Annotated in this window: 194 protein-coding genes and 8 pseudogenes (2 of these 202 running past the window's edge); 79 read left to right on the forward strand and 123 right to left on the reverse strand. The window is 61.8% G+C overall.

All coding sequences use genetic code 11. The annotated features are described in order from the left end of the window. Positions 1-1,026, reverse strand: the 5' portion of a protein-coding gene (locus tag V1292_RS32165) for an amidase (protein WP_334376557.1). The gene continues 324 nt to the left of window position 1, outside the view; the window shows 1,026 of its 1,350 coding nt (coding positions 1-1,026); its start codon is at positions 1,024-1,026; its stop codon lies beyond the left edge, outside the window. 249 nt (positions 1,027-1,275) lie between these two features. Here V1292_RS32165 and V1292_RS32170 point away from each other — a divergent pair, with 249 nt between their 5' ends. The 3 genes from V1292_RS32170 (at position 1,276) to V1292_RS32180 (ending at position 3,857) form a co-directional block, all read left to right on the forward strand. Beyond that, a complete protein-coding gene (locus tag V1292_RS32170) occupies positions 1,276-1,689 on the forward strand; it encodes a Zn-ribbon domain-containing OB-fold protein (protein WP_334376558.1) in 414 nt (137 codons plus the stop codon). A 5-nt stretch (positions 1,690-1,694) separates the two neighbouring features. Then, a complete protein-coding gene (locus tag V1292_RS32175) occupies positions 1,695-2,834 on the forward strand; it encodes a thiolase C-terminal domain-containing protein (protein ID WP_334376559.1) in 1,140 nt (379 codons plus the stop codon). Between the two features lie 108 nt (positions 2,835-2,942). Next, positions 2,943-3,857: an SDR family oxidoreductase gene (locus V1292_RS32180; protein ID WP_334376560.1), complete on the forward strand. Its 915-nt coding sequence runs from the start codon at positions 2,943-2,945 to the stop codon at positions 3,855-3,857. A gap of 449 nt (positions 3,858-4,306) precedes the next feature. Here V1292_RS32180 and V1292_RS32185 read toward each other — a convergent pair whose 3' ends face one another. Further along, entirely contained in the window at positions 4,307-5,467 is a 1,161-nt protein-coding gene (locus tag V1292_RS32185) for an IS110 family transposase (protein WP_334376561.1), read from the reverse strand. Between the two features lie 405 nt (positions 5,468-5,872). On the opposite strand from V1292_RS32185, the gene V1292_RS32190 reads away from it, so the two are divergent. Next, a complete protein-coding gene (locus V1292_RS32190; RefSeq protein WP_442894596.1) occupies positions 5,873-6,808 on the forward strand; it encodes an SMP-30/gluconolactonase/LRE family protein in 936 nt (311 codons plus the stop codon). Between the two features lie 164 nt (positions 6,809-6,972). On the opposite strand, the gene ppc is transcribed toward V1292_RS32190, so the two are convergent. The 3 genes from ppc to V1292_RS32205 form a co-directional block, all read right to left on the reverse strand. Continuing rightward, positions 6,973-9,765, reverse strand: a complete 2,793-nt coding sequence (gene ppc / locus V1292_RS32195; protein WP_334376563.1) for a phosphoenolpyruvate carboxylase — start codon at positions 9,763-9,765, stop codon at positions 6,973-6,975. 251 nt (positions 9,766-10,016) lie between these two features. Next, positions 10,017-11,561 (reverse strand): acyl-CoA synthetase, encoded by a 1,545-nt coding sequence (locus V1292_RS32200; RefSeq protein ID WP_334376564.1) that lies wholly within the window; start codon positions 11,559-11,561, stop codon positions 10,017-10,019. A 132-nt stretch (positions 11,562-11,693) separates the two neighbouring features. Continuing rightward, positions 11,694-12,509: a crotonase/enoyl-CoA hydratase family protein gene (locus V1292_RS32205; protein WP_334377228.1), complete on the reverse strand. Its 816-nt coding sequence runs from the start codon at positions 12,507-12,509 to the stop codon at positions 11,694-11,696. Between the two features lie 91 nt (positions 12,510-12,600). On the opposite strand from V1292_RS32205, the gene V1292_RS32210 reads away from it, so the two are divergent. Together V1292_RS32210 and V1292_RS32215 are read left to right on the forward strand one after the other, a co-directional pair. Continuing rightward, on the forward strand, positions 12,601-13,473 hold the full coding sequence (locus V1292_RS32210) for an SDR family oxidoreductase (protein ID WP_334376566.1): 873 nt from the start codon (positions 12,601-12,603) through the stop codon (positions 13,471-13,473). 192 nt (positions 13,474-13,665) lie between these two features. Next, complete coding sequence (locus V1292_RS32215; RefSeq protein ID WP_334376567.1) at positions 13,666-15,246, forward strand: fatty acid--CoA ligase; 1,581 nt, start codon at positions 13,666-13,668, stop codon at positions 15,244-15,246. A gap of 98 nt (positions 15,247-15,344) precedes the next feature. Here V1292_RS32215 and V1292_RS32220 read toward each other — a convergent pair whose 3' ends face one another. Both V1292_RS32220 and V1292_RS32225 read right to left on the reverse strand, forming a co-directional pair. Next, positions 15,345-15,815 carry a GFA family protein gene (locus V1292_RS32220; RefSeq protein WP_334376569.1) on the reverse strand — a complete coding sequence of 157 codons (471 nt, stop codon included), beginning with the start codon at positions 15,813-15,815 and terminating at the stop codon, positions 15,345-15,347. An 11-nt stretch (positions 15,816-15,826) separates the two neighbouring features. Further along, complete coding sequence (locus V1292_RS32225) at positions 15,827-17,101, reverse strand: acyl-CoA dehydrogenase family protein (RefSeq protein WP_334376570.1); 1,275 nt, start codon at positions 17,099-17,101, stop codon at positions 15,827-15,829. Positions 17,102-17,323: 222 nt separating this feature from the next. On the opposite strand from V1292_RS32225, the gene V1292_RS32230 reads away from it, so the two are divergent. Next, positions 17,324-18,103: an enoyl-CoA hydratase-related protein gene (locus V1292_RS32230; protein WP_334376571.1), complete on the forward strand. Its 780-nt coding sequence runs from the start codon at positions 17,324-17,326 to the stop codon at positions 18,101-18,103. Between the two features lie 109 nt (positions 18,104-18,212). Here V1292_RS32230 and V1292_RS32235 read toward each other — a convergent pair whose 3' ends face one another. Genes V1292_RS32235 through V1292_RS32245 form a run of 3 tightly spaced genes read right to left on the reverse strand, consistent with a single transcriptional unit; the run spans position 18,213 to position 20,363 of the window. Further along, on the reverse strand, positions 18,213-18,587 hold the full coding sequence (locus V1292_RS32235; RefSeq protein ID WP_334376572.1) for a DUF6285 domain-containing protein: 375 nt from the start codon (positions 18,585-18,587) through the stop codon (positions 18,213-18,215). 1 nt (position 18,588) lies between these two features. Beyond that, complete coding sequence (locus tag V1292_RS32240) at positions 18,589-19,575, reverse strand: phosphotransferase family protein (RefSeq protein WP_334376573.1); 987 nt, start codon at positions 19,573-19,575, stop codon at positions 18,589-18,591. Next, positions 19,572-20,363: an enoyl-CoA hydratase/isomerase gene (locus tag V1292_RS32245; protein ID WP_334376574.1), complete on the reverse strand. Its 792-nt coding sequence runs from the start codon at positions 20,361-20,363 to the stop codon at positions 19,572-19,574. Before V1292_RS32245 ends, V1292_RS32240 begins: the two co-directional genes overlap by 4 nt. Positions 20,364-20,523: 160 nt before the next feature. Between V1292_RS32245 and V1292_RS32250 the strand changes: the two genes are divergently transcribed. Continuing rightward, positions 20,524-21,303 carry an SDR family NAD(P)-dependent oxidoreductase gene (locus V1292_RS32250; protein WP_334376575.1) on the forward strand — a complete coding sequence of 260 codons (780 nt, stop codon included), beginning with the start codon at positions 20,524-20,526 and terminating at the stop codon, positions 21,301-21,303. A gap of 311 nt (positions 21,304-21,614) precedes the next feature. Here the strand turns inward: V1292_RS32250 and htpX are convergent, their stop codons facing one another. Continuing rightward, the gene (htpX, locus tag V1292_RS32255) at positions 21,615-22,550 is read right to left on the reverse strand and encodes a zinc metalloprotease HtpX (RefSeq protein WP_334376576.1); all 936 of its coding nucleotides are present in this window, start codon (positions 22,548-22,550) and stop codon (positions 21,615-21,617) included. Positions 22,551-22,881: 331 nt separating this feature from the next. Here htpX and V1292_RS32260 point away from each other — a divergent pair, with 331 nt between their 5' ends. The 3 genes from V1292_RS32260 (at position 22,882) to V1292_RS32270 (ending at position 25,463) form a co-directional block, all read left to right on the forward strand. Continuing rightward, a complete protein-coding gene (locus V1292_RS32260) occupies positions 22,882-23,262 on the forward strand; it encodes a VOC family protein (RefSeq protein ID WP_334376577.1) in 381 nt (126 codons plus the stop codon). A 220-nt stretch (positions 23,263-23,482) separates the two neighbouring features. Beyond that, positions 23,483-24,757, forward strand: a complete 1,275-nt coding sequence (locus V1292_RS32265) for an acyl-CoA dehydrogenase family protein (RefSeq protein WP_028350958.1) — start codon at positions 23,483-23,485, stop codon at positions 24,755-24,757. Between the two features lie 85 nt (positions 24,758-24,842). Then, positions 24,843-25,463 (forward strand): flavin reductase family protein, encoded by a 621-nt coding sequence (locus V1292_RS32270; protein ID WP_334376578.1) that lies wholly within the window; start codon positions 24,843-24,845, stop codon positions 25,461-25,463. 102 nt (positions 25,464-25,565) lie between these two features. Here the strand turns inward: V1292_RS32270 and V1292_RS32275 are convergent, their stop codons facing one another. From V1292_RS32275 to yghU, 3 genes are all read right to left on the reverse strand, one after another. After that, complete coding sequence (locus tag V1292_RS32275; RefSeq protein ID WP_334372408.1) at positions 25,566-26,684, reverse strand: IS630 family transposase; 1,119 nt, start codon at positions 26,682-26,684, stop codon at positions 25,566-25,568. 107 nt (positions 26,685-26,791) lie between these two features. Beyond that, the gene (locus V1292_RS32280; RefSeq protein WP_334376579.1) at positions 26,792-27,553 is read right to left on the reverse strand and encodes an alpha/beta fold hydrolase; all 762 of its coding nucleotides are present in this window, start codon (positions 27,551-27,553) and stop codon (positions 26,792-26,794) included. A 49-nt stretch (positions 27,554-27,602) separates the two neighbouring features. After that, on the reverse strand, positions 27,603-28,505 hold the full coding sequence (gene yghU / locus V1292_RS32285; protein WP_334376580.1) for a glutathione-dependent disulfide-bond oxidoreductase: 903 nt from the start codon (positions 28,503-28,505) through the stop codon (positions 27,603-27,605). Between the two features lie 252 nt (positions 28,506-28,757). Between yghU and V1292_RS32290 the strand changes: the two genes are divergently transcribed. Further along, entirely contained in the window at positions 28,758-29,909 is a 1,152-nt protein-coding gene (locus tag V1292_RS32290) for an aminotransferase class V-fold PLP-dependent enzyme (RefSeq protein ID WP_334376581.1), read from the forward strand. Positions 29,910-30,072: 163 nt separating this feature from the next. On the opposite strand, the gene V1292_RS32295 is transcribed toward V1292_RS32290, so the two are convergent. After that, entirely contained in the window at positions 30,073-31,731 is a 1,659-nt protein-coding gene (locus V1292_RS32295; RefSeq protein ID WP_334376582.1) for a flavin-containing monooxygenase, read from the reverse strand. Positions 31,732-32,043: 312 nt separating this feature from the next. Between V1292_RS32295 and V1292_RS32300 the strand changes: the two genes are divergently transcribed. Beyond that, positions 32,044-33,177, forward strand: coding sequence for a nitronate monooxygenase (locus V1292_RS32300; RefSeq protein ID WP_334376583.1), 1,134 nt, complete (start codon positions 32,044-32,046; stop codon positions 33,175-33,177). Positions 33,178-33,333: 156 nt separating this feature from the next. Further along, positions 33,334-34,848: an acetyl-CoA acetyltransferase gene (locus tag V1292_RS32305; RefSeq protein ID WP_334376584.1), complete on the forward strand. Its 1,515-nt coding sequence runs from the start codon at positions 33,334-33,336 to the stop codon at positions 34,846-34,848. Between the two features lie 182 nt (positions 34,849-35,030). Here the strand turns inward: V1292_RS32305 and V1292_RS32310 are convergent, their stop codons facing one another. The 9 genes from V1292_RS32310 to ltnD all read right to left on the reverse strand — a co-directional run bounded on the left by V1292_RS32310 (position 35,031) and on the right by ltnD (position 49,910). Further along, positions 35,031-36,773: a methyl-accepting chemotaxis protein gene (locus tag V1292_RS32310; RefSeq protein ID WP_334376585.1), complete on the reverse strand. Its 1,743-nt coding sequence runs from the start codon at positions 36,771-36,773 to the stop codon at positions 35,031-35,033. A 258-nt stretch (positions 36,774-37,031) separates the two neighbouring features. Beyond that, the gene (locus tag V1292_RS32315) at positions 37,032-38,000 is read right to left on the reverse strand and encodes a helix-turn-helix domain-containing protein (RefSeq protein ID WP_334376586.1); all 969 of its coding nucleotides are present in this window, start codon (positions 37,998-38,000) and stop codon (positions 37,032-37,034) included. A gap of 444 nt (positions 38,001-38,444) precedes the next feature. Next, complete coding sequence (locus V1292_RS32320; protein WP_334376587.1) at positions 38,445-40,478, reverse strand: methyl-accepting chemotaxis protein; 2,034 nt, start codon at positions 40,476-40,478, stop codon at positions 38,445-38,447. A 331-nt stretch (positions 40,479-40,809) separates the two neighbouring features. Next, positions 40,810-42,510 carry a methyl-accepting chemotaxis protein gene (locus V1292_RS32325; RefSeq protein WP_334376588.1) on the reverse strand — a complete coding sequence of 567 codons (1,701 nt, stop codon included), beginning with the start codon at positions 42,508-42,510 and terminating at the stop codon, positions 40,810-40,812. Between the two features lie 213 nt (positions 42,511-42,723). After that, positions 42,724-44,751, reverse strand: coding sequence for a methyl-accepting chemotaxis protein (locus V1292_RS32330; RefSeq protein WP_334377229.1), 2,028 nt, complete (start codon positions 44,749-44,751; stop codon positions 42,724-42,726). A 254-nt stretch (positions 44,752-45,005) separates the two neighbouring features. After that, on the reverse strand, positions 45,006-46,697 hold the full coding sequence (locus tag V1292_RS32335) for a methyl-accepting chemotaxis protein (RefSeq protein ID WP_334376589.1): 1,692 nt from the start codon (positions 46,695-46,697) through the stop codon (positions 45,006-45,008). Positions 46,698-46,876: 179 nt separating this feature from the next. After that, on the reverse strand, positions 46,877-48,154 hold the full coding sequence (otnK, locus tag V1292_RS32340) for a 3-oxo-tetronate kinase (RefSeq protein WP_334376590.1): 1,278 nt from the start codon (positions 48,152-48,154) through the stop codon (positions 46,877-46,879). Beyond that, positions 48,151-48,933: a 2-oxo-tetronate isomerase gene (otnI, locus tag V1292_RS32345; RefSeq protein WP_334376591.1), complete on the reverse strand. Its 783-nt coding sequence runs from the start codon at positions 48,931-48,933 to the stop codon at positions 48,151-48,153. Before otnI ends, otnK begins: the two co-directional genes overlap by 4 nt. 26 nt (positions 48,934-48,959) lie before the next feature. Next, on the reverse strand, positions 48,960-49,910 hold the full coding sequence (gene ltnD / locus V1292_RS32350) for an L-threonate dehydrogenase (protein WP_334376592.1): 951 nt from the start codon (positions 49,908-49,910) through the stop codon (positions 48,960-48,962). Positions 49,911-49,992: 82 nt separating this feature from the next. On the opposite strand from ltnD, the pseudogene otnC reads away from it, so the two are divergent. Next, a pseudogene (gene otnC, locus V1292_RS32355) lies at positions 49,993-50,649 on the forward strand (3-oxo-tetronate 4-phosphate decarboxylase); the annotation flags it as partial. A gap of 231 nt (positions 50,650-50,880) precedes the next feature. On the opposite strand, the gene V1292_RS32360 reads toward otnC, so the two are convergent. The 6 genes from V1292_RS32360 to V1292_RS32385 all read right to left on the reverse strand — a co-directional run bounded on the left by V1292_RS32360 (position 50,881) and on the right by V1292_RS32385 (position 56,494). Continuing rightward, positions 50,881-51,585: an ABC transporter ATP-binding protein gene (locus tag V1292_RS32360; RefSeq protein ID WP_334376593.1), complete on the reverse strand. Its 705-nt coding sequence runs from the start codon at positions 51,583-51,585 to the stop codon at positions 50,881-50,883. Continuing rightward, positions 51,569-52,300: an ABC transporter ATP-binding protein gene (locus V1292_RS32365; RefSeq protein WP_065744076.1), complete on the reverse strand. Its 732-nt coding sequence runs from the start codon at positions 52,298-52,300 to the stop codon at positions 51,569-51,571. The genes V1292_RS32360 and V1292_RS32365 overlap by 17 nt, the downstream gene beginning before the upstream one ends. Next, entirely contained in the window at positions 52,297-53,304 is a 1,008-nt protein-coding gene (locus V1292_RS32370; RefSeq protein WP_334376594.1) for a branched-chain amino acid ABC transporter permease, read from the reverse strand. The genes V1292_RS32365 and V1292_RS32370 overlap by 4 nt, the downstream gene beginning before the upstream one ends. Further along, positions 53,304-54,182 (reverse strand): branched-chain amino acid ABC transporter permease, encoded by an 879-nt coding sequence (locus V1292_RS32375; RefSeq protein ID WP_334376595.1) that lies wholly within the window; start codon positions 54,180-54,182, stop codon positions 53,304-53,306. Before V1292_RS32375 ends, V1292_RS32370 begins: the two co-directional genes overlap by 1 nt. Before the next feature lie 162 nt (positions 54,183-54,344). Beyond that, positions 54,345-55,589 carry an ABC transporter substrate-binding protein gene (locus V1292_RS32380; RefSeq protein ID WP_334376596.1) on the reverse strand — a complete coding sequence of 415 codons (1,245 nt, stop codon included), beginning with the start codon at positions 55,587-55,589 and terminating at the stop codon, positions 54,345-54,347. 83 nt (positions 55,590-55,672) lie between these two features. After that, positions 55,673-56,494, reverse strand: coding sequence for a putative hydro-lyase (locus V1292_RS32385; RefSeq protein WP_334376598.1), 822 nt, complete (start codon positions 56,492-56,494; stop codon positions 55,673-55,675). A 120-nt stretch (positions 56,495-56,614) separates the two neighbouring features. On the opposite strand from V1292_RS32385, the gene V1292_RS32390 reads away from it, so the two are divergent. From V1292_RS32390 to V1292_RS32400, 3 genes are read left to right on the forward strand one after another with little or no spacing between them, the layout of a single operon-like run. Next, positions 56,615-57,532 (forward strand): LysR family transcriptional regulator, encoded by a 918-nt coding sequence (locus tag V1292_RS32390; RefSeq protein WP_057844430.1) that lies wholly within the window; start codon positions 56,615-56,617, stop codon positions 57,530-57,532. A gap of 60 nt (positions 57,533-57,592) precedes the next feature. Beyond that, positions 57,593-58,843 (forward strand): Zn-dependent hydrolase, encoded by a 1,251-nt coding sequence (locus V1292_RS32395; protein WP_334376599.1) that lies wholly within the window; start codon positions 57,593-57,595, stop codon positions 58,841-58,843. A gap of 27 nt (positions 58,844-58,870) precedes the next feature. Continuing rightward, entirely contained in the window at positions 58,871-59,788 is a 918-nt protein-coding gene (locus V1292_RS32400) for an NAD(P)-dependent oxidoreductase (protein WP_334376600.1), read from the forward strand. A 197-nt stretch (positions 59,789-59,985) separates the two neighbouring features. On the opposite strand, the gene V1292_RS32405 is transcribed toward V1292_RS32400, so the two are convergent. Further along, positions 59,986-61,065 (reverse strand): tartrate dehydrogenase, encoded by a 1,080-nt coding sequence (locus tag V1292_RS32405; protein ID WP_334376601.1) that lies wholly within the window; start codon positions 61,063-61,065, stop codon positions 59,986-59,988. 174 nt (positions 61,066-61,239) lie between these two features. Here V1292_RS32405 and V1292_RS32410 point away from each other — a divergent pair, with 174 nt between their 5' ends. The 4 genes from V1292_RS32410 to V1292_RS32425 all read left to right on the forward strand — a co-directional run bounded on the left by V1292_RS32410 (position 61,240) and on the right by V1292_RS32425 (position 65,600). Continuing rightward, the gene (locus V1292_RS32410) at positions 61,240-62,016 is read left to right on the forward strand and encodes an SDR family oxidoreductase (RefSeq protein ID WP_334376602.1); all 777 of its coding nucleotides are present in this window, start codon (positions 61,240-61,242) and stop codon (positions 62,014-62,016) included. Positions 62,017-62,231: 215 nt separating this feature from the next. Beyond that, positions 62,232-63,653 (forward strand): amidase, encoded by a 1,422-nt coding sequence (locus V1292_RS32415; protein ID WP_334376603.1) that lies wholly within the window; start codon positions 62,232-62,234, stop codon positions 63,651-63,653. A gap of 33 nt (positions 63,654-63,686) precedes the next feature. Further along, positions 63,687-64,352 (forward strand): sulfite oxidase-like oxidoreductase, encoded by a 666-nt coding sequence (locus V1292_RS32420; protein ID WP_334376604.1) that lies wholly within the window; start codon positions 63,687-63,689, stop codon positions 64,350-64,352. Between the two features lie 24 nt (positions 64,353-64,376). Then, positions 64,377-65,600 carry a bifunctional alpha/beta hydrolase/OsmC family protein gene (locus tag V1292_RS32425; protein WP_334376605.1) on the forward strand — a complete coding sequence of 408 codons (1,224 nt, stop codon included), beginning with the start codon at positions 64,377-64,379 and terminating at the stop codon, positions 65,598-65,600. A gap of 135 nt (positions 65,601-65,735) precedes the next feature. On the opposite strand, the gene V1292_RS32430 is transcribed toward V1292_RS32425, so the two are convergent. From V1292_RS32430 to V1292_RS32510, 17 genes are all read right to left on the reverse strand, one after another. Continuing rightward, the gene (locus V1292_RS32430; protein WP_334376606.1) at positions 65,736-66,794 is read right to left on the reverse strand and encodes a YeeE/YedE family protein; all 1,059 of its coding nucleotides are present in this window, start codon (positions 66,792-66,794) and stop codon (positions 65,736-65,738) included. A gap of 238 nt (positions 66,795-67,032) precedes the next feature. Further along, positions 67,033-68,046 carry a quinone oxidoreductase family protein gene (locus V1292_RS32435; RefSeq protein ID WP_334377230.1) on the reverse strand — a complete coding sequence of 338 codons (1,014 nt, stop codon included), beginning with the start codon at positions 68,044-68,046 and terminating at the stop codon, positions 67,033-67,035. Positions 68,047-68,131: 85 nt separating this feature from the next. Then, positions 68,132-68,449, reverse strand: coding sequence for a GIY-YIG nuclease family protein (locus tag V1292_RS32440; RefSeq protein WP_334376607.1), 318 nt, complete (start codon positions 68,447-68,449; stop codon positions 68,132-68,134). 137 nt (positions 68,450-68,586) lie between these two features. After that, complete coding sequence (paaK, locus tag V1292_RS32445) at positions 68,587-69,918, reverse strand: phenylacetate--CoA ligase PaaK (protein ID WP_334376608.1); 1,332 nt, start codon at positions 69,916-69,918, stop codon at positions 68,587-68,589. A 19-nt stretch (positions 69,919-69,937) separates the two neighbouring features. Further along, positions 69,938-70,396 (reverse strand): hydroxyphenylacetyl-CoA thioesterase PaaI, encoded by a 459-nt coding sequence (paaI, locus tag V1292_RS32450; RefSeq protein ID WP_334376610.1) that lies wholly within the window; start codon positions 70,394-70,396, stop codon positions 69,938-69,940. A gap of 230 nt (positions 70,397-70,626) precedes the next feature. Further along, on the reverse strand, positions 70,627-71,706 hold the full coding sequence (gene paaE, locus V1292_RS32455; RefSeq protein WP_334376612.1) for a 1,2-phenylacetyl-CoA epoxidase subunit PaaE: 1,080 nt from the start codon (positions 71,704-71,706) through the stop codon (positions 70,627-70,629). A 2-nt stretch (positions 71,707-71,708) separates the two neighbouring features. Further along, complete coding sequence (gene paaD / locus V1292_RS32460) at positions 71,709-72,212, reverse strand: 1,2-phenylacetyl-CoA epoxidase subunit PaaD (RefSeq protein ID WP_334376614.1); 504 nt, start codon at positions 72,210-72,212, stop codon at positions 71,709-71,711. Then, the gene (gene paaC, locus V1292_RS32465) at positions 72,206-72,982 is read right to left on the reverse strand and encodes a 1,2-phenylacetyl-CoA epoxidase subunit PaaC (protein WP_334376616.1); all 777 of its coding nucleotides are present in this window, start codon (positions 72,980-72,982) and stop codon (positions 72,206-72,208) included. Before paaC ends, paaD begins: the two co-directional genes overlap by 7 nt. 191 nt (positions 72,983-73,173) lie before the next feature. Continuing rightward, positions 73,174-73,461: a 1,2-phenylacetyl-CoA epoxidase subunit PaaB gene (gene paaB, locus V1292_RS32470; RefSeq protein ID WP_057844448.1), complete on the reverse strand. Its 288-nt coding sequence runs from the start codon at positions 73,459-73,461 to the stop codon at positions 73,174-73,176. A 10-nt stretch (positions 73,462-73,471) separates the two neighbouring features. After that, positions 73,472-74,464 (reverse strand): 1,2-phenylacetyl-CoA epoxidase subunit PaaA, encoded by a 993-nt coding sequence (gene paaA, locus V1292_RS32475; protein WP_334376618.1) that lies wholly within the window; start codon positions 74,462-74,464, stop codon positions 73,472-73,474. 75 nt (positions 74,465-74,539) lie between these two features. Further along, on the reverse strand, positions 74,540-75,409 hold the full coding sequence (gene paaX, locus V1292_RS32480) for a phenylacetic acid degradation operon negative regulatory protein PaaX (protein WP_334376620.1): 870 nt from the start codon (positions 75,407-75,409) through the stop codon (positions 74,540-74,542). A gap of 226 nt (positions 75,410-75,635) precedes the next feature. After that, entirely contained in the window at positions 75,636-76,406 is a 771-nt protein-coding gene (locus tag V1292_RS32485; RefSeq protein WP_334376622.1) for an esterase/lipase family protein, read from the reverse strand. A gap of 186 nt (positions 76,407-76,592) precedes the next feature. After that, positions 76,593-77,879 (reverse strand): DUF445 domain-containing protein, encoded by a 1,287-nt coding sequence (locus V1292_RS32490; protein WP_334376623.1) that lies wholly within the window; start codon positions 77,877-77,879, stop codon positions 76,593-76,595. Positions 77,880-78,116: 237 nt separating this feature from the next. Further along, complete coding sequence (locus V1292_RS32495; protein ID WP_334376624.1) at positions 78,117-78,593, reverse strand: phasin; 477 nt, start codon at positions 78,591-78,593, stop codon at positions 78,117-78,119. 246 nt (positions 78,594-78,839) lie between these two features. After that, positions 78,840-79,433, reverse strand: coding sequence for a GNAT family N-acetyltransferase (locus tag V1292_RS32500; RefSeq protein ID WP_334376625.1), 594 nt, complete (start codon positions 79,431-79,433; stop codon positions 78,840-78,842). Next, positions 79,430-80,512 carry an alpha/beta fold hydrolase gene (locus V1292_RS32505; RefSeq protein WP_334376628.1) on the reverse strand — a complete coding sequence of 361 codons (1,083 nt, stop codon included), beginning with the start codon at positions 80,510-80,512 and terminating at the stop codon, positions 79,430-79,432. The genes V1292_RS32500 and V1292_RS32505 overlap by 4 nt, the downstream gene beginning before the upstream one ends. Then, on the reverse strand, positions 80,509-80,889 hold the full coding sequence (locus tag V1292_RS32510) for a hypothetical protein (protein WP_028350065.1): 381 nt from the start codon (positions 80,887-80,889) through the stop codon (positions 80,509-80,511). Before V1292_RS32510 ends, V1292_RS32505 begins: the two co-directional genes overlap by 4 nt. Before the next feature lie 164 nt (positions 80,890-81,053). Here V1292_RS32510 and V1292_RS32515 point away from each other — a divergent pair, with 164 nt between their 5' ends. Beyond that, on the forward strand, positions 81,054-81,968 hold the full coding sequence (locus tag V1292_RS32515; RefSeq protein ID WP_334376629.1) for an alpha/beta fold hydrolase: 915 nt from the start codon (positions 81,054-81,056) through the stop codon (positions 81,966-81,968). A 110-nt stretch (positions 81,969-82,078) separates the two neighbouring features. Here V1292_RS32515 and V1292_RS32520 read toward each other — a convergent pair whose 3' ends face one another. The 7 genes from V1292_RS32520 to V1292_RS32550 all read right to left on the reverse strand — a co-directional run bounded on the left by V1292_RS32520 (position 82,079) and on the right by V1292_RS32550 (position 91,407). Further along, positions 82,079-82,753, reverse strand: coding sequence for a spermidine synthase (locus tag V1292_RS32520; protein WP_334376630.1), 675 nt, complete (start codon positions 82,751-82,753; stop codon positions 82,079-82,081). 127 nt (positions 82,754-82,880) lie between these two features. Continuing rightward, positions 82,881-86,120, reverse strand: a complete 3,240-nt coding sequence (locus V1292_RS32525; protein WP_334376631.1) for a bifunctional cytochrome P450/NADPH--P450 reductase — start codon at positions 86,118-86,120, stop codon at positions 82,881-82,883. 172 nt (positions 86,121-86,292) lie between these two features. Further along, positions 86,293-87,288 (reverse strand): alpha/beta fold hydrolase, encoded by a 996-nt coding sequence (locus V1292_RS32530; protein WP_334376632.1) that lies wholly within the window; start codon positions 87,286-87,288, stop codon positions 86,293-86,295. 9 nt (positions 87,289-87,297) lie between these two features. Continuing rightward, positions 87,298-88,842 carry a WS/DGAT/MGAT family O-acyltransferase gene (locus tag V1292_RS32535; protein ID WP_334376634.1) on the reverse strand — a complete coding sequence of 515 codons (1,545 nt, stop codon included), beginning with the start codon at positions 88,840-88,842 and terminating at the stop codon, positions 87,298-87,300. Between the two features lie 155 nt (positions 88,843-88,997). Then, positions 88,998-89,732 (reverse strand): esterase/lipase family protein, encoded by a 735-nt coding sequence (locus V1292_RS32540; RefSeq protein ID WP_334377231.1) that lies wholly within the window; start codon positions 89,730-89,732, stop codon positions 88,998-89,000. A gap of 68 nt (positions 89,733-89,800) precedes the next feature. After that, on the reverse strand, positions 89,801-90,052 hold the full coding sequence (locus tag V1292_RS32545; RefSeq protein WP_065744106.1) for a DUF6489 family protein: 252 nt from the start codon (positions 90,050-90,052) through the stop codon (positions 89,801-89,803). A 101-nt stretch (positions 90,053-90,153) separates the two neighbouring features. Continuing rightward, positions 90,154-91,407, reverse strand: coding sequence for an NAD(P)/FAD-dependent oxidoreductase (locus tag V1292_RS32550; RefSeq protein ID WP_334376636.1), 1,254 nt, complete (start codon positions 91,405-91,407; stop codon positions 90,154-90,156). 189 nt (positions 91,408-91,596) lie between these two features. Between V1292_RS32550 and V1292_RS32555 the strand changes: the two genes are divergently transcribed. The 12 genes from V1292_RS32555 to V1292_RS32610 all read left to right on the forward strand — a co-directional run bounded on the left by V1292_RS32555 (position 91,597) and on the right by V1292_RS32610 (position 105,716). Then, a complete protein-coding gene (locus tag V1292_RS32555) occupies positions 91,597-93,192 on the forward strand; it encodes an ABC transporter substrate-binding protein (protein WP_334376637.1) in 1,596 nt (531 codons plus the stop codon). A 102-nt stretch (positions 93,193-93,294) separates the two neighbouring features. Then, positions 93,295-94,275, forward strand: a complete 981-nt coding sequence (locus tag V1292_RS32560) for an ABC transporter permease (RefSeq protein ID WP_334376638.1) — start codon at positions 93,295-93,297, stop codon at positions 94,273-94,275. Positions 94,276-94,286: 11 nt separating this feature from the next. Continuing rightward, entirely contained in the window at positions 94,287-95,258 is a 972-nt protein-coding gene (locus V1292_RS32565; protein ID WP_334367729.1) for an ABC transporter permease, read from the forward strand. Then, the gene (locus tag V1292_RS32570) at positions 95,255-96,253 is read left to right on the forward strand and encodes an ABC transporter ATP-binding protein (protein WP_334376639.1); all 999 of its coding nucleotides are present in this window, start codon (positions 95,255-95,257) and stop codon (positions 96,251-96,253) included. Before V1292_RS32565 ends, V1292_RS32570 begins: the two co-directional genes overlap by 4 nt. Beyond that, positions 96,250-97,248, forward strand: a complete 999-nt coding sequence (locus V1292_RS32575; protein WP_334376640.1) for an ABC transporter ATP-binding protein — start codon at positions 96,250-96,252, stop codon at positions 97,246-97,248. The genes V1292_RS32570 and V1292_RS32575 overlap by 4 nt, the downstream gene beginning before the upstream one ends. A 103-nt stretch (positions 97,249-97,351) precedes the next feature. After that, positions 97,352-99,157, forward strand: a complete 1,806-nt coding sequence (locus tag V1292_RS32580; RefSeq protein ID WP_334376641.1) for a gamma-glutamyltransferase family protein — start codon at positions 97,352-97,354, stop codon at positions 99,155-99,157. 31 nt (positions 99,158-99,188) lie between these two features. Continuing rightward, the gene (locus tag V1292_RS32585; protein WP_334376642.1) at positions 99,189-99,899 is read left to right on the forward strand and encodes a DUF1028 domain-containing protein; all 711 of its coding nucleotides are present in this window, start codon (positions 99,189-99,191) and stop codon (positions 99,897-99,899) included. After that, the gene (locus tag V1292_RS32590; protein ID WP_334376644.1) at positions 99,896-100,885 is read left to right on the forward strand and encodes an ABC transporter ATP-binding protein; all 990 of its coding nucleotides are present in this window, start codon (positions 99,896-99,898) and stop codon (positions 100,883-100,885) included. The genes V1292_RS32585 and V1292_RS32590 overlap by 4 nt, the downstream gene beginning before the upstream one ends. Before the next feature lie 169 nt (positions 100,886-101,054). Next, positions 101,055-102,164, forward strand: coding sequence for an ABC transporter ATP-binding protein (locus tag V1292_RS32595; RefSeq protein ID WP_334376645.1), 1,110 nt, complete (start codon positions 101,055-101,057; stop codon positions 102,162-102,164). Positions 102,165-102,187: 23 nt separating this feature from the next. Beyond that, entirely contained in the window at positions 102,188-103,699 is a 1,512-nt protein-coding gene (locus V1292_RS32600) for an ABC transporter substrate-binding protein (RefSeq protein ID WP_334376646.1), read from the forward strand. Between the two features lie 184 nt (positions 103,700-103,883). Beyond that, a complete protein-coding gene (locus V1292_RS32605; RefSeq protein WP_334376647.1) occupies positions 103,884-104,825 on the forward strand; it encodes an ABC transporter permease in 942 nt (313 codons plus the stop codon). 3 nt (positions 104,826-104,828) lie between these two features. Further along, positions 104,829-105,716 (forward strand): ABC transporter permease, encoded by an 888-nt coding sequence (locus V1292_RS32610; RefSeq protein WP_334376649.1) that lies wholly within the window; start codon positions 104,829-104,831, stop codon positions 105,714-105,716. A gap of 105 nt (positions 105,717-105,821) precedes the next feature. Here V1292_RS32610 and cnbZ read toward each other — a convergent pair whose 3' ends face one another. From cnbZ to V1292_RS32630, 4 genes and pseudogenes are all read right to left on the reverse strand, one after another. Next, positions 105,822-106,565 carry a 2-amino-5-chloromuconate deaminase CnbZ gene (cnbZ, locus tag V1292_RS32615; protein ID WP_334376650.1) on the reverse strand — a complete coding sequence of 248 codons (744 nt, stop codon included), beginning with the start codon at positions 106,563-106,565 and terminating at the stop codon, positions 105,822-105,824. A 122-nt stretch (positions 106,566-106,687) separates the two neighbouring features. Continuing rightward, a pseudogene (locus V1292_RS32620) lies at positions 106,688-109,781 on the reverse strand (MexW/MexI family multidrug efflux RND transporter permease subunit). A gap of 120 nt (positions 109,782-109,901) precedes the next feature. Continuing rightward, positions 109,902-111,095 carry an efflux RND transporter periplasmic adaptor subunit gene (locus V1292_RS32625; RefSeq protein WP_334376651.1) on the reverse strand — a complete coding sequence of 398 codons (1,194 nt, stop codon included), beginning with the start codon at positions 111,093-111,095 and terminating at the stop codon, positions 109,902-109,904. 1 nt (position 111,096) lies between these two features. Beyond that, a complete protein-coding gene (locus tag V1292_RS32630) occupies positions 111,097-111,798 on the reverse strand; it encodes a TetR/AcrR family transcriptional regulator (RefSeq protein WP_334376652.1) in 702 nt (233 codons plus the stop codon). Positions 111,799-112,131: 333 nt separating this feature from the next. Here V1292_RS32630 and V1292_RS32635 point away from each other — a divergent pair, with 333 nt between their 5' ends. Then, positions 112,132-113,352 (forward strand): cytochrome P450, encoded by a 1,221-nt coding sequence (locus V1292_RS32635; protein WP_334376653.1) that lies wholly within the window; start codon positions 112,132-112,134, stop codon positions 113,350-113,352. Positions 113,353-113,731: 379 nt separating this feature from the next. Here the strand turns inward: V1292_RS32635 and V1292_RS32640 are convergent, their stop codons facing one another. Then, positions 113,732-114,376 carry a hypothetical protein gene (locus tag V1292_RS32640; RefSeq protein ID WP_334376654.1) on the reverse strand — a complete coding sequence of 215 codons (645 nt, stop codon included), beginning with the start codon at positions 114,374-114,376 and terminating at the stop codon, positions 113,732-113,734. Positions 114,377-114,388: 12 nt separating this feature from the next. Here V1292_RS32640 and V1292_RS32645 point away from each other — a divergent pair, with 12 nt between their 5' ends. Beyond that, on the forward strand, positions 114,389-115,315 hold the full coding sequence (locus tag V1292_RS32645) for a Spy/CpxP family protein refolding chaperone (RefSeq protein WP_334376655.1): 927 nt from the start codon (positions 114,389-114,391) through the stop codon (positions 115,313-115,315). A gap of 152 nt (positions 115,316-115,467) precedes the next feature. Continuing rightward, positions 115,468-115,818: a c-type cytochrome gene (locus V1292_RS32650; RefSeq protein WP_334377232.1), complete on the forward strand. Its 351-nt coding sequence runs from the start codon at positions 115,468-115,470 to the stop codon at positions 115,816-115,818. A 37-nt stretch (positions 115,819-115,855) separates the two neighbouring features. Here the strand turns inward: V1292_RS32650 and V1292_RS32655 are convergent, their stop codons facing one another. The 14 genes from V1292_RS32655 to V1292_RS32720 form a co-directional block, all read right to left on the reverse strand. Beyond that, positions 115,856-116,557: a hypothetical protein gene (locus tag V1292_RS32655; protein ID WP_334376656.1), complete on the reverse strand. Its 702-nt coding sequence runs from the start codon at positions 116,555-116,557 to the stop codon at positions 115,856-115,858. Between the two features lie 188 nt (positions 116,558-116,745). Further along, positions 116,746-118,110 carry an MBOAT family O-acyltransferase gene (locus V1292_RS32660; protein ID WP_334376657.1) on the reverse strand — a complete coding sequence of 455 codons (1,365 nt, stop codon included), beginning with the start codon at positions 118,108-118,110 and terminating at the stop codon, positions 116,746-116,748. Positions 118,111-118,236: 126 nt separating this feature from the next. Continuing rightward, the gene (locus tag V1292_RS32665; protein WP_334376658.1) at positions 118,237-118,617 is read right to left on the reverse strand and encodes a hypothetical protein; all 381 of its coding nucleotides are present in this window, start codon (positions 118,615-118,617) and stop codon (positions 118,237-118,239) included. Between the two features lie 188 nt (positions 118,618-118,805). Next, entirely contained in the window at positions 118,806-119,096 is a 291-nt protein-coding gene (locus tag V1292_RS32670) for a hypothetical protein (protein ID WP_334376659.1), read from the reverse strand. 234 nt (positions 119,097-119,330) lie between these two features. Continuing rightward, positions 119,331-120,194: a sugar phosphate isomerase/epimerase family protein gene (locus V1292_RS32675; RefSeq protein ID WP_334376660.1), complete on the reverse strand. Its 864-nt coding sequence runs from the start codon at positions 120,192-120,194 to the stop codon at positions 119,331-119,333. Continuing rightward, complete coding sequence (locus tag V1292_RS32680) at positions 120,194-121,387, reverse strand: dihydrodipicolinate synthase family protein (protein ID WP_334376661.1); 1,194 nt, start codon at positions 121,385-121,387, stop codon at positions 120,194-120,196. Before V1292_RS32680 ends, V1292_RS32675 begins: the two co-directional genes overlap by 1 nt. Positions 121,388-121,399: 12 nt before the next feature. Continuing rightward, on the reverse strand, positions 121,400-122,551 hold the full coding sequence (locus tag V1292_RS32685; protein WP_334376662.1) for a Gfo/Idh/MocA family protein: 1,152 nt from the start codon (positions 122,549-122,551) through the stop codon (positions 121,400-121,402). Next, the gene (locus V1292_RS32690) at positions 122,548-123,951 is read right to left on the reverse strand and encodes a hypothetical protein (protein WP_334376663.1); all 1,404 of its coding nucleotides are present in this window, start codon (positions 123,949-123,951) and stop codon (positions 122,548-122,550) included. Before V1292_RS32690 ends, V1292_RS32685 begins: the two co-directional genes overlap by 4 nt. Positions 123,952-123,962: 11 nt before the next feature. Continuing rightward, entirely contained in the window at positions 123,963-124,811 is an 849-nt protein-coding gene (locus V1292_RS32695) for an ABC transporter ATP-binding protein (RefSeq protein ID WP_334376664.1), read from the reverse strand. 114 nt (positions 124,812-124,925) lie between these two features. Then, positions 124,926-125,924 (reverse strand): ABC transporter substrate-binding protein, encoded by a 999-nt coding sequence (locus V1292_RS32700; protein ID WP_065744176.1) that lies wholly within the window; start codon positions 125,922-125,924, stop codon positions 124,926-124,928. Between the two features lie 55 nt (positions 125,925-125,979). Continuing rightward, positions 125,980-126,789, reverse strand: coding sequence for an ABC transporter permease (locus V1292_RS32705; RefSeq protein WP_334367704.1), 810 nt, complete (start codon positions 126,787-126,789; stop codon positions 125,980-125,982). A 252-nt stretch (positions 126,790-127,041) separates the two neighbouring features. Continuing rightward, complete coding sequence (locus tag V1292_RS32710; protein ID WP_334376665.1) at positions 127,042-127,749, reverse strand: TetR/AcrR family transcriptional regulator; 708 nt, start codon at positions 127,747-127,749, stop codon at positions 127,042-127,044. 254 nt (positions 127,750-128,003) lie between these two features. Further along, positions 128,004-128,864 (reverse strand): VOC family protein, encoded by an 861-nt coding sequence (locus tag V1292_RS32715; protein ID WP_334376666.1) that lies wholly within the window; start codon positions 128,862-128,864, stop codon positions 128,004-128,006. Next, positions 128,861-130,120: a Glu/Leu/Phe/Val family dehydrogenase gene (locus V1292_RS32720; RefSeq protein ID WP_334376667.1), complete on the reverse strand. Its 1,260-nt coding sequence runs from the start codon at positions 130,118-130,120 to the stop codon at positions 128,861-128,863. Before V1292_RS32720 ends, V1292_RS32715 begins: the two co-directional genes overlap by 4 nt. Positions 130,121-130,361: 241 nt before the next feature. Between V1292_RS32720 and V1292_RS32725 the strand changes: the two genes are divergently transcribed. Next, positions 130,362-131,255, forward strand: a complete 894-nt coding sequence (locus tag V1292_RS32725; protein WP_057844487.1) for a sugar kinase — start codon at positions 130,362-130,364, stop codon at positions 131,253-131,255. A 25-nt stretch (positions 131,256-131,280) separates the two neighbouring features. Continuing rightward, entirely contained in the window at positions 131,281-132,198 is a 918-nt protein-coding gene (locus V1292_RS32730; protein WP_334376669.1) for a ribokinase, read from the forward strand. A 139-nt stretch (positions 132,199-132,337) separates the two neighbouring features. Here V1292_RS32730 and V1292_RS32735 read toward each other — a convergent pair whose 3' ends face one another. Beyond that, on the reverse strand, positions 132,338-133,558 hold the full coding sequence (locus tag V1292_RS32735; RefSeq protein ID WP_334376670.1) for an NAD(P)/FAD-dependent oxidoreductase: 1,221 nt from the start codon (positions 133,556-133,558) through the stop codon (positions 132,338-132,340). Between the two features lie 269 nt (positions 133,559-133,827). On the opposite strand from V1292_RS32735, the gene V1292_RS32740 reads away from it, so the two are divergent. After that, on the forward strand, positions 133,828-134,619 hold the full coding sequence (locus V1292_RS32740) for an enoyl-CoA hydratase/isomerase family protein (RefSeq protein WP_334376671.1): 792 nt from the start codon (positions 133,828-133,830) through the stop codon (positions 134,617-134,619). Positions 134,620-134,790: 171 nt separating this feature from the next. On the opposite strand, the gene V1292_RS32745 is transcribed toward V1292_RS32740, so the two are convergent. Then, complete coding sequence (locus V1292_RS32745) at positions 134,791-136,497, reverse strand: IlvD/Edd family dehydratase (protein WP_334376672.1); 1,707 nt, start codon at positions 136,495-136,497, stop codon at positions 134,791-134,793. 165 nt (positions 136,498-136,662) lie between these two features. Between V1292_RS32745 and V1292_RS32750 the strand changes: the two genes are divergently transcribed. Both V1292_RS32750 and V1292_RS32755 read left to right on the forward strand, forming a co-directional pair. After that, positions 136,663-136,800 (forward strand): hypothetical protein, encoded by a 138-nt coding sequence (locus V1292_RS32750; RefSeq protein ID WP_334376673.1) that lies wholly within the window; start codon positions 136,663-136,665, stop codon positions 136,798-136,800. Further along, positions 136,797-137,489 carry a GntR family transcriptional regulator gene (locus V1292_RS32755; protein ID WP_334376674.1) on the forward strand — a complete coding sequence of 231 codons (693 nt, stop codon included), beginning with the start codon at positions 136,797-136,799 and terminating at the stop codon, positions 137,487-137,489. Before V1292_RS32750 ends, V1292_RS32755 begins: the two co-directional genes overlap by 4 nt. Here the strand turns inward: V1292_RS32755 and V1292_RS32760 are convergent. Beyond that, on the reverse strand, positions 137,486-138,310 hold the full coding sequence (locus V1292_RS32760) for an NAD-dependent epimerase/dehydratase family protein (RefSeq protein WP_334376675.1): 825 nt from the start codon (positions 138,308-138,310) through the stop codon (positions 137,486-137,488). The two genes, V1292_RS32755 and V1292_RS32760, sit on opposite strands and share 4 nt — an antisense overlap. A 94-nt stretch (positions 138,311-138,404) precedes the next feature. On the opposite strand from V1292_RS32760, the gene V1292_RS32765 reads away from it, so the two are divergent. Next, complete coding sequence (locus V1292_RS32765; protein ID WP_334376677.1) at positions 138,405-139,373, forward strand: SMP-30/gluconolactonase/LRE family protein; 969 nt, start codon at positions 138,405-138,407, stop codon at positions 139,371-139,373. Positions 139,374-139,375: 2 nt separating this feature from the next. On the opposite strand, the gene bla is transcribed toward V1292_RS32765, so the two are convergent. From bla to V1292_RS32780, 3 genes are all read right to left on the reverse strand, one after another. Next, positions 139,376-140,263, reverse strand: a complete 888-nt coding sequence (gene bla / locus V1292_RS32770) for a subclass B3 metallo-beta-lactamase (protein WP_334376678.1) — start codon at positions 140,261-140,263, stop codon at positions 139,376-139,378. Positions 140,264-140,410: 147 nt separating this feature from the next. Continuing rightward, positions 140,411-141,841: an aldehyde dehydrogenase family protein gene (locus V1292_RS32775; RefSeq protein ID WP_334376679.1), complete on the reverse strand. Its 1,431-nt coding sequence runs from the start codon at positions 141,839-141,841 to the stop codon at positions 140,411-140,413. A 371-nt stretch (positions 141,842-142,212) separates the two neighbouring features. Next, positions 142,213-143,433, reverse strand: coding sequence for an IS481 family transposase (locus V1292_RS32780; RefSeq protein ID WP_334371768.1), 1,221 nt, complete (start codon positions 143,431-143,433; stop codon positions 142,213-142,215). A gap of 204 nt (positions 143,434-143,637) precedes the next feature. Here V1292_RS32780 and V1292_RS32785 point away from each other — a divergent pair. Next, positions 143,638-144,753: pseudogene (locus V1292_RS32785) on the forward strand (IS481 family transposase); the annotation flags it as partial. Between the two features lie 171 nt (positions 144,754-144,924). Here V1292_RS32785 and V1292_RS32790 read toward each other — a convergent pair. Continuing rightward, entirely contained in the window at positions 144,925-147,291 is a 2,367-nt protein-coding gene (locus V1292_RS32790; RefSeq protein WP_334376680.1) for a transketolase, read from the reverse strand. A 137-nt stretch (positions 147,292-147,428) separates the two neighbouring features. On the opposite strand from V1292_RS32790, the gene V1292_RS32795 reads away from it, so the two are divergent. Both V1292_RS32795 and V1292_RS32800 read left to right on the forward strand, forming a co-directional pair. Beyond that, positions 147,429-147,887: an Lrp/AsnC family transcriptional regulator gene (locus V1292_RS32795; protein WP_334376681.1), complete on the forward strand. Its 459-nt coding sequence runs from the start codon at positions 147,429-147,431 to the stop codon at positions 147,885-147,887. An 878-nt stretch (positions 147,888-148,765) separates the two neighbouring features. Beyond that, on the forward strand, positions 148,766-149,659 hold the full coding sequence (locus tag V1292_RS32800) for a LysR family transcriptional regulator (RefSeq protein WP_334376682.1): 894 nt from the start codon (positions 148,766-148,768) through the stop codon (positions 149,657-149,659). Positions 149,660-149,815: 156 nt separating this feature from the next. On the opposite strand, the gene V1292_RS32805 is transcribed toward V1292_RS32800, so the two are convergent. After that, entirely contained in the window at positions 149,816-151,255 is a 1,440-nt protein-coding gene (locus V1292_RS32805) for an FAD-binding protein (protein WP_334376683.1), read from the reverse strand. A gap of 426 nt (positions 151,256-151,681) precedes the next feature. Here V1292_RS32805 and V1292_RS32810 point away from each other — a divergent pair, with 426 nt between their 5' ends. Continuing rightward, positions 151,682-152,830 carry a DJ-1/PfpI family protein gene (locus V1292_RS32810; RefSeq protein ID WP_334376684.1) on the forward strand — a complete coding sequence of 383 codons (1,149 nt, stop codon included), beginning with the start codon at positions 151,682-151,684 and terminating at the stop codon, positions 152,828-152,830. Between the two features lie 230 nt (positions 152,831-153,060). Here V1292_RS32810 and V1292_RS32815 read toward each other — a convergent pair whose 3' ends face one another. The 11 genes from V1292_RS32815 to V1292_RS32865 all read right to left on the reverse strand — a co-directional run bounded on the left by V1292_RS32815 (position 153,061) and on the right by V1292_RS32865 (position 165,608). Then, positions 153,061-154,143, reverse strand: a complete 1,083-nt coding sequence (locus V1292_RS32815) for a zinc-binding dehydrogenase (RefSeq protein ID WP_334376685.1) — start codon at positions 154,141-154,143, stop codon at positions 153,061-153,063. Between the two features lie 143 nt (positions 154,144-154,286). Then, positions 154,287-157,178 (reverse strand): autotransporter outer membrane beta-barrel domain-containing protein, encoded by a 2,892-nt coding sequence (locus V1292_RS32820; RefSeq protein ID WP_334376686.1) that lies wholly within the window; start codon positions 157,176-157,178, stop codon positions 154,287-154,289. Positions 157,179-157,433: 255 nt separating this feature from the next. Beyond that, entirely contained in the window at positions 157,434-158,378 is a 945-nt protein-coding gene (locus tag V1292_RS32825) for a DMT family transporter (protein WP_442895643.1), read from the reverse strand. Between the two features lie 192 nt (positions 158,379-158,570). Then, positions 158,571-159,428, reverse strand: coding sequence for an HpcH/HpaI aldolase/citrate lyase family protein (locus V1292_RS32830; protein WP_334376688.1), 858 nt, complete (start codon positions 159,426-159,428; stop codon positions 158,571-158,573). 4 nt (positions 159,429-159,432) lie between these two features. Further along, a complete protein-coding gene (locus V1292_RS32835) occupies positions 159,433-159,888 on the reverse strand; it encodes a MaoC family dehydratase (RefSeq protein ID WP_334376689.1) in 456 nt (151 codons plus the stop codon). Next, entirely contained in the window at positions 159,888-160,664 is a 777-nt protein-coding gene (locus V1292_RS32840) for an enoyl-CoA hydratase/isomerase family protein (RefSeq protein WP_028350126.1), read from the reverse strand. The genes V1292_RS32835 and V1292_RS32840 overlap by 1 nt, the downstream gene beginning before the upstream one ends. Positions 160,665-160,733: 69 nt before the next feature. Further along, positions 160,734-161,450: an ABC transporter ATP-binding protein gene (locus V1292_RS32845; protein ID WP_334376691.1), complete on the reverse strand. Its 717-nt coding sequence runs from the start codon at positions 161,448-161,450 to the stop codon at positions 160,734-160,736. Then, complete coding sequence (locus V1292_RS32850) at positions 161,447-162,205, reverse strand: ABC transporter ATP-binding protein (protein ID WP_334376692.1); 759 nt, start codon at positions 162,203-162,205, stop codon at positions 161,447-161,449. Before V1292_RS32850 ends, V1292_RS32845 begins: the two co-directional genes overlap by 4 nt. A gap of 120 nt (positions 162,206-162,325) precedes the next feature. After that, positions 162,326-163,342, reverse strand: a complete 1,017-nt coding sequence (locus tag V1292_RS32855) for a branched-chain amino acid ABC transporter permease (protein ID WP_334376693.1) — start codon at positions 163,340-163,342, stop codon at positions 162,326-162,328. Then, a complete protein-coding gene (locus V1292_RS32860) occupies positions 163,339-164,241 on the reverse strand; it encodes a branched-chain amino acid ABC transporter permease (RefSeq protein ID WP_028350130.1) in 903 nt (300 codons plus the stop codon). The genes V1292_RS32855 and V1292_RS32860 overlap by 4 nt, the downstream gene beginning before the upstream one ends. Positions 164,242-164,336: 95 nt before the next feature. Continuing rightward, positions 164,337-165,608, reverse strand: coding sequence for an ABC transporter substrate-binding protein (locus V1292_RS32865; protein WP_334376694.1), 1,272 nt, complete (start codon positions 165,606-165,608; stop codon positions 164,337-164,339). A gap of 167 nt (positions 165,609-165,775) precedes the next feature. Between V1292_RS32865 and V1292_RS32870 the strand changes: the two genes are divergently transcribed. From V1292_RS32870 to V1292_RS32890, 5 genes are all read left to right on the forward strand, one after another. Then, positions 165,776-167,272 (forward strand): AMP-binding protein, encoded by a 1,497-nt coding sequence (locus V1292_RS32870; protein ID WP_334376696.1) that lies wholly within the window; start codon positions 165,776-165,778, stop codon positions 167,270-167,272. Next, entirely contained in the window at positions 167,269-167,925 is a 657-nt protein-coding gene (locus V1292_RS32875; protein ID WP_334376697.1) for a TetR/AcrR family transcriptional regulator, read from the forward strand. Before V1292_RS32870 ends, V1292_RS32875 begins: the two co-directional genes overlap by 4 nt. Next, positions 167,915-168,688: an SDR family NAD(P)-dependent oxidoreductase gene (locus V1292_RS32880; protein WP_334376698.1), complete on the forward strand. Its 774-nt coding sequence runs from the start codon at positions 167,915-167,917 to the stop codon at positions 168,686-168,688. The genes V1292_RS32875 and V1292_RS32880 overlap by 11 nt, the downstream gene beginning before the upstream one ends. 14 nt (positions 168,689-168,702) lie before the next feature. Then, positions 168,703-170,613: a flavin-containing monooxygenase gene (locus V1292_RS32885; RefSeq protein ID WP_334376699.1), complete on the forward strand. Its 1,911-nt coding sequence runs from the start codon at positions 168,703-168,705 to the stop codon at positions 170,611-170,613. Between the two features lie 541 nt (positions 170,614-171,154). Further along, the gene (locus V1292_RS32890; protein WP_334376700.1) at positions 171,155-171,784 is read left to right on the forward strand and encodes a 2-hydroxychromene-2-carboxylate isomerase; all 630 of its coding nucleotides are present in this window, start codon (positions 171,155-171,157) and stop codon (positions 171,782-171,784) included. Positions 171,785-171,823: 39 nt separating this feature from the next. On the opposite strand, the gene V1292_RS32895 is transcribed toward V1292_RS32890, so the two are convergent. Further along, entirely contained in the window at positions 171,824-172,237 is a 414-nt protein-coding gene (locus tag V1292_RS32895; RefSeq protein ID WP_334376701.1) for a hypothetical protein, read from the reverse strand. 39 nt (positions 172,238-172,276) lie between these two features. After that, positions 172,277-172,552: a hypothetical protein gene (locus V1292_RS32900; RefSeq protein WP_334376702.1), complete on the reverse strand. Its 276-nt coding sequence runs from the start codon at positions 172,550-172,552 to the stop codon at positions 172,277-172,279. 804 nt (positions 172,553-173,356) lie between these two features. Between V1292_RS32900 and V1292_RS32905 the strand changes: the two genes are divergently transcribed. After that, entirely contained in the window at positions 173,357-175,915 is a 2,559-nt protein-coding gene (locus V1292_RS32905; protein WP_334376703.1) for an NfrA family protein, read from the forward strand. A 176-nt stretch (positions 175,916-176,091) separates the two neighbouring features. On the opposite strand, the pseudogene V1292_RS33985 reads toward V1292_RS32905, so the two are convergent. Together V1292_RS33985 and V1292_RS32915 are read right to left on the reverse strand one after the other, a co-directional pair. Further along, positions 176,092-176,196 (reverse strand): annotated as a pseudogene (locus V1292_RS33985) (PEPxxWA-CTERM sorting domain-containing protein); the annotation flags it as partial. A 1,058-nt stretch (positions 176,197-177,254) separates the two neighbouring features. After that, complete coding sequence (locus V1292_RS32915; RefSeq protein ID WP_334376705.1) at positions 177,255-177,440, reverse strand: hypothetical protein; 186 nt, start codon at positions 177,438-177,440, stop codon at positions 177,255-177,257. 291 nt (positions 177,441-177,731) lie between these two features. Here V1292_RS32915 and V1292_RS32920 point away from each other — a divergent pair, with 291 nt between their 5' ends. Further along, a complete protein-coding gene (locus V1292_RS32920) occupies positions 177,732-178,205 on the forward strand; it encodes a hypothetical protein (RefSeq protein WP_334376706.1) in 474 nt (157 codons plus the stop codon). Between the two features lie 109 nt (positions 178,206-178,314). On the opposite strand, the gene V1292_RS32925 is transcribed toward V1292_RS32920, so the two are convergent. Beyond that, complete coding sequence (locus V1292_RS32925) at positions 178,315-178,470, reverse strand: hypothetical protein (protein WP_334376707.1); 156 nt, start codon at positions 178,468-178,470, stop codon at positions 178,315-178,317. A 181-nt stretch (positions 178,471-178,651) separates the two neighbouring features. After that, positions 178,652-179,839, reverse strand: a complete 1,188-nt coding sequence (locus tag V1292_RS32930) for a glycosyltransferase family 2 protein (protein ID WP_334376708.1) — start codon at positions 179,837-179,839, stop codon at positions 178,652-178,654. Between the two features lie 182 nt (positions 179,840-180,021). Between V1292_RS32930 and V1292_RS32935 the strand changes: the two genes are divergently transcribed. Further along, entirely contained in the window at positions 180,022-181,221 is a 1,200-nt protein-coding gene (locus V1292_RS32935; RefSeq protein ID WP_334376709.1) for a glycosyltransferase, read from the forward strand. 68 nt (positions 181,222-181,289) lie between these two features. Continuing rightward, entirely contained in the window at positions 181,290-181,610 is a 321-nt protein-coding gene (locus V1292_RS32940) for a hypothetical protein (RefSeq protein WP_334376710.1), read from the forward strand. A 93-nt stretch (positions 181,611-181,703) separates the two neighbouring features. On the opposite strand, the gene V1292_RS32945 is transcribed toward V1292_RS32940, so the two are convergent. The 5 genes from V1292_RS32945 to V1292_RS32965 form a co-directional block, all read right to left on the reverse strand. After that, positions 181,704-182,372 carry a PEPxxWA-CTERM sorting domain-containing protein gene (locus V1292_RS32945; protein WP_334376711.1) on the reverse strand — a complete coding sequence of 223 codons (669 nt, stop codon included), beginning with the start codon at positions 182,370-182,372 and terminating at the stop codon, positions 181,704-181,706. Between the two features lie 234 nt (positions 182,373-182,606). Next, a complete protein-coding gene (locus V1292_RS32950; protein WP_334376712.1) occupies positions 182,607-183,287 on the reverse strand; it encodes a metallophosphoesterase family protein in 681 nt (226 codons plus the stop codon). Between the two features lie 141 nt (positions 183,288-183,428). Next, positions 183,429-184,340: an exosortase V gene (gene xrtV, locus V1292_RS32955; RefSeq protein ID WP_334376713.1), complete on the reverse strand. Its 912-nt coding sequence runs from the start codon at positions 184,338-184,340 to the stop codon at positions 183,429-183,431. A gap of 59 nt (positions 184,341-184,399) precedes the next feature. Beyond that, positions 184,400-184,621, reverse strand: a complete 222-nt coding sequence (locus tag V1292_RS32960; protein WP_334376715.1) for an XrtV sorting system accessory protein — start codon at positions 184,619-184,621, stop codon at positions 184,400-184,402. Between the two features lie 50 nt (positions 184,622-184,671). Further along, positions 184,672-185,544 carry a hypothetical protein gene (locus V1292_RS32965; protein ID WP_334376716.1) on the reverse strand — a complete coding sequence of 291 codons (873 nt, stop codon included), beginning with the start codon at positions 185,542-185,544 and terminating at the stop codon, positions 184,672-184,674. Positions 185,545-185,806: 262 nt separating this feature from the next. On the opposite strand from V1292_RS32965, the gene epsI reads away from it, so the two are divergent. The 4 genes from epsI (at position 185,807) to fcl (ending at position 189,375) form a co-directional block, all read left to right on the forward strand. Further along, positions 185,807-186,508 (forward strand): exosortase-associated protein EpsI, V-type, encoded by a 702-nt coding sequence (epsI, locus tag V1292_RS32970; protein WP_334376717.1) that lies wholly within the window; start codon positions 185,807-185,809, stop codon positions 186,506-186,508. A 62-nt stretch (positions 186,509-186,570) separates the two neighbouring features. Then, entirely contained in the window at positions 186,571-187,242 is a 672-nt protein-coding gene (locus tag V1292_RS32975; RefSeq protein ID WP_334376718.1) for a S1 family peptidase, read from the forward strand. Between the two features lie 119 nt (positions 187,243-187,361). Continuing rightward, complete coding sequence (gene gmd / locus V1292_RS32980) at positions 187,362-188,447, forward strand: GDP-mannose 4,6-dehydratase (RefSeq protein ID WP_334376719.1); 1,086 nt, start codon at positions 187,362-187,364, stop codon at positions 188,445-188,447. Continuing rightward, on the forward strand, positions 188,428-189,375 hold the full coding sequence (fcl, locus tag V1292_RS32985; protein WP_334376720.1) for a GDP-L-fucose synthase: 948 nt from the start codon (positions 188,428-188,430) through the stop codon (positions 189,373-189,375). The genes gmd and fcl overlap by 20 nt, the downstream gene beginning before the upstream one ends. Positions 189,376-189,434: 59 nt before the next feature. Here the strand turns inward: fcl and V1292_RS32990 are convergent, their stop codons facing one another. Beyond that, positions 189,435-190,037, reverse strand: coding sequence for a CpsD/CapB family tyrosine-protein kinase (locus tag V1292_RS32990; protein WP_334376721.1), 603 nt, complete (start codon positions 190,035-190,037; stop codon positions 189,435-189,437). Between the two features lie 229 nt (positions 190,038-190,266). Next, positions 190,267-191,613 (reverse strand): sugar transporter, encoded by a 1,347-nt coding sequence (locus tag V1292_RS32995; protein WP_334376722.1) that lies wholly within the window; start codon positions 191,611-191,613, stop codon positions 190,267-190,269. A gap of 277 nt (positions 191,614-191,890) precedes the next feature. Here V1292_RS32995 and V1292_RS33000 point away from each other — a divergent pair, with 277 nt between their 5' ends. From V1292_RS33000 to V1292_RS33010, 3 genes are all read left to right on the forward strand, one after another. Next, positions 191,891-192,727 (forward strand): ExeA family protein, encoded by an 837-nt coding sequence (locus tag V1292_RS33000; protein WP_334376723.1) that lies wholly within the window; start codon positions 191,891-191,893, stop codon positions 192,725-192,727. Positions 192,728-192,849: 122 nt separating this feature from the next. Then, positions 192,850-193,434: a polysaccharide biosynthesis/export family protein gene (locus V1292_RS33005; RefSeq protein ID WP_334376724.1), complete on the forward strand. Its 585-nt coding sequence runs from the start codon at positions 192,850-192,852 to the stop codon at positions 193,432-193,434. 70 nt (positions 193,435-193,504) lie between these two features. After that, positions 193,505-194,701 (forward strand): hypothetical protein, encoded by a 1,197-nt coding sequence (locus V1292_RS33010; protein ID WP_334376726.1) that lies wholly within the window; start codon positions 193,505-193,507, stop codon positions 194,699-194,701. A gap of 126 nt (positions 194,702-194,827) precedes the next feature. On the opposite strand, the gene V1292_RS33015 is transcribed toward V1292_RS33010, so the two are convergent. Together V1292_RS33015 and V1292_RS33020 are read right to left on the reverse strand one after the other, a co-directional pair. Continuing rightward, complete coding sequence (locus V1292_RS33015; RefSeq protein WP_334376727.1) at positions 194,828-197,218, reverse strand: tetratricopeptide repeat protein; 2,391 nt, start codon at positions 197,216-197,218, stop codon at positions 194,828-194,830. Positions 197,219-197,282: 64 nt separating this feature from the next. After that, positions 197,283-198,458 carry a WecB/TagA/CpsF family glycosyltransferase gene (locus V1292_RS33020; protein ID WP_334376728.1) on the reverse strand — a complete coding sequence of 392 codons (1,176 nt, stop codon included), beginning with the start codon at positions 198,456-198,458 and terminating at the stop codon, positions 197,283-197,285. A 294-nt stretch (positions 198,459-198,752) separates the two neighbouring features. Between V1292_RS33020 and V1292_RS33025 the strand changes: the two genes are divergently transcribed. From V1292_RS33025 to V1292_RS33040, 4 genes are all read left to right on the forward strand, one after another. Further along, entirely contained in the window at positions 198,753-199,271 is a 519-nt protein-coding gene (locus V1292_RS33025) for a serine acetyltransferase (RefSeq protein ID WP_334376729.1), read from the forward strand. A 299-nt stretch (positions 199,272-199,570) separates the two neighbouring features. Then, entirely contained in the window at positions 199,571-200,098 is a 528-nt protein-coding gene (locus V1292_RS33030; protein WP_334376730.1) for a serine O-acetyltransferase, read from the forward strand. Further along, positions 200,095-201,084, forward strand: coding sequence for a glycosyltransferase (locus V1292_RS33035; RefSeq protein ID WP_334376731.1), 990 nt, complete (start codon positions 200,095-200,097; stop codon positions 201,082-201,084). The genes V1292_RS33030 and V1292_RS33035 overlap by 4 nt, the downstream gene beginning before the upstream one ends. Positions 201,085-201,167: 83 nt before the next feature. Beyond that, positions 201,168-201,968: a glycosyltransferase family 25 protein gene (locus V1292_RS33040; RefSeq protein ID WP_334376732.1), complete on the forward strand. Its 801-nt coding sequence runs from the start codon at positions 201,168-201,170 to the stop codon at positions 201,966-201,968. 49 nt (positions 201,969-202,017) lie between these two features. Here V1292_RS33040 and V1292_RS33045 read toward each other — a convergent pair whose 3' ends face one another. The 5 genes from V1292_RS33045 to V1292_RS33065 all read right to left on the reverse strand — a co-directional run bounded on the left by V1292_RS33045 (position 202,018) and on the right by V1292_RS33065 (position 208,790). Further along, a complete protein-coding gene (locus V1292_RS33045; RefSeq protein WP_334376734.1) occupies positions 202,018-203,475 on the reverse strand; it encodes a GMC family oxidoreductase in 1,458 nt (485 codons plus the stop codon). Positions 203,476-203,791: 316 nt separating this feature from the next. Further along, the gene (locus V1292_RS33050; protein ID WP_334376735.1) at positions 203,792-204,910 is read right to left on the reverse strand and encodes a glycosyltransferase family 4 protein; all 1,119 of its coding nucleotides are present in this window, start codon (positions 204,908-204,910) and stop codon (positions 203,792-203,794) included. A 54-nt stretch (positions 204,911-204,964) separates the two neighbouring features. Beyond that, positions 204,965-205,750, reverse strand: a complete 786-nt coding sequence (locus tag V1292_RS33055; protein ID WP_334376736.1) for an FkbM family methyltransferase — start codon at positions 205,748-205,750, stop codon at positions 204,965-204,967. Positions 205,751-205,877: 127 nt separating this feature from the next. Continuing rightward, the gene (locus V1292_RS33060) at positions 205,878-207,245 is read right to left on the reverse strand and encodes an oligosaccharide flippase family protein (protein WP_334376737.1); all 1,368 of its coding nucleotides are present in this window, start codon (positions 207,243-207,245) and stop codon (positions 205,878-205,880) included. 129 nt (positions 207,246-207,374) lie between these two features. Continuing rightward, a complete protein-coding gene (locus V1292_RS33065) occupies positions 207,375-208,790 on the reverse strand; it encodes a hypothetical protein (protein WP_334376738.1) in 1,416 nt (471 codons plus the stop codon). A 423-nt stretch (positions 208,791-209,213) separates the two neighbouring features. Here V1292_RS33065 and V1292_RS33070 point away from each other — a divergent pair, with 423 nt between their 5' ends. Then, on the forward strand, positions 209,214-210,065 hold the full coding sequence (locus tag V1292_RS33070; RefSeq protein ID WP_334377233.1) for a hypothetical protein: 852 nt from the start codon (positions 209,214-209,216) through the stop codon (positions 210,063-210,065). A 216-nt stretch (positions 210,066-210,281) separates the two neighbouring features. Here V1292_RS33070 and V1292_RS33075 read toward each other — a convergent pair whose 3' ends face one another. Together V1292_RS33075 and gspG are read right to left on the reverse strand one after the other, a co-directional pair. Then, entirely contained in the window at positions 210,282-212,333 is a 2,052-nt protein-coding gene (locus V1292_RS33075; RefSeq protein WP_334376740.1) for a hypothetical protein, read from the reverse strand. A gap of 139 nt (positions 212,334-212,472) precedes the next feature. Beyond that, on the reverse strand, positions 212,473-212,946 hold the full coding sequence (gspG, locus tag V1292_RS33080) for a type II secretion system major pseudopilin GspG (RefSeq protein ID WP_334376742.1): 474 nt from the start codon (positions 212,944-212,946) through the stop codon (positions 212,473-212,475). A gap of 298 nt (positions 212,947-213,244) precedes the next feature. Between gspG and V1292_RS33085 the strand changes: the two genes are divergently transcribed. The 3 genes from V1292_RS33085 to V1292_RS33095 all read left to right on the forward strand — a co-directional run bounded on the left by V1292_RS33085 (position 213,245) and on the right by V1292_RS33095 (position 219,109). Next, complete coding sequence (locus tag V1292_RS33085; RefSeq protein WP_334376744.1) at positions 213,245-216,358, forward strand: efflux RND transporter permease subunit; 3,114 nt, start codon at positions 213,245-213,247, stop codon at positions 216,356-216,358. A gap of 188 nt (positions 216,359-216,546) precedes the next feature. Next, complete coding sequence (locus tag V1292_RS33090; protein WP_334376745.1) at positions 216,547-217,530, forward strand: glycosyltransferase family 2 protein; 984 nt, start codon at positions 216,547-216,549, stop codon at positions 217,528-217,530. A gap of 49 nt (positions 217,531-217,579) precedes the next feature. Then, a complete protein-coding gene (locus V1292_RS33095) occupies positions 217,580-219,109 on the forward strand; it encodes a hypothetical protein (protein WP_334376747.1) in 1,530 nt (509 codons plus the stop codon). A 124-nt stretch (positions 219,110-219,233) separates the two neighbouring features. Here the strand turns inward: V1292_RS33095 and V1292_RS33100 are convergent, their stop codons facing one another. Continuing rightward, positions 219,234-219,608, reverse strand: a complete 375-nt coding sequence (locus V1292_RS33100) for a DUF3363 domain-containing protein (protein WP_334376748.1) — start codon at positions 219,606-219,608, stop codon at positions 219,234-219,236. A 1,105-nt stretch (positions 219,609-220,713) separates the two neighbouring features. On the opposite strand from V1292_RS33100, the pseudogene V1292_RS33990 reads away from it, so the two are divergent. Then, positions 220,714-220,821, forward strand: a pseudogene (locus V1292_RS33990) (PEPxxWA-CTERM sorting domain-containing protein); the annotation flags it as partial. 277 nt (positions 220,822-221,098) lie between these two features. Here the strand turns inward: V1292_RS33990 and V1292_RS33110 are convergent. Continuing rightward, complete coding sequence (locus V1292_RS33110; protein WP_334376750.1) at positions 221,099-221,329, reverse strand: helix-turn-helix domain-containing protein; 231 nt, start codon at positions 221,327-221,329, stop codon at positions 221,099-221,101. 373 nt (positions 221,330-221,702) lie between these two features. On the opposite strand from V1292_RS33110, the gene V1292_RS33115 reads away from it, so the two are divergent. Continuing rightward, positions 221,703-221,864, forward strand: coding sequence for a hypothetical protein (locus V1292_RS33115; protein WP_334376751.1), 162 nt, complete (start codon positions 221,703-221,705; stop codon positions 221,862-221,864). Between the two features lie 141 nt (positions 221,865-222,005). Here the strand turns inward: V1292_RS33115 and V1292_RS33120 are convergent, their stop codons facing one another. Together V1292_RS33120 and V1292_RS33125 are read right to left on the reverse strand one after the other, a co-directional pair. Then, positions 222,006-222,311: a hypothetical protein gene (locus tag V1292_RS33120; RefSeq protein WP_334376752.1), complete on the reverse strand. Its 306-nt coding sequence runs from the start codon at positions 222,309-222,311 to the stop codon at positions 222,006-222,008. A 61-nt stretch (positions 222,312-222,372) separates the two neighbouring features. Continuing rightward, a pseudogene (locus tag V1292_RS33125) lies at positions 222,373-222,615 on the reverse strand (PilZ domain-containing protein); the annotation flags it as partial. 500 nt (positions 222,616-223,115) lie between these two features. Here V1292_RS33125 and V1292_RS33130 point away from each other — a divergent pair. The 5 genes and pseudogenes from V1292_RS33130 (at position 223,116) to V1292_RS33145 (ending at position 227,656) form a co-directional block, all read left to right on the forward strand. Beyond that, positions 223,116-225,110 (forward strand): acyltransferase family protein, encoded by a 1,995-nt coding sequence (locus V1292_RS33130; RefSeq protein ID WP_334376753.1) that lies wholly within the window; start codon positions 223,116-223,118, stop codon positions 225,108-225,110. A 358-nt stretch (positions 225,111-225,468) separates the two neighbouring features. Further along, positions 225,469-225,969, forward strand: a pseudogene (locus V1292_RS33135) (carbohydrate binding domain-containing protein); the annotation flags it as partial. Between the two features lie 48 nt (positions 225,970-226,017). Further along, positions 226,018-226,140: pseudogene (locus tag V1292_RS33995) on the forward strand (PEPxxWA-CTERM sorting domain-containing protein); the annotation flags it as partial. A gap of 249 nt (positions 226,141-226,389) precedes the next feature. Then, the gene (locus tag V1292_RS33140; protein WP_334376755.1) at positions 226,390-226,809 is read left to right on the forward strand and encodes a VanZ family protein; all 420 of its coding nucleotides are present in this window, start codon (positions 226,390-226,392) and stop codon (positions 226,807-226,809) included. A 190-nt stretch (positions 226,810-226,999) separates the two neighbouring features. Beyond that, positions 227,000-227,656, forward strand: coding sequence for a PEPxxWA-CTERM sorting domain-containing protein (locus V1292_RS33145; RefSeq protein ID WP_334376756.1), 657 nt, complete (start codon positions 227,000-227,002; stop codon positions 227,654-227,656). An 89-nt stretch (positions 227,657-227,745) separates the two neighbouring features. Here V1292_RS33145 and V1292_RS33150 read toward each other — a convergent pair whose 3' ends face one another. The 4 genes in view from V1292_RS33150 to V1292_RS33165 are tightly spaced (each overlapping or abutting the next) and all read right to left on the reverse strand, a layout consistent with a single transcriptional unit that may run on beyond the window. Next, on the reverse strand, positions 227,746-228,366 hold the full coding sequence (locus tag V1292_RS33150) for an A24 family peptidase (RefSeq protein WP_334376758.1): 621 nt from the start codon (positions 228,364-228,366) through the stop codon (positions 227,746-227,748). Beyond that, positions 228,363-228,977: a hypothetical protein gene (locus tag V1292_RS33155; protein ID WP_334376760.1), complete on the reverse strand. Its 615-nt coding sequence runs from the start codon at positions 228,975-228,977 to the stop codon at positions 228,363-228,365. Before V1292_RS33155 ends, V1292_RS33150 begins: the two co-directional genes overlap by 4 nt. Next, positions 228,974-229,582: a type II secretion system protein GspM gene (gene gspM / locus V1292_RS33160; protein ID WP_334376761.1), complete on the reverse strand. Its 609-nt coding sequence runs from the start codon at positions 229,580-229,582 to the stop codon at positions 228,974-228,976. Before gspM ends, V1292_RS33155 begins: the two co-directional genes overlap by 4 nt. After that, positions 229,579-230,686, reverse strand: the 3' portion of a protein-coding gene (locus V1292_RS33165; RefSeq protein ID WP_334376762.1) for a PilN domain-containing protein. 8 nt of this gene lie beyond the right edge of the window; 1,108 of the gene's 1,116 nt are visible here — the last part of the coding sequence; its start codon lies beyond the right edge, outside the window; its stop codon occupies positions 229,579-229,581. The genes gspM and V1292_RS33165 overlap by 4 nt, the downstream gene beginning before the upstream one ends.

The following is a 230,686-nucleotide window of genomic DNA, read 5'->3' on the forward strand; positions in this document are numbered from 1 at the left end:
GTCCGCCGCGCTGATGCCTTCGCCGCGCAGGATACGGACGCGGACGCGAGGGTCGTAGATGTCGCCTTTGCCGGTGAGCAGGTAACGGTGCCAGGCGTAACTTTCGGCGGCGGCAAAACCGCCCTTGCTGTTCATGATACCGACGTCGTGAAATTCCGGCACCTCGATGCGCTCGATCAACGCGCCGTGGCGCGACAGCGTCGCCAGCGCGCGCTCGAAGGTTTTGGCGACCTCCTCGTCGAGGTCGTCGAGCGCGATCGTGGTCGGCACCGCGAGCCGCATGCCCTTGACGGTGCGCGGCCGCAACGGCTGCACGGCTTCGTCCGCGAGCACAGCATCCAGCACCGCACAGCATCCGACCGTACGCGCCAGCGGCCCAAAACTGTCGAGCGAGGACGACAGCGGCACGCCGCCGTCGAGCGGCACGCGCGCCTGCGTCGGCTTGTAGCCGACGATGCCGTTATAGGCCGCCGGAATCCGGCAGGAGCCGCCGGTATCGGTGCCGAGCGCGCCATACGCCATGCGGTCGGCGATCGAGACCGCCGCGCCCGAGGACGAGCCGCCAGGCACATGGCCGACACTGCGATTCCAGACGCTCTTCGGCGTGCCGTAGTGCGGATTGATGCCGATGCCGGAATAGGCGAACTCGGTCATGTTTGTGCGGCCGATCACGATGAAGCCGGCCCTGCGCAGCCGCGCCACCACGGGCGCATCGGCTTCGGCCGGCGCAGAATCTTCCAGCGCGCGAGACCCGGCGCGGGTCACCTGCCCCTTGATGTCGTAGAGATCCTTGATCGAGACAGGAATGCCGGCATAGGGCGATGGCGCGGCGCGCGCTTTGCGCAAATGATCCATCGCATCGGCTGCGGCGATCGCCGCGTCCTTGTCGACGTGGATAAAGGTCCGTGCGCCCTCGCCTGCGGAATCGGCAATCCTGGCGAGGCATTCCTCGACCAGTTTGCGCGCGGTGGTGCGTCCGGAGTCGAGATCGGCAGCAAGACTGGCAAGCGTCGGATGGTCAGGCATGGCTCTCTTGTTCATTTCCTGTGGCGTCACTCATGGTCCGATGCAAGCCCGATGTCGAAAGCTGCATCGGCGATTTGCCGTGGCGCGGACTATTGCCCGAGACACGCTGGCATACAAGCGCTCTCGGGCGCGGGAATGCGGCCATGCATCTCCGTCGCCGCTCGGGCCGTTGACGGGCAATAGACAAATGTCGCATCAAGACCGCAACAAGCGGGCAACGCCCGACTTCCCCAAGGAGAAACTGCCGACATGGCCGAGCCCGCGCGCGCCAAACCAAAGCCAACCCCGGAGACCCAGCATTTCTGGGACGGCACGCAGGCCGGTGAATTGCGGCTGCAGCGCTGCGACGCCTGCGCCAACGTCTATTTTCCGCCGCGCCCGTTCTGCCCGTCCTGCGCCTCGCGCAAGGTTTCCGTCTTCAAGGCCAGCGGCAAGGGCAAGCTCTACAGTTATGTCATCAACCACCGCCCCGCCGCGCCCGGCTTCACCCCGCCTTACGCGATCGCGGTCGTCGAACTCGACGAAGGCCCGCGCATGATGAGCAACATCATCGATTGCCCGCAGACGCCGGAGGCGCTGGAGCTCGACATGAAGCTCGAGGTCGCGTTCGAGAAGCTCGACGACAAGATCACCCTTCCCATGTTCCGTCCGGCGAAGGCTTAAGCACCATGCGCAGGAATCAAGTTGCCGTCGTCGGCGCTGCTGAGACCACGGAACTCGGCGTCATCCCGAACATGTCGCAGATCCAGCTCCACGCGGATGCGGCGCTCAATGCTATTGCCGATGCCGGGCTCAAGCTGTCCGACATCGATGGTATCGCGACCGCCGTGGAAACCCCGCAGCAGATCGCCCACTATCTCGGCATCACGCCGACCTGGGTGGACGGCACGTCCGTCGGCGGCTGTTCGTTCATGCTGCACGTCCGCCATGCGGCGGCAGCGATCGAGGCCGGCCTGTGCAAGACCGTGCTGATCACGCATGCCGAGAGCGGCAAGTCGATGATCGGCAAATTGCCGCGCTCGATCCCCGCCGACAGCCTGCAGGGCCAGTTCGAGGCGCCGTTCGGCGTCTACGGGCCGCCCAGCATGTTCCCGATTCCGGTGCTGCGCTACATGAAGACCTACGGCATCACCCATGAACAGATCGCCATGGTCGCTGTCGTGCAGCGCGAATGGGCCGCAAAGAATCCGCGCGCGATGATGAAGGACCCGATCACGGTTGAGGACGTCCTGAACTCGCGGATGATCGCCTACCCGTTCCGCCTGCTGCAGTGCTGCCTCGTTACCGACGGCGGCGGCGCGCTGATCCTGACCTCGGGCGACCGCGCCAAGGACTTTCCGAGAAAGCCGGTCTATATCCTCGGCACCGGCGAGAGCGTGGAAACGCCGATGGTCAGCCAGATGGAGACATTCAACTCCTCGCGCGCCTTCAAAATCGCAGGCCCCACCGCCTTCAAGGAGGCCGGCATCAGCCACAAGGACGTCGATCATCTGATGATCTATGATGCCTTCGCGCATCTGCCGCTCTATGGCCTCGGCGATCTCGGCTTCATGCCGCACGAAGAGACCGGCAAGTTCATCGCCGACGGCAACACCCGCCCCGGCGGCAAGCTGCCGCTCAACACCAATGGTGGCGGATTGAGCTACATGCATTCCGGCATGTACGGCATGTACGCGCTGCAGGAAAGCGTGCGGCAAATGCGCGGCATCGCGCCGGCGCAGGTCAAGGACGCGAAGATTTCGGTCTGCCACGGCGTCGGCGGCATGTTTGCGGCAAGTGGCACGATCATCTTTACGAACGAGAAGTAACCACCTTCGTCATTCCGGGATGGTCCGAAGGACCAGACCCGGAATCTCGAGATTCCGGGTTCGCGCTATGCGCGCCCCGGAATGACGAAGACAACAGGAGACACCCCAATGGCAAAATCACTGCAAGACAAAGTCATCATCGTCACCGGCGCCGGCCGCGGCATCGGCCGCGAGATCGCGCTGCTCTGCGCCGCGGAAGGCGCAAAGGTCGTCGTCAACGATCCCGGCGTCGCCGCCGACGGTGCCGGCTCGAGCGCTGCGCCCGCCGAGGAAGTGGTCGAGGAGATCAAGAAGCGCGGCGGCACCGCGGTCGCCAATTTCGAGTCGGTGGCGGAAGCTATCCCCGCGAGCAAGATCGTGAAGACGGCGACCGATCATTTCGGCCGGCTCGACGGCGTCGTCAACAATGCCGGCATTCTGCGCGACATGATCTTCCATAAGATGAGTGTCGAAGCGTTCGAGGCTGTCATCAAGGTGCACCTGATGGGCTCGTTCTATGTCAGCCACGCCGCGGCGCGGCTGTACCGCGAACAGGAGAGCGGCTCCTTCGTGCACTTCACCTCGACCTCGGGCCTGATCGGCAACTTCGGCCAGGCCAACTACGCCGCCGCCAAGCTCGGCATCGTCGGCCTGTCGAAGTCGATCGCGCTCGACATGGGCCGCTTCAACGTGCGCTCGAACTGCGTCTCGCCGTTCGCCTGGACCCGCATGATCGGCACCATCCCCACCGAGACCGAGGCCGAGAAGGCGCGCGTGGCGAAAATCCAGCAGATGGGTCCGGAGAAGATCGCGCCGCTCTGCGCCTATCTGCTTAGCGACGCCGCCAAGGACGTCACCGGACAGATCTTCGGCGTGCGCATGAACGAGATCTTCCTGTTCAGCCAGAATCGTCCGCTGCGCTCGGTGCAGCGGAGCGAAGGCTGGACGCCGCAGACCATCGCCGAGCACGGCATGCCGGCGCTTGCGGGATCGTTCTACAAGCTCGACCGCTCCGCAGACATATTCACCTGGGATCCGATCTGACAGAAATGTTGGGTGGGCAAAGGCGCACTTTTGCGCCGTGCCCACCATCCTTCCGAGATCGTCAGCTTGAATGGTGGGCACGCTTCGCTTTGCCCACCCTCATATGAGGCGTTTTGAGTCAAGGATGCCGACGGAGGCTTGGGTGTAGTTTTTCGCGTCAGGTATAGCGGCGGCGCGCGGAGCCATGCGTAGCGCAGCGTGCCGCCGCGGTCGGTGCGCTCAGGGACTGGCTTCCGGCGATTTATGCAGCAGCTCACTGCATCACCTCATATCCGGTCGGACCGCTGTGATCCGTACCCACATTCCGCATGCATGCGGCGAGGAAGCCACGAGGATGAGACCCATCTACGAAACGGCCTGTATTTTGCTGGCCCAAGGGTGGCACGGTCACCATCCATCCCGCGCTGACCGCAGCAGATGCCGCGACGCTGACGCGTTCGTTGAAGCGTTTACACCTTTACCGCTTTGAGCACCGCGCCGTCAGGCACCAAGCCGGTCGTGAGGTAGCGCCAGAGCGCCACCATCAGCTTGCGTGCCAAGGCGACGATGGCGACGCGCTTGATGCGCTTGCTGGCATCGAGCGTGCGCTTGCGGTATTCTAGGGTGAGTTTGCTGTCCGGCTGATGCCGCAGCCACAGCCAGGCCAGTTCGATCGCGGCACAACGGGCACGCGGATTGCCGGCCTTGCTGATGCCCTGGTCGCGATCAATCCCGCCGCTTTGCCACGGACTGGGCGTCAGCCCGAAATAGCTCGCAACCTCGCGGCGGTTGCGGAAGTCCTTGTAGAATACTTCGTTGGTCAACGTCGTCGCGAACGCCGGGCCGAGGCATTTGAGGCGGAGCAGCAGATCGCTGCGCTTGGTCATCTGCGCCGCCGCAGGGGTTGCATCCGCTTGAGCCGCTGCCTTGGCGAGCTCATCGAGCCGCTCGCGCACCAGCATCAGCCGCGCGTGCTCGTGCCGGATCTCGCTCAGCATCTGCAGCGGCACCGCCTGGCCCTGCCAGTCCCGCTGCGTTGCCAGCCAGCTCAGCCAGTCGCGCCGGCGCGGGTTCCCGACCGCCATGCCCAATAGCCGCAGCAGCGCCTTGATCCGGTTGGTGTGCGCGGTCTGCTCCTTAACCAGCCGGTCGCGTTCGCGGCTGGCGCGGCGGGCGTCCTCCTGTTCGGCAGCAGGCACCCGGACGATCCGCACCACCCGCGGCTCGCCGCGCAAATACGCCATTAGCGTCCGCAGCATCTTCTCGCCGTCGATCCGGTCGGTCTTCACCCGCCGGGCCCGCTGATCCACCGCTATGCTCGCGGGATCAAATACGTAGTTCGTGATGCCGGCCGCCAGCAGAAGCCGGTGCAGCCAAAAGCCATCGTAGCCCGCTTCGTAGCAACTCACCAACGCCGGAACGCCTCCCAGCGCCCGAGCCGCCCGAGTGCGCTCCCGATCGATCAGCGCCAGCAGCTCGGCATGATTGCCACCTTCCAGCTTGTGGCGCGACATCTTGCCCCTGTCCGGGCTGTGCAGCGTCACCAGCCAGGTCTTCTGACTCAGTTCGATCGCAACGAAAATTGTGCCACAATGACCGGCGGTGGGCGTGGCTATGGTCGATGCTTGCATCTGTCTCTCCGTGGGTTCGAGTGTGGAAACCCAAACCTATCGGAAAGGCCACGCTCACCGCCCATGGAATCTACCAAGCAGCCCGCCATCGCGGGTTGTTTCACCACAGCCCGCCCGCTTTATGCCGGAATGCGAGCCGATGTTTTCCTTCCAACAAAAACGTGGGAGGAAATCATGACAACCTCGCTGACCTTTTCCGATTCCCAACAACAAGGCGGCGGTTTTGACCGTCGCAAGATATTGACGGGCGCGGCAGCGCTTGCCGCCTCCGCCGTGACGATGAAGACGGCCTCTGCCGCCTCGGTGGCGCCGCTTGGCCAGACCGGCGCGCCAACCACGGCAACGCCACCTCTGCCGCTCGGCCCGCTTCCCGGCGCCCGCTATCCAGATTCTCGCCTGGAGTCGATGAAAAAGCCGAAGGTTTCGTTCGGACCGACCGGCTTCCCGGCGTTCGCCGGCACGATGGCGGTGGAGCGCGTCGCAACCGGATTCCGCTGGGCTGAAGGCCCGGTCTACTTCGCAGCCGGACGCTACGTGCTGTTCTCCGACATTCCCAACAACCGCATCATGCGCTTCTCGGAGGATGACGGTCATCTCAGCGTGTATCGCCAGCCGTCGATGAACTCGAACGGCAATACCATCGATCGCGAAGGACGGCTGATCACCTGCGAACATTCCGGCCGGCGGGTCACGCGGACCGAACTCGACGGCTCGATCACCATCATCGCCGACAAGTACAACGGCAAGAGATTGAACTCGCCGAACGACGCGGTCGTCGCGGCCGACGGTTCGATCTGGTTCTGCGATCCGGTCTACGGAATCGGCGGCTATTACGAGGGCATCAAGGCCGAGCCCGAGCAGGAAAAGAAGAACGTCTACCGGGTCGATCCGAAATCTGGCGACATCAAGATGGTCGTCGATGACTTCGTGGAGCCCAACGGGCTTTGCTTCTCGCCCGACGAGAAGAAACTTTATGTCTGCGACACCGGTTTCACCGACGGGCCGGACAACCCGTCGCATATTCGCGTGTTCGACGTGGACCTCGCGGCTGGCAAACTTTCGAACAGCAAAGTCTTTGCGGACATGCCCAAGCCCAGCATTACCGACGGGCTGCGCTGCGACACCGCCGGGCGTCTGTGGTGCTCCGTGGGCTGGGGCGATCCGAACGAGGACGGCGTGCGTTGCTATACGGCTGACGGCGATCTGCTCGGCAAGATTCACATTCCCGAAACCGTCGCCAACCTGTGCTTCGGCGGTCAGCAGCGCAACAGACTCTACATCTGCGGCTCGTCATCGCTCTATGCGGTCTATACGAGTGCGCAGGGCGCGATGAAGCCGTGAACGCTTGAACGCTTCCCACCGTCATTGCGAGGAGCGAAGCGACGAAGCAATCCATACATCCGCGTGTGCCGAGAGAGATGGATTGCTTCGCGGAGCCTGTCATCCGGCGGCGCTTTGCGCCGACCGGGTGGCTCGCAATGACGGGGTGAGACCGTCGCCCACCCTCACCCACTATTTCGCAACCCCGCCGAAATGCCGTTGATGGTAAGCTGAATCCCGCGCAGCACCTGCTCGTCCGGACTATGCGAGCGATGCTCCTTCAGTAGCTCGACCTGCACGTGGTTGAGCGGATCGAGGTAGGGGAAGCGGTTGCGGATTGAGCGTTCCAGCAGCGGGTTGCCCTGCAAGAGGCGCTCGTGGCCCATGATGTCGAGCAGGGTCTCGATCGAGGCATGCCACTCGCGCCGGATGCGTCCGAAGATGCTTTCGCGCAAGGCCACGTCCGGCACCAACTCGGCATAGCGCGAGGCGATCGCAATCGAGCTCTTGGCCAGCACCATGTCCATGTTCGACAGCAGCGTGCGGAAGAACGGCCATTCGCGGTACAGTTCCTGCAGGAACGGCATGCCCTGCTCCGGGTGCTCCGCGATCCAGGTCTCGACCGCGGAGCCGAAGCCGTACCAGCCCGGCAGCATCAGCCGGCACTGCGCCCAACTGAACACCCAGGGGATGGCACGCAGGTCCTCGATTTCGCGGGTCTTCTTGCGCGACGCCGGGCGGCTGCCGATGTTGAGCGTCGAGATTTCGGTGATGACGGTGGAGCCCCAGAAATAATCGGCAAAACCTTCGGTCTCATAGACCAGCCCGCGATAGGCCTTGAATGCCAGCGCCGACAATTGCTCCATTGCCGTCAGATACTCTTTCCGCGGCGCGCTCTGCCGGGGATGCAGCAGGCTCGCCTCCAGCGTGGCTGCGGCCAAGATTTCCAGATTGCTGCGGCCGACTTCCGGATTGGAATATTTGCTCGAGATGATTTCTCCCTGCTCGGTGATGCGGATCTGTCCGTTCACCGCGCCGCCGGGCTGCGCGATGATGGCGTCATAGCTCGGCCCGCCGCCGCGGCCAACCGATCCGCCACGGCCGTGGAACAGTCGCAAGCGCACGCCGTGACGCTCGAACACGTCGACCAGTTCGATTTCAGCTTTATACAGCTCCCAGCCCGAAGTGACGAAGCCGCCGTCCTTGTTGCTGTCGGAATAGCCGAGCATCACTTCCTGGATGCCGCCGCGGCTGTCGACCAGCCGGCGGTAATCGTGCAGCGCCAGCATCCGGTCCATGATGCCGGATGAGGCCTGCAGATCCTCGATGGTTTCGAACAGCGGCACGATGTTGATCGCGCTGCGACCGGAAGGATTGACGAGGCCGACCTCCTTCAACAGCACCGCCACCTCCAGCATGTCCGACATGCCCTTGCACATGGAGATGATGCATTGGCGGATCACGTCGGGGCCGAAGCGCGCATGGGCCTCGGCGGCGGCACGGAACATGGCGAGTTCGCCGCGTGTTTCTTCGCTGTACTTGACGAACACCGAGCTCAGCGGCCTTGCACTGCGCAGCTCGCGCAGCAGCAGATGGACACGGGCCTCCTCATTCAGCGCCAGATAGGACATCCCGGGAATCGCGGCATCGAACAGTTCCGCGACCGTGCGCTCGTGCACCGCGGAATTCTGCCTGATGTCGAGCCGGGCGAGATGAAAGCCGAAGCAATCCACGGCACGACGGAGCAAGCGCAACCGACCGCGCGCGATCACGCCCGAATTGTTCGCAATCAAGGAACGATTCAGAACGTCGAGATCGGCTTTGAACTCCTTCACGCTCGCATAAGGCGCGGCCTCGCCGACCGGACGACGCGTCGTCTCGACCTCGAGCTTTGCAGCGGTCGCGGTCAGCCTTGCATAGATGCCCGACACTGCCAGCCGATACGGTTCACCGCTCCTGTGCGGCGACGTATCCGGCGACCGCTCGGCGAGCGCGCGCAACTCGTCGGAGACGTCGGCAAGGTGCGCGGCCAGCGATAATTCGGAGCCGAGGACATGCAACTCTTCCAGATAGAAGTTCATCACCCGGCTCGACTGCAGGCGCAGCGTGCCGCGCATGACGTCGGCAGTGACAAAGGGGTTGCCGTCGCGGTCGCCGCCGATCCAGCTTCCCACGGTCAGGAACGACGCCAGCTCGCCGGGCGCGCCGCCCTCCTCCCGGTTCAGCCGGTCCTCCAGCGCGCAATGCAGCCGCGGCACCTCGTGCAGGAAGGTGTAATCGTAGAATGACAGGCCGTTGGCGACTTCGTCGAGCACGGTCAGCTTGGTCCGGCGCAGCAGGTTGGTCTGCCACAGCGTCAGTACGGCGCGGCGCAACTGCTCATCACAGGCCTCGGCCTCCTCCTGCGTAAGCTGGACGCGTTCGCGCCGGTCGAGCAGCGCGGCGATCTCCATCTCGCGGTCGATCGTGCTCTTGCGGCGGACTTCGGTCGGATGCGCCGTCAGGACCGGGCTGACGTGGGCGCCTTTAAAGAAGCAGCGCAACTCGGCCGCGCTGATCCCGGCGGTCTTTGCGTGAGCGAGCGTCTGAGTCAGCGCGCTCGGTCGCGGCCCGCCGGGACCGCGGCCACGCATTTGGCGGATGTTGTTCTGGTCCTCGGCGATGTTGGCGAGATGCGAAAAATAGCTGAAGGCGCGGACGATCCGCACGGTATCGCTGATCGACATGCTGTCGAGGATGGTCTCGAGTTCACGCCGCGCCAGCTTGTCCTCGTCGCGGTGGAACCGGATCGAGGTCTGGCGGATCCGCTCCACCAGGTCGAACACATCGCCGCCTTCCTGGTCGCGCACGGTGTCGCCGAGAATGCGCCCAAGTAGGCGGATATCGGTCCGCAGCCGGGCATCCTCCTCCAACGCCAGCGCTTCATCGCTCCGGTTGAACCGGATTTCGATTTCGGAAGGCACGGTCTGGGAAGACATTGGCTGGCTACCTCAAACTGCCCGGCTCTTCCGAGTGTGCAATTTTTTTGCCGCAGTGCAAGATAAAGATGGAGGCGGTGCACACCGTGGTATCCCGGACAAGGCGGAGCGCCCTTCGCGCTGCTCCGCAGAGCCGGGACCCGATGTCAGGTATGCTCAGGCGTGGGCCCCGGATCAGCAGCGTACCGCCGGAGTCGCGCGAAACGCGATCCCGAGCGCGCAGCGGAGCATCCGCGGCACGGCAGCGCCAGCTAAATCCTCCGCCCTGCCCGCTCCCAATAGGGATCGCGCAGGCGGCGCTTGAAGATCTTGCCGGAATCTTCCCGCGGCAGGTTGGACTGGATTTCGATGTGTTTTGGCACCTTGTAGTCGGCCAGCGCGACCTTGAGCTGGCTGCGGATGGAAGCCAGGTCGAGCGTCACCGCCGGCTGCGGCTCCACCACGGCCATCAGCGCCTCGCCGAATTCGGCGTCGGGAATGCCAAACACCGCGCAATCATGCACGCCAGGAATCGCATGCAGCGCAGCCTCGATCTCGGCCGGATAAATATTGACGCCGCCTGAAATCACCATGTCGCGCTTGCGGTCGCAGATGAAGACATAGCCGTCCGCATCGATATAACCGACGTCACCCGAGGTGATGAAACCGTCGCGATCGATCTCGGTGCGCTTTTCCGGCTTGTTATGGTAGGTGAAATCGGGATTGCCTGATATGCGCGAATAGATTTCGCCGATCTCGCCCAGCGGCAGTTCCCTGCCGTCGTCGCCGATGAAACGCAGCTCGGCACCCGGCGCGATCTTGCCGACGGTGCCGGGCTTCTTCAGCGCGTCCTCGGAAGTCGCAAACGTAACCGCACCGGACTCGGTCGATCCATAGAATTCGTAGATGATCGGCCCCCACCATTCGATCATGGCGCGCTTGACGTCGGCCGGGCATGGCGCGGCTGCATGGATGATATGGCGCAGCGACGACATGTCGTATTTCCTGCGCACTTCCTCCGGCAGCTTCATCAGCCGGATGAACATGGTCGGCACCATGAAGATGGTGTCGATCCTCTCGGTCGCGATCACGCGCAAAAATTCCTCCGCGTCGAAGCGCGGCATGATTACCAGTGCGCCGCCGAGGCGGCCGGCGCGCAGGCCGAACGAATTCGGCGCGGAGTGATACAGTGGCCCCGGCAGCAGCGCGCGGGCCCCCGGCTTGAGACCGTAGATCAGCGCGCGCATGCGCTCGGCGTTAGCACTTTGCTCCGGCGTCGGCGCAAAGCGGCGCACGCCCTTGGGATGGCCTGTCGTGCCGGAGGTGTAGATCATGTTCTGCGGCTGCGGCACCGCCGGCCCGTCATAGCGCTGGTGTTGGTTCAGCCAGGATTCGAAATCGATCGCGAAGTCGGGCGTCGCCAGATGATCCGGATTGATCTTGTAATGGCTGAGAATCTCCGGTGGGGTCGGGACACTGAGCGCAGTGACGCCTTGCGGGATCGCCTCGCGTAACTGATGCAGCATGTCGGCATGCGCGATCAGCACGGATGTGCCGGAATCCGTCAGCACATAATTGATCTCTTCCGGCTTGAAGTGCCAGTTGACCGGCACGCCATAGGCGCCGAGCCGCATTGCCGCATAAGCCGCCTCGATGAAGGCGATGTCGTTGCGCATCAGCATGGCAACGCTGTCGCCCTGCTTGACGCCGAGCTTTTGCAGCCCGCTGGCGATGCGCTCAGTCCGTTCGGCGACCTCGCCGTGGTCGCGCCGGCGCTCGCCGCTGATAATGCCGAGGAAGGGTTGGGAGGCTGACATTGTCTCTTTCCGATCTGGTGCCGGGTTTGAAAGCTGCGCAGTCATTCCGGAGCGATGCGAAGCATCGAATCCGGAATCTCGAGATTCCGGGTCTGGTGCTAACGCACCATCCCGGAATGACCGGGAGCCTAGTTATCCCACATCCACAAACCGCGGCGCGCGCTTTTCCATATTGGCGCGCACGGCTTCGGTCTGGTTGGGGCTGCCGAGCAGCTTCTGCTGCTCGACGGATTCGGCCAGCAACGCCGGAGCCGGATCGACGGAGAGTTTGTTCAGCATACGCTTGGCAGCGCGGATCGCGTCGGGACTTTTGCCGGCGATCTCGCGTGCGATCTCGAAAGCCGCCGCGCGCGGATCGTCGCAGATGCGCGTCGCGAGGCCATAACTCATGGCCTCCTGCGCGGAGAAGATGCGGCCGGTATAGGTGAGTTCGCGCAAAATATCGTCGCGAACGAGACTGGCGAGAATGGGCGTGCCGGCCATGTCGGGCACCAGGCCCCATTTAATTTCCATGATCGACATCCGCGCGTCCGGCGTGAGGAAGCGCATGTCGGCCCCGAGCGCGAGCTGGAAGCCGCCGCCGAACGCCACGCCCTGGATCGCGGCGATGACCGGCACCGGAAGCTGGCGCCAGCCCCAGACCGCAGCTTGCGGAAAGTTCGCGATGCCATGGGTGCGTGCAGTGAGGTCGCGCTTCTCGCCGCCGGCGATCCCGTTACCGCCGCTTTCCTTCATGGCCTGAAAGCGCCCCATATCGAGACCGGCGCAAAACGCCCGCCCTTCCCCGGACAATACTACCACCCGGAGCCCCTTTTCATGGGCCAGCCGCTCGGTCGCGGCCACCAGTGCCTCAAACATCGCGGCATCGAGCGCATTCATCTTGTCGGCCCGCACCAGCCGGACATCGGCAATGCCGTCCGAAATCGAGATCGAGACGCGCTGCTCCATGAAAAATCTCCTCAGTTGCTGCTTTACAGAACGGTGTTGTCCGGTTTTAGTCAATCGACCAATTAACAGACAATCCCCTGGGGTGGAAACGATGTTCAACGATCAGCTTCTCGCCGGGCGACGCATTCTCGTGACCGGAGGCGGCACCGGCCTCGGCAAATCCATGGCCGCGCGGTTTCTCCAACTGGGAGCCGAGGTCCACATCTGCGGCCGCCGCAAGATCGTCTGCGACGAGACCGCAACCGAATTGATGGATCTGCATGGTGGGCGCGTGGTCAGCCACGGCGTCGACATCCGCAACGCCATGGCTGTCGACGAGATGATCGAACAGATCTGGGCCTCGGGCCCCCTCACCGATCTCATCAACAATGCCGCCGGCAATTTTATCTCGCGCTCGGAAGAGCTCTCGCCGCGCGGCTTTGACGCGGTCGCCAATATCGTGATGCATGGCACGTTTTACGTGACGCACGCGGTCGGTCGGCGCTGGATCGCCGCCAAGCAACGCGGCAACGTGGTGTCGATCACGGTGACCTGGGTGCGCAACGGCTCGCCCTATGTGGTGCCCTCGGCGATGAGCAAGTCGGCGATCCACGCCATGACGATGTCGCTCGCGGTCGAATGGGGCAAGTACGGCATCCGCCTCAACACCATTGCGCCCGGCGAAATCCCGACCGAGGGTATGAGCAAGCGCATCAAACCGGGCGACGAGGCCGGCGCGCGCACGCGGGCGCAGAACCCGATGGGCCGCGTCGGCACCATGGAGGAATTGCAGAACCTCGCGGTCTTCCTGATCTCCGGCGGTTGCGACTGGATCAACGGCGAGACCATCGCCATGGACGGCGCGCAGGCGCTCGCGATGGGCGGCAATTTCTATCAGTTGCGCGACTGGAGCGACGACGACTGGAACAAGGCGCGCGACTCGATCAAGGCGCAGAACGAGAAGGATCGCGCGGCAAGGGGGTAGTTGTCGTCCCTGCGAACGCAGGGACCCATAACCACCAGCGTCGATAGGTACGAAGGCAACTAGCCTCATCGTCTCACCGAGAGGCCGCGGCGTATGGGTCCCTGCGTTCGCAGGGACGACGGTGGCATATTGTCTTTGTCGCGCGATACCGCCAAACTCCGCGCAACGATAACAAGACGATACGGGAGAGACATGTCCGCTTCGCAGCAATTGACTGATCTCGTCGACATGGTGCGCGACCGCGCCAGAACGCGCGGCAATGCGATCGCCTATGAATTCGAGGGACGCCAGACCAGCTTTGCCGACTTCGATATCAACACCAACCGCGTTGCGAATGCGCTGATCGCGCTCGGCGTCAAGCCGGGCGAGCGGATCGCCTATCTCGGCAAGAACAGTGACATCTATTTCGAGCTACTGATGGGCGCGATGAAGGCCAAGGTGGTGATGGCGCCGGTCAACTGGCGCCTCGCCGGCCCCGAGATCGCCTTCATCGTCGGAGACTGCAAGGCGCCGGTGCTGTTCGCAGGACCGGAGTTCATCGCGCAGGTTCGCAACATCAAGGCGCAACTGCCCGACGTGCGCCACGTGATCACCACCGAGGGCGGCGCGCCGGAATGGCAGGATTTTACGGCTTGGCGCGATGCGGCCAGCGGCGACGATCCGAAGGTGGCGATCAGCCCGAAGGATATCGCGATCCAGCTCTATACCTCGGGCACCACGGGCAAGCCCAAGGGCGCGATGCTGTCGCACGCCAACTTCCTCAATCTGGTGCACGCCGGCAGCGAGGCCGAGAAGCCCGAATGGAACAAGTGGTCGACCGATGACGTCTCGCTGGTGGCGATGCCGGTCTTCCACATCGGCGGCTCCGGCTGGGGCGTGATGGGGCTGTATCACGGAGCCAAGGGCGTGATCGCGCGCGAGTTCGACCCGACCAAGGTGCTGGATTTCTTCGAGCAGTCCGGCATTACCAAACTGTTCATGGTGCCGGCGGCGATGCAGTTCGTGGTGCGGCAGCCGCGCGCGCGGCAGGTGGATTTTTCGCGCCTGAAGTACATGCTCTACGGCGCCTCGCCGATTCCGGCGGCATTGCTGAAGGAGTGCATCGAGGTGTTCAAGTGCGGCTTCGTGCAATTGTATGGGATGACCGAGACGACCGGCACCATCGTCGCCCTTCCGCCCGAGGATCATGTCGAGGGGCTGGAGCGCATGCGCTCCGCCGGCAAGGCGCTGCCCGGCATCGAGCTTGCGATCCTCGATCCCGACGGCAACCGCCTGCCGCCTCGCCAGGTCGGCGAGATCGCGACTCGTTCGGGCTCCAACATGGTCGGCTACTGGAACCTGCCGGAAGCCACCGCCAGGACGCTCGACAGCGACGGCTGGTTGCGCACCGGCGACGCCGGCTACATGGACGAGGACGGCTATCTCTATATCCACGACCGCATCAAGGACATGATCATCTCCGGCGGCGAGAACATCTACCCGGCCGAAGTCGAGAACGCGATCTGCGATCATCCTGATGTCGCCGAAGCCGCCGTGATCGGCATCCCCGACGACAAATGGGGCGAAGCGGTGAAGGCGATCGTGGTGATGAAGCCGGGCAAGCAGGCCACCGCCACCGACATCATCAATTTTACGCGCGAGCGCATTGCGGGATTCAAGACGCCGAAATCGGTCGACTTCATGGAGGCGCTGCCGCGCAATCCGTCGGGGAAAATCTTGCGGCGGAATCTGCGCGAGCCGTATTGGGCGGGTAAGGACCGGCAGGTGAATTGACCTCGCTCTCGTAGGGTGGGCAAAGCGCAGCGTGCCCACCATTCGTTGTCATGACCTGGGTAGATGGTGGGCACGGCGCAAGTGCGCCTTTGCCCACCCTACTTCCCTGCCCGCTCACGCAACGCCCGCCGGCGTTCCTTGGCTTCATCCGACCAGACCTCTGCGGGATCGTAGAACTCGGCAAACGCCTTTGCGCCCGGTGGCAGCGTCACCCAGGGCTGCTTGGTGGAGGTGAAGATGTGAACGTCCGGCGGGCACTGGGACGGATCATCCATGGTACCGACGCGGACAAAACGCACCGCGGGCCCGGAGCCCGGATAGTTGCTCCAGACGGCCACCTTGCAGATCGGGCAGCGGGCGATGCGCTGGCCCTTGCCGCTCGCCGACGGCGTCACGATGATCTCGGGCGCGGCGCCGATATGCTCGACTCTCTCAGCCTCGTACATCGCATTGAGCGCATGCACGGTGCCGGTCTCGCGCTGGCACCAGGTGCAATGGCAGGCATGCACGATCATAGGCCTGCCGTTCAGGCGGTAGCGGACATGCCGGCAAGTACATCCACCTTCCATGATCTTGCTCCTCAGTGCTTCCCCGCGCCCATGTAGCCGAACAGGAATCCCGCCACCTTCCGCTTCTGGATTTCCTCGCTGCCTTCGGTAATGCGGTAGCGGCGGTGGTGGCGGTAGATGTGTTCGAACGGCTTGTGGCGCGAATAGCCCATGCCGCCATGCACCTGCATGGCGCGGTCGGCGGCCTCGCAGCAGAGGCGATTTGCCCAGTAGTTGCACATCGAGACGCGATCGGACAGAGTGTGCTCGACTTGGGCCTGGGTGAGTTGGTCCATCTCCCACGCGGTCTTGCGGATCAATAACCTGAGCATTTCGGCCTGCGTTGCCAGCTCCACCAGCGGCCACTGTATCGCCTGGTTCTCGGCCAGCGCCTTGCCGAACGGTTTGCGCTCGCGCGCATATTTGACGCTTTCGTTGATGCAGTAGACAGCCGCGCCCAGCGAGCTCGCCGCCTGCCGGATCCGGTTCTCGTGCACAAAACATTGCGCCAGCGATAGTCCGCGGCCGATCTCGCCGAACAATGCGTCTTCGGGCACGAATACATCGGTGAAGCTGACGCGGGGATGGTCCGTCGGCATGTTGAAGGTCCACATATATTCCTCGACCTTCACACCCTCGCTTTTGGCCGGCACCAGGAAGCAGGTGATGCCGCGCGCGTCGCCGTCATTGCCGGATGTCCGGGCGAACAGCGCGCAATGGGTCGCGACATGCATGCCGGTGGTCCACATTTTCTGGCCGTTGATGATCCAGCCCTTGACGTTGTCACGCGTCGCCTGCACCGCCCTGGTTTCCATATGCGTAGCGTCGGAACCGTGATCAGGCTCGGTGAGGCCGAAGGTGATGCGGTATTTTCCTGATATCGAGCCTTCGATCATCGCCTTCTGCTCGTCGGTGCCGTAGCGGTCGAGCATGGTCACGAGCGGCAGGTTTCCGACGATCGAATGCTCGTTCTGCAGATCATTGTGCAGGCCAAGGCCCTTTGCAGCGAAATGCTCGCGGATGACGGCCATCCAGAGGTTGGACCCGTCCTTGCCGCCATAGCGCTTCGGGATCGCGAACCGCAAATGGCCGGCGGCGTCGGCGAGGTTCTTGGCCTTGCGCAGCAGCGCTTCCCATTCATGCCGAGGCAGGCCGCCGTTTTCGAAATCGGTACGCGCCCATTCGCGGCGATGATCGAAGAAGCGGATGTTGTCGTCGGCTTCCTCCAGCGGCCTGATCTCGCGCGCGATGAAGCGATCGAGTTCGTCGAGATAGGCTGTGAGGTCGGCAGGCAGGTTGAAATCCAAGGCGGTCTCTCCCGGAAATGTCGTTTATTGCTTTTGCGTTTAGGCGCTACGCGGCGCTCCTGCTCGGATCGATTTAGGTTGGAAGACCACGCCCAAGTCAAGCAACGGAATGGACCTTGGCACGCGCGGGGGCCTTGCGTAATTGGATGGTTTCGGACGGCTGGCCGGCGCTATGATCGCGGCCAATATTCTTCGCCGCAGAAAATCCAAACGGGAGCAAACATGGACCTGAAATTCTCCAAGGTGACACGCAAGGGGCCGATCACGATCATCACGCTGTCGCGGCCGGAAGTGTACAATGCGTTGCATATCGACGCGCATTTCGAGCTCAACAAGGTGTTCGACGATTTTTGCGCGGATCCTGAGCAATGGGTGGCGATCGTCACCGGCGCCGGCGACAAGGCGTTCTGCGCCGGCAACGATTTGAAATGGCAGGCGGCCGGCGGAAAACGCGGCTGGGACAAGGGCGGCTTCGCCGGCCTCACCGCGCGCTTTGACTGCGACAAACCGATCATCGCCGCCGTCAACGGCGTCGCGATGGGCGGCGGCTTCGAGATCGCGCTGGCCTGCGATCTCATCATTGCCTCTGAGAATGCGACCTTCGCCCTGCCCGAGCCGCGCGTCGGCCTTGCCGCGCTTGCCGGCGGCGTGCACCGGCTGCCGCGACAGATCGGGCTGAAGCGCGCCATGGGGATGATCCTCACCGCGCGCCACGTCTCGGCCAAGGAGGGACTTGAGCTCGGCTTCGTCAACGAGGTGGTTCCGGCCGGCGAAGCGCTGGCGGCGGCGGAGCGCTGGGCGGAGACGATCTGCAAGAACTCGCCGATGTCGATCCGCGCCTCCAAGCAGGCGATCCAGCGCGGCCTCGAAGTGTCGCTGGAACAGGCGATCGCCGAGCAGCGCGAATACCCGGCCGTGAAGGCGATGGCGGCCTCGCAGGATTACATCGAGGGACCGAAGGCGTTTGCGGAGAAGCGTCCGCCGAAATGGCTGGGGCGGTGAGGATTTCGGTACCCACGACGGGTCATTCCGGGGCGATGCGAAGCATCGAACCCGGAATCTCGAGATTCCGGGTTTGGTCCTTCGGACCATCCCGGAATGACGAAGCCAGTTACTTATTTCCCAGCTCCCTCTTGTACGACGCATAGTTCGGCTGATCGACGGCGAGCTTGTCCATCGTGGTCCGCCAGAGGTGCTCGGCCAGCCCTGCCGTCTGCAGATCTACTTCGCCTCTGGCGATCTTCTCGCACAGCGCGCGATTCAATTCGATCAGCGAGCCATCCATGCCGAGCAACTGCTTCAGCCGCGCGTCCTCCGCTGCGTCGCTGCCCTGCTCCAGCGACAATTGCCGCGTCACCAGGTCGAGCGCGTTGATGCCGACACGGAGCTTGAAGGCGTTATGGCCCTTGATCTCTGGGGCGATCTCGTTGCGAAGGAAGTCTGCGACCGCCTTGATCAGTTCGGTGGGAGTCGGTTCGTCCTGCATGTTATTTCCCTCGCGGAGCGAGTAACCGTAACAAGTCGATCTCAGTCTCCGACGAGCGCCGCCCGATCATGGCGCGTTCCATCGAATGGTCGGGGCCTTGCCGGAAACGCTGCATCATGCCGCAGCACATGATGCCCCAGCGCAGCGTGCCCATCACTTCCCAGAACATCACACGATCAGGATCGACCTTGCGGCCGGCTTCCTCGTATCCGGCGAACAATTCGTCCCGCGTCCCGAAACCTCCGACCGGCTTGTCGATCTCGCCGAAGCGCCAGGAGTTGACGCAGATCCACCCCAAGTCTTCCATCGGATCGCCGACATGCGCGAGCTCCCAGTCCAGCACCGCACGGACGCCGTCGGCGCCGATGATCAGGTTGCCGTGGCGAAAATCGCCATGCACCAGCGTCACCTCCTGCGACGGTCCGGGATCGCGCTCGCGCAGCCAGCGTAGCGCCAGTTCGAACACCGGCCGCGGCCAGTTGAAGCTGCGGTATTCCCGCTCGAGGTCGGCGATCTCCTTCGTCGCGCTCATCTCGCGCAATTTCGGCAGTTTCGCTGGGGCTAAGCCGTGAATGCCGGCGATCACGCGGCCCAACTGCCGCGCCAGGATCGGCCGCGCCTTGGCGAATTGCTCATCGCGCAGGATCTTGCGCGCGATGGTCTCGCCCTCGATGCGTTGCATGATGAAGCCGCGGCCGAGTTCGTCCTCCGGCTTCAGCACATGCATCACGCGCGGCGAAGGCAGGCCGGCATCATGTGCCAATTGCATCAGCGTCGCCTCGGCATCCAGGCCGGCCGCCCGCCCCGGCGACGCGCCATAGCCCGGAGGCGCGCGGCGCAGGATGGCGCCAACATTGCCGCTCGGATGCACGATATCGAACGTCCAGGTCTCCTGGCTGGCGCCGCCGGAGAGCTTGGCGGCCCCAGTCACGCCGGTCGCTCCCGGATACCAGGAGGCGACGCAGCGCCCGAGTTGCTCCTCGATCATTTGCCCCTGAACTTGGCGGGGCGCTTTTCGAGGAAGGCGCTGACGCCTTCCTTGAAATCATCAGCCGCGCCGGCGATGCGTTGCGATTCGAATTCGAGGTTGAGCTGCTCCTCGAAGGAATTTTCCGGGCTGTCCCAGTAGAGCTTGCGGATCAGCGACAGCGCGATCGTCGGGCCATTGGCGAGCTCTTGCGCGAGCTTCATCGCCTCCTCCATCAAGTCAGCATCGTCATAGACGCGGTTGACGAGGCCCCATTCCAGAGCTTTCTCAGCCGGCAACCGTTCACCCATCAGCGACAATTCGACTGAGCGCGCCTTGCCGATCATGCGCGGCAACAGCCAGGTCGAGCCGCAGTCCGGCACCAGGCCGATGCGCCGGAACGCCTGCAGGAAATAGGACGAGCGGGCGCAGAGGATCATGTCGCCCATCAGCGCAAAGCTCATGCCGGCGCCCGCGGCGGGACCGTTGACGGCCGTGACGATCGGACAATGCAGCCGGCGCAGCCGCCGCAGGAACGGGTGAAAACCGATTTCCAGCGATTGCCCGGCATTGCTCTTGCCGGGCTTCTGGTTGTTGCGGCCCTGCAGGTTGGCGCCGGTACAGAAGGCGCGTCCAGCGCCGGTCAGCACGAGGCAGCGCACCTCCTCTCGCTTCTCCTCGATCGCATCGAGCGCTTCGCCAAGCCCGCCCAGCATGTCCATCGAGACCGCGTTCATGACCTCCTGATGGTCGAGCTTGAGAACGGCGACCGCGCCATCGAAATCGAGCGTGACGTGCTTGAACTGCATTGTTTCCTCTTAACTTGTGTTTACGCGCTATTTCGCTGCGCGGAAGATCGGACGATGTCTCGCCCATATTTGATTTTCTGGGCGGCGTTGTCCATGCTTGCGCCAGAACATCTGCCCGCCGCAGGGCGCAACTCTGTTGCCAAACAAATGGAAACATCCAATGAGCATCTTTGACCTCACCGGCCGCACGGCCGTCATCACCGGCGGCAATGGCGGCATCGGCCTCGGCATTGCGCAGGCGCTGAACGCGCAAGGCTGCAACGTCTCGATCTGGGGCCGCAATGGCGACAAGAACAAGAGCGCGGCGACAACCATGTCGGCCGGGCCCGGCAAGGTGCATACGCAAATCTGCGACGTCTCCGACCCCGCCTCCGTCAAGGCCGCGATGAAGGCGACGCTCGATACGTTCGGCCGCGTCGATGGCTGCTTTGCCAATGCCGGTATCGGCGGCGGCGGACGGCGCGCCTTTATCGACCGCACCGAGGAGGAATGGCGAAAAATGTTCGCGACCAATCTCGACGGCGTCTTCCACGTGTTTCAGGCCGCCGCCCGCCACATGACCGAACGTGCGGACGCCGGCGACAAATTCGGCCGGCTGGTGGCGACCTCGAGCCTGGCGTCCTTGTTCGGCACCGCGCGCAACGAGCATTACGCCGGCACCAAGGCGGCGCTGAACGCGCTGTGCCGCGCACTCGCGGTCGAGCTGGCGCGCTACGGCGTCACCGCGAACGCGATCCTGCCCGGCTGGATCAAGAGCGACATGACGTCGGGGCTGATGGCCAACGACAAATTCGTCGCCAACGTGATGCCGCGCATTCCAGTGCGCCGCTTCGGCGAGCCGAGCGATTTCGGCGGCATCGCCGTGTACATCATGAGCAAGGCATCGTCGTATCATACGGCGGATTGCTTTGTGATCGATGGCGGGTATACGGCGTTTTGAGGTGGGTGTGGCGCGCTAGGCCTCGTCATACAGAGCCGTCATCCCCCGCGAAGGCGGGGGATCCAGTACGCCGCGGCTTCTCGATCAGGCAATTGGCGTCTCTGGAATACTGGATCGTCCGCCTTCGCGGACGATGACAACTGTGTATGACTTCGCGATCTCGCGACGCATTGCGCCCGAGTCCGTAGGGTGGACAATGCGACTTGTCCGCCGTAGCTCAACGAGCGAAGGCGGAAGCGTGCCACCATCAAGCGATCGGTGAGAGATGGTGGGCACGGCGCATGCGCGCCTTTGCCCACCCTACGGTCAGTCTATCCCCACGGGCCGCGCGAGGTAGAAGTCCGGCCCCACGGGCCACGGCCCGGATAGTTGGCGCGCGCGTTGGCGGAGAAGGTGCCGCCCTGCGCGCCAAGCTCCGCCGCGAGCTGCTGCAACGCGGCGATGCGGTTCTCGGTCGAGGGGTGCGTCGTGAAGAGATTGTCCATGCCCTGACCCGACAACGGGTTGATGATGAACATGTGCGCGGTCGCCGGATTGCGCTCGGCCTCGACATTCGGCACGACATGCGCGGCGTTGGCGATCTTGGCCAGAGCGGACGCAAGCCACATCGGCTGACCGCAAATGCGCGCGCCGAGATCGTCTGCGGCGTATTCGCGGGTCCGGCTGATCGCCATCTGCACCAGCATGGCGCCGAGCGGGGCCAGGATCATCATGGCAATCGATCCGATGATGCCGGGACCGTTGTCTCGGTTGCCGCCAAAGAACATGCCGAACTGCGCCAGCATCGAGACCGCACCGGCAATAGTCGCGGTGATGGTCATCAGCAGCGTATCGTGATTCTTGATGTGCGCCAGCTCGTGCGCGATCACGCCCGCGAGCTCTTCGCGGCTGACCGACTGCACCAGACCCGTGGTCACGGCGACCGCCGCGTTCTGCGGATTGCGGCCGGTGGCGAAGGCGTTGGGCTGCGGCTCGTCCATCAGGAACACGCGCGGCATCGGCAGGCCGGCGCGGCCGGCGAGTTCGGCCACGAGATTGAAGAGATCGGGCGCCGTGCGCTGGTCGACCTCATGGGCGCCGTACATCGACAGCACCATGCGGTCCGAATTCCAGTAGGCGAAAATATTGGTCGCAGCCGCGATCACGAGCGCGATCGTGGCACCGGTGGCGCCGCCGATCAGATAGCCGACGCCCATGAAGAGGCCGGTCAGACCGGCCAACAGAATGGCAGTCTTAAAATAGCTCATTGTCGTCTCCTTGCCGCCCGCGGCGGATACGCCGGGCTGGCATCCCAAAGGTAGGAACTCCCGTGGCCGCGCTTCAAGATGCCGGGGTGCGTCGAGGCGCCGCGTTTGGCGACAGGAACCAACGCGCCAGCCGGATTAACGATCCGTAATCCGGTGGGATCGCGTGGCTTTTCGGCTACCGGACGGGGCCGCTTGTAGAACGCCCGCGCCGCCGTCTACATTGCCCGGCAACGGGCAGCGTGATGAGGCGGGCCGGGAAAGCGAAGTGGCAAGCAATTTGCGTTTGTTCGGAAAAATGTTCGTCCGGAAAAACTGGGAGGAAATTGAAGAAATGTTTTCGCATGTGATGATCGGCACCAACGACCTCGACAAGGCCAAGGCGTTCTATGACGCATTGCTCGGCACGCTCGGTGTGCGGCCGGCACGGGTCGACGGCCACCGCATTTTCTACATCACCAAGACCGGGATATTCTCGGTGACCAAGCCGATCAACGGCCAGCCCGCGACGCCCGCCAATGGCGGCACCATCGGCTTTGCGGCCGACTCGGCCGAACAGGCCGACGCATGGCACGCGGCCGGCATCGCCAATGGCGGAACGACCTGCGAAAATCCGCCGGGCATCCGCGAAGGCAGCGCAGGCAAACTCTATCTCGCTTATTTGCGCGATCTCGACGGCAACAAGATCTGCGCGATGCACAGGATGCCGGCGTAGACGTGTAGGGTGGGTTAGGCGAAGCCGTAACCCACCTTTCTTTCAGCTCCGAATGCTGCGGATTACGCTTCGGTAATCCGCTCTACGCACTTCCCACGGCGCGGAAAATCACGCCCCCTCTCCCGTCCTTGTACAAGCCCTGCCCCGCCGTCTACATTGCCGGCCAACGAGCCGAGTGCGCGCCCGCAGATGAATGGTCTGCGCAATGGGAGGAATATACATGAAACACGCCTACATCCCGCGGACGACGACCTACAATCTCAACCCGGGCGAAGAACTCAACGATTTGCGCATGTCGGACGAGGTTCGTCCGCTCTACGAGCACGTCAAGAAATTCATCCGCGAGACCGTCGATCCGATGTCGGTCGAGTTCATGCGGCTCGGCGAGGGCAAGAAGGACCGCTGGAGCTTTACGCCGGAGCAACTCGCGGTGCTGCAGAAGGCCAAGGACAAGGCCAAGGAAGAGGGCCTGTGGAATTTCTTTTTGCCTGATGCCGAGACCGGCGAAGGCCTGAAGAATCTCGACTACGCCTATATCGCGGTTGAACTGGCGAAGAATCCGCTGGCGTCGGAGACCATGAACTGCTCGGCGCCCGATACCGGCAACATGGAAGTGCTGGAGCGCGTCGGCACCAAGGAGCAGAAGGAGAAGTGGCTGAAGCCGCTGCTGGCAGGCGAAATCCGCTCGGCCTACGCGATGACCGAACCCAACGTTGCCTCCTCCGACGCCAAGAATATTTCCACCACGGCAAAACTCGTCGGCGACGAATGGGTGATCAACGGCGAGAAGTATTACATCTCCGGCGCCGGCGATCCGCGCTGCAAGATCATGATCGTGATGGTGAAGACCAATCCCGATGCACCGCCGAGCAAGCAGCAGTCGCAGATCCTGGTGCCGATCGACACCCCCGGCGTCGAGATTTTGGGCCCGATGCACGTGTTCGGCCACGACCACGCGCCGCGCGGCCACATGCATCTGCGCTTCAACAATTGCCGGGTGCCGAAGGAGAACATTTTGCTCGGCGAAGGCCGCGGCTTTGAAATCTCGCAAGTCCGCCTCGGACCGGGGCGCATCCATCACTGCATGCGCACGATCGGCAAGGCGGAAAAGGCCCTCGACCTGATGGTGTCGCGCGGGCTCACCCGCGAAGCCTTCGGCAAGAAGATCGCCCATCTCGGCGGAAACTTGCAGATCATCGCGCAGGCGCGCTGCGAGATCGAGGCGATGCGCCTGATGGTGCTGAAAGCCGCGAAAGCGATGGACGTGCTTGGCAACAAGGAGGCGCGGATCTGGGTCAGCATGGTCAAGGCCATGGTGCCGGAGCGCACCTGCAAGATCATCGACCAGGCAATCCAGATGCACGGCGCCACCGGCATTTCGCAGTGGAGCCCGCTCGGCGAGATGTACCAGGACGTCCGCCACCTCCGCTTCGCCGACGGTCCGGACGAGGTGCACTGGATGGTGGTCGGAAGGCATGAACTGAGCATGCCGTAGAGTTGTGCTCTCGTAGGGTGGGCAAAGGCGCGCAAGCGCTGTGCCCACCGCTACTTGCGCCCGCACTGAATGCGGAGCCCCCTACATGCAATACGACCCCAGCGATCTAAAACCCCGCGAGCGCTACAAGGTGCTCACCTCCTTCGTGCTGCCGCGGCCGATCGCCTGGGTGACGACGATTGGTCCGACCGGCGTGGTCAACGCGGCGCCGTTCAGCTTCTTCAACGTGTTCTGCGAGGACCCACCGCTCTGCATGTTTGCCGCCAATCTGCGGCCCGACGGCCGCGTCAAGGATACCGTGATCAACATCCGGCGGACTAACGAGTTCGTCGTCAACATGACCGACGAGCCCTTGGCGCGGGCGATGCATGAAAGCAGCGGCGATTTTCCGCCCGAGGTCGGCGAGCCGGACTATCTTGATCTCAAACTGGCGCCCTCGACCAAAATCATCGTACCGCGGCTGGCGGATGCGCCGTTTGCGATGGAGTGCAAGACCTGGAAGGAGATCGACGTCAACGGCGACCGGCTGTTGGTGATGGGCGAAGGCATCCACTTCCATATCCGCGACGAATTGTGGGATCACGCCGCGATGCGCGTGCACATGGAGCGCTATCACCCGATCGGCCGCATGTTCGCGGACCGTTATTGCCGGACCGACGACCGCGTGGTGTTTCCGCCGGCGGAAGGGGCGAAGACGGCGGTGTAGCCCGTAGGGTGGGCAAAGCCACCGGGTCGCGCGAATGCGCGCCCGATGACAGGCTCCGCGTGCCCACCATTCCAACCACGCATGAAGATGGTGGGCACGGCGCTAGTGTCCTGAACCAGAAGTTCGCAACATCTGGGCGTGGTTGGCCGAGACATTGTATCGGCAGAAGCGCTCGATGGAAGCAAGGATGTCATCGGCTGATTTGGTCCATCGGAACGGCTTGGGATCGGCATTGTGTCGGTCGATGAACGAAGTGATGTCAGCCCTGAGGGCGGCGACACTGCGGTAGACGCCGCGCCTAATCTTCTGATCCGTGAGGAGCGCGAAGAAGCGCTCGACCTGATTGAGCCATGACGAACTGGTCGGGGTCAGGTGCACGTGCCAACGCGGCCTTTTGGCCAGCCATCGCCGGATCAGCGGAGTCTTGTGCGTAGCGTAGTTATCCATGACGAGATGGACGTCGAGTTCGCGCGGCACGGCGGCCTCGATCTCATCGAGGAACTTGCGGAACTCGGCGGCACGGTGCCGTCCGTAACACTTGCCGATGACCCGTCCGGTCGCAATGTCGAGGGCGGCGAACAGCGATGTGGTGCCGTGCCTTCTGTAGTCGTGGCTCCTTCGGGCCGGCTGGCCGGGACGCATCGGCAGCATCGGCTGACTGCGGTCCAGCGCCTGGATTTGAGACTTCTCATCCACACACAGGACGATGGCGTGCTCCGGCGGCGAGACGTAAAGGCCCACGACGTCGCGCACCTTGGCCACGAAGTTCGGATCGGTCGAGAGCTTGAACGTCTCCAGCCGGTGCGGCTGGAGCCCGAAGGCCCGCCAGATGCGTTGCACCGTCGACACCGACAGGCCGCTGGCCTTCGCCATGCCGCGAGAACTCCAATGGGTGGCGTTCTCGGGGCAGCTCTCCAGCGTCCGCACGATCACAGCTTCGATGCGGGCATCGTCAATCGTGCGTGGCGCTCCGGAGCGTGGTTCGTCATACAACCCGGCCACACGCTGCTCCACAAAACGCCGCCGCCACTTTCCTACCGTCGCCCGGTCCAGGCCCAGCTTGGTTGCCACTTCCTTGTTCTGGCCGCCTTCCGCACAGGTCAGCACGATCCGGGCTCTCAGAGCCAGCGCCTGCGCCGTCTTCCGCCGCATGGTCAGCGACTTCAGTTCGGCACGCTCATCATCGCTCAATATCAGGGGGACAAGTCGCTGGACCGCCATTGGATGCTCCGTCGCTGTTTGCCCTTCCTTGGCACAGCGACGCGAATCTAACGCGACTCTAAGATTGCGAACTTGTGACTCGGGACACTAGAGCGCCTTTGCCCACCCTACGAATCTCGGCTTGGCCTATGCGCACGCAGGAAAGACCGGATCTGCCGCACCGCGAGCGGCACCCGCTCTTTCGGCTCCTTCCACGGAAACAGGCTGACCTCCGCGTTCGGCGCCAGCAGCGCGCTCTCCATGGCAACCGCATACGGATGCGCCGGGATGTCGTCGGGCAGGATCAGCACCGGCGTCTGGCATTGACGCACAAAATCGCGCGTCACGGTGAAGACGAAATCGGGATCGGTGCGATACATCCGGGTCAGGAATTTTTCTGCCTGCTCCATCGTGATGTCGGACCGGCGTTTTGTCAGTTCCGGCGCCCAGCCGGTCATGTTGTTATTGTAAAACAGGTCGCGCATTTCGGGACGCGAGCCTGACGGCATCGCCAATACGGCGGCGACGACGCGATCCGGCGCGCGCTTGATCAGATTCCAGATCAAGGGGCCGCCGATGCAGAAACCCAGCACCATGAATTTTTCAAAGCCGAGGTGATCCATCAAGGCGAGCTGATCATCGGTGTGGGAATCCCAGGGGCGCTCGATCTCGAGCGGGCCGGTGGATTGGCCGGGCGGCGCGTTGCGCAGGTCGTAGGCGATGCAGCGGTATTCGTTGCCGAACTCCTTGATGGCGTTGAAGGGCGGATAGTCGCCGGTGATGCCGGAGATGTTCGAATTCAATCCGCCGCCGGCGATCAGGAGCAGCGGAAAGCCGGAGCCGGCTTCCTCGTAGTGGATGCGGACTGGGCCTTTTTCGAACAAGCTCATGGCGGCTTTTCCTCTGCCCTGTTGGGCGCGCGGGACCTTTGTTGGTTGTTTATCGAGAGTCCCCCTGCGCCGGCTCGCCGATCTTGTCCTGCGTCCTGGTATCGAAATCGCTCGCATCGTGCCGCTCATGCAACTGGCTTGCCGGATCGCCGGAGATGCGGTTGACCATGCGCCCGCGTTTCACCGCCGGGCGCTTGGCGATCGCATCGGTCCAGCGCTGCACGTTCTTGTATTCGTGCACCGAGAGGAATTCGCCGGCGCCGTAGACCAGGCCCTTGGCCAGCGCGCCGTACCATGGCCAGGTCGCCATGTCGGCGATCGTGTATTCACTCCCTGCGAGATATTCGTTGTCGGCCAAACGCCGATTGAGCACGTCGAGCTGGCGCTTCACCTCCATGGCGTAGCGGTCGATGGCGTATTCGATCTTGGTCGGCGCATAAGCGTAAAAATGGCCGAAGCCGCCGCCGAGATACGGCGCGCTGCCCATCTGCCAGAACAGCCACGACAGGCATTCGGCCCGCGCCGGCCCGCTCGCCGGCAAAAAGGCACCGAACTTTTCGGCGAGATGCATCAGGATCGCACCTGATTCAAACACCCGGATCGGCGTCGGTCCGCTGCGATCCATCAGTGCGGGGATCTTCGAATTCGGATTGACAGCGACGAAGCCGCTGCCGAACTGGTTGCCGTCGATCTTGATCAGCCAAGCGTCGTATTCAGCGCCGCTGTAGCCGGCCGCAAGCAGCTCCTCGAACATTACGGTGACCTTGACGCCGTTGGGCGTAGCCAGCGAGTAGAGCTGGAACGGATGGCGGCCGACCGGCAGCTCCGCCTCATGCGTAGGGCCTGCGATCGGGCGATTGATCGCGGCGAACCGGCCGCCGCTTTCCTTGTTCCAGGTCCAGACTTTTGGCGGCACGTATTCGGCGGGATCGTTAACGGGGGCATCGGTCATTCGGGTCGGCTCCAGGCTTCTTCGGCCGTCTCGCGATTGCGTGATCTGTCGCGCGTCGGCTGGTGCAATCCATGTAACGTTTCGTATCAGCACCGCAACAGAACAAAAAGCGCGCAAAAATCAGGGGAGGAATGCGCCATGCCACGCCTGCCTTGATTGCACGAGGGAAATGTACTCGGAGCAATGCTGCTGTGGCTGGCGTAGTCGAGATCGGCCATACTGGATGTGTCGCCATCAAAGAGACCCATCCACATGCTCCCATCACAGCGCGCCCTGTTCGAGATGCCGCGCCAGATCTGCTACCTGAACGCCGCCTCTTTCAGCCCGCTGCCGCTTCGAACGCTGGAGGCCGGCCGCGCCGCGGTTCTCCGCAAGGGCACGCCGTGGACGCTAGAGGCTTCCTTCGCCAATCAGCAGCATGAACGCGCGCGCCTAGCTGCCGCCCGGCTGATCAATGCCGAAGCCGCCGATATCGCGCTGATTCCCTCGATCAGTTACGGCGTTGCTACCGCCGCGAAGATGCTGCCGATCGCCCGCGGCACGCGCGTGATCGTGCTGGAGAACGATCATTCCTCGCCGGTGCTCGAATGGCAGACGCGGGCCGAGGCAGAAGGGTTCACCGTCGAGACGGTGCGGCAACCTGACGATGGCGACTGGACGGCGGCGGTTCTCGGAAGCATCGAGCGATCCGGCGCTCCGCCGGTCAGCCTGGCCTCGATCTCATCAGTGCACTGGTCGGACGGCGGGTTGATCGATGTCGACAAGGTCGGCGCGGCACTGCGGCAGCGGAGCGCCGCCTTCCTTGTCGACGCGACGCACAGCATTGGCGTGCTGACGACCGACGTGAAGCGTCTCGACCCGGATTTTGTGATCTTCCCGGCCTACAAATGGCTGCTCGGCCCTTACGGCCGCGCCTTTCTCTATGTTGCAAAACGCCATCAAGGCGGTATCCCGCTTGAGCAGACCGCGTCCGGCCGCTGCAACGTGCGCGCCGATAACGCTGTCTATTTCACCGATCTCAGTTATGTTCCCGATGCGCGGCGCTTCGACATGGGCGAGCGCGACCATTTCATCTCGATGGAGATGGCCTCGATCGGCATGGAGATGATGGCTGACTGGGGCGCGCCGGCCATTGTGCAACGTCTCACGATGCTGACGGAGCGGATCGCGCAAGCCGTGCGCGGCATCGGCGTCCACGTTCCCGAACCTCACCTGCGGGCGCCGCATGTATTGAGCCTCGCCTTCAAGGGCGGAATGCCGGCGGGCCTCGTCGAAGGATTGGCGAGCGAACGCGTCTATGTCGCTCCGCGCCTCGGGCGCATGCGCATCTCGCCCCACGTCTATAATGACGAGGCCGATGTCGATCGATTTGTTGAGGTGTTGGCGCGGCGGCTGCGCGGCTAACATGTAGGGCGCTTTGCCCGCTCGACCCTTATGTCAGACCTCATCCTGAGGAGCCGCGAAAGCGGCGTCTCGAAGGATGAATGGCACCGGCGGGGCCACATGGTTCGAGACGGCGCATTCGCGCCTCCTCACCATGAGGGTCAAAGAGTTGCGATGCGGCGGTTTACGACGCTGCCACCTTGCGCGGCACCGAAGCTCGCTCCATCACAAATCCCTCATAGCCCTTGGCCGCGACGTCGTTGCAGATCTTCCGGTACGGCCCGACGCCGCCGATATAGGGCATGAAGATGCGCGGCTTGCCCGGGACGTTGGCGCCCATGTACCAGGAATTGGCCTGCGGATAGAGCGTGCTGGAGGCGACCTCGTTGACATGGGCGACCCATTTGTCCTCGGCTTCGGTGGCGGCCTCCATCGTGTCGAGCCCGCGATCGCGCATGTGAGCGAGACAGTCGGTGATCCAGTCGACATGCTGCTCGATCGACACGATCATGTTGGACAGCACCGACGGGCTGCCGGGGCCGGTGACGACAAAGAGATTGGGAAAGCCCGCGCTCATCAAGCCGAGATAGGTGCGCGGGCCCGCGGCCCATTTTTGATTGAGCGTCTGGCCGTCGCGGCCCTTGATATCGATCTTCGCCACCGATCCCGTCATGGCGTCAAAACCGGTCGCCAACACCAGAGCGTCGACTTCGTAGTTTCTGCCGGCCACGCGCACGGCGTTTTCGGTGATCTCTTCAATCGGATTCGACTTGATGTCGACCAGCGTCACGTTTGGGCGGTTGAAGGTCGCGAAATAATCTGTGTCGATGCAGATGCGTTTTGAGCCGATCGGATGGTTGTTCGGCTGCAACAGTTTTGCCGTTTCCGGGTCCTTGACGATCCCGGCGATCTTCTCGCGGACGAAATTCGCAGCGGTGTCGTTGGCGGCCTTGTCGAGCGCAAGATTGTTGTAGACCGACATGAAGGTAAGCCCGCCGTGATTCCAGCGCGCCTCGTACTTGGCGCGGCGCTCATTGTCGCCGTCATCGAGCGCGCCGCGGTCGGGCATCTCGGTGTAGATGCCATTTTTCGCGACCTCGCGGGCGAAGCGCCTGATCTCGGGATAGTTGGCGCGGAATTTTTGCCGGTCCTCTTCGTTGAGCGGAGCGTTGCGCGCGGGAATCGAAAAGTTCGCGGTGCGTTGGAATACCGTCAGATGGCTGGCCTGTTCGGCGATGACCGGCACCGACTGAATCCCCGACGATCCGGTGCCGATGACGCCGACGCGCTGGCCGGTGAAATCGACTTCCTCATGCGGCCAGTGGCCGGTGTGGTAGACCTTGCCCTTGAACCGACCGAGACCCTTGATGTCGGGCATCCGCGCGTTCGACAAGCAGCCGGTGGCGAGCACGACGAATTTTGCTGACACCGTTTTGCCGTGCGAAGTCGTTACCGACCAGAGGGAGGTCGCCTCATCGAACTCGGCACGATCGACGCGGGTGTCGAACTGGATGTCCCTTCGCAGATCGAAGCGGTCGGCGACGTGGTTGGCGTATTTCAAAATCTCCGGCTGCGGTGCATAGCGCTCGCTCCAGTCCCACTCCTGCTGCAGCTCTTCCGAGAACGAATAGGAATACTGCATGCTCTCGACGTCGCAGCGCGCGCCGGGATAGCGGTTCCAGTACCAGGTGCCGCCGACGCCCGAGCCCTGCTCGTAGACCCGCGCCGTCATCCCCTGCCCGCGCAAGCGGTGCAGCATGTACATGCCGGCAAAGCCCGCGCCGACCACGACGACGTCGTAGGTAGCAGACGATTTGGCGGCGGCAGACGGCATGACGGACATGAAAACGGGCTCCCTGAAAATTATGTTGGTTGCGTGCAGCATTCTATCGCTAGCGCCAAAGCGCAAGACGCAAATCGGCGGCCGTGCCCTGCATATTTTGCGAGATGGAATGTTCGCTCCTCAGGGTGAGGAGCGCGTCTTCGCGCATCTCGAACCATGAGGCCCCGTCTGTGGCCTTCATCCTTCGAGACGCCTGCTGCGCAGGCTCCTCAGGATGAGGAACTAACACCGCTTGGCATGCAAGCCTCCGATGGGCTAGCGTCGCGCGGAAAGCCGAGCAGCAATCTGGAATGCTGCCGCCGGGAGGTCACCATGAAATCGCCAATCTGCGACATGCTGGGAATTGAATTCCCCCTGCTCGCCTTCAGCCATTGCCGCGACGTCGTTGCCGCCGTCAGCCGCGCCGGCGGGTTTGGCGTATTGGGAGCGACCGCGCATTCGCCCGAGACGATCGAACAGGAATTGAAATGGATCGACGATCACACCGATGGCAAGCCCTACGGGCTCGACGTGCTGATCCCTGAAAACATTTCGACCGCGGGCGAGAAGGACGTCACCTGGAAGAGCCTGGAGGCGCGGATTTCGCCGCAGCATCGCGATTTCACCCGCAACCTGCTGAAGAAATACGGCGTCGAGTTGACGACGAGCAATGTCGCCGACAACCAGCCGCAGCCGTTTGACGCGCAGCGCGCGCTTGACGTGCTCGAGGTCTCGTTTCGCCATCCGATCAAGCTGATTGCGAACGCGCTTGGCGTGCCGCCGAAGCAGATGATCGACATGGGCCGCAAGCATGGCGTGCCGGTGGCGGCGCTCGTTGGTTCGAAAGAACATGCTTTGAGGCAGGTCGCTGCCGGCGTCGATATTTTGGTTGCGCAAGGCACCGAGGCCGGCGGCCATTGCGGCGAGGTCTCGACCATGGTGCTGGTGCCCGAGGTGATCAAGGCGATCAAGCCGGTCCGCGACGTGCCGGTGCTGGCCGCAGGCGGCATCATGACAGGCAGGCAGATGGCGGCCTGCATGGCGATGGGTGCGGCTGGCGCCTGGACCGGCTCGGTGTGGCTGGCGACGGTGGAATCGGAGACCACGGAAATTTTCCGCGAGAAGATGATCGCGGCATCCTCCCGCGACGCCGTCCGCTCCAAGGGCCGCACCGGCAAGCCGGCACGACAATTGCGGTCGGTGTGGACCGATGCATGGGACCGCGGACCGGACAGCCCCGGCGCCTTGCCGATGCCGCTGCAAAGCATCATCAGCCGCGACGCCTTCAATTCGATCGACCGCGCGGCCGCCGCCGGCAATGTGCAGGCGCGCGACCTCGTGACTTACTTCGTCGGCCAGGGCGTCGGCCTGATCGACAGCGTAAAGTCGGCCGGCGCGGTGGTGCAAGAGTTCAAGGAAGATTTTGCCGACGCGGTGGAGCATATGAACATGCTGATGGAGGAGTGACGGCGAACCTCCCGTAGGGTGGGCAAAGGCGCCCTTGCGCCGTGCCCACCATCTGGCTTCTTGCTCGGAAGTGGTGGGCACGCTTCGCTTTGCCCACCCTACGAACCCGCAACGACGGATGCGTCAAACTGATCAATCGAAAGTAAACAAGAAAAGATGTCGAACTCCCCCCTCCCCGAAGACCGCATTCCCGTCATCGTCGGCGTCGGCGAAATCGTCGACCGGCCAAAGGACATCGCCGCCGGCCTCGAACCGCTGGCGCTGCTCGAACAGGCGGTGCGGCGTTCGGAGGCCGATAGCGGTGCAAAGCTGCTCGGCGAACTCGGCTCGCTCGACGTCGTCAATTTCCTGAGCTGGCGCTATCGCGATCCCGAGAAGCAGCTCGCAGCAAAGCTTGGTGCTGCGCCAGCGCATTGCTATTACGGCCCGGTCGGCGGCGAGAGCCCGATCCGCTACATTCACGAAGCCGCAAAGCGCATCGCGCGCGGCGAGTGCAGCGTGGCGGTGGTCTGCGGCGCGGAAGCGCAATCCACCGCAACCAAGGCCGAGCGCGGCGGCATCGCCCTGCCATGGACGCCGTTCGCCCATGACGTCGAGGAGCCGAAGCGCGGTGCGGCGTTTCAGAAGCCGATGGCGGTGAAGCTTGGGGTGTTCCGCCCCATCACCGTCTATCCGCTCTACGAATCCGCCACCTCAGCGCATTGGGGCCAGACGCCGCGCGAGGCGCTCGCCGAATCCGGCGCGCTGTGGTCGACCTATTCGAAAGTGGCGTCAGAAAATCCAAATTCGTGGCTGAAGAAGCGTTTTGCACCTGAAGAGATCATCACGCCGACGCCGGAAAACCGATTGATCGCGTGGCCGTACACAAAACTGATGGTGGCCAATCCGACCGTCAACATGGGCGGGGCCGTCTTGCTGGCCTCGCTGGCGAAAGCGCGCGCGGCCGGCGTGGCCGAGCAGCGGCTGGTCTATCCGATCGGCGGCGCGTCGGCGGAGGAGCCGCGCGACTACCTGGTGCGCGACCAGTTCTATGAAAGCCATCCGCAGAACGCGGTGCTGAAGGCGGTGATGGACCTGGTCGAGGGCGACGGCAGGAAATTCGATGCCATCGAGCTCTATAGCTGCTTCCCCTGCGTGCCGAAGATGGCGCGGCGGACGCTGGGCTTGGGTCCCGACGTGCAGCCGACGGTGACCGGCGGCCTCACCTTCTTTGGCGCGCCGCTCAACACCTACATGACGCACGCGGCTATTGCGATGGTGCGGAAACTGCGCGAAGGCGGCAAGCTCGGCCTGCTCTACGGCCAGGGCGGCTTTGTCACCAAGCATCACGGACTGGTGTTGTCGCGCGAGGCGCCGAAGGGGCCGCTCGCGCAGGACACCAGCGTGCAGGCCGAGGCCGACCGCCATCGGCGCACGGTGCCGGACTTCGTCACCGACGCCTCAGGCAAGGGCAAAGTCGAGAGCTTTACCGTGATCTACAAGGGCAAGGGCGAGGTCGAGCACGGCGTGGTGATGCTGCGCACCGAGCAGGATGCGCGAGCGTTGGCGCGTGTGCCCGCTGGTGACGCAGCGACGCTCAAGCATCTGCTGAACATGGATCGGACGCCGGTGGGGTCGGTCGGCGATATCGTTGCCGCGGATGATCGCGTGCTGGAGTGGCGGGTGGGGTAACGGTTTCTTCCCCTCTCCCCTTGTGGGAGAGGGTGGATCAATCGCGCGGAACGCGCGATTGAGACGGGTGAGGGGTCTGTCTCCGCGGAGAGGACCCCTCATCCGGCGCTACGCGCCACCTTCTCCCACAAGGGGAGAAGGTAAGAGAATTCTGCTTCTTCGTGCCCCGGACCGACCACCCCTCACGCCGCCCGCACCGTATCCAGGAACTTGCCGACCTCGAGCTTGAGGCGGTTCGAGTCGGCAGAGAGCGATTGCGCCGCCGAAAGCACCTGCGCGGAAGCCGAGCCGGTCTCGCTGGCGCCGCGTTGCACGTCGGTGATGTTGGCCGAAACCTGCTGGGTGCCGTCGGCCGCCTGCTGCACGTTGCGGGAGATTTCCTGGGTCGCCGCGCCCTGTTCTTCCACCGCCGCGGCGATGGTCGCGGCGATCTCGGCCAGCCGTTCGATGGTGCCGCTGATTTCCTTGATAGCGCCGACGGATTCGTGAGTAGCGCCCTGGATGCCTGATATCTGCTGACTGATCTCGCCGGTGGCCTTGGCGGTCTGTTCGGCGAGCGCCTTCACTTCCGACGCCACCACCGCAAAGCCGCGGCCGGCTTCGCCCGCGCGCGCCGCCTCGATGGTCGCGTTGAGCGCCAGCAGGTTGGTCTGGCCTGCAATGGTGTTGATGAGTTCGACGACGTCGCCGATACGCGCTGCCGCCTTCGACAATTCGCTGACGCGATCGTTGGTGACGCGCGCCTGGTCGACGGCTTCACCCGCCATTCGCGCCGATTCCTGCACCTGACGGCTGATCTCGTTGACAGAGGAAGACAGCTCTTCCGTCGCTGACGCAACCGATTGCACATTCGTGGACGCCTCTTCCGAGGCCGCAGCCACCGTCGTGGTCACCTGCTGGGCGCGCTCGGCAGTTGCCGTCAGCGTGCCGGCGGAAGCTTCGAGTTCGGTAGACGCCGACGACACGGTCTCGACGATCTCACCGACGGCTGCCTCGAACGAATCGGCAAGTCGGACCATCTCGGCCTTGCGCTGCTGGGCCGCAACCTGGTCCTGCCTCATCTTGGCTTCCGCCTCGTCATGAGCTTTCTGCTCGGAGACGACTTTGAACTTCTCGACGGCGCCCGCGACCGCGCCGAGTTCGTCCTTGCGGCCAAGCCCGGGCAGCACGACGGCGAAATTGCCGCCGGCGAGTTCCTCCATCGAAGCGCTCAATGCCCGCATCGGGCGAGCAATCGTGAAGAAGGAAAACACGGACGTGCCGATCAAGAGAAGGATCGTGCAGAGGCCGACGATCATGGATTGGCGTTCGGCCGAGGTCATCTCCTGGGCGGCCTGCGCGGCTTCCTCCTCCACGCGACGCTTGCTAAAATCGGCAATCTGGTTGGCGAGCGCTTCGAGCTCGGCCGCGATCGGCAGCGTGACTTCCCTCGCAACGCGGATGGCTTCTTCGTTCAACTTCGCGACGCGCGAGGCGGCATCGGAACCACCACCCGCGGCGGCAATCGCTTCACCACGGACTGCGGCGATCTGCTGGGCTGCTTTGGCGTAGTCTGCCGCCCGCGTCTTGAGCTTCTCGATGCGTGCCCGATTTTCGCTGGAATGAGACAGACGCAGCATCTCGTCGGCAAATCCGTTCACCGACTTGAGCCGGGCCGCCAGATAGTCATTCGCTTTCTGCAGGTCCGCCGAACTGTTGACGAGGCGAAGATCGCGCACGCCGGTCTGCATGCCGCGAATTGACGCCTTCGCACCTACCGCTTCTCGCGCGACCGTCTGCTGCTCCGACTTACGGGCATCGGCATCGCGCAGTGAACTGTTGGCGCGCATCTGGGCGATCACCATCGCGCCAACAAGCAGAACGCCGAGGCCCGAGGCGATGCCGAGCTTGGCGCTGATCGACAGGTTCAGGATGAAGCGGGACATGGCTTTGCGTCCTTCAAATGAAACGACCCGGGGGAATCACAGCGCTGCCGTTGTTTCCCGCATGGCGGGATCACGGTGAAGAAGTGCCGGGCCAATTTGGGACGAGCCGGTTCGCTGCGAACGAAGGGCTCCTGCGGCGGCATAGCCACAGAGCGGCACCCATGACCGTCAGGCTTTCATACGATGGTTAACCAGCGTCTAAGGCGGGACGGTCCGGGAACTGGTAGTATTACGGAAGCGCGGCGCGCTTTAGCTCCATCATGCCGGATCGCCCGTCTGCCTGCGCGCTGCCGACAGCGTCTGCTGCGGTGTTTCGCCAAACAACTCGCGATAGAGCGCGGTGAACTCGCCCATGTGCCAGAAGCCGTTCGCGAGCGCGACCGCCTTCACCGACTGCACCGACGCGCCGCGCACCAGTTGTTGTCGGACGTTCCACAGCCGCCGCAACCGCATGTAGCGGTGCATGCTCATGCCGCGAATGGCAACCACGGCGTTATGCAGCGTCCGCACCGAGACCCGGAGTTGCCGCGCCACGTCGGCGCTGTACAACGTCCTGCCGGCGCTGTCGGCCACGAACTCGTCAAGCTTTCGGACCAGCGCCAGATAGTGGCTCAGGCTCAGGCGTTTGGCTTCGGGTGTGGGCGATGCCGCAGCCATCGCCAGATCGACCGCCTGCAGAATCGATTCTTCAACGTGCTCGATCACGTTCGGCTGCGCGAAGCTATCGGGCGAATGCGAAGCGAGCGTCAGGACATCGCGAACCGTCACCCGAAGTGTCTCGCATCTATCCGGCAGCGTCGCGATCAATTGAGCGCTATCGGCATCGCCCGGCCAGCCGCGATCGTCGATGGAAGCAAAATTCACAAGCGCCACCAGATTGGCCCGCTGCTCCACGATCTCACACGTCGCGGTACCCTTGACCAGGAGCAAGGCCGGCGCGCGGGCTTCAACGCCGTTGATGATCAACGAAGCCGCATCGTCCATCGTGAAGCCGACGATCGCGCCGGTCGTGGAATACTGCATCTGCAGAATTCGAGGGAACGTCCGCTGCAGATGGACCGAACAGGACTTCAGCTTCAGCGAGGCGAAAGCGGCGGCGAAGTGCTTGGCGTCGATCGGAATGCTCTTGGCATCGCCCAGTCCTTCGATGCTCCGGAACCGATCGACGTCCAGAGACCGGCTAATCTTTACGAACTCAGACTCAACTAGGTCATCAAGCAACGACACGCGGCGGTCATCCGAGCCGTCGGCAGCGATCGTCGCAACAACGAGAAAGAGCGCTAGCCGGGATTGAGAGGGATCGTGCGCGCAACTTGACCATGGCGGGTGGGTGCCTCGATGCGCCTCCCCTTTGGATGAAGCGTGTTGAGTCCTGGCTCATCTTCTTTGACGCAGAACACATGTCAGAGGTTCAGATCGTCACGATACCTCCGCGTATTACCACTTTTTCCCGACTTAGGAAGTTCATTCGCCACATTTTATCCCAGTTTCGCTCAGGGCGATTGAACGGCACGTGCCGCAATCGCAATTTTACGATCTAGGGATGTTTCTCGCTCCTCTTGCAGCCGAAAAGCCGACGGCTCATGGCAAGTCGCGTTTCTGATTCGGATCGCCAGCGATCGCGAAGCCGGCATCAGGAACCGGCTTCGAACCGAATAGCAGGTACGAGGATCAAGCCGCCCGCACCGAATCGAGGAACCTGCCGACCTCGAGCTTGAGGCGGTTCGAGTCGCCTGAGAGCGATTGCGCCGCCGCAAGCACCTGCGAGGACGCCGATCCGGTTTCGCTGGCGCCACGCTGCACGTCGGTAATGTTGGAGGACACCTGCTGGGTGCCCATGGCCGCCTGCTGCACGTTGCGGGAGATTTCCTGCGTCGCGGCGCCCTGCTCTTCCACGGCCGCCGCAATCGTCGACGAAATCTCCGACAGTTTTTCAATCGTGCCACTGATGGCCTGGATCGCGTTCACCGACTCCTGCGTTGCCGCCTGGATGCCGGTGATTTGTTGTCCGATCTCGCCGGTGGCCTTCGCGGTCTGTTCCGCCAGCGCCTTCACTTCGGAAGCCACGACCGCAAAACCGCGGCCGGCCTCGCCGGCGCGCGCCGCCTCGATGGTGGCGTTGAGCGCCAGCAGGTTGGTCTGGCCGGCGATGGTGTTGATCAGCTCGACGACGTCGCCGATGCGGGTTGCCGCCTTCGACAATTCGCTGACGCGGTCATTGGTCGTGCGCGCCTGCTCCACGGCGTCGTTGGCCATCCGCGCCGATTCCTGCACCTGGCGGCTGATCTCGGTGACGGATGACGCCATCTCTTCGGTGGCCGACGCCACCGACTGCACGTTGGTCGAGGCTTCCTCGGAGGCCGAAGCGACCGTTGTCGCGAGTTCCTGCGCGCGTTCCGCGGTCGACGTCAGCGTGCCCGCCGAGACCTCGAGCTGGCTGGACGCCGACGACACGGCTTCGACGATCTGGCCGACCGCCGCCTCGAAATCGTTGGCCATCTTGTTCATGTCCGCCTTGCGTTGCCCCGCTGCGATCTGATCCTGCTTGATCCTGGCTTCAGCTTCGTCGCGGGCCTTGTCCGCAGCCTTCAGCTTGAATGCCTCGATGGCAAACGCCATGTCGCCGATCTCGTCCTTGCGGTCGAGCCCTGGAAGAACCACGCCGAAATTGCCGCCGGCGAGTTCCTTCATGCCGGAAGTGAGGCCGATAAGGGGTCGTATGATGCTGCGTACGATGAGTAGCCCAAGGACGCCCGTCAGAATGATTACCGCCGCGGCAATGCCAAGGGCGGTCCAAAATGCCGATTCCGCCGTCACCCGGGTACGCTCCGCCAAAGCGAGCAGATTTCCGGCAAGATGGTCTTCGACTTTTTTCATTAGGTCGATGCGCGCTGTGGTCATTTTATACCAATGTGCGCCATCGGCGCCGCTCAGCGGCTCGCCCGGGGACGTCTCGATCGCCATTTTCCGCATGCGATCGACTTCGGTCACCGTCTCCCCAACGACCGTTGTCGCGAGGAAGACCTGATCGTCGCTGGTGGCATATGACTTAAACAGGGAGAAATAGGTATTCTGATTGGCGACGACGCCGGCGAAAAGACGATACTGGGCGAGGTTGAATTTGCCAGCGGCAAATCCAGGGGCACCCGTTGCCCGCTCCTGCCCGGACCGTTCCTTGGCCTGCATGAAGCTTGAATAGGCCGAAAGGGCGCGGGCGACATTGACGTTGGTTACTAGCTGGGAGATCTCCAGCCCGACGTCGAGCAGGCGGCCGATGGTGGTCGTGAAATAGACGTTCGAGTCTGCGGCAGCTATCTTGAGGGAGCTGACGTCTTGCCTGATCGCCTCGAGTCGCGCGACCTGCGCCATTGCATCGTCCAGGATCGTGGCAAGTTGACCGCCGGCTGCCTTGACATCAAAGTCCTTGAGCGCGGCTCCGAGCGTCTGGCGCTGCGCGTCGGTGAGCAAGCGCTGTTCGGGAAGCTCTCGCTTTAGCTGTTCGCCTTTGCTGCCCAGGAAAACTGCGGAGGCACCGCGCTCCCGCTGCATCTCGTGCACCAGCCCGCTGACGCGCGTGGCGAGGCCGGCAAGTGTGGAGAGTTTTTGCATTTCCCCGACCGTCGCTGCCTTTTCGCGCACGACGATCGATGAGGCCAGCAACAGGCCAAGTGAAGGAACCAGCAGCGCGCACAGGATGCGGGGCATGATTCGGAGTCGACCAAACGAAATGGCCACGACAGGTCTCCATGACTTGGGATTTTGGACGCCGTTGCCCGATCCAGGCTTTTTCCGCAATCCGCGAATCCGCAGGACGTGGCCAAGCCGTCCCCCATCAAATCACTTAGCGACTTCACATGCGTTAATTTGGCAGCAAGTAAAATTACGGGAGGCGGTAGCGCTATCGGTGCCCGTTTTATGAAATGTCCGCAGGCACGCCGCGGCGAACGCCGGTTGCTTGAAGCAATTCACGCCGGATGCAAAAAAGCCCGGCTTTGGAAGCCGGGCTCTTGTTTGACTCATGCCTGTCCAGGCCCTGTCAGGCCGCCCGCACCGAGTCGAGGAAGCGGCCGACCTCGAGCTTGAGGCGGTTCGAGTCGCCTGAGAGCGATTGCGCCGCCGCAAGCACCTGCGAGGACGCCGATCCGGTTTCGCTGGCGCCACGCTGCACGTCGGTAATGTTGGAGGACACCTGCTGGGTGCCCATGGCCGCCTGCTGCACGTTGCGGGAGATTTCCTGCGTCGCGGCGCCCTGCTCTTCCACGGCCGCCGCAATCGTCGACGAAATCTCCGACAGTTTTTCAATCGTGCCACTGATGGCCTGGATCGCGTTCACCGACTCCTGCGTTGCCGCCTGGATGCCGGTGATCTGTTGTCCGATCTCGCCGGTTGCCTTCGCGGTCTGTTCCGCCAGCGCCTTCACTTCGGAAGCCACGACCGCAAAACCGCGGCCGGCCTCGCCGGCGCGCGCCGCCTCGATGGTGGCGTTGAGCGCCAGCAGGTTGGTCTGGCCGGCGATGGTGTTGATCAGCTCGACGACGTCGCCGATGCGGGTTGCCGCCTTCGACAATTCGCTGACGCGGTCATTGGTCGTGCGCGCCTGCTCCACGGCGTCGTTGGCCATCCGCGCCGATTCCTGCACCTGGCGGCTGATCTCGGTGACGGATGACGCCATCTCTTCGGTGGCCGACGCCACCGACTGCACATTGGTCGAGGCTTCCTCGGAGGCCGAAGCGACCGTTGTCGCAAGTTCCTGCGCGCGTTCCGCGGTCGACGTCAGCGTGCCCGCCGAGACCTCGAGCTGGCTGGACGCCGACGATACGGCTTCGACGATCTGGCCGACCGCCGCCTCGAAATCGTCGGCCATCTTGCTCATATCCGCCTTGCGGCTCGCCACGGCGCGGGTCTCGGCCGCGTGCTGCTCGGCCTCCAGCGACTGGCGCGAAATGGCATTGCTCTTGAACACTTCGACGGCCTTGGCCATCTCGCCAACCTCGTCGCCGCGCCCGATGCCGGGCACCTCGACGGCAAGGTTGCCGCTGGCGAGTTCGTTCATCGCAACCGTCATCCGCTGCAGCGGACCGGTGACGCTACGCGCCACGAAGATCGACACCACGAGCGTAAATAGCAGGACTACACCGGCAATGATCAGCGAGCGCTGGGTCGAGGCCCAGGTCTGCGCCGTCAGGTCGTCGATGTAGACGCCGGTGCCGACGACCCAGTTCCACGGAGCGAAGCCGACCACGTAGGACAATTTCGGCTGCGGCTTGTCGAAGCCGGGCTTCGGCCATTCGTAGGGAACAAAGCCGGAGCCGTTCTTTCTGACGGTATTGACGAAATCGACGAACAACAGGTTACCGTTGGGATCCTTGTAGGCCGAAAGATCGTTGCCGTTCATCTCCGGCCTGATCGGATGCATCACCATTTTCGGATGCATGTCATTGATCCAGTAATAGTCGTTGTTGCCGTACCTGAGCGCTCCGATCCGCGCCATCGCCCGCTTCTGGGCATCGGCGTCGGACACGCCGCCCTTCTGCGCCGCGGCATGCTCTTCCTTGATGATGCCGAGTGCGATTTCGCCGAGGTGGCGCAGCTCGATCTGCTTCTGCTGGTTCAAGCTCGATGCCAGTTCGCGCGAATCGAGAAAGGCGATGCCGAGGAAACCGATAAAGCTCAGGCAGATGAGGGCATAGATCTTTCGGCCAACCGTCAGCTTGGCCCGGCTTATCATTCCAAACATGCTTAATCTCCCACGCGACGACGGTGGTCGTCAGCCCCACTGCGCGGAATCGTACATGTCAGGCGCTTTCCACCCGTTAATTTTGTACTCAGTAGATATACGGGATTTTATTAACCAAGCCCGCAGCCAGCGCATCCCATCGATTCCGAACGACAAAAGGCCCGCACCGGTTCAGGGGCGGGCCTTCGTAGGTCTCTGCGGTCTGTCGGCTGCTCACGCCGCCCGCACCGAATTCAGGAACTTGCCGACCTCGAGCTTGAGGCGGTTGGAGTCCGACGACAGCGACTGGGCCGAAGAGAGCACCTGCGTCGAGGCCGATCCGGTCTCGCCGGCCCCGCGCTGCACGTCGGTGATGTTGGCGGAGACCTGCTGGGTGCCGCGGGCCGCCTGTTGCACGTTGCGGGAGATTTCCTGGGTTGCGGCACCCTGCTCTTCCACCGCGGCCGCAATGGTCGAGGATATTTCCGACAGCTTCTCGATCGTGGAGCTGATCGCCTGGATCGCACCGACGGACTCCTCCGTCGCGGCCTGAATGCCGGTGATCTGCTGGCCGATCTCGCCGGTCGCCTTCGAGGTTTGTTCCGCCAGCGCCTTCACCTCAGATGCCACGACGGCGAAGCCGCGGCCGGCGTCGCCGGCACGGGCGGCCTCGATGGTGGCGTTGAGCGCCAGCAAATTGGTCTGTTCGGCGATGGTGTTGATGAGTTCGACCACCGCGCCGATGCGGGCCGCCGCCTTCGACAATTCGCTGACCCGGTCATTGGTGGTGCGGGCCTGATCGACGGCCTCATTGGCCATCCGCGCCGATTCCTGAACTTGACGGCCGATCTCGGTAATCGACGACGCCATCTCCTCGGTGGAGGAAGCCACCGACTGCACATTGGTGGAGGCTTCCTCGGAAGCCGCCGCCACCATCGTGGTCAATTCCTGGGCACGTTCGGCAGTCGTCGTCAGCGTTCCGGCGGCGGCTTCGAGTTGGGTCGACGCCGATGACACGGTCTCGACGATATTGCCGACCGCACCTTCGAAATCGTCGGCGAGCTTGATCATCTCGGCCTTGCGCCGCTGCGCCGCGATCAGATCCTGCTGAACTTTGGCTTCGGCTTCCTCACGCGCCTTGTGCTCGGCGTTCTCGCGAATGACGGTCACCGTCTTGGCGAGATCGCCGATTTCGTCGCCACGGTCGGCGCCGGGAATCTCGACATCGAGATTGCCGCCGGCCATCTCGCCCAGCGCACCGTTCAGCCGCGTCATTGGACGCGCGACCCCGAGGAAGGAGAATGCCACCGAGGCGATCAGCGACGCGACGACGATGATCGCCATGATCAGGTTGATGCGGTTGGCGCGCTCGGTATCGGCCATGACCTCGTCCTTGGAGGTCCTGGCATCCTTTTGCGCGGCCTCGACGGTCGTTTCCATCAGATCGGCGACATCTGCGGCGGCCTTGACGGTGCGGTTGGCGATGATGTCGTTCTTGAGCTGCTCGGTCTTTACCGCTTCCTCATTGGCGGCCAGGAAGCGCTTGACGGTCGAGGAAAGGTTGCTGACCACGACCAGCAATTCCCGGTCATCGGCCTCGCCGCGCAGCTTGTTGAACACATCCTTCAGCGAGGCCTCGGTCTTGGCCATCTCCGAGACCAGGTTGGCATCGCCGGTTGCGCCGAGCTTCCAGGCGGCAGCCCGCAACGCGTTCACCTTTCCATCGGCCTGAAACAGCAAACGCTCGATCTCGAGGCGGTTGTCCAACTTCGCCATGGCCGGCAACTTCAACTGGGCATCGACCGCCTTGGTCCATTCTTCCGAGATGACCGAGCGCTTGTCGATCTGCGCCAGCAGCGTGATCTGCGCCTTGGCGAGATCTTCCACGGCGGCAGTAAAGCCATCCATCAACGTCTTGATCTTCTGCAGCCGTTCCCTGGCGTCCAGCCGCTGCGCCATCGTCAGCGCCGCCTCCAACTCCTTCGCCCCGCTCGCCTTGTAGCGCTGCAAATCGGCAACGGTCTTCTCGACCTCGGCGGAAGTCCTCGCCAGCCTGACATTGCCGGCAGCAAGCTGAATCTTGCGCAGGTCGATATGGGCGGAAAGCGAGTTGTCAGCCACCTGCTGCGACCGGGCGGCGCGCTCGCTGGCTTCCTCGATCTTCGATTCGGTGACCATCTGGTTGGCCACCATGCCGATCGCCAGCAGGACGCCAACCGCCCCGGCCAAGCCCAGTTTGTATCCGATACGGTTGAGCTTGATCATGTCGACGACCCCAATTTCTTCTGAATCAGTTTTCCGGATGCGGAATTTTTACGACGCAAAGGAACCGGCAACCTTCGCGCGCGAATCCCTGAAGATGCGGCGCAGCGTAGCGGGGACCGGTTAATTTCCGCTTGCGTGAAATTACGGGCATCCAGCCAGTCGGGTTGTAGGTCCTCCATCTTCGCGCCAAACGCGAAAGGGCCCGGCGCACGTTCGGCGAGCCGGGCCCTTCGTCGACGGTTGGCCGGTTGTCAGGCTGCCCGGACCGACTCCAGAAACTTGCCGACCTCGAGCCTGAGGCGCTGGCTATCGCCCGAGAGCGACTGCGCCGCCGACAGCACCTGCGAGGAGGCCGCACCGGTCTCGCTGGCGCCGCGCTGCACATCGGTGATGTTGGTGGAGACCTGATGGGTGCCGCGGGCGGCCTGCTGCACGTTGCGGGAGATTTCCTGGGTCGCGGCGCCCTGCTCTTCCACGGCGGCCGCAATCGCCGAGGAGATTTCCGCCAGCCTTTCGATGGTGCCGCTGATTTCCTTGATCGCGCTAACAGAATCCTGGGTCGCGCCCTGGATGCCGGCAATTTGCTGGCTGATCTCGCCGGTGGCCTTTGCCGTCTGTTCGGCCAGCGCCTTGACCTCCGACGCCACGACCGCAAAGCCGCGGCCGGCCTCACCGGCGCGCGCCGCCTCGATGGTAGCGTTGAGCGCCAGCAGGTTGGTCTGGCCGGCGATGGTGTTGATGAGTTCGACGACGTCGCCGATCCGGCCCGCTGCCTTGGACAATTCGCTGACCCGGTCGTTGGTAACGCGGGCCTGACCGACTGCGTCGGTCGCCATCCGCGCCGACGCCTGCACCTGGCGGCCAATCTCGGTGACCGAGGAAGAAAGCTCTTCGGTCGCCGAGGCCACCGACTGGACGTTGGCGGAGGCTTCGCCGGAAGCCGAGGCGACGGCCGAGGTCAGCGTCTGCGAGCGCTCGGCGGTCGCCGACAGCGTGCCGGCCGACGCTTCGAGCTGCGTCGAAGCCGAGGATACCGTCTGCACGATCTCGCCGATCACGCTTTCGAAGTTACGGGTGATGCCATCGACCCGCCGGCCGCGCTCGATCTTGGCTTCGGCGTCGGCGTCAGCAGCCTCGTCGGCCGCTTTCTTGGCAATCAGCGCTTCCTTGAATACCTGCAAGGTATCGGCCATCGCGCCGATTTCGGTCTTCTCGCCCTGGTGCGGCACCTCCGCATTCAGATCGCCGTTACCCAGCGCCTGCATCGGCGTGACGATCGAAGCAATGCCGCGCGAGACGTCGCGAACCAGATAGGCGCTGATGCCGATGCCGATCATAACGGCGGCGCCAAGGATCAGGGCAAGCATCATGAGAGCGGCGGTGTAGCTGTCAGCCGCCTCCCTTGCCGCCTTGTCCGCGCCGGCATTGTTCAGATCGATGCTCTTCTTCAGGACGGCATCGGCATCGAGGCTGATCTTGTTGACGGTCGTGGTATTCAGGTCGTGCGCTTCGGTCGGGATGGTCCCAGCCGCCTTGCGCGACAGCTCCATGACCTCCTGGGTGCCTTTGCGGTATTTGTCCCACAGCCTCGACCATTCGGCATACAGCGCCCGCTCCTCCGCCGAAGTGATCAGCGGCTCGTAGGCCGCGCGGATCTTGGTGTTGTTGTCGATGACGGTGGCGAGCGTTTTCTCCATCGAGAGCTTCTCTTCCAGCGTCTCGGACAGCATGTGCTCGCGGATCACGTTGCGGTAGGTGATGGTGCCGGCGCGCAGGTCGCCCAGCACGCGGATACTCGGCATCCAGTTGGTCGCGATATCGACCGTGTTGGCGTTGATGGCGCGCATGTTCTTCACCGCGAGCAGACCCATGCCCGCCATCGCGACGAGCAGGAAGGCGACCACGGTGATAATCTTGGTGCGGATCGAATAGCGGGCGAGCATGGGTGGAATCTCTTGGTTTTGGGCGCGCGGGACGCCGTCTTGGAAAAGGCCCGGAATTTGGAAAGGAAGGATGCCTTGCGGATATCAAACCTGACGCGTCCTCAAGTTGAGTTAATTCGCGTCGGTACAAATACCTACGCGACAGTTCTCACCAGGAAATGAATGTCGGCTTGAGGCGATCAGCGCATCAGATTCAAGGCATCGGAGAAAAATTCCGTCCCGCCGAAATTGCCTGATTTCAGTGCGAGCAGCATCTCGCCGTCCTCGGCGCCGACCGCGCGCAAAACCGGCACGCCTGCAGCGATTTCTTCGCCGACGAGAAAGCCCGGAATCCTCAGCCGATCGACGACGGCGCCCGAAGTTTCACCACCGGCGACCACCAATCGCCGCACGCCGGTGCGCACCAGGCCTTCGGCGATATCGGCCATCGCCAGCTCGATGGCATGTCCGGCTGCATCGCGGCCATGCCGAGATTGCAGAGCTGCAACCTGGTCCGGCGTCGAGCTGCTGGCAATCAGGATTGGACCATCGCTGATCCGGTCGCTCGCCCAGGCCAGCGCCCGGCGCGCCTCTGCCGGCCCCGCGATGATCTGCTCGGGATCGAGATGCAGCACGGCCATAGTCTTTTCGGCATTGGCAATCTGCGCCAACGTCGCCTGCGAGCAGCTCCCCGCAAGACACGCAGCCGGTCCGCCGACCGGCGTGCCGGAGACCGCGCCCGCGGCCGCCGCTTTGACCTTGCCGGAGGCGACCAGCGCGCGCGCAAGGCCGAGGCCGATGCCGGATGCGCCGACGGACAGGCGGTGATCCAGCGCAACGGCGCCAATCGTTTCCAGATCGCGGTCAAAGACGGCATCGATGATGGCCGCGCCGATCCCCTTTCCCGCCAGCTCAGCGAGACGCCCGCGAACCGCCTCCGCACCGCGCGTGAGCGTGGCGAGATCGACCAGCCCGACCTGGGTCCGGCTCTGGCGCGCCAGCACCCGCACCAGATTGGAATCGTGCATCGGATTGAGCGGATGATCCTTCAGCGGGCTTTCGTTCAGCGGCACGGAGCCTACGAACAGATTGCCCTGATAAACGGTGCGGCCGGTCTCCGGAAACGCCGGCGTCACCAGCACGATGGCATCGCCGCAGTCGGCGCGCAGCGCGTCCATCACCGGACCGATATTGCCGGCGTCGGTGGAATCGAAGGTCGAGCAAATCTTGAACAGCACGTGAGCGGCGCCGCGGCCGCGCAGCCATTTTTCCGCGGCGCGCGAACGGTCGACCGCAACATCAGCCTCGATCGAGCGGCTCTTGAGCGAGATCACGACCGCATCGACCTCCGGCAGCGCCAGATCGTCTGGCGGCACGCCGATGGTCTGCACCGTGCGCAGGCCCTGACGCGTCAGCGTGTTGGCGAGGTCGGAGGCGCCGGTGTAGTCGTCGGCGATGCAGCCAAGGAACAGTTTCACGGTTTTGCTCCGGCATAGGGCTTGAACCAGCCGAGGCCATCGGTGGTCTTGCCGCGCGGGTTGTATTCGCAGCCGACGAAGCCGCCATAGCCGAGCCGGTCGAGCTCGGTGAACAGGAACGGATAGTTCAGCTCTTCGCCGTCAGGCTCATTGCGCGAGGGAATGCTGGCGATCTGGACATGGCCTGTTATCGGCATCATCTCGCGCAGCCGCATGGTGACGTCGCCATGGATGATCTGGCAGTGATAGATGTCGAACTGCAGTTTGAGATTTGGGATTTTCAGTTCGACAATCAGGTCGCGCGCGAAGGAAAAATCGTTGAGAAAATAGCCAGGCACGTTGCGCGGATTGATCGGCTCGATCACGACGTCGAGGCTATGGGGCGCGTAGAACTCGGCTGCCCACGCTACCGACTTGTAGAATTGTTCGACGGCCTTCGCGCTGCTGCGATCGGCGATGCCCGCCATCAGATGCAGCCGCTTGACGCCGGTCGCCTTCGCATAGGGCAACGCCGTCTCAAGGCTTCGCTTGAGATCGTCAAAGCGCTCCGGCAGCGCGGCAAAGCCTTTTTCGCCGGCGTCCCAATTGCCCGGCGGCAAATTGAACAGCGCCTGCGTCAGGCCGTTCTTTTTAAGCCGCTCGCCGACGGCGTCTGCCGGATGGTCGTAGGGAAACAGAAATTCGACTGCGGTAAACCCCACCTGCGCCGCCGCATCGAAGCGGTCGAGGAACGGGACCTCGGTAAACATCATGGAGAGATTGGCGGCAAAGCGCGGCATCTACGGTCCCCTTCTTGATCTTGCTCTTACTTCGGCTCGCCCGGCAGATGCGTGCCAGTGACTTTTGCATACATCCGCGCGACCGAGGCATCATCGTCGCGGCCCATGCCGGCGGCTGACGTCATCAGGAACATCTGCAATGCCGCAGCGGAAACCGGCACCGGAAATTTCGCCGAGCGTGCCATGTCCTGGATGATGCCGAGATCCTTGACGAAGATATCGACCGCGCTGCGCGGCGCATAATCGCCGTCGAGCACATGCGGCATGCGGTTCTCGAACATCCACGAATTGCCGGCCGAGGCCGTGATCACCTCGTAGACTTTTCGGATGTCGAGGCCCTGCTTGGCAGCGAATGCGATCGCCTCGGAAGCGGCAGCGATGTGCACGCCGGCCAGCAACTGGTTGATCATCTTGAACGCGGCGCCTTGGCCTGCGGCGTCACCGAGCTCGTAGAGCTTTGCCGCCATCGCATCCAGCGCGGGCCGTGCTTTGACAAAGGCGGCCGGACTGCCGGATGCGAGGATGGTGAGTTCGCCCTGCGCCGCGCGCTGTGCGCCGCCGGAAATCGGCGCGTCGAGGTAGTGCCGGCCGGTTTCTTCCAACTGTTTGGCGAGACGCCGTGCTACGTCGGGGTCCATGGTGGCGGAGGAAATAAATACCGCGCCTTTCGCCAGCGTTTCCGCGACGCCCTTGGCGCCGAACAGAATGGTCTCGGTTTGCGCGGCGTTGACGACGACGCTGACGACGATGTCGGCCGATTTTGCCGCTTCCGCCGGCGTCGCGGCGCCCTTGCCGCCATCGGCGACGAACCGCTTGACCGTGTCAGCCGAGACGTCGCACCCGGTGACCTCTAGCCCCGCGCGGCGCAGCGAGGTCGCCATGCCAAAACCCATCGAGCCCAGCCCGATAACGGCGACGCGCGGTTTGGCGGATTCTGGCATGCGGCGGTTCCTCGATGGTTTCTGTTCAGCGGCCATTCGGCCGGCGGCTTGGCGCCTTGCGTATCACGGCTTGGCCGCGCTGCCAAAGCGTGAGACAAGGCGGAAAAGAGGTCGGTCCATGAGCGAAACAAGGATCCGCGAGGAAATCTGCCGCTTCGGCCGCTCGCTGTTCGAGCGCGGGCTGACGCCGGGCTCCTCCGGCAATATCAGCGTGAAACTCGATGACGGCGGCTGGCTGGTGACGCCGACCAACGCCTCGCTCGGCTTCCTCGACCCGGCGCGGATGTCACGGCTCGGGCCCGACGGACGGCTGGTATCCGGCGATGCCCCGACCAAGGAGGTGCCGCTGCACACCGCGCTCTACCAGACCCGCAATGCGGCACGCGCCGTCGTGCATCTGCACTCGACCCACTCAGTGGCGCTGTCGATGCTGCCCGAGATCGACCCCCGCGCCGCGTTGCCGCCGATGACGGCCTATTACGTGATGAAATGCGGCCACACCGCGCTCGTGCCCTATTATCGGCCCGGCGATCCGGCCGTCGCCGACGCCATCAAGGGACTGGCCGGGAAGTACTCCTCCGTGCTGCTTGCCAACCATGGCCCGGTGGTGTCAGGCGATACGCTGGAGGCGGCGGTGTTCGCGATGGAGGAGCTGGAGGAGACGGCGAAGTTATATCTGCTGCTGCGCGGGTTGAACCCAAGGTATCTGTCGCGGGAACAGGTGGCAGATCTAACCAAAGTGTTCGGGCTGACGCTGCCGGAGCATGGGCACGAACGCGCGCAAGAAAGAAATGCAGTGACGCGACCGACAGACGCTGAGGTCGAAGCGGCCGCTCGTGTCCTTGATAAGGCAGGGCGCCATAATCATTGGTGGCCCAAGACCATCAAGTCATATGATGAGTTTGCTAAGACGGACCCGATCGCCAAGAGCGAGTTTGAAGGGATCGTGGAACAGATGTTGATGGCCGCATCACAGGCCAAGGGAAATACGGAAACGCCGTAGTGGCTACAGCCCCAGATACGCCTTCCGCACATCGGGATTGACGCTGATCTCGGCCGCGCTGCCCTGCATCAAGACGCGGCCGGTCTGCAGGATATACGCGCGGTCGGCGATCTCCAGGCATTCCGACATGCGCTGCTCGACGATCAGCACGGTCATGCCGGCGTCGCGGATGCGTTTCACGGCCTGGAAGATTTCATCGACCAGCTTTGGCATGATGCCCTGCGACGGCTCATCCAGCATGAGTAGCCGCGGGCGGGTCATCAGCGCGCGGCCGATGGCCAGCATCTGCTGCTCGCCGCCGGAGAGCGTTTCGGCGCGCTGCTCCAGCCGCTCCTGCAGGCGCGGAAACAGCTTGAAGACTAGATCGAGCGGTGCCTCGCGATCGGACTGGCTACGGAAAAGATAACTGCCGAGCCTTAAGTTGTCGCGCACCGACAGGCGCGGAAACAGCCGCCGGTTTTCCGGCACATAGGCGATGCCGCGCGAGGTGATGATGTGCTGGGCCATGCCGTCGATGCGCGTTCCGTCGAACGACACGGTGCCGGAGCGAGGTCGCTCGGCGCCCGCAATCGATTTCAGCAGCGTCGACTTGCCGGCGCCGTTGGCGCCGGCGACGCAAACGATTTCGCCCTTTGCCACCTCGATCGAGACCGCCGAGATCGCGACCAGCCCCTGATAGGCGGTGGTGACTTCATGCACCGACAGCATGACGGTCTCCCAGATAGGCGGTTATGACTTTCGGGTCGCGAACCACGTCCGCAGGCTTGCCCTCGACCAGCACCTTGCCGAGATCGAGCACGATGGCGCGGTCGACCAGCGGCATCACGATTTCCATGACGTGCTCGACCATCAGCACGGTGACGCCGGTGTCGCGCACCTTGCGCACCAGTTCGACGCCGGTCTTGGCCTCGACCGGCGTAAGCCCCGTGAGTACCTCGTCGAGCAGCAGCAGTTTCGGCTCGGTCGCCAGCGCCCGCGCCACTTCGAGCCGGCGCTTTTCGGACGGGACCAGATCGCTGGCGAGCACGTTGGCGCGCGGGCCAAGGCCACAGAATTCCAGCACCTCATGCGCCTTGCGGCGGGCGTCGCGCATCACGGTGGTGCGGACCAGCGCGCCGACGATGACATTGTCGATCACCGTCATGGTCTCGAAGCTTTTTACGACCTGAAAGGTGCGGCCGATGCCGCGCTGGCAGCGCTCCGCCGCCGGTAGCGCGGTGACGTCCTCGCCGTCGAAGATGATCGAGCCTTGCGTCGGCGGCAGCACGCCGGCGATCAGGTTGAACAGCGTCGACTTGCCGGCGCCGTTCGGGCCGATCAGGCCGACGATTTCGCCGCGTCCGACCGAAATCGAGACGTCGCTGTTGGCGATCAGGCCGCCAAAACGCTGCCAGACACCGCGGGTTTCCAGAAGAGGCGTCATCGGACAGCCTCCTTACGCTTGGGCACAAACAGTCCAGCAAGGCCTTTGAACGAGAACAGGCCGATCAGCCCTTGCGGCCGCGCCAGCGAGATCGCAATGATCAGGCCGCCATAGACGATCAGGTCGACACCGCGGCCGGACCCACCGACATAGGACCGCGTCAATTCGGTGAGCGGAATCAGGATGACAGCGCCCAGCATCGGCCCCCATAGCGTGCCGATGCCGCCGAGCACCGCGGGCAACGCCATCAGCAGCGAGAACTGAAAGCCCATGACGCTCTCGGGATCGATAAAGTAGACGAACTGCGCATAGAAGCTGCCGCCGATGGCGACCAGGAATGCCGATACCGCCGCCGCGCCCATCTTGGAATTGAACACGTCGACGCCGAGGCTTTCAGCTGCCTCCGGATTGTCCTTCACCGCGCGCCACCAATAGCCCCATTTGGAATCCTCCAGCCACCAGGTGACGAACCAGGCGACGCAGGCCAGCGCCAGCGCGAAGTAAAAGTATGGCAGCTTGCTGCGTGGGAACTGGAATTTCAGCCAGCTATCGCCACGCGCCGGGATTTCGATGCCCATCGCAGCACCAGCCCAATCCCAGTTGTGGAACAGCAGCAAACCGATTTCAGCAATGACGATGGTGGCGATGACGAAGTAATGTCCGCGGAGCCGGAAACAGGGATAGCCGAGCGCCATCGCAATCAGCGCCGAGATCACCCCGCCGCCGAGCATGCCGAACCATGGCAGCACGCCGAATTTGGTAAACAACAACGCAGTCGTGTAGGCCCCAATTCCGAAGTAGAGCGCGTGGCCGAGCGAGATCTGCCCGCAATAGCCGGAAAGGATGTTCCAGCTTTGCGACAACGCTCCCCACATCAGCGTCAGCACCATGATGTTCTGGACGTAAACGTCCTTGACGAACAGCGGGACGGCGGCCGCAATCGCGGCGAGAACACAGGCGACGATGAGGTCGCGGCGGCGGCGTTCTGCGAAAGCGGTATCCATCACATCGATCCGAACAGGCCGCGCGGCCGGACAAAAACCACAAGGAGATAGACGGCATAGATGCCGACCGCCTTGAGCGACGGCGGCAGCAACATTGCGGTCGTGGCCTCGACGAGGCCGACGACGATGCCACCGGCGAAGGCGCCGAACACGCTGCCGAAGCCGCCGAGCGCCACCGTCACGTAGGCAATCAGCGCAAACGAGGCGCCGACATCAGGATAGATGTAAAAGAAGATCGCCATGACCGCGCCGGCGAGGCCCACCAACGCCGCGCCGAGGCCCCAGCCCAGCGCAAACACCTTGTTCTTGTCGATGCCGACCAGCGCCACCGCGCCGGCATCCTCGCGGGTTGCTTCCAGCGCGCGGCCGAAATCGGTGCGGTTGATGAAGAGATAGAGCGCGCCAAAAGCCGCAATCGCCACCAGCGCCCCGACCAGTTGCGGCACCGGCAGGTAGATCCCGGCGATCGAGACGGTTTTGCCGCCGAGCCAGGAATGGGTGACGCTGCGATAGTCAGGCGTGAAGAAGTATTGCGCCAGCCCGCGCATGACGATGGCGAGGCCAAAGGTCGAGAAGATCTGCACCATGCCGGCATTGGCTTTCGCACGCACCGCAAAGCGCACAATTAATAGATAGACGACGGCCCCGAACACGAACAGGGCGGCGGCGACCAGCGGCGCCGACAGCAATGGATCGATCGCAAAGAACACGAACAGGAAGAACGTCGCGTACATCGCGATCATCAGGAATTCGCCATGGGCGAAGTTCACGACGTCCATCAGCCCGAAGATCAGCGCGAGGCCGACGGCGATGAGGCCGTAAAGCAGGCCCATCAGGAGGCCGCTCGCCAGGCTTTGGATGATAGTTTCGGCTGTCACGGCTGTGGCTCCAAGTACAGGTCCTCATCCTGAGGAGCTTGCGAAGCAAGCGTCTCGAAGAATGGCGGCAAAAATGCACTCGCGGCCATCCTTCGAGACGCGCGCAAGTGCGCGCTCCTCAGGATGAGGGCCGGTGCTGCCCGATGACGAAAGCGCGGCATTTTATTTCATCGGCCAGACGGCTTCGGCGATGGCAGCCTGCGGCGGGAAGATGGTGACGAACTTGCCGCCGATATATTGCAGCAGCACCGGGTCGGCGTCGTTGTTCTGGCCCAGCTCGTCGAACTTGACGCGCTTCCAGGGCATGATGGTCTGCTCGCCCGGGATGTCGGTGGCGACCAGCGCCTCGCGGATCTTCTCGCCGTCGGTCGACTTGGCGCGATTGATGGCGTCCGCCATCACCAACAGCCCCATGAACTGGCGCGAGGTGAGGTCGTTAAAATCCTTGCCCGACTTCTCCTTGAACATGGCGTTGACCTTGCCGACCATCGGCCGCTTGGCGGCGAGATCGAGCGAGAAGCTGCCGCGCGAGATCACGCCTTCGAGCTTGTCGCCGACCGCATCATACAGCGCCTTTTCGGAGAAGCCGGCGTTCTGCGCCACGATCGCATTCGGCTTGTAGCCGAGCTCGGCCATGGTCTTGACCAGCAAGATACCGTCGGTGGTGTAGCTCGAAGGCATCAGCACGTCGGCATTTGCCGTCTTGAGCTGCTGTACTTCCGCCGACAAGGACGGCGAGTTGGAGCGGTACTTGATATCGGAGATGACCTTGTAGCCACGCTCGGAGGCCAGCTTGAGCTGGGTGTTAGCGGAGTCGGTGCCGAAAATGGTGTCCTCATGGAACAGCGCCAGCGTGTCGATCTTGGTGCCCTTCTTCTTCATCGCATCGAAGAAGTTGAACATCGCGGCCGAGAACATCTCGTCATGGGGAGCTGCGCGGAAATAGAATTTGAGGCCGCGCTTGTGCAGGCTCGGCGAGGAATTGTCCGCCGAGATGAACGGGACCTGGTAACGCTCGCAGATCTGGCTGACGGTGACGGCAACCGCGCTCTGATAGGTGCCGATGACGGCGCAGACCTTTTCCTGGGTGATCAGGCGCTCGGTCTCGGCGCGGCCCTTCTGCGGGTCGGCCTGATGGTCGGCGAAGACGAGGCGGATCTTGGCGCCGCCGAGGCCGGGCAATCCCTCGCCCTTCGCCAGCGGCAAATCGAAATCGTGGTTCTTGTTGATGATGTCGAGCGCAGTCTCGAACGACTTCTGGGCGTCGACGCCCATCTGCGCACTGGCGCCGGAGAACGGATAGATCACGCCGATCACCACTTCGGACGTTTGGGCGCGCGCGGCGATCGGGCCGAGCGCAGCGGCAGCAGTAGCTCCAAGCAAGACGTTACGGCGCGTGATGTTCATGGCGATATCCTTATGTCTGTCGGCAACTATCGATGAAACGGGCGAAGGGTACGGTAAAGCCTCAATGAGCAGCACGGGCTGCATCAAAGCACGGCAAGCGCTTTGTTCCTGAGATCGGTCACCAGCATCAATCCGGGCGCATGCGTAATCGCAAACGGCACCTTGGCGGCTGCGATCACCGATTGCGGCGTCACGCCGCAAGCCCAGAAGACCGGAATTTCGTCGGCCTCCACCGGCACCGGATCCCCGTAGTCGGGTTTGGCGAGGTCGGCGATGCCGATCGATTGCGGAAGCCCGATATGGACCGGCGCACCGTGCACCGACGGAAAACGCGAGGTGATCTGTATCGCGCGTATCGCATCCGCCGGTTTGAACGGCCGCATCGTCACCACCATCGGCCCGGCAAACGGACCAGCGGGGCTGCAGGCGATATTGGTGCGGAACATCGGCACGCGCACATCGCGCTCGATATGGCGGATCGGGAGACCTTCCTCCAGCAGCGCCTCTTCGAAGGAGAACGAGCAGCCGAGCACGAAGGCGACGAGGTCATCGCGCCAGTGCGACATGATGTCGGTCGGCTCCTCCACCACCTCGCCGTCGCGCCAGATACGATAGCGCGGCAGGTCGGTGCGGATATCGAGATCGAGGCCGAGCGCGGGAATGCGGGGGTCGCCGACGTCGGACATGCCGATGATCGGGCATGGTTTGGGATTGAGTTGACAGAACCGGTGAAACGCAGCCGCTAACTTCTCGGGCAGGATCGCGAGATTGCCCTGGACGAAACCGTTGGCCACACCCGCTGTGTGAGTAGCCATGCCGTTGCGGCACGCATGTCGGGCTGCCACGCTGGGCGATAAATCTGGCCTATCGCGGCCCGTGGTTTCCGTCCTCGCCAAGCCGGTCATCGTTGTCCCCGCTTCCATTCTTATCGACATCTACTCCCGCATATGGCTATGATAATGTCTAATCGTCTTTTCTAATCAAGTTCGATAAATCATAGTTATCAATCTGCGGGCTGAGGGTGCATGACTGATTTCAAGGCAATTGAGACTTTCATGTGGGTGGTGACGCTCGGCAGCTTCCGCGGCGCGGCCCAGAAGCTGAACACGACGCAGCCGGCGATTTCGCAACGGATCGCCCAGCTCGAACGCGAGGTGGGCGTGAAGCTCCTGCAGCGCGACCGTCGCATGGTGCTGCCGACGCCGAGCGGACGGCAATTGATGGTTTATGCCGAGAAGCTGATCGGGCTGCGCTCCGAGATGCTCGCCGTAGTCGGCGATCGCTCGGCGATGCGCGGCGTGCTGCGGCTTGGTGTCGCCGAAACCATCGTGCACACCTGGCTGCCGCAACTGATCAAGAGCGTCAATTACGCCTACCCCAACCTCTCGCTCGAGATCGAGGTCGACATCACCTCGAATTTGCGCAACCGGCTGTTGGCGCAGGAGATCGAACTCGCCTTCGTGCTCGGCCCGCTGACGGCGCCGATGGTCAACAACCGGGCACTGTGTGATTATCCGGTGGGTTTTACGGCCAGCCCCTCGCTCGGCCTCGGCAAGCAGGAACTGACGCTGCACGATCTGGCGAAGTTCCCGATCATCACGTTTTCGCGCCGTACCCAGCCCTATGAAATCGTGCGCTCCCTGTTCAACCGCCCCGACCTGCCGCCCATACGGCTGCATGCCAGCGCCTCGCTCGCAACCGTCATCCACATGGCGATCGAAGGTCTCGGCATCGCCCTGATACCAACCGCGATCGTCGAGGATGACATGGCAAACGGGCGGCTACAATTGCTGTCGACCAATCTGCAGTTGGCGCCGCTGACGTTTTCGGCAAGCTGGCTCGCCTCCCCCGACACGGTCGCGGTGGAGCGCGTGGTCGAACTTGCGGCCAGCCTGGCGCGAGGAGGCGTCATTGTTGACGCGACGCCGCAGGCGCGTCATTGAAAATAACCGAACAAGAATGAACAAGCGCGCCGCCTGCTACCTGACCTTCCGGAACAGTGCATGACCAAGATCGCTTCCAACCTGCAAATCGATTCCGCCCGGCTATGGGGCACGATTCACGAAACCGCCAAATTCGGCGCGACGCCGAAAGGCGGCGTAAGGCGGCTGACGCTTGGACCTGAAGACAAGCAGGTGCGCGATTGGTTCCGCGAGCGGTGCGAGGCCGCAGGGCTCGAAGTGCATGTCGATGCGCTGGGCTCGATGTTCGGCCTGCGCAAGGGCCGCGACATGTCGAAGGCGCCGGTTGGGCTCGGCTCGCATCTCGATACGCAACCGACCGGCGGCAAATATGACGGCGTGCTCGGCACGCTGGCGGCGCTGGAAGTCGTGCGCACGCTCAACGATGCCGGCATCGAGACCGAAACGCCGATCTGCATCTGCAACTGGACCAATGAGGAAGGCTCGCGGTTTGCGCCGGCGATGATGGCTTCTGCCGCTTACGTCGGCGATTTCACCACCGATGACATTCTGTCGCGCAAGGACGCCGAGGGCGTCACGGTGGCGGAGGCGCTCGACAGCATCGGCTATCGCGGTGACGCGCCGGTGGGTCGCCAAAAATTCTCCGGCTTCGTCGAGCTGCATATCGAGCAGGGGCCGATCCTGGAGGCCGAGAACAAGACCATCGGCGTGGTCGATTCCGGCCAAGGCGTGTTGTGGTACGACGGCAAGATCACCGGCTTCGAGAGCCACGCCGGCTCGACGCCGATGCCGCTGCGCCGCGACGCGCTGGCGACGCTGTCGGAAATCGTGCTGGCGATGGAGAGTATCGCCAAGAAGCATGGCCCGAAGGCCGTTGGAACCGTCGGCGAGGCCGTGATCGCCAATCCCTCGCGCAACGTCATTCCCGGTGAGATCGCCTTTACGGTGGATTGCCGCAGCGCCGATGCCGCGATCATGGATGCGCTGGATAAGGATTTGCGCGCGGCGATTGCCGAGATCGCGGCGCGGCGCAAGGTCGAGGTCCAGTTCGACCTGATCTGGCGCAAGCCGCCGACCCATTTCGATCCCAAACTGGTGGACGCGGTGGAGAACGCCGCAAAAATGCTCGGCTATTCGCATCGCCGCATCACCTCAGGTGCCGGCCACGATGCCTGCAACCTCAACACCGTGATGCCGGCCGCCATGGTGTTCGTGCCCTGCAAGGACGGCATCAGCCACAACGAGCTCGAGGACGCCACCCAAGCCGATTGCGCGGCGGGTGCCAACGTTCTGATGCATACCGTGCTGGCGCTGGCCGGCGTCGCATCCTGATATCACACCAAGAAACGGGGGAATGCCGTGCGCGGAGTTTTCGTCGACGCCAATGAATCGCTGGCCGTGATCTTCGAAAGGCTGCACCAGCCCGGCGATCCCGAGGTGCGGATCCACCGAAATCCCGATATCACCTCGGATCAATATCCCGGGATACTCGACGGCGCCGAGATCGCCATCGTCGATCACACCGCGCTGCCGACCGACATCGCGAAGAAATGCACCGGGCTGAAGCACGTGGTGTTTCTCGGCACCGGCGCACGCAGCTACATGAATCCGGAAGAGCTCGCCGAGCTCGGGATCCAGGTACACCTGATCAAGGGCTATGGCGACACGGCGGTCGCCGAATGCGCTGTTTCGCTGATGTGGGAAGGCGCGCGCGGCCTTGCCAAAATGGACCGCGGCATTCGCGCCGGCAACTGGCTGCGCGACGACGGCATGCAACTGACCGGCAAGACGCTCGGCCTGATCGGCTTTGGCGGCATCGCCGCCGAGGTGGCGCGGATTGCACTCGGCAGCGGCATGCGCGTCATCGCCTGGAACCGGTCGCCGAAAAAACATCCGAAGGTCGAGTTCGTCGATCTCGACGAACTCTTGACCGAGAGCGACGTCGTCTCGATCCATCTGTTGCTCAACGACGAAACGCGTGGATTGATCTCGCGCGCCTGCATCGAGGCGATGAAGCCCGGCGTCATCCTGATCAACACCGCACGCGGCGCCATCGTCGACGAGGAAGCGATGATCGATGCGCTGAAATCGGGCCAGATCCGCCATGCCGGCCTCGACGTCTTCAACATCGAACCGCTGCCGGCGGATCATCCGCTGACCAAACTGCCGAACGTGACGCTGTCAGCCCATTCGGCGTTCCGCACGCCGGAAGCAAGCGAGAACCTGATGCGCGCGGCCTGGGAGCATTGCCGAAGGATCGTTGTGAAGGGGAAGTAACCCTCTTCCTTCTCCCCTTGTGGGAGAAGGTGGCATAGGCGGCGGTCGGCCGCCGTACTTAGAAAAGGACGCCGATGCTTTGCATCGGCTATGGACACGCAGCGGCAGCGAGACGGATGAGGGGTCTGTCTCCGCGGAGAGAACCCCTCATCCGGCGCTTCGCGCCACCTTCTCCCACAAGGGGAGAAGGGAAGAAATCAATCCACCATTTCCGCGACCGCCTTGCCGCACGCGACCGTGTCGGCGTTGCCGCCGAGATCGCGCGTGCGTAACGTGCGCTCGCCCAGCGTACGCTCGATGGCGCCGACGATGGACTCCGCCGCCTGCTTCTCGCCGAGATGCTCCAGCATCATCGCGCCGGACCAGATCATGCCGATGGGGTTGGCAATCCCCTGCCCGGCAATATCTGGCGCCGATCCATGCACCGGCTCGAACACGGACGGGAAATTACCTTCCGGGTTGATGTTGCCGGACGGCGCGATGCCGATCGTGCCGGTGCAGGCGGGGCCGAGATCGGAGAGGATGTCGCCGAACAAATTGGAGCCGACCACGACATCGAACCAATCCGGATGCAGCACGAAATTCGCGGTGAGAATGTCGATGTGGTACTTGTCCCACTTCACGCCTGAATATTTCTTCGCCATCGCCTCCACGCGCTCGTCCCAATAGGGCATCGTGATCGAGATGCCGTTGGACTTGGTCGCCGAGGTCAGATGCTTCTTCGGCCGCGACTGCGCCAGCTCGAACGCGAATTTCAGAATGCGATCAACGCCGGTGCGCGTCATCACGGTCTGTTGCGTGACGAATTCACGGTCAGTATCGGGGAACATGCGGCCGCCGACGGAGGAATACTCGCCCTCGGTATTCTCGCGCACCACCCAGAAATCGATATCGCCAGGCTTGCGGTTGGCGAGCGGCGACGGCACGCCGGGCATCAGCCGCACCGGGCGCAGGTTGACGTACTGGTCGAACTCGCGGCGGAACTTGATCAGCGAGCCCCACAGCGAAACGTGATCGGGGATTTTCGCGGGCCAGCCCACCGCGCCGAAATAGATCGCATCGTGCTTGCCGATCTGCGCCTTCCAATCCTCCGGCATCATCTCGCCGTGCTTTTCGTAGTAGTCCCAGGACGCGAAATCGAAATGATCGAAATGCACGGCGACGCCGTGCTTTTTCGCCGCAACTTCCAGCACGCGCAGGCCTTCGGGGATCACTTCCTTGCCGATGCCGTCACCGGGAATGACCGCGATCCGATACTGCTTTTTGGCGCTGCTCATCGAGAGTTTCCTTGTTGTCTTGCCCGGCCGCTAATGCCGGTTATTCGATTGTCTTGCAATGGACCAATCCTGCCTGCCGCGCAACGCTGCACTGCAATGTTGACCGAGACGGCGCCCGCCGCTTACCAATTTCGCTGACCGTCTTCCACCCTCCTCTCACCACACGAGAATCCCATGGACCTGCATCTGCGCGGCAAGCGCGTCCTGATCACCGGCGCCTCCAAGGGCATCGGCGCGGCCGCGGCCGAAGCCTTTGCCGAAGAAGGCTGCGATGTCATGCTGGCCGCCCGCAGCGGCGAGCAGTTGAAAGCGCTGACAGAGCGGCTGCGCTCGGCGCACCAGATCGGCGCGACCGCCCATGTCGTCGACCTGCGCAAGGGTGAGGACATCGCAAGGCTCGCCAAGGAAGCCGCCGATATCGACATTCTCGTCAACAATGCCGGCGACATCCCCGGCGGCTCGATCGACAAGATCGACGAGGCAACATGGCGCCATGCCTGGGAGCTGAAGGTGTTCGGCTACATCAACCTCGCCCGCGCTATCTACGCGCAGATGAAGGCGCGCGGCGGCGGTGTCATCGTCAACGACATTGGCGCTGCCGGCGAAAAGTTCGACGCCAATTACATCTGCGGCAGCGCCGGCAACGCCGCGCTGATGGCATTCACCCGCGCGCTCGGGGGAAAAAGCCTCGCCGACAATATCCGCGTGGTCGGCATCAATCCCGGCCCCGTCGGCACTGACCGCCACGTCACACTGTTGAAGACGCGGGCGAAGAACCAGTTTGGCGACGAGAACCGTTACAAGGAATTCCAGAAGAACATGCCGCTCGGTCGCCCCGCGCATGCGCGCGAGATCGGTGACCTCATGGCGTTCCTGGCGTCGGATCGCTCGGGATATACGTCGGGGGTGATCTTTACGGTGGATGGCGGATATACGGCGGGGTGGGGTTAGGCCGCGCTTCCCCACCGTCATTGCGAGGAGCGAAGCGACGAAGCAATCCACGTCTCCGCTTGTGGAGCCATGGATTGCTTCGCTTCGCTCGCAATGACGGCGTAGGCCGTCATGCATATATCTCCGGGCTGCCCACTACTTCCATGCGTTTCCACTTTGCCGGAAAATGTTCTACAGCACGATCTGCGATCGAGAGCCGAAGCAGGAGTATCGAAGTGGCTGATCAGGGGCTGGTGCGTGAGACGGCGGTTGCCATTGTCGGCAAGCTGAAATCGGGCGAAGTCACCCCGCTCGACCTGCTCGACGTGCTGGAAAAGCGCATCGCGGAGGTCGACGGCAAGGTCAATGCGCTGCCGACGCTGTGCTTCGACCGCGCCCGCAGGCACGCCACCGCGCTGATGAACAAGCCCGCCGCCGAGCGCGGCCTGCTCGCCGGTCTTCCGATCCCGATCAAGGACCTCACCAATGTCGCCGGCGTCCTGACCACGCAGGGCTCGCCGATCTACAGGGACAACATTCCGGCGAAGTCAGATATTCTGGTCGAGCATCTCGAGAACAATGGCGGGGTGATCTACGCGAAGTCGAACACGCCGGAATTCGGTGCCGGCGCCAACACCTTCAACGAAGTGTTCGGCCCGACGCGCAATCCCTGGGACACGTCACGCTCCGCCGCCGGCTCCTCGGGCGGCGCGGCGGTCGCGCTCGCGACCGGCACGGCCTGGCTGGCGCACGGCTCCGACATGGGCGGTAGCTTACGCAATCCCGCGAGCTTCTGCGGCATCGTCGGATTGCGGCCGAGCATCGGCCGCGTCGCGCATACGGTAGCCGCAGCGGTCGACCGCAATCTCGGTGTCCAGGGCCCGATGGCGCGCAACGTCGAAGACGTCGCGCTCCTGCTCGATGCCATGAGCGGCGAGCACCCCGCCGATCCGCTGTCGCTGCCGGTGTTGCCGAATTCGTTTCTCGCAGCCGCCCGCTCCGGCAACAAGCCGAAGCGCGTCGCCTATTCGCCCGACCTCGGCATCACGCCGGTCGACGCGGAAGTCGCCGCCGTCACCCGCAAGGCGGCGCAGCGCTTTGCGGAGCTAGGGGTCATCGTCGAAGAGGCCCATCCCGATTTGCGCGAGGCCCATGAATGCTTCCATGTGCTGCGCGCGTTCGACTTCGCGCTTTCCAAGGCGGCGCTGCTGCGCACGAAGCGCGACCTGCTCAAGCCCGAGGTGATCTGGAATATCGAGGAAGGCCTCAAGCTGACGGTCGAGCAGCTCGAACGCGCCGAGGCGCAGCGCGTCGCGATGACCGCGCGCACGCTGGAATTTTTCGAAAGGTACGATCTATTGCTCGCCCCCGCCACGATCGTGCCGCCCTTCCCGGTCGAGAACCGCTACGTCGCCGAATGCGCCGGCAAGAAGTTCGACAATTACGTCGAATGGCTCGGCATCGTCTACGCGATCACGCTGGTGTGCTGCCCCGCGCTGTCGTTGCCGTGCGGCTTCACGGCCTCGGGCCTTCCGGTTGGGCTGCAGGTGGTCGCGCCGCCGCGGGGCGAGGCGCAATTGCTCGCCGGAGCCAAGGTGCTGGAGGATATTCTGGGCGTGCGCAGCACGACACCGATCGATCCGAGGGCACTGAGGTAAACCAGGCGCGCTTGCCGATGAGGGGCCCTTCACATGACCAATGAGAATGAGCCGCCGCCCGAGAGCAAGCTGACGCGCAGCAAGGAACGTTGGGCGCGAGAAGGCAAGTTCCTCACCGGGAAGACCTCGCGGCCTGAAGACCAACGGCTGCCGCCAGGGCAGCATCTGACCAGGGATTGGCCAACGCTCGATCTGGGACTGACGCCCAATATTTCCCGCGAACGCTGGCGGCTTGACGTCTACGGCGCAGTCGAAAAACCGATCTTCTGGGATTTTGCGCAGTTCACGGCCCAGCCGCAGAGCAAGTTCGTATCCGACATTCACTGCGTCACGACATGGTCGCGCTACGACAATCAATGGGAGGGGCTGGCGACGCGTGACCTCCTCGACACCTGCCGGCCGCGCGAGGAAGCGCGATTCGTGGTGCTGCACTCCCATGACGGCTACACTACGAATCTTTCGCTGGAAGACTTTGCCGCGGAGGACGCGTTGCTCGCCCATAGCTGGTCCGGTGCGCCGCTGGAGCAGGAGCATGGCGGCCCGGTGCGGCTGGTGGTGCCGCACCTCTATTTCTGGAAAAGCGCGAAATGGTTGCAGAGCATTGAGTTTCTGGCAGAGGATGCGCCGGGCTATTGGGAAGTACGCGGCTATCACAACCGCGGTGATCCGTGGGCCGAGCAGCGCTATTCAGACGATTGAAGCTAAGTCCGAGGGAGAACAGCCATGCCGAGCGAACGCTTTCAATTCACCGGCGAAGGCGGCCATCAGCTTGCCGCTGCCCTCGATATGCCTGACGGACCGGTGCAGGCCTACGCGCTGTTTGCGCATTGCTTCACCTGCGGCAAGGATGTGTTGGCCGCGAAGCGCATTGCGACGGCGCTCACCGCAAAAGGCATCGCGGTGTTGCGGTTTGATTTTACGGGGCTCGGCTCCAGCGAGGGCGAATTCGCCAACTCGACCTTCTCCTCGAACGTTGCCGATCTCGTCCATGCCGCCGATCATTTGCGCGAAACCCGCACGGCGCCCGCGATCCTGATCGGCCATAGCCTGGGCGGCGCCGCGATCCTCGCTGCCGCGGGGCAGATACCGGAGGCAAAGGCAGTCGTCACCATCGCCGCCCCCTCCGATCCCGTGCATGTCACGCATCTCTTCAAGGATCGCCTCGATGACATCCGCACGCAGGGCAAGGTGGAGGTCCAGCTCGCCGGGCGGCCGTTTCACATCAAGCGCGAATTCCTCGACGACGTCGCCGAACACAGCCTGGCGGCGCGGATCGCAGACCTTCACAAGGCGCTGCTGATCATGCATTCGCCGACCGACGACACGGTCGGCATCGACAATGCCACGAAGATTTTCGTTGCCGCCAAACATCCCAAGAGCTTCGTGTCGCTATCGGGCTCCGATCATCTGTTGAGCGACAAGCGCGACGGCGCCTATGTCGCCGACGTCATCGCCGCCTGGGCCGAGCGCTATATTGAGCCCGCCGCGGCGCAGCCTGTTTCTGCCGCGAGCGAGGCGCCACGCAACGTCGTGGTGCGTGAAACCCGCAACAGTAAGTTCCAGCAGATCGTCGCCACAGGTCCCCATCAGATGGTGGCGGATGAGCCCGTTGCCGTCGGCGGCCAGGATAGCGGGCCCGGGCCATATGACTTCCTGGTCGCAGGCCTTGGCGCCTGCACGTCGATGACGATGCGGATGTATGCCGATCGCAAATCGCTGCCGCTGGACCGCGTCACCGTGACGCTGAAGCACAGCAAGATTCACGCAACGGATTGCGCCGAATGCGAGACGCGCGAGGGCATGCTGGATCAGATCGACCGGGTGATCTCGATTGAAGGCGCCCTGGATGCCGATCAGCGCACGCGGCTGATGGAGATTGCGGACAAGTGCCCGGTGCACCGGACGCTGACGTCGAAGATACGGATCGTGACGAGGGCAGCGGAGTAGCGGACCGGTCACGGGCCTTCATGGTTTGAGACGCGCAGCTTCGCTGCGCTCCTCACCATGAGGAGACAGATGACCTCATCCTGAGGAGGCGCGAAAGCGCCGTCTCGAAGGATGAAAGCCCGGCTGTCGAAACGCCTAAGCCGCCGCCAGTGGCCGAACCCGCAGCGCGCCGCGCAGACCGGCGGCGGTGCCGACGAGGATGCCGGCGAAGGCAATCAGCGAAGCAAGCGCCAGCGTGGAAAATCCCGTCAACCCCTGCCCGATCGAGCAGCCGAACGCCATGACGCCACCGATGCCCATCAGCGCGGCACCACTGCCGGAGCGCAGCATGTGACGCGGCGATTGATAACCTTCGAGTTGAAAGCGTCCGGTCAACAGCGCCGTCACCAGGCTGCCGGCGAACACGCCGAACACGGTGACGATGCCGAAATTGAGCGTCGAGCCCGTCGACAGCATGACGTATTGAAGGGCGTCCGCGATCGGCGCGATGAAGGTGAGCGATGTGACCGGTGCGGGATTGAAATCGTCGGCGCCGAGATAGCCGGTGGCAAACCAGCCGGCCGCCACCAACAGGCCGATGACGAGACCCGCGGCGATCTGGCCCGGCGACCGCCGGAATGCCGGATGCGCAAAGGCAAAAATGATCAGCGCTGCGGAGATGACCGAGGCGGCCAGCATACGCGCGGCCGTTGCGCTCAGGCCTGCGGCGGCGAACAAGGCCGGCACCGAGTTTGCCGTCGCCGTGGTCTGCGACGCCCCGACCATTGCGATGCGCGACGGGGCGATCAGGCCCTTCAGCGTCATCTGGGCGAAGATCGCCAGCACGACCACCACCACGAAGGAGCGGAGATTGCCGCGCCCGAGCAGCACCAGCGCGCGCGAGCCGCAGCCGTTCGACAGCACCATGCCGTAGCCGAACAACAGCCCGCCGAAGAACATCACCGGCGCGGAGAACGACGGCTGCAGATAGATCGACTTGCCGATATCGACGAGGCCGCCCGCGGCCAGCAACTGCGTCATGGCCACCGCGACGCCGATCGCCAGCGCATAGGTGCGCACCAGCCGGCCGTCGCCTTCAGCCCAAAAACCTCTGAGACTGCTGAGCAAGCAAAACCCGCTCAACAATCCGACCGATCCATAGACGAGACCGATCAGTAGTCCGCTGATGACGACGATATTGGCACTGTCCAGCACTGGTATTTCCCCGTTCCCGCGCGGTCGATCCGGCCGTGACCGCTCAAATAGGAAGCCATTTCAGCAGTTGCTAATATGTTGGAAACGTGCGCGCGTCCACGCCGCAACGATGCGGAGAATGAATCGCCCGCGGAGGTCCGCGACGACGGAATAAAATCATTGCGCGCGAGCGGCGTACGGCAGGTTTATTCCTCATGAAAAAATTGGAGGAATCCCGCGCCTCCAGCGAATGCCTATTTCAAGGCCGCAGGATCACCCGATCGCGCGACGAGCCGGCGACCGCAAGGAAGGCAGCGCGGGCCTCTTCCAGCGGATAGATCGCCGCTGGCTTGATCGGGAACGGCTTGAGGTGCCCGCTGGCGAAGCCGGGACCGAGTTCCTGCAGCACCGCGCCGGTCGCGGTTGACGACAGGCCGAGGGTGTCGATGCCGACATAGGTGTGCTGGCCGCGATAGAATTCCAAAATATTGAACTGCACGATGCGGTCGATCGCAGCGATCAGGATCTGCCGCCCGCGCACCGCCAGCGATTGGTGTGCGGCGTGGAAATAGGGATCGCCGACCGTGTTGAACACGATGTCGGCGCCCTTGCCGCTGGTGAGTTCGCGCACCCGCGCCGCGACATCGGTTGCGGAGGCGTCGATGACTTCCACCTTTGAATTGGCGTGGCCTTCGTAGGGCTCGCTCTTGCGCACCACGCCGATCACCCGCGCGCCGTGCCAGCTCGCGATCTGCACCGCCGCCTGCCCGACCTTGCCGTTGACGCCCATGACCAGCAAGGTCTCGCCCGCCTTCGGAACGCCGGCGCGGCGCAGGCCCTCCATTGCGGTGACGAAGGGCACGCCGATGCCGGCCGCCTCTTCCCATGAAATGCCCCTGGGCTTCTCCACCACGGCGTCGGCTTCGACCGCGAGATGCGTGGCGTGCGTGCCGTCCCGGCGAATACCGAGATCGCCAGAAGAGCCGAACACCTCGCGTCCGATCCAACCGTCCGGCCCATCGATGACAACGCCCGCATAGTCGCGGCCCGGCGTGCGCGGAAACACCGCATAGGCCATCAGCCCGGTCGCCGCCTTCACGTCGGACGGATTGACCGCCGCAGCCTTGACCTCGATCAGCAACTCGTTGTCGGCACGCGACAGCCGGCGCGTCTCGATGACGGGCGCAAGTGAGGCAGCGTCGGCGACTTTTGCTGGCAGTCGGACGCAGCGGGCCTGCACCAATTGGCTATCTGACTTGGGAGCCGGCTTCACGATATCCCCGGTTGGCTTGAGCGCTGTCGGCGGCAGGAGCTGCGTGGCCAATGACTAACGGACCGGCCGATTAGTGCAAGGGGTGTCAAACCGCCGTTGGCTTCGTGGGATGCCGCGACCGCCGCGCGGAAAGCTGCCGCAAGGCTTCGAAATCACCTCGCACGAAGGCTTCCTTTTTGGCTCGGCTCCACTTCTTAAGTTTGCGTTCGTTCTCGATGGCGTCGGTGATGCGGTCGAACCATTGCGAGAACACCAAGGTGACCGGTCGCCGGATTGCGGTATAGCCGCCAAGCGTTCCCGCGTTGTGCTGCGCAATCCTTATTTCCAGCGTCGTGCGCGTCGTTCCGATGTAGAAGCTGCCGTCGGCACAGCGGAGGATATAGAGAAAGGCGCCTTCCGTCATTTTCGACCTCCACGTTCTCCGCTTCCGCCCCTCATCCTGAGGAGCGGCGTCAGCCGCGTCTCGAAGGATGCAGGCCCGTCTGTGGCCTCATGGTTCGAGACGGCGCTAATGCGCCTCCTCACCATGAGGGGAGAAAGTTAGGCTTTCGGCCGCTTGTCGTAAACACGTTTCGCCTTGCCGAGCGAACGTTCCAGTGTTTCCGGCGCCACCGCCTTGATGCGCGCGGTGATGCCGATGGTGTTCTTGATGAAGAGCGCAACCCTTTCGGCGTGCGCGAGCAGCCCGCTACCGTCCCAGCTTTCGGGACGGGCTTCGGCGAGCACGGTCATCTCGTCCATGCGCCCTTCGCGCGTCAGCTCAATGATGAAATGGCCGCCGCACCAGTCGGTCGCCAGCAACGCTTCCTCGATCTGGGTCGGGAATACGTTGACGCCGCGCAGGATGATCATGTCGTCGGAGCGGCCGGTGACCTTCTCCATGCGCCGCATGCCCGGGCGCGCGGTGCCCGGCAACAGCCGTGTCAGGTCGCGGGTGCGGTAGCGGATGATCGGGAAGCCCTGCTTGGTCAGAGAGGTGAATACCAGTTCGCCCTTCTCGCCGTCCGGCAACACCGCGCCGGTCTCGGGGTCGATCACCTCGGGATAGAAATGATCCTCCCAGATATGCAGGCCGTCCTTGGTCTCAACGCATTCCTGCGCCACGCCGGGGCCGATCACTTCCGACAGCCCGTAAATATCGGTCGCGTCCATGTCAAAAGTCTGCTCGATCTCCGCGCGCATCGCATTGGTCCAGGGCTCGGCGCCAAAGATGCCGAACTTCAACGACGACTGACGCGGGTCGAGCCCCTGCCGCTTGAACTCGTCCGAAATAGCCAGCATGTAGCTCGGTGTCACCGTGATGATGTCGGGCCTGAAATCGTTGATCAGTTGCACCTGGCGTTCGGTCATGCCGCCGGAGACCGGCACCACGGTGCAGCCGAGTTTTTCCGCGCCGTAGTGCACGCCGAGTCCGCCGGTGAACAGGCCGTAACCATAAGCGTTGTGAATGATCATGCCGGTGCGGCCGCCGGCGGCGCGGATCGAGCGCGCCATCACCTCCGACCAGATATCGATATCGCCTTGCGTATAGCCGACCACGATCGGCTTACCCGTTGTGCCCGAGGACGCGTGGACGCGGACCAGCTTTTCGCGCGGCACGGCAAACATGTTGAAGGGATAATTGTCGCGGAGGTCGGTCTTCGCCGTGAATGGGAATTTCGTGAGATCAGAGAGCTGCTTGAAATCGGAGGGATGCACGCCGGCCGCGTCAAATGCCTTCCTGTAATGCGCGACATTGTCGTAGGCGTGCCGGAGCGACCAGGCGAGGCGCTTGGTCTGTAGCGCCATGATCTCGTCGCGCGAGGCGCGCTCGGCCTCATCCAATTCAGCGCCGTAACCGCTTCCGCTGGATTTCAATCTTGCCATGGCCATGGCGTGTTCCTCTCGCTTGCTATTTTTGTTTGGTCTCTTCGTCCGCGGCCGGCAGCCACGTTCCGGCGACGGTGCGGGAATGACCGCGGAACTCCGCAATCACGACATCGCCCGACGTGACGCGGACGTCATAAATTCCGGAGCGACCGTTGCGAGAAACTTCCCGCGCGGTCGCGACCAGCACGTCGCCGAGCTTGCCCGGGCGGATGAAGGCGATGTCGCATTGCGCGGCGACTGCGCGCTCATTGCGGGAATTACAGGCAAAGGCGAAGGTGGAATCGGCGAGGAGAAAAATGAAGCCGCCATGGGCGATACGCTGGCCGTTGACCATGTGCGGCTGCACCGTCATCGTCAGCGTGGCCTGCCCCGGCCTGACCTCGACAATTTTCATGCCGAGGCCCTTGCTGGCGTCATCCTCCTTCCACATCGCCTCCGCGCAGGCGCGGGCGATCTCGTCGGGCGACAGCGCGACGTTCATAGCTGATAGCCCGCTCTGCGAGACGGTTTCACGACGTTCTCTCCCTTGTGCACACGGGCCTGCTATCAGGCCTCTTTGCGTAGTGTGGGAACGAAGCACCTGAGGTGTCAACGATCCCTAGTCTTTAGCCTCAACCACCTCTGTCATTCCGGGATGGTGCGTTAGCACCAGACCCGGAATCTCGAGATTCCGGGTCTGGTCCTTCGGACCATCCCGGAATGACATCGCCGTCACACATGGTCGTAATCCACCACGACCTTATCCGAACACGGCCGCGCCTGGCAGGTCAGGATGAATCCCGCCTTCAGTTCCCATGGCTCCAGCGAATAGTTGACCTCCATTTGCGCCTCGCCCTCGACCAGCTTGGCGCGGCAGGTCGAGCACATGCCGCCCTTGCAGGCGAACGGCAGATCCATGCCGGCACGCAACGCAGCGTCGAGGATGGCCTCTCCTTCGGCGACCGGCACCTCGCGGCGCTTGCCGTCGATGATCAGGGAGGCGATCGCCTTCGGCGGCGCGGACGGCTCGACAATCTTCTTTGCGCGCGGCTTGCCGCCGAATTCCGAGACAAAGCGCTCGACATGGATGCGTTCCTCGGCAATGCCGATCTCGCGGCAAGTCGCCTCGATCTCCTCGCTCATACCCATGGGGCCGCAGATGAAGACGTGATCGACACTCGAGGCGGGTACCAGCGAGCGCAGCAGCACGCGCACTTTCGCGCCGTCGAGCCGGCCATGCAGGATCGGGATATCCTGCTCCTCGCCCGAGATCACATGGAACAGCGACAACCGTTGCATGAAGCGGTCTTTCAGTTCCTCGAGTTCTTCGAGGAACAGCATGTTTGACGTCGTGCGGTTTCCGTAAAACAGGAAGAACCGGCTGTTCGGTTCGCGCGCCAGCACGCCCTTGACGATCGACAGGATCGGCGTGATGCCGCTTCCTGCGGCAAATCCGACATAGACCCTCGCCTCTTCAGGCGCATGGGCGATGCCGAAGCGGCCAGTCGGCGTCATCACGTCGAGTTCGTCGCCGGCCTTCAATTCGTCCGCTACCCAGTTCGAAAACGCGCCGCCATCGATCTTCTTCACCGCGATGCGCAACTCGCCGTCGTCAGGCCCCGAGCAGATCGAATAGGAGCGGCGCACTTCCTCGCCGTCCATCGTAGTACGCAACGTGAGGTATTGTCCCGGCGCAAAGCTGTAGTCGCCTTCCAGCTCCTTCGGGATCGCAAACGTCATCGATACCGCATCCACCGCCTCGCGGCGGAGGTCGTTGACGGCAAGGCGATGGAAACGCGGCGCGACGGACATGGTCAATGACACTTGAAATAATCAAAGGGTTCGCGGCAGGCCTTGCAGCGCCACAGCGCCTTGCAGGAGGTTGAACCGAACTCGGACAGCAGCTCAGTGTTTTGCGAGCCGCATTGCGGGCAGGCCACCTGCTGTTCGCCGAACAGCGCGCGACGCGAGTGTGATGCCTGCGGTGGGGCGATGCCGTATTCCCGGAGCTTGTTGCGGCCGTCCTCGCTCATCCAGTCCGTGGTCCAGGCTGGCGACAGCACGGTGCGGACCGTCGGGCGCGGCATTCCGGCGCGTTCCAGCGCCAGCACGATCTCGAGCGCGATCATGTTCATCGCCGGACAGCCGGAGTAAGTGGGCGTAATCGCGACCTCGACGCGGCCGTCATGAACCTCGACGTCGCGCAGCACGCCGAGATCGGCGATCGTAAGCACCGGTATTTCGGGATCGACCACCTGTGAAGCGGCCTCCCAGGCGCGGCGGCGCAGATCAGTATCGCCTGAGATGGCCGTTACCATGTCGCCCCCGGAAACGTCCGTTGCATCGATTGCAACTCGCTGAGGAGATGACCGAGATGCTCGCTGTGCCGCCCGCTGCGGCCGCCCTGCTGCATCCAGTTATTGTCAGGCAAAACAAGCGTCGCTTCGCGGACGACATCCGATACCGTCTTCAGCCATTGCGGATGCAAGGTGGCAGGGTCGACCGCAATGCCGGCATCGATCAGGCCGCGCTCGTTGTCATCGGCGGCAAACATCTCGCCGGTAAAGGCCCAGAGCTCGTCGATCGCCGCTTGCGTGCGGCGGTGGCTTTCCTCGGTGCCGTCGCCGAGACGGATGATCCATTCCGAGCAATGGCGGACGTGATAGGCGCTTTCCTTTTCCGATTTCGCCGCAACCGCGGCCAGCGTTGTATCGGTGGAACGCATCATCGCGCGCCAATAGAGATCGGCGAACGCAGCATAGAAGAACTGCCGCACCATGGTGCGCGCGAAATCGCCGTTCGGCTGTTCCAGCAGCAGGAGATTGCGGTACTGCCTGACGTCGCGGAGATAAGCGAATTTGTCCTCGTCGTTGCCCTTGCCCTCGACCTTCGCGGCGTAGGAGTAAAGCTCGCGCGCCTGGCCGAGGAGATCGAGGCCCATATTGGCGAGCGCCATGTCCTCTTCCAGCATCGGCGCATGGCCGCACCATTCCGACAGCCGATGGCCCAGGATCAACGCATCGTCGGCACGGCGCAGGGTGTAGAGCACCAGCGGCGTTTCGGAGACCTGGATGTTGGCTGCGGCCATACTCTATTCCTGTCTATTCACATTCCGACCTCATCCTGAGGAGCGCCAAAGGCGCGTCTCGAAGGATGGGCTGCGAGTCCCGTTGCCGCCATCCTTCGAGACGCTTGCTTCGCAAGCTCCTCAGGATGAGGTCTGGGGCCTCATGGTTCGAGACGGCGCTGCGCGCCTCCTCACCATGAGGGGTGAGAGATTCACATATGCCCGACTTCGTCGGGCACGTCGTAAAACGTCGGGTGCCGGTAGATCTTGGATTCCGCCGGCTCGAACATCATGCCTTTCTCGGACGGATCGGACGCAGTGATGGCGCTCGACGGCACCACCCAGATCGAGAGGCCCTCGCCGCGGCGGGTGTAGATGTCGCGCGCGGCCTGCAGCGCCAGCGTGGCGTCGGTGGCATGCAGCGAACCCACATGCTTGTGCGCCAGCCCGTTGCGGCTGCGGATGAAAACTTCCCAGAGCGGAATGTTCGGCGTCGCCATCGCGTCTCTCCTATTCGGCCGCCTGCAGCGCCGACCGTTGCCGGCGTTTCTCGGCATAGGCCATCGCCGCCTCACGCACCCAGGCGCCGTCTTCATGCGCCTTGCGCCGAGCCGCCAGACGGTCGCGGTTGCAGGGGCCGTTGCCTGCCAGCACCTGTTTGAATTCGTCCCAATCGATCGCGCTATATTCCCAATTGCCGTTCGCGTTCTGCTTCATGCCGGGATCAGGAATCGTCAGCCCCAGGAATTGCGCCTGCGGCACGGTGGCGTCGACGAATTTCTGCCGCAGCTCGTCGTTGGAGAAGCGCTTGATCTTCCACTTGGTCGAGGTGTCGCTGTGCTGGCTGACCTGGTCGGGCGGACCGAACATCATCAAGACCGGCCACCACCAGCGGTTCAGCGCATCCTGCGCCATCGCCTTCTGCTCGTCGGTGCCGCGGCACAGCGTCAGCATGATCTCAAAGCCCTGGCGCTGGTGAAACGATTCCTCCTTGCAGACGCGGATCATCGCGCGTGCGTAAGGACCATAGGAGCAGCGGCACAGCGGGATCTGGTTCATGATCGCCGCGCCATCGACCAGCCAGCCGATCGTGCCGATGTCGGCCCAGGTCAGCGTCGGATAGTTGAAGATCGAGGAATATTTCGCCTTCCCCGCGAGCATCGCGTCGACCAGCTCTTCGCGCGAAGAACCGAGCGTCTCGGCGGCGGCATAGAGATAGAGCCCGTGGCCGCATTCGTCCTGCACCTTGGCAAGCAGCGCCGCCTTGCGGCGCAGCGATGGGGCGCGGGTGATCCAGTTGCCTTCGGGAAGCATGCCGACGATTTCGGAATGCGCGTGCTGCGAAATCTGCCGCGTCAGCGTCTTGCGGTAGGCGGCCGGCATCCAGTCGTTGGGCTCGATGCGCTCGTCGGCATCGATGCGCGCCTGAAACTGCGTAGCCCGCGCGGCGTCCTCAATGTGGCGATCGTCGCCGTCGGACGTGTTGAGCGCCTGCGTGTACATGGCGGACCTCCCGGAATTTGTTGGGAGGAAATATATAACACAAATTTTGATATGCAATATATTTCTGTAACATATCTACAGCCCGTCAAACCGCTTCGAAAGTTCCCCGCCGGGCTTTGGCAGGGGTCCGTTTTCGTTGGTGGCATGGCGATCAAGCCATTGTTCGGACGCGGGAAGCAGCGCGCGATAGATCTCGCCACAGAGCGTTCGGGCGACCCTGCCCGGCCAGTCCGCGGGCAATAGCGCGGTCGGCAGCAATGGGTCGCGCAGCACGACGCGACGGTAATGATGGATCAGGAGGATCCGTGCGGTGAACGCGTCGGCCTCGGTCAGCCGCTCGCCGCGGCCGAGCCAGCCGTGCAGCGGCTCGAAGGTCTTCATGAATTTCTGATAGGCGTCGGCGGTGCGATCGAGCGGCCAGCTTTCGCTGAGCAGGCGCCGCCCGCTATCGTCTTCCGCCGACACTTCGAGACGAATCGCGCCGACGGCTTCCGCAGGCACCGGCACACCCGACGGCGCGACCCATACGCCCGGCAGCGGACTGCCGAAGCCAGCGTTCTTCAACGCCTCGCGTGCGGTGTCGCGGTCTCCGCCATTGCCAATCAGCAGCAGTTCAAACCGCCCGGTCCAGTCGGAGGCCGGCGGGCCGTAAATGTGTTTGGTCGCGATATCGAAGGTCTGCCGCTCGCCCTGAACCAGGCGATAGAAACTGTTGCGGCCAACTTTGACACGCTCGAACCAGCCGTCGGCCGTCAGTCGCGACATCGCGGTGCGCACCACGCTGGCGTCGATGTCAAGTTGCTCGAAAAATTCCAGCAGCGTGCCGAGCCAGACCGAGCCGCCGCGCGGCACGATGGCGTCGCCGAATACGGTGATGACGATCGATCCGGTGCGCGAAGGTTCGCGCTTCAACTGCTGGATAATACGGGCAAGCGGCGGCGGCATGCGTCAAGGCATAGCGCGTTTTGCAGGAGAGCGACAATGTCGGTAAGAGCTGGGCTTCATCCTTCGAGACGCGGCCAAGCGGCCGCTCCTCAGGATGAGGTCTTCGAGACGCGGCCAAGCGGCCGCTCCTCAGGATGAGGTCTTAGACCCTCATGGTGAGGAGCGCGGCAACGCCGCGCGTCTCGAACCATGAGGCCGTGAAACGCGCCGACAGAATTGCGTCGGCTCAGCGATGCGGATCCGGATAAACCACGCTGCGCCAGCCGCTTCGATCGAACGGTGCCCATTCGCCTTCCGGCTGCGCCAGGCGATCGGCAACCGCATAGACGACCGCCGGGTGATGGCCCATGCCGCAATGGCTGCTTTCGACTTCGATGCTTTCGGAAGTCGCCGACGTCTTTTCCATGCAGCCCTGCCAGGCGCAGATGCCGTCGGTGCGGCTGAAGATCGCGGAGGTCGGCACCGGCGGCGTGCCCGAGAGCGATCCGCCGAAACGGGGATCCTCCTCGTCGGCGCGACGGCCGCTCGCCAGCTCATAGACGCGCCAGGCGTTGGTCGCCTTCGGTCCCGACGCAAAAGGGCTGCCGAGCGTGATCACCGAGCGCACGCGCTCCGGCATCATCTTGGCAAGCTGACGCGCGTAGAGACCGCCGAGACTCCAGCCGACCAGCGAGACCTTGCGGCCGTGCGTGTCGTTCAACTCCTGCACCAGATCGACCATGGCGTTCTGCACGCCGTGGCGCAGGCCGAGGTTGCGCCCCTGACGCCAGCCGCTGACGGCATAGCCGCGCGTGCGCAGAAAGCTGCGCAGCGGCCGCGTCGAGGTGTCGGATGCAACAAGCCCGGGCAACACCAGCACGGGGTGTCCGTCGCCGCGCGGCGCCAGGCTCAGCAATGGCAGTGCCCCCAGAAACGCGCCGAGTTCGTGAATGGCACGCCCCTCCAGAAGCATCAGGGTTCTGGATGGCGGGGCAAGCGTCTGCGCAGCAACGGACATCATATCTCCTCTCGGGCTCGGCCCCTTACGTCGCGGCAGCCGGCCACCGGTTCAGTTAGACGCCAACGCGGTAGAATCGTTCGGCACTGCAATATAGTTCCACAAAAAGCTAGGGAACCGGCTTTCCCCTTGCAAGCAGTGCAGATCACATCTCGGATAACTAAAAGCGTTGACGTGATGAATTAGTCACAGCAGCCGCAGCAGGTATTCGAGGGTGTACAGCGCCAATCCCGCAAGCCCGCCGATCAGCGATCCGTTGAAGCGGATGTATTGCAGGTCGCGGCCGATGTTGATTTCGATCAGCGCGATCAACTGCCCCATATCCCACGACTTGACCTGGTCGGAGATGAAGGTCGAGACGCCGCTCTTCTGTTCGGCGACCACGGTGCGCAACACCGCCACGAGCCCCTGGTTGATCTCGGTGCGCAGCTCGGCGTCGCCGGCCAGCGCCTCGCCCGCCTTCACGAACATGCGCACCAGATATTGCTCCAACACCTGGGTCTCGCCCGAGGCGCTGCGTTCGAAGAACGTGCGTGCGTTGGCCCAGATGTGGCGTGCGAGACCCGTCACTTCGGGACGCGCCAGGAGATCGCGCTTCAACCCCTGGATTCGCTCGGCGTAGCTTGGATCGGTGCCGAGGCGATCGACGAAGTTCATCACCATGCGATCGAATTCGCCGCGGAACGGATGCGCGGGATCGTTGCGGACTTCCTCGAAGAAGGCGGTGGCGGAAGCCACGATCTTGTTCACCAGGAACTTGTCGGCGCGATAGAGCTTTAGCAGCGTCGGCAATTCGGCGCGGATCTTTTCGCGGATCATCGCCATGGTTTCGGCCTGCGTCATGGTCTGATGCACCGCGCGCAGGATGTCATCGAGCAGGCCGGAATGCCGCCCCTCCTTCACGAATGCGCGCAGCGTTCCGGCCGCGAGCGGCGCGAGATCGATCGACATCAATTGCGCGGTGATGCGGCGGCTGACGAACGTCATCAGCCCGGAGGTCTCCGTCGCCGCCACCGCTTCGGGCAATAGCCGCAGCGCAAAGCGCGCGAGATCCTCGCTGCGCTTGCGGTCGCGCAGCCAGTCGGCGATGAACGCGCCGAAATCGATCTGCCGCAGCTTGGCCTCGACGGGAGCTGCTTCCAGGAAATGCTTCTCGATGAATTCGCCGAGCTTATCGGCGATGCGGTGCTGGTTGCTCTGGATGATCGCGGTGTGCGGAATCGGCAATCCCAGCGGCCGCTTGAACAGCGCCACCACGGCATACCAGTCGGCCAGGCCACCGATGGTAGCGGCCTCGGCAAACGCCGCGATGAAGCCGAAGGCCGGATGCAGCGGCAGCAGCGCGCGTGCGGCGAGGAAGATCGCAAACGTCGCCGCCAGCACCGACGTTGCCAGCAATTTTACACGCCGCAACTCGGCGGCGCGGATGGCGTCGCCGGGGCTGTCGATGATGAAGGTAGTGGGAAGCGTCATGGCGGCTTTCGGAGAGCTACACCCACTTCGATCATAGCGCGATGCGCCCACCGCCGTCATTCCGGGGCGTGCGAAGCACGAACTAAGGTGCGCAATTTCGCACCTGAGAATCTCGAGATTCCGGATCGCCGCTTCGCGTCGTCCGGAATGACAGGGACACCCGACAAAAAGAAGGCCCGCAAAAAGCGGGCCTTCGAAAACGGCAGTTGTCAGCGGATCGCGATCAGGCGGTCTTCATCAGGCGGTCTTGGAATAGACCTTGGCAAAGTTGTCCTGCGCGGTCTTGGCGCCCTCAGTGACGAGCTTGCCGAGATATTCGGTGGTGGCCTTCGCCCGCGTGACGAACACTTCGCCGCGCGCACGGACCAGGTCCGACTGGATCTGGGCAGCTTCGCTCAGCGACTTCGCCGAAGCGAGCTTGTCGATGCCGGCGAAGAACGCTTCCGCGTCCTGATAGAGCGCCTGCTGGATGTTACGACTGATCTTGGCGGCCTCGGAAACCGAACCGGCAACGGCGGTCTCGATCGCAGCGGTCGCCTTCTCCGAACCGGCATAAAAGTCGGCGGTGCGCTCCTTGGCGGTCTCGGTCTGCTTCTTCACGAACTCGCGGGCGGCTTCCGGAACTTCCAGGTTCTGAAGCTTGGTGAACGCCTCGGTGACGGGCGCGAAGGCTTCCTTGACGGTGTTCAGCACGGAATTGGTTTCGGTGGTCATGGGGGTCTCTCCATCCTCAGGTTTGAGCTATGGGCTCACCCCGTCCGGATTGGCCCGGGGCGCGAGTGTTGTGCCATAGTTAATGGTGCGTCGCAACATTAATGTTGCAGCGCGACATCACGAATTCGTGAAGAGCCTGATGGATGGGCGGCCCGCCCAGAGAACCGGCAAAAGTTCCACTTTAGACTAATGCCGGGACCGCCCCATCTACTTTGCATGGGGTTGTTTTCGCGATTTTGTGTTTGGCTAGTGCTGCACAGCCCCCGGCAGCCCGTAGGCTTCCATCTGTGCCCGAACCTGCGCCACATTGTGTCCGAGCACGACGATATCGTGCTTCTTGCCGTCGACATCCCGGACGTGGTCGCGCAGCAGGGCCTCGGCCTTGAAGCCGAGGCTCTCGAACAGGGCGATCGCCGCCTGCTGGTCGACGGTCATCTGTACCGACAGCTTTTCCAGCCCGGCGCCCAGCGCCAGCGCAAACGTTTCCTGCGACAGCGCCCGGCCGACCCCCTGCCCGCGGACATCAAGCGACACCACCATCCGGATCTCGCCGACATGGGGCGACCAGGAATGCGGGTCGCGCACCAGCGTGCCGCAGCCGACCACCGTCCCATCCTTCACTGCCAGCAGGCTTACGATCGCGCCGCGCTCGATCTCGTTGATCCAGGCCGACAGCACTTTTGGCTGGCTGATATTGCGCGGCAGGAACAAGAGATCATGGGTCGGGAGCTTTTGCGCAAATGCCAGCACGGCGGCTTCGTCCGCCCGCCCCATCATGCGGAATTCGATATCGCCGGCATCGGTCTTGACGTGGCGCGGATAGGAACGTGTCTCGCTCATGTTGATCTCTTACCTAGCCAGGAATCCAGTTTCGGCCACAGCCGCTTGATCGCGTTGGCGCCGGCGACGAGGCTGACGTGACCGCCCTTGAGGATCACCTCTTCCTTGTCGGTTGAGCCGATCTTGGCGATCAGATGTTTTGCGGCGTCATAGGGCACGATGTGATCGTGTTCGGCGACCGCATGCAGGATCGGCACCGTGATCCTGGAAATATCCGCCGCACGCCCGCCGACCGACATGGTGCCGTTATAGAGTTTGTTGTCCCACATCAGGTTCTTGGTGATGTCGCGGAAATACTCGCCCGCCAGCGGCAGCGTATCCGTCGCCCAGCGGTCGAACATCCGGTACGACTTCACGAACTCGTCGTTCCAGATGTTTTCCCACAATTGCACCTGGCTGACCGTGCGCGACGCCGGCCGCAGCATTTCGAACGAGGACAGGATCATTTCGGGCGGCACGTTGCCGACACTGTCGACGAGGCGATCGACGTCGAAATAGCGGCGGTCCGAAAAGTTCTGGAACAGCTTCATCTCGCGGAAGTCGATCGGCGTGGTGAAGCAGATCAAATTCTTCATCGGCCCGTCGTTGAAGATCGAGCCGTACAGGAGCGACAGCACGCCGCCGAAGCAATAGCCGATCACGGTAACGTCCTGCTCGCCGGAATCTTGCTGCACGCGGCGGACGCAATCCGGGATGAAGTCGAGGACGTAGTCCTCCATCCGCAAGGATTTTTCTTCCGGCTTCGGCGCGGTCCAGTCCAGCATGTAGACGTCGTAGCCGCGCTTCAGCAGAAACTCGATAAAGCTCTGGCCCGGCACCATGTCGAGAATGTAGCCGCGATTGGTGGTCGCCATCACGATCAGGATCGGCACGCGGTAGATTTCATCCGCAATCGGCCGATAGTGATAGAGGTTCATGGTGCCGCGGGCGGCCAGGATGTCCTTTGGCGTCGAGCCGAGCGACGGGCCGGAGGTAGAAAAATATTCGACGCCCTTGATGCTACGCTGGATCGCGCGCTGCACCTCGGACTGGACCCGCTCCGAGATGGAAGCGAAATCGAGACCCGCGGGAGCGTTCATTTCTGCTCTCCCTCCGCCGGCGGACGCTTGGTGCGCGGCGGCCGCGGCGTGCCGTAGCCGCTCTCCGGCGCCAGCGAATTGTGGTGCACCTGGTGCAGCAGCGCCTTGATCTCGTTGAGCTGGCCCTCGATCGCCTGCAGCCGCTCCGCCATGCCGACGAGCTGCGCCCGGCTCGGCAGGTTCATTGCCAGCAGGTATTTCTCCATCAGCTCGCCGAGTTGCTTCTGCGCGCCTGCGCTCACGCCGCCGACCTGGTTCATCATTTTTGAGAATTCGGGCGAGGCCATCGCCTGGTTGGCAAAGGAGTTGAACCCCTTCTCCATCTCCCCGATCATGGTCTGCCAGATCACGGCAGGATCGTTGCCTTTGTCGGCCATAAGCGCCCTCTCCCGAAAGATTACGAGCGCTTGCCACGCTTCGCTTGTGTTTGGCCCATACCACACCGTTGCAGCGGGCCGGTCAACCGCTGCGACGTCTTCTGCGGTGCGGGAAACCGTGCCATAGTTACTGAAGCCAGATATCACTTGAGGGAAGACACGCGATGCTCGCCCATCAGCCGCCTCGGATCGCCCGCGCCAACGGCATCGATATTTGCTACGAGATTTTTGGCGATCCGGCCGCGGAACCGATGCTCTTGATCATGGGGCTCGGCGCCCAGATGATCCATTGGGATGACGACTTCTGCCGCCAGCTCGCCGCGCGCGGCTTTCGCGTCATCCGCTTCGACAATCGCGATATCGGCAAATCCTCTCACATGTCCGGCGGCAAGCGGCTGACGCCGTTCGAACTGCTGAAGCTACGGTTCCTGAAGATTCCGGTGGCCGCACCTTACAAATTGATCGACATGGCCAAGGACACGGTCGGCCTGATGGACGTGCTCGGCGTCCAGTCGGCGCATCTGGTCGGGGCCTCGATGGGCGGCATGATCGCGCAGGAAGTCGCGCTCTCGTTCCCGCAGCGGGTGCGTTCGCTGACTTCGATCATGTCGACCACGGGCAATCCAAAACTGCCGCCGCCGACGCGCGAGGCTTCGGCAGTGCTGATGGCGCCGCCGCCGCGGACGAAGGAGGAGTATTTCGACCGGTTCGCCCAGACCTGGAAAGTGCTGCGCGTCGGCTCGTTCCCGGAAGACGAGGCCCTCGACCCTGCCCGCGCCTCCCGCACCTATGAACGCGGCCTCAATCCGAACGGCGTCGGCCGGCAGTTGCGGGCGGTGCTCGCCTCCGGCAGCCGCAGGGAACGGCTGCATCACCTGAAAATCCCGACGCTCGTCATCCACGGCACCGTCGATCCGCTGGTGCGCCCCGAAGCCGGCAAGGATACCGCGGCGTCAATCCCCGGCGCAAAACTCCTGATGATCGAAGGCATGGGCCACGCGCTGCCGATCCCGATGTGGCCGCAGATCATCAACGCGATCGCAGGGCACGCGCAACGCGCGGCAGCGAAGGCGGCGTAGCGCCTGCGTGGCCAGTAGGGTGGGCAAACGCGCACTTGCGCCGTGCCCACCATGCATCCGAATAGTCGGTAGAAATGGTGGGCACGCTTCGCTTTGCCCACCCTACTTTCTTAACTCTTCGTCGCGATCCAGATCACGTGACGCACGCCGCGGCCTTTGCCGGTGGCGCGGATGTTGACTTCATTGACCTCGAAGCCTGCACCACGAAGACGCTTTGCAAACGCCGCGTTTGGCCCCGAAGACCATATGGCCAGGATGCCGCCCGGTCGCAGTGCGGCGCGCGTCGCACGCAAGCCAGCAGCGTTGTAGAGCGCATCGTTGGCCTCACGAGTAAGCCCCTCCGGTCCATTGTCGACATCGAGCAGAATGGCATCGAACTTCGAACGATCGGACCGGATGACGTCGGTGACATCCGTCTCTCGAATGCTCACGCGGGAATCGTCCAGGCTATCGCCAAAAATTTCTGCCATCGGGCCTCGGGCCCAACTGACCACCGCCGGCACCAGCTCCGCCACCACGATCTGCGCTTCATTGCCGAGCGCGGCGAGCGCTGCACGCAACGTAAAGCCCATGCCCAATCCACCGATCAGCACATGCGGTTTAGCGACCTTCTCGATCTGCTTCGCAGCGAGTGTCGCGAGCGCGGCTTCCGAGCCCGACAGGCGGCTGTTCATCAGCTCGTTGCTGCCGAGCTTGATGGAAAACTCCGTGCCGCGGCGCATCAGGCGGAGTTCGCTGCCGGTGCCAGGAATGCGGGCGGTATCGAGCTTTTCCCAGGGAATCATACGGAAGCTTTAGCATAGTCGGCAGAACCGTAGGGTGGGCAAAGGCGCGCAAGCGCCGTGCCCACCATTCTAAGGTCTGGTGCAAGAGATGGTGGGCACGCTACGCTTTGCCCACCCTACGAAGAATCTACCCGCCCGCCCAGACGTCCAGCACGTAGCGGTTCCTGGTGCCGAGATCGTCGATCCAGCGCAGGCCGGCATCGGCGTCGGCGCCGGACTTTTCGCGATAGATCGCAACCAGCGCGGCCTTGACGTCCGGCTCCATCCTGCCGCCGTCGCCGCAGACATAGATGATCGCGCCCTGCTCGATCAGGCTCCAGACGCGGTCCTTTTGCGCCGCCACCTGATGCTGCACATAGGTCTTCGGCCCATCGGCGCGCGAGAAGGCAGTGTGCAGTTCGGTGATGCCGTCGATCGCGAAGGCCTTCAACTCCGCGGCATAGAGAAAATCCTGTTCGGGATGGCGGCAGCCGAAGAACAGCATCGCCGGGCCGAGCTTTGCGCCCTGCGCCTTGCGATGCGCGCGCTCCTGCAGGAAGCCGCGGAACGGCGCCAGCCCCGTACCGGGACCGATCATGATCACGGGTTGGGCCGGATCGTCGGGTAAGCGGAAGCCGGCCTTGGTCTCGCGTATGGTCGCATGCACGGTATCGCCGACGCGGCGGCCGGAGAGATAGTTCGAGCAGACGCCCTTATACACGCCACGCCCCGAACTCGCGGGCGATTCCACCACGCCGACGGTGACGCTGCAGCGCGCCGGGTCGGTCGAAGGCGACGATGAGATCGAGTAATAGCGCGGCGCCAACAGCGACAGCATTTCCAGATAGGCATGGAACGGCAGTTCGCAGGCCGGATGCTCTTCCAAGAGATCGAACACCGACTTGCGCCTGGCCAGCACGTCCGATCGGTAACGCTCGGTGGAAACATCGTCGTCGCCGACATAGGCGAGCAGCTTCGGCTTGGTGACGGGACAGCGCGTGTGTTCCGACATGATCTGGATCTGCTTGCGGGTTGCGATCTGCTGCAACTCGACGAACTCGGTCAGCAACCGCCCGACTGATACGGCATCCCCCACCGGCAATTGCGCACGGCGGCCCTCCGCGACGTGCAGCCGGATCTGGTCGGCGGGCAGAAAACCGAAGCGGCGCGCGACGGAATCGACCAGTGCTGGATCGTTGCGCGGCACCACGCTGAGGTGATCACCGACGCGGTAGGTGGTGCCGGGCGGCAATTCCACCTCGACGTGCCGGGTCGAGCGGTCGGAAGGACTGGCGCCGGCCTTGTTCTGCAGTTCGGCATTGACCAGTACCTTCATCGGCGCGACGCCGCCCTGCGCCACGATGGTGTGAACGGTCGATGGAGCCACCGGCTCGATCGAATAAAGCGGCGCGTCGTCAGCGCTGCGGGCGAAGCCGGAATCGACGCCCAGCTCCTTCATGGCCGCGGGTGCTGCCGCCGCAAACCATTTTTCGAACTGGCCGTCGAGATCGCTGCGGGCATCGCCCTCGCCGCGGGCGTAGAGGCCGTGCGCGCCGTGCGCCGCCAACTGCTCGTCAATCGTGCGCGGCACGGACTGATAGGTCGCGGCCCAGTCACTGTTGCCGCAGCCGAACACGGCATATCGCACCTTGGCGAATGCGTCCTTCGGCAGGCCGCTGTCCAGCCATCTGACGAACTGCGTGGCGTTATCAGGGGCGGCGCCATTGTAGGAGGCACAGAAGATCAGGAGAGCGCCCTGCTCCGGCAGCTTGCCGACGTAATCGTCGAGCGCGCCGAGTCTTGTCGCGAAACCGTTGACCTCGGCGAGGTCAGCCACCCGCGTCGCCAGCTCTTCCGCGGTGCCGAGGTTTGAGCCATAGAGCACCAATAGCGGCGTGTTGTGCCCCGGGCGGGTCCGCGCCTGCGGCACCGCCGCGTTCGAAGCGGCAGCGGCCACCGCCGCGCGACCGGCGAAGGCGCCACGGTCCTTGTCCGCGCGCGGGCGCACCTTGATTTTGAAACCGTCCGGCTTGACCGTCAGTGTTTCCTTCAGGTGCATCTGGTAGCGATGCACATCGATCAGCTTGAAGCGCTGCAGGATCATGCCGATCGCCAGCGCCGCCTCGTGCATCGCAAAGCCGCGGCCGATGCAGGCGCGCTGGCCGTTGCCGAACGGCTTCCAGGCATTGATCGGCCGCTTGGCCTCGGCCTCGCGGCTGAAATTCTCGGGATCGAAGACGTCCGGGTTCGGACCCCAGACGCTGGGGTCGCGGTGCAGCGCCATCACCAAAACGGTGATGAACGTATTCTTCTTCAGCTTGTACTTGCCGCCGCCGATGGTCTCGTCCTGAAGCGGCGTAATGCCGTAGGCCGGCGCCGGCGGCCACATCCGCAGCGCTTCCTTCAACACTTGCGTGATGTAAGTGAGCTGCGTGACCTGCTGATAGGTCGGCTTGGCGTTGATATCGGGTCCGAGCACCCGATCGACTTCCTCATAGGCCTTCTTCAGCACCTCGGGATGCTTGAGCAGCGCGTAGATGGTGCACGAGAGAAGTCCGCTGGTGGTCTCGTGGCCCGCAATCAGGAAGGTGTTGATCTGGTAGCGGATGTTGATGTCGTCGAGCTGCTCGCCAGTTGAGCGGTCGATGCCGGTCATCATCGCGCCCAGCATATCCTTCTTGGCCTCAGCAGCTTCCGCATTGCCGCGGCGCTCGGCGATGATCTCGTCGACCATCTTGTTCATGAAGACGACATCCTGAGCCAGTGTCTTGCGCCGCTTCTGCATCCACAGATTTTCCAGCGGCAGCCCGCGGGTCATCATGATGGTCTCGAGCGAGCGCACCAGCGACTCCACGAACGGGTGATAGTCGCGACGGTAGAACGAATTGAAACGGTAGTCGAAGCCGCAGAGCCCAATCGTGTCGAGCGTCAGCGCCGTCATGTCGTGCACGACGTCGATCTCCTCGTCGGCGTTGAGCCGCTCCCATTTCTTGACGAGCTGCTCGGCGATATCGACCATGCTCGGGTGATAGGATTGCATCGCGCGGTTGCCGAACGGCTGCAGCAGGATGTTGTGCGCCTTGCTCCAGTTCGGCTCTGTCGTGTCGGCGGTGAACAGCCCGTCGCCGCCGACGGCGCGGACGCGGCGCAGCGAGCCGCGCACCGTCTTGTCGAAACGTTTCTCGTCGGAGAGTTCGTCGATCAGATCGTGGCCGGAGGCGATCACGATCGGCGCGCCCATCATGTCGAGCCAGAAGATCGGTCCGAGCTCCTTGGACAGCTTGACCAGATGCTGCACCGGCGCGTTCGGGTCCAGCGACAGCATGTTGCCGACGACGGGCTTCTTCGGCGGATGCGGGATCGGACTGAGTTTATTGCTGGACGCCATTGTCGAAGTGTCTCCCCTGCCTAATCCCATCCACGCCGTCATTCCGGGGCGATGCGAAGCATCGAACTATGGTGCGCAATTGCGCACCTGAGAATCTCGAGATTCCGGGTCTGCGCTACGCGCATCCCGGAATGACGACGCGAGACGTTTTCGCTCGCGTGACGCGTCATCCTCATCCAAATCTTTTTCTACGCCACTCGATCAGCTTGGCGCTGACTTCGTCCGGCTTTTCCTGCTGCGTCCAATGGCCGCTGTCGCGCACGAGATACTTCTCGAGATCGGGCACCAGCTTCTCCATGCCATCGGTCGCCGACGGCGGCAGCACCGCGTCGTTCTCGGCCATGATCATCAGCGACGGCACGCGGACGGTATGGTCGAGCCCTTCCGAGCGCTGCCAGTTGCGTGAAAAATTGCGGTACCAGTTGATGCCGCCGGTGAAGCCGGTCTTGGTGAAGGTGTCGACGAACACCTGCTTTTCTTCCGGCGACAGGATCGGCGTGCGCGGATCGTGCTTGGCATCGTAATTCGCGATCATCTGTGGAAATGCCAGGTTGAGTCGCGCTGACGCGCCGACACCCGCAATCGGCTGCTCCTCCGGCGTACCCGCGGGCCGCGCCACAGGCTTGCGCATGAACGCGTCAAAGGTCTGCTCGACCCGGCTGCCGAAAATCCTGTCAGGCTCGCGGCCAGGGTCCTGGAATTGCACAATGTACATCTTGTCGCCGAAGCGCTGCCGAAACAGCTCGATCGGATCGGCCGGCATACGATCCCAATGCGGGGTGTTGACGCCGACGACACCGGCGACGCGATCGAGGTGGCGTAGTGGCATCTGCCAGACGACGAAGCCGCCCCAGTCGTGGCCGACGAAGATCGCCTTGTCGATTTGGAGATGATCGAGCAGACCGACGAGATCGCCGGTCAGATGCTCCATATCGTAATCCTCGACCGGCTCGGGGCGGTCGGTCGCGCCATAGCCGCGCTGATCCGGCGCAATCACCCGGATGCCGGCGTCGCTCAGTGCCTTGATCTGGTGCCGCCAGGAAAACGCGATCTCTGGCCAGCCGTGACATAGAACGAGCGGCGGCTTGTCCGATTTGGGCCCCGCCTCGTAATAGCCCATGCGAATACCGTTCACCTCGGCGAATTGCAGCGGCGGCATTTCAATCATGGCAGCCCCCTATTCAGCGGCGCGGGTCATGCTCGGCGGCGGCGCGAACGCCGCCTCCAGCGCTTCAAATTCGATCGGGAGCATGTCGCAGAGAATCTGGACATGCGGAATGATGTTGGCGCCGGCGATGAAGCCAAAATCGAGCTGGTCGCGGTAGCTCTGCACGGTGATGTTGAGCGCGATGCCATGCGTCGAGATCGACACCGGGAAGATGTGCAGCAGCTCGGCGCCGGCGGCATACAGCGTCTGCCGCGGCCCGGGCACGTTTGATACGGTGATGTTGGCTGCCGGCGGCAGCACGTCGGAGAGGTTGGAGCGGCTGTAGAGCAGCGCAAGGATCTGGGTCACGATCGGCGCGCCCAGCATCGAAAGGTTGGAGACTTGCGGCATCAGCGCCCGCAGCGGATGCGACATCTCCTTCGACTTGGTGGATTGCGCGATGATGGTTTCCAGCCGCGTCTTGGGATCGTCGACATTGGTGGCGATCGCGCAGATCATGCCGAACACCTGGTTGTTGGCGTCGGCGTTGCCTTCCTCGCGCAGCGAGATCGGCACCGCTGCGGTCAGGGATTTGCTGGGCAGCGCGCCCTGACTGATCAGGTAGCGGCGCACCACGCCCGAAGACAGCGCCAGCACCACGTCGTTGAGCTTGCCGCCGGACGTCTTTGCCAGCGCCTTGGCGCGCGACAGCGAGATCGAGGTGCCGGCAAAGCTGCGCTCCGACGAGATCGTCTTGTTGAGGATGGTCGGCGGCGAGGCCATGCTGGCAAGGCTGTCGCGCGACTTGGGATCGGAAACCTTGCCGACCACATCTGACACGCTCTTGAGCATCGTCGGAATGCTGCTGGCGAATTTCACCGCGCTCTCGATCTGGAACATGGCGTTGTCGAACAAGATCGAGCCGAGATCGCTCTTGCCCGTGCGCGGCAGTTCGAGGCTCTTTGGCGCGGCTTTGGCGTCGAACGGCTGGGTCCAGAGCTGCTGGTAGGAATCGATCAGGTTGGCGGCGATGTCGCGCGGCTCCGGCGCCACCTTGCGCGCGGTGGGCGGATCGACCTGACGCGGCACCGGGGTGATGTCGTAGATCATGCTGGTGAGAGCTGCGCCGGCGCCGCCGTCGATGCAGGCGTGGTGCATCTTGGAATAAAGCCCGATCTCGTTATCCTTCATGCCTTCGAAGACATAGAACTCCCAGAGCGGGCGGGCGCGGTTGAGCAATTTGGCATGCATCCAGCCCACAATGCGCTCCAGCGTCGCGCGGTCACGCGGCTCCGGCAGGCTGGCGCGGAAGATGTGGCGGTCGATATCGAACTGGTCGTCCTCGACCCAGGACGGATGATCGATGTCGAGCGGCGCCTTCTCCAGGCGGGCTTTCAGGATCGGCGCGATGTGCAGCCGCGAGGCGATCATCGCCTTGAACTCTTCGAAGAAGTCGCCCTTGTAGCCTTCGGGCAGGCGGAAGATCGCCATGCTGCCGACATGCATCGGCATTTCCGGGGTTTCCAGATACAGAAACGACGCGTCCAGCGAAGACAGCTTCTTGGCGTCCGCCATATTTTCCTCCCGCAGTAGAAAACGCGGCGCCTTGGCGGCGCTTCTGGCGTCTGGAATGTCTTTGTTATTGGAGCATATCCGAAAACCGACAGCCCTCCTGCATCAATTGCAGAACGGGATCTTTCGCGATCATGCCCTTAGCTCAGGGCGTGGATTCAGGATTGTGCATTTTCGGGGGGCCCATAGGCAATGGCAAATGGTCCTGATCGGTCAAAATGCTTAAACACGCCTTCCGCTTGCGCCAGTCGGTCGGCTACTGCCCACAATGCTGCGGGGTTGACGCCGAGCCCGATATGGCTGGCAAGGTGGACCTCGATGTTTTCGGCCGTGGCGGAGGGACGCAACAGGCTGGTGTGCCAGTTCACGATGCCGTCGGTCCGCGAATAGATCGAGGTCGCCGGCACCGGCAGGTCACCGGCAATGGCCAAGCGGATTTCCGGATTGTCGTCGACGGTTTCCCCCGACAGCACCTCGTAGAGCCGCGTGGCATTGGTCGCGCGGATATCGCTGGCAAACGGGCTGCCGAGCGTGATCACCGAGCGCACCATGTCCGGCATCTGCAGTGCGAGATCGCGCGCATAGACGCCGCCGAGGCTCCAGCCGACGAGACTGACCTTTCGGCCCGTGGCTTCATAGATGCGCCTCAGGAGAGCTTGCAGTGCCCCGCGCTTGGAAGCGATGCCGCCGAAATTGCGGCCCATGTCCCAGGCATAGGTGTGGTAGCCGAGTTCTTTGAGATAGCGCCGCATCGGCGCCATCGATAGATCGCTGGCGAGAAACCCCGGCAGCGCCAGCACCGGATGCCCGTCGCCCCTCGGCGCACGCAACAAGAGCGGCGACAGTAACAGACTCGAATTCAGCTCGAACAGCGCCCGCGTCTCGGCCAGCATCAGAAACAGGCTTGGCGGCCGAAGCCGCTGCTCTTCTGTTGCTGCGCCGCTTTCTGCGATGGCCACTCTCACTTGTCCTTCTTGGCCATGCCGCCGAGCCCGGCCATGGTCACGAACATATCCTGGAATCGCTCGGCGATCTTGGGATCGAACGTGAACCAACTCTGGATCAGCGATTCCGGCGACACCTTTTCGATGTTGGCCATCACCTGCTGCTGCATCTTGTCCATCACGGCGGTCTGCATCGGCGAGACATCGGGCAATCCGAAGAACTGCCTGGCCTCCAGCGGCGTGCAATCGATTTCGACATTAACTTTCATGACCGCTCCTTATCGCGCTGCCCTTGCTGCAGTATCGACACGACGGACCGAGTCATGCAAGGACCAGAGCCGGTCCCCGGTCCCTTCAATTCCCGATATGGTCAACCAAAGCGTTCGATGGCAAACGGCTTGGCATCGGCAAATGGCGTCTCGCCGGTCATCATTTCGGCCAGCAGGCGGCCGGTCGCGGGTCCGAGCGTCAGGCCGTGGTGCTGGTGGCCGAAATCGAACCATAGCCCGCCATGGCGGGGTGCCTTGCCGATCACCGGCAGCATATCCGGCAGGCAGGGCCGCGCCCCCATCCAGGGCTTGGTGTCGACCGGCTCGCCGAGCGGGAACAGTCGGTGCGCCCGCGGCAGCGCCCGCTCGACCTGGATCGGCGTTGGTGGTGCATCGCGGTGGGCAAACTCGGCGCCGGTCGTCAGCCGAATGCCGCGGTTCATCGGCGCCAGGAGATAGCCGAGATCGGTGTCCAGCACGGGATGGTTCAAGACCGCGTTGCCGCGCGGCTTGAGATGCAAATGGTAACCACGCTTGACCTGAAGCGGGATCGAATAGCCGAGCGGCGCGAGGATCTGGTCGGACCATGGCCCCATCGCCACCACCACTTCGCGCGCCGCAATAGTGCCTTCCAGCGTCGCCACCCGCCACCGTCCGCCCGCCTGCTCGAGCGTTCGGGCGTCGCCGACCAGGTAACGCCCGCCCTTGCGGCCGAACAGCGCCGCATAGGCCTTGGCCAGCCCACCGGGATCGGGCACAAATCCCGGCGCGGGAAAATGGATCGCGCCGCTGAAATCGCCGGTCAGATGCGGCTCGCGTGCTGATATCGCAGGCCGATCCAGCAGCTCGCCGGCAACGCCGTGCTCCCCGGCACGCTTGAGATCTTGCACCGCATTCGCAAGGGTCGCCTCGGAACGAAACAGTTTGATCCAGCCGGTCCGCCGCAACAGCTCCGGCACATTGGCTTCCGCAATCAGCGCCTCATGCTCGATCAGGCTGCGCTGGATCAGCGGCAATTCGGCCATTGCGCTGTGCAGTGCACGCTCCGGTGATGAGGCGAGGAAATACCGGGTCAGCCACGGCAGGAAGACCGGCAAATCCCTGAAATGGTAATGCACCTGCGGCGCGCGAAGAAACGCATAGCGCAGGATCTGGCCCACGTCCCGCGGAAACATATAGGGAAAGACCGAGGCGCATTCGATCAGCCCGCCATTGCCGTAACTGGTTTCCTCGCCGGCTGTATCATGGCGGTCGATCAGAACCACGTTCCGGCCGCGTTTTTGCAGGTGCAAAGCGGCGCTGACGCCGACCATGCCTGCACCCAGGACGAGAACGTCGGCCTTCAGTTCCGCCATCCGGCACTCCGAAAGTTCAATGTAACGCGCTTGCGCATACGTCTTAAGGTGACACTAGTCATTGCCGCACCGCCGCGCAAACCGGCACGCAGTGCGGGATAATGAAGCTTGCGCGGTGGCTGGACTCTGGCAACATGGCTCGGCAATATCCGGCGGAAATTGCTGATCAAAAGCGGGGAAATCGAACAAATGTCGGTACGTCAGACTTTGCTTGCAGCGGCCACGGCTTCCATCCTTGCCGCGGCAATGGCGCCGGCATCGGCCCAGAGCCTGCGTTATGCCAACCAGGGCGACCTCAAGTCCCTCGACCCCTACACGCTGAACGAGAGCACCACTCACGCCCATCTCGGTCACATCTTTGAAGGTCTCATCGCCCGCGACAAGGATCTGAAGATCATCCCCGCTCTGGCGGAGAAATGGGAAACACCGGAGCCGACCCGCTGGCGGTTCCATTTGCGCAAGGGCGTGAAATTCCAGAACGGCGACCCCTTCACTGCCGACGACGTGCTTTTCTCGGCGGAACGTGTTCAAAAGAAGGGCTCGAACCTGCAGACCCGCATTCCCAGCGGTACCAAGGTCGTCAAGGTCGACGACCACACGGTGGACTTCATCCTGACCTCGCCCAATCCCATTCTCAATTCGCAATGGGATACCTGGTACATCATGAGCAAGAAGTGGGCCGAGGCTAACAACGCCGTCGAACCCACGCCCGCGGCGGCAACGACGCCGAGCTTTGCCTCGCTCAACGCCAACGGCACCGGCGCCTTCTCGGTCGAAAGCCACCAGCCCGGCGTCAAGACCGTATTCAAGGCCAACCCGAACTGGTGGCGCAAGCCCGAACATAATCTCAAGGAAATCATCTTCACGCCAATCGGCTCGGACGCCACGCGCGTTGCCGCGCTGCTGTCCGGCGAAGTCGACGTCATCGAGCCGGTTCCGATCCAGGATATTACGCGGGTGGATTCCAGCCCGAACGCCCAGGTGCTGAAGGGACCGGAACTCCGCACCATCTTCCTCGGCATGGATCAGGTCCGCGACGAACTGCTCTACTCCAACGTCAAGGGCAAGAATCCCTTCAAGGACATCAAGGTGCGCGAGGCCTTCTTCAAGGCCGTCGATATCGAGCTGATCAAGACCCGCGTCATGCGCGGCCTGGCGACGCCTTCGGCGCTGATGATCGCGCCGCAATTGTTCAAGTTGTCCGGCGACTTTACCCGTCCGAAATTCGATCCCGACGGCGCCAAGAAGCTGCTGACCGAGGCCGGCTATCCCGACGGTTTCGAAGTCACGATGGACTGCCCCAACGACCGTTATGTCAACGACGCCGCGATCTGTCAGGCCGTCGTCGGCATGCTGGCCCGCATCGGGGTCAAGGTGACGCTCCTGGCCCAGCCCAAGGCGCAGTATTTCGCCAAGGTGCTGAAGCCCGGCGGTTACCAGACCTCGTTCTATCTGCTCGGCTGGACGCCCGGCACGCTCGACTCCCACAACGTCCTGCATGACATCATGGGCTGTCGCGACGATCCGAAGTCCAACCGCGGCGAGGCCAATCTCGGTGGCTACTGCAACAAGAAGGTCGACGCACTCACCGAGAAGGTCTTGCAGGAATCGGACACGAACAAGCGAGACCTCCTGATCAAGGAAGCCTTCGAGATCGGCACCAAGGATGTCGGCTACATCCCGCTGCACCAGCAGGCGCTGGCCTGGGGTGTGTCGAAGAAAGTGAAACTGAGCCAGCGCGCCGACAACCAGGTCTTGCTCTACTGGGCGACCAAACAGGATTAGTCAGGCTCGACACAGGTCCCGGTGGCTCTAGCGGCTTCCGGGACCTTTCGTTTCCAGGCGACAGCGACGTCCGCCGCACCAAGAGAGCAGTGAAAGGAATACATGCTCGCTTTCACTCTTCGCCGCGCTATCCAGGCCATCGGCGTCATGATCGCGGTCGGCGTCATCGCGTTCTCGATGTTCCGGTTCGCTGGCGATCCCGTCAACCAGATCGTCTCATTGGACACGCCGGCCGCCGAACGCGAGGCGGTCCGCAAGTCGCTCGGGCTAGACGATCCCGTCCCGGTGCAATTCGCACGCTATTTCGTCAATGCCGCGCAATTCAAGTTCGGGGTCTCCTATCAGTTCCGTCAGCCGGTTTCGAACCTGTTGATGGAACGAATGCCGGCGACGCTGGAGCTTGCCGCCTGCGCTACCGTTCTCGCCATGGTGTTCGGCATCCTGATGGGGGTCTATTCGGCGCTGCGGCGAGATACGATTCTGACAAAGTTCTTCCAGGCAGTGTCGCTGATCGGAATCTCACTGCCGACCTTCCTGATCGGCATCCTTCTCATCTATCTGTTCTCGGTGACGCTGGGCTGGCTGCCTTCATTCGGCCGCGGCGACGTGGTGCGGATCGGCTGGTGGACGACCGGCCTGCTCACCCTTTCCGGCCTGAAGGCGCTGATCATGCCATCGATTACGCTGGGCCTGTTCCAGATGACCCTGATCATGCGGCTGGTGCGCGCTGAAATGCTTGAAGTGCTCCGCACCGACTACATCCGCTTCGCCCGCGCCCGCGGCCTGACCACGCGCGCGATCCATTTCGGTCACGCGCTGAAGAACACGCTGGTTCCCGTCATCACGGTCGCCGGCTTGCAGTTTGGCTCGGTAATTGCATTTGCCATTATCACCGAAACCGTCTTCCAGTGGCCGGGTATGGGATTGTTGTTCGTGCAGGCCGTGCAAAATGTCGATATCCCGATCATGGCCGCCTATCTGCTGATGGTGTCGCTGATTTTCGTTACCATCAATCTGGTGGTCGATATCCTCTACACCGTCGTCGATCCGCGCCTGCGCTCGACCATCGGCCGTCCGGCATAAGCGAGACTGATATGTCTGACGCCGTCGTACCGCACCGAATAGAGTCGAGCCCGCAGCGGGCGCGCTCGAACGCGAGCTGGCTGAAGCGTGTGCTCGACAGCGACATCTTTTACTCGTTCCGCCGCTCCCGAATGACGATGGTGGCGGCTGCCGTCACCGTCCTGTTCTTCCTGCTCGCGATCTTTGCATCGCAACTCGCCGTGCAGAACCCGTTCGATCCGGCGCAACTGCAATTGATGAATTCGCGCATCTCGCCGCTGTGGACCGCCGAGGGCCAGAGCCCGTTCCTGCTCGGCACCGATGAACAGGGTCGCGACGTGTTTTCTGCGATCCTCTACGGATTGCGGATTTCGCTCGTAGTCGGCGTGCTGGGCGTTATCTTCGCCGGCACGCTCGGCATCACGCTTGGCCTCATTGCAGGCTATGTCGGTGGCGCGGTCGACGGGCTGATCATGCGCATCGCCGACGTGCAGCTCACCTTCCCGGCCATCCTGATCGCGCTATTGGTCAACGGCGTCGCCAAATCGGTGTTCAACAACCGGCTCGACGCCGTGAGCACGCTGGCGGTGCTGGTGGTCGCGATCGGTCTCAGTTTCTGGGTACAATACGCCCGCACCGTGCGCGGCTCGGTCATGGTCGAGAAGAACAAGGACTATGTCGCAGCCGCCCAACTGATCGGCCTTCCCGCGCCCAAGATCATGCTGCGCCACGTGCTGCCCAACACCATGGGCCCCATCCTCGTGATCGCGACCATCAACCTCGCGCTCGCCATCATCACCGAGGCGACACTGTCGTTCCTGGGCGCCGGCATGCCCGACACCATGCCCTCGCTCGGCACCCTGATCCGGATCGGCAACAACTATCTGTTTGCCGGCGAATGGTGGATCGTCGCCTTTCCCGGCATCGCGCTGGCGGGACTGATCCTCTCCATCAACCTGCTCGGCGACTGGCTGCGCGACGCGCTTAATCCAAAACTCCGATGACCGTTCCCGTCCTCTCCGTGCGTAACCTCGAGGTGGAATTCCTCACCCGCCGCAGCACGCTGCGCGCAATCAACGGCGTTTCTTTCGACATCGCCAAGGGCGAAGTGCTCGGCGTGGTCGGCGAATCCGGCGCCGGCAAATCGGTCACGGGACTGGCCGTGATCGGACTGATCGATCCTCCCGGCCGCATTTCGGGCGGCGAGATCTATCTATCGGGAACGCGGATCGATCACCTGCCGCCGGAAGAAATCCGCCGTATCCGGGGCAAACGAATCGGGATGATCTTTCAGGATCCGCTGACAAGCCTCAATCCGCTCTACCGGATCGGCGACCAGATCGTCGAGACGATTCGAACCCACTTGAACCTGTCGGAGACCGCGGCGCGCAAGCGCGCCATCGATCTCCTCGCCGAAGTCGGAATCCCGGCTCCGGACAAGCGCATCGACGCCTATCCACACGAATTCTCCGGCGGCATGCGCCAGCGTGTCGTGATTGCGCTGGCGATCTGCGCCGAGCCGGAACTGATCATCGCCGACGAGCCGACCACCGCGCTCGACGTTTCCGTGCAGGCGCAGATCATCTCGCTGATCAAGCGCCTCGGGCGCGACCACGGCACGGCGGTGATGCTGGTCACCCACGACATGGGCGTGATCGCCGAGACCTCCGACCGGGTTGCGGTGATGTATTCGGGCCGGATCGCCGAGATCGGCCCGGTGCAGGATGTGGTGCAGAACCCGCTGCATCCCTACGCCAAGGGCCTGATGGGCGCGATCCCGACGCTCGCCGGCGAAGACAAGCGGCTGGTGCAAATACCGGGTTCGATGCCGCGGCTGTCGGCGATCCCGCCGGGCTGCCCATTCAATCCGCGCTGCGCCTTTGTGTTCGACCGTTGCCGCGTCGATCGGCCGGAGCCGCTCAAGCATGGTTCGCACGCCGTGGCCTGCCATCTCTTCGACACCGCGCCCCATGAAGCGGCGAAGGAGACCGTGGCATGAGCCCGCCCTTTGTCGATGTGAGGAATTTGCGCCGCGTGTTCGACGTCTCAAAGCCGTGGCTCAACCGCGTGCTGGAAGGCGGCCGTCCGGAATTCCTGAAAGCCGTCGACGGCGTGACGTTCGACATCAGGAAGGGCGAGACTTTTGCGCTCGTCGGGGAATCCGGCTCGGGCAAGACCACCGTGGCACGGATGGTCGTGGGACTTCTGCCGCCGACTTCGGGCGAAGTCATCATCGACGGCGTCTCGATGACGAATGCCAGGCAGGCGCAGGCGCGGCAGCGGTTGCGCCGCCGTATCCAGATGATTTTTCAGGACCCCTACGCGAGCCTCAATCCCCGCTTCCGGGTCGATGCCATCGTCTCCGAGCCGATCCGTGCCTTCGACCTGATCCAGGGCGAGCGCGATATCCGCTTTCGCGTCGGCGAATTGTTGAATCTCGTGGGCCTGCATCCCGACGACGGCCTGAAATATCCGCATGAATTCTCCGGCGGGCAGCGCCAGCGCATCGCGATTGCGCGCGCGCTGGCGTCAGATGCCGAATTCATTGTTTGCGACGAGCCGACCTCGGCGCTCGATGTCTCCGTGCAGGCGCAGATCCTCAATCTGATGCGCGACCTGCAGGACAAATTCGGCCTGACCTATCTCCTCATCAGCCATAACCTCGCCGTGGTCCGCCACATGGCGACGCGCATCGGCGTGATGTACCTCGGTCGTATTGTTGAAATCGCCGAGGGCCGCGAATTATTCGCCAATCCGCGAATGCCCTACACCAAAATGCTGCTCGGCGCGGTTCCTGATCTCGCGATGTCCGGCCGGCAGCGCATTCCGGTCAAGGGCGAAATCCCAAATCCGATCGACCCGCCACCCGGCTGTGCCTTCAACCCGCGCTGCCCGCTCGCCTTCGATCTGTGCCGGCGGCAGGCGCCCGAGCTGATCAACGGGGTCGCCTGCCACGCCGTCAACCAACCGGTTGAGGCTGCCGCCGCGGTATGATCACGGAGATGGGTGCAATGCGTGGCATCCCAGCGGTTGGCATCCAGCCTTGCCTGTGGTCAAGTGCGCACGCACCGCGATACCAGCACGGCATTGGATTCCCATGAGCAACATCAGTCCCGATCCGTTCACCACAAGGCCGGAAATCGAAGGCACCTTTGGCGTCGTCACGTCGACCCACTGGATCGCGACCGCCGTCGGGATGAGCATTCTGGAGAAAGGCGGCAACGCATTCGATGCCGGCGTTGCCACGGCCTTCACGCTGCAGGTGGTGGAGCCGCACCTGAACGGTCCCGGCGGCGATGTGCCGATCATCGTGCATGACACCAGGCGCGGCCGCACCGAGGTGATCTGCGGCCAGGGTCCGGCGCCTGCGAAGGCAACCATTGCGCACTACAAGAGCGAAGGGCTGGAGATGGTGCCCGGCACCGGGCTCCTCGCGGCGTGCGTGCCCGGCACGTTCGAATCCTGGATGCTGCTCTTGCGCGATTACGGCACGATGCGGCTGCGCGATGTGCTGGAGCCGGCGATCGCCTACGCCCGCGACGGCTACCCGCTGGTCGAGCGCGCTTCCGCAACGATCCAGGTCGTCGAGCAGTTGTTCAGGAAGCACTGGACGACATCGGCGGCGGTTTACCTGCCGAACAACGAAGTGCCAAGACCCGGCACCCTGTTCACCAACAAGCAGCTCTCCGAAACCTACGCCCGCATCCTCAAAGAGGCGGAAAGCGCGGGCGGCGACCGCATCGCACAGATCGAGCGCGCGCGAAAGTCCTGGTCGCAGGGTTTTGTGGCGGAAGCGATCGACAAGTTCTGCCGCACGCAGGAAGTAATGGACGTCAGCGGCTCACCGCATCGCGGCGTGCTAAGCGCCGACGACATGGCACGCTGGCAGCCGACCGTCGAGGCGCCGCTGACCTATGATTACGGCCGCTACACCGTCTGCAAGTCCGGCGTCTGGAGCCAGGGCCCGGTAATGCTGCAGCAACTCGCGCTGCTCAAGGGGTTTGAGCTCGACGGGCTCGACCCTGCCGGGCCCGACTTCATCCATCTGCAGATCGAATGCGCAAAACTCGCCTTCGCCGATCGCGAGAAGTTTTATGGCGACCCGAAATTCACCGACATCCCGATCGCGACGCTCTTGTCGGACGCCTACAATGACGAGCGCCGCAAGCTGATCTCCAGAGACAAGGCCTCGCTCGATTTCGTCCCCGGCTCGGTCGAAGGTTTCGGCTCGGTCGTCAAGCTGCGCCGTGCGGAAGGCCATCGCGAGGCGGTCGGTGCCATGGGCGCGGGCGAGCCGACCGTCGGCCGGTTCGGCGAGGTGCGCGGCGACACCGTGCATTTCGACATCATTGACCAGGCCGGCAACATGGTCTCGGCGACGCCGTCCGGCGGCTGGCTGCAATCCTCGCCGGTCATTCCCGAACTCGGCTTCTGCCTCGGCAGTCGCGCGCAGATGTTCTGGCTGGAGGAAGATCACCCGGCAGCACTTGCGCCCGGCAAGCGCCCGCGCACCACGCTCTCGCCCACCATGGCGCTGCGCGACGGCGAGCCGTACATGGCCTGGGGATCGCCCGGCGGCGACCAGCAGGATCAATGGACCACGCAGTTCTTCCTGCGGCATGTCCACGCCAAACTGAACCTGCAGGAAGCGATCGACGCACCCGCCTGGCACTCCGAACATTTTCCGATTTCGTTCTGGCCGCGCACCGCGCGTCCCGGCGTGCTCGTGCTCGAAAGCCGCGTACCGAACGCGACCGTCGATACGCTGAAGAGCCGTGGCCATGTCGTCGAGATCGGTCCCGAATGGTCGGAAGGCCGCCTCACCGCTGCCTCCAAGGTCGGTCGTCGCCGTCGCGCTGCTGCCAATCCGAGGGGCATGCAGGGCTACGCGGCGGGCCGGTAGAGGCGACTTGAGATGACTTTGAAGGTTTAAGATGACCTGGTCGATCATCGCCCGTGATTCCTCAACCGGCCAGATCGGCATCGCGGTCGCGACCAGGTTTTTTGCGGTCGGCGCGCGCGTGCCGCATATCGCGCCCGGCGTCGGCGGCATCGCGACGCAGGCGCTCGTCAATCCCTACTACGGCATTGACGGCGTGAAGCTGTTGCGCGAGGGCCGCAGCCCCCGCGAGGTGGTGGACATTCTGCTCGTTACCGACGATGGACACGAGGCCCGCCAACTTCATGTCATGGATATCAAGGGCCGCATCGCAGCGCATACCGGCCGCGAATGCATCGACTGGTGCGGGCATATCCAGGGTGACGGCTTCTCCCTCGCCGGCAACATGCTGGCGGGCGCCGCCGTGCTCGATGACACGGCGAAAGCCTTTGTCGCCAATGCCAGCCTTCCCTTTGCGCAGCGGCTGATCGTAGCGATGAAGGCCGGCGAAGCCGCCGGCGGCGACAAGCGCGGCAAGCAATCGGCGGCGCTGTTGATCCATGGCGAAGAAGAATGGTCCGATCTCGACCTGCGTGTCGACGACCATACCGATCCGCTGGCCGAACTCGAACGTCTCGAACAGGTGAGCCGCGAGCGCTGGGTGCATTTCCGCCCCTTCCTGCCGACGCGCAAAAATCCGGCCGGGATCACCGACCGCACGGTCATCGATGCCCGCATCGACGCGGCGACGACGGGCAAGGCATGACGGCAAACCCGCTGATCGAAATCGAGGGCCTGCGCGTGGTTTTCCACGGCGACGATGGCCGCACCACGCACGCGGTCGACGGTGTCGATCTCAGCGTGGCCAATGGCGCGACGCTTGGCCTCGTCGGCGAATCCGGCTGCGGCAAGAGCGTGACCTCACTCGCCGTCATGGGATTATTGCCAAGGCGTTCCGCTGAGGTGTCGGGTTCGATCCGTTTCGACGGGTTTGATCTCCTCGACATTCCCGACGACACGCTGCGCGATCTGCGCGGCAATCGCCTCGCGATGATCTTTCAGGAGCCGATGACGTCGCTCAATCCGAGCTTCACCATCGGCGATCAGATCATCGAGACCATCCTGCGCCATCGCGGCGGGTCGCGGCGGCAGGCGCGCGAGCGCGCGATCGAGCTGCTGCGGCAGGTGCACATCCCCTCGCCCGAGAAACGTGTCGACGAATATCCGCACAAGCTGTCCGGCGGCATGCGCCAGCGCGTGATGATCGCGATGGCGCTGGCCTGCGACCCGCGCCTTTTGATCGCCGACGAGCCGACCACCGCGCTCGACGTCACGCTGCAGGCGCAGATCCTCGATCTGATGCGCGAGTTGAAGGCCGCCAGCGGTGCCGCAATCATCCTGATCACGCACGATCTCGGCGTGGTCGCCGAAGTCTGCGACGAAGTCGCTGTGATGTATGCCGGCGAGATCGTCGAACGCGCACCGGTCGACGAACTCTTCGCCAGCCCGCAGCATCCCTACACCGTCGGCCTGCTCGGATCGATCCCGCGGCTCGGCCGCCGTACCGAACACTTGGCGACGATCGAGGGCATGGTGCCGAACATGGCGAACCCGCCCGCCGGCTGCCGCTTCGCCGCGCGCTGTCCCTTTGTCGTTGAACCTTGTGTTGCCGCGCCGCCGCCGCTGGCGATAGTCAGTCCCGGCCACGCCTCGCGCTGCATCCGCGCACCGCTGGAGCGGCTGGTGTCATGATCGCTGCGCTCTCCGCTCTCGTTCCCCGGGCGCAGTGCAGCGCAAGCGAAGCGCTGCACTGCGCTGCAGAACCGGGGCCCATCTGGGGTCCCATGCGACATGGGTCCCGGTTCTGCGGCGCATCGCCAAGAGGCGCTGCGCTGCGCCCGGGACACGAGGGGTGCCCGCGATGACGGCGCTGCTCGAAGTCGAAGACCTCGTAAAACATTTCGTCGCCGCACGATCGGTGTTCGGCCGACCCACCGCTTATGTCAAAGCGGTCGACGGCGTTAGCTTCACGGTCGAGGCCGGCAAGACGCTGGCGCTGGTCGGCGAATCCGGTTGCGGCAAGTCCACCGTCAGCCGGCTGGTGCTGCGGCTGATCGAGCCGGATGCGGGCAACGTTTGCTTCGAGGGCCGCGACCTCGGCGCGCTCAGCGCCAACGAATTGCGCGCCTTCCGCCGCGATGCGCAGATTATCTTCCAGGATCCTTATGCGTCGCTCAACCCGCGCATGACGGTGAGCCAGATTCTGAGCGAGCCGCTGGCGCTGCACGATCTGGTGCCGGCCCCGCGCCGCCGCGAACGGGTCGAAGAGCTGTTGCGGCTGGTCGGGCTCGAGCCGCGCTTTGCCCGCCGCTACCCGCACGAATTTTCCGGCGGTCAGCGCCAGCGCATCGCGATTGCGCGAGCGCTGGCGGTAGAGCCGAAACTGATCATCTGCGACGAGCCGGTCTCCGCGCTCGACGTCTCGATCCGCTCGCAAATCCTCAATCTGCTGCGCGACCTGCAGGACCGGCTCGGCCTCGCCTACATCTTCGTCTCGCACGATCTGGCGGTCGTGAAGCACATCGCCGACCGCGTCGCCGTGATGAATCTCGGTGGTATCGTCGAGACGGCGGACGCCGAGGCGCTGTTCGCCGCGCCCCGGCATCCCTATAGCCGTGCGCTACTGTCGGCGATTCCCGTGCCCAAACCGCAGGCCAGGCGCGGCCGCATCGTGCTGGAAGGCGAGATGCCGAGCGCGCTCAATCCGCCCTCCGGCTGCCGCTTTCATACCCGCTGCCCTTATGTCATCGAGCGCTGCCGCACCGAAATTCCGGCCCTGCTCGCCGACGACACGGGACACGCGACGGCGTGTCACCGCACGGCCGAATTGCCGTCGCCCGGGGCCATCGTTCCCGCCGATGGCGGATTTTCGCCGGTGCTGGAAAAGTTGGTCGCCGCCTTCAGCGGTGGCACGGAAGGTGCAGGCCGCGTCGGGGTTGAGGTATCAGGAACACGGCCAACGGCGGTGTAATCGTGGATAAGGGGATGGCAGCAATGAAAATCTTTCGTTTGGCAGTCACCGCGGCGGCGCTGCTGCTGTCGCTTCCGGCAACCGTTCAGGCCCAGACCACGCTGCGGATCGGGCTCGCCGAGGACCCCGATATCCTCGACCCGACCATGGCCCGCACTTACGTCGGCCGTATCGTGTTCGCATCGTTCTGCGACAAGCTGTTCGACATCGACGAGAAGCTCAATATCGTGCCGCAGCTCGCGCTGAGCCACGAGACCTCGGCCGACGGCAAGGAAGTCACCATCAAGCTCCGGTCCGGCGTCAAGTTTCACGACGGCGAGGCCTTCAATGCGGAGGCGGCAAAGTTTTCGCTGGAGCGCCACCTGACGATGCAGGGCTCGTTCCGCAAACCGGAACTGGCAGCCGTCGATCATATCGACGTCGTCGATCCCCTCACCATCAGGCTGGCATTGAAGGCGCCCTATTCCCCTCTGGTCGCGCAGCTTACCGATCGCGCCGGAATGATGGTATCGCCGAAGGCGGCCAAAGAGGCCGGCGACAAATTCGGCCTGCGTCCGGTTTGCGCCGGTCCCTACAAATTCGTCGAGCGCGTGCAGCAGGACCGCATGGTGTTCGAGAAATTCGCCGACTATTGGAACAAGGACAACATTCATATCGACCGCATCGTCTATCTGCCGCTGGTGGACGCGACGGTCCGCTTGGCCAATCTGAAATCCGGTGGGCTCGACCTGATCGAACGCGTGCTCGCGACGGACCTCAAGGAAGTGCAGGCGGACTCGAAGCTGAAATTGTCCAGCGCGATCGAGCTCGGCTATCAGGGCGTGACGCTGAACGTCGGCAAGGACAAGGCCAAGGGGCCGCTCAGCCAGTCCGCCAAGGTGCGGCAGGCGCTCGACCTCTCGCTCGACCGCGACGCGATCAGCCAGGTGGTGTCCAACGGCGAGTTCAAGCCTGGTAACCAGTGGGTCAACCCCGATCATCCCTATTACCAGAAGGCCTTTCCGATACCGAAGCGCGATGTCGCCAAGGCCAGGGCGCTGCTGAAGGAAGCGGGCGTCACGCCACCGGTCAGCGTGGACTTCATGGTCTCGAAGGGCGCGGAAACCGAAGCGGCGGCTCAGGTGATCCAGTCGATGGCGGCGGAGAGCGGCTTCGACATGAAGCTCAGGGTCACCGAGTTCGCGACGTCGTTGAAACAGGCCGAGGCCGGAGAATACCAGGCCTTTCTCCTGGCCTGGAGCGGAAGAATCGATCCTGACGGCAATTCCTATGTCTTCCAGAAGAGCGATGCACCACAGAACTACAGCGGCTGGTCCAACAAGGAGGTCGACAAGGCGCTCGATGACGGCCGCCTCGTCACCGATCAGGCGCAGCGCAAGGCGATCTACGAAAAGCTGGCGAAGATCGTGCTGGAGGAGAAGCCGCTGCTCTACATCTACCACCGCCGCATCCTGATCGCGCATACGACGAAGCTCGAAGGCTACAAGCAGATGCCGGACGGGCTGGTTCGCGTGGTCGGGCTGAAGCTGAAGTGAGGGTGGCTCGTGTAGTCTCGTGTCCCGGACGCGTCGCAGCGCAAAGCGGTGCAACGCTGAGCCGGGACCTACCGCCCCTCTCGCATGGGGTCCCGGTTCTGCAGCGCAGCGTGGAGCCTGTGCTCGGGCCGTGCGAAGCGCGGACCCGGGTACGCTGCGCTGCGCCCGGGACACGGATAGTGCCATGCTGAATTTCCTCGCGCGCCGGATCGCCCAGCTCATCCCGACGCTGTTCTTTGTCTCGATCCTGATCTTTTCGTTGCAGCAATTGCTGCCGGGCGATCCGGCGCTGGTGATGGCCGGCGAGGAACGCGATCCTGATGTGATTGCGCAGATCCGCGAGCAGTACCGGCTCGATCAGCCGGTGCCGGTGCAATATGTCTACTGGGTCAAGGGCGTGCTGTCGGGCGATTTCGGCGAGTCGCTTCGCAACAAGGTGCCGGTGCGCGAACTGATCGCCCAAAAGCTGCCGGTAACGATGCAGCTTGCGTCGATGGCGATCATCATCGCCTTTCTGATCGGGATCCCCGCCGGCATAGTTTCAGCGGTGAAGAAAGGCACGGCCTGGGATTATGGCGCCAATTTCTTTGCGTTATGGGGGATCTCGACACCGAATTTCTGGCTCGGCATCATGCTGATCTTCCTGTTCTCGATCCAGCTCGGCTGGCTGCCGGCATCGGGCTATGTGCCGCTGACCGAAAACTGGCGCGCCAGCATCGCCTCCACCATCATGCCGGCCTTCGTGCTCGGCAACGCGATCGCCGCGATCCTGATGCGGCATACCCGCAGCGCCATGCTGCAGGTGCTGGAAAGCGATTACGTCCGCACCGCCCGCGCCAAAGGGCTTCTCGAGCGCTCGGTCATTCTCAAGCACGCCATGCGCAACGCGCTGACGCCGGTGATTACGCTCGGCGCGCTCGAGCTGGGCACGCTGTTGTCGGGCGCGGTATTGACGGAGCAGATTTTCTCGATTCCCGGTTTCGGCAAGCTGATCGTCGACGCGGTCTTCAACCGCGATTATGCCGTCGTGCAAGGCGTCGTGCTGACGACGGCAACGATCTACATCACGCTCAATCTCATTGCCGACATCGCCTACGTCCTCGTCAATCCGCGGCTGAGGACCTAAGCCATGACTGACGCTGCCCTCGGCGCGATCAAGATAACTACCTCCGACGAACTGGAGAGCCCGGCGCGGCGCGCGCTGCGCCGGCTGGTCAAGCGCAGGGGCGCGGTGGCCGGGCTTGTCGTGATCGTAACCTTCATGTTGCTCGCGCTGTTTGCGCCGCTGATCTCGCCCTATGAGCCGATCGCGACAAGCTGGTCGCTGGTGCGCAAGCCGCCTTCCGCGCTGCACTGGTTCGGCACCGACGAGCTCGGCCGCGACATTCTTGCCCGCGTGATCTACGGCGCGCGGGCATCGCTTCTGGCCGGCGCCATCTCGGTCGGGATCGCGTTGTCGATCGGCGTGCCGCTCGGCCTCCTGTCGGGCTATCGCGGCGGCTTCATCGATGCCCTGATCAGCCGCATCACGGATGCGATGCTGGCCTGCCCGTTCCTGATCCTGGCGATTGCGCTCGCGGCATTCCTAGGGCCCAGCCTCGGCAACGCCATGATCGCGATCGGCATCTCGGCGACGCCGATCTTCGTGCGGCTGACCCGCGGCCAGGTGATGAGCGTCAAGGTCGAGGATTATGTCGAGGCCGCGCGCGCCATGGGAAATCCGCGCTGGCGCATCGCGCTGTTTCACATCCTGCCGAACATCATGCCGGCGCTGTTGGTGCAGGCGACGTTGTCGATAGCGGCTGCCATCATCGCCGAAGCCGCGCTGTCGTTCCTCGGTCTCGGCCAACAGCCGCCCGCGCCGTCCTGGGGCAGCATGCTCAATGCCGCGCAGCGCTTCCTGACCAACGCGCCGTGGATGGCGGTCTGGCCGGGACTGGCGATCTTTCTCGTGGTGCTGTCGTTCAACCTGGTCGGCGATGGTTTGCGCGACGCGCTCGATCCGAGGGAGAGGTGATTAGACCCTCATGGTGAGGAGGCGCGAAGCGCCGTCTCGAACCATGCGGCCCCACTGTGGCCTCATCCTTCGAGACGCCGCTACGCGGCTCCTCAGGATGAGGGTCTAGATAACCAACTCCCGCATCACCCTTCGGCAATCCATCTCGTAGTCCAGATCGATCACCGGCGGCCGTGCAAAGTGCCAGGTCAAACCCGAACGCGCGGCGCCGCGGCGAACCAGTGCATCGGCAAAGACGTGGTGGAAATCGTGGATGGTGTAGGTCTGCACGTCCGTCGCGTCTTTCCAGCCGAACCCGAACTCGCCCATGCGCCGCTCCATCACGCCGGCGACGTAGCGGACCTTCTCCGCGATGCCGTCCGGGCTTGTGTCGCGGTAGCGGACCGTGCGCTCCGCATAGCTCGCGTTGCTTTCCTGCGACTCGCCGCTGCCGGCGATGACAAAACTCGGCGCCGGGCTTTGGCTCGGCCGCGTGAATGAAAAGGCGTAGAATGACGGTTCGGCCGGCGGATCGATCTCCGGACAGACATTGCTGCGCGCCACCGGATTGGTCGTGCCGTCATAGACGCCCCATTCGCTGAGCGTCTTGACGTAGTGCAGGTTGAAATTGCGGAATCCCTCGTCGGTGAATGCCGCCGGCGACCGCAATTCACAGGCGCAGAACGACGTCAGTGGCCTGCCCGCCGCCTGGATGTATTTTGCGATCCGCGCAAAGCCTTCGGCCAGCGGCAGCCATTTGTCGAAACGCACCCGCTCGATCTCAAATCCGGGATTTGCTGCGACACCTCCCGAATACTGGAACACGGCGGGAATGAAGCGGTAATTGCCGGCGGGAAAGTCGCTTGTCATGTTGCCTCCCTGTTTTTCTATCTTTTAGCATGGAGACACACCGGCGTCGCATCTCCCGGCATGAAAAAGCGGCGGCAACGATTTCCCGCTGCCGCCGCTTGCTATTCTGCAGTTACAAAGGCTCAGGTCGGCTTGAGCGCGGACCCAAGATCGAAATCCGCGATCTCCTTGGTCCGCTTGGAGCCGAGCTTGGCCTGGTGATCGGTGGCCAACCAGACATAGACCGCCGGCAGCACGAACAGCGTGAACAGCGTGCCGATCGACATGCCGGCTACCACCACGAGACCGATCGAGAACCGGCTGGCAGCGCCCGCGCCCGTGGCGGTCAGCAACGGGATCAGACCGGTGACCATCGCCGCCGTCGTCATCAGGATCGGCCGCAGCCGGATGCGGGCAGCCATTTCGATCGCCGAACGCTTGTCGAGACCTTCCTTGAGCTGCAGCTCGTTGGCGAACTCCACCATCAGAATGCCGTGCTTGGTGATCAGGCCGACCAGCGTCAGCAACCCAACCTGGGTGTAGATGTTGATGGTCGCCACCGCCGAAGAACAGCGGAATCAAGGCGCCGACGATCGCCATGGGAACGCTGATCATGATCACCAGCGGATCGCGCAGGCTTTCGAACTGCGCCGCCAGCACCAGGAAGATGATGATCAGCGCGAAGCCGAAGGTGATCGCGAGCTGATTGCCTTCCTGCACATATTGCCGGGAGTCGGCCAGATAATCGTGGCCAAAGCCGGCAGGCATCTTCTTCGCTTCGCCCTCCAGGAAATCCACCGCCTGCCCAACCGTCACGCCCGGCATCGGCACCGCGGAGAACGTCGCTGAATTGAGCTGGTTGTAATGCGTCAGCGCATTCGGATCGGTGGCGGTTTCGATCGACACGATGGTCGACAGCGGCACTAGCTGCCCGGTGTTGGTCGGGACGTAGTAACCGCCAAGCGATTCGGGCGACAGCCGCTTGTCGCGCGACACCTGCGGGATCACCTGATACGAGCGTCCCTCGAGGTTGAAGCGGTTGACGTAATTGCCGCCCAACAGCGTCTGCAAGGTAGCGCCAACCTGCGACATGTTGATGCCGAGGTCGCTCGCCTTGGAGCGGTCGATCGAGACGCGAACCACCGGCTGATTGAATTCGAGGTCGCTGTCCGAGACGATGAACATACCGCTCTTGCGTGCGGCTTCCTTCAGCTTCGCCATCTGGTCATAGACGGCCTGGAAGCCGGCGGTCGAATTGATCACCATCTGTATCGGCAGGCCACCCGGTCCGCCCGGCAACGGCGGCAGGTTGAACGCAAACGCCTGGACGCCTTCGATCTTGCTGATCTCGGCCTGCACCAGCGGCTTCAGCGCGATCGAGGATCGCTCACGCTCGTCCCACGGCTTGAGCAGCATGCCGGCAATGCCGCCCTGCGGGCCGTTGATGCCGTTGAGGACGAAGCGCAGGTCCGTTTCCGGAAACTTGGCAAAAGCCTTGTCGAGCTTGTCGCCGTAGAAGTCGACATAATCGATGTTGGCGTATTTCGGCGCCTTGGTCACCGAGAACACGATGCCCTGGTCCTCCTCGGGCGCGAGCTCCTTGGAGGTGTTCATGTAGAGGAAACCGACCAGACCCAGGATCGTCAGCGCGAACAAGCCGGTGATCGGACGATAGTCGAGCGAGCGGTCGAGCTGGCGGCCGTACCAGCGTGTCATTGAGCCGAACACCCTGTTGACCAGCCTCGAGAACCGCCCCTCGTCCGCGCTCTTCAGGAGGACCGAGCACATCATCGGCGACAGCGTCAACGCGATCACGCCCGACACGATCACCGAGCCCGCCAGCGTGAAGGCGAATTCGCGGAACAGCGAACCGGTCAGGCCGCCGAGGAAGCCGATCGGCGCGTACACGGCGGCCAGCGTAATCGTCATCGAGATCACGGGGCCGACGATTTCGCGCGCGCCCTGCAGCGACGCCTGCACCGGCGTCTTTCCTTCCTCCAGATGGCGATGGATGTTCTCCACCACCACGATGGCGTCGTCGACCACGAGCCCGATCGCCAGCACCATCGCCAGCAGTGTCAGAAGATTGAAGCTGAATCCCATCATCAGCATCAGGCTGCAGACGCCGATCAGCGACAGCGGAATCGTGACCACCGGAATGATGACCGAGCGGAACGAGGCCAGGAACAGGAAGATCACGACCACCACGATCAGCACGGCCTCGATCAGCGTGTTCTTCACCTCGTCGATCGACGACTGAATGAACTTGGTGGAATCGTAGGCCACTTTCATTTTCATCGATGGCGGCAGGTTGCGTTCGATCTCCGGCATCAACGCGCGCACGCCCTGGACCAGCGTCAGCGGGTTGCCTTGCGGGGTCGCCTGCACGCCGATGAAGATCGCGCGCTCGCCGCTAAACGCGACGCTTGCGTCCGAGCTTTGCGCCGCAAGTTCGACGGTTGCGATATCCTCGATCCGCACGAAGCCGCCGTCCTTGGACTTCACGATCATCTTCTTGAACTGCTCGAGGTTCCGCAGGTCGGTATTAGTCTGGACGTTCGAGACGATGAAATAGCCCTTGGACTGACCGGCCGCTGCCTGGAAGTTGTTGGCGGCGATCGCCGCGGAAACGTCGGTCGGCGACACGCCACGGCCCGCCATTCGCACCGGATCGAGCCAGAGCCGCATCGCAAAGGTCTGGCCGCCGAGAATGTCGGCCGACGCCACACCATCGACCGTCGACAGCACCGGCTGCACCACGCGTGTCAGATAGTCTGAAATCGCCGACCCCGAGAGTTCTTCGCTGGAGAAGCCCAGATACATCACGGCCGTGGTTTGGCCGGTCGTCTTGGTTATGACCGGGTCGTTCGATTCCTTCGGGATCAGGTATTTGACCGAGTTCACCTTGGCGAGAACTTCGGTCAGCGCCTGGTTCGGATCGAAATTCAGCTTGATGTAGACCTGAATCGTGCTGGTGCCCTGCACCGACGAGGAAGTGATGTAGTCGACGCCCTCGGCGGAAGCCACCGCCTGCTCGATCGGCGTGGTGATGAAGCCTTGAATCAGGTTGGCCGACGCGCCCGGATATGAGGTGGTGATGTTGACCACCGTGTTCGACAGCTTCGGATATTGCCGGATCGGCAACACGCTGGCGGCGCGCAGACCGATCAGGAGGATCAGCAGGCTGACGACGACCGACAGGACCGGACGCTTGATGAAGATATCGGTGAAGGCCATCGCAAAATCATCCCGCTGGGTTCAGCATTTCCGGGGCGCGGCCGAGCCATAAGACCGCCGCCCATCTTTCTCTCGCCGCGGCTCCTCAAGGGAGCCGCATCATGTATCAGTAACGCGGTATCAGTAGCGCGGCGGCTTCGCCGGAATCGCCGGCACCGGATCGTTCGAAATCGTCACCGGGGCTCCGGACTGCAGCTTGAGCTGTCCCACCGCCACGACGCGGTCGCCCTCCTTCAAGCCCTTCAGGACCTCGGCGCGGCCCTCGAGGCGCTTTCCGGTCTGCACGAAGGTGCGCGTCGCTATCAGGCTGGTCTTGCCGTCCTCCTCCTTCTTTTCACTGAGGAGGTAGACCGAGTCGCCATAGAGCGTGTAGTCGACCGCGGTTTCGGGCACGGTGACGACCGGCGGCTTGTCCGGCAGCACCACGGTGGTGGTCGCGAACATACCGGGCTTGAGGATCTTGTCCGGATTCTGGATCGTCGCCTGCACGCGAATGTTGCGCGTGTCCGCCGCGATCTGCGGCTCGATGGTGGTGATCTTGCCCTCGAATGTGCGGCCCGGATAGGCGTCGACCGCGATCCGAACGATCTGGCCGACCTTGAGCTGGCCGGAGTCCTTCTCCGTCACGGTGAAGTTCGCATACAGCATCGACAGATCGGTCAGCGAGACGATCTGCGTACCCGCAGTCAGATATTGTCCGACTTCGACCCTGCGAACACCGAGTTCACCGTCGAAGGGAGCGCGTACCAGCTTCTGCGAGATGATGGCTTCCGTTTTGGCAATGCCGGCGCTGGCCTGGTCGAACACAGCCTGGGCGTTGTCCACCGTCGCCTGCGGTCCAACCTGACGTTCGGCCAGTTGCTTGGCGCGATCCAGCGAGAGCTGTGCCACCCGCTGCTGTGCCTTGAAGTTGGCAAGGTCGCCCTGCTCGGGACCGTCGAACAGCTGCACCAGCGGCGTGCCTGCCTTCACGCTGGCGCCCGCCGTAAACTGGATATCGGTGATGCGGCCGTTGACGTCGGAGGTCACGTTGACCTGGTGCACGGCGGCGAGATCGCCGACCGCGGTCAGAAGATTCGGAATCGTCTCAGTGGTCGCCGTGGCGATGTTGACGCTGGTCGGCGGCGGCTTCATGGTCGCGAAGAACTGCGCGATCATCTTGCCTCGGAAGTAGTTGAACCAGACCAGGCCGCCAACCAGCAAGGCCAGCAGCGTTCCAACGATGATGAGCCACCGCACCATGCGGACCGGCCGCTTGTGCGGCTTGTCGGTAATCGGCTTGCCCGAAATCTTGTGTTCGGTCACGATATTCATGTCATGCACTTTCTGCAGTTACCGATTGTCCCGAATTCGGTGACAGCTCGCCGTCCAGATGAGAAGCAATTGCGGCTTCGGTAAGTCCGATGCCGCGCAGGATGAATTGACACAACTGCCGCTCCAGGTCGGCGGCGTTGCCGTAAGAAAGACAGGGCACGGGCGGAAGCCTCGTCAGCGCCGCCATCAGCACGGTGTGGTGCGCGAACCAGAACAGGTTGAGCGGATCGCTGCCGATCCGCGTCGCGTCGCCGGCCGTTACAGCGCGCTCGATCGATGCTGTGAACACCGGCCCGATCAGGCCGGAGATCTTGTCGTAGAGCAAACGCGCGAATTCGCCGTCATCGAGATGGCTGGTCGTCATCAGCCGCAGCCGCTGCGCTTCCTCCTGATCCGAGCCGTCCGACACCTCCATGAAATGGCCAACCATGCTCTTGACCAGTTCGACCAGTGTGGCAGTTGAGGGCTGCTGGCCGAGCAGGTGCGCGAAATCCGGATCGGCCTCGCACTCCTCGGCGAGGATTTCGGCATAGAGCGCGGCCTTGGACGGGAAATGCTTGAACAACAGCCCTTCCGAAATGGCTGCAGCCGCCGCCACGCTCTTGGTCGTGGTGCCGGCAAAGCCGTGACGGGCAAAGCATCGCTTGGCGGCGCTCAAGATCAATTGCCGCCGCAAGTCACTGGTCATGCGCAGGGTAGACATGGGGGCGTGAGTAATCACTCACCTTGACGAAGTCAAGGATACATTGCAGCGCACCACGCGGATTCCGTCACCGGGTGGCGTCAAAGACACAGCCTCATCGCTTTGTTTGAGCACGATTTTTTGGGAAATCGGGCTCTCGCGTTGCAGACTTATCCCGAATTGATCGCAACCCCAAGGCGCTTGGATCAAGGCGCTTTGGATCAGGGCGCTTGGACGGTGTAGCCTGAAAGCTGCGCCGACTTGACGCTTTGAAAGCGGCGTCTAAGATAGTTGCAAATGCGACTAATTTGACGGCCGCTTACCTTTCCGTCTTCCCAACGAGTACGGCGAGCCATGAATCTGGATGCGCGCGAACTGGCGGCCACGTTCGACCTCGAAAAGCTGACGCCAGAGTTCTACGCCAACCCCTACCCGACCTATCGCGCGCTGCGCGAGAGCGAACCGGTCAAGCGGTTGCCGAATGGGTCGTATTTCCTGACCCGCTACGACGATCTGGTCGCAGCCTACAAGAACACCAAGGCCTTCTCGTCCGACAAGAAGAAGGAGTTCTCGCCGAAGTATGGCGACTCCCTGCTCTACGAGCACCACACCACGAGCCTTGTGTTCAACGATCCCCCCGCCCACACCCGCGTCCGCCGGTTGATCATGGGCGCATTATCGCCGCGCGCGATCGCCGGCATGGAGCCCGATCTGGTCCGGCTGGTCGACCGCCTGCTCGACGCCATCGCCGCCAAGGGCAAGGTGGATCTGATCGACGATTTCGCTGCTGCCATTCCGATCGAAGTGATCGGCAATCTGCTCGATGTGCCGGAGAGCGAGCGCGATCCCTTGCGCGACTGGTCGCTGGCCATTCTCGGCGCGCTGGAACCGGTGATCGGCCCGGACGCCTTCGCCCGCGGCAACAAGGCGGTGAAGGATTTCCTGGCGTACCTCGAAGGGCTGGTGGCGCGGCGACGGGCCAAGCCCGGCAATCCCGACCGCGACGTGCTGACGCGGCTGATTCAGGGCGAAGACAATGGCGAGCGGCTGACCGAAAAGGAGCTGCTGCACAACTGCATCTTCCTGCTCAATGCCGGGCACGAGACCACCACCAACCTGATCGGCAACGGGCTGGTCGCGTTACTGAACCACGCAGGCGAGAAACGCCGGCTGATTGAAAATCCCGATCTGATCAAGACCGCGGTCGAGGAAATGCTGCGGTTCGAGAGCTCCAACCAGCTCGGCAACCGCATGACCGTCGAGCCGTTCGAACTCGGCGGCGTCGCGATGCCACCGGGCACACCTGTGACGCTGTGCATCGGCGCCGCCAACCGCGACCCCGCCCAGTTCGCCGATCCCGAACGTTTCGATATCGGCCGCACGCCGAACCGGCATCTGGCCTTCGGCACCGGCGCGCATCAATGCGCCGGCATGGCGTTGGCGCGACTCGAGGGCGCCATCGCGATCTCGCGTTTCCTCGCGCGCTTTCCGGATTATGCGCTCGACGGCGAACCGGTACGCGGCGGCCGCGTGCGCTTCCGTGGATTTCTGAGCGTACCTTGCACGGTCAGCTAAGGCGCAGGCGAACTGTATTAGTCCTGCGTCGTAAAATCGCAAACGTAAGTCATAGCCGCGACGAACGATTCCTGCGCTTGCGCGTTGATGCTCCCGGGCGACGAAGCGAGGGAGTGAGATCATGCTTTCGAGCAGCGCTCGCATCGCAGCATTTTTGCTCGGTATCTCCGCGATAGCGGTGAGCACCGGCTCGTCCGCCCAGCATCGAGGAGGCGCTGGTCCGGCTGGCGGAGGCGCGCCAGCAGCCCGGCCGGCTGCACCGCCACCGGCGATGGCCCGCCCAGCGGCGCCACCGGCGATGGCCCGCCCGGCCGCGCCTCCGGCCATGGCGCGACCCGCCGCCCCGACGATCCGTGCAGCTCCTTCGCCGCAACGTCCATCAATAGCCCCACGGGCCGCGCCACCGCGTATCGCCGCGCCACCGCGGCCGGCAGCGCCGCGTGTCGTAGCGCCGCGGCCTGAGATTCAGCGTGCCGCGCCGCCGCAGCGACCGGCCATGGCGAGGCACCCCGAACCGCGCATCACCGCACCGTCGCGGCCGGGCGCATCGCCTGTCGCGGGCGCGAGCCCGTCGCGAAGGGAGCAGATCGAAACGCGTGCGCAGCAGCGCGAGCAGCGCCTCCAGCAGCGGCAGCAAATGGTACAGGAGCGCCAGCGCGATATGCTGTCGCGTCAAAGCACGGAGCGGCAGGGCCGCATCGATCGCTTGCAGCAGCGCGTCCAGCAGTTGCAGTCGCAAAAGCCGGAAGGTCCCCGGGCGCAACGCGAGCAGCAAAGATCGCTGCAGACTCAAAACCGCCTGCTCCAGCGCGAGCAGCGCATCCAGGAACGTGACCAGGCACGCCTGCAGCGGCTGGGGCCACAGCCCTCGGCTGAACGATCCGCCTCTGCGGCGGCCATGCAGGCCGCTGCCCGCGGGCGATTTTCCGCGCAGTTCCGCAGCAATGATGCCCTGCAAGCCCGAGCGGCGCTGACCGCCCGGGAGAACCGCTGGGCTCCGCGCCACGCCTGGCGGCGCGGCCATCGCGCCGCGTTCGTGGCATGGCTCGGCCCGGTGTTCTGGCCTTACGCCTATTCCGACATCTTCAATTACACGTTCTGGCCCCACGCCTACGACCCCGGCTATTGGGCGTATGCCTACGACGACTTCGTCGACACCGTGTTTTGGGGTACAGACAGCCCCTATTCCGCATATGCCAGATATCCCGAGCCCGGGGCGGCGGTCACCGATTTCCGACCGGGCAAGCGCGCAAGCGTGAGCCAGCAGGCGCTCCGGCAGGTGTGCAGAGAACCGGACGAGGGCGTGACCGCCTGGCCGATCGCGTCGATCGTGCGCGCCGTGCAGCCGACACCCGAGCAGCGCGCCCTGCTCGACGAGTTGAAGGCCGCCGCGGCAAAGGCTGCCGACGTCTTCAAGGATTCTTGCGCTGACTCCTTTGCCATGACACCGCCCGGTCGCTTGCGGGCGATGACGAACCGCGTGACGGCTACGCTCGACGCGGTAAGGATCGTGCGTCCGGCGCTTGAGCGGTTTTACAATTCGCTGGACGACGAGCAAAAAGCGCGCTTCAACGCGCTCGGCCCGAACGTCGGCGAGCGTTCGCAACAGCAGCCGCAGCAGGAAGCGAATACGCAAACCGAGCGCTGCGGCGAGCCGAAGTCCAGCCTCACGCAGCTACCGATTGAGCGGATCGAGGCCGTGATACATCCGGCGGGCAAACAGAAGGACGCGCTCGATCTCTTGAGCAAGGCGACGAACGACGCGGTCCAGAAGTTGCAGGCCGCCTGCCCCGACGAGGTGCCGCTCACACCGCTCGGACGGCTGGAGGCAATGGAGAAGCGGCTCGAGGCCATGCTGCAGGCAGCCGCGCTGGTGCAGCCGGCATTGGACGAGTTCTATGCCACGCTGAGCAACGAGCAGAAGGCGCGCTTCAATACGATGCCGCAGGTCGCAAGCCAGTGACCGAAACATGCCCGGCATCCTTTCTTGACGAGGATCGAATGAGTCAATCGCATTTTGTCACGCTGCTCGTCCGGCCGACATCCGGCCGGCGAGACGCACGTTTGCGGCACGGTCGGACGTTGCTGATAGGCGCGTTGAGCGGACTGGCGTGCATGCTTTTATCGCCTTCCGCCCTGCCCCAGGCGCCGCAAGGCGCGGAGGGCGTCTCAGGACAACAGGCGTTCAACAATGCCTGTCGAACGTGCCACATCATGAGAGAGGGCGACAATCGGCTGGGTCCCAACCTGCACAAGATCGTCGGACGGAAAGCGGGATCGCTACCAGACTATGGGTTTTCCAGCGCAATGAAGGAGGCAGGATTCGTCTGGGATGAGGAGAAGCTCGATCGCTTCATTGCTAACCCCGATGAGGTCGTGCCCGGCAACAGCATGAAGCCGTATGGCGGTCTCTCATCGAGCGAGGATAGAAAAAAGATCATCTCCTTCCTTGCTCAATCACGGTAACGCCGCAGCCTGGGTTTCTAGAGAAAAAACGCCCCGGTCATTTCACCGCGCGTGCCGATGCCAAAGCGCGCTCCATCACCCGCGCTACGATGACCGCAGAGCGCTCGTCGAGATGGACACCATCGGCCCAACGCAGTTCGTGTCGGTTCACATCGATAGACAGCCATCGATTGGAATCCGGAAACGCGGCATGAATAATTTCCCGTGTGATCGCCGCAGATCGCGAGCCTTCGATCGGCTCGGAATAGGGTAACTCGAACAGCAACACGCGCGCACCGCGCTGTTCCACGATCCGCATCAGCTCCCCAATCCGTTTCGCGTTAGACTGCACCGTATCCGTCGGATCCTCCGCGTTGAATTGCTGCAGCGCGCGATCCGCATAAACCCGGCTGTCGAAATCACTCGGCGGCTGCGCAACCAATCTGCGCAGCTCGAGCGAAACCTGCTCATGCGTCAGCGGCGTATGAAGCCGCTGCTCGTAGGCGGCTACCGCGGCCCTGATCGGGCGAAAGAACAATGGTTCGGCATCGCCGCGTGAGTAACGTTCGACCAGCGCGGCGTCGGCCTGACGGGCGAGAACATTCGCTTCAACCAGAATGAAGCTCGGAAGCTGCGGCTGGTTCGCAACGATCTCCAGCCCGGTGAGCGGCGAGCCGCCCGCGAGCGCCAGATTTCTCAACTTGGGCGTTGCAAAATATTCCTCCTTGAGGCGGAACGTGATCGAGCTGCCCACCAGCACGACGTCAGGCGCCGGCTCGCGCAGGTAACGGCTGAGCGTAATCAGCGTGCCGTCCCGCGTCGTCGTTGCCGGCATTTGCAGCCCGCTGCCGAAGCGCACGGTAGCGAAGCCGCAGGCGATCAAGACAATCGCCGCGCCGGCCCCGCATTTTATCAACCACCGAACGGCAGACACGTCTTCCTCGCTCCTCAGAACTGAAAGTAGATGAACGACGTTTCGGGACCGGCTTCCAGATACATCAGCGCGGCCATCGAGCCGTAGAGATATGGCTCCGCCCAGCGAAGCTTTCCCTCGGACAGCGGACGAACACCAAGGTGCTGAATCATGACCGGCAGCGAATAGAGTAGCGCCAGGTTGTAGAACAGCTTCGTCGGATTGGGATTCGTGCTCGCCGTAAACATGCCCGTGAGGTAGCCGACCGCATGATCGAAGTTCGGCAGCTTGAAGAAGATCCAGAGCATGGTGACGCAGACAAAAACGACAGTCATCCGGGCTGCTCGAAATACCGCAAAATCGATCGACGCCAAACGCGCCAACAAGGGGCGTTCGAGCACCAGCAACAGGCCGTGCAATAGTCCCCAGATCAGATAGCTGAGGCCGGCGCCGTGCCAGAGGCCGCCCAGCCCCATCACGATCATCAGGTTCAAATAGGTGCGCCATATGCCGTGACGATTTCCGCCGAGCGGGACGTAAAGATAGGTCCGCAGCCAGGTCGACAGCGAGATATGCCAGCGCGTCCAGAACTCGGAGAACGAGGTCGAGATGTAGGGAAGATTGAAGTTGATCGGCAAACGATAACCGAACAGCAGGGCAAGGCCGATCGCGATCGCGGAATAGCCGAAGAAATCCGCATAGATCTGATAGCTGTAGAGAAAAACCAGCAGCCAGCGATCCTGGGTCTGCAGCGTCTCGTAGAGCGGGAAGCTCATGTAAGACGTCATTTCATTGAGGTTGTTGGCAACGTAGAGCTTGAAGAAAAACCCGGTCAGGATCCATTTCGCGGCTTCGACGAACGGAATGTCCGCAAAGTATTTCGGCTTGATCTGCGGCATGAACATTTCCGCGCGCGTGATCGGACCCGAAACGAGCTGCGGAAAGAAAATGATGTAGAGGAATACGCCGGTCAGCGTCGGCGGCGCGCCCTTCTGCCGGGTCAAATCGACCAGGAGGCTGATGTTGTGGAAGACGAAAAATGAAATGCCGATCGGCAGCGGCAGCTTCAGAAGAAAATCGAGCGGCGCGAAATCGACCAGGCTGGGTGACGCCGGATCGATAAACAGCAATTTATATTTGAAGAACGCCAGCAGCGCGAGGTTGAAGGCGATGCCAGCCGGCAGCCAGAGCTGCCGGTTCCGCAACGCCAGGATCAGGAAGAGATATGTTCCGAGAACCGCGACAGCCAACAGCGCCAGCAGTTCCGGCTGGCCATAGCCGTAAAAGAACAGGCTGGCGAACACCAGCAGTTGGACCTGAAATGCTCGCAGCGCCGGAAGATAATACGCCGCAAATACGATCGCGACGAAAATGCCGAACTGCCAGGATATGAAAGTCATGCCGCCCCAACGGTAGTTGGGGAAGCTCTAGCATTTCGACCCGGGAGGGCCTAGCCGGAACCGGATTGCCGGTCCGCAAGCGGACGGCTCGACGCGGCCCGATTCGGCCACAGAGTTCGGGAAGTCCTAGTTGCCGGCAGTGTTGAAGCGGGAGAGGTCGCAATCCCGTTCGGCATATCTCACGCGCCGCAGGCCCTCGCGGTCTTCAACGACGGTCGGCCGGCAGCGTTCCCTCCAGGCGGCCTGGGCGGCTTCATCGGCCTTCAGTTCTTCCGCGGTCCGGGGCGTGATCTTCACGGTGCCGCGGCTGCCGACGTAGAAATTGGTTTGCTGGCTGGGAAGCAGCGGCGCGCCCGAGGCAATGGCCGCGGCCTTGGCATCCGCTGCGGCCCGCGCCGCGCGGGCGGCCTGGGCGGCATCTGCGGCATGGCCGTGGTCCATCGCAAATTGCGCGGACGCGGACGATACCGAAGCGACGACGATCGAGATTGCGATGAAGACGCGCATGGACACTGCCTCTTGATGAATGCGTCTGTCAGCAATGACCGACAAGCATTGAGGCGGCGTAAAGCTGTGTGACTAACCGGATCGCAATTTGATCGATAAAGGTTTAGCGGTCTTTCGGGCACGCGTTGCCCACCGTTCATCGAGCTGTAGGCTCGGAATTCTCCTCGCTCGCGGCGAGGAGAAGCTTGCTACTCGCTGCGGCCGAATTCGCAGCCCTTGCGGGCGTAAACCAGGCGGACGACGCCTTCGTTGTCGTAGGTGCGCTTCGGCTTGCAGAACGCTTCCCACTTCTCGATGCTGGCGCGTTTTGCCTTTGCGTCTTCCTGATCCTGCGCCTCGCTGCGCACCGGATCGTCCAGATAGGAAGTCGTGCACACCCTGCCGTAGAACTTGCTGTAGGTGCAGCGTTCCACGACCTGCCAAGCCTGCGCCGATGTCGACAGCAGGGCTAGTGTCGCAATTGCGTAAAGGATTTTCATGTTGTCGCTCATCGCTCGAGGAGACTTTCTCCGTGCGACTAGCTAGCGCCGGAGTTTATCGAGGCGCAACGGTAACCCTTTGTTAATCTAAATACCCGCGGAAAAGGTTAAATCTGGAACCGCGCGCTGTCTCCTCATGCGACACTATCACAACCAGAACGCGCGGCAGTTCACATACGGGACAACATCGTCCGTCATTGAGACAGAGGAACAAGCATCTTCGAGTGACGGCTGTTAGACCACCGTGCGATGCCGCGCGATGCAGGTCTGCAGGACCTCATCCATCGGCCTTGCCCACCACTCGTTGGAGAAGATTTCGATCTCGGAATAGCCGGCAAAGCCCTGCGCCTCGACCGCTGATCGCACAGATGTGATGTCGATGACGCCGTCGCCCATCATGCCGCGATCGTTGAGGACGTCTTTTGTCGGCACCAGCCAGTCGCAGACGTGAAACGCCAGCAATCGATCTTTCCCCGCGCGCGCGATCTGCGGCATCAATTCCGGGTCCCACCAGATGTGATAGACGTCGAGCGCAACGCCGAGCGCACCGGTGCGCTGCGGGTCGATCTGATCGCAAATGTCGAGCGCCTGCTTCGTCGTGTTCACACAGGCACGGTCGGCGGCGTAGGCCGGATGCAAGGGCTCGATCGCGAGCGGCATGTTGGCCTCTCTCGCATACTCCAGCATTTCCGCGATCGCGTCATGGACCTGCGTACGCGCAGCCGCAATGTCCTTCGAGGCCGCGCTTCCCGGCCGCGAATATTGCGGCAGGCCGCCGACGACCAGCACGATGCAGGGCGCACCCAGCGCCTTGGCTTCGTCCACTGCGCGTCGGTTGTCGTCGCGCGCCTCGATGCGATGCGCGGCGTCCGCCGTGAACATGCCGCCGCGGCAATAGCCGGACAATTCAAGGCCGGCGTCGCGCACGGTCCGCACTGCGCGCTCGAGGCCGATGGCCGCAACCTGGTCGCGCCAGGGATCGATGGCGCGGATGCCATGGCGCGCACAGGCGTCGATGATGGCAACGAGGTCGCCCTGCTTGCGGACGGTTGCCGTGTTCAGCGACAGCCAGCGATGATCGCTCGAGAAATCACGCATCAGGGTTCGATGCCGCGCGTTGTCAGCACCGTCTTCATGCGCCGTGTCGCCAGTTCGGGGTTGGAGAGCAGCCCAGCTTTATCCGCAAGGCGAAACAGTTCGGCCAGATGCAGCGTCGAGCGCGTGCTCTCCTGCCCGCCGACCATGGTGAAATGATCCTGGTGGCCGTTGAGATAGGCCATGAACACGATGCCGGTCTTGTAGAATCGCGTCGGCGCCTTGAAGATATGCCGCGACAGCGGCACCGTCGGCCCCAATACGTCATGGAAACCGGCCTGGTCGCCGGCAGCCAGCCGTGACAGCGCGTAGGACGCCGCCGGCGCGATGGCATCGAAGATGCCGAGCAGCGCATGCGAAAAGCCTTGCTCGTCGCCCGCGATCAGTTCGGCGTAGTTGAAATCGTCGCCGGTATACATCTTCACCTTGGGATCGAGGCGACGGCGCATGTCGATCTCTCGCTGCTTGTCGAGCAGCGAGACTTTTACGCCATCGACCTTGGCGGCATTGGCGTTGATGATGGCAACCGCCGTATCCATTGCCTTGTCGAGATCGGCCGTTCCCCAATAGCCCGACAGCGCCGGGTCGAACATGTCGCCGAGCCAGTGGATGATCACGGGCTCGCGAACCTGTGACAGTACCCGGTTGTAGACCTTGGCGTAATCGTCGGCGCTGCGGCCGAGTTTTGCCAGCGCACGCGAGGCCATCAGGATGATGCGGCCACCGGCCTTTTCGACTGCCGCGATCTGTTCCTCATAGGCGCGGATCACGTCGTCGATCGATTTTGCATCTTCTACTGCGAGGTGGTCGGTGCCGGCGCCGGAAAACACCAGCGCATTGCCCTTCGCTTTCGCAGCCTTTACCGAACGCTGGATCAGTTCCAGCGAGGTCGGCCAATCCAGCCCCATGCCGCGCTGCGCGGTGTCCATCGCTTCGGCAACGCCAAGGCCGAGATCCCAGACATGCTCGCGGAACGCGATGGTGCGGTCCCAGTCAATGGCGGATGTCAGCCACGGGTCGTTGTCGGCGAGCGGGTCCGCCACGACATGGGCAGCGGAAAACGCCACGCGGTTGAGCGCACCTTCAAGCTTCGCCGGAAACGTCCGCGACGCCGCCAGGCGATAATCCTCTATTTTGCGATCCGCCGTCGGCAGCTTCAGCGATAGCGATGACATCGGCAGGACTGGCTTGTTCATGCTTAAGCCTCCTCACACCTTGATCGGGGCAACGTCGATCCAGCGCCGCTCGCGCCAGCTCTGCAGCGCGCATTCGGCAAGCTGCACGCCCTTGGCGCCTTCCAGCAGCGTGTATTTGTAGGGCGCGTCCTCGCAGACGTGGCGGATGAACATTTCCCACTGCTCCTTGAAGCCGTTGTCGTAGACAACGTTATCGGGAACCTTCTGCCAGTCGGCGTAGAAATCATGAGTGCGTTTCTCGTCCGGATTCCACACCGGCCGCGGCGTCGCCTGGCGCGTCTGGATCACGCAATCGGTCAGGCCCGCCACCGCCGAGCCGTGGGTACCGTCGACCTGAAAGGTGACGAGATCGTCGCGATAGACCCGCGTCACCCAGCTCATGTTGATATGCGCGATCACGCCGCCCTTGAGGCGGAACGTGGCATAGGCGGAGTCGTCGGCGGTCGCCGTATACTTCTTGCCCTTTTCGTCGAAACGTTCGGGGATGTCGGTGGTGCCGAGGCAGGAGATGCTCTCGACCTCGCCGAAGAGATTGTCGAGCACATAGCGCCAGTGGCAGACCATGTCGAGAATGATGCCGCCGCCGTCCTCGCTGCGATAGTTCCACGACGGCCGCTGCGCTTCCTGCCAGCCGCCCTCGAACACCCAGTAGCCGAACTCACCGCGCACCGAGAGCATGCGGCCGAAGAAGCCGGAATCGCGCAGGAAGGCGAGCTTCTTCAAGCCCGGCAGGAACAGCTTGTCCTGCACCGTGCCGTGCTTGATGCCTTTGGCCTTGGCGAGCTTCAGCACCGCGACCGCCTCCTCCAGATTGGTCGCGATCGGCTTTTCGCAATAGACATGTTTACCGGCCTCGATCGCCTTCGTCAGCAGCGACGGGCGCGCCTGCGTGGTCGCAGCGTCGAAGAAGATGGTGTCGTTTTTGTCGGCCAGCGCCTTGTCGAGATCGGTCGACCACCGCTCCACATTGAAGCGCTTGGCGAGCCGTTCCACCTTGTCCGCATCGCGGCCGATCAGGATCGGGTCGGGCAGCATACGGTCGCCGTTCGACAGCAGCACGCCGCCCTGGTCGCGGATCGCGATGATAGAGCGGACCAAATGCTGGTTGAGTCCCATGCGGCCGGTAACGCCGTTCATGATCAGGCCGAGGCGTTTGGTCGTCATACTGCTTTCTCCAAAGGAATTCTGAGCGAGGACTGCGCGAGCGGCGACATCGCGGACCAGTCCGGATGCGTGGCCGTGGCGAAGCCAGGTGTGGTCAGCGATCCCGTCAGGAGATCGCCGTCATGGATCGCGAGACGAATTTTGTTGCCGTCGCGGACATAGAGATCGGGATGACCTGCGAGAAACGCCTCCGCCTCCGTGGCAGGCGTATCGCCAAAACCATCCACATAGTGGTGGCCGTTGCGCTCGGCATGGGTGACGCCGATCAGTGCACCGAGCGCGAGGTCCTGCTGCACGGCAAGGCCCGCCTGGCAGGTCAGGTCCTCGCCGGCGATGAAGCATTTTTCGCCGGCGGCACTCCATTTGGCCGCACGCGTGGCGTTGATCACCGACTTGTAGATGCCCTTGCAGGACTTCGAGGAGATGCCGCGATAGCCGAGCGCCCGCGCCACCGGGAAGGCGTCGTAGGAATCGTCGGCCTCGTCGACGATAAAATCGCGCCGCGCCAGCGCGCCGAGCGGCGATTGCCGCGTAATGTCGCGCGGCATCGGCTGCTCGATGTAGAGGAGCTTTTGCGCGATCGGCCGGAGGACCGCATCGCGGTCGAGCCGCTCGACAAGCGCATTCAATGCAGTGAGGTCGGCGTACTGTTCATTGGCGTCGAGTGTGACGCGGTAATCGTACGACAGCGTCGCCAGTTCATTGCCGATCCGGATCAGCCGATCCGCATCGTGCGCGGGGTCGCCGTTTAGCTTGAGCTTGAAGTAGCGCGCGCCGGCGTTCTCTCTGATGTCGGCAACGCCGCCCTCGCCTTCGACCTTGTCGTCCATGCCAACCGTATGCCGGATCGCGACGCGCTCCAGCCGCTTCCGGCCTGCGAGAAAGCGCGACACGTCATCATCGCCGAGATCGCGCGACAGGCGCGCATCCATGCCTGCGATGTTGTCGGCCATGCCGTCGAAGAAGCTGGTTCCCGCGCAACGCAGCAGCGCGTCGAGAATCGCCTTATCGATTTCGGCCGGCCCGTAGGCCGCCGCCAGCGGCGGAATATCTTCTCGCGCGCAGGCTTCGATCTGCGCGCCGATGCAGGCCGCATGCAGGCCGAACGCGGTCTCGAAGCCCGAATGCGCCAGATAGATATCCCGCGCGACTAGAAGCGAGCGCCGTAGTTCCTCGACTGTCTGCTCTGGCGCGAGGTGCGGCCGCTTGTCGAACCATTTTGGAACCAAGAACTCGGCGCTCGCGCCGACAGCCCTGCCCTTGCCCTCGACCTCAATCTCGACCCGCACAAAAGCCTGCGGCGTCGCATTGATGACGACCGCGCCGAATCGGAACGGCCGGGCAAAGGTGACCGGGCGTTCGAAAAATGAGATGTCTCGTACGGCCAAGCGTAACGGCATCGAGCCAGCTTTCAGTCGAGCGCGCTTTGCGTGAAAAAATGCTTGCGAATCCGCTGCACCAGTTCGGTGAAGGCGGGATCGGCCATCGCGTCGAGCGAGCGCGGGCGCGGCAGTGGCACGTCGTAGATCGCGGCGATCGCGCCGGGCCGTTCGGTCATGACAAGCACGCGGTCGGCCAGGAACACCGCTTCCGGAATCGAGTGCGTGATCAGCAGCACGGTCTTGCCGGTCTCGCGCTGGATTCGCATCAGTTCGACATTCATCTTCTCGCGCGTCATCGCATCGAGCGCGCCGAACGGCTCGTCCATCAGCATGATCTTGGGATCGTGCACCAGCGCGCGGCAGATCGAGGCGCGTTGCTGCATGCCGCCGGACAATTGCCAGGGCAGCTTTTTCTCAAAGCCTTCAAGGCCGACCAGCTTCAACAGCGCTTTCGCCCGCGGCAGATATTCGTCGCGCGGCAATTTCTTCATGTCGATCGGCAACATCACGTTGGAGAGGATGTTGCGCCAGGGCAGCAGCAGCGCGTTCTGGAACACGATGCCGACATTGCCGTGCGGTTTTGTAACCTGCTCGCCTTCGACCAGAATCTCCCCCGTCGATGGCGCGAGCAGCCCGGAAATCATCTTCAACAGCGTGGACTTGCCGCAGCCGGACGGGCCGACCACGACAAAGAACTCGCCTTCGTTGATGTGGAAATCCAGCGGCCGCAGCGACGGCACGTCGCCGTCGCGTGAACGATAGGTTTTTGAGACGCCTGATAGCGTGATGCCGGACGCCGCGCCGCTGGCGCGATCGGATACCAGGCGCAAATGCGCGGCTGGTTGGTCGATCTCGGTTGGTTTGGTCGCAGGATTCATTCAGCTCATTCCGTTGTCGAGATGCCCGTCATTCCGGGATGGTCCGAAGGACCAGACCCGGAATCTCGAGATTCCGGGTTCGATGCTGCGCATCCCCCCGGAATGACGGCTTATTCACGAACCGCCCTGCGGCAGATAGTCGTTGGTATAAAACGCCTTCGGATTGTCCTTGGCCTTGGCATCCAACCCGCCATATTCGACCATCAGATTGACCGTGTCGGTCATGTTCTGGTCGGTCACCTGGAACGGCCGCTTGTTCTTGGTTTCAGCCGTGCGGTAGAGCGGGATCGTCAGCTCAAAACCCTTCGTCAGCGTCTCGATCTTGCCGCCCTTCGGGTTGGCATCGAGGATCGACTGCGCCGCACCCTTCGGATCCTTCTCGGCGGCTTCGACCGCTTTCGTCGTCGCCGACATGAAGCGCTTGACGAGATCGGCATTGGCCTTGACGAAGTCGGTGTTGGCGACGACGCCCGAGCAGACCATGTTGATGCCGTAGTCGGCGAACTTGATCGCGTTGACGTCCTTACCCGTCGCGTCCTTGATCTTCATCGACTGGTCCATGACATAGCCGAGCAACAGATCGGCCTGGCCGTTGATGACGGCGTTCAGCTTGGTCTGGCCGTCGCCGGCGACCGTCTGGAAGTCGCTTTCCTTCAGGCCGGTCTTCTTCAAAAACAGCGGCCAGATCTGCGTCATCGAGTCCGCAGGCGTGATCGCCACCGTCTTGCCCTTGATGTCTTCGGGCTTCTTGATGTTCTTTTCGACAAAGCCCATCGCCGACATCGGGCTGGTCTGCAGCAGCACGCCGGTGGCGACGATCGGGGCACCCTTGACCGCCGCGCGCATCATGGTGGGAACGTCGACATAGCCGAAGTTCGCGGTCTTGGCCGCAACGGCCTGCGTGGTCGCCGCCGAGCCGCGGCCTTCCTGGATCTCGAGGTCGATGCCTTCGGCGGCATAAATGCCCTTGGCCTTGCCGTAATAGAACGGCGCGTGCTCGCCATAGACGTACCAGTTCAGCATCAGCACGACCTTGTCGGCGGCCGATGCCGGAAGCACCGAAAGCGCGGTCCAGATCAGGGCGGCGGAGATCGCCGTTATCACTCGTATCATGGTCATCCTCCCGTTTGGTGATGCAGCCCTTGGATAGGCCGCCTGTTGGTTTGGCTTAGGAAGCAAAAATGATGTCCTCGCGCTGGCTGACATGCCAGGGAATCACGAGCCGCTCGATCCGGTCGACGACCCAGAACAGGACCACGCCGAGCAGCGCCAGGATCACCAGCGCGGCAAACATCGTCGGCAGGTCGAAGGTGCCGATCGAGCGCTGCATCACGTAGCCGATGCCGGAATTGGAGCCGACGAACTCGCCGACGACAGCACCGACGACGGCAAGAGTCACCGAGACTTTCAGGCCGGAGAAGATCGCCGGCATCGCGTGCGGCAGGTTGACGGCGCGAAACACCTGAAAACGGCTACCCTGCATGGCGCGCGCGAGATCGACCATATCAGGGTCGACCGACTTGAAACCCTGCACCGCCGACACTACCACCGGGAAAAACCCGAGCAGAAACGCCGAGATCACCTTTGGGATAATGCCGAAGCCAAACCACACCACGAACAGCGGCGCGATCGCGATCTTCGGCACAGATTGGGAGAATACCAGTAGCGGATAGACATAGCTCTCCACCGTCTTCGATCCCGCGATCAGCATCGCGACGGGAATGCCGAACACGGCCGACAACAGGAAGCCGCAGATCGTGGCGTAAGTGGTGGGCCAGGCCTGCCGCAGCAGTTCCGGCCAATCCGTCCGCAGCACCGCCACGACATCGCCCGGCGCCGGGATCTGGTAGGCCGGAATCTGGAACAGGCGAATGGTGAGGTCCCACATCACCACGATGAACAGCAGGAACAAAAACGGCCGCACCCACGCAGCATTCAGCGCTTTCGACACGCCACTCTCGCGCTTCAGCTCGGCCACATCCCGCTCCCTGGTCATCGTCTTATGGGCGGGAAATTAACCCGTTGGATAAATACTGGCAAGCAAGTTTTTGTGCGGCGAAATGGCCTGTTTTCCGTCGCCCTACGAACGCCCCCCGGCGTCATGACCCCGCCGCCGCTGCGAACGCAGGGCCCATGACCATAAGTGTCTGTTTTGCGAACGCTGGGCCGCCGTCCCGGTACGACAATCAAGATCGGTGGTTATGGGTTCCTGCGTTCGCAGGAACGACGGTTAGACCGGCTGATGCGCTGGCGGCCGCACGCCCGGCTTCTCGGGCTTGCCGAAATCCGCGGTCGATTTCCCCGTCAGCGCCGCCAGCACCAGCGCCACCATATGCGCCAGGCGCTCGTCCCTCGCCTCCTTCTTCAGGAGGTCGCGGCCGAAGATCACGGAAAGGGTTGCGCTGTTGGAGAGATAGAAGAAGCACAGCGCGGCGATCGAGATATAGAGCTGGACGGGATCGACGGCGACGCGGAAATCGCCGCTTTCGACGCCGCGTCTCACCACGGTGCGGATCATCTCGACGAACGGCGAGTGCATCGACTTTACCTTGGTCGAGCGCTTCAGATGGCGCGCCTTTGCAAGGTTCTCGGTGTTGAGCAGCGCCAAAAATTCCGGGTTGCGGAGAAAATAATTCCAGGTGAAATCGATCAGCCGTTCGATCGCCTCGGGCGGATCGAGGTGTTCGAGATCGAGCCCGCGCTCCTCGGAGCGGATTTTCTCGTAGGCGCCTTCCAGCACCGCGAGGTAGAGGTCTTCCTTGTTGCCGACATGGTAGTACAGCATGCGCTTGTTGGCGCCGGCGTTGGCCGCAATGCGGTCGACGCGCGCGCCGGCCAGGCCATGGGCGGCGAATTCCTGCTTGGCGGCCTCGAGAATGCGAAGCCGCATCCCCTCGGGGTCTCGCTGCCATTTCTGAACGCGTTTTGCCTTTGCCAAATCAGTCGCCCGTTGGTCGCATCGGCCAAGCTGTAGCATGCAGGGAAGCGTTTGAGAATGAAGGTTGTTCACCCGCCCCTGGAGGGGGAGGGTCGTATCGCATCGCGCGAAGCAAGATGCGATACGGGGTGGGGTGACAGTCTCTCCATTGAGGCGGTGGTGCGGGTGGAGAGATCACCCCACCCCGTCTCACGTTTCGCTACGCTCAACGTGAGCCGACCCTCCCCCTCCAGGGGAGGGTAGCTTCGGTAACTTCAGTCGGGCTTCCCCGCCGACGGCTGTACCAGCAGCGTGGGTACACCGCACGTCCCGTTCCGTACCGTCATCACCCGCGTTCCCGGCTTGCGGCCGGTGCGGACTTCCGAGACGTCGACGCCGGCCTGGACAAGCCGCGCATGGGTGGCGTCGATGTCGGTGACGCGCCAGCACAGGCCGCGAAGTTTGTCTTGAAGTTTTTCCTGCGACGTATCCGTCGCCTTGCCCGGCCGGTGCGTGACCTCGACGATGAGGTCGCCGCAGCGGAAGAACATCAGCCGGCCCCAATCGGGGTGCGAGCGGTCGAGCGCCATGTCGAGGCCGAGCCGCGCACCGTAGAGCGCTGCGGCTCGTTCCGGGTCCGACGTCGAGACCACGACATGGTCCAGCGCCGTGATCGATCCGGGCGTGGTTCGCACCGACAGCGGGCGCTCCTTGTCGCGCTCGAGGAAAAACATCCGGACGCCGCGCGTGGCCTCCGTCGCCGCGCGCGTGCGCTTCCACGACAGCACAGCACCCGAGATCGCGTCGCGGCTTTCGACGTCGGCGATCACGTCCGGCTTCAGCGTCAGCCGGTCGAGCCTGCGATGCATTTGGGCGATGTCGCTGGTTCGAAAGCAGATGCTTGCGAGCCCCTCGCCCTGCGCGGCCAGAACGCTGCGAATGCGGTCGGCATTGGCGCCCTCGCCGCTCGGCGCCATCAATTCCAGCGTCGTGTTGTCGAGCGTGAACAGGACGCGGTCGGCGCCGTCCCCACTGTTCTGCCAGGCCGGCGCACGGGCAAACAAGGTCTGGTAAGCGACGGAGGCTGCGTTGATGTCGCCGGCGAGAACGACGACGTGATCGAGGCCGGTGATCACGGAAAAAGTCCCCGCACGTTTTTGGCGGCGCGCACCTTCTCGACGCCGATCGCCATCGCCGCCGTGCGGTGCGGGATCTTGTCGGCTTTGGCCCGCTGCAGCATCTGGTCAAAGGCGCGATCGAGGATCGCGTATTCGCGCCGCGTCACTTCCTCTTCCTCCCAGAACAATTGCTGCAGGTCCTGAACCCATTCGAAGTAGCTGACGACGACGCCGCCGGAATTGCAGAGAATGTCGGGGATCAGGAACACTTCGCCCTGGCGCTTTTCCAGCACCAGATCGGCTTCCGGCGTGGTGGGCCCGTTGGCGCCCTCGGCCAGCACGCGGCATTTGAGATCTTCAGCGACCTTGGCATCGATCACGCGCTCCATCGCCGCCGGCACCAGCACGTCGCAGGGCAGCGTGAGGATTTGCTCGGGATCGAAAGTCAACTCGTTGGAGAACCCGGCAATACTTCCATGCGCGCCCGCATGTCGCATCAATGCCGGAATATCCAGCCCCTTCGGATCATGCAGCGCGCCGGTGTGATCGCTGACCGCGATGATCTTCAGGCCATATTGTTGTAGTTCCAGCGCGGCGTAGGAGCCGACATTGCCAAAGCCCTGGATCACGGCGGTCGCGCTGCCCGGATTGATCGAGAGTTCCTTGAGCACCCGCTTGGCGAGATAGGCCACGCCGCGCCCGGTTGCTTCGCGTCGGCCGAGCGTACCGCCGGATGAGACCGGCTTGCCGGTCACGATCTCGGTCACCGTTTGGCCCTGGTACATCGAGTAGGTGTCCATGAACCAGGCCATCACCTGCTCGTTGGTGCCCATGTCCGGCGCCATCACGTCGGTATGCGGACCGACGAACGGGATCATCTCCTGCATGTAGCGCCGCGACAGCCCTTCCAGCTCGCGCTTGGAAATGGTGGAGAGGTCGACATTGACGCCGCCCTTGGCGCCGCCATAGGGCAAACCGACAAGGGCACACTTCCAGCTCATCCAGATCGCGAGCGCCGCGACCTCGCCGATGTCGACCGAGGGTGCAAACCGCGTGCCGCCTTTGGTCGGACCGAGGGTGAGGTGGTGCTGGACACGATAGCCTTCGAATACGGCGACCGTGCCATCGTCGCGGTGGATCGGGCAAGAGACAGTAACCGCCCGCTTCGGCATCAGGATGCGGCCGCGCTCATCCATCGGGATTTCCAGATGGTTGGCTATGACGCCAAACTGATTAACGGCCATGTCGAACACGGGACCGGAATAAACCGTCATCATTTTCTCCACTTTTGTCGCGCCGCTGGGGAAACCCGGGCAGCCGTCAGCCGTTATACGACGGTATGCCCGAGCCCCCCTTAAGGACGATCGCAGTCTCCTCTATACTCCGATCTCAAGCAGCAAAGACGGCACGGTTGCGAATAATTTCAGCGAATGCATCCGATAACCAGTGCTAATGTGTGTGCGCCGCGCCGGGACCATCTTCGCCCAACACTCTGCAGGATATGACGGAAAACGCATGCAGGCCCTCTTCATCGGACAGACCTATATCGACGTTACCTTCATCACCGACCACATGCCGACCGGCGACGAAAAACATGTGGCCTCGGCCTACGCGGTGTCGTTTGGCGGCAACGCCGTGACGGCGGCGTTCTGCTGCGCCAAGCTCGGGATCGTGCCGGACCTGATCTCGACCATGGCCAACGACTGGCTCGGCCGCATGTTTCAGGACATGGCCGCGAAATATGGAATCTCGATCCATCCACGCAAGGTCAACTCCTCTTCGCTGTCGTTTATCATGCCGAAAGACGGCAAACGCGCCATCGTACGCTGCCGCGACGACGAGCACATTCATCCCTTCCCGATGCTGAACTTGAAGGGCTGCCGCGCGCTGCATGTCGACGGCCATCAGCCGGACGCTGCGATCCATTATGCCAAACTCTGCCGCGAGGATGGCATTCTGACATCGCTCGACGGCGGCGGCCTGCGCACCAACACTCATGAGCTGCTGGAATTCATCGATGTCGCGATCGTGGCCGAACGGCTGTGCGAACAGATGGACAAGACGCCAGAGGCCATGCTGGATTATCTGAAGAGCCGCGGATGCCGGATCGGCGGCGTGACCATGGGCGAGAAGGGCCTGCTTTGGTATGACGAGACCGGCGCCGTCCGCCGCCTTCCCGCGCTTCCGGTTACACCAGAACGCGTTATCGATACCAACGGCGCCGGCGACGTCTTCCACGGCGCTTATGTCTATTCCTATCTCGCCAATCCCGCTAAAAGCTGGCAGGAGCATTTCGAGCTTGCGCGTGCCGCCTCGACCTTCAAGGTCCAGCGTCTCGGCAACGAGGCCGGCCTGCCGACGCTCGCCGACATCGAGGCGATCACGCGGGAGTTTCAGGTCAGCGCCTGAGGAAGCGAAACGGGGGTAAGTACGCATGGGGCGCGTGTTCGTCGCCGGCAGCATCAACATGGATGTGGTGACGACGGCCGACCGCCATCCGAAGGTCGGCGAGACCGTCGCAGGCCAAGCGGTGCATTATTTTCCAGGCGGCAAGGGCGCCAACCAGGCCGTGGCCGCCGCAAAGCTCGGCGCATCGTCAACGCTGATCGGCCGACTGGGCGCGGATGCGTTCGGCCAGCAATTGCGGCAATTTCTCACCGCCCAAGGCGTCGACCTCGCTCTGGTCAAGGACACCGCGGATGTCCATACCGGAACGGCCGTGATCACCATCGCCGACGCCGACAACACCATCGTCGTCGTACCCGGCGCCAATGCGCTGGTCAGTGCCGGGGATGTCACAGCCCCCGTGCTTGCCAAAGGCGACGTTGCCGTTAGTCAGTTCGAAATTCCGCAAGCCACGATCGTCGCCTTCTTCAAACGGGCACGCGCGGCCGGCGCGACCACCATCCTCAATCCGGCGCCGGCGACCGTCTGCGGCCACGAGCTGCTCGATCTCGTCGATATCCTTATTCTGAACGAAACCGAACTGGGGCTTCTCGCGCAGACCGAACTTCACGACACCGACGACCTCACTCGTTTCGCCGAAGCGGCGCGGCGCCTGCCAACGGGCTCCGGGAAAATCATCTGCGTTACGCTCGGCAAGCGAGGCGTGCTCGCCCTTGTCGGCGGCGAACCCTCGCTGATGATTGCGGGACGCGCCGTAAAGGCCGTGGACACCACCGGCGCCGGCGATTGTTTTGTCGGCGCCCTCGCCGCGCAGCTTGCCAACGGCAAGGCAATCCGCGACGCGCTTGAATACGCCAATGCCGCTGCATCGATCTGCGTGCAGCGAATGGGCGCCGCGCCGTCGATGCCGACGGCGGCCGAGGTGGCGGCGGTGTTGCGTTCATAGCCTGACTTCGTAGCGTGGGCAAAGGCGCGTTTGCGCCGTGCCCACCATCGCGTACTCCGCAAGAGCGGTGGGCACGCTTCCGCCTTCGCTCGTTGAGCTACGGCGGACAAGTCGCTTTGCCCACCTACGAAGCCGCAAGTTAAGTCAGCGCACCCTTCAGGTCGAAGCGCGGGTCGGCCGCCTGCTCGGGCGTGATCGAGCCATGGGCGGCAAGCAGGCGCCGTCCGAACATGTGATCGCCCGCGCGATTGACGGACTCGATGCCGACGAGTTGCCCGCCCCTGTAGCAAAAAGCCGAGAATGCCGCCTGGGCTTGATCGCCGCGCACCACCACGCGGTCGTAGCCGGTGGTTAGTCCTGCGATCTGGAGCTTGTCGGGCCCCTGATCGCTCCAGAACCAGGGCAGGCCGTCATACGGCTTGGCATCGCCGGTCAGCCGGGCCGCGACGCAGCGCGCGTGATCGGTGGCGTTCTGCACCGACTCCAGCCGCAGTGAACCGCCGAAACGCGGGCTCGCAAACAGCGCGCAGTCGCCGATCGCCGAGATATTCGGATCGGCGGTCAGCAGGTGCTCATCGACGATGATGCCCGACGCGACCGGCAGGCCGGCGTCCGCCGCCAGTTCCACATTCGGCAACACGCCAACGCCGACCACAATCAGGTCGGCTTTCATGTGCCGGCCGTCGCTGAGGCTGACGCCGGTGACCTTGCGGCCGTCGCCCTCGATGCTGGTGACCTGCACGCCCAGATGAATACGAATGCCCGCCGCGGTATGGCGCGACTGGAAGAACTCCGAGATCTCCGCCGTCACCGCGCGCGCCATCACGCGCGTGCCGAGTTCGACGACGTCGACTTCGAGGCCCTTGGCTCGCGCCGTCGCCGCGAACTCCAGGCCGATAAATCCGGCGCCGATGACGACGACGCGTTGGCCCTCGGTGATGTAGTCGCGCAGCGACTGGCTTTCGTCGAGCGTGCGCAAGTAGCGCACGCTGTCGAGATTGGCGTTGGGAATGTCGAGCAGGCGGTTGCGCGCGCCGGTCGCCAGCACCAGATGGCCATAGTCGAGCGAAGCGCCGGAGGCGAGCGCCACCTTGCGGGCGGCGCGGTCGATCGACACCGCGCGATCGGAGATCAGGTCGATCCTCTGGTCGAGATAGAATTTTTCCGGCCGGAACATCAGGCTGTCGGGCCCGCCGGTTCCCTTCAGGTAGGCTTTTGATAGCGGCGGCCGCTGGTAGGGCAGATGGCCTTCATCGTTCAACAACACGATGCGTTCCGAAAAGCCGTGCTGGCGCAGCGAGGCCGCAAGCTGATAGCCGGCGTGGCCTGCGCCGATGATGACAACTGTTCCTACCGTCATAGGGACATCCTACGTTCGAGCGCACGGGAATGACCCATGTCGTTTCCTCTCCAATGATTTTGGCTTGCCTGCCTCGTCCCTTGGGAGCGGCGCTCGTGTCCGTCCCGAACGATGACGGGCACTATCTGACCTCATGGAACGACGAGACGCAAGGGCGTCGGCGGCCTTGAGGGCGGCCTTTGCCGCATTTTGCGGACCTGGCCGGGGATTGTCACCTGTTGCCTTCTCTATTTAAATGCCCGGCCCATCCGTCCCCCGGAGGCCTTGCCATGTCGACTTCCGATGATACCGCCGCCCCTGCCCTGCTCAGGATCGAGGGCCCGATTGCCACGATCACGCTCAATCGCCCCGCGGCCTTCAACTCGATCAATCTGTCGATCGCGCAAAAGCTCGAGCAACTCGGCGCGGAGGTCGAAGGCAATGACGAGATAAGGGTGCTGGTGATCGAGGGCGAAGGCCGCGCCTTCTCCGCCGGCGGCGATCTGCAGACCATCGGCGCCGCCGCCGCCAACGATACGATCGCGCCCGTGGTCGGGGAGCTGTTGAAGCACTACCACGCCTTCATCGAAGCGGTGCGGCGGATGCCCAAGATCGTGCTGTCGAGCGTCCACGGCTCTGCTGCCGGCGCCGGCATGGGCCTGGCATTCGTCACCGACCTCTGCATCGCAGCCGATGACGCCCGCTTCACGCCGGCCTATGCCAAGATCGGCGTCTCGCCTGACGGAGGCAGCACGGTCGGCATGGTCGGCACCGTCGGCACCCGCCGCGCCCTGCAAATCTTTCTGGCCGAAGACAGCTTTACCGCGCAGCAGGCCTACGAGTGGGGCCTGGTCGCCCGCGTCGTTCCGGCGGCAGAGTTGAAGGCTGAAACGCGCAAATTCGCCGAGCGGCTGGCACAGAACCCGCCAGCGGCGATCAGCGGCACCAAGTCGCTAGTCTATCAGGCCGCGGTCACGCCGACGAAGCAGCAGCTCGATGCCGAGGAGGCGAAGATCATCGACGCCATGCAAACGGATGAATTTCGTGTTGCGGTGAAGAGATTCACCAGCAAGGCGAAGTAGCGGCGCATTGTCTACCGCTTGCTCAACTGTCATCATCCGCGAAGGCGGATGATCCAGTACGCCGCGCTCGCTCTATTCAAATTCAACGCCTCGGAGTACTGGATGCCCCGCCGGAGCCTGTCATCGGGCGCGCATTCGCGCGACCCGTTGGCGGGGCATGACGCCGCAGGGCTATTTCTTCCCCTGCCCGCGCATGAAGTCGAAATCGCAGCCCTCGTCGGCCTGCAGGATCGTCTCGTTGAACAGATGCGCGTAGCCGCGCTTGGCCCAATCGGGCGTCACGGCCGGCGCCAGCGCGGCGCGCCGCTTTTCCAGCTCCGCCTCGTCGACGAGCAGGTCGATGCTACGCTTGGCGACGTCGAGCCGGATCATGTCACCGTTCTTCACCAGCGCCAGCGGCCCGCCCACGGCCGACTCCGGCGTAATGTGCAGCACGATGGTGCCGAACGCCGTTCCGCTCATCCGCGCGTCCGATATCCGCACCATGTCCTTGGTGCCGCCACGCGCAAGCTTCTTCGGAATCGGCAGATAGCCCGCTTCCGGCATGCCCGGCGCGCCTTTGGGGCCGGCGTTGCGCAGCACCAGCACGTCGTCGGCGTTGACGTCGAGATCGGGATCGTCGACCCGCAGCGTCATGTCTTCGACCGATTCGAACACCACGGCGCGCCCGGTGTGCTGCAGCAGTTTTGGGCTCGCCGCCGACTGCTTGATGACCGCGCCACGCGGCGCGAGGTTGCCATGCAGCACCGCCATCGCGCCTTCGGCCTTGATCGGATTGTCGCGCGGACGGATGGCGTCCTGTCCCGGCACATCTTCCGCGCCAGCGACAACGTCGCGCAGCGTTTGGCCGGTGATGGTCTTGGCGTCGAGATCGATGAGATCACCGAGCTGCGCCATCAGCTTCGGCACCCCGCCGGCATGATGGAAATGCTCCATGTAATGTTCGCCCGATGGTTTCAGATCGACCAGCACCGGCACCTCGCGGCCGAGCCTGTCGAATGTCTCGAGGTCGATCTTGTGCGGCGAGCGATGGGCGATCGCGGTGAGATGGATCAGGCCATTGGTCGAGCCGCCGATCGCCTGCATCACGACCTGCGCGTTGCGCAACGATGCCGGCGTCAGAATCTCGCTCGGCCTCGGTCCCTTGGCTTTCGCCATTTCGGCCGCCACCCTGCCGCTGGCCTCCGCCGAACGAAAACGTTCAGCATGCGGCGCCGGGATCGTCGCGCTCATCGGCAGCGACAACCCGAGTGCCTCGGTGATGCACGCCATGGTGCTGGCGGTGCCCATCACCATGCAGGTGCCGACTGAAGGCGCCAGCCGGCCGTTGACGGCTTCGATCTCGTTGCCATCGATTTCGCCGGCGCGATATTTTGCCCAGAGCCGGCGGCAATCGGTACAGGCGCCGAGCACCTCGCCCCTATGATGCCCGACTACCATCGGGCCCACCGGAATGACGACGGTCGGCAGATCGGCTGAGACTGCGGCCATGATCTGCGCCGGCAACGTCTTGTCGCATCCCCCGATCACGACCACGGCGTCCATCGGCTGAGCGCGGATCATCTCCTCGGTGTCCATCGCCATCAGATTGCGCAGGTACATCGAGGTCGGATAGGCAAAGCTCTCGGCGATCGAAATCGTCGGGAACACCATCGGCATCGCGCCCGACAGCATCACGCCGCGCTTCACCGCTTCGATGATTTGCGGAACGTTGCCGTGACAGGGATTGTAGTCGCTGTAGGTATTGGTGATGCCGACGATCGGCCTGTTCAGCGCATCGTCCGAGTAGCCCATGGCCTTGATGAAGGCCTTGCGCAGGAATAGCGAGAAGCCAGCATCGCCATAACTCGTCAGTCCCTTGCGAAGTCCGTCGGCCATTTTTTCTTCCTGTCGTCGTGGATGGGCACTTAAGGAGTCCGGCAGATTATTGTCAATGTTTGATCATTTGGCGCCGTGACCGGGCATTTCGACCCAGCATACTGCGGTATTATTGACAATAATGCGCTTGCGTGCTGACTTTCCGTCCAGACTGGAAACGCGCTCATGAACCAACCGTTGCGCATTGGCCTCGTCGGCGCCGGCATGGTGAGCCGCCATCATTTCATCGCCTGGGCGAGCATATCAGATCAAGCCCGCATCGAGGATTGCTATCGGCTGTCGGGCTGGGAGGCCTTGCGATGAAGCCGCAGGAATCATTGACCGAAATTTCCGCGCCGACGCGCGAGGAGGAACAGGCGGAAGTTATCCGCCGGCTGGAAGAGGACATCATCTTCGGCCGCTTCGCGCCGGGCTCGCGGCTGGTCGAGGACACGCTGATGCAGCGCTACGGCGCTAGCCGACATTTCGTCCGCCAGGCGCTATTCCAACTCGAACGCCAGGGCATCGTGCTGCGCGAAAAAAACATCGGCGCCACCGTGCGGTTCTATTCGGCCGAGGAGGTGCGGCAGATCTACGAGGTCCGGGAAATGCTGACGCGGCAGGCGGCGCTGATGATTGCGCTGCCCGCCCCGGCCGGCCTGATCGAGCTGTTGAACGAGCTGCAGCGGCAATACTGTGCCAAAGCCGACGCGCAGGATCTGCGCGGCATTCACGAGACCAACGACGCGTTCCACGTCGCGCTGTTCTCCGCCTGCGGCAATCCGTACCTGGTGCGCTCGCTGCAGGATTACATGAACCTGACGCTGCCGATGCGTGCCAAGAATCTCGCCGACCGGGAAGGGTTGGCGCTGTCGCGTCGGCAGCATGAACTCATGATTGAACTCTTGAAGGGCCGCGATAGCTGGGCGCTGGCGCAGCTCTGCGTCGATCATATGCAGTTCAGCAAGTCGGACTATCTCGGCCGCATCGCCGAGGATGAAGGCAAGCGCTAGCGCTTGCTCCAATCCACGATCCGGCTCTCGTCGCCGTCGAACTCCATGCTGCAGAACGTGCCGCCCTGGTAGTAATCGCCGACCGGATCCGGCTTCAGCTTGGCCTGCTCGGCCATCGCGTGCTCGCGGAAGTCCTCGGCCCGGCCAGTCGGCCGATAGCCGAGCTCGAAGGCGCGATGGTTATCCCACCAGGCGCGCTCGTTGTAGGAGGCGCCGTAGAAGATTTCGAAGTGAATGTCGGGATGATCGAGCCCGATGCGGCAGAGCTGCACCAGGTCCTCTGGCTTCAGCCAGATTGACAGGCGGCGGTGATCCAGCGGCATCTCGCCGAAATTGCCGATCCGGATACAGGTGACGCCGAGCCCGTGCTTGTCGGCATAGAGCGCGCCCACGGCCTCGCCGAACACCTTGCTGACGCCGTAGCGGCTGTCGGGGCGTGCGGTGACGTCGGTGCCGATGCGGTGATGGCGCGGGTAGAAGCCGACCGCATGGTTCGACGAGGCGAACACCACGCGCTTGACGCCTTTTTTCCGCGCCGCTTCAAACAGATTGTAGCCGCCGATGATGTTCGACTGCAGGATCGAATCCCAGGGTCCTTCGACCGAATAGCCACCGAAATGCAGGATGCCGTCGATGCCTTCGCAGATCGCCTCGACCTGCGGCATGTCGGCGAGATCGGCCTCCTTGAACTTCTCATCCTTGCCTAGATCGGCCGGCGCCTTCAAATCGCTCAGCAGCAGGTCCGGATAGATCGGCGGCAACAGCTTGCGCAAGGATGTGCCGATTCCGCCGGCGGCGCCGGTCATCAATATGCGTGGCATTTGTTTCCTCTTAGTCTCGCGATCGATTTGCGGTCATTAGCAGGTAATGATAGCTAACCCAAACGCTCTGAGAACGCACCAACGAGAACAGCAAATGTCCGATGCAGCATCGCATTCAGCCGGCTGGCGCCCGGCCACCTATTATCCCGATCCGGCTATCCGTGCGCTCGATCCGCGCTTTGAGAAGTATTGGCTCAAACTGTCGGCGGTGGAGCGGCTGACCACAGGGTTGCGCTGGGCCGAAGGGCCGGTGTGGTTCGGCGACGGGCGGTATCTGCTGTGCAGCGACATTCCGAACCAGCGTATCATCAAGTGGGAGGAGGAGACCGGCGCGGTCAGCATCTTCCGCAAGCCGTCGAATTTCGCCAACGGCAACACCCGTGACCGGCAGGGACGCCTGGTCACCTGCGAGCATGGCGGGAGGCGGGTGACGCGCACCGAATATGATGGATCGATCACGGTGCTGATCGATTCCTTCGACGGTAAGCGGCTGAACTCTCCGAACGACGTCGTGGTGAAGTCCGACGGCTCGATCTGGTTCACCGATCCTGTGTTCGGCCTGCTCGGCAATTACGAGGGCTACAAGGCCGAGCCCGAAATCGACGCCAATGTCTATCGGCTGGATACCGCGACCGGCAAAGCCACCATCGTCGCCGAGGGCGTGCTGGGACCGAACGGGCTCGCTTTCTCGCCGGATGAAAAAATCCTCTACATCATCGAGTCCCGCGGCGTGCCCAACCGCAAGATCCTCGCTTATGACGTCTCGCCTTCCGGCGACAAGCTTTCCGATAAGCGCGTGTTTGTCGATGCGGGACCAGGCACGCCGGACGGTTTCCGAATCGACATCGACGGCAATCTGTGGTGCGGCTGGGGCATGGGCGATCCCGAACTCGACGGCGTGGTCGTGTTCGCGCCCGACGGTGTCATGATCGGCCGCATTGCGCTACCCGAACGCTGCGCCAATCTCTGCTTCGGCGGCCTGAAACGCAACCGCCTGTTCATGGCCGCGAGCCAGTCGATCTACGCGCTCTATGTGAACACGCAGGGCGCGCTGGGGGGATAGGCTTACCTCTTTTCCTGCGCGGCGGCGGTTTGCTTGGCAAGCGCGTCTTCGAACGCCTGCTCCAGCGTCGCCGCATAGGCATTGAACTCGCCGGGGCTGACGAACGGATTGGGTCCACCTTCGGTGAGCTTGGCGCGCTTCTCGGCCATCTTGTACATTTCCGGATGCGGCGCGAGCAGCACATCCACCTTCATGTCCTTGGCCCGCGCGAACGTCTTCCGGTAATCGGTAACGATACCGGAATAGGTCGGGTTGCCGGCGAGGCGGTTCAGCGCCACCGTGCCGCTGCAGAAGATGAGGACCGAGCGCGTGGCATCACCGTCCTTTACCGAGAACGACCAACTCGTGCAGCCCGGCGAATGGCCGGGGGTTTCGCGGGCGGCCAACGTGACGTCACCGATCTTGACCGTGTCGCCTTCGCGAACCGTGCGATCGACCTTCACGGGCGGGAACGCTAGTGCGGTATCTTCTTGCTCGCCCGGATAGTAGCCGCCTTCGAGCAGCGGCTTGTCGGCTTCGCCGGCGACCATCTGGCCGCCGCTGGCCTGCTTCATTTCGGCGAGGCCGCCGGTGTGATCGATATGGGCGTGGGTATTGAGCAGATATTTGACGTCGGTGATCTTGAATCCGAGTTTGTCGATGTTCGCTTTGATCTGCGCCGTTGATTCCGGCATCACCGTATCGACCAGGATATGGCCCTGCGGCGACGTGATCAGATAGGAGGCGAGGCCGTCGGTTCCAACATAATAGACGTTGCCGATCATCTTGAACGGCTCGGTCGGCGTGTTCCACTTTACCTTGAGGGCCGCGATCAGATCCTTGGGAGTCTGCGCCTCCGCGGCAGCCGTCAGCGACATCAGCGTGGCAAGTGCAACGGCAATCTTCTTCACGGGCATCCTCCACACTTTTCTTGTTAGATCGTCGCTGTATCGGCGCGCATTGACTTGGCTTCAGCCTGCCGACGATTCTGGTCAAAAAAATGCCGGCCGCGGTTCCGCAGCCGGCATCCTTTACGAACGGCGCGAGCGCCGCATTAATTACGCCGCGTTGTAGCCGGCGACAGCCTTCACCTCGAGATATTCTTCGAGGCCGTACTTGCCCCATTCGCGGCCGTTGCCGGACTGCTTGTAGCCACCGAACGGCGCGGTGCGGTCGTTGGGCACGCCCTGCAGGTTGACGTTGCCGGCGCGGATCTGGCGGGCGACGCGACGCGCGCTTTCTACCGTATCGCCCGAGACGTAACCGGCGAGACCATAGGGCGTGTCGTTGGCGATGCGCACCGCATCGGCTTCATCCTTGGCGCCGATGATCGTCAGCACCGGTCCGAAGATTTCTTCGCGGGCGATCGTCATCTCGTTGGTGACGTCGGCGAAGATGGTCGGGCGGACATAGAAGCCCTTGTTGACGCCCTCGGGGAGACCGGGACCGCCAGCAACTAGCGTTGCGCCTTCGTCGATGCCCTTCTTAATCAGCGCCTGGATCTTGTCCCACTGGCCGCGATTGACCACGGGGCCGATGGTGGTGCCTTCGGCGCGCGGATCGCCAGCCTTGGTCTTGTCGGCGACACCTTTGGCGATGGCGGCGACTTCCTTCATCTTCGACAGCGGCACGATCATCCGCGACGGCGCGTTGCACGACTGTCCGGAGTTGTTGAACATGTGCATGACGCCGCCGGTGACGGCCTTGGTGAGGTCGGCGCCTTCGAGGATGACGTTCGGCGACTTGCCGCCGAGTTCCTGGCTGACGCGCTTCACGGTCGGCGCAGCGCGCTTGGCGACGTCGACGCCGGCGCGGGTCGAGCCCGTGAACGAGATCATGTCGATGTCGGGATGCTCGGCCATCGCGGCACCGACTTCGGGGCCAAGGCCGTTGAGCAGGTTGAACACGCCCTTCGGTACGCCCGCTTCATACAGGATTTCGGCGAAGATCAAGGCCGAAGTCGGCGTGAATTCCGAAGGTTTCAGGATCATGGTGCAGCCGGCGGCGAGCGCGGGCGCGACCTTGCAGGCGATCTGGTTCAAGGGCCAGTTCCAGGGTGTGATCATGCCGACGACGCCGACCGGCTCGCGCACGACGACGGCCGAAGGAAGCGTCTCCTCGAAATGATAGTTCTTCAGCACCTCGAGTGTGGAGGCGATGTGGCCGAGGCCGGCGCCGGCCTGCAGGCGTTCGGCCATCGGCAGCGGCGCGCCCATCTCGTCGGACACGGCGGCGCCGATTTCCTTCATGCGGCCCTTGTAGATCTCGATGATCTTCTCGAAGAGCGCGATGCGCTCTTCGCGGCTGGTCTGCGAATAGGTCACGAAGGCGCGCTTGGCGGCGGCAACGGCCTTGTCGAGGTCGGCCTTGGAGCCGAGCGCAACTTCATACATCGCTTCTTCGGTCGCCGGATTGACGACGGGTGTGGACTTCTTGACGACAGGATCGACCCAGGCGCCATCGATGTAGAATTGCATGCGATTGACCATCGGAAACCTCTTTAATCTCGGAGCAATGGAGGGAGGAACGGAAGCGTTCGGCAGGCATCCTTGCACGAAAGCCAGGGCAGTTGAACCCGCCATATGCGGGATGCCGCGATGCGGCAGGCGCTGGATATAAGCGTGGCGGTGTGAGGGTGGCAAGGTGCGCACTGCTGTTGCCCTCCCCTGGAGGGGGAGGGTCGGCTCGCATGAAGCGTAGCGAAATGTGAGACGGGGTGGGGTGACGGTCTCTCCTCACGGGCATTGTTGGATGTGGAGAGACCGTCACCCCACCCCGCCGCGCGTTGCACGCGCTGAGCAACCGGCGACATAGGTAACAGTTCAAACCGACGACATGGGTAACACAATTCTCGTTTCGTTCAGGTCTGTTGTTGCTGGGGCTGTGGGCCCTGGGGGCAACGCGCAGCGTTGTCCCCAAGTCCACAGCCCTTGCGCTTTGGTTTTCGGAGTTCATCGCTCCGATAGGCGATGGTGCCGAGCATGATCGGGCCGTAGCTGACGGTCCAACAGCCGTCCGATTCAGCCAGACCAACCGGCTCCCCCACCAGAGCCGCGTTGATGTAGACGAACTTGCCATCGAGTTTGATCTCTCCATTGTGGCGAACCCAGCGGACTTCCTGGTCGTCATATTCCGGCGAGCGCAGAATGCCATCAAAACGGCGCGTTGAAGCCTGGTAACGCTCGGCAGGCGTAGCATTGCCGAGCGCCTGGTGAGGACGTTCTTCGTTGTAAAGTTGCTGGAAGGCACGCAGTCGCTTGAGCTGTTCGCGCATGCTGTGTGCCGGCGGGTTGGCCACCTCCTGCAACAGCGTGAGATGCATGCGCTCATGGCGGCCGTTCTGCTGCGGCTTGCCGGGGGCAATGCGTTCCGGCGTGACGCCGGCCTTGATCAGCTTCACCGACAGCTTTGACAGTCCGCCAGCGCCGCGTGACGCAAAGGGGGAGCCATTGTCCGACCGCATGTAATGGGGCAGCCCGAACTCGCGGAACGCTGCATCAAGTACCGGCCAGACATGATCGGCGTCCGTGTGAGGCAGGGCCTGGCAACGCAGAAGATAGCGGCTATGGGCATCGGTGATCGTCAGCGGTTCACACCGCTCGCCGTCGCCCGTCAGGAACCAGCCCTTGAAATCGATGCACCAGACGTCGTTGGCGGCCTCACAATGGGCAAAGGGCGCACTCGATGGCGGGCTGCGCCGGCGCAGCCTGCGCTTTACCGTCAGCCCCTCGCGATCGAACAGCTCTCCAATCGTGCTCGCCGCCGGCCAATCTGTCTTGGGCGTGCACCGTTCCAGATAGGCCCGCACCTTCACCGGCCCCCAAGTCGGATGCGCGCGCCGCACCTCCAGGCAGCGCTCGGCAAGGTCCGGCGCAATCGCTTGCGGGTGGTGCAGCGGAGCCCGCGAACGGTCGAGCAGGCCGGCAGCCCCTTCCTCCTCAAAGCGCGCCAGCCACTTGTACCCGATCCGCCGGCTCACTCCGAACCGCCGGCAGATTGCCGCAAACGATTCCTCGCCCTTCTCAACCGCCACCATAAACCGCATCCGCTCTTCCACGGTACAGGTCTCCTTCCACCCCATCGGCAAGGCCCTCCTTGCCGACTAGTTGACCTGTTACCCATGTCGCCGGTCTATTCTGTTACCCATGTAGCCGGTCAGGACCGCGCGTCGACCCTCCCCCTCCAGGGGAGGGTGAGATCACGGTCCTAACCGGCTACATCGGTGACAGAGTAGACCGACGACATCGATGACAGGTCAACTGGTCAGCAAGGGAGGACCTTGCTGATGGGGTGGAAGGAGACCTGTGCGGTGGAAGAACGGATGCGTTTTGTATTTGCGGCGGAGAAGGGAGAAGATTCGTTTGCGGCCATCTGCCGACGGTTCGGGGTGAGCCGGCAGAACGGCTACAAATGGCTTGCCCGGTACCGGGAGGCAGGTTTGGAAGGTCTGCAGGAGCACTCGCGAGCTCCGCTGCATCATCCGCAAGCGATTGCGGAGGACATTGCCGAACGCTGCCTTGCGGTGCGGCGGGCGCATCCGACCTGGGGTCCGTTGAAGGTACGGGCCTATCTGGAGCGCCGCGCACCTGCGACCGAGTGGCCGGCGGCGAGCACGATCGGTGCGCTGTTCGACCGCGAAGGGCTGACGGTCAAGCGCAAGCTGCGCCGGCGCAGCCCGCCATCGAGCGCCCCCTTTGCCCATTGCGAGGCCGCCAACGACGTCTGGTGCATCGACTTCAAGGGCTGGTTTTTGACCGGGGACGGCAAGCGGTGCGAACCGCTGACGATCACCGATGCCCACAGCCGCTATCTGCTGCGCTGCCAGGCCCTGCCGCGCACGGATACCGAGCATGTCTGGCCGGTGCTCGATGCGGCGTTCCGCGAGTTCGGCCTGCCGCGCTACATGCGCTCGGACAATGGCTCGCCCTTTGCCTCGCGCGGCGCCGGTGGTCTATCAAGGCTGTCTGTGAAGCTGATCAAGGCGGGCGTGACGCCGGAACGCATCGCGCCTGGCAAGCCGCAGCAGAACGGCCGCCATGAGCGCATGCATCTCACCCTGTTGCAGGAGGTCGCCGACCCGCCGGCAGACAGCATGCGGGAACAGCTCAAGCGCTTGCGCAAGTTCCAGCATTTTTACAACGAAGAGCGCCCGCACCAGGCGCTCGACAATGCGACGCCGGCCGACCGCTACCAGATCTCCGCGCGCCGCTTCGACGGCATCCTGCGCGAGCCGAACTACGACGATGACCAGGAAGTGCGTCGGGTCCGTCACAACGGGGAGATCAAGCTGGACGGCAACATGATCTACATCAGCGAAGCCTTGGTCGGCGAACCGGTTGCTCTTGCCGAAACCGAGGATGGCTGGAGCGTCTGCTATGGACCGGTGGTCCTTGGCACCATCGCCTATCGCGGCGACCGGCTACGCAAACCCAAACGCAAAGGCTGTGGACTTGTGGACAACGCTGCGCGTTGCCCACAGGGTCCACAGCCAACAACAACAGACCTGAACGAAACGAGAATTGTGTCATCGATGTCGCCGGTTTGAACTGTCACCGATGTTGTCGGTTGCTCATCACACCGCCATCTTCCTGTGCCGCACCGGCGCGCCTACGGTGAGGCTTTCGGCGGCGTCAATGATGGCGTTGGCGTCGATGCCGTAGTGGCGGTAGAGGTCACGAATAGTGCCGGTCTGGCCGAACTGTTCGACGCCGAGCGCTTCAGTGCGGTGGCCGCGGACGCTGCCGAGCCAGCCGAGCGCGGCCGGATGGCCGTCGATCACGGTGACAATGCCGCAATCGCGCGACAGCGGCGCCAGCAGCTTTTCGATATGGCTGAGATGCTGGATGCCACGGCGGTCACGGCGCAAGTTCCGCGCGGCGGACCAACCCGCTTGCAGCCGGTCCGCGGAGGTTACCGCCAGTAAACCGACATCGCGGTGGCTTTCACCGATCAAGCCCACCGCCTCGATCGCCTCGGGGGCGACCGCGCCGGTATAGGCGATCACGATATCGCAATTGGCGCCTGGCTCGCGCAGCCAGTAAGCGCCCGCGGTGATGTCGCTCTGCAGGGCCGGCGTCATGATGCGCTGCGGCTGGTCGACCGTGCGGGTCGACAGCCGCAGATAGACCGAACCGCCCTCGCCGTCTTCGCGCTGCATATGGCGAAAGCCCCAGCCCATGATCACGGCAAGTTCATCGACGAAGGCTGGCTCGAACGAAGCCAACCCGTCCTGCGCCATGCCGATCAAGGGCGTCGCGATCGACTGATGCGCGCCGCCTTCCGGCGCCAGCGTGATGCCGGATGGCGTCGCCACCACCATGAAGCGCGCGTCCTGGTAGCAGGCGTAGTTCAGCGCATCGAGGCCGCGCTCGATGAAGGGATCGTACAACGTGCCGACCGGCAGCAGCCGCTCGCCGTTGATCTGATGCGACAGGCCCAGCGCCGAGAGCATGATGAACAAATTCATCTCGGCGATGCCGAGCTCGAGATGCTGCCCCTTCGGCGAGAACTCCCAACTATAGGCGGACGGGATCTTCTCCTGCCGGAACAGGTCGTGGTTTTCGGCTTTGGCGAACAGTCCACGGCGGTTGACCCAGGCGCCGAGATTGGTCGAGACGGTGACATCAGGCGATGCCGTTACGATACGCGCGGCCAGTTCGGTATCGCCGCGCGCAAGTTCATTGAGCACCAGCCCAAAGCCCTGCTGCGTCGACATCTGCGCCGCCGGCTTGAAGGTAAGCCGCTCGGGCACCTCGATCACTGGCGCGGTCAGCCGGCGGCGGCCTTCCTGGTTGAAGGGCGCTGCCGCCAAAAATCCTTCGAGTTCGGCCGGCGTCTGTGACAGGCCTTCGAACTTGTCCCATTCATGGCCGGACCGGATGTTCTGCGCGGCGCGCCACTTCTCCATCTGCGCGACCGTCATCAGGCCGGCGTGGTTATCCTTGTGGCCCTGCATCGGCAGGCCGACGCCCTTGATGGTGTAGGCGATGAAGCAGACGGGCCGATCGTGATCGATCGATTCAAACGCCTCGATCATGCTGGCCATGTCGTGTCCGCCGAGATTGGACATCAGCGCCAGCAATTCGTCGTCGCTGCGCCGGTCGATCAGTTGCGACACTTGCCCCTGATCGCCGATGTCGTCCTGCAAGTGCTTGCGGAACGCCGCGCCGCCCTGGAAGCACAGCGCGGCGTACATCTGGTTCGGGCAATTGTCGATCCAGCGCCGCAAGGCCTCGCCGCCGGGCTCGGCGAACGCCGCCTGCATCAGGCGGCCGTATTTCACGATCACGACCTCCCAGCCGAAATTGCGAAACATCGTCTCGAACTTCGCCCACAGCCCTTCGCGGACGACCGCATCGAGGCTTTGACGGTTGTAATCGACCACCCACCAGGTGTTGCGCAGCGCATGCTTCCAGCCCTCGAGCAGCGCCTCGAAAATATTGCCCTCGTCCATTTCGGCGTCACCGACGAGCGCAATCATCCGCCCCTCGGGGCGCTCCTTCATCCAGCCGTGGGCAGTGACGTAATCCTGCACCAGCGAGGAGAACAGGGTTTGCGCGACGCCGAGGCCGACCGAGCCGGTGGAGAAATCGACGTCATCCACGTCCTTGGTGCGCGACGGATAGGATTGCGCGCCCTTGAAGCCGCGGAAATTTTCCAGCTTGTCGCGGGTCTGGTGGCCGAACAGATACTGGATGGCGTGAAACACCGGGCTCGCATGCGGCTTCACCGCGACGCGGTCCTGCGGCCGTAGCACGGAGAAATACAGCGCCGACATGATGTTGGCGAGCGAGGCGGATGACGCCTGATGGCCACCGACCTTCAAGCCATCGACGTTAGGCCTGACGTGATTGGCGTGATGGATGGTCCATGACGACAACCACAAAACCTTGCGCGCCAGCGCGGTCAGCACTTCCAGGCGTGCGGGCTCGATCGGCATGTCCATGCTCCGGAGGCGTTCAGTATGCGCCGATTTTAGCGGGTCGTGAGGTGTCAAAATTCTCAATTTCCTGCGACATACCGCCCGATATTGGGATAGTTTACCACGATTGGCCTCCAAACCCTGAGTTCATCCCAATGCCGCTCGACGCCATCGACCGCAAGATTCTCGCCCTGCTGCAATCCGACAGCCGCCTGACCATGCAGGAGCTCGCCGACAAGGTCGGCCTGTCCGTGTCGCCCTGCCATCGCCGCGTCAAGCTTCTGGAAGAGCGCGGCGTCATCACCCGCTACATCGCGACCGTCGACCAGAAATCGTTGGGGCTCCATGTCAGCGTCTTCATCTCGATCAAGCTGGCGCGGCAGAAGGAGGAAGACCTCAACCGCTTTGCCAAAGCGATCTCGAAATGGGACGAGGTGCTGGAGTGCTATCTGATGACCGGTAATCGCGATTACCTCCTGCGCGTCGTCGCGGCCGACCTCTCCTCCTATGAAGCGTTCCTGAAGACCAAGCTGACGCGGCTCGACGGCATCGCATCCATCGAGTCGAGTTTTGCGTTGAGCCAGGTGAAGTACTCGATCGCGCTGCCGGTTTGATTGCGCGGCTCTCTCCCCGTCATTGCGAGGAGCGCCAGCGACGAAGCAATCCAGACTGTTCGCGTGGAGGGATGGATTGCTTCGCTTCGCTCGCAATGACGACGAGTGCTGAAGCACCACAACCTGTCATCCCCGCGAAGGCGGGGATCCAGTACGCCGCGGCTTCTCGGTTCGATCATTGACGTCTCTGGAATACTGGGTCACCCGCTTTCGCGGGTTGACGACAACGGAATATGACTTCGCGATCTCGCCACATCATCTGTGCGAGTTTTGCCATCAACTTCCCGCCCTCTCCAAACAGAGGGCGCAGGGAAGACCGGGTGCTTGCTGCACCCGCGGTCTCGTGTGCAGGTGCGCATCAAGAACACGCACACGAGCATACAGGTACAGCGGGAGCATCCCGGCCTTCCCTGCGCAATGGTTTGACGGCTTACTTCGTGCTCTTCCCGGAGAACGGCTCTTTTGCCTCCGTCGCCCCTGAGAAGCTTCGCTTCCTAAGGACTTAACGCCAGCACCGCGGCGCCCGAACCACACGACTTCGCCGTACGCTCCCGTCTTCGCCAAGAGGCTTCGCCGGGTTTGGTACCGGTCCGCCGAAGCTTTAGCGAAGGCGGATCCTGCGCCTACGTCTTGCGCATTCAGCGTCCATCGCATCTCACCGCACGTTCGTGACGATCGCGAGCGCCCCTCAATGGGTGAGACGGGCGGAATATGTGACTGATTTGCCTCTCGCGTTAAGCGAAATATTTTTGATTCCTGGGCTTGACACGATTTCTGAAAATCAGAAGTGATTTGCCTATCGCCTTTGCCGACCTTGCAATTACTGGATGTTCGATCCACCTTCCCAAGGAGCGGCATATCAGACGCGGTATATCGAATTGGAACGGTTGGACGATCTCGAAGCCTTTCTCGCAGTCATCGAGAAGGGCAGCCAGGCGGCGGCCTCACGTCATCTTCGGCGCCCGTTGCAGTCCCTCAACCGGTCGCTGATGGCGCTGGAACGCGCGCTCGGCGTCGAGCTCGTCAAACGCACCACGCGGCGGTCGGAGCCAACCGAGGCCGGGCGGGTATTTTACGAACGCATCAAGCCGGCGGTTGCAGAAATCATCGAGGCGCGGGCCGAGGCAGCCAACCTGCGCGGCGAAATTCTGGGGCCATTGAAAATCGGTGCGCCCATTCTGTTTGCGTCGGCCTACGTGGCGCCGATCGTCAGCCGTTTTCTAAAACTCTATCCCAACGTGGATGTCGAGCTTCGCGCCTCCGACGAGCAGGTCGATCTCGTTGCTGATGGCCTCGACATTGCTGTCCGGATCGGCGACTCCGCCGATGAATCCCTGATCGCCCGCCGATTGCATACGCTGCGCGTGGTCATCGTCGGCGCGCCGTCTTATTTCGCCGAACATGGCCGGCCGCAGCATCCCGGCGATCTCGAGCGGCACGCCTGCATCTTGCGGGCCGGCGTCGAGGTGATCGACAAATGGCCGTTTCGGATCGACGGCGGGCTGCAGTCGATCAGGGTGCACGGCCGCTTTCGTTCGAACAGCGCCGCTGCGATCCGCGCCGCCGCGCGCGAAGGCACCGGGCTTGCCCGGCTGCCGCTGTGGCAGATCAGCGATCTCGTCGCGCAGGGCGCGCTCACGATCGTTCTGCCTGAATTCGAAACCGAGGGAATGCAGATCCAGTTGGTCTGGCCGCCGACACGGGCGCCGCTGGAACGTGTCCGGCGCTTCTCGGATTTTCTGGCGAGCAGCCTGAAGACCGATCTGCTTTAGCTCTCAACCCCTCATCCTGAGGAGCCGCGAAGCGGCGTCTCGAAGGATGTGGGCCACCAGCCGGGCCTCATGGTTCGAGACGCGCGGAGCCTGTCATCGGGCGCCGCATTCGCGCGACCCGTTGGCGCTCCTCACCATGAGGGACTAATGCGCGCATCAGAATACATTATATCCGGGCGCCAGCAGATGTTGTGGATCGTAGCGCCGCTTGGCTTCGCGAAGCTGCGGCCAGCTTGATCCGAAGTGAACCTCCCAATCGCCAGGCGACATGGCGAAGGCACCGACCGGATACTGAACGCCGCCGGCTTCGCGAATGCGATCGTAGAGCGTACGATTTTCCGCAACCATCCGCTCCGCCACCGCCGCGTCGTTCGATGCGGGGATGCGAATGAGATTGAAGACGAAGACCATGTCTTCCTTCGGCAGGCGAACCAGCGGCGTGTGAAACGCCCGCGTGAGCAAAGGGTAGAGAGTTATCCGCCCGAACGCGCCAACAGCATCGCCCTTCAGACCAGCCAGGATGTCGCCGGCGACCCGTTCGGCGTTGCTGCCGCGCAGGAACGTCAAAAACCAGGGCTGCGGATTGGACCACTGGCCTTTGGAGCGCAGCAGATTTTCGAATTTTCCAAACGCCAGGGCATCCTCGCGATAGGTCCGGTCGGCGATGACGGCGGCGCCGCGCTCATCCGACAATCCGGAAAGTACCGCCTTGTCATCGGGAGCCGAGCCGCTGCTATAGGGTATCGCGCCGTCGAGCTGGTACCGCCAGCCGCCGCTGCCATCGGGAAGAATGGCCCCCTGCAACTGATCGAAGCGCCCTTCGGTCAGCACGCGCCGCTGGTCCGCCGTCAGCGATGGCAAATCGCGGTAGAAGAGCTGAAAGCGCCTTATACGCTCGGGAGCGCGCACCAGGCGCAGCGTCGCCCGCGTGATGATGCCGCATTGGCCGAGACCGGCGCGGACGCCGTCAAACAGATCGGCGTTAGTGTCTGCCGAACAACTCAGCTCATTGCCATCACCCGTCACCACGTCCAGCGCGACGACGTTGTCGGTTTGCATGCCATGCCGGGATGAAGTCGCTCCGATGCCGCCCACCGCGATTGTTCCTCCGACCGATAGGCCGAGATAGTTGGTCAGCACTGGCGGCGTGAGTCCCTGCGCCAAGGTTGCGTCAAGCAGATCTCGCCACACTGTGCCGGCGTCGACCACGACGCGATCGTGCTGGATCTCGCGAATTGCGTTCATCGCGCTCATATCGACCACGATGCCGTCCTCGGCCAGTGAGCGGCCATAGACCGAATGGCCCTGCCCGCGCGCCGCCACCTTGACATCAGCGCCTCTGGCCAAGCGCATCAGGCCCGCAATGTCAGCGCTCGATGCTGGCCTGAGCACGCCGCGCGGTTGCTTGTGAATGAGGCGGCCAAAATCATGGGCTGCGGCGGCGCGAACCTCCGGCTCAAGGCGGACATTGGCAGGCAGAGGCGGACCGTCTGCCAACACCGCCTGCGCCGATGCCGTCAATCCGCTGGCGTGCGAAGCGAGCGCAGCGGTGACGCCGAGGCCCGCGCCCAGGAACATACGTCGGTCCGATGGCATGAAGCCCTCCTTGTCCAGAGCCCGTGATGCTCGCCCGCAAAGCTGCGGCCTCACCAGGCATGAGACAATGACTGCCACGCCGGATGGACATTCCCGCAAACCGGGAGGATCGCGGCAGCGATCTCTCAGCTTGCGTTCCCCGGACGCTGCGCAGCGCGTTCGGGATCGCGCTTCGCGCGACTCCGGCGATGCGCTGCAGAGCCGGGGTCCATCTCACGGGCACGGTGGGTCCCGGCTGTGCGGTGCAGCGTACCGGACGATGCTTCGCATCGCCGGGAGCACGCTGCGCCGCGTCCGGGACACGAGATTGTCGCTTCGCATCTCTCGGCGCGTGGCCGTTTTCGCCGGATTTACGTCATTTCAGGCGGATCACTGCGGTTGTAGACTGCGGTTGGTCGATATGAGAAGGCGCGTGCCGGCAAACCGATGAATTCGCGACGTGTATTGTGGAGCGCGCTCGGCGCAGTCGCGCTTGTCGCCGTGATCGGCGGAGCCTGGATTTTCTCATTGCCACCGGCGCCTTCGGCCGCAGCCCCGCCTGCTATCGCGCAAGACGAGCGCGATGCGACGGTCGCGGCGCTGAAGCCGCCGAAGCGGCAGCGTCCGCTGATCGCCATCATCGGCATCAACGACGCCACCGAGACAACCGACTATCTCATGCCGTACGGCATCCTCAAGCGCGCCGATATCGCCGATGTCGTGACGTTGGCGACCGCGCCCGGTCCCGTGCAGCTCTTTCCGGTGCTCAAGGTCGAGCCACAGGCGACGATTGCCGAGTTCGATGCCCAGCATCCCGATGGCGCCGACTACGTGATCGTGCCTGCGATGAGCCGCGACGACGATCCGGTGGCGCTGCGATGGATCAGGAATCAATCGGCCAGAGGCGCGATCGTGATCGGCGTCTGCGCCGGCGCCAAGGTGGTCGGCGATGCCGGGCTGCTGCACGGCAAGCGGGCAACCACACACTGGTACTCAGTTAAGGAACTGCGCGGCAAGCATCCGACGATGCGCTATGTCGAGGACCGGCGGTTCGTCGTCGACGACGGCGTCGCGACCACCACCGGCATCAGCGCGTCAATGCCGATATCGCTGACGCTGATCGAGGCGATCGCCGGACGCGACAAGGCGCGCGCCGTGGGACGGGATATCGGCCTCGCCGACTGGGACGCGCGGCATGACAGCGACGCGTTCAAGTTCACGCGCCCATTTGCGCTGACGGCTATCCGCAATACGGCCGCGTTCTGGGCGCACGAGCAACTCGGCATCGAACTCAAGGAAGGCGTCGACGAGGTGTCACTGGCGCTCGTCACCGATGCCTGGTCGCGAACCTATCGCTCGCAGGCGGTGACGTTCGCCAGTGCGGCTGGCGCGCAGCACAGTCGCGGCGGCTTGCGGATACTTTCCGACCAGGTCGCGGCGAACTGGCCCGCGGCGCAATTGCTGCCGGCGAGCGATGGCACGAAACCGGCGGAAGCGCTGGACCACGCGCTTGCGGGCATTGCTGCGCGCTACGGAACAGATACCGCCGACTTCGTCGCGATGCAGTTGGAGTATCCGAAGCATCAAATGCCGTAGGGTGGGCAAAGCGCAGCGTGCCCACCATCAAACGAGATCATGGATGAATGGTGGGCACGGCGCTGCGCGCCTTTGCCCACCCTACGGCACGCTGTCAGACCTCATCCTGAGGAGCGCGTCTTCGCGCGTCTCGAAGGATGAATGGCACCAGCGGGGCCGCATGGTTCGAGACGGCGCAAAGCGCCTCCTCACCATGAGGGTTTAAGAGCGGCCACGCCGCCCCAAGCACCTCACCGCCATGGCTCGACGATGATCTTGGTGTGCGCCTCGGGATTGGCGAGATCGGCGAACGCCTTGGCGACGCCGTCGATGCCGACGGTGGCGGTGACCATCGACGCGGCGTCCACCTGCCCTTCCGCGATCAGGCGCAGCGAATAGGCGAATTCCTCCGGCGTGTAGCCGAGCACGTACTGGACGTTCAGCTCCTTGAGGATGCCGAGCATCGGCTCGGAGCGGTCGGTCTCCATGCAGACGCCGACCACGACGATGCGCGCATCGCGCGGTGCGCCTTCGAACACCTGCTGGATCAGGCCGGGAACACCGACGCATTCGAAGATCAGCGCGGGTTTCAGCGCCGGCAACAATGCCTGCAGCGGCGGGCGCGCGGCCTTTTCCTCCGGCGACATCTGGGCGTGCTCGGCCCAGGTCGCGTAGGGCTGTGAGCGTGCGGGATCGACGACGACGTCGGCCCCGAGCTTTTCGGCGAGCGCGCGGCGTGCCGGCGAGTAATCGGCGGCCACGATCGGGTGCAATCCCCTGATCTTCAGCGCTGCGATGACGGCGAGCCCGACCGGGCCGCAGCCGATCACCAAGGGCACCTCGCCTCCCCCGATGTTGGCTTTTGCCACGGCATGAACGCCGACCGCGAGCGGCTCGGTGAGCGCGGCGTGTTCGGCGGCGAGGCCGTTCGGAACTTCGAGCAGCAGGGCTTCGCTGAGCAGCAGGCGCTCGGCATAGGCGCCGACATTGTCGTTGGAATAGCCGATGCCCAGCGGGCCTTCCGGGGTCAGCAGCGCCGGCAGCGAGCAAACCTTGGTGCCCGTCTTGAACTTGCCTGTGGTGCCAGGACCGTAGTCCAGCACCTCGCAGCAGAATTCATGGCCGAACACGACGTCGCGCGAAAGGTCCATCGGCTTGCGGCCCGGAAAATGCTTGGCGAGCTCCACCATGTGGTGCGCGTGCTTGCGCGCATGCAGGTCGGAGCCGCAGATGCCGCAGGCCAGCGACTTCACCAGCACCTGCCCGGCACCGGGTTTCGGCTCCGGCATCTCGTCGACGACAATTTCCCCATTGCGGAAAATGGCTGCGCGCACGAAGGGTCCTCCCGGTGATTTTTGCTCACCTTAGAGCACTATCGGTTCTGATTGAAATCAGAACCGATGCGCTGTTTTCTTGTTTGACGCGCTTTCTTCACGCGAACCGGGACCCACTTCGCTCGAAAACGCTAGCGGGAGGATCACCACGAATAGCGCACAACGCCCTTGCCGGCGTAGGAACTGGTGACGTCGGACAACTGGCCCTCGAAGATCGCGGCGGCCGACCAGCCGTTCAGCCATTTCATCTCGGCCGCGCCCGTGACGAGCGCGGAATCATGCGCCTGCGCTGCGCCGTTGACGACGAAGGCCGCGCCCGGCAGCGTCTGGAACAGCGCTGTGACGTTGCGATCGGTATTGAAATCGTGCGCCCAGGCGGCGCGGCCGCGCAAGGTCAGGACAGCGTTCTGCACGGCAAAGGACTTGTCGGTGCGAACGCCGAGTTCGCTGCGCGAGGCCGTGACGTCCTTGGCCGCATAGTTCAGCGCGAAGGTGCCGGCGCCCGCCAGCACCTGCTCGGCATAGGCCGGCAGGCTGTAGGTGGTGAACTGGCCGGCGGCATAGGGCGTGATGCCCATCCACGGCGTCGTGGTGCGGTAACCGCCCTCGATGCGGCCGGAATACGCGTTGGCGTTGAACTCGGCGCGCAGGCGCTCGAAGCCAGCCACCGTGACGGTGCGCTCCGTGGTTACGTCCTGCCAGCCATAGGCGGCAGCGGCGGTGACGTAAGCCTGACCCATATTGTGCCGCACGAAGGCGCCGGCCTGGAACAGGTCCGAGCGCCCGGAGCCGAAACCCGAGACGCTGAAATTGGTGCCGCCGCCGGCAAGCGCAAAGCCTGCCAGCGTATCGCGCGAGAGGCGATAATCCGCACCCACGGCAAAGCCGAACACGCGCGCGGTCGCGTCGTTCGAGCCGAGCGCGGCATTGCCTGACGTGTTGCTGCCGCCGCCAAAGGCCGAGCCCCAGACGCTCCAGCGCTGGTCGAACAGATCACTACGTGCAAGATCCGCCTTGGTCGGAAATTTGGCAAAGGCGTCGCGCGCGGCGCGGGACTTCTTCGCGGCATAGCCGAGCGCGCTCTCCTCGGCGAACGGGATCGCACCGGTGTTGCCACCGAGGCCGCCATTGCGGCCCGCCACGAACGGATCTGAAATCAGCGACAGGAACAGGTTCATGGCGTCAAAGGTCGCCTGCTGCGATCCGGTCGCGAGTTCGCCGGAGATCTGCGTGAGACCGGCCGGCGAGAGCGAGGCGAAGCCGGCCGGGAGGTCGCCGGTGGTATTGAAGAAATTGGTCAGCGCGTTGGCGACGTTCTGCTGGTTGACGTTGAGGCCGCCGCCGTAGTTCAGCGCGAAATTGAGATAGACGTTGTTGGTGTCGTAGCTGAGGCTCGGATTCAGGTTCGGCGAAATGCCTGACACAACAGGATTGAACGTGTCCGCTACGCCGCCGGTTGCGGTCAGGATGGTGTATTGCTTCGTCACCATGCCGATGGGAATGATCACGACGGTGGCGCCGCCGAGCGTGGCCACGCCGGTGACCCTGGTCAGATCGCTGCTCGTGCCCGAGATTTCGACCATGTAGCTCGAGGCTGCCGAGAACGTCAGGCTGCCCGCCACGTTGAGGGTGCCGATCGAGTTGCCCGGCGCCAGCGTGCCGCCATTGACGAGGACATCGTCGATCGTGCCGGTGCCGCCGAGCGTGCCGCCGGCGTTGACCGTGACGATGCCGTTGATGACGCCGCTGACCGAAAGCGTGCCGCCAAGCACGTTCCAGTTCTGCGCGCCCGTGCCGGTGACGCTCCAGTTCGAGCCGTCGACCTTGTTGAAGATCGAGAAGCCGTCATATTGCTGGCCCGCGCCGATCAGGCTGAGGTTGAAGGTATCCTTGCCGGTACCGCCAAGCTGCAACGTATCTGTTCCGTTGCCGATCACGAGGCCGTTGATGACGCTGCCCGGACCCAGCGTCAGCACGCTGTTGCCGCAGCCGCAGAGTTCAATCGCCGCGAATCCAGCCGCTGCATTGATCGTGCCGGAGTTGAAAACCGTGCCGGTGCCCTGGAGTAAAATACCCGTCGCGTCCGCGCCGACGTTGATCGTTCCGGTGTTGATGATGGAGTTGCTGCCGCCGAAACTGCTGACGTCGATTCCTACGGCGGCGAAGCCATTTCCGACGGTGATGTTGCCGCTGTTGGTGATGGTGTTGGAATCGCCGAGCACGACGATGCCGACCGTATTGGCGACGATGCCGAGCGTATCGTCGCCGAGAAGGATACGGCCGCTGTTGCTGATCGTGGCGGACGAGCCGTTATAGGCGATGCCAGCGCTGTCGGTGCTGCCATTGATGGTGCCGAAATGGGTGATCAGGGCGCGGTCGCCCTGCGCCACGATCCCGGCGGTGCTGTTGGCAACGTTGATCACGCCGCTGCTCGTGATCAGGGCATCGTGGCCGAACACATCGATTGCGGTGCTGAGGGGACCGGCGTTGATCGTGCCGGCATTGTTGACGATGGCGCGATTGCCCTGCATCGAGATGCCGGAAGCTTGGCCGAATATGGTAATGGTTGCGCCGGCGAGGTTGCTGACGGTGTTGTCGTCGTTGGTCGCCAGGATGCCGTCTGCCGGCCCGGGCGCGGTGATCGTGATTTGGCCTGCGTTCGTCACCGTGCTGTTGCCGGCGACGAAAATTCCCTGACTTAGGTCGGCCATGGTAATGACGCCGGAGGCGGCGTTGACAATCGTGTTGTTCACGCCGGCGAAGATACCGGTGCTCAATGTCCCGCCGGTGATCGTTCCGCTATTGGTAATGGTATTGAAGTCATTGACGCCGATGGCCGAGCCACCGCCGCCATGGCTGACGGTCGCCCCCTCCAGCACGTTGAGAGTGAGGTTGTCGACGCCGCCGCCGGCCTGAAAGCCGCCCGGGGTGCTGCCGCTGCAGGTGACGGTCTGGCCGCTCGTCGCCGGATCGGGCGCACACGCCGCGTTGGCGGGCGCCGTCGACAGGCACGCACCGAAGAGAAACGCCGACATCGCGACTGTCCACGCAGCCGCATCCCGGCGGCGTCGGCCCTGCGCCGACGGTAGCAACTGAAAATGCAACGCCCGAACCCCATTCCCCGGCGCTCTTCGGCGCCATTCCAGGGAACTCACGTTAGCACGCGGGTTCCGGCCCAGGGTGCGGCTGTTCCGGAATTCTCTGATTTGGCGCTGATAGTCAGGCGCTTTCCGGATGCACTGTGGCACCCGCGCCACGATTTTGTGGCGCGGATCGCAATCAGTGCGCGATCAGGCGTTGGGCGACGACTCGCCCGAGACCGTCAGAAGCTGCGAGCGGCGGACCCGCTCGCGATGGGCGGTGTAGAGCCCGGAGGCGACGATGAAGGCGGCGCCGGTGATCGTGTAGGCATCCGGGACTTCGCCGAAGATCAGGAAGCCGAGCACGCTGACCCATAGCAGTTGCGTGTAGGAAAACGGCGCCAGCACGGAGGCGTCGGCATAGCGGAACGCCAACACCACGATCCACTGCCCCGCGGTCGATGCGACGCCGATCAGGACGCCGAAGGCGATATCGTGCCAGGTCGGCGTCACCCAGACAAACGGCACCAGCGCGGAGAGAATGAGCAGGCCCGCGATCGACGAATAGGTCATGGTGGTGATGGCGCGCTCAGTGCCGCTCATCATTCGCGTCATGATCAGCGTGCAGGCCCAGGCCAGCGCCGAGACCAGCGGAAAGAACGCCGCGGGGTGAAACGCGCCGGTGCCGGGACGCAGGATGATCAGCACGCCGACCAGGCCGACGCCGGTCGCAATCCAGCGGCGCAGACCGACCTTCTCGCCGAGGAAGATGATCGACAGCGCGGTGACGAACAGCGGCGCGACGAAGCCGGTGGCGGAGGCCTCCGCAATGGGAAGAAACCGCAGGCCGGAGATGAAGAACAGCGACGAGCCCAACAGCGCCGCGCCGCGCAACAGATGCAGGCCGCGGCGTTTGGTCTGCAGCGCATAGAGCGGGGAACCCGGCAGCATCGCCGGCGTCATGATCATTGCGAACACCAGGAAGCGGATCCAGGCGATCTCGATCGAAGGCAGGGTCGCGGACAGATATTTCGCCGTGACATCGGAGGCGCCGAGAAACACCGTCGAGGCCAGCACCAGCGCGATGCCCTTGAACGGCCGGTCGGCGCGCGCGGGCGCCTTGCGGATCGTCGACTTCTTTTCGGGCAAAGGCAGATGGACGCTGTCCAGCCTGGCGGCTGCGGCGGGGGGCGGTGTCACGGCAATCTCGATAGGCAGTAATTTTTCGAATCGGGCGAGGTTGTAAAAAACACCAATTCGCCCGATGCGACTAGGTCCGAAAACAGGATGCGGATATGCGCTGAGGGCGCGATGGCAACACTTTGTTAAGGATGGTGCAGATGAGCGCTACCGTCCTCGCAGCGCCAAGATCTTCTCCGCGGCGCGCAGATGCGGCTTGTCGATCATCTTGCCGTCGATCTTCACGACACCTGACGTCGGATTGTCGTTGAACGCCTTGACGACCTTCTCCGACCAGGCGATTTCCTCATCCGTCGGCATGAAGGCGGCATTGACGACATCGACGTGCTTGGGGTGGATTACCGCCTTGGCGAGGAACCCATCCTGTCGCGCGGCGATGGATTCCTCCCGGAGCGCGTCAAGATCGTTGATATCGGTGGCGATGGTATCGATGGCGACGACGCCCGCTGCGGCCGCGCTGATCAGGCAGAGATCGCGTGCCAGCAGGAACGGACCATGAAAGCGGCCGGCGGTCCGGTTGCGCGACGCGCCGAGCGACGCGGCGAGATCCTCGGCACCCCACATCATGCCCCACAGCCGCGGGCTCATGTTCTCGAAATCCAGCAACTTGAGCACCGCTCTCGCCGTCTCCGTCGCCACGGTGACGATCCTCGTCGATCCCTGTTCAATCCCGGCGGCGGCCTCGAAAGCATCGAGATACAGCGACAGACGGTTCACGTCGGCAGCGCCGGCGCATTTCGGCAGCACGATGCCGTCAGGCCGGCCCGGCATGACCGCGGCCAGGTCGCCAAGCGTCAAGTCGGTATCGAGCGCGTTGACGCGGACATACATCTTCTGGTCCGGATTCCGGGCGTCGAGCATCTCGCGCACGATCCGCCGCGCGCCGACTTTCTCATCCGGCGCAATCGAGTCCTCGAGGTCGAGGATCAGCGCGTCAGCCGCCGTCTTCTTGGCGCTCTCGAACTTGCGCAGGCTGTCACCGGGAACGAACAGGAACGATCGCATGTCTTCACGCCTTCGGTTTGCAATGCATCAGGCCGGTCCGGCGGCAGCTCGCCACCACTTCGCCGTGCTGATTGGTCATGGTGTGCTCGAACTCGACAATGCCCTGGTTCGGCCGCGACTTGCTCTCGCGCTTGGAAATGATCTTGGTATGCGCCCTGAGCGTATCGCCGTGGAATACCGGTTTTGGAAATTTCACATCGGTCATGCCGAGATTGCCGATCGTGGTGCCGAGCGTCGTATCGTAGACGCTCATGCCGATCATGATGCCGAGCGTATAGAGGCTGTTGAACAGCCGCTGGCCGAATTCGGTATTCTCGGCGAAATGCGCGTCAATGTGCAACGGCTGCGGGTTCATGGTCAGGAGACTGAACAGCGTGTTGTCCATCTCGGTCACCGTGCGGCTGAACTCATGATGGAATTCGCGGCCGACCTCGAACTCCTCGAAATACAATCCAGCCATCAGCGCCCCCTGTAGTTTGGCGTTCGCTTCTCGACGAACGCATTCAAGCCTTCCTGACAGTCCTCCGTCGTTGCAACGAGTGCAAAGCTCTCGGCGGCATTTTCGACCGAGCGGCGGAAATCGGCGTCGACCGCCCGCATGAAAGCATCGCGCCCGATCTTCATGACGATGGGGGATTTGGCAGCAAGCTTGCGCGCGATCTCCCGCGCCCGATCCAGCGCGGTTCCCTTCGGAACGACTTCACTCAGCAACCCCATGCGAAAGGCAGTTGCGGCATCGAAAGGCTCGCCGAGGAACAGCGGCCCAAAAGCCTGGTGCTTGCCGACCAGCCGTGGCAGTTGCACGAAGTGAATGGCCGGGATCAGGCCGACGTCGATCTCGGGATAGCCGAAGGTACAGCCTTCGCCCGCGATGATCATGTCGCAGGAGATCGCAATCGTCATGCCGCCGGCGCGAACCGCGCCGTCGACTGCAGCAATCGTCGGCTTACCCATGCGATATTGGATATCGTTGAGCGCAAAATACAGCCGTTCGAGAAACTTCTTGGTCTCGATTCCGGGTTTGCCGCGAACGATATCCAGATCGAGCCCGGCGCAAAACACCTTGTGCGCACTGCCGATAATAACAGCGCGCACCGCTTCGTCGTCCCTCGCCTTCGAAAGCGCCGCCAGCAACGCATCGATCAGGTCCATGCTCAGCGCATTGACCGGCGGGCGATCCAGCATGATCTCGGCAATGTTGCTAGATACGGAATAACGAACCAGATCGGTACTCATGCCGTGCCTCCCCTGACCTGGCGCACCGCGCCGGCCTCGACCAGATCGTCGATAATGCTACGCCGAAAGCTACAGCGCGAGATAGCGCTGCCGAATGTTGTCGTTAGCTTTCAGCTCTTCGATCCCGGATGTGTAGACGATCTGGCCCTTGTCGATAACCGTCGCGTGGCTCGCAAGGCCAAGGCAAAAATGCATGTTCTGCTCGGCGATCAGCACAGTGGCTCCGGTGCCGCGGAGCTGCCGCAAGAGTTCGCCGATCCGCTGCACGATGATCGGCGCCAGCCCCTCGCTCGGCTCGTCCAGAAGCAGCAATGCGGGATTGCCCATCAGCGTGCGCGCGATCGCCAGCATCTGCTGTTCGCCACCCGACAGCCGTCCCGCGATCCGGTGCCGCAACGGCTCCAGCAGCGGAAACACGTCGTAAATGCGCCGGATCGGCCATTCGTCCTCGCCATTCGGCCCCTTCTTGGTCCCGATGACCAGATTGTCCTCGACCGTGTGTTCGGGAAAGATCTGGCGATCCTCCGGCACGAAGCCGAGGCCGGCGCGCGCGATGTGATGCGGCTTCAGCCCGGAGACAATCCTGCCTTGCAAGGTGACCGTGCCGCGGCGGGCTGGCGCGAGCCCCATGATGGCCTTCATGGTGGTCGATTTACCGGCGCCGTTGCGGCCGAGCAGCGCCATCGTCTCGCCTTGCCGCACCGACAGGCTGACGCCGAACAATATCTGGCTGGTGCCGTAATAGACGTCGAGGTCTTCGACCTGCACGACCGGCTGCGCACTCATACAGTGATCCCCGCATGATGTTCGGTGCCGAGATAGGCCTCGATCACCGCCTCGTTGCGGCGGATCGCATCCGGTTTGCCGGTTGCAAGAATGCGGCCGTAGCAGAGCACGACGATTTCGGGCGCGATCTTGAACACGATATCCATGTCGTGCTCGATGAACACCACCGTGATCCTCTGCGTCTCCCAGAGCTCCCTCACCTTCTCGATCATCCGCCAGCGTTCTTCGGTGCCCATGCCGGCGGTTGGCTCGTCGAGCAGCAGCACCTTGGGATCGAGCACCAGGGCGAGTGCGATATCGAGCAGCTTCTGGTCGCCATGCGACAGCGTCGCCGCAGTGCGGTTTCGCTTGCTGGCCAGTCCCAGCAATTCCATCGCATGCTCGGCGCGGTCGCGGGTCTCCGCCAGCGGGAAGCGACGGTGCAGGACGCTGGCTTTACGCTGATCGGCGCACACCGCTGCCAGCATCGTCTCCTGCACCGTCAGCGACGGAAAGATGCTCGCGACCTGAAACGCGCGGCCGATGCCGTGGCGAACGATTTCCGGGGGCGAGCGACCGGCGAGATCGATGCCGTTGAGCAGGATCTGGCCGGAATCCGGCTTCAGCGCGCCGGTGATCAAGTTGAAGAACGTGCTCTTGCCGGCGCCGTTGGGGCCGATCACGGCGGTGAGCGAACCATCGGCGAAATCCAGCGTGACGTTATCGGTCGCTTTGACGCCGCCGAACGATTTGGAAAGGGAGCGTATCTCCAGCATTCTAGGCAAGCTCCCTCACACCGTCATTCCGGGATGGTCCGCAAGGACCAGACCCGGAATCTCGAGATTCCGGGTTCGCGCTGCGCGCGCCCCGGAATGACTGTGCAATAGACCTACGTCTCATGGCCGCTGCCCGCGACGTTGCGCGTACCATTCGACGACGAAATCCATCAACCCCTTCCGCAGGCCGATCGCAAAGAACAGGATCACGACGCCCAGCACGAGTCCGTGATATTCGGTCAGACGGGTGACGGTGTCGTTGAGGATCAGGAGCAGCACGGTGCCGACCATCGGCCCGAGGAATGTGGTCACGCCGCCGAGCATGTTGATGAAGATGCCCTCGCCCGAAATGGTCCAATAGGCGAATTCCGGATAGGCCCCGGAGACGAATAGCGCCATGATGATCCCGCCGGTCGAGGCGAACAGCGCCGCGAGCACAAAGATCGTCAACTTGGCGCGCCAGACGTCGATGCCGATGAAACTCGCACGCGTTGCATTGTCGCGGATCATGCGCAGCGTGTAGCCGAACGGCGACTGCGCGATCTGATGCATCAGGAACAGCCCGATCACCAGCAACGCGCAACTCGCGACATAGAGATGCAATTGGTTCGATAGATCAATGCCCAAAAACGGCGGTCGCGGAATGCCGCCGCGCAATCCCTGATCGCCGCCGGTCAGCGATACCCAGGACAGTATCGTCGAGTGGATCAGCATCTGGAACGCCAGTGTTACGAAGGCGAAATAGATTTCCTTCAGCCGCACGCAGATGGCACCGATGACGAGGGCGACGACAAGCGTGATCGCCAGCGTGGCAACGAAAGCCACCGGCACGGGAACACCGGTCTTCTGCATCATCAGCCCGAAGCCGTAGGCGCCGAGGCCGAAGAACATGCCGTGGCCAAACGAAATCAGGCCGGTGTAACCGACCAAAAGGTTGAGCGACGTCGCGAACAGCCCGTAGGCGGCGCAGCGGATCACGAAGTCGAGCAGCAATTTGCTGCTAAAGACCGCCGGCAACAGGGCAAGCACGACAAAGACCGCAAGCGCAATCAGGGCATCCCGATTCCGCCGCGTCTTTGCCTGGGCATGAGGTACGTCGAGCGCCTGCGCGCCCTGCTCGGCCTGCAATTCGGTCATGCGACCTCCTTGCCGAACAGGCCGGTCGGCCGCGATACCAGCACGATCACCATGAACAGGTACATCAGCCCTTCGGTAAACAGCGGAAAGCCGAGCGAGCCGAACGAGCGGATCATGCCGATCAAGAGCGCACCAATCAGTGCACCGAGGATCGAGCCCATGCCGCCGATCACGGTGACGATGAAGGATTCGATCAGCACCGAAAATCCCATGCCCGGCGTCAGCGAACGCACCGGCGCCGCAAGTGCGCCGGCAAGTCCCGCCAGCATGCCGCCGAGCGCAAACACGCCGCCATAAATGAGCCCGGTGTTGATGCCGAGCGCGGATACCATGCCAGGGTTATGAGCGGCCGCCCGGATCACCTTGCCGATCCTGGTGCGGGCAAGGCCGAGCCCGAGGATCATGGCGGCCGCGAGCGCAACACCGATCAAGAGCAGATAATATGGTGGCACCACCCCGCCGGCGATGAACAGCGGCACCACCTGGAACGCGGCCGGCATGCCCATCGATTTGAACTCGGGCCCCCAGATCATCCGCACCACGTCATCAAAGATCAGCACGAAGGCGTAGCAGACGAGAAGCTGCATCAACACGTCAGCGCCGTAGACCCGGCTCATGAAGACGCGTTCGAAGATCAGACCGAGGATGGCCGTACCCGCCGCACCACACAGCATCGCCAGCGCAAAACTGCCGGAGAACTGATAGGCCGTCATCGCGAAATAGGCGCCGAACATATAGAAGGCGCCGTGGCTGAAGTTGACGACCTTGAGTACGCCGAAGATCAGCGTCAGCCCGACGGCGACGAGAAACAGCAACATGCCGATGATGAAGCCGCTGGTGGTTTGCGTCACCAGACAGGCGGAACTGGCGAGACAGCCGGTAAGCGCGTCGAGGTCCAAGGGAATACATCCATTCCAGCGCGCCGGAACAGCACGCGAAGATCATTCGGCGGCGAACGGGCGGCAGCTTGCGCCACCTCCGCCGTCGCGGTCAATCAGGTGTAGCCCTTGCTCTTCTTCCACTCGGCTTCGAGTTCGAAGATCGTCTTCCAGTCGCCCGCCTCGACCTTCGGCACGTAGGGCTCCTGCGGGATCGTGGTTCCCCAGCCGATCGCATAGCCCACCAGCGTCTGGTCCTCGGCGCGCATGGTGACAGTGCCGTCGGCGCCGAACGGCGACTTGATCTTCAGGCCGCGGAGCGCCTCCGCAATCTTCTTGCCGTCGGCCGAATTCGCCTTCTTGGACGCTTCCGCGAGCAGCATGATCGCCGTCGCATTCTCCCACGACCAGTTGGTAGGATATTCGTTGTATTTTGCCTTGTAGGCGTCGCCCCACGCGGCGTTCTCCGGGGTTGCGGGATATGTCTTGATGTAACGGTTACCGGAGTGAATGCCCTTCGGCAGGTTCTTCACGACCGTCAGCGCGGTGTAGTCGGCCATGTTGACTGCGAACACTTCCATCTGGCTGAACAGCGCGTAGATGTTGGCCTGGTCGATGTAGGACGTGAGGTCGCCGCCCCACAGGCAGGAATACAGCGCCTGCGGCTTGGCCTGCAGGATCTTTGTTACGACCTCGGTGTAATCAGGCTGGAACAGCTTTGGCCAGGACTCGCTGATGATCTCGATGTCGGGCGCGAAGCGCTTCAGGTACGTCACGTATTCGCCGGTGGTATCGCGGCCATAGGCGTAATCGGGCGAACAGGTCGCCCACTTCTTCAGCCCCTTGGCCTTGGCAATCGCCGCCGCATAGCTGCCGCCGACGATCGAGTCATGCACGCCCTGGCGCGCGGTACGGAAGGCGTTCGGAATGTGCTGCTTGGGATCGGCGGTCAGCGCGGAAGTTTCCGAATTGGTGTGAAGACAGAGCACGCCGAGATCGCGCGCCACCTCGTGCACGGCGAACGCGCCCGACGACGCTTCCGCGTCGATCAGGATTTCGCATCCGTCGGTGTTGACGAGCTCGCGTGCGACGCGGGCGGCTTCCTGCGGCTGTCCCTTTGAATCGCGGATCACCATCTCGATCTGGCGGCCGGCGAGACCGCCGGAAGCATTGACCTTCTCGACTTCCAGCATCACGGCATTGCGCGATGAGGTGCCAAGCTGCGCCACGCGGCCGGAGAGAATGGTCGGCATGCCGACCTTGATGGTCTTGGCTTGCGCGCGCGCCACCCAAGGAGTCCCAAATGGCGTCGCGAATGAAACGGCACCGGCGCCCATCATCGCCAACGTCGCACGTCGGCTTACGCCCGGTTTGCGGGTTCTCGTCATTGCTTCCTCCCTGTGGATTGGCGTTCCCAATCCCTGCCGGAGATCGTGACGCCTCCGTATGCCCCGAGGATTTCAGAGCGAGGGGGGTGACGTCAAGCCAAAGATGAATTACGAGTCAGAATTCATATATCGGAAAGCCAGACCGAAAACGGCGTTTCGAGCGGCAAATGATCAACCTTTCGAGCTTCATCGCTTTTCACGCCAGGCGGACGCCGGACCGCTGTGCGCTGAAATACCGCGGCGAGGATGTCTCCTACGCCGCGTTCGATGACAGCATCCGGCGGGTCGGCGGCTGGCTCGCCGCGCGCGGCATCGGCCCCGGCGACGTCGTCGCGGTGCTGATGCAGAACAGCACGGCCTTTCTCGAACTGGTGTTCGCGACCAGCCACATCGGCGCGGTGTTTCTGCCGATCAATTATCGCCTGTCCGCAGATGAAGTCGGTTACATCGTCGCCAATTCCGGCGCGCGTATCCTGATTGCGGACGAAGAACTCGCAGGCATTGCCGCAGGCGGCGCACCGGTGGTGCTGCTCGATGCGTCCGCGCAATCCACGGTCACACGGCTTGTGCCCGACATCGCGCCCGCCCCGATGCAGGTGCGGCAGCCGCGCGAGCTGATGCGGCTGATGTACACATCAGGCACCACCGACCGCCCCAAAGGCGTGATGCTCACTTACGAGAACCTGTATTGGAAATCGGCCGATCAGACGCTTGTCCTGGGATTAAGCGCGGAGACGCGACTGCTGGTGGTCGGTCCGCTCTATCATGTCGGCGCGCTCGACCTGCCGGGTATTGCGGTGCTCTGGCATGGTGGTTTGCTTTCCATCCACCGCAACTTCGAGCCCGAGCAGGCGCTCGCCGCGATCGAAGCCGACAAGCTCAACGCCGCCTGGTTTGCGCCGGTCATGACCACCGCGATCCTCACCTGCCCGACCCGCGACCGCTACGATGTCTCCAGCCTGCGATGGGCGATCGGCGGCGGCGAGAAAACCCCGGAAGCACGCATCCGCGCCTTCTCCGATTGTTTCAAGAATGCCCGCTACATCGACGCCTATGGGCTGACGGAGACCTGCGGCGGCGATACTTTCATGGAAGCCGGCCGCGAGATCGAAAAGATCGGCTCAACGGGGCGCGCCATTGCCCATGTCGAACTCGAAATTCGCGATGACGCCGGCAACCGGCTGCCATCAGGCCGGAACGGCGAGATCTGCCTCCGCGGCCCCAAGGTCACGCAGGGCTATTGGAACGATCCCGAGAAAACCGCCGCCGCGTTCTTCGGTGACTGGTTTCGCACCGGCGACATCGGCTATCTCGACGAAGACGGCTTTCTCTATCTGACCGACCGCAAGAAGGACATGATCATCTCCGGCGGCGAGAACATCGCCTCCTCCGAGGTCGAGCGCGTGATCTACGAGCTGCCGCAGGTGCGCGAAGTTGCCGTCGTCGGCATGCCGGACGAGCGCTGGGGCGAGAAGCCGGTTGCGGTCGTAGTGCTCACGGATGGCGCCACGCTGGATTTGCCTGATCTCATCGAACATTGCCGCACGCGCCTCGCCAGCTTCAAGGTACCGAAGCAACTCATCATCCGCGATCATCTGCCGCGCAACCCCTCAGGCAAGGTTCTCAAGCGCGTACTGCGCGCCGAACTGGAAACTCACGCATGACGCAATCATCGCAAGCCGCATCCGGTAAGGTCACGAAGTTGAACCGCGTCGAGCGCAACGCCTGGACCAAGCGCAGATTGTTCGACGCCGCCACCAAGATCGTGGGCAAGTACGGCTACGCCGAGGCTTCCGTCGCCCGCATCACCGAGGCAGCCGGCGTGGCCCAAGGCACGTTCTACAATCATTTCGAAAACCGCCAGGAACTGCTCGATCAATTGCTGCCGAAGATCGGCATCGACATGGTCCACTTCATCCGCGAGCGCACCGGCACCGCTGATGCCGCAAGGCAGGAGATCGAGCGCTTCAGCGCCTTCTTCGATTTCATCCGCGAGGTGCCGGAATTTTTGCGCATCCTCAACGAGGCCGAGTATTTTGCACCGGTCGGCTACCAGAAGCATCTCGATAATATCGCGACCGCCTATGTGCGCATTCTCAAGCGCGCCCGCACGGCCGGCGCCATCATTGATTTCAGCGACGAGGAGTTCGAAGCCATCGTCCACATGTTCATGGGCGCGCGCGGCTACCTGAGCCGGCGATACTCATACACCGGCGGCGCCGTAACGGCCGCGCCCGACCATGTCATCTCCGCCTACCGAAAGCTGGTCACGCGCGGGCTGTTCACACCGGACAAAGGCACTAGCCATGACCGCTGAAGGCATCGTTCTCGTCACCGGCGGCAGCCGCGGCATTGGCGCGGCGACCGCAACGCTTCTCGCTGCTCAAGGCCAAAAGGTCGTTGTTGTCGATATTGCGCCCGAACCGCTCGCGGAAACGCAAACCATCCTGTGGCCCGCGCCCTTCGATGTCGCGAATGAAAGCGCTGTTGTCGGCGGCATCGCCGATATCGAGGCCGCGCACGGCCCAATCATCGGGCTGGTCAACGCTGCCGGCGTGTTCGGCAAGATGCACAAAATCGAACGCGTTCGAATGGAACAATGGGACCGCGAGGTCAATATCGATCTGCGCGGCACGTTTCTGGTGGCCCGAAGCGTCGGCGTGAAGATGGCCGAGCGCCGGCGCGGCGCGATCGTCAATGTCGCCTCCGTTGCCGGCATGACCTCAGGCCCGATCCACGCCTATACCGCGGCGAAGGCCGGTGTCATCCAGATCACGCAGACGCTGGCTGCCGAATGGGGACGCAGTGGCGTACGCGTCAATGCAGTCTCGCCCGGCTTCACGCGCACGGCGGCGCTGGAAGCCGGCATCGCTTCGGGCGCGCTGAACAAAAAATGGCTCGAAAGCCCGACCGCGATGAATCGACTGGTCGAGCCGATCGAAGTCGCACAGGCCATCGCGTGGCTGCTGTCGCCGCTGAGCAGTGGCGTCACCGGAATCAACCTCCCTGTCGATGCCGGCTATATAGCCGGCATCACTTGGGCGGCCTATGGCGGCTTGCCGGAAGCACCAGGCGCGTAAACGAGGACACCAGCATGAATATCGAGCTGCCCCGCAAGAAACTCGACCTGTCATCGGCCATCGCCGAGGGCGATATCCGCGTCCTGCTGATGGTGCTGGTGCACATGACCGGCAATGAGCGCTGGCTGGAACCGCCTTACAGACCCAAGCGCGACGTCCGCCTGATTCCGGATCCGCAAGCCGGTATGCCCCCGGAAATCCAGGCCGAGATCCGCGCGGCCGTCTTGAAGCTGTTCGCAAACGGTGAACCGAAGCCCGTCATCACCGATCCCGGCAACGAATTGATGCTGAAGATGATGCGGGCGACGCTGGGCGAAGACGTGGCACCTGAATATGCGCCGCTGATGCGCGAGGAAATGGGCTTCATTCCCCGGGAAGCGCGCTGGACCAAACCGCCATCGGACGAAAAGCTGGCGCAGCAGCATGTGCTGATCGTCGGCGCGGGTGTTTGCGCCATTGCGCTCGGCGTTGCCCTTGGCCGGCTCGGCATCCCCTACACCATCGTCGAAAAGAACGACGAACTCGGCGGCACCTGGTATGTCAATCGCTATCCCGGCTGCGGCGTCGATACGCCCAACCATTCGTACTCGTTCTCATTCGGCCCGCGTAATCCGTGGACGCGCTATTTCGCCCAGCGCCAGGAATTGCTCGATTACCTCAAGAAGGTGGCGCTGGAATACGACATCCGAAAGCATCTCCGCCTCAACACGGAGCTGACATCGTCGTACTGGGACGAGCGCAAGCGACGCTGGATATCGACGTTGAGGACCGCCAACGGCGAAGAGATATTTGAATCGACCACGCTGGTCAGTGCGATCGGTCAGCTCAACGACCCCCACCCGGCGCACTTCAAGGGCGAGGAAGATTTCAAGGGCGTGATGCTGCACTCCGCCCTGTGGTCCGGCGACATCAAGCTCGACGGCAAGCGCGTCGCCGTCATCGGCACCGGCGCCACCGCCATGCAACTGGTGCCGTCGATCGCCGACCGTGTGGCGTCGGTCACCGTTTATCAGCGGACGGCGCAATGGGCGCGCCCGGTGGCGGGCTATTCCGATCCCATCACCGAGGGCGCGCGTTGGCTGCTCGCGCACCTGCCGTTTTATGTGCAGTGGTACCGCTTCAACATGTTCTGGCGATACGGCGATGGCCTGTTGCCGTTCCTGCGCAAGGACCCCGACTGGCCGCATCCCGAGCGCGCCGTCAACAAAGGCAATGACCGGCATCGCGAAGAGCTCACCAACTTCATCCTCTCGGAGTTGAAGGACCGCCCCGATCTGATCGAGAAATGCGTGCCGACCTATCCGCCTTATGGCAAGCGCATCCTGCTTGACAACAACTGGTTCAAGACCCTGACGAAGCCGAATGTCGAACTGGTCACCGACAGCATCGACCATTTCGCGCGCGACGGCATCGTCGCCTCCGACGGCAAGTTGCGGCCTGCGGACATCATCGTCATTTCCACCGGCTTCAAGGTCACGGAGATGGCCGCTCGCCTCAACATTACGGGGCGCGATGGAAAAAATCTGAAGGCAGCCTGGGCCAACGACAACCCGACCGCCTATCTCGGGCTCACGGTGCCGGACTTTCCAAATCTCTTCGTCATGCTCGGCCCCAATTCAGGTCCAGCGCATGGCGGCAGCGTGATCTTCCAGTCGGAATGCCAGAGCCGCTACATCTCGGCTTGCCTCGTCGAGATGATCGAGCAAGGCATCGCTGCCATCGACGTTCGTCCGAAAGCGCACGATGAGTACATCAAGAGAGTTGATGCCGAGCATGAGCAACTGATCTGGACGCATCCCGGGATGACGACCTATTACCGCAACAAGCAAGGTCGGGTTTTCTCGGCAATGCCATGGCGTTTCGTGGACTACTGGGCGATGACTCACGATCCTGATTTACAGGATTACCGCCACACGAAGGGCTAACATACCAATGCCCGCGGGAACCCGATGGATGTGTTACTTGACACCTGACTCTAACTGCCGCAGCATTTAGCACGACTGCACCTGCAGGAGTCGCGGAGCGTTGGGCTCCCCGCTTCGCAGGCATTGGCGGCTCGGTTAGATGATCGAGACGACACGCAGCGGAAGCGGACGCATCGTCCGTTGGCCAACTCTTGGAGAGGAGCATGACGCCACCGGATCAGACCGGTGACCTTGCTCAGCGCAAGGTCCAGGTGCGGTTGAGGTCATAAGCAGCTGCCAGCCTCATTGCACCTTCAACAATCCAAAACTATCCGCGGGACTGGAGCGCAAAGGCCACGCGCAAGCCGGATCCTGAGACCATACTGGTGTCTACCAGAAATCCTTCGCCTATAACGAAGATGTAGGGCCCCGCGATGCTCTTATGCACCGGGGCCCATTCGTTTTGGCGGGCTCATTCATTTTGGAATGTCAAAAACCGCGTCGTATGGTTCCATGCTCTATTCGGATCGCAGATACCGACCCGATGGAACAGGGAAACGCCATGGATAGACCGCGCGTTCGCATCTACACCGACTACAAAAGCCCCTACGCGTTCGTCGCCAACAAGCGGCTGTTCAAGCTCGAGGAGATCTACGGCGTCGAACTCGAATGGCTGCCCTACACGCTGCGCATCCCGGAATTCATGGGCACGGTGGAAGAGCGCACACCGCATTTCTGGCGCAAGGTGCGCTACGCCTATATGGACGCGCGCCGCTACGCCAATGCGCAAGGCCTCATCATGAAGGGTCCGCGGCGCATCTATGATGCCTTCCATGCCAGCGCCGGCATGCTGTTCGCGCAGCGCCACGGCCTGTTCCGCCCCTATCATGACACGGTGTTCCGCCGGTTCTGGAGTCATGATCTCGAGATCGACGAACTCTCCGATATTTCCGGCGTGATCGCCTCGCTCGGCGGGTCGTCGGAAGAATTCGAAGCCTACGTCCACGGCCCCGCGCGGGCAGAACACGACCGCATCATCGACGAGGCGGAAGCGCTCGGCGTGTTCGGCGTTCCGACCATGGTCTTCAATGGCGAATTGTTCTGGGGCGGCGATCGCATCGACATGCTGATCGAGCGCATCCGGAATCCGGAATCGATCGCAACGGCGCTCGGCAGTCGTCACCGGACGTGAGATCGCAGACACAAGCGAGACCGCAGGTGATCAATCCGCTCAGACAACGCCCTCGTGCTTGCCGGATCGAGCAGCCGTCCTCATTGCATCTTTCGAATAGAGGAAAAGCTTGCAGCAGCCGAGAGCGCCAACCAGCGCCGGCGGAAGCATGGTCGCGGCAAGCAGAAGAGGTGACACCTGCCATGAAGGGGCGATCCAACCCTTAAACAGCCAGCCTAAAGCGAAGTCGATAGCCCCAACCAGCAAAGCGAGACCAAGCAGCGGCAAGAGGAGCCCGATAAACATTGAAGCCCAGCCGGGTGCTGCTCTTGACCAATCGATGCCATCGAACGCCTGGTCTTGGCGCGCGCCCGGGATGCCAGCCAAATCGGAACTGTGGCCTAACCCGACGCCTTGAGAGCCCGAAGGCAGCGGGACCGGATCGTTCGGTTTAATAGCCATATTGAACGTCATTATCATTAAAACCAGAGATGTCGCGCTAGCCCGACGATATCAGTACCATGGCCACCAGTTATAACGATACCGCGGATTACCGTAGTAACCCGGTCCAGCGTAGGGGCCGTAGAAGTTCTTGTCGCCATAAACCCACCGGGCGACCGGGCGTCGCCGATTCGGTCGGTAGCAATTGCCGGCCTCATCACAAATCACCTTCGCGGCCGTGATCAGCGAATCCGAAGCAGGCTGAAGATGGCTCAGAAGCGGCGCTGCGCTGGCACTGGTAGCAATCAAAAGGCCGACCACCAGCACGGACGCACAGATCGCTCGCATGTCTCGTCTCCCCTCGCGAATTAATTGGCCGAAAATACCGAAGATTCTTGCAGACAAACAAAACCGGAATTCGGAGCCTACCCGCTCGACCGGATGCTGACTAGGCCTCATCCCCATTTCCGTTATACCGGAATTCCCAAATGAATGGACGTGTCGCGCAGCGACTGAAGCGTTCCTCTCGGAGAGCCGCACCGCCCGCATTTCAGAACGGAACACGGGTCCGGCCGAGCCTCGATCGGCAACGCAACGGTCAGGCTGCCGCATTGTTCGCAAATCGGCTTGAATGTTTGCCTGTCCTTCAAGGCGACGCTCGTCTCAATATCCATACTAAATCCATCAATCGGGGACTTCGACAAACTGGAAACAATGAACGATCGAAAATGCATAAATCGAGTTCCGGCCCGGGCCGCCACTCGGACCCAACAAATTCAGAATCCTGCCGGTCTGTGCAACGGACGAACGCATTTAACCCTAATGGTCGGGAGGCTTTTACGACGAACTCGGCGCCAGCCGCATCCTCCGCAATCGGATGCGCTTAAAGACCGTGGCCGTTGGCAAGCAGAGGCTTTTCCACCGCAGCCTCGTGTTTGGCCAGAGGCTTCGCAGCAAAAACATCACAGCCGGGGAAAAGTTAGAAAAATGAATGACATCAAAGCCTGAAGCGCGGCTAAAAGGCGGGTTCTCCGTTCCGCTGAATCGTCGGCTCGGTTACGGTTTAGCGTCAAAATTTAACGGGATTGGCGTAACGCTGGCTGCATGGGGAATTGGGGCGGAAAATACCTGAACCGGACGATTTTTCGGGCAGTGCTGGCTGCGCTTTTGCTCGTGGCGCTCCTGTGTCCGGGCGCCCGCGCCCAGGTCGCGGATAGCGGTCCTCCGCTGGAGGGCGAGGCCTATACGGCGGCGGAGACCGCTTACAAGGCGTTCGGCCAGGGCGACTACGAGGCTTCCGCGGCAAGGGCTGCAGAGGCCGTGGCGCTCCGTCCTGATCTCCTCCGCCTGCACCTGCTCCTGATCGACTCGCTGGTCGCCGCCGGCGACCTCATCCGGGCCGATCTGGCGACGAAAGCCGCCTCGGCGGCGTTCACGGGCAACCGGGACCTCGAAGGGCGGCAAGCGAGTATTCGCCAGCGTCTCGCCCAGCGGCCGGCCAGTGAGGGCTACAAGGCGCTCGAAAAGGGCGATGCCAAGGCCGCGGTCCGGGCGGCGCGCAGCGCGGTCGACTATGTGCCGGACTCGATGTCGTACCGCCTGTTGCTGCTGAACGCCCAGCTTGCCGACAACAATTTGCCGGGCGCTTTGGAAACCGCCACCGAAGCGATTGCGCTCGATCGAGCGAATTATGTTCCGCTGGTATGGCGCGGCTATATCAACCAGCGACTGGGAAAGCGCGCCGATGCCGTGTCGGACTTCAACGCTGCCCTGGCGATCCCGGGCCTGACTGCCACTCAGCAGAAGAATATCCGGCTGATCTCCGCGGATGCAGCCATGGCGTCAGGTGACTTCAACGCCGCGATCGAATTGTTGGGCAGCTATTCGCGAACCGACCCAAAGGTCATCACCCGCCTCACCGATGCAGAAGGCGCAAGCCAGCGCAGAGGCGTGCTTCGGAACAACGGCAATATGGTGCCGCCGCCGGTGCAGGAATGTTCAACCACCACCAGCGGTGTCAATTGCGAACTCGAGGCGCCCGCGGTCCTGAGCATATTGACCCCTGTTGCATCGCCCGAAGAAAAGGCCGCAAGAGAAACCTTTGAAGCGAAGGAACGCGCCTACCAGGCTGAACGAGACAAGGACTACAAGTCAGCCATCGTCGAGGCGCGTAAGGCCGTACAACTTGAGCCCGAGGTCGCCGCAAGCCGCCTCCTGCTGGTCAACATCCTGATGTCAGCCGGCCGCCCCGCGGAAGCCGAGGTTGAGGCGACCAAGGCAATCGATGCGGGGCACTCGAACGCAGAGATCTATGCGCAACGCGGCTATGCGCGAGCCAAGCTCAAGAATTTTCGCGGCACGATGTCGGATTGGGAAACCGCCCTGAAGCGGGGCCTCCCGCCCGCTCAAGCCCACAACGTTCGACTTTCCCTCGCTGACGCCGCCTTGGCTTCCAACGAGCCCATGCGGGCTTTGCGCGCGCTCCAGAAATTGGCCGTGAGCTATGACACCTCGATCCGCAGGGCCTATGCACTGCAGGCGCTCGGGCGAAAGGAAGAATCGCTTGCCGAATTCAGAACAGCCGAACGGCTCGCAACGACCGCTGTTCAGAAGGACGGCGCGCTGCGCGCGCAGATCAACACGCTGGTCGAGTTGGACCGCAAGCCGGAAGCCCGCATCCTGTTTGATCGGGCAATCGCCCATGGCAGATTGGGTACCGTCCGGGATGCCGATATTGGCTACCTCGCCGTCGCCGTCGGCAATGACGAGGTAGCGTTGGCTCGCTTCGATCGCGCGCATGCCACCGGACAATTGCCGGCTCGGGCCACGATCGATGCGGGATATACCGCGATGCGTCGCTTCGAAAATCCAAAGGCCATCGCCTATCTGATGGAAGGGATCGACGCCAAGGCAACCGGACGGATCGATATTGACGACCAAAAGCTGTTCGAGACGCGTCGAACAGTTTCAGACCTGGCCCGCGTATGGGGTATCAACACTTCGGTTTCATACGGCAAAGTTGGTTCGGCGCCCAACCCGTTCCTGACGACGACGGCGCCCAGCAGTTACACATCGCAACTGGGAACTGAGTTCTATTATCGCCCGGAAGGGTTCGGATACAGGAATGGCGCGATATTCGAGTTGTTCGGCCGCCTTTTCGAAACCCTGTATGACCAGTCCGGCGGGCCGACGGGCGGACGCACGACACAGGGCATGGTGGGCGCCCGCTGGAAGCCGTTCTCGAACGCCAACCTGGTGTTTGAAGTCGACCGGCTTATTGCGCTTGGCGATGCAGCACGCGATGACACGCTGTTGCGCGCGCTCTACTCCTACACGGTCGGCACCGATCTGCGTGTCTTGGATGCGAGCTGGCCGACCTGGTACGTCTACGCGGAGGTGGATCGCTTCCTCGAGAAGCGACAGCTCGTCGCGATCATGGAAGGCCGCTTCGGACGAAGCTTCCGGCTCGATCCGATCAGCAGCAAGCTGGTATTCTTCCCGCACGCCGTGCTGGCCGCAAATTACGACGATTCATTCGCGAACCGTGCCGCTTACTCGGTCGGCGCAGGTGGTTCGTTACGCTACTGGTTCGGCGAAACGACATACATGGCGCCGCCTTCGTACTGGGAGCTGACGCTGCAATATCGCTGGCGCCTCGCGGGCGATCAGAGGGCTCAGGGCATCTTCGCGCAGACGTCGATAAACTATTGAACGCCGTACTGTCTGCGCAGAGCACGCTTAATGGGTACCCTGCTTTAGCAATCAAGATTCGCAGGCCGATGTGTTCCTTCTTCAGCTAAAACCGAACAATTCAATCATCCGCCAACCAAAACAAAAGCCACCTCTCGGTGGCTTTCATCGTTTTGCATTGCTGGACAGAGCTCGGATCATGCCACCGCTGGAGCTGGCTTGACGTTACGCCGATACATGCCGAAACCCACCCCTGCAAAGCCAAGGATCATCATGATCCAAGTGGACGGTTCAGGCACAGCGGCGGTGAATTCCACCTCGCTAAGCATGATCCAGGGTTGCTTGTTTATGTCAAAGGCATTGGCGTTGAACGCCTGATCGCCCGGATACAGGTTATGGTAGTAGATCGAATCCGCCAGCAGACCGCCGCGCATTAGCTGAAACTGAAAATCCGTGTCTTGCTGGTAGCTGATCGGGGTATCGAAGGTAAACGTCGCTTTTTCAACGACCGAAGAAAGAGCGGAGAATGTCGGAGTTAGCGACTGCAGGACGCCGCCAATGGTAAGATTGATCTGACCGGGCAGACCGACGAGACCGCCGTAAGTGGTATTCTCCACTTGCACCGGATTGGCGAAATAGAGCGTGATCTGGCTGATCTGAGATCCGGGCTTCAGAAAAAAGTTTAGAACCGGATCGGTGTATTTCCAGCCAACATATTGTTGGGGACCTAACGTATAGTCAGTCGTCGGGACAACGCCATTGGTGAGGATGCCAGCCCCCCCAGTCAAAGGGGCAGCCTCGGTAATCGAGTTCACGGCCGGCGAACTTCCCGAGTAGGCCCCATCCAAGTAATTGTAGGTACCGAGCGAAACCGTGCCGTTGCCGTTGTTCATCTCGTAACTGGTGACAGCGACAAGGCCAGCCGATGCAGCCGTAGAGCCCAGCAAGGTTGTTGCGAGAGCAATGAGCGAACGAGACCGCAGCGACATATTAAATTCCTCGAAAGGTGAACAAATAAATCGAACACCGTCATTTATTGTTACCAGGTTATTACCATGAGCTTCACTTACTGCAAGCAGCATCTTCTGCGGCAGCGCTTATCGTTAACAGCCTGATCGCGCAGGTTGTTGCAAAGAGGTCGCCCATGCGCGCGTCGGTTGATTCGCGCATTCAAAAAGGCGAGTTTGGCTGATCCCCCGCACAGATGTGCGCTCCAACGAGGTGCTGAGGTTCAATCCTCAAGGGCCGCGATTAACCATGCGGCAATATCGTCTCGTCTTTAATCAAGAGGCGCCTTCAATTAACTTCTATCATTTAATTGGTCCGCAGCCGCGGTCGAAACTGATTCGCGGCGACAGGGCTAGTTCGCGCGCCGACCGTCCGACCGGTGTTTTGCGGTGAGATTGCCAGGCTGGTTTGCCGGCAGGGCCGGATCGGGCACCCTGGCGAACTCATTCGTCATGCCATCCGGCGCCGGCCCGCGAAAAACAAGAAAGCCCCGGTCAGTGACCACGATGTCGCCCCTCTGGAGCAGGGTATCGTTCATGGCCATATCCGAGGCGATCCGCGCGGCCTCAGCGTCCGAGGGTGGCGGTCGCCTGATGCGACCGCTCTCCTGTGCGTGCGCCGTTGCGCTCAGCACCAAGGCAGCCGAGACGACAAATGCTTTCCACATGGCTTTCTAACAGCTAGGGACGGGCAACGATCTGTATCGCAAAAAAGCCGCCTCAGCGGCGCTTTTCCAAGTCGGCCGCGAACCGAATAATAAAAGATTATCTAGCGTGACGGGCTAGTCCACGTGTTCCTGAACGGGAAGACTCAGCAGTTCGATCGGACCTTGGCCATCCCCGAACAGACCGTAGCAGCGAACCTGTTTTCCGAGGCCGGCCTCGGTTCGATCGCTGGCCTGCGATCAGCTCCGTCCAATTGGCCGCGCAATACTCTTTCGAGCTGCAGCCAATCGCTCTCCTTTATCTCGGTCGATTCATTCAGCGCAGTAAGCAGCGCGCTCGTCAGCCTATCCGGCATGGGTCCCATCCTGTTGCGCCATCCAGCAGCCATCTCGGTGGCCACAAGCCCCAAGAAAAACCGCGATGCAACCCACCCCAAGGCGCTTATCGCTCTGACGCTATCCAGAATTGAGACCCGACTACGCAACGATTCGCAAGTCGGCCATCTGACTTCTGGTACCTTTTCCAACCGAATGAAGAATGGCGCCCGTGACCGGAATGTAGCCCCTGGAAGCCCTGAGGGCTTGCCCAGCACGGGGCAGAATGGTCAGCGGTACAACACATTCGGGAGCGCCAGCTAAGCCCCCAAAAGCCATCCGACGCCGGCAAATATCGCCCACAGCCAACCAACCATGGCGATCCCGATCGCCGCCAGATAAAGCGGCGGAGCCAACCCCTGACGAAACTTTTTCATTGTGAACTTCGCAAGGCTTCCGCTTCTGACAGGCGCTCGCGCAGGCGGCGCAATTCCAGATACCGCTCCGCAATGCTGACAACCGGGTGCTTTTTCGAAGTCTTCTTCGGCTTCTTCGGTTTGGGCAGACTGGTACGGCTATGCGCTTTCATGGGTACCCCCTCCTCCCGCCTGAAAAACTCAAGCAAACGATGTGCCAGCCAAAATCCGGTGATGCGGCTGGTGCGCCAAGCTAATCTTCGTCTGGCGCGCTCTTATTGAAGTTCGATAACGGTTCCGTGACCCGTTTGCGTGACCCAATCGGGGGACGCCGCAGGAAAAATCCGTGTCACGCTAGGTTGGGGTTGATCGGTCGGTCCGTATCCATTGAGACGCTGTACCGCCGATCAACATCCGACCGTAAAAGCCTATTTTTTTCAACGCAAAAGAGCCGAACGATAATAATTCGTGCGCAGGAAAAACCTGACGTCCAAATTTAAACCAAGCCAGAACAACACATAAGATAAATCCAAGAAGATTGCCGCCTGCGATCAGGGTGGGCAGCCACGGCCCTCCAAGCAGCGTAACTGACGAGGTCAGAACCATCGTCGCGACCATCAACAGCGCAAGGAGAGAGAGTGGCGGCACCAAAAGATCGAGCGCCAGCACCAAGACATTGATGTCGCCGCGCATCAAACCCACGGTGAGAAGTCTCGGAACGAACCTTCCGATTGTGGCGAGATGACCCTGGACCCACCGCTGCCGCTGACTTTCAGTCCCCTTGGCGCTGGTCGGAAATGTGCTGGTAACTTTCACGAACGGAAAGAAATACGGCGCCTTACCCGTTTCCGAGAGATCGAGACCCAGCTTCAGATCCTCCACCAGATGGCCGCTGGCCAACGGAACGGAGCTGATCGCATTCCACGGAAACATCATTCCTGTCCCCATCAACTGAACGGGACCACGAAGATTTCTTAACCCAAGAGGACGAACCCAGTTTCTGAGAACCCAGGCGAACTCCGCGAAGCTATGATTGATGGGCGAGTTCTCGGCGCTTCGCATCATGAACAACGCTTGTACCGGCCGCTGAACCTGATGGCAGGCTCGCTTGAGCCCTTCGACCAAGTCGGCCTGGAGGCGGCAATCGGCATCGACGAAGAGAACGAAATCGGGCGGGTCCTGGCTGAGATGAGCGATGCCCCATCCCATCGCGAATCCCTTGCCGACTCTCTCGGGGTCGTTGCGGATAATGACCTCGGCGCCTGATGCAGCCGCAACCTCAGCGGTATCATCACTGCAGTTATCGGCGATAACGATAAGGCGATCTGCGGCGCCAAGCTGCAGCTTGACGTCTTGCAGCGTTGGAACAAGTCCAACGCTCTCATTGTGCGCAGGAACGATTACCGCAACGCGCTTTTCAATATTTAATTCTTTGGCTTCGAAAGGCTCCAGTCTCGGCGCCTTAAGAGCTGCAATGACTTCAACCAGCAGGACAGCGACGGGAACGCTGAGCAATCCAGCCAGAGCGGCCAAGATCAACATCGCAAATACCGATCTCGAAACGTTTGACTTAACGTTTTGTCAGGCAAAAAAGTGAAAATGGAAGTCGGGTATAAATATCCCGTCTCTCTCTCAATTACTACTATATTCCTCAAATAGATAATAGGACGAGGCCCCCCGTATTTTTTCGGGCTACTTTAGAATAGGTCAGGCAGAGCCCCCTCATGAAGATCGCCTATCTGGTTAACCATTATCCGGCGATCAGCCACAGTTTTATCCGACGCGAAATCCTGGCGCTCGAACGCCTGGGCTACGAGATCCTGCGAATATCAGTGCGGGGCTGGGCCGATGCGCAGCGCGGCTCCGAGGACCAATTGGAGCAGGCTCGCACACGTTACATCCTGCGCGGCGGCGCGGTGCCGCTGCTGGTCTCATTCCTGCGCATCCTGGTAACTAATCCCGCCGGCCTGTTTCGCGCGATCGCCCTGACGTTAAGGATCGGTCTGCGGGCGGAGCGGCCCCTCCCCGTTCATCTAATTTATCTGTTCGAAGCGTGTCAGGTGGCGCTGTGGTTGCGCCGCGAAAAGGTCCAGCACCTGCACGTCCATTTCGGAACCAATTCTGCCGAAGTCGCGATGCTTGTCGGTGAACTGGGAGGGCCACCCTGGAGCTTTACTGCCCACGGCCCCGAGGAATTCGACAAGCCGAAGTTCATCTCGCTTCCCGAGAAAATCCGGCGGGCGCGCTTTGTCGTCGCAGTCAGTTCATTCGGACGGAGCCAGCTCTTCCGCAATGTCCCCCACGCTTACTGGTCCAAGATAAAGGTGGTCCATTGCGGGCTTGAACCGGCTTTCTATGACACCGATGTCACGGCGGCGGCGGGCAATGAGCGACGATTGGTTTGCGTGGGCCGCATCTGCGAGCAGAAGGGGCAGTTGCTCCTGATCGAAGCAGCGCGGCTACTGGCGGAGCGCGGGACAAAGTTCGAACTGGTGCTCGCCGGCGACGGCGAGATGCGCAGCGAGATCGAGTCGCTTGTCGCAAAATACAAGCTGACGGATATCGTGCGCATAACAGGCTGGATCAGTAGTGACGAGGTCCAGGCCGAAATCCTCGCGGCCCGCGCGCTGGTGTTGCCGAGCTTCGCTGAAGGCCTGCCGGTGGTCATCATGGAAGCCATGGCGCTGCGCAGACCGGTGATCAGTACATTCGTCGCCGGCATCCCTGAACTGATTAAGCACGGCGAGCACGGCTGGCTGGTTCCTGCCGGCGATCTTGAGAGTTTGGCCGCGGCAATGGAGCAATGTCTCAACGCGGCGCCGGAAGTGATCACGCAAATGGGAGAAAGTGCCCGTCAAAGGGTTTTGCAACGCCATGATATCGACAAGGAAGCGGCTAAGCTGATCAAGCTGATTGACGCCTAGACGGCCGTTGGGCCGATAGTCATCGGCAACGCCCGGTCACCCTATTCCTCATGCTTCCGGGAAGTGAGATGAGGATACTGTTTACTCTGTTGGCGGCTCTAACGATGATCGGCTCGATGCAGCCGGCCATCGGCCAGGTCAACATGCAGTATAGCGGCCGATATGGCGGACAGTACGGCGGCCAATATGGCGGGCAATTTAGCGGACAATACAGCGGTCAGTACTACGGCCGGGGGAGCAGCGACCAGACCGCGTCGCCAAACGCGCTGGACAGAAAGCTTGATATTTTGGGCGCTCCAGTTAATTCCGGCGCGTGCGGGCAACTTCACTATCCACCGCCCGGAACGGATTACGTGCTCCATGACAGTCAGGGGCGCCGCTGCTTTTAGAACAGTGCGTTTTCCGCTGGTCGGCCTCGATAGCGTTAGAGGCAGAAAGGACCGCCCCGCAGGCGGTCTTCGCATTCTCTGATTTCCAACCGCTCAGGCCGTCGCAAAGCCCTTCCTGCGCCGGCGACACGCCAACGCGCAGACACCGGCAAAGCCCAGGATCATCATCGCCCAGGTCGAAGGCTCGGGGACAGCCGCCACGGCCGCGCCGAATTTTACATTGTTCAAAAAGAGGCTTTCGTCTGCAGAAGTAAGCAGGACGGTGGTGAAAGGAGTTGAATCCGTAGCACCGAAAAAATTATTGGTTTCGTAGACGCCAGGCGTGGTGGACCTTGTAAATGTCTGGCCGTTGGAAAGAAGGAAGGTAACGTCATAGCTGCCGAACGTGCCAAAATCTAAGGAGAAAGCAGTCACCGGCCCGGCGAAGGTAATCAGAATATTTAACAGATCAAAGTCTAGCTGTTGCGCGGCGAGCACAGCTGGCTGACCGCTAAATACAGGGCCAATGTTGAAGAAGCCGCCATTATACTTGCTCGTATCTGAGGAAAACGTCACGCCACCATAGCTGACGCTGTCCCCCGCAAAGCTATCGAATCCGCTGCCCGAAGACGGATTCGGAATGGTGATCGTGGTGTGGCTGGCCGTTGCGCCATTCCACGAAGAGAAGTCAGAGTAAGTGACAAAGCTGGCATCTGCGTTGACCGTGCCTGCAAACAATATTAGCGCCGCCCCTAAGGCGGCCGGGTTCATCTTCATGAACATCAAGGTTCCCAAATTTTTGTGTGTGAAAACGAACGCGGCACTGATTCGTCGCTAAATAGTAGCGGAAACGGGTAATCACCGAAAAGGAATTAAATTTTAATTGGGGATTACAGCGGCCAACGCGCGGATTTTATTCAACGCCTTGTTCGGTCGCCCGCAAGGTGCGGCCGGGAAATATGCGACTTGCCGATGGTGAACGGCCTGGAGCATCTCCACGCCGGCGATGGGCCAGTCCTACATTTCGCGGCCGAAGCATTCGAGGTGCTCGGAGGCGCCGCCCGGCCGGTCGTCCTCAAATACCCCGATCACCAAGCGCCCCGTCTTCCAGGCCAGCCCGTCCAGATTGGTCTTGTGCTTGCCCGCAATGGGCGCACGCGTATCTGCATGGTGACCATGTACGACATACCGATGCCCATGGCCGACGTCAGCGCCGAGCGGATAACGCTTCCAAAGCAACGTTTCCTCGTTCTGCTGTTCAAGCGGAATCTTCGGATCGACTGCAGCGTGAACGAATACCCGGTGCCGATCGACATGCATCAGCGGGAGATTGGCGATCCAATCCAGATGATCAGCCGGGATCGCTCGCAAATCCGGGAGCATTGGGCTTTGGCCATACGATGCCAGCGTCTCACCTGCCCCATTCCTGATCCACCAGTCGAGCTCGGCCCTGTTTTCACAGACCGCGCACATCATGGCTTCGTGGTTGCCCTTCAGATTGACGACCTTGGAGTCATCTGGTCTCCAACTCATGAGACGCTCGACGACCTGCCTACTCTGCGGCCCGCGGTCGACATAGTCGCCCAGGGTTATGATCGTGGAAGCCACCCCCTCGGCATGCCGGGCAATCGCGTCGATTGCGCGATCCAGAAGATCCAGCCGGCCGTGAAGGTCGGGTATGGCGTACGTTCGGCTCACGGCAACCCTCGTCAAGAACCGGTCTTGAAGTGGCATGAGCTTAGCAAGCTCGGCGCGAACGAGCCATCTTGCAGAAAGAGCACGCAAGAACAAAACGTCCCAGCGGGCGGCTTCACGAAGCACAACCGCAGATGCTCGAAGCTAGGCGGGCGTCGCCAATGCGGCGCGGTTGCGGAGACGGCGCACCAGCGCAACACAAAGGCCCAGAAAGATATCGAACAGGAACAGCAGAATAACCGCGATGACGAAAAGGCCGATGCCGGTAAGATCGTGCAGAATTCCGTCGAGCATGTCAGGTCCCAGATAATAAGCGATCATGACCAACGCGAAAACGCGAAAGAAATTTGCAATGATAGTAATAGGAATGATGGCCGCGAGAAGGAACAGGCTTCGGATTTTCTGCTGCCAGCGAAACGCATAGGCATAAAAAACGCCGATCGCGGACAACGCAAAAATCGAATTCATTCCGGAACAGGCGTCCTTTACCAGGAGCTGATATGTCCCGATCATGATCATGACGCCGTTCTGGGCAACCGGAAAACCCGTCGCATAGAGCACGTTGGTCACGACGTTCGAAATAAAGACCTTCAGCGGAACGGTGGCGGCATCGACCAGCCAGTCGGGCATCGGCACTGCAAAGATCAAGAAGCCGATCGGAAACGCGAGCACCCGCAACGCCGGCCATCCGGCCGAAATCAGGACGCACCCGACGATGACGGGGATCAAGGAAAAGGTTTCGAAGGTGACCAGGCCCTGTTGGATCCGGGCCAGATAGAGGATGACCAGGCCGCCGAGCAGAGCAAGCCACCCCGTGACGGGGGCCGGGGAAGTTTCAACGGCCCGCAATTTCTCGCGCGATTGCCAGACCAGCCAGAGCGAGGCCGCGATGATGAGCGGACCATGCCCCTCCTGCTCCGTCTGCCAAGGTCCATCAATCAAACTGAGAACGGTCTGGGCATAGGCAGCAATCACAGAGGCGCCGAGCAGCGCCGGCCACAAAAAAGGGCCGAGAAAGCCCGCCTTCGCCGATGGTATTACTTGCGAATATGTCATTTCAATACCAACAGGTTCCAGAATTTAGTCTACTGATAGCATTAAATGGAACAAACCGTTCATCTCCGGGCTATCAAAACCGCGTAACCAGCGCCAGCAAGAATCAAGATCAGGGCGAGATAGAACGAACCGGCGTTGCCGACCTGGTTGGCGACGGCGAATACAATGCCAGCGAGCATGAAGTGCAGTAAAGTTCGGTTGTCTCGCTCGGTGAACTGGAAGAACGCGATCACCAGAGCCACGAAGCAGGTAACGGTCAACACATCAAAAAGCGTTGTCATTCAATGTCGCCTTGTGGAACATCTTATGGCGGCGAAGTCACATCCTGTACTCAGTTCTTCTTGCTATCTCCCGGCTGCATGATCTTCGCGTATTCACCTTCATATTTCGCTTCGAGATTCGCAGAATAGGCCGCAATCCCTAGTTCGGCCTTGACCGCGTCTGCGCGCATCAATTGCCGCGCCAGATTGGCCGCGGCCTCGCCTTCGAGCGGGCGCGGCTCCTGCCCTTTGACCTTGAAGAACAAGCCGTTCTGGCCGGAGCGAACAAAGAACACGTCGTCCGCCTTCTTGGCCTCGATCAATCCGTAAAACTCCGGCGGCAAATCGCCGCTGTTCAGCGCGCCCATTTGACGACCGTGGGGAATGCCGGCTGCGGTGAGCTTCTCATCGATTTCGTCGAGCGATTTGGCGTTCTTGTTCGCTTCCACGAAGGACTGGGTAGATGGCCCTATTGGAAATGCGATTTGTTCGACGCTGAGCAGTTTTCTGCCGGCGAATTTCGTCGGGTTGTTGGCGATATACCTGTCGATATCTGCCTTGCCTGGCGCCTTGGCAGCTGCCGTTCGCTGCAGATACGCATTCTCAAGAATCTGTTCGCGCGACCTCAAGAGGTCCAGCAGCACGCCCGGTTCGCGATCGAGCTTCGCCGCCATGGCTTGGCGGAGCAGATATTTGCGCACGACCAGCTGGCCCAGGACGCCCTTAACGGTCTCGGGCTCCTTCTGCTTGTCCGGCGTCACGTTCGCCCAGCGAAACTCGTTCTCGAGATCCTGGATGGTCACGACTTCCTCGCCGACGCGCGCAACCACCTGTCCTTTGGAAGCGGCGGGCTGGTCGCTCTTTTTGCCGCAACCGGCCAAGGCAACCGCACCGCAGGCGAGCAAAACGGCCAGCCGGGCGATCTTGATGGACATACCCTTCATCCAGGAACTCCGTGCATCCAAATAGGCCGAGAAACAAATGCAACAGGCCGGCCATGCCTGATCCTGCTATGACTAGCGAGCCCGCTGCTCCCGGTCGAGCCTATAGCGCTTTTTCGCTGCAATTTCCGCTGTTTATGTTAATTTCGTTAAGCGGGTCGATTATCTCTTTCTTTTGACTGCAAATCGGCCGGTTGGAGTATATCCTCAAGCGGCTGATCCAATTAATTCTCAATTGTTTAACTCTCAATTGTGCGTGGACTCAATGAAATACCCTCGTATTCAAATCATACTGGCATGTATCGCAATCGTGGGATGCGCCGTGCTGGCGACCGTACTGGCGCCCCGTCAACTGATGGCCCGTACGTCGGCCTCCCCCAGCCTCGAAACCGTCATTCCGCGCCAATTTGGAACCTGGAAGCTGGTTCCCGAAATTAGTCCGGTCCGGCCAGCAGATCCAGACGCGTACGTTCAGCCGGACCCGCTCGCTGGAAAGATCTACAGCCAGGAAGTTGGTCGGGGCTATACGGACGGGCATGGCAACATCGTCATGCTGATGGTCGCGTACGGTCCGGTGCAGAACTATCGGCTGAAGTCGCACCGTCCGGAGATTTGTTATACCGCCAACGGCTTCCGGATTTCGGAAAAAGCGGATGCCGCGATCAGCTATCGCAATGGCGCGCAACCCATCAAGATGACTCGATTGGTTGCGGCAAGGGAGTCGCGCTTCGAACCGGTGACTTACTGGCTGCGGGTCGGTAATGACATCGCCAATGGCGTCGTCGATCATCAGTTGAGCCGGCTGAAGTATGGCCTGCGCGGGATCATTCCCGATGGTGCCCTGATCAGGGTCTCCACGATCGGTCTGCCGAAGGATGTATCATACAAACTACAGGACCAATTTATCCGCGATCTGCTTGCCGCCATTCCGCCTCAGGAACTCAGGTTCTTTACCGGCGCGAGCTGAAGATCGCGGCGTGCAAACTTGACAGGTGATTTTTGCTATTCGCTCGATTCACCTCGAAATTGATGCGCGTACCATTGCTCTATTGCGTCCTTCTGGCAGTCCTGTCGCAGCCGGCATATGCGCAAGGCGCTGACGATACGCTGCTGCCATATGCGGTAAGTATTCATCAGACGCCGATGCAGAGCTGGGGGCCGGGAGCCGGCATCTATCTCGGAAAAGGCCTGTTCATCACGGCGGCGCATGTCGCAGGCCGGGCTTGGCTGACGCGACCCAAGATCGCCATTGCCGGCTCCGAATATCCGACTCGTGTTGTTAAGGAAGGCAGTTTCGAGGGAACTGATCTAACGCTGCTATCGGTTGATGAGGAGCTTCTTCCGGTGCGATTGCGGCTTCGGCGAAACTCAATCTGCACCGATCCGCCCAGGCCCGGACAAGAGGTCGTGACCATCGTACCGGGATCTGCCGTGCGCTCCCACATCCTCTCGCCCGATCGGCTGCCGGCTAGAACCCGCAGCCGATTCAGCACGGTGATCGCCGACGTGGCTCGCACCGGCAATTCCGGATCAGGGGTGTTCGATGTCAAACGCAAGTGCCTGCTCGGGATAATGAGCCGGAAAATTTCGCAACCGCATTATCGACCTGAGACCAGAAAGATGGAAACGCGTGATATCGCCAAATACTTTGTACCGGCCTCAGAAATTGCGGCCTTTTTGCCCGCCCATTTGCAGCTCTAGCAGCTCTAATTAGCCCCCTTGGTCCTGCCGATCGATTGCTCGCGCGTTGAAGCAAATCACGACCTCGGCATTGAATGAATTTGGCGCCCTGGCGCGCTCGAAGCAGTATTGGAGCAAGCATGACAGTTGAACATTCAAAACAGCGCGTGGCGCTGATCACCGGCGCGACCGGCCAGGACGGCGCCTACTTGGCCGAATATCTGCTCGGCCTCGGCTATGAGGTCCACGGCATCAAGCGGCGGTCGTCCTCGTTCAACACGGCGCGGATCGATCACCTGTACCAGGACCCGCATTCCCGCAAGGTGCCGTTCCTGCTGCATTACGGCGACATGACCGACTCGACCAACCTGATCCGGCTGATGCAGCAGATCCGGCCGACCGAGATCTACAACCTCGCCGCCCAGAGCCATGTCGGGGTCAGCTTCGAAAGCCCGGAATACACCGCCAACGCCGACGCCATCGGCGTGCTGCGGCTGCTGGAGGCGATCCGCATTCTCGGCATGGAGAAGGAGACGCGGTTCTATCAGGCCTCGACCTCGGAGCTCTATGGCCTGGTGCAGGAGGTGCCGCAGAAGGAGACCACGCCGTTCTACCCGCGCTCGCCTTACGGCGTCGCCAAGCTGTACGGCTACTGGATCACGGTGAACTATCGCGAGGCCTACGGCATGTTTGCCTCGAACGGCATCCTGTTCAACCACGAGAGCCCGATCCGCGGCGAGACCTTTGTCACCCGCAAGATCACCCGCAGCGTCGCCCGCATCGAGGTTGGCCTGAACGAGGTGCTCTATCTCGGCAACCTCGAAGCCAAGCGCGACTGGGGCCATGCGCGGGATTATATCGAGGGCATGCACAAGATCCTGCAGGCCGATGCCCCCGACGATTTCGTGCTGGCGACCGGCGAGACCCGCTCGGTGCGCGAATTCGTCGAACTGGCGTTCGCCGAAGTCGGCCGCCGCATCGAATGGCGCGGCCAGGGCGTCGACGAGACCGGGGTCGACCAAAAATCCGGCACCACCGTGGTCCGCATCGATCCGGTCTATTTCCGCCCCACCGAAGTCGATCTTCTGGTCGGCGATGCCAGCAAGGCGCGCGACAAACTCGGCTGGAAGCCCAAGACGTCGTTCGCCCAGATGGTCAAGGAAATGGTGGCGAACGATCTCAACGAAGCGAAGCGGGAGGTCGCCAATGGCAAGCCTGCCGTTTGAGCTGACGGGCAAGACCGTCTACGTCGCCGGCCACCGCGGCATGGTCGGCGCCGCGCTGGTGCGCCGGCTGGCGCGGGAAGACGTCGAACTGCTGACGACGCCCCGCAATGAGGTCGATCTGCGCGATCAGGCCGCGGTCAACCGCTGGTTTGCCGCCAACCGGCCCCAGGCGGTGTTTCTGGCGGCCGCCAAGGTCGGCGGCATCGTCGCCAACAACACCCTGCGCGCCGAATTCCTCTACGACAATCTGGCGATTGCAGCGAACGTGATCCATGCCGCGCATGTCTACGGCGCCGAGAAGCTGATGTTCTTAGGCTCCTCCTGCATCTATCCCAAGCTGGCGCCGCAGCCGCTGCACGAGGATTCCATGCTGACGGGGCCGCTGGAACCGACCAACGAACCCTATGCGATTGCCAAGATCGCCGGCATCAAGATGGTGGAGGCCTATCGCAGCCAGTACGGCGCCGACTTCATCAATGTGATGCCGACCAATCTGTACGGGCGCGGCGACAATTATCATCCCGAATACAGCCACGTCGTCGCCGCGCTGATCCGCCGCTTTCACGAGGCCAAGGTTTCTGGCGCGAAGGAGGTCGTGGTCTGGGGCACCGGCACGCCGCGGCGCGAATTCCTCTATGTCGACGACCTCGCGGACGCCTGCATCCATCTGATGAAGACCTATTCGGCGAGCGAGTTGGTCAATATCGGCACCGGCGAGGACATCACGATCGCCGAATTCGCCCGCGTCGTCGCGGCGACGGTCGGCTACAGCGGCGAGATCGGTTTTGATGCCTCGCGCCCGGACGGTACCCCGCGCAAGCTGCTCGATGTCAGCCGGCTGGCCAAACTCGGCTGGCGCGCCAGCACGAAGCTCGAGGACGGCATCCGGCTCGCCTACCAGGCGTTCCTGAGTGAAGGACAACAATAGTCATTCCGGAAGCCGCGCAATCGAACCTCACGCCATTCGGATCGCGGCCGGATTAGAAATCAATAGTAGCCGTAGTACGAACCAGCCGCCTCGGTCGACTTATTCACAACGACGCGGACAACGGTTGTCCGTCGCAAATGCCGCTGGCATTCCTTGATGTCAGAAACCGTCGTGTTTCCAACCCCCGCAACGAGCAACGCCGCATCCATTCGAGGCAGGATCGAAATTACATCATCGCCGAGCAGCATCGGCGGAAGATCGAAGATAACGATACGTGACCGGAAATCCCGCTTGATGGTCTGCAGCATCGCCCCCATCGTCTGCGAAGCCATCCACTCGGAAGAATGCGACGAGACCGATCCGGGCAGCACCAGCATGTTGTTGGGACCGATGCTTACCTGCATCACCGCTGACGAAAGCGGCGTGCGTCCTTCCAGGACATCGAGAACACCGCCATTGCCGTCTATGCCCAGATAATTTCCAACTGCTGGCCGGCGCAAATCGAGATCGACCAGCAGCACCGACCGCTCCGGCAGGCGTGAAATGCTCAGTGCAAGATTGCAGGCCGTCACGGTCTTTCCGCACCCGGCGGTCGGCGAGGTCACAGCCAGGAACTGCCAGCTTTTCTTGTCCATCTCCTGCAGCACCTGGGTGCGCAGCATGTCGTAGTAGCGGCCGTTCGGACCGGAAGTGCCATATGCCACGATTCGGTTGGCTTCGAGATGATCGGCCCGAAGACGCACCTCGTTAACGGGCGACTCGGCTGAGCGCTGCAGCGGTCCGTTAGCCGCAAGGGCAGATCCGCTCACGGCTCCGGGACGGTGTACCACCTCCGCAGCGCGCGCGAGTTCGACAGCCTGCTTTATTGAATCCACCACATGACCCCGCAAATTATCGAAACAGCCCGACCCTGGCCTTGGCAATCAAGAGATCAAGGGGCGGAAGGAAGAGGTACGCAACGATCAACAGTCCGATCACAACCAGCGCGAACAGCCCCAGAAAAGCAAATATCCGCCGCCGCTGCGCACGCAACTCGGCCGTCGTCGTGATGTAGGGAATTGAAATGATCAAATGGCCATCGACCACCGACAGAAGCTCATTGCTTCTGCGGATTCCCTTGTCCAGGATTTCGACCAGAAATGCCAGCCCCGCGCCGCCAAAAAGCGCAGCCGCGAACGCCATGGCAAGGACCTTCAGCCGATTGGGCTTGATCGGCTCTTGCGGAGCCGTGGGCTGCTCGATGATTTCGAGCTTCTCGGACTGCTGGTCCTTTTCGAGGTTCTCGCCGAGCCGTGCGGCGGCCAATTTTGCCGAGGCAGCATCGAGATTTTTCTGCAAGCTCTCCTGTTGGGCGACCAAGGCCTCGAGGCTGGCCGCTGTTGCAGCATCACTGGTAGGCGCCGGCGCAGCGGCCACCTTTTCCAAGGCTTCGATCTGCCTCTTCAGGGACTGGATCACGGGATGGCGCTCTGAGTACAGCGCGCCCCTCTGAATCAACTCGGACTTAAGCTGCGTAAGGGTTGTCGGCTGGTCGGAGCCGGTTGACGATGCCGGCTTACCTTGCGTGACCCGCAACTGAGCGATCTTGGCATCAAGCGCATTGTTCTCCGCCTGAAGCCTCTGCACCTCTCGGGCCAGGAACTTCGTTGTGTCCGTGGCGCGGCTGGTTCGATCTCGAAGATCCTCGTTTAGGATCCGCGTCATCAACTCGTTGGCTACCTGCGCAGCCACCGCAGCATTGCCGTATTCGAATCCGACCGAGAAAACGATCGTAGGATTTTCCATAGCGGCGCGCGTCCGCTGCTTGAAGTCCAGTTGAAGATCGACCGGCGCGATTTTCGTGTGCTTCTTGACCTGCGCGACGAGCTCGGTCGGCGACATCAGCGAGCGCTTGTCCGGGAACAGTTTGAATTTGTCGGCGATCGCGATGAGATTGTCGCGTGTCATTGTCCGCTGCTGAATGGCCTGGATTCGCTCCTGCGCGGCGCTGGTAACTGTAGGCCGGACCAGTTCGGATGGAATCTGCTGCGATTGAACGAGTATTCGTCCTTCGGAGACATAGGTTGGTGGCCAAAGCAACGCTACCGCGGCGCCCACAGCCAGGATCGTGGCGAATGGCAGCACAAAATAGGCCCACCGCCGTTTGAACACTTCCCAGTAGAAGGCGGGCTGCAACAGGTGACTGCGGTCCTCTTGCAGCGGCTGGAAATCGTCCTCAAATTCAACTTTCTGCAGCATATATTATATTGTCCGAGCGTCTGTTTGCGACCCTGCTGGGCTAATAGTACCGCGAAATGATCGGTGGCGCGTCGCTCCAAACTGCAATCTAGCATCGATCTTGCAGGGATTTAATGAATAGTTGCTGAGCGCCACGATTTTCAGATTTCAATCTTAATGGCGGTTCCAATGGCCGCCGCTTTGGCAAATTTACGTAGATCAGAGAAATGGGTCGAAGGAGGCAGGGCAATTCCGCGAACTACGCTATAAGGGTCGATAGCCGGGCTAAGGAAGTTCAATGTACGAGGCATTTTATCAACTACGGGAGAAACCTTTTTCAATCCTCCCCGACCCCGACCTGATTTATTGGGGCAAAATGCATTCCATGGCGTTCACGATGCTGGAGTTCGGCGTCATGAACAACGCCGGCTTCACCGTCATTACCGGTGAAATAGGTTCCGGCAAGACGACCCTGGTCCGGCACCTGCTCAAGAAGGTTAGTCCAGCGATCACCATCGGACTGATCTCGAATTCCCCGCAGGGCCGCCAGGAATTGCTGCAATGGATCCTGATGTCGCTCGGGCAACCGTTCGATGGAGATTATCCAAATCTTTTCAAGAAGTTACAAGATTTTTTATACGGTCAATTCGCCAACGGAAGGCGAACCATATTGATCATCGACGAGGCGCAGAACCTCGAGCCGGAAGCGCTCGAACATTTGCGCATGATCTCCAATATTAACGCGGACAAATTTCAGATTCTGCAGCTGATTCTGGTAGGGCAGCCCCAACTGCGCGACCTGCTGCTCGCGCCCAAACTGCATCAGTTCGCGCAGCGGATTTCCTCCGATTTCCACCTGCGCCCCCTCGATGAGCGGGAGGTCGCCAACTACATCGCTTTCCGGCTTCAGGCGGTGGGTGCCCGGCGCCCCCTCTTCACCCAAGAGGCCTGTTCGCTTATCGCGTCTGCGAGCGGTGGAATACCCCGAATGATTAACGTCTTGTGTGACACGGCGCTGGTTTATGGTTTTGCCAACGATCAGCGAGTAATTTCGGATCAGATTGTGCGGGATGTTATTGCAGACAAGCAACAGTACAGCATTTTTCCGGTAAAAAAGTTCTCGCGGGTTCCCTAAGTCATTGTATTCTATTAGCTTCCCCATGGCTAAATAATGGCTGCGTGTTCGGGAAAATCCCCGCACGTCGGCCCAAATGTCTTTGTTTGCGGGCTTTTTTGCCGACGGTTAGGGGAAATGACATGCGAATCTTGCTGGCGCTGCTGTGCGTTGCCTTCCTGACCGCGGGGGCGGAAGCGCAGACCCTGAAATCGGGCGACAGCCTGAGCATTTCGGTCCTGCAGGACCCGAAGCTCGACCGGACGGTTGTCGTCGACCCCTCCGGTGAAATCGCGTTTCCCCTCGCCGGCCATATCAGGGCGCGCGGCCTCACACCATTGGCGCTCGAAAACATTCTCAAGAACAAGCTGAAGAACAACTACAAGGACGAGAATCTCGACGTCACGGTTGCTGTCATAGCCGCTCCTAAGGAGATCCCCGAGGACGACCTGAAGCCGAAGATTTTCATCACCGGCGAGATCATCAAGCCGGGCTCCTATGTGGTCAGACAGAAGACGACCCTGATGCAGGCCATTGCACTGGCCGGCGGCATCGGCCCCTTTGCTGCGAAGAATCGCATCCAGGTGAGACGCAAGGGCCCCGGCGGCGACGAAACAATTTTCATGTTTAACTATCGGGCTTACGAAGCTGGTGACGATTTAGAAGGTAACATCACCTTGCGAGCCGGCGACGTCATCATGGTTCCGGAACGGCGCTTGTTTGAGTGAGGTCTGACGCACGGCGGGGGCGAGAAGCAACGTGAAGAGAGCTGCCATAGCAGTCTCGGTATGCTTTGGCATGGCGCCGTCCGTGGCATTTGCGTTCGATTGGTCGATAAAGGCCAGCGAGACCGAAACGGTCGAACTGAACAGCAACCAGTTCTTGCGTAGTTCCCCCGCGGGATCGGTGGGCTCCTACACGACGCTCAGCGCCGACGCACAGGCGCGTACGCCGACGTCCAAGTTCAACTTCACCGGCGACGGCAGCTACAAGAAGTATTGGGGACCGGGCGTTGTCGGAACTGCGTCGGAATTCCTGAACTATGGCTTCAAGGCGCGCTACGAGATTCAGGAAAAGACGAAATTCGACCGGGAGTATGTCGAGGGAAGCTGGAGACAGCAGAGTACTGCTCTCGCGCTGCTGAACGATCTCGGTGTCTCCGTTCCGACTTCAGGCTTTATCGATCGGCTCACGGCAACCGGCGGAATCGACCGTTCGATCACCGCAATTGACACAGTGTCCCTGCTCGTCACGTCCTCGCGCACGAGCTACCAGCCGTCGAGCGGGGGCGGCACGCCCTTTACGGATACGCTTGCGCGCGGCAACTGGAGGCGCTCGCTAAGTTCGGTCACCGCGATCAACCTGTCCTCCGAATACGAGCTGCTCGAATATGACAACGCATTCAACACCCGGGTCCAGATTTTTCGTGATCAGGCCGGATTCGACACTACTTTGTCGGCGGTGCTTTCCTTTCGGGCCAATGCCGGTGTCGCCTATCTGGTGACCGATCGAGGAGTTTCTGCATTCGGGGGCGGGACGCCTGCCACACCCGTATCAAGCTCGGTCCTCGACTGGATCGGCGACGCGGTCCTCACCTATCGAATGCTGAAAAGCACGACTCTGTCCGTCACCGCCAGCCAGTCAGTTGGACCGAGCATTGTGGGCTCGCTGTTCAAACGGGATTCGATTACGGCATCGCTGAGCCACAGCATCAACGCACGATCCACCGTCTCGCTCGCAGCGAGCGGCAACCGACAGATCTCGACCACAACGACGGACTACGCTTCGGCGTCGGCGACATACAGCTACAATCTGACCCGCGAATGGGCGACGTCGCTCACCTACCGGTATCTGCATCGGTTCGCGAGCACCGGCACCACCATTTTCGACCCGATTACCGGCACGCCAACGGTTTCCGGCACGGGCCCCGCGGACTCCCACAGCCTGATGTTTGTCGTGACGCACAACTGGACTGTATTGCCTTCCGGCAATTAGCGCGTTTTCCAGCGAAAGCCCGCCCCGGACTTGATCCGGGGTGGACACCGGTTCGCGTCAAGAAAACGCGTCAAAACAAAAATCTAGAGCCAGGTTCAATCAGAACCGAAAGGCTCTAGCCCGCGTTCACTTCATCGCAGAACGGATATTTTCCTTGAGCGGAGTCCCGTCCGGCTCCAGCGAAAATGCGGCCTTGAATCGTTCGGCCGCCTTGTCCGTCTGCCCTGCCGCCGCGTAGCTCATGCCGAGGTGATACTGGAGCGCCGCAAGGTTGTTCATTCGCGTCATAGCCGCCTCGAGCGTGGCGATCGCACCCTTGAAATCGCCGCGCTTGTACTGGGCCCACCCCAACGTATCCTGAAACTGTGGCACGTCGGAACTCCTAAGCTTTTCCGACAACTCAAATGCACGTTCCAGGCTTGGCTTGTCGGTCCGATTGTCCAGTAGCAGGCTGACGAGATTGTTGATCGCAACCATAGAATTTGGCTGGTCCTGCAAGATCGCTTCGTACTGAGATATTGCTGCGTCGTTACTCCCTCGTTGGATATGGAATCCCGCCAGGGCGAGACGGAAAGCTAAATTGCCAGATAGCTCCGCAAGTCCAGCCTTGAGCACCTTCTCGGCCGCATCGTAGTCCTTGCTTTGAACATAGAACTCGCTCAAGGCCGTGTATCCCGCCGGCTCTTTCGGCTGTTGCTCGACTGCCTTCTTGAAGTTCTGCAGCGCCTCATCGTTCTTTTTTTCCGCCAGCTTCGCCTGGCCCAGAAACACCAGAAGCTGAGCATTGGTCGGGAACTTGTTGCTCAGTCCCTGCAGCAGCGCCGCGGCTTTGTCCGGCTTGCCCTGCTTCACATAGGCTGAGGCAAGTGCCAGCGCCGGCTGAGGCGCGTCTGGCGCCGCTTTGTGCGCAGCCTCCAACGCTGCGATACTTTCCTCGATCTTGTTTTGGCCGGCGAGCGCTGCGGCGCGGATCTGTTCGGCAACGACCCGGGCTCCCTCAACGCGTGACATGGCGTCCGCGATCGCCAAGGCTCCCGACCAGTTCTGGCGGCTCAATCTGACCTGCCCGAGCGACGACCATATTTGGAGATTGCCGGAATTGCGATTGGCGGCTTCCATCAAGATCTCTTCGGCGCGAGCCGCATCGCCCTTGCGCTGCAGGAATGCGACGTAACGGAGGACGACATCAGTGTTGGAGTTGGACGATTTCAGCGCGTCGACATACTGACGATCGGCTAACTCGCCCTTCCCGCTCCGTTCATACGCCACTGCCATCAGCGATAACAGTTCGACCGATTTTGGCTGATCGTTGAGCGCTTCACGCAAATCGGAAATGGCGCTGTCGAACTGGCCCTTGTCGATGCTCATCGCTGCCCGCAGGCGCAGCGCGCCCCCATTGCGGCGATCCTTTGCGAGGATTTCGGCGATCAAAGGCTCGGCTGCCGCCTTCTCTCCCTTGGAAAGATGGATTTCCGCGAGCTTTACCTGAGCAGCGAGTTTTTTGTCGGGGGCGGCGACCGTATTTGCCAGCTTCTGCAAAGCCTGTACGGCATCGACCGTTCGGTTCTGCTGATGATTTAGCTCGGCCAATGCGATCTGGTAATCAAAATCATCGCCGCCTGCCTTGACCCGCGCTTCCAGCTCCGCTCGGGCGGCATCCGCCCCCTTTGTGGCAGCCAAGAAGCGAACAAGGTCCATTCCGATCTTGCTGTCGGCCGGGCTGGCTTCGGCCCTCGCCCGGAATTCCTTCTCTGCCTCGGCGAACTTTCGCTGTGCGATGAGAAATTGCAGAAGCTGAGCTCGGTAGGTGGCCTCTTGAGGATTCTGCGCGATCAGCTTGCGCAACAACTCTTCCGCCTTTGGCAAATCCTTCTTGCGTGCATACATGTCGATTTTCTGCAGCGTGAGGCGCGTGTCGTCCTTGGAGCCCGCGGGGACCGAATCCAGAAGCTTCAATGCGCCATCCAGATCGCCATCAGCGACCTTTTTAGACGCCAGCACCGAGATCGCATCGACGTTGGCCGGATCGATCTCATATGCGCGCTGCGCCTCGCGGATCGCGCCTGCATTGTCATTCGTGCGAAGCAGAATGATCGAGCGCAGGGCATGGAGTTCCGCGTTTGGCTTGTCGCCTTCGTTGGCGGCATCGACGACCCGAAGCGCGGCTTCGGCTGCTCCGCCCCCCACCATAATTCTTGCGAGCTTCAATCGCGCGTTCAGATCGTTCGGATCCAATTCGACGATGCGGCGCAGATCCAGGAAGAGCGAACTCGCCTTTGTCCGCTCGTCGATACCTGCGAGCGCCCGCCAGACTTCGACCTTGTCGCTCTTGTACTTGACGGCTTTCAGAAGTTCCTTTCGCGCCTCAAGGTCGTCCTTCTTTTCGATAAGAGCTATTCCGCTCTCATAGTAACTTTGCGCGCGTTCTTCGGGCGATCCGCAGCCCGCTAGGAACGTCACGAGCAGGAGCGCAAGAGCGCCGCGAACGTGAAAAGACTGACCGACTGGCTGCTTCATCTTTGGCCCTGGATTACTGTCATGCGGCCGAACGCGGCCGGATAATCGTCTGTTTTCTCCGCTATCACACTTCCTGTGACAGGAGGAATTCGAATCTGTTCAGGCGAAATACTCGTCGCAGGCCGGCGGACACGCCGGTAAACAAGAGTTTCTGTCCACGGCTGGCCAATTGCTTTCGAACCATCAGGAACACTCCGAAGAATCTTGCGTCGATGTACTGGGTATTCGAAACGTCGAGGACCATTCGCTTGCCGCTGTCGAGCGCATCGCGGAGCTGCTTGATTGCCGCGTCAGCATGCGCGGCAACCGCGGCCCCGGATAGGGCAATGGTTACGGAACCGTGATCTTCGTGTCTGGCGACCGACAGCTTCTTCAAATTTCGCACGCGCCACTCGCTGAGCATCAGGGGCAGCACAGAGGTGACCAGCATTGCAAGCAGGGCCCTTCCGTCGCTCCAGTAACGCCGCCAAAGATACGGCTCTTCCTTGATGCGCCACAGCCACTCGAACCCGGTGCTGCGGAGCATCGGCGGTGCCCGCCGGACGGTCCCGGCCTCGAAATTGATGGTGGCCCCGAACTGGGCGCGAACGGGCGGGCGCAGCCGCCAGTGATTGTGCAGCAACCAGGCCTGGGCCTTTTCCGCGCCGAAGAATACCGCAATTAAATCCGCGTTGCTCGCGTTTATTTCGTCGATTATTTCCGGCGAACTCATCTCCTCGATCGTGCCAAAACCGGGGTTGAGCACGCCGACGCATTCGAGGCCGCCGCTTTCGGCGTTCAGCCTGGCGCCGACCGCAGCCGCGAGCCCTTCGGCGCCGCCCAGCAGGAAAACCCGCAGACGCCTGCCCGTCGCGTTGACCGATTTAAGCCGGCCGAACAGGTCGCTGCCGGCAATTCTCTCATGGATCGGAATACCCAGCAGTTTGGCGATCCAGATCAGTGGCATGCCGTCGGCAAGACACAGATCGCTCAGCAGCATGGATTCCCGGAACGTGCCGATGATCTGGCTCTTGACGAGGAAATTGACGTTGGGCGTCGAGATCAGAAATGGCGAGCCGGCATTCGTGGCGAGATCCATCGACCGCAGCAGCGAGGGAAAATCGAGCGCATCCACCGGAATGCCCAGGAGACCAAATACGTTGCGTGAAAGATCGTCCGGAGAGGCGCATGCCGATTGCGGGTCTGCAGGTTGCTCGGAAAAATCGGCCGAAACCGCCGGCGGGCGCAACGTCTTCAACATAAATGCTCCACGAACCACAAATCTCGCCCGGCGCACCCGCGGGGGCCATCATATGATTAACGAATAGTAAGTGATCTACTACGAAAATCTTGCTCAGTGAAATCGATTTAATATACGTGATTAATACCGTACTCCTGAATGAATGCCAATTCAGAGGGGGCGGGCGGCACGCCGTACCCCGGGGAATTGCGGGGCTGTCGGCGAGAGACGAATGTTTGGCGCACTGAGAACCGGGCGCTTCCAACGCAGCCAGCCGTCGGCTATTTGGTTTAATTCCAGGACAGGTGCACACACGTGGATCAGGCTACCGAACAGATCAGCGCCGACGTTCCCGACTGGACGCGGGAGCGCCCCCGGCAGTTCTGGGACCCCGGCCGCAAGCTGCTGCTGACGGTCCGGCGCTACCAGTTCTGGCGAGCACGCGGCGGCTTTTTCGGCACGCTGTGCTGCAAGTTCATCGCGCTGCGTCACCGCTTCTGGACAGTGGTGACCGGAGCCGAGATACCGCTAACTTGCCAGATCGGCGGCGGTCTACTGGTCCCTCACCCCAATGGCATCGTCATTCACCCGGACGCCAAAATTGGCGTGAACTGCCTGATTTTCCATCAGGTCACACTTGGCAGCCGCGGCCGCGGCGGGGTTCCCGAAATCGCCGGCCATGTCGATATCGGCGCCGGCGCGAAGATCCTCGGACCGGTCAAGATCGGTGCGCATGCGCGGATCGGAGCGAATGCGGTGGTGATTGCCGACGTTGAGCCATACGGGGTAGCGACGGGATATCCTGGAGGAACGGGCAAGAATGCGACCCCATAAACAAATGTCCGATCATGGGGACATTCAACTTACACAATCCGCCGACCGCGACTACGGACCGCATACTCGGCACGATGGTGCGGAATTCCCTTCTATCGAAGCCACGCTTCGCAAGCCACTTAACACGGCATCCGTCGGCCGCGTTCATCACTAATCTTAACTAACCTCCCAATCTCTCGCCGGATGCCGGCCGTCAGAGCGCTCAATGCGACCAAAAACGGTTCCTGTTCAATCCGCCCTGGTGGTACAGCATAATTCGCTATTTGAACTCGCAAGCCGATGTTCGGGACTGCATTGCAATGTTTGATAATATTCGAGCCGATTTTGACGCGCACGGCCGCGACGCGGGGGCCCAGGGATTTTGGGTCATGGTGATCTATCGATTTGGTCGATGGCGGTACGGCGTGCGCCCGGCATTGCTGCGCAAGCTGTGTTCGTTCATCTACAAGGTGCTTTACAAGATCATTCAAATCATTACCGGAATAGAGCTGCCCTGCGAGGCAGTCGTGGGTCGCAATTTCGTCATCGATCATTTTGGCGGCATCATAGTCAGTGGCTACGCGCGTTTCGGAGACAATTGCCGCATCCGAAACGGCGTAGTTGTCGGGCTGCGACGTGTTGAGGAGCCCGTCGCTCCTATCGTCGGCAACAACGTCGACATTGGTGCAGGAGCCAAACTGCTGGGCCCGATCAGGATCGGCGACAATTCAATTATCGGGGCCAACGCCGTCGTGATCGAGGACGTTCCTGAAAACAGCATAGCTATCGGCGTGCCCGCTGTCGTCAAGCCGCGTCGCCAGCAATCGACGGCAGCCTACAACCCGTGACGCCTGCTGAAGGGCCATACCGCTACGGCGTCGTCGCGATCGGCCGCAATGAAGGCGAGCGCCTCAAGCAATGCCTGATGTCCGCGCAGGAGGCCGATTTAATTGTTTACGTTGATTCCGGCTCGACCGACGGCTCGGTCGCTTGGGCCAGAAGCCGCAGCGTCGAAGTCGTGGAGCTCGACATGAAGACAGGCTTCACTGCCGCTCGGGCCCGCAACGCTGGTTTTGCCCGCCTGACGGAGCTGCGGCCTGATCTGGAGTATGTGCAATTTGTAGACGGTGACTGCGAACTGGCGAAGCAATGGCCCGAGCGCTCCATGGCGTTTCTGGATCAACACCCAAAGGTTTGCGCCGTATTTGGCCGACGTCGCGAGCGTCATCCGGAGCATTCGTTCTACAATGAACTTTGTGATCGCGAATGGAACGTGCCGATCGGAGAGAGCCGCTTCTTCGGCGGCGACGTAATGATGAGGACCACTGCCCTCACCAGGGCCGAAGGATATCGCGACGAACTGATCGCGGGCGAGGAGCCGGAGCTCAGCGTCCGACTTCGCGCCGCCGGCTGGCTGATCTGGCGAATTGGCGAGGAAATGACCCTGCATGACGCCGCGATTACGCGTCTCGAGCAGTGGTGGCGTCGGCATGTGCGCAGCGGATTTGCTTTCGCAAACGGAGCCCATCTCCATGGGGCGCCCCCCGAACGGCTTTGGGTCTGGGAAAGCCGGCGCGCCATGTTGTGGGGCCTCATCATTCCCTTGATGTGCATCTGCCTTGCCATAGCCTTTGGATTGCCAGGCCTTCTGGCCTTCTTGATTTATCCGCTGCAGCTCGGGCGCAGAATCTTTCACATCCCGGGAGCGTGGCGTGTTCGAATTCAGTTGGCTTTCTTTGAGCTGTTGTCGCGCTTTCCGGAAAGCATCGGCCAGCTCAAGTTCATTCGCGACAGGCTCCTGCGAGCGCCGTCCCGAATCATTGAGTACAAGTGAAATATTGAGATGAGACTGGCAGACCAACAACGGGTCCGCGCCAGAAGCCTGGTCTAGAGGGACCAGCTCACGTGAGGTACGATATGCCCAATGGCGCATTGTTTGAATATTTCGATCGCATCGAGATCATCCATTTGCCTGAACGAACTGACCGCTTGGCAGCCCTGCGATCGGAACTGGCGCGCGTCGGGCTGGATATCGATGGTCCCAAGGTCCGCATTCCGAAGGCTCCCAGATCTGAGACCACATACGGCTTTCCATCACGAGGCGTGTACGGCAATTTTTTGAGTCACCTCGATATCATCGAGCGCGCGTATCAGGATGGGCTCAATTCCGTTCTTGTTCTCGAAGACGATGCCTTGTTCAGCAACTCCTTCAATCGTCATCAGGCCTCCATGGCCGGCCATCTGCGGACGCACGATTGGGATGAGCTGTTCCTCGGTCATTCCATCACGAGCGGGCTTCCGTCATCCAAATCCGGACTTGTGAAGCTTTCCGGAGACTTTCTTTGGGCTCATTGCTATGCGGTACACCGCCGGATCATGCCGAGAATGGTGCAATACTTTCGAGAAACCATCGAACGGCCGGCGGGTCACCCTGACGGTGGGAAACTGTATATAGATGCTGCTCACACGCTGTTCCGGCGGCGCAATCCGGAAATAACCTGCCTCGTAAGCTCCCCATGCCTGAGCATTCAAAAAGGCTCGCAAAGTAGTCTAAACTCGGCGCCTTGGTATTATCGGTTCGGCCCCACCATGGCGTTGGCCGCAATGGCCAGGAATTTTCGCGACGAATGTTGGCGTCGGGGGCTAATCAGTGTCGGCCCAAAGGGCGAGGTCGCCTCCACAGTGGTGTCGGCAACGCCGTGGCCGGAAGAGAATTGAGATGTTGGCGTCGACATATTTGACGGCAGCTTGGCTATAGCAAGCATCCCTAATCTCGAGAAGCCAGGAATTCCGCCAAGCGAAGAGCAAGACTCACTATCGTGAGCGTCGGATTGCAACCACCGCCGGTGGGGAAAATCGAACTGCCAGCGATATATAGATTATCCACCCCGAAGACCTGGCAATTCTCGTTTACAACCCCGAATTCCGGCGTTGTCGCCATGCGTGTCGTACCCATATGGTGAGCGTGAGCTCCGACCTCGATGTCCAGACTTGGGTTCGTTATGAACGGCGCGAGTTGCACACGTGCAAGATCAAGCCTGGCCATCTCCTCAGCCGTCTTGATCGCAAGCAGACGTATCGTCTTCTTGTCACGCTCGTTCACGTTCCAGTTCAACTGGATCCGGCGCAATCCAAATTTGTCGGTGTCGTTGACCAAGGTAACTCGGCTGTCGGGATTGGGCGACTGCTCGATTAACGACGTGACCAAACCATCACCGGGGCAATCGAAGTCCACCACCTGCCTCATGACCTCAGCCATGCGTGGCAAGGCACAGCCAGTTTCACGCGCAAATTGCTTCAGTACACGAAGCCGTCCATAGCTTTGCGGCGACGAATTAGGGCCGAAGCTCACGATCCCGTTGCCAATGTTGTTTTGTCGCAAGAACTCGACGGTCGGAACTAGCGAAGCTTCCTTTCGCCAGAATTGCGTGTCGGTTACGATGAATCGTCCGATAGGGACGTTTAGATGCTCCATAAAACAGCGACCGACCCAGCCGCTGCCATTGCCAATCCCCTCTGGTACTTGTCGATTGGCATTGAGCAGAAGTCGGGCATTTTCGATTGCCCCGAGCGCTACAACGTATCTTGGCGCCGAAACATCTAACTTCTGACCATTGAAATTTTGAACCACAAGACTGCGGACCTGCGACAGGCTATCGGTTAACTTCAGGTCGGTAAGGTTCGCATTGTAAAAGAGATCAATTCGCTCCGACGTGCGAATTTCGGCGTCGTATTTCTCCGCAAAACGGGTGGGAGGGCTCAGAGCAAAGCCGCTCTGCCTGAACGATCGAGACGCAAAGCGAGGATCATCGTAGGGCGAGAGGTCCTTACCTCCGATGTCCACAATTTCCTGGGCCTCTTCCATGCCCTTGATGACCTGATCGTACGAAATCGGCCATCCTGGCATCCCGAAATATTCGCGAGCTTCAAAATCGATTGGATCGAAAACGCTGCACCGCCCGCTCCAATGATTGGATGTACCGCCGAAGTATCTAAGCCGACCGCTTTCGACAAACCAATACTGCCGTCCAATACTCTTCCCATCGTAAAGATGTTGCGACTGGTCGCTGTACTCGAGACCTCCCCCCTCAAGTAGCAAGACTGTCTTGCCGCCAGCAGAAAGCTTCCTCGCTATCGTAATTCCAGCGGGCCCCGTTCCGCAGACGCAAACGTCATAACTCCTCCCGGAAATACGCGACCAGGCCTCATTGAAATCAAAAATCATCGGAAATCATTTCCTAGTCACAGTATCCTGGCGGTGCAAAACCCAGCCATTCACGATCTCAAATTCCTTGACATTATCCGTTTCAGTGGCCTCGAGAATAGCTTCATCGCTGATCCTCGAGCGAGGCCCCGCGACAAAGGCGAGAACACCTGCGAGGATCCCAAAACAGCTACGACGGTTCAAAATAGACATGTTCGATGTCACCTAATTCATCTTGCTACACCGCCATGCGCGGTCATATGGACACTCAAAGTTTACGCAACCACTTCGCTGGCCATTAGCCTACTTGATCGAGGTAAATCAAAAAGATCATTCCTCAGACAGCGCAATTGCCCCCAATTTCATTGCGGGCGGCCCGCCGGCACGCATTTCTCAACGCTTGTTCAAACATAGCTGCGCTGGCTTCCCAAGAACTTGAACAGACTGTCGCGTGCGCATTCGACGACAGGACCTTCCAGTCCTCCTCGCTTTGACTAAGCACCCACTCTACTCCATCGGCAAGCCTCGAAACGTCGTCCACTTCCACGAGAACACCGTTCCATCCTGTTTTCACAGCTTCCTCAGGCCATCCTATTCGCGTGGCCACGACCGGAGTTCGGCACGCCATCGCCTCCATCGCGGGAAGGTTAAACCCTTCACTTGTGCTCGCAGTAACCCACACGTCACAACGGGCATAGATATCGCGAATCTCGTCTTGTGGGGGCGATAGGATGAACTCCGTACCGACAGGCAGAGGTAGCTCGCTACGCGGATACTCGCTCCCGAAACAAACTATTCTCAAACTTGGAATCTTCTTGCGCACATGCCGGAGTGCAGCAAATGAAGTATCCACCCCTTTGAACGACGCACTTGAGTAAAGCAAACCGACCGTCGGAGTTTCCTGCTTGCCGCGCAAGGGAGCAAAGAACTGACTCTTGTCAACGCTATTTGGAACAAGATCGACGACTTTGTCATCATATTCTGTTTCCATGATTTGCTTGAGCCAGTGCGCAATGACAATTTTGTGCATCGGCAGTCGGTACGTGGCCTGACACCGCTCAATGGGTAAATAGGAAAATACCTCATGATGCTGGATGAAATAGACTTTGGCCCCCTTTCGAGAGCTGAGCGCATCGACCCATTCGGCTGTTTCCCACCAGGTCGCGACGACGACATCGGCATCGGGAACGTCGGCGTCGTTCACGGGTCGCCATACATCTAGAATATGATGATCAAATCGGCCCCCATCGAGATGAGATCGCAGCTCCGCCTGCTTCTTCGGCCAGCCGTCTCCCTTCCTCCACGACCTAAACTTTTGTCTGAACGACAGCGTCCTCGGCGGCGGAGAGACAATGCAAACCGTATGCCCCATATCCATCAGCTCGCGGGCATAAATGCCAACGACCCTGATCCCTCCTGCCATCGAAACCGTCGGCAAAACGAACGTGATACGCATTAATGCTAGCCCAACTGATCCCTAGATATCAGAAGAAAATACGAAACAAGTTGTTCATGCAAAGTGACGCTTGTCCGCAATGAGTGGCGAATTCTCACGGACAAACAAGATATCGATCTGATTGAGCGACCCATCAAGTGGCCGACGATGGAATTCAAGAATATCGTAAGTTACGAATCCAAGCTGCTTGAGGACTCCGACCACTTCATTCAGGAGAGGTGCCCCCTCGTTTATCTCAATAACCGCGACCTCAAGCAAAATCGCATGGACTTTCGGCAAGATCCTCTGGGCACCTTTTAGAACCTCCAGTTCGTAGCCCTGCGTATCAATCTTGACGAATACGGGCGACTCCAATTCCTCAACTACCGAGTCCATCCGACGCAGCTTGCGGTGCTCGACTGTACGATCAAGCGGACTTCGCTCATTCAGGATCGAGGATCCCGATTCCATCACATTGAACGAAACCGGCACGCCGTCGTCAGCTCCCAACAACTCGGAGAAAAGAGACGCACCAATCGAATTGGCAACGACCGAAACACCTGGCTGTTTCTGAATATTTGGCTCAAACATCAATATCCGGCTGTGAGGCCAAATCTCTCGCGCGAGCCTGCTCCACTCTCCCTCAAACGCTCCTACGTCGACGACCGTTCTTGGGGAAAAACCGCGCTTTGCCATGGCACTCAAGCCAAACTTCATGCTCGGCGCGAAGCCATAATCGTAAGCAAATCGATCGAACTCATCCCTGGCTAGATTGAAAGACAAATGTAAGAGGGCCGCCTTGATCCGATCGGGCAGGACTATCTTTAAGGCCTCGACAACAGCAGTCTTCAGTTTGTTCATTGGATTCGTACGACCGCCACGAACGGCGGCCCCTCCATTCGAAAAGATATGTACCGGAGCGATAGCATGCATGCTCGCTCAGCAAGCGAAGTGCACTCCGCTCCATACGGTTTCCGACCGTACCTGCTCACAGGAAGTGTCCAGCTAGCAAAGCAAAAACCTTACCGGCCAGAAGCCCGATCGGCACCCAGACGAGAAAATACAATTCCTTGCTAAAATCGAACAGGCCATGCTTGAGACTATAAAAGACGATGATTGGAACATACGAAAATTGACTGAATACGATCATGGCCAACGCTCCACCAAGGCCGAAAAAATAGAACCCCAAAGGAGCTAGCACATACAGCGAAACGAGCCGGACCAGAATGACGTTTGACTGAATCTTCGGCATCCCCAAAGCCAAAAAGGCCTGGACAGCAAGACGAAACGGCATAGTCGCCAGGATCGCGGCAAGAATTCCCAACATCCAGCCAGCCTCGTAATATCGCGGATCGTACAGCAATCGAATCAAGGAGGGACCGAAAGTCATCAAGAAGCCGGCCGAAAAATACGAGACCAACGCGATAATGGCGACGAGCCTGTAGTAATTTCTCTTTAGGTCCATTCCTTTTGTTTGAACAATCTCGCTCAGCGCGGGAAATGCGACGTCGGTCATGATCTTGGATAGAACCCCCTCCATCGAGATCACAAACAAAGATGCGATTGCATAAAGGCCGAGTACAGTAGAGTTTGCCAGCGCCCCAAGTAGCAAACGGTCACCGCTACTCGCAAGGAAGCCAAAAATCGACGACAACAAGATCCACTTGCCGAAGTGGATGACCTCGTGGGCAGCCTGCCTGTCCCACTGCCATTGATTTGCAACCCCAGGCAACCACATATGGCTTACGACCGTCCTGATCAGGGACGCACATATTGCGCCTGCCACTAGAGCCCAGATCGACCGATCGACCAGAACCCAGCCGAGCATGCAACTCAACCCAACCGCCTGAGAAAAAATCTCCATAGCGGTTATGCGCCCGAGCAGAATGCTGCGATTGGCTTCCAGCACTTTGGTGGACTCGAAGCCGGCGATCAGCGTCGAGAGCGACAAGGCGGCAACAACGTATGGCAGGACAGGAGCTGCATAGACGCTGTTTGCGGGTATTTGCTCGAACCAACCAAGTATAACGAGAACCAAACATAGAGCGAGCGCACCTGCCGACAGCAAGGCGCCTCGTAAAATCTGAATTGCCCAAGCGGTGTTCAGGAAAGCGGGCTCGCGGCCGCGTTTGCTCTGCACGACATTTTGTTTCAATCCCACATCGGAGAACATCGCAAGGCCAACGATCAGAGTCGAAGCAACGGCCATAACTCCGAACATTTCCGGAGCAAGCAGACGCGTCATCAGCAAATTGCTGCCGAGGCGGACCACCAGCGAAAGCGCAAAGCCGGCCAGGCTCCACATACCCGCCTTCATCACCCGTTGCTTGAGAGAGATTTGCTCGGATAAGGGCATTCTAGAACAATCGTTCAACTCGCCGGGACGGCATCGGACTTTTCGTAACTCGAAATGAGCCCGGGGAGGATTTCTGTCGGGATGCGCTTCCGGTCACCAAAGACCCCGTGTCGGATCGTAACTTATATTTCACTCCCCTGCCCCCAAGGAATGCTTGCCAATGTTTGCGGCACCAAATGATTTCCTTGGACTACTCGCGACGGCCTTAAGATACTCAGCTCGGCCCAATAGCGCTCCTGCGAGGAGCCAATTCCAAGAGCTCATCGATGAGTTGGGGATCTGCTCAATAAGATTAAGCGCAACGATTAGTGCAAGCGCTGCCAGAAACACTCTATCGCGTGCCGACGACGTGTATTTTAAAGCCGACATCGCACGAAAAACTGGCAAAGCGAGCAAACCAAATTGTGCCAGAAAGCCCACGACCCCAAATTGTCCAAATATTTGGATCCATGCGCCATCTGTAATACTTATATCCTTGCCATAGTTCTCCTCGTAGAGGCGGTTGCGCCCATATCGGCCCCAGCCGAAGAGAAGGCGCTGAGAAGCATGCGCCAGAAGTTGCTGCTCTTGATCGAAGCGCACTTTCAGAGATTCTGCCCGCTCCTGACTGAATACCATCGCCGTATCGAGCAACGCGCTGGTCGGGAAATTGTCAGTAATCCGAAGTAATGGATAGAATATACCGATGGTGGTGATCACCACTGCTATTCGCACTTGCGTTTTCGGGCTTGACCAGCGCACAAAGAATCCTATGCAGCCAGCATAAATGAGCGCTCCGGCCGATTTGCAGAGTATGATTACGACGGCCAAATACGCCGAAACACCTGCAGGCGGGAACAATCTGACTACGCCTGACTTGAGGCGCCAGAATACGACCGCCGCCAGGAAAGCTGTCATCATGAAGAAAGCTGCCGTTAGACCGTTTTTCATGAACACCACGGGCCGAAACCCGCCATAGCGCATTTCCGAGACAAATCCGGAGGGGAAATAGCCGTAGACCCAATTCGAGAGCACAGGACTCATCCGGATCTCGAAAAGCATGAGAGTCGAGTACAGCAAGCCGGCGATCACCAGGACGCGCATGATCGACTCGGTATCTGAGGATTTCTGAAGGAAACGACGAGCGATAAAGAATGGTAGCAAAAACAATAGCTGGCTCAGCAGGGCCGAAATACCGTCATAATACCCAACGCCGGGGATAATCGTAGGTCCATAAACCAGGGTGTCGCGATTGTTAATCGAAGTGAATACCGGGCCTATGATGGCGGCAATCGCCAGGATTTCAGCCACGCCAAATCCTGATTTTACGGCACGCTGACGCGATGCCAACGCGATGCACCCTGCTAATGCACAAAGATTCGGTAGGGAATTCTTGTCAAACGCCGGGATCATCTCCAGCTTGATGGATACATTTGATGGCAGCAGCAGCAACCCACCCAAAATAGTCCAGAGAGTTGCCTCCGAAAAAGATTTCGTTCGATATAAAATGGTCGCGACGATCGGCCACGCAAAAAAGGCAATGGTGGCAAACCAGTTGGCCGTCATCGATATCAATTGACCTAAGAACTTCGTTTGCTAAGATTCGAACGTTTCCGGAGCATGCAGGAAGCAAAATACCGGAACAAAATCAAAACGACTATGTCTTTTGTATTTCTAGCTTAATTCAGGAAACGTGCAACTCATGCCTTTTCTGAGCCGATTATCCGGCTCCGAACTCGCCGAATCGTCCCTGGTCAACGATCGTTTCGCAGCTTGGGCATGGTTGCCAAGCCATGCTAACCAATCTGGAAGATAGCGAGCGCATGGCCAGCGCACGACTGATATACACGCCTTGGAGCTGTTGCGAACGGGCATCCAACAAACCGTCGACTTTCACGGGGACGACGGCAACCTTGGATACCTACATCGCGGTTTGAACTAACATTTGCGACGCTTTGCGTCGCCACATCGATTTGGAAAGGTGCTTTGGTGGTTCTGGCTATGGAAGCTATAAAGAGAAAGCTGTGGAACCGACTGCTTGGTGAGGATTCCTGGATCGATCGGTACGGGACTTTTAGGGATCGCGAGCGATTCGGATTGATCGGCCGCCCCAACTATCTCTACGGCATGCTACGCGCCGCAGATTGTGCCAAGTACTTCGGCAAGAGCCGCGTCACAGCAATCGAATTTGGGGTCGCCAGTGGCGCCGGCTTATTAAACATGGCCGATTTGGCGCAGTTGATTCAGGCAGAGACCGGCGTCGAATTTCGTATCATCGGCTTTGATACCGGCCATGGCCTTCCAAGCTTTCAAGGATACAGAGATCATCCGGAAATATGGAATCCCGGCGACTTCGCGATGGAAGACAGAGAGGCGCTTTCGCGCAAACTGGAGGGTCGTGCAGAAATCATCTGGGGCGACATTGCCGAGACCGTTGACGCGTTCACTGCAGCCATCAACCCAGAAGCTCCAGTGGGATTCGTTTCCATAGACGTCGATATTTATTCGGCCACGAAATCGGCCCTGCGCTGCCTAACTGGCCGGCCGGGGCAATACTTGCCCGCGGTGAGCATGTATTTTGATGATGTTGGCTTCTTTTTTGCGAACGAATGGTGTGGAGAACTTGCGGCGATCGCCGAATTCAACATCGAGCACAAAATGCGAAAGATTGGAAGCGATCGAAGCCTACCAGGTCACCGGCCCAAAAAGGCGGACAACTGGTACTCCGCGATGTATGTCTGCCACATCTTGGATCACAGAGCGCGTCAAGAAACGGTAAACCGCTCTGAATTGACGATCGAAGCTCATGCCGACTTTATGAGAACACGCTTCCTCTTCTAAGAAAATAGCTTGGCTGTTGTAAACAAAATCGCCTGCTCCATGAAGGTCGTGAGATAGTCAGTCGGCGACACCCAGCAAGCTTCCAAACTCCAGGGCTGCATGGCGTCGCCGAGCATTCGTCATGGTGTAAGGATGGCTCGGCACGCGCCCGAAGGCATTCTTTGATTGCTTTTGGCGCCACCATGCCTGCAGCAAAGGACCACGTGTCGTCTGCAACTAAACACGATTGAACGCCGCGATGGCACTCCACTGGGGTGGATTGGGCGACTGGTAGATGTCCTCCAGCACAGACCATGCTCCGTTGGAAGGCGCCCTTCCCGACAATTGGAAGCAGGAGGGGAATTCCGCGGTGAACTTGCTGTCCGATAACCCCACGAAATTGCTATAGTTGGTAGTGGTGAACCCATTCAATGACATGGCATTCTTAGAGGCAGCTCGAAGCATGTCCACGGCGGTTTTTCCGCCACCGGTATAATCCGGGGAGTATCCCCCTTCGTACCCGCACATTTTGGTGACCCCAAAGCCTAGCGCCCAGATTTTCCAGTTGGCGTACCAGCTGGCCACCTTAGAGAGCGTATAGAGACCCGTGCCGCTGTTCACCGTGTTTGCATACGCGGTAGCGATTTCCATCTGCAAAGTCGAATTTCCGGCAGCAGCCGCATAAGCGGCTGCATAAGCACTCTCTTCCGCGGTATTATAGGCAGAAGGTGTGATGTATTGGGCGGTGCAGATATGCGTAACCCAGTTGGATGCCGCAGTCTTGGTATACGGCGCTTGAGGCGGATCGAGTTGCATAAGATACTTGGTAGAGGCAAGTCTTGCATTGCTGGACGCAGTACTCGAGGAGGTCGCACCAGTTGCCGTCTGCACTCCACACAACACCTGATACCTGGCTCGATTTCCGGCATATGCAACGCTTACGATTTGACCCAGCACGGACATGGCTTTGCCGTACCAGTTATGCACGTCGGCGCCCCACCCATATGCTGTGGCCTTAGCGACAGCATACTTCGTCGAATAGAAACCGCTGGCATTATTCCAGGTCTCGTTCGGTCCCTCAAAACGCGGAATCATCCAGGTAGGACCGTAGTCGCGGCAAAATGCAGCGAGGCTCGGCATGAAATCGGTCGCGGGATCAATCGCCAGTGCCGGCGTCACAAAGTATGGATGTGCGCCGACCTCCGCACAAAGTCGAACCATCAGTTCGGGGGGACAACCATTGTCAATACCACAGCTCCCTCGCGCGTTGTCAGCGCCGTGCTTGATCCACGCATTCAAGGTGGCGTCGTAGACCAATGTAGCGAAGCTCTGCCAAGAACCCCCAATCGGATAAGAACTCGAGTTGAGAGGCTGCGAATATTCGCTCAGGATATTGATGGGCCCTGTTCCATTCACGTTCAGGGTGCATGGGCCGGTGTAGCTGGCGTTGAACTTGACGGTAACGGTTGCTTTGTCGACTAGCTTGAAGCCAGGGAGCGTTGCCGCATAAGCCGCGCCAGAATTTGTTGTTAAGCCGGTATAGAGGCTGGGACGGAGGTCGTGCCCCGCATAGAACACGTAGGATACGGGCTTCCGTGTGGCCCAAGTGGTCACGTTGGTGGTGTTTCCGGATTGCCAATTGAGAAAACGAATGACGCCAAAGTTCGCTTCGAGCAATCTCTGCTTGAATTTCGTCCCGAAAACCTGACCCGCCTTCAGTGCAGCCTCGTCGTCGACGTGGAAAACTTGCAGGTTGGTGATGTAAGGATTTCCGATCGCGGAGATACCGACGCTGAACTGGGAAGAAGTCGTCGAGAAAACATAACGGCCGCTGCCATTGGTACTGGTCTTACTCCCGCTGACGGCAACATTGCTCATGCCGCAGAAAATCGTGCCGTTACCAGCCCACGTGATTACATAATTTCCTGGCCGCGAAGCCTGGGAGGGTACGTCGAAGACGGTATATACGCCACCGTTCACGATCTTGATCGGATATCCATCGGAATCGAGCGTGTCGGGCGCAGGCCAGCCACTGTTGTCCCTCAGGGTCCAATTCTGCGCGGTTTTCATGCAATTCAGGAACGGGTATGCCGCACCAAAAGATAGAAAGTTGAAATTAACTTGAGACCGTCCCCCATTGAATTTAGCCGCGACGCTGGCGCTTGTGACAGCGGATCCTCGCGTGGGGCCCGCGAGCGGCACGGTGAGTGTGGCGGCTTCCGCACCAAGAGGCAGCAGGGACGAAATTGCGGCGATGCTCGTGCCTTGCAGAAATGTTCTACGGTCCATTCTCGACGTCATTGTCAGGTCCAATCATCGTTAAGGGTAATTCGAAGACGATTGATTACGCGACCGGGCTGATTTTACAGCAGGCCGCGCCATCCACGCTAGTCTGTGAGTTTTAAGGGAGCCATTTAATTCGTCGCCGTTAACCGCCCCGGTACGCCGGCGCCGCGCCGGCGTTCGCGGACTTGGCCTTGCCGGTTGGCCCCAGCGAATAGACCTCGTACTGACCGTCGGAGATGGCGTATTGATAAGGTCGCCCCCACGGATCAAGCAGGTTCTTTGCCTTCTTGAGATACGGACCGTTCCAGCGCGGCGCCTCGGGCGGCGCCTCGACCAGGGCTTTCAGCCCGGCGCTGGCGCTCGGATAGGCGCCATTTTCCATGTAATAGAGCTCGAGCGCGGTGCCGATATTCTCGATCTGCAGCTGTACCGATTGGGTCTTGGCCTTGCCGAAATAACCCATCAGCTGCGGCGTAGCGATCGCCGTCAGAACCGCCAGAATGCCCATCACGACCAAGAGCTCGAGCAGCGTATAGCCCGCATTTTTACGGTCGCGCGAGCGCAGCGCCCCGCCGCGGAGCCGCTTCTCGATACCGTGTCTCGCCTTGGCCAACATCCTGATCGCCCCGAATTCATCTTCGTGAATTTCCGCGGACGATACTGTTGTCCACCGGTGTCCAAAGGGTTTACGGATGGAACCCGCTCGGAACACGGTCAACATCAAGTAAGATATACCGGGAAAGCTGAGTATATTTGTGGAAGGTTTTTTTCGGGACCCGTCGCCGTCTGGTAAATACTTACTAAATTAAACCGCACTATCCGGCGAGCCATTTAATCCGGGATTTCCGGGGGAGGCTCGAAAGACCAGTGCCGTAGTCGGCGCCCGCGCCGCGGCGCCATGGATGAGACTGAGCATGGCGTCGATTTCCGAGCCCTTTATCCGCCGGCCGGTCGGCACCACGCTGCTGGCGATCGGGCTCTTCCTGATCGGCATGGTTGCCTACATGTTCCTCCCGGTCTCGGCGGTGCCCAATGTCGACTTCCCGATGATCCGGGTGTTCGCCAACCGCCCGGGCGCGGACCCCGCCGTGATGGCGGCAACCGTCGCAGCGCCCCTGGAACGGCGGCTCGGCCAGATCGCGGGCATCGAGCAGATCACCTCGACCAGCTCGCTCGGCAACACCAGCATCCAGTTACAATTCTCGATCGGCCGTAACATCGACCGTGCGGCGCGCGACGTGCAGGCGGCGATCAATGCGTCGCTGGTGGACCTGCCGAGCGACCTGCCGGCGCTGCCGCGATTCCGGAAAGCGAACCCCTCGGCGACGCCGATGTTCGTGCTGGCGCTGACGTCAAGGACGCTGACGGCGAGCGCGATGTACGACGTCGCCGACACCGTGATCGCACAGCGCATCTCGCAGGTGCCAGGCGTCGGCGAAGTTACCGTCTCCGGCGCCGACCAGCCGGCGGTTCGGATCGCGCTCAATCCGGTGGCACTGTCGAACGCGGGGATCGCGACCGACGACGTGCGGCTCGCCATCATCAACGCGAATCCGCTGGGGCCGGTCGGGATTTTCAATGGCGGCCGCCAGAGCGAGACGATCTCGACGAACCGGCAGATGCGCACCGCGGCCGAATTCCGCGACGTCATCGTCAAGAGCTCGGCCGGCAATTTCGTCCGCCTGGCCGACGTCGCCGAGGTCGAGGATTCCGTCCGCAACCACCGCTCGATCGCCTGGTTCAACAAGCAGCCGGCGGTGTTGATCCAAATCACCAAGCAAAGCGACGCCAACGTGATCGACACCGTCGACCGCGTAAAAGCCTTGCTGCCTGAGCTGAAGCGATGGCTGCCCTCCGGCCTGGAGATATCGACGTTGGTCGATCGCACCGGCACCATCCGCGCCAGCGTGCTCGATATGCAGTTCACGCTGCTGGCGGCTGCGTTTCTGGTCATGATGGTCGTATTCGTCTTCTTGCGGCGGCTGACGCCGACGATTGCGGCCGGCGTTTCGGTGCCACTGGCGCTGGCCGGCACCTGCGCCGGCATGTGGCTCGCCGGATTCTCGATCGACAATCTGTCGCTGATGGCGCTGGCGATTTCCGTCGGCTTCGTGGTCGACGACGCCATCGTCATGATCGAGAACATGTACCGCAACCTCGAACGCGGGATGGCGCCTTATCCGGCGGCGCTGGAAGGCGCCAAGCAGATCGGCTTCACGGTGCTGTCCATCAGCCTGTCCTTGATCGCAGCGTTCACGCCGCTGATCTTCATGGACGGGATTGTCGGCCGGTTGCTCCGCGAATTTTCACTGACGCTGACCTTTGCCGTCCTGGTCTCGACCGTGGTCTCGCTCACGGTCACACCAATGATTTGCGCGCATTACATCAAGCAGGCCACCTCCAACCGTACGACCTGGTTCGACCGGCTGATCGAGGGCACGCTGTCGCGCGTTGTCGCCTTTTACACCTGGACGCTACGGGCGGTGCTGGGCTTCCCGTTCCTGACCCTGCTGGTGTTCTTTGCGACGATCGCGTTAACGGTGATGCTCTACATCAAGATCCCGAAGGGCTACTTTCCGATCGACGACAGCGGCCTCATCGTTGGCGCCTCGCAAAGTTCGTCGGACACGTCATTCCAGTCCATGACGCGATTTCAGCAACAGCTAGAGGACGTCATCGAATCCGACGACGCCGTCGCCGGGGTCGGATCGATCCTCGGCAGCATGACGGCGAATCGCGGGCTGTTCTTCATCAGCCTCAAACCGCCGCAGGAGCGAGGTGGACTGAGCACTCAAGCCGTGATCGATCGGCTACGCAAGAAGCTGGAAACGATGCCGGGCGTGCGGCTCTACATGTTTGCTGCTCAGGATGTTCGTGCCGGCGGGCGTCAAAGCAGCAGCTCTAATTACCAGTATACGGTTTCAAGCGTCGACGTCGACCTGCTCAAGAAGTGGGCCCCCATCGTCGCCAAGCGCATGGAGACAATCGAAGGCATCACCGACATCTCCACCGACCGCGATGCTGCCGGGCTGCAGCTCACGCTGACGATCGACCGCAACGCCGCCGCCACCCTCGGCGTCCGCGTCAAGGACATCGACGATGCCCTGAACAACGCGTTCGCGCAGCGGCAGATCTCGATCATCTATACCCAGCGCAACCAGTACATGGTGGTGCTGGAGATCGACCCGAAATTCCAGGCTGATCCGTCCAACCTCGAGCGCATCTTCGCGGCCGGCGCCAACGATGCGCAGGTGCCGCTGTCGGCCGTCGTCCGCTACGACCGCGGCCTGGCATCGCTGGCGATCAATCATACCCAGTCGATCCCGTCGGCCACGGTGTCGTTCAACCTCGCTCCCAATGTGCCGCTTGAAGTCGCGATCTCGAATATCCAGCGCGCGGTCGAGGAATTGCACATGCCCGAAGGCATCCGCGGCAGTTTTGAGGGGAACGCCGGCGATTTCAACAAGACCAGCGGACGGCAGCCGCTTCTGATCCTCGGCGCGCTGGTGGCGATGTATATCGTGCTCGGCGTGCTCTATGAGAGCCTGGCGCATCCGATCACGATCATCTCGACCCTGCCGTCCGCAGGCCTCGGTGCGCTGCTGGCGCTGCAGGTGACCAATACGCCGCTGACCGTGATCGCCTTTGTCGGCATCATTCTGTTGATCGGCATCGTCAAGAAGAACGGCATCATGATGGTGGATTTCGCGCTCGATGCCGAGCGCCACCGCGGCCTGTCGTCGGCTGACGCGATCTTCGAGGCCTGCCGCGCCCGCTTCCGGCCGATCCTGATGACGACGATGGCGGCCTTGTTTGCCGGCATTCCGCTGGTCATCGCCACCGGCCCCGGCACCGAGCTGCGCCGGCCGCTCGGCATCACCATCATCGGCGGATTGTTGGTTTCGCAAATCCTGACGCTGTACACGACGCCGGTGATCTACCTTCTGATCGACCGGCTGCGCCGAAGGCTGGGATCCCGCGGCACGCTCTCGCCGATATCGACATCGGTTCCGCCGGCATTGCGATAACGACCGCCAAGATGGAAAGGTTGGTGACTTGCCAGGCCCGACCCGCCCCGGGGATTTTAACGCCACAGGCACAAAGGCCGGCTTTAACGTTTATCCCATTGCATTAAACAAGGCCCCAAAGATGCCTTTTCTTTTCTGATCCGCAAGACTAATGATCGCCGATTGTTTGCACCGATTGGTCTCACACCGTGAAATTGCTCGTTGTTATTGTTAACTACCGCGTCACCCAGCTTGCGATCGACTGCCTGCACTCGGTCGCAAAGGAGATCGCCAGCGTCCCCGGCATCCACGTCGCGATCTGCGAGAACGGGTCGGGTGACAATTCTGCGGGGCTCATTCAGCAGGCAATCGACGACAACGACTGGTCGTCCTGGTGCACCCTCACCACGCTTAAGGTAAATCTCGGATTTACCGGCGGCAACAACGCGATCCTGCGCCCCGCGCTGGAATCGGCAGACAAGCCACAATATTTTCTGCTGCTTAATTCCGATACGATCGTCCGGCCGAACGCATTCAGGGCGCTTGTCGACTTCATGGACCAAAATCCGTACGTCGGCATCGCCGGCAGCCGGCTCGAAGATCCTGACGGAACTCCGCAACGCTCCGCGTTCCGCTTTCAGTCACCGCTCGGAGAACTTGAAGGCAGCCTGATGCTTGGGCCGGTGAGCAGATTGCTAAAGCGTTGGATCGTAGCTCCTCCCGTGGTCGATCATGCTTTCGAAACTGACTGGGTTGCGGGCGCCAGCATGATCATCCGGCGCGAGACGATGGAAGCGACGGGACTGCTCGACGAGGGCTTCTTCACCTATTTCGACGACATCGACTATTGCTTCAATGCCAGAAAGCAGGGCTGGCCCACCTGGTATGTTCCCACAAGCCGTGTGGTCCACCTCGTCGGCCAGTCGACCGGCGTGAACAACAAGCCCAAGCGTTTGCCATCCTATCTTCTGGAAGCTCGCAGGCGTCACTTCCTGAAGAACTACGGCGTGTTTTACGCGGCCATGGTCGACATTTGCAGAATTATAGGCCTGTCGCTCTGGCGGCTGCGGGTCATTCTCACGGGAAAGGAGGACACCACACCTCCTCAGCACCTTTCCGATTCAATCCGGCACAGCGTGTTTTTCAAAGGTTTCAAGGTGACCGACGTCAAGAATCCGGCCTTGACCTCGTGATTTTCAAACCTGATCCGGGATTACGGAAGGCACGTCGGATATCCTGGATATGGCAATCAATGCAGCCAACAATACCTTGCCTTCCGGATTTGATCCGTCAGCTCAGCCATTCCGCCTCCTCGGAATCGATCCTGCCGCAACTGCGTCTGAAATTCAGGCCGCTCTCGGCCGGGCACGAGAGACGCATGTCATGCCGGAGAAAAGTCTGGCGGAGGCATCTGCAGTTGTTCTGGACCCGGTCCAGCGTCTACAGAGTGAGCTCTCCTTTCCTCTCGACAGCACGCCCGATCGCGTCGATCTCTTTTACACCGAACTGTCCACTGACGCCTCCGACGAAGATATTCTGCAAACATCGAGTCAGTTTGCCCCGCTCTCAAAGGCCAACTTCCTGGCACACCACGCGGTTCGTCGCGGCGCCTCCAGCGAACTGCTCTTTGCCCTGATTGACGCGCACAATTCCATCGATGGCATGGAAGTCTATCAAGTCCTGCAGGCGCTCCGACATCGAGCCGGTTGGCCGCCGCCCTCACTGGCGAGTATGAGGGATGGGTTGAACAATCTCCTGAATGCGCATTGCGTGGCCGTTATTGGAGCATACGATCCACTTGAAAGCGCAGCAGAACCGTTGCTGCAGTCCACCCGCCATATCCTCGAAACGCGCGAACGGCCGCTCATCCAAACGCACTCCCTCCTGCTGGAGGCCTATCGGCGCGCAAATGCGCAGATGCGCTCGAAAGCCGATCAGCAGGTCGATAGTGCCAGCCAAGCACTGAGACAAAACCCGGGTGATGCGTCCTCGGTCGAGAGCCTTGCTGAAGCACTGCAGCTCTGGTCCTCACTCTGGGAGCCTCTGCTATTGGCGAACGCGCACGAGGGGATCAGCGACCCGAAAGCGAACGTCACCCCCGATCGCATCTTTGACTTGCTCGGCGATCTCTGCCGCCAACGGCAATACGGTACGGCGCAGCAGGTTCTGGATCACGCACTCGTCGCTTTCGGGTCAATCCCGGATGCGGCTGCACGCTTCGCCGAAGTCGGGGAAATACTGCGCGAAATGCTGCATGCCAGTTCGACCGCTATCATGCAGGACCGGGATCTTGCGGTGTCGGCCGAGAGCAGCCGCTTCCGCCACGTCAAAAAAGCCGCGCTCGCGGCTGCGGTGCTGCTGGTCATGCTTGGCTTGCTGGTGGCGTATCGGACTCTCGACGGGGGAACGGCATTCTCCGTCTCAGCACCCAATCCACCTCAGCCCGCGGCCGAGCCGGAGTTGCTTCCTCCCGTCGGCAAGGGCCAGCGCTTCGCGCGAGAATATGTTCGCTACTGCCGATTTCAGGAAGAACGGCTGCGTGTCGTGAAGCAACAGGTTCGAGGCCCCGAAGACATCCGCGCCTATAACGCGCTTGCCAATGACTACAATTCACGCTGCTCCGATTTCTTCTATCAGGACGAAGACCTGAGGCTGGTGAAGGAGGAAGTGATAGCGAAGCAAAAACTTCTCGAAGCCGACGCCGGGCGCATCCTTTCGACCTGGCGCTGGCGCACGAACACCGTTGGTGTACCGACGACGTCGTCCAAATGAGCTGGAATCGTTCGTGCTGATCATCAGCGTCATAAGCCCCTGATGGTGAGGAACGCCAACGGGTGCGCGCGCAGCGCGGCCTGATGACAGGCTCCGGCCTCGAGAACCAGGCCGCGTCAGTGCGCTACATCCTTCGAGACGCCCGCTCTGCGGGCTGTTTAGAGCCACGCGCCTCGGAGAGCCCCTGATCGGCAAATGCCCCGTGCACGGCCTTGATGACCTCGTTGCGCTCGCCAAGCTGCCGCAGCGTGGCCTCGGTCTTGTCTGCCAAAATCCACCGCCCGTGCTCGATCTCGTTGGTCAGGTCACAGCGCGGAGGGCATTGAAATTGCCGCTTGGCAAATTGTCTAAGTGGGATTAGTCTGATCAAGATTTTAATAAAATTTATAGCATGGGGGAATGTAATGCGTGCATTTAATTCGCCGCGTGGGATGCTGTTTACAGGGATCTTTGCTATTGCCGTTGTGATTGGTGCTTCAACTGTCGCTCGAGCCGACACAATCGTGCAGAATACCCAAACGCCCGGATTTCCAGGTACCTTCAATTTTATTGGATATAATTCTTCGAACGTGGCTTTCGGGCAGCCCGTGGCGTCTCAATTCTTGGAGTTCGGGGGACGATTTCATCCAAGTACATCGCCGACTGCAGATCAAGCGTTCGGAGCCAACACTACAGTTACTGCAACGCAGAATGGTGTCAGTTTTAATGTTCCTTATGCCAATTCCATCCCCGACCCGAATCTTTTCGATAGGAGGATCGCGTACAACCCGAACCTTCTCGGATCGTGGCAGCTCACCGTCAGCAACCCGAACTACACCAACACGCTGATAGTCAATACGGCCGCAATCCAATCAAGCATCGGTGCGCCTCCCTTCATTACGGGAATAGCGATCAGCGGAGCTTCGAACGCAACAACAACCCCGACGATTTCTTGGAACGCGCCGGCCTTCACGCCGCCGGCCGGCTACAATCAGGCGACCAGAATTTTCATCGTCGATCTCAATAACAATAAACAGACCATCTTTAGGGTAGACCTTCCGTCGAGTCAGACCAGCTTTACGATACCCGCTTCGGCCAATCTCTCGCCTAGTGGTCATTACGGCGTTGTTATCCGGGACGACTACCGGATCTCAAGCAATGCGACCACAGGCGCCAGCTCGCACAGCTTTTTCGATTTTCGTCCTAGCGTGATCACACAGTCCAATGGTCCGATCTATTTGCCGGTCTCATCGCTCAATGCAGTTGGTGAAACAGTCTATAGCTTCCACATCGACGTCAGTCATGGGCAGTCCTACAACTTGGATCCGGCCGCCGCGCTGGGTTATATCTTTTCAGTAGGCGTCGGCGATCCGAACTTCGCCAGCGTCAAATTGCCCGACCTCGGCTTGGGGCACCCCTACAGCCTCTATATTTGGAATGGAACCGATTACGTCTTTGCCGCAGATCTCCTCGCCAACACCCTGTTCGATTTTGGCCCGGGCGGCGTCAGCAAGTTTAAGGTCCTGGGCATCGACGCAAGCTTGGGTCTCGACCCCAATAGCTCGACGGCATTTGTGACTCAGGTGACCTTCACGGGCGATGGTGTTTTCAGAGGCACGATGACGGCTATCACTGCCGTTCCCGAGCCTTCCACCTGGGCCATGATGATCCTCGGCTTCGCTGGCCTCGGGTTTATGGCTTATCGCCGTTCGCGCAAGCCCGCGGTGGCATGACTTGCCTTGGCTAATCGCCCGCTTCGCGATCTTGTGCAGGTATCGTTTTGAAGTGAAGGGTCCCAACCGGCGGCGGTGGGACCCTTCGCGATCTATAGGGCGTCGCACTGGGCAAGATGCGACGACGCCGAAGTTCCTGGTGCACTTGACGGCCAGCTACGACGGCATCAGAAAGGGCATGGTGGGCTCGCCATACTCGTTCATGAAGACTGATGAATACCCGTTGTCGAGAGCACCTGTCTTTGCACCCTCGATCGCCGCCCCATCCAGCGTGGACTCAAATTACGGCAAATACTTCATCGCTGTGCTCGATCGGCTTGCGGTTCATAGCGTCGGCGATGACGGTGCCCATCAATAAGCCGTTAGCTCGCAGCGCTAAGCGCTGAATATTGTCCAGCGTGGTGCTGTGTTTCGCATTCTCAATTTCGCTGATTTGATCCTGGGATAGTTCGGCAGCATGCGCCAACTCCTCTTGGCTCATTTGCCGCGCAACCCGTAGCCGGCGCACATATGGCGACTAACTTGCGCCGTATCCGGCAACTGATCGTAACGCTCTCCCAGCTCTGACGCGACGCCGGGTCGGCGAACACATCTTTGCATGATTTGGTCCCGCCGTCCCACCAGGGACTTCGAAGGCCCGCTCACGCCGGAGCGGCTTGGCTTCTCGTCACCCACCTCAGGCTTTTGGCTAGACGCCTCGCCAAGCCCCGAAATTGCTCCACGTTTCTAACTCAGACTCGCAGCCGAGTTCCCGATTTAACCTTTGGCGCTTATATCAAGCTTAACGCGCAAGTTGCGTTGCGAACGCCCCGTAAGAAACTATGGTTGCTTTCGAGCTGCAATATTTAGCCAAATTGATTGCTTGAACCGCGGAGCATTGCGTGAAGCGTCAGCGTTTGAACAAACCCAAAGACGTCCGTGAATTGCCGAAGAAGTCACTGAGCGACCGTTACGCAGAAGTGTTGAGGCTGCGCCAGGCCGTCATCCGGACCCAGGCCGCGCTACGGGCGCCGGCCGGTGTCAATCGGCTTGTCGCGAAATAGCTTCCATGCGTTCAAGCGTAGCCAGATTGACCTATTTGTTTGCCATTGCCGTAGCCATGATCGGCTGGTCGTGGCTGCTGCTGCATAGCCTCGCCTGGGCGTTTGACTTATAGGCGCGTCGCGCCGAATCGAACCGTGCGCTTAATCGCAGACTCTGATCGCTCGATGCCGCCAGCCCCTGACGGTCCAGACCCGGCGCACGACATAGCACACAGCATCGCCGCGATAAGCCCATGGACCGTATTCGGCATACTCGCCATAGCCGAACGGATAGTCGTAGCCGTCGTCGAATGGATGTCCGTAGAGCCGCGCGTAGCCGTAGCTGCCCGGATAGCCAATCCCGCGGAATCCCGGGGCAACGACAAACGTGCCGCCTGCCGCCGCGATATCAGGAACGATCGCAAGCGCCAGACAGAGCGCAAGCAGAGCTGAGTGGGCCTTACGCATATTCCCGCGTCCTCGCGCTGCCCTGCGGAGCGGAATGGTGTGACGGCGCCGTGGCCAGATGGTCGACAAATTGAGCGCCGAACTCGCATCCGATGCGCCATGCCAGTCGGCACAGGCGCGGGCAACCGGTTGAAAGGATCAGCGTGAACTCCGCGGGCACGTCGAGATTTTCAGCGATAACCCGCACGCCGCCTTCAGATATATCCGTGATCGTGCAATCGCGAGGAAGAGAGCCGACCCCCAACTGAATCTTTGCCGCCCCATGACAGGAGCGACGTTCGCTCTTTCGCCGATCCACAAACACCCGACCCCACCCACATTCGTTGATTTTGTCTTTCGGCAATCTTATCGAAAATCCGTTGGACTTCGCCTAAGCGGTCGGTCCGCAATCGATGGTTTCGGTTTGAAGAATGTTTACTCCCGTTCCCGGGCGGCGACTCCGTCCCACATCTCCAGGTAACGTTAAGATCCAACTACCTCGAAAGTAGCCCCGAACCGATGCAAGGTGGCAGAATGAAAAGGCACAGCTACCATGGCACGGCATTGCGACGACCTGTGTTGCGGTCGTTCAGCAGATGGCATCGCACCTGCAACGGGTCATTCAAACCGCCCACAATCTACGGCAGATTTCGGATGGATTTGTTTTCAGAAAGCAATTAAAAATGCGGGGTCTCCCCGACTAGGCTTGATGCCATCGCTGATTCGGATGACGAGCGCACCATCGGCAGCCGCACTGACGTGGGCCATTCGATCCTTAAGACTCTACTCGACCAATCCTCATTTTCGAAGCCCACGCATCCGCCAATGAAGACATTTTCTCGTTCATTCATATTCGACAGCAAGCCCATGCCCGCCGATCGCGAACGGGATGATCGCTACTTTCCGGCCATCGACGGATTGAGGGGAATCGCCGTCCTGATGGTCCTGGTGTTCCATTTTGACTTGCTGGAATCGGTCCATGGCGGATTCACAGGCGTCGACGTCTTTTTCGTGATCTCAGGATTCTTGATCACGTCGATAATCACCCGGCAAATCAACGCCGGCTCATTCCATCTTGGCAGATTTTACTTGAATCGTATTCGCCGTCTGGCGCCTGCGCTCCTTGCCACACTCTTCATCGTTATTCTGGCGGGTTTTGTCTGGCTTTATCCATCCAGTTTGATCGAACTATCGAAGCAGGCATTCGTAGCGCAAACTTACGTTGCCAATATCTATTACTGGAGAACTGTAAATTATTTCGGCATCGATAGCAGCTCAGCCTTCCTGCTACACACATGGTCGCTCGCCGTCGAAGAGCAATTCTATCTGATCTATCCCCTCTTTCTTATCGTGGCCTACCGATACGCGAGGCGCTACGTCTGGCAGATCATACTTTCTATTTTTATTCTATCATTTTGCCTGAACATATCTTTTGTTCAGGTTAAGCCAGAAGCTACTTTTTATCTCTTGCCGACGCGCGCCTGGGAATTGCTGCTGGGAGCGTTGATTGTATGGCTGCGCACCCGATTCATGTTTCGGCCGCTGGTTAGCCAAATTGCAGGTTTCATCGGTGTCGGTCTGATCGCTTGGGGCCTGCTCGGCTATCAAAAAGCCTTCTATTTTCCTGGCTATTTTGCCCTGCTGCCGACGATCGGCGCGGCACTCGTAATCCTGGCATCGACCGGTCAAACAACGCTATTCTCAACTTGCATGAGCAATGCGGCGGCCACCTATATCGGCAAAATTTCCTACCCGCTGTACCTAGTGCACTGGCCAGTCCATATCTTTGCCGCGCGGCTCATGGCGGAAAGTTACAATAAGCCGGCCAAATGGTTCGCGTTTGCGCTCTCGCTGGCGATTGCATCCCTTATTTTTCACATGGTCGAAGAGCCAGTTCGCACAAACCGCATTTTAAGGTCGGCGCGGTCCTTGCGCACCGGCTATCTGGCTGGGATTTCGGCAACGGCCATCGTTTGTTTCTGCATCTACGCAGGGAACGGCCTCCCACAACGTTATGCTCCCGAGGCAATCAAATTGGCCGGCTTTGCCGCCGACAAAACCGGCGAACTTACTTGCCAATTCAAGACAGGCAAAATCGATCTTGCCAATTTTTGTAGGATTGGCGCGGCCGACACGAAGCCGACCTGGCTGATCTACGGGGACTCTCATGCATGGGCTGCCTATGGAGCTTTCGACAAGTGGCTGAGCGCGAGTGGACAATCCGCCTTCTTTATCTTTCGGCACTCCTGTCCACCGCTGCAAGGAATTCATCTCGTGCATAACCCCGGCTGTTTTGAGTTCAACAATGAAGTGCTTGACTTCCTCAACAGGTCGCCGGAGATCAAGAATATATTGCTGGTCTCAACGTGGTTGCAGGCGCGAGGGGGATTTCTCACCACCTCGGAAACGATGACATTGCCCAGGGTAGAATCGATCGCCCTATTCAAACGGCAGTTTCTGGCAACAGTCGCCAATCTAAAACAAATGGGCATGCGCGTTGTGATATGGGAGCCTGTACCAGGCGCAAAGCAAAACGTTCCTGAGGCGCTAGCCAAGGCCTACCCCAAGAGGCCGCTTCCCCAATCGTTAGAGTTCACAAGCCAACAATACCAATCAACGTTCGACTTTTTCTTCGAAGCCCTCGAGCAAAGCAGGCCACAGATAGACGCGACCGTTTCACCTTCCAAGGTTCTTTGCCTAACAGGTTCCTGTTCGGCGACGATCGAAGGGCGACCGGCCTACTTCGACAATAGCCACCTAGCCGCGTCAGCCTCCGAGTTTTGGTCTCGTTTTTTAACGATTTCGATCCCCCCGCAATAACTTGCACGTCTGTGCGGGATGGCTGCCAGGCGAACATGGCAGCCACCGCGCGGGGTTGATGGCGCCATAAGGTGGAAAAACTTTAATTGCGCCTTGAAAAATGGTCTAAATTTTGAATAATATTTTTCCGAGACAGGTTTCGTCATTCCAGTGGAATATCTCCATCGACATTGGATACCCGCCGAGGCCGAGGAATTAGGTGACCCAGCTAGGATTTGCCGTAGAATTTCCCCTAGTTAAAAAATGGACAAAACTGGCAAAAAAACTGATGGACGAATGATTGGAATTTTGTCCACCGCGGTTGACTTGGCTAGAATTCGCAGATATTAATATTTTATTAAATTCCAGGAGTGAAAAAATGAATAGGCTGCTCAATTTAACTGGCGCTGTATTATTTGGCGTTCTCCTTCAGAGCGGCGCCTCGAAGGCGAACGTGGTTCAAAACAGTGGCTTTGAAACGGGGGATTTCACCAATTGGACGGTGAATGCCGGCAGTGACGTGACCTATCAGCCGGTCGTCATTGCATATAATCAGGCTAGCCCCTATCCCACCGGTGCGTTTGGAGAGATAATCCCCACGGCACCCAATGGGGGCAACTATGGTGCTTATTTCGTTGCGGACAATGCCTTCCAATCGATTTCCCAGGCGATCAGCCTGACGCAAGGTCAGAGCTACCAGGTGAGCTTCGAGGTTTACTCCCCCAACAATGGCCGGCGTAACGCATTCGATGCCACGCTCCAGTCGAACGTGGACGGCGTGCTCTCCCCGCTCTTCACGGCCCATACTTTGGCGAGCGGATGGACTATCTACTCGGCTATTTTCTCGGCGAGCGCCGGTCCCTACAATTTCGCGCTGAATTTCCACGGACAGGGCATTCCCGCGGGAGACTTTGTGGTCGATGAGCTAACAGTGGCGGCTGTCCCTGAGGCATCGACCTGGGCGATGATGATCCTGGGCTTTGTCGGCGTTGGCTTTCTGGCCTATCGCCGCCGGGAAACACCGAAGAAGATCGGCTTTCGTCTCGCTTGATGATTTCAGCCTTGCTCAAGTTAGAAGCCGCCCAACTGGGCGGCTTCTTTTTTGCGAATCGCGAGGTGAAGTTAAATTCTTGGTCAGGAGGCAGTATTGTTTAATTTCCACAGCAGCCCCTTCAATTAAATTAACAATTAACAAAGAGTGCACGCGTAACAGACTGATACGGCAAGCGAAATCATTCATTCCGGTGTTTCGCCACAGTAAGGTTAAGCAGCCGATTCATTCGCGCGAAAGCGAGCGCCGATGCACAAGTCCGGTATGGACCGGGAGATCGTCACCAAGCTAATTGCGATAGCAGCATGGATCACGATCATCGCGATTGCTTATGCCACGCTGACGCATGTCGGCTTCGTCTATGCCATCTATTTCAAGCTTTCGCCGTATCTGATGCGCCCGGCAATGCAAACCTATGCGCATCTCGAGCACGTTATCGCATTTGCCATTCTCGGCGCCCTCTTCGGATTCGCCTATCCTCGGCGCCTGATCCTTGTCTGCTGCATCGTTTTCGGCGCCGCGGCGCTGCTGGAGACACTGCAGACCGTGACGCCGGACCGGCATGGCACATTGATAGATGCGCTGGAGAAAATGGCGGGCGGCGCGGCCGGTATTCTATTCGCAAGGACTGCCCGGCGGTTATGGTCGGCCAAGGACCGACCATCCTGAGATTAACAACCTCGCTATTAAATCCATGGGCACCGGATCCCTGGGCACCGGATCAAGATTTGTCCAGTTCCGCAAGGCGGAATGGGCGCGGCAATTTCACGTGCAACGAAGGGTTATCCCCACCCTAGATTGACTCAAATTAAAGGAATGAGTTTAAGGAGAGTACAACGATTAATAATTGGGGGGAATCATGCGGTTTTCATCGCTTGGATTGATTGGTCTGGGGGCCGTGCTTGCGTTGACGTCGTTTGTCAGCAGCGCCTCGGCTGTCGTCACGTTTAATCAGGATCTGGCGTCGGGCTGGACCCAGGGGTCCGGCACCAGCAACGGCCATTTCGCGGTCGACACAGAGGACAATGGGGTTGAGCTCGGGTTGCGTGCCTCCATTCGATTTGTCGGGCCGATCACGCCGACAGGAAATCTGTACATCGCTCCGGCGGGCAACTCATCCGGCAAGGCGCTGTGGAATTTCGAGTTCTCGGTCAATCCCGGCTCGCTGGTGGGCACCCATTCGTTGCTGACGATTACCGGTCCCGGCGGGATATTGCAGTTCGATCCGCAGATCATATCGGACAATACGCCGATCGGCGGCCCCCTCTATCAGAACAGCGAAAACCTCGCTTTCGCTTTTCTGGGAGGCCCGTTGAATTTCAATCCCAATGTCTCCGGCGTTTACACCTTTGATCTCAAGCTCTTCAGCGCGAACGACCAGCTCCTGGGCGACGTGTCGATCCAGGTCAATGCCGTTCCCGAGCCATCGACCTGGGCGATGCTGATTCTGGGCTTCGCCGGCATTGGCGTAATGGCCTATCGCCGGAAAACGCGGCCGGCCGTGCTGGCAGCCTGAGCCCAATCTTCGTCAATGATGCGAAAGGCCGCCTCGGGGCGGCTTTTTTCTTGGGCCCGATGCGGTACCTCCCCGAAAATCGCCGACCACTAAACCGCCTGCTGGCCCAAAACCCAGATCCACCAGAGGCCGATGGCAAGATGAGGCCCGAACGAGATCGCCTGCTTGCCATGAAGGTCATGCCCTTCGGATCGCAGGATCAGCAGGCTGACGAGGGCGGAGGCTACCGCGATCAGCAGCAACCCGGGAATGCCTTCCGCGCCGATCCAGAGGGTGCCCGCTGCGACAAGCTTGACGTCGCCGAAACCGAGGCCGTCATAGCCCCGCAGCCAACGATAGCCGGCGCGGAACAGGGCCGTGGCCGCAAAGACCAAGGCAGCCTCAAATCCACGCCACCAGAAGTCTGCCGCGCCCCACAGATAGGCCTGTAGCGCCCCGCCGACGGCCAGCGCCAGGACCAGGCTGTCCGGAATGATGCCGTAGCGGCCATCGATGGCGCATACGGAGGCCAACAGAACGACGAGGTAGCAACCTGCTACGGCCGGCAGCGCCCACCCGGGATCATCTGCAAGGCTGATGGCGAGCCAGACCGCGCCCGCTATCAGGCCCCACGCCACGACGACGTATTGCCGCCCTGCCCGGCGCCACGCCAGCGCTTCGCCGAAAAAGCGGCTGGCTCGCTCGCCGGTCTTGCGAAGCGAGCGTATCATCTCCCGCTCGCATGAAGGGGAACGGTCAGCTTCTCGCCCTGCCCCTCCAACACGACTTGCTCCGGCGTAACCACGGCGACGCGCCAGCCGTCGATCTGCCCGTTGACCTCAACCCACACACCCACCGGGCTTTGCGTCGTGATCAGGAACGCCTTCGCCACCCCATCGCTCATGAACACCCCTTTCAGAGTGATTCCCGAATCCAACGCCGCCATGGGCGGCGGGGGCGGTGCGGAGGCCGGCTCGGCCGCGACAAAGACCTGCCGATTCCGAGAGAACAGCGGGCGCTGGATGATATTCTCAAAGCCCGCGGCGGCCCGCGCATCGGAAGCCTTGGCGGCCGGCCCGCTTCTGCCAAACCACATCGGGGCCGTGACCGTCGAAAGCTCGAGCGAAATCACCGCGCTTAGGGTGATCACGCAGACCAGCCCGATCCAGACCGCAAAGCCGACGATGAGAACGCGCGTCGCAGGCCGTAGCGCCGCCAATTCGCTTCGGCCGGGCAGCTCGACCCGCCCGAGCATGGCGGCGAGCGTGCGGGCTGCGAATTGCCGCGGCGAGCCGGTTATGCCTGCCAGCCGAAGCTGAACCATCTGAGCCAACGACGTCATGGCGTCCGCTCCACTACGGCCGATCGGCGGCCGGCTTGCTGGCCGTCCACCGCCCGGTCACCGGGAGGTTGCGAACCGTCGCGGATGGCGCCCTGAACCCTGAGCTCCGCCCTGATCGGACCATCCTCCCCATCCGCCAGGCTGCGGAACGAGGCGGTGGAGACAAACAACAACGGTGTCTGGTTCTCGATGGTGAAGATCATGTCGCGAATGGCCTTCAACGGCCCTTCGAGCTCGACGCTGACGGCGATTATGTGCAGCGGCTGCGACCGGCCGCCCTGCAAACCACGGATCGCGAGCAGATTGACACCGGCATTCGCCGCCATCGACTTCAGGCTGGCCTGCAGATCGGCGCTGGCAACGCGCTCTTCGCCACCGGGCAGGAAGGGATCACCGGACCGCCCCACGCTGCCGGCCGACTTCTTTGCCGCGCGCGTCACGTTCTGGAAATGCGCAAGCTGCGCCGCATTATCCGAAATCTCTTCGCCCCTCTCGGCAAAGTGGGCCAGGATCGGCGCGACGAAGAAGATGACTACGAAGAGGATGGCGGCGGCGTTGAAGGCCAGGAACGGCGTCCCGCGCGCCAATTTCAGGTTCTGAATCATGGCGCGGTCCGGGGTCTTGCGGCCGGCCGCACCGCACGGGCGCCGCGCAGCTTGAACGCAATGCTAAAGCGCTCCTTGCGTTCGTTCGCATCCGGCGTGATCGCGGACGTCAGGGTCGCGCCAGAAAACAGCGGCGACTGGTCGATGAGGCGAACCAGCCGCGCGGCATCCGCCGAAAACCCTGACAGCGTCACCGTTCCGTCGGCAATGCGGGTCTCGGTCAGAAACGTATGATCGGGCAGAATGCGCGACAGCTCATCCCACACGGCGAGAATGCCGGTCTCGGCCTTCATCGCGAACAAACGCGCCGCCGGATCCATGCCGTCGCGACCGCTTTGGGCGGATTGCCGAGCCGCGACAAGTGCCGTCTCCACCGCCGCGGCGACGCTGGCCTGGCGCCACTCGAAGACGACCAGTCCAAGCACGACGGCCCCGAGCGCGACGAGGGCCAGCAACCGAACCGCCCGTAGCGCCCAGGCAGGATCTTCGTCGCTGGCGGCGCGGAACGTGATGACGGGCACGGCCTCGCCGCCGGCGTCTGCCACCGCCAGACAGTCGACATCCCGCGACGTCAGGCCGAGTTCCGACAACGCCGCCTCAGCGCGATCGCGCCGGATGATCCAGTGGCACATCGGCACGACGCCGTCGGATTCCCCGCCGACAGCGGTTGCCGCATGCCATATGTCCGAAAGCTGGAACGGCGTTCGCCGCACGATGTCCTGGTCTAGGATCCTGGGCAGGGCGCCAAAGGCCGCCTTGGGCACGCTCAACTCACGCAGAAAGAACAGCTCGCGCGAAATCACCGGCGCGACCGTCGTCGCTTCCCGCGACACGCCCTGCCCGGCGAGCCACTGTTCGAGTGCGGCCGCGTTGAAGTGAGACGATGGAATCCTCGTTTCCGCCGGACCGGCTGCAGACGTCAGGCGACAGGTGATGCCATCGCCATCCCGCCAAAGCATCACCTGCGGCCTTGTCTCGCCCTCGGCCCATATGCGCCAGCGCGCAGGAACCGCATCGCGCAAGCCCGACAGCCACCACTGCGCAAAACCCTGACCCCACGCCGCAAGGACGTGGAGGCCACCGGCGCGGGCTGGCAGATTGGCA

The sequence above is a fragment of the Bradyrhizobium sp. AZCC 1719 genome (genome assembly GCF_036924525.1).
Lineage (GTDB): Bacteria > Pseudomonadota > Alphaproteobacteria > Rhizobiales > Xanthobacteraceae > Bradyrhizobium.

Bases quoted from the DNA above. Each gene is read 5' to 3' on its own strand.
- V1292_RS32170 (WP_334376558.1), top strand. From the start codon at position 1,276: ATGGCCGAGCCCGCGCGCGCCAAACCAAAGCCAACCCCGGAGACCCAG.
- V1292_RS32175 (WP_334376559.1), top strand. From the start codon at position 1,695: ATGCGCAGGAATCAAGTTGCCGTCGTCGGCGCTGCTGAGACCACGGAA.
- V1292_RS32180 (WP_334376560.1), top strand. From the start codon at position 2,943: ATGGCAAAATCACTGCAAGACAAAGTCATCATCGTCACCGGCGCCGGC.
- V1292_RS32185 (WP_334376561.1), bottom strand. From the start codon at position 5,467: ATGCAAGCATCGACCATAGCCACGCCCACCGCCGGTCATTGTGGCACA.
- V1292_RS32190 (WP_442894596.1), top strand. From the start codon at position 5,873: ATGAAAAAGCCGAAGGTTTCGTTCGGACCGACCGGCTTCCCGGCGTTC.
- ppc (WP_334376563.1), bottom strand. From the start codon at position 9,765: ATGTCTTCCCAGACCGTGCCTTCCGAAATCGAAATCCGGTTCAACCGG.
- V1292_RS32200 (WP_334376564.1), bottom strand. From the start codon at position 11,561: ATGTCAGCCTCCCAACCCTTCCTCGGCATTATCAGCGGCGAGCGCCGG.
- V1292_RS32205 (WP_334377228.1), bottom strand. From the start codon at position 12,509: ATGGAGCAGCGCGTCTCGATCTCGATTTCGGACGGCATTGCCGATGTC.
- V1292_RS32210 (WP_334376566.1), top strand. From the start codon at position 12,601: ATGTTCAACGATCAGCTTCTCGCCGGGCGACGCATTCTCGTGACCGGA.
- V1292_RS32215 (WP_334376567.1), top strand. From the start codon at position 13,666: ATGTCCGCTTCGCAGCAATTGACTGATCTCGTCGACATGGTGCGCGAC.
- V1292_RS32220 (WP_334376569.1), bottom strand. From the start codon at position 15,815: ATGGAAGGTGGATGTACTTGCCGGCATGTCCGCTACCGCCTGAACGGC.
- V1292_RS32230 (WP_334376571.1), top strand. From the start codon at position 17,324: ATGGACCTGAAATTCTCCAAGGTGACACGCAAGGGGCCGATCACGATC.
- V1292_RS32235 (WP_334376572.1), bottom strand. From the start codon at position 18,587: ATGCAGGACGAACCGACTCCCACCGAACTGATCAAGGCGGTCGCAGAC.
- V1292_RS32240 (WP_334376573.1), bottom strand. From the start codon at position 19,575: ATGATCGAGGAGCAACTCGGGCGCTGCGTCGCCTCCTGGTATCCGGGA.
- V1292_RS32245 (WP_334376574.1), bottom strand. From the start codon at position 20,363: ATGCAGTTCAAGCACGTCACGCTCGATTTCGATGGCGCGGTCGCCGTT.
- V1292_RS32250 (WP_334376575.1), top strand. From the start codon at position 20,524: ATGAGCATCTTTGACCTCACCGGCCGCACGGCCGTCATCACCGGCGGC.
- htpX (WP_334376576.1), bottom strand. From the start codon at position 22,550: ATGAGCTATTTTAAGACTGCCATTCTGTTGGCCGGTCTGACCGGCCTC.
- V1292_RS32260 (WP_334376577.1), top strand. From the start codon at position 22,882: ATGTTTTCGCATGTGATGATCGGCACCAACGACCTCGACAAGGCCAAG.
- V1292_RS32265 (WP_028350958.1), top strand. From the start codon at position 23,483: ATGAAACACGCCTACATCCCGCGGACGACGACCTACAATCTCAACCCG.
- V1292_RS32270 (WP_334376578.1), top strand. From the start codon at position 24,843: ATGCAATACGACCCCAGCGATCTAAAACCCCGCGAGCGCTACAAGGTG.
- V1292_RS32275 (WP_334372408.1), bottom strand. From the start codon at position 26,684: ATGGCGGTCCAGCGACTTGTCCCCCTGATATTGAGCGATGATGAGCGT.
- V1292_RS32280 (WP_334376579.1), bottom strand. From the start codon at position 27,553: ATGAGCTTGTTCGAAAAAGGCCCAGTCCGCATCCACTACGAGGAAGCC.
- yghU (WP_334376580.1), bottom strand. From the start codon at position 28,505: ATGACCGATGCCCCCGTTAACGATCCCGCCGAATACGTGCCGCCAAAA.
- V1292_RS32290 (WP_334376581.1), top strand. From the start codon at position 28,758: ATGCTCCCATCACAGCGCGCCCTGTTCGAGATGCCGCGCCAGATCTGC.
- V1292_RS32295 (WP_334376582.1), bottom strand. From the start codon at position 31,731: ATGTCCGTCATGCCGTCTGCCGCCGCCAAATCGTCTGCTACCTACGAC.
- V1292_RS32300 (WP_334376583.1), top strand. From the start codon at position 32,044: ATGAAATCGCCAATCTGCGACATGCTGGGAATTGAATTCCCCCTGCTC.
- V1292_RS32305 (WP_334376584.1), top strand. From the start codon at position 33,334: ATGTCGAACTCCCCCCTCCCCGAAGACCGCATTCCCGTCATCGTCGGC.
- V1292_RS32310 (WP_334376585.1), bottom strand. From the start codon at position 36,773: ATGTCCCGCTTCATCCTGAACCTGTCGATCAGCGCCAAGCTCGGCATC.
- V1292_RS32320 (WP_334376587.1), bottom strand. From the start codon at position 40,478: ATGCCCCGCATCCTGTGCGCGCTGCTGGTTCCTTCACTTGGCCTGTTG.
- V1292_RS32325 (WP_334376588.1), bottom strand. From the start codon at position 42,510: ATGTTTGGAATGATAAGCCGGGCCAAGCTGACGGTTGGCCGAAAGATC.
- V1292_RS32335 (WP_334376589.1), bottom strand. From the start codon at position 46,697: ATGCTCGCCCGCTATTCGATCCGCACCAAGATTATCACCGTGGTCGCC.
- otnI (WP_334376591.1), bottom strand. From the start codon at position 48,933: ATGCCGCGCTTTGCCGCCAATCTCTCCATGATGTTTACCGAGGTCCCG.
- ltnD (WP_334376592.1), bottom strand. From the start codon at position 49,910: ATGGCCGCTGAACAGAAACCATCGAGGAACCGCCGCATGCCAGAATCC.
- V1292_RS32360 (WP_334376593.1), bottom strand. From the start codon at position 51,585: ATGCTGTCGGTGCATGAAGTCACCACCGCCTATCAGGGGCTGGTCGCG.
- V1292_RS32365 (WP_065744076.1), bottom strand. From the start codon at position 52,300: ATGACGCCTCTTCTGGAAACCCGCGGTGTCTGGCAGCGTTTTGGCGGC.
- V1292_RS32370 (WP_334376594.1), bottom strand. From the start codon at position 53,304: ATGGATACCGCTTTCGCAGAACGCCGCCGCCGCGACCTCATCGTCGCC.
- V1292_RS32380 (WP_334376596.1), bottom strand. From the start codon at position 55,589: ATGAACATCACGCGCCGTAACGTCTTGCTTGGAGCTACTGCTGCCGCT.
- V1292_RS32385 (WP_334376598.1), bottom strand. From the start codon at position 56,494: ATGACCGGCTTGGCGAGGACGGAAACCACGGGCCGCGATAGGCCAGAT.
- V1292_RS32390 (WP_057844430.1), top strand. From the start codon at position 56,615: ATGACTGATTTCAAGGCAATTGAGACTTTCATGTGGGTGGTGACGCTC.
- V1292_RS32395 (WP_334376599.1), top strand. From the start codon at position 57,593: ATGACCAAGATCGCTTCCAACCTGCAAATCGATTCCGCCCGGCTATGG.
- V1292_RS32405 (WP_334376601.1), bottom strand. From the start codon at position 61,065: ATGAGCAGCGCCAAAAAGCAGTATCGGATCGCGGTCATTCCCGGTGAC.
- V1292_RS32410 (WP_334376602.1), top strand. From the start codon at position 61,240: ATGGACCTGCATCTGCGCGGCAAGCGCGTCCTGATCACCGGCGCCTCC.
- V1292_RS32420 (WP_334376604.1), top strand. From the start codon at position 63,687: ATGACCAATGAGAATGAGCCGCCGCCCGAGAGCAAGCTGACGCGCAGC.
- V1292_RS32425 (WP_334376605.1), top strand. From the start codon at position 64,377: ATGCCGAGCGAACGCTTTCAATTCACCGGCGAAGGCGGCCATCAGCTT.
- V1292_RS32440 (WP_334376607.1), bottom strand. From the start codon at position 68,449: ATGACGGAAGGCGCCTTTCTCTATATCCTCCGCTGTGCCGACGGCAGC.
- paaK (WP_334376608.1), bottom strand. From the start codon at position 69,918: ATGGCCATGGCAAGATTGAAATCCAGCGGAAGCGGTTACGGCGCTGAA.
- paaI (WP_334376610.1), bottom strand. From the start codon at position 70,396: ATGAACGTCGCGCTGTCGCCCGACGAGATCGCCCGCGCCTGCGCGGAG.
- paaE (WP_334376612.1), bottom strand. From the start codon at position 71,706: ATGTCCGTCGCGCCGCGTTTCCATCGCCTTGCCGTCAACGACCTCCGC.
- paaD (WP_334376614.1), bottom strand. From the start codon at position 72,212: ATGGTAACGGCCATCTCAGGCGATACTGATCTGCGCCGCCGCGCCTGG.
- paaC (WP_334376616.1), bottom strand. From the start codon at position 72,982: ATGGCCGCAGCCAACATCCAGGTCTCCGAAACGCCGCTGGTGCTCTAC.
- paaB (WP_057844448.1), bottom strand. From the start codon at position 73,461: ATGGCGACGCCGAACATTCCGCTCTGGGAAGTTTTCATCCGCAGCCGC.
- paaA (WP_334376618.1), bottom strand. From the start codon at position 74,464: ATGTACACGCAGGCGCTCAACACGTCCGACGGCGACGATCGCCACATT.
- paaX (WP_334376620.1), bottom strand. From the start codon at position 75,409: ATGCCGCCGCCGCTTGCCCGTATTATCCAGCAGTTGAAGCGCGAACCT.
- V1292_RS32485 (WP_334376622.1), bottom strand. From the start codon at position 76,406: ATGTCCGTTGCTGCGCAGACGCTTGCCCCGCCATCCAGAACCCTGATG.
- V1292_RS32490 (WP_334376623.1), bottom strand. From the start codon at position 77,879: ATGACGCTTCCCACTACCTTCATCATCGACAGCCCCGGCGACGCCATC.
- V1292_RS32495 (WP_334376624.1), bottom strand. From the start codon at position 78,593: ATGACCACCGAAACCAATTCCGTGCTGAACACCGTCAAGGAAGCCTTC.
- V1292_RS32500 (WP_334376625.1), bottom strand. From the start codon at position 79,433: ATGAGCGAGACACGTTCCTATCCGCGCCACGTCAAGACCGATGCCGGC.
- V1292_RS32505 (WP_334376628.1), bottom strand. From the start codon at position 80,512: ATGAACGCTCCCGCGGGTCTCGATTTCGCTTCCATCTCGGAGCGGGTC.
- V1292_RS32510 (WP_028350065.1), bottom strand. From the start codon at position 80,889: ATGGCCGACAAAGGCAACGATCCTGCCGTGATCTGGCAGACCATGATC.
- V1292_RS32515 (WP_334376629.1), top strand. From the start codon at position 81,054: ATGCTCGCCCATCAGCCGCCTCGGATCGCCCGCGCCAACGGCATCGAT.
- V1292_RS32520 (WP_334376630.1), bottom strand. From the start codon at position 82,753: ATGATTCCCTGGGAAAAGCTCGATACCGCCCGCATTCCTGGCACCGGC.
- V1292_RS32525 (WP_334376631.1), bottom strand. From the start codon at position 86,120: ATGGCGTCCAGCAATAAACTCAGTCCGATCCCGCATCCGCCGAAGAAG.
- V1292_RS32530 (WP_334376632.1), bottom strand. From the start codon at position 87,288: ATGATTGAAATGCCGCCGCTGCAATTCGCCGAGGTGAACGGTATTCGC.
- V1292_RS32535 (WP_334376634.1), bottom strand. From the start codon at position 88,842: ATGGCGGACGCCAAGAAGCTGTCTTCGCTGGACGCGTCGTTTCTGTAT.
- V1292_RS32540 (WP_334377231.1), bottom strand. From the start codon at position 89,732: ATGCTGGCCGAGACGCGGGCGCTGTTCGAGCTGAATTCGAGTCTGTTA.
- V1292_RS32545 (WP_065744106.1), bottom strand. From the start codon at position 90,052: ATGAAAGTTAATGTCGAAATCGATTGCACGCCGCTGGAGGCCAGGCAG.
- V1292_RS32550 (WP_334376636.1), bottom strand. From the start codon at position 91,407: ATGGCGGAACTGAAGGCCGACGTTCTCGTCCTGGGTGCAGGCATGGTC.
- V1292_RS32555 (WP_334376637.1), top strand. From the start codon at position 91,597: ATGTCGGTACGTCAGACTTTGCTTGCAGCGGCCACGGCTTCCATCCTT.
- V1292_RS32560 (WP_334376638.1), top strand. From the start codon at position 93,295: ATGCTCGCTTTCACTCTTCGCCGCGCTATCCAGGCCATCGGCGTCATG.
- V1292_RS32565 (WP_334367729.1), top strand. From the start codon at position 94,287: ATGTCTGACGCCGTCGTACCGCACCGAATAGAGTCGAGCCCGCAGCGG.
- V1292_RS32570 (WP_334376639.1), top strand. From the start codon at position 95,255: ATGACCGTTCCCGTCCTCTCCGTGCGTAACCTCGAGGTGGAATTCCTC.
- V1292_RS32575 (WP_334376640.1), top strand. From the start codon at position 96,250: ATGAGCCCGCCCTTTGTCGATGTGAGGAATTTGCGCCGCGTGTTCGAC.
- V1292_RS32580 (WP_334376641.1), top strand. From the start codon at position 97,352: ATGAGCAACATCAGTCCCGATCCGTTCACCACAAGGCCGGAAATCGAA.
- V1292_RS32585 (WP_334376642.1), top strand. From the start codon at position 99,189: ATGACCTGGTCGATCATCGCCCGTGATTCCTCAACCGGCCAGATCGGC.
- V1292_RS32590 (WP_334376644.1), top strand. From the start codon at position 99,896: ATGACGGCAAACCCGCTGATCGAAATCGAGGGCCTGCGCGTGGTTTTC.
- V1292_RS32595 (WP_334376645.1), top strand. From the start codon at position 101,055: ATGACGGCGCTGCTCGAAGTCGAAGACCTCGTAAAACATTTCGTCGCC.
- V1292_RS32600 (WP_334376646.1), top strand. From the start codon at position 102,188: ATGAAAATCTTTCGTTTGGCAGTCACCGCGGCGGCGCTGCTGCTGTCG.
- V1292_RS32605 (WP_334376647.1), top strand. From the start codon at position 103,884: ATGCTGAATTTCCTCGCGCGCCGGATCGCCCAGCTCATCCCGACGCTG.
- V1292_RS32610 (WP_334376649.1), top strand. From the start codon at position 104,829: ATGACTGACGCTGCCCTCGGCGCGATCAAGATAACTACCTCCGACGAA.
- cnbZ (WP_334376650.1), bottom strand. From the start codon at position 106,565: ATGACAAGCGACTTTCCCGCCGGCAATTACCGCTTCATTCCCGCCGTG.
- V1292_RS32625 (WP_334376651.1), bottom strand. From the start codon at position 111,095: ATGAATATCGTGACCGAACACAAGATTTCGGGCAAGCCGATTACCGAC.
- V1292_RS32630 (WP_334376652.1), bottom strand. From the start codon at position 111,798: ATGTCTACCCTGCGCATGACCAGTGACTTGCGGCGGCAATTGATCTTG.
- V1292_RS32635 (WP_334376653.1), top strand. From the start codon at position 112,132: ATGAATCTGGATGCGCGCGAACTGGCGGCCACGTTCGACCTCGAAAAG.
- V1292_RS32640 (WP_334376654.1), bottom strand. From the start codon at position 114,376: ATGGCCGCGCCGCCAGGCGTGGCGCGGAGCCCAGCGGTTCTCCCGGGC.
- V1292_RS32650 (WP_334377232.1), top strand. From the start codon at position 115,468: ATGCTTTTATCGCCTTCCGCCCTGCCCCAGGCGCCGCAAGGCGCGGAG.
- V1292_RS32660 (WP_334376657.1), bottom strand. From the start codon at position 118,110: ATGACTTTCATATCCTGGCAGTTCGGCATTTTCGTCGCGATCGTATTT.
- V1292_RS32665 (WP_334376658.1), bottom strand. From the start codon at position 118,617: ATGCGCGTCTTCATCGCAATCTCGATCGTCGTCGCTTCGGTATCGTCC.
- V1292_RS32670 (WP_334376659.1), bottom strand. From the start codon at position 119,096: ATGAAAATCCTTTACGCAATTGCGACACTAGCCCTGCTGTCGACATCG.
- V1292_RS32675 (WP_334376660.1), bottom strand. From the start codon at position 120,194: ATGCGTGATTTCTCGAGCGATCATCGCTGGCTGTCGCTGAACACGGCA.
- V1292_RS32680 (WP_334376661.1), bottom strand. From the start codon at position 121,387: ATGAACAAGCCAGTCCTGCCGATGTCATCGCTATCGCTGAAGCTGCCG.
- V1292_RS32685 (WP_334376662.1), bottom strand. From the start codon at position 122,551: ATGACGACCAAACGCCTCGGCCTGATCATGAACGGCGTTACCGGCCGC.
- V1292_RS32690 (WP_334376663.1), bottom strand. From the start codon at position 123,951: ATGCCGTTACGCTTGGCCGTACGAGACATCTCATTTTTCGAACGCCCG.
- V1292_RS32695 (WP_334376664.1), bottom strand. From the start codon at position 124,811: ATGAATCCTGCGACCAAACCAACCGAGATCGACCAACCAGCCGCGCAT.
- V1292_RS32700 (WP_065744176.1), bottom strand. From the start codon at position 125,924: ATGATACGAGTGATAACGGCGATCTCCGCCGCCCTGATCTGGACCGCG.
- V1292_RS32720 (WP_334376667.1), bottom strand. From the start codon at position 130,120: ATGACGGTTTATTCCGGTCCCGTGTTCGACATGGCCGTTAATCAGTTT.
- V1292_RS32725 (WP_057844487.1), top strand. From the start codon at position 130,362: ATGCAGGCCCTCTTCATCGGACAGACCTATATCGACGTTACCTTCATC.
- V1292_RS32730 (WP_334376669.1), top strand. From the start codon at position 131,281: ATGGGGCGCGTGTTCGTCGCCGGCAGCATCAACATGGATGTGGTGACG.
- V1292_RS32735 (WP_334376670.1), bottom strand. From the start codon at position 133,558: ATGACGGTAGGAACAGTTGTCATCATCGGCGCAGGCCACGCCGGCTAT.
- V1292_RS32740 (WP_334376671.1), top strand. From the start codon at position 133,828: ATGTCGACTTCCGATGATACCGCCGCCCCTGCCCTGCTCAGGATCGAG.
- V1292_RS32745 (WP_334376672.1), bottom strand. From the start codon at position 136,497: ATGGCCGACGGACTTCGCAAGGGACTGACGAGTTATGGCGATGCTGGC.
- V1292_RS32750 (WP_334376673.1), top strand. From the start codon at position 136,663: ATGAACCAACCGTTGCGCATTGGCCTCGTCGGCGCCGGCATGGTGAGC.
- V1292_RS32755 (WP_334376674.1), top strand. From the start codon at position 136,797: ATGAAGCCGCAGGAATCATTGACCGAAATTTCCGCGCCGACGCGCGAG.
- V1292_RS32760 (WP_334376675.1), bottom strand. From the start codon at position 138,310: ATGCCACGCATATTGATGACCGGCGCCGCCGGCGGAATCGGCACATCC.
- V1292_RS32765 (WP_334376677.1), top strand. From the start codon at position 138,405: ATGTCCGATGCAGCATCGCATTCAGCCGGCTGGCGCCCGGCCACCTAT.
- V1292_RS32775 (WP_334376679.1), bottom strand. From the start codon at position 141,841: ATGGTCAATCGCATGCAATTCTACATCGATGGCGCCTGGGTCGATCCT.
- V1292_RS32780 (WP_334371768.1), bottom strand. From the start codon at position 143,433: ATGGGGTGGAAGGAGACCTGTACCGTGGAAGAGCGGATGCGGTTTATG.
- V1292_RS32790 (WP_334376680.1), bottom strand. From the start codon at position 147,291: ATGCCGATCGAGCCCGCACGCCTGGAAGTGCTGACCGCGCTGGCGCGC.
- V1292_RS32795 (WP_334376681.1), top strand. From the start codon at position 147,429: ATGCCGCTCGACGCCATCGACCGCAAGATTCTCGCCCTGCTGCAATCC.
- V1292_RS32805 (WP_334376683.1), bottom strand. From the start codon at position 151,255: ATGCCATCGGACCGACGTATGTTCCTGGGCGCGGGCCTCGGCGTCACC.
- V1292_RS32810 (WP_334376684.1), top strand. From the start codon at position 151,682: ATGAATTCGCGACGTGTATTGTGGAGCGCGCTCGGCGCAGTCGCGCTT.
- V1292_RS32820 (WP_334376686.1), bottom strand. From the start codon at position 157,178: ATGTCGGCGTTTCTCTTCGGTGCGTGCCTGTCGACGGCGCCCGCCAAC.
- V1292_RS32830 (WP_334376688.1), bottom strand. From the start codon at position 159,428: ATGCGATCGTTCCTGTTCGTTCCCGGTGACAGCCTGCGCAAGTTCGAG.
- V1292_RS32835 (WP_334376689.1), bottom strand. From the start codon at position 159,888: ATGGCTGGATTGTATTTCGAGGAGTTCGAGGTCGGCCGCGAATTCCAT.
- V1292_RS32840 (WP_028350126.1), bottom strand. From the start codon at position 160,664: ATGAGTACCGATCTGGTTCGTTATTCCGTATCTAGCAACATTGCCGAG.
- V1292_RS32845 (WP_334376691.1), bottom strand. From the start codon at position 161,450: ATGAGTGCGCAGCCGGTCGTGCAGGTCGAAGACCTCGACGTCTATTAC.
- V1292_RS32850 (WP_334376692.1), bottom strand. From the start codon at position 162,205: ATGCTGGAGATACGCTCCCTTTCCAAATCGTTCGGCGGCGTCAAAGCG.
- V1292_RS32855 (WP_334376693.1), bottom strand. From the start codon at position 163,342: ATGACCGAATTGCAGGCCGAGCAGGGCGCGCAGGCGCTCGACGTACCT.
- V1292_RS32865 (WP_334376694.1), bottom strand. From the start codon at position 165,608: ATGACGAGAACCCGCAAACCGGGCGTAAGCCGACGTGCGACGTTGGCG.
- V1292_RS32870 (WP_334376696.1), top strand. From the start codon at position 165,776: ATGATCAACCTTTCGAGCTTCATCGCTTTTCACGCCAGGCGGACGCCG.
- V1292_RS32875 (WP_334376697.1), top strand. From the start codon at position 167,269: ATGACGCAATCATCGCAAGCCGCATCCGGTAAGGTCACGAAGTTGAAC.
- V1292_RS32880 (WP_334376698.1), top strand. From the start codon at position 167,915: ATGACCGCTGAAGGCATCGTTCTCGTCACCGGCGGCAGCCGCGGCATT.
- V1292_RS32885 (WP_334376699.1), top strand. From the start codon at position 168,703: ATGAATATCGAGCTGCCCCGCAAGAAACTCGACCTGTCATCGGCCATC.
- V1292_RS32890 (WP_334376700.1), top strand. From the start codon at position 171,155: ATGGATAGACCGCGCGTTCGCATCTACACCGACTACAAAAGCCCCTAC.
- V1292_RS32895 (WP_334376701.1), bottom strand. From the start codon at position 172,237: ATGACGTTCAATATGGCTATTAAACCGAACGATCCGGTCCCGCTGCCT.
- V1292_RS32900 (WP_334376702.1), bottom strand. From the start codon at position 172,552: ATGCGAGCGATCTGTGCGTCCGTGCTGGTGGTCGGCCTTTTGATTGCT.
- V1292_RS32915 (WP_334376705.1), bottom strand. From the start codon at position 177,440: ATGAACGATACCCTGCTCCAGAGGGGCGACATCGTGGTCACTGACCGG.
- V1292_RS32925 (WP_334376707.1), bottom strand. From the start codon at position 178,470: ATGAAAGCGCATAGCCGTACCAGTCTGCCCAAACCGAAGAAGCCGAAG.
- V1292_RS32930 (WP_334376708.1), bottom strand. From the start codon at position 179,839: ATGTTGATCTTGGCCGCTCTGGCTGGATTGCTCAGCGTTCCCGTCGCT.
- V1292_RS32935 (WP_334376709.1), top strand. From the start codon at position 180,022: ATGAAGATCGCCTATCTGGTTAACCATTATCCGGCGATCAGCCACAGT.
- V1292_RS32940 (WP_334376710.1), top strand. From the start codon at position 181,290: ATGAGGATACTGTTTACTCTGTTGGCGGCTCTAACGATGATCGGCTCG.
- V1292_RS32945 (WP_334376711.1), bottom strand. From the start codon at position 182,372: ATGTTCATGAAGATGAACCCGGCCGCCTTAGGGGCGGCGCTAATATTG.
- xrtV (WP_334376713.1), bottom strand. From the start codon at position 184,340: ATGACATATTCGCAAGTAATACCATCGGCGAAGGCGGGCTTTCTCGGC.
- V1292_RS32960 (WP_334376715.1), bottom strand. From the start codon at position 184,621: ATGACAACGCTTTTTGATGTGTTGACCGTTACCTGCTTCGTGGCTCTG.
- V1292_RS32965 (WP_334376716.1), bottom strand. From the start codon at position 185,544: ATGAAGGGTATGTCCATCAAGATCGCCCGGCTGGCCGTTTTGCTCGCC.
- epsI (WP_334376717.1), top strand. From the start codon at position 185,807: ATGAAATACCCTCGTATTCAAATCATACTGGCATGTATCGCAATCGTG.
- V1292_RS32975 (WP_334376718.1), top strand. From the start codon at position 186,571: ATGCGCGTACCATTGCTCTATTGCGTCCTTCTGGCAGTCCTGTCGCAG.
- gmd (WP_334376719.1), top strand. From the start codon at position 187,362: ATGACAGTTGAACATTCAAAACAGCGCGTGGCGCTGATCACCGGCGCG.
- fcl (WP_334376720.1), top strand. From the start codon at position 188,428: ATGGCAAGCCTGCCGTTTGAGCTGACGGGCAAGACCGTCTACGTCGCC.
- V1292_RS32990 (WP_334376721.1), bottom strand. From the start codon at position 190,037: ATGCTGCGCACCCAGGTGCTGCAGGAGATGGACAAGAAAAGCTGGCAG.
- V1292_RS32995 (WP_334376722.1), bottom strand. From the start codon at position 191,613: ATGCTGCAGAAAGTTGAATTTGAGGACGATTTCCAGCCGCTGCAAGAG.
- V1292_RS33000 (WP_334376723.1), top strand. From the start codon at position 191,891: ATGTACGAGGCATTTTATCAACTACGGGAGAAACCTTTTTCAATCCTC.
- V1292_RS33005 (WP_334376724.1), top strand. From the start codon at position 192,850: ATGCGAATCTTGCTGGCGCTGCTGTGCGTTGCCTTCCTGACCGCGGGG.
- V1292_RS33010 (WP_334376726.1), top strand. From the start codon at position 193,505: ATGGCGCCGTCCGTGGCATTTGCGTTCGATTGGTCGATAAAGGCCAGC.
- V1292_RS33015 (WP_334376727.1), bottom strand. From the start codon at position 197,218: ATGAAGCAGCCAGTCGGTCAGTCTTTTCACGTTCGCGGCGCTCTTGCG.
- V1292_RS33020 (WP_334376728.1), bottom strand. From the start codon at position 198,458: ATGTTGAAGACGTTGCGCCCGCCGGCGGTTTCGGCCGATTTTTCCGAG.
- V1292_RS33030 (WP_334376730.1), top strand. From the start codon at position 199,571: ATGTTTGATAATATTCGAGCCGATTTTGACGCGCACGGCCGCGACGCG.
- V1292_RS33040 (WP_334376732.1), top strand. From the start codon at position 201,168: ATGCCCAATGGCGCATTGTTTGAATATTTCGATCGCATCGAGATCATC.
- V1292_RS33045 (WP_334376734.1), bottom strand. From the start codon at position 203,475: ATGATTTTTGATTTCAATGAGGCCTGGTCGCGTATTTCCGGGAGGAGT.
- V1292_RS33050 (WP_334376735.1), bottom strand. From the start codon at position 204,910: ATGCGTATCACGTTCGTTTTGCCGACGGTTTCGATGGCAGGAGGGATC.
- V1292_RS33055 (WP_334376736.1), bottom strand. From the start codon at position 205,750: ATGAACAAACTGAAGACTGCTGTTGTCGAGGCCTTAAAGATAGTCCTG.
- V1292_RS33060 (WP_334376737.1), bottom strand. From the start codon at position 207,245: ATGCCCTTATCCGAGCAAATCTCTCTCAAGCAACGGGTGATGAAGGCG.
- V1292_RS33065 (WP_334376738.1), bottom strand. From the start codon at position 208,790: ATGACGGCCAACTGGTTTGCCACCATTGCCTTTTTTGCGTGGCCGATC.
- V1292_RS33075 (WP_334376740.1), bottom strand. From the start codon at position 212,333: ATGGACCGTAGAACATTTCTGCAAGGCACGAGCATCGCCGCAATTTCG.
- gspG (WP_334376742.1), bottom strand. From the start codon at position 212,946: ATGTTGGCCAAGGCGAGACACGGTATCGAGAAGCGGCTCCGCGGCGGG.
- V1292_RS33085 (WP_334376744.1), top strand. From the start codon at position 213,245: ATGGCGTCGATTTCCGAGCCCTTTATCCGCCGGCCGGTCGGCACCACG.
- V1292_RS33095 (WP_334376747.1), top strand. From the start codon at position 217,580: ATGGCAATCAATGCAGCCAACAATACCTTGCCTTCCGGATTTGATCCG.
- V1292_RS33120 (WP_334376752.1), bottom strand. From the start codon at position 222,311: ATGCGTAAGGCCCACTCAGCTCTGCTTGCGCTCTGTCTGGCGCTTGCG.
- V1292_RS33130 (WP_334376753.1), top strand. From the start codon at position 223,116: ATGAAGACATTTTCTCGTTCATTCATATTCGACAGCAAGCCCATGCCC.
- V1292_RS33140 (WP_334376755.1), top strand. From the start codon at position 226,390: ATGCACAAGTCCGGTATGGACCGGGAGATCGTCACCAAGCTAATTGCG.
- V1292_RS33145 (WP_334376756.1), top strand. From the start codon at position 227,000: ATGCGGTTTTCATCGCTTGGATTGATTGGTCTGGGGGCCGTGCTTGCG.
- V1292_RS33150 (WP_334376758.1), bottom strand. From the start codon at position 228,366: ATGATACGCTCGCTTCGCAAGACCGGCGAGCGAGCCAGCCGCTTTTTC.
- V1292_RS33155 (WP_334376760.1), bottom strand. From the start codon at position 228,977: ATGACGTCGTTGGCTCAGATGGTTCAGCTTCGGCTGGCAGGCATAACC.
- gspM (WP_334376761.1), bottom strand. From the start codon at position 229,582: ATGATTCAGAACCTGAAATTGGCGCGCGGGACGCCGTTCCTGGCCTTC.